Annotated in this window: 208 protein-coding genes, 1 pseudogene and 2 riboswitches (1 of these 211 cut by a window edge); of the genes and pseudogenes, 120 read left to right on the forward strand and 89 right to left on the reverse strand. The window is 55.4% G+C overall.

All coding sequences use genetic code 11. The annotated features are described in order from the left end of the window. Positions 1–368 precede the first annotated feature (368 nt). On the forward strand, positions 369–824 hold the full coding sequence (locus MJ923_RS09580) for a hypothetical protein (RefSeq protein WP_126168220.1): 456 nt from the start codon (positions 369–371) through the stop codon (positions 822–824). Positions 825–977: 153 nt separating this feature from the next. Here MJ923_RS09580 and MJ923_RS09585 read toward each other — a convergent pair whose 3' ends face one another. Then, entirely contained in the window at positions 978–1,148 is a 171-nt protein-coding gene (locus tag MJ923_RS09585) for a hypothetical protein (protein WP_164551219.1), read from the reverse strand. 145 nt (positions 1,149–1,293) lie between these two features. Here MJ923_RS09585 and MJ923_RS09590 point away from each other — a divergent pair, with 145 nt between their 5' ends. From MJ923_RS09590 to MJ923_RS09655, 14 genes are all read left to right on the forward strand, one after another. After that, the gene (locus MJ923_RS09590) at positions 1,294–2,784 is read left to right on the forward strand and encodes an NAD(P)H-hydrate dehydratase (protein WP_240590896.1); all 1,491 of its coding nucleotides are present in this window, start codon (positions 1,294–1,296) and stop codon (positions 2,782–2,784) included. 65 nt (positions 2,785–2,849) lie between these two features. Then, a complete protein-coding gene (gene tsaE, locus MJ923_RS09595; protein WP_240590897.1) occupies positions 2,850–3,311 on the forward strand; it encodes a tRNA (adenosine(37)-N6)-threonylcarbamoyltransferase complex ATPase subunit type 1 TsaE in 462 nt (153 codons plus the stop codon). After that, positions 3,308–4,618, forward strand: a complete 1,311-nt coding sequence (locus MJ923_RS09600; protein ID WP_240590898.1) for an N-acetylmuramoyl-L-alanine amidase — start codon at positions 3,308–3,310, stop codon at positions 4,616–4,618. The genes tsaE and MJ923_RS09600 overlap by 4 nt, the downstream gene beginning before the upstream one ends. A gap of 12 nt (positions 4,619–4,630) precedes the next feature. Continuing rightward, on the forward strand, positions 4,631–6,592 hold the full coding sequence (mutL, locus tag MJ923_RS09605) for a DNA mismatch repair endonuclease MutL (protein WP_240590899.1): 1,962 nt from the start codon (positions 4,631–4,633) through the stop codon (positions 6,590–6,592). Further along, positions 6,576–7,514: a tRNA (adenosine(37)-N6)-dimethylallyltransferase MiaA gene (miaA, locus tag MJ923_RS09610; protein ID WP_126168215.1), complete on the forward strand. Its 939-nt coding sequence runs from the start codon at positions 6,576–6,578 to the stop codon at positions 7,512–7,514. The genes mutL and miaA overlap by 17 nt, the downstream gene beginning before the upstream one ends. Positions 7,515–7,597: 83 nt before the next feature. Next, the gene (gene hfq / locus MJ923_RS09615) at positions 7,598–7,873 is read left to right on the forward strand and encodes an RNA chaperone Hfq (protein WP_126168214.1); all 276 of its coding nucleotides are present in this window, start codon (positions 7,598–7,600) and stop codon (positions 7,871–7,873) included. 32 nt (positions 7,874–7,905) lie between these two features. Further along, complete coding sequence (gene hflX / locus MJ923_RS09620) at positions 7,906–9,213, forward strand: ribosome rescue GTPase HflX (RefSeq protein WP_126168213.1); 1,308 nt, start codon at positions 7,906–7,908, stop codon at positions 9,211–9,213. 31 nt (positions 9,214–9,244) lie between these two features. Then, positions 9,245–10,378: an FtsH protease activity modulator HflK gene (hflK, locus tag MJ923_RS09625; protein ID WP_240590900.1), complete on the forward strand. Its 1,134-nt coding sequence runs from the start codon at positions 9,245–9,247 to the stop codon at positions 10,376–10,378. A gap of 3 nt (positions 10,379–10,381) precedes the next feature. Next, positions 10,382–11,308: a protease modulator HflC gene (gene hflC, locus MJ923_RS09630; protein ID WP_240590901.1), complete on the forward strand. Its 927-nt coding sequence runs from the start codon at positions 10,382–10,384 to the stop codon at positions 11,306–11,308. Positions 11,309–11,634: 326 nt separating this feature from the next. Then, entirely contained in the window at positions 11,635–12,225 is a 591-nt protein-coding gene (petA, locus tag MJ923_RS09635; RefSeq protein ID WP_126168210.1) for a ubiquinol-cytochrome c reductase iron-sulfur subunit, read from the forward strand. After that, positions 12,225–13,439, forward strand: a complete 1,215-nt coding sequence (locus MJ923_RS09640; RefSeq protein ID WP_126168209.1) for a cytochrome b — start codon at positions 12,225–12,227, stop codon at positions 13,437–13,439. Before petA ends, MJ923_RS09640 begins: the two co-directional genes overlap by 1 nt. Continuing rightward, a complete protein-coding gene (locus MJ923_RS09645) occupies positions 13,439–14,176 on the forward strand; it encodes a cytochrome c1 (RefSeq protein ID WP_126168208.1) in 738 nt (245 codons plus the stop codon). Before MJ923_RS09640 ends, MJ923_RS09645 begins: the two co-directional genes overlap by 1 nt. Before the next feature lie 94 nt (positions 14,177–14,270). Further along, positions 14,271–14,900, forward strand: a complete 630-nt coding sequence (sspA, locus tag MJ923_RS09650) for a stringent starvation protein SspA (protein ID WP_126168207.1) — start codon at positions 14,271–14,273, stop codon at positions 14,898–14,900. Then, complete coding sequence (locus MJ923_RS09655; protein WP_126168206.1) at positions 14,900–15,373, forward strand: ClpXP protease specificity-enhancing factor; 474 nt, start codon at positions 14,900–14,902, stop codon at positions 15,371–15,373. The genes sspA and MJ923_RS09655 overlap by 1 nt, the downstream gene beginning before the upstream one ends. A 101-nt stretch (positions 15,374–15,474) precedes the next feature. On the opposite strand, the gene MJ923_RS09660 is transcribed toward MJ923_RS09655, so the two are convergent. Continuing rightward, positions 15,475–16,578, reverse strand: coding sequence for a GGDEF domain-containing protein (locus MJ923_RS09660; RefSeq protein WP_240590902.1), 1,104 nt, complete (start codon positions 16,576–16,578; stop codon positions 15,475–15,477). 139 nt (positions 16,579–16,717) lie between these two features. On the opposite strand from MJ923_RS09660, the gene MJ923_RS09665 reads away from it, so the two are divergent. The 8 genes from MJ923_RS09665 (at position 16,718) to MJ923_RS09700 (ending at position 27,288) form a co-directional block, all read left to right on the forward strand. Further along, positions 16,718–17,293, forward strand: coding sequence for an anthranilate synthase component II (locus tag MJ923_RS09665; protein WP_240591264.1), 576 nt, complete (start codon positions 16,718–16,720; stop codon positions 17,291–17,293). A gap of 152 nt (positions 17,294–17,445) precedes the next feature. Beyond that, positions 17,446–19,920: a S9 family peptidase gene (locus MJ923_RS09670; RefSeq protein WP_240590903.1), complete on the forward strand. Its 2,475-nt coding sequence runs from the start codon at positions 17,446–17,448 to the stop codon at positions 19,918–19,920. 164 nt (positions 19,921–20,084) lie between these two features. Further along, the gene (locus MJ923_RS09675) at positions 20,085–21,227 is read left to right on the forward strand and encodes an HDOD domain-containing protein (RefSeq protein ID WP_240590904.1); all 1,143 of its coding nucleotides are present in this window, start codon (positions 20,085–20,087) and stop codon (positions 21,225–21,227) included. Positions 21,228–21,238: 11 nt separating this feature from the next. Next, complete coding sequence (locus tag MJ923_RS09680) at positions 21,239–22,183, forward strand: alpha/beta hydrolase (RefSeq protein WP_240590905.1); 945 nt, start codon at positions 21,239–21,241, stop codon at positions 22,181–22,183. Positions 22,184–22,493: 310 nt separating this feature from the next. Further along, positions 22,494–23,711 (forward strand): aspartate aminotransferase family protein, encoded by a 1,218-nt coding sequence (locus MJ923_RS09685; RefSeq protein WP_126168201.1) that lies wholly within the window; start codon positions 22,494–22,496, stop codon positions 23,709–23,711. A gap of 161 nt (positions 23,712–23,872) precedes the next feature. Continuing rightward, the gene (gene astA, locus MJ923_RS09690) at positions 23,873–24,892 is read left to right on the forward strand and encodes an arginine N-succinyltransferase (protein WP_240590906.1); all 1,020 of its coding nucleotides are present in this window, start codon (positions 23,873–23,875) and stop codon (positions 24,890–24,892) included. A gap of 9 nt (positions 24,893–24,901) precedes the next feature. Continuing rightward, complete coding sequence (astD, locus tag MJ923_RS09695; protein ID WP_240590907.1) at positions 24,902–26,362, forward strand: succinylglutamate-semialdehyde dehydrogenase; 1,461 nt, start codon at positions 24,902–24,904, stop codon at positions 26,360–26,362. Positions 26,363–26,490: 128 nt separating this feature from the next. Further along, on the forward strand, positions 26,491–27,288 hold the full coding sequence (locus tag MJ923_RS09700; RefSeq protein WP_240590908.1) for a DUF1338 domain-containing protein: 798 nt from the start codon (positions 26,491–26,493) through the stop codon (positions 27,286–27,288). A gap of 96 nt (positions 27,289–27,384) precedes the next feature. Here the strand turns inward: MJ923_RS09700 and MJ923_RS09705 are convergent, their stop codons facing one another. The 4 genes from MJ923_RS09705 to crp form a co-directional block, all read right to left on the reverse strand. Then, complete coding sequence (locus MJ923_RS09705; RefSeq protein ID WP_240590909.1) at positions 27,385–28,719, reverse strand: ATP-binding protein; 1,335 nt, start codon at positions 28,717–28,719, stop codon at positions 27,385–27,387. Continuing rightward, positions 28,716–29,390 carry a response regulator transcription factor gene (locus MJ923_RS09710; protein WP_126168196.1) on the reverse strand — a complete coding sequence of 225 codons (675 nt, stop codon included), beginning with the start codon at positions 29,388–29,390 and terminating at the stop codon, positions 28,716–28,718. Before MJ923_RS09710 ends, MJ923_RS09705 begins: the two co-directional genes overlap by 4 nt. Next, positions 29,371–29,715, reverse strand: a complete 345-nt coding sequence (locus MJ923_RS09715; RefSeq protein WP_240590910.1) for a PepSY domain-containing protein — start codon at positions 29,713–29,715, stop codon at positions 29,371–29,373. Before MJ923_RS09715 ends, MJ923_RS09710 begins: the two co-directional genes overlap by 20 nt. Positions 29,716–29,798: 83 nt before the next feature. Then, positions 29,799–30,434, reverse strand: a complete 636-nt coding sequence (gene crp / locus MJ923_RS09720; protein WP_011761111.1) for a cAMP-activated global transcriptional regulator CRP — start codon at positions 30,432–30,434, stop codon at positions 29,799–29,801. A gap of 391 nt (positions 30,435–30,825) precedes the next feature. Here crp and MJ923_RS09725 point away from each other — a divergent pair, with 391 nt between their 5' ends. Next, positions 30,826–31,602 (forward strand): tetratricopeptide repeat protein, encoded by a 777-nt coding sequence (locus MJ923_RS09725; RefSeq protein WP_420854429.1) that lies wholly within the window; start codon positions 30,826–30,828, stop codon positions 31,600–31,602. A 308-nt stretch (positions 31,603–31,910) separates the two neighbouring features. On the opposite strand, the gene MJ923_RS09730 is transcribed toward MJ923_RS09725, so the two are convergent. From MJ923_RS09730 to MJ923_RS09740, 3 genes are all read right to left on the reverse strand, one after another. After that, on the reverse strand, positions 31,911–32,813 hold the full coding sequence (locus tag MJ923_RS09730; protein ID WP_240590911.1) for a phosphoribulokinase: 903 nt from the start codon (positions 32,811–32,813) through the stop codon (positions 31,911–31,913). Between the two features lie 92 nt (positions 32,814–32,905). Next, on the reverse strand, positions 32,906–33,157 hold the full coding sequence (locus MJ923_RS09735) for a YheU family protein (protein WP_240590912.1): 252 nt from the start codon (positions 33,155–33,157) through the stop codon (positions 32,906–32,908). Next, positions 33,141–34,124: a hydrolase gene (locus tag MJ923_RS09740; RefSeq protein WP_240590913.1), complete on the reverse strand. Its 984-nt coding sequence runs from the start codon at positions 34,122–34,124 to the stop codon at positions 33,141–33,143. The genes MJ923_RS09735 and MJ923_RS09740 overlap by 17 nt, the downstream gene beginning before the upstream one ends. 149 nt (positions 34,125–34,273) lie before the next feature. Between MJ923_RS09740 and MJ923_RS09745 the strand changes: the two genes are divergently transcribed. Then, positions 34,274–34,792 carry a TAT leader-containing periplasmic protein gene (locus MJ923_RS09745; RefSeq protein WP_240590914.1) on the forward strand — a complete coding sequence of 173 codons (519 nt, stop codon included), beginning with the start codon at positions 34,274–34,276 and terminating at the stop codon, positions 34,790–34,792. 10 nt (positions 34,793–34,802) lie between these two features. Next, complete coding sequence (locus tag MJ923_RS09750; RefSeq protein ID WP_240590915.1) at positions 34,803–36,479, forward strand: GMC family oxidoreductase; 1,677 nt, start codon at positions 34,803–34,805, stop codon at positions 36,477–36,479. A 141-nt stretch (positions 36,480–36,620) separates the two neighbouring features. On the opposite strand, the gene MJ923_RS09755 is transcribed toward MJ923_RS09750, so the two are convergent. Both MJ923_RS09755 and MJ923_RS09760 read right to left on the reverse strand, forming a co-directional pair. Then, on the reverse strand, positions 36,621–37,061 hold the full coding sequence (locus MJ923_RS09755) for a TIGR02444 family protein (RefSeq protein ID WP_240590916.1): 441 nt from the start codon (positions 37,059–37,061) through the stop codon (positions 36,621–36,623). A gap of 26 nt (positions 37,062–37,087) precedes the next feature. Further along, a complete protein-coding gene (locus MJ923_RS09760; RefSeq protein WP_240590917.1) occupies positions 37,088–38,995 on the reverse strand; it encodes an ABC transporter ATP-binding protein in 1,908 nt (635 codons plus the stop codon). 134 nt (positions 38,996–39,129) lie between these two features. Here MJ923_RS09760 and MJ923_RS09765 point away from each other — a divergent pair, with 134 nt between their 5' ends. The 3 genes from MJ923_RS09765 (at position 39,130) to MJ923_RS09775 (ending at position 41,960) form a co-directional block, all read left to right on the forward strand. Continuing rightward, positions 39,130–39,327 (forward strand): YheV family putative zinc ribbon protein, encoded by a 198-nt coding sequence (locus tag MJ923_RS09765; RefSeq protein WP_240590918.1) that lies wholly within the window; start codon positions 39,130–39,132, stop codon positions 39,325–39,327. Between the two features lie 99 nt (positions 39,328–39,426). Then, positions 39,427–40,281 carry a pirin family protein gene (locus MJ923_RS09770; protein WP_240590919.1) on the forward strand — a complete coding sequence of 285 codons (855 nt, stop codon included), beginning with the start codon at positions 39,427–39,429 and terminating at the stop codon, positions 40,279–40,281. Positions 40,282–40,424: 143 nt separating this feature from the next. Continuing rightward, positions 40,425–41,960: a glutamate synthase-related protein gene (locus MJ923_RS09775; protein WP_240590920.1), complete on the forward strand. Its 1,536-nt coding sequence runs from the start codon at positions 40,425–40,427 to the stop codon at positions 41,958–41,960. A 57-nt stretch (positions 41,961–42,017) separates the two neighbouring features. On the opposite strand, the gene MJ923_RS09780 is transcribed toward MJ923_RS09775, so the two are convergent. Then, on the reverse strand, positions 42,018–42,965 hold the full coding sequence (locus tag MJ923_RS09780) for an L-threonylcarbamoyladenylate synthase (protein ID WP_240590921.1): 948 nt from the start codon (positions 42,963–42,965) through the stop codon (positions 42,018–42,020). Between the two features lie 231 nt (positions 42,966–43,196). On the opposite strand from MJ923_RS09780, the gene mltA reads away from it, so the two are divergent. Next, the gene (mltA, locus tag MJ923_RS09785) at positions 43,197–44,309 is read left to right on the forward strand and encodes a murein transglycosylase A (RefSeq protein WP_240590922.1); all 1,113 of its coding nucleotides are present in this window, start codon (positions 43,197–43,199) and stop codon (positions 44,307–44,309) included. 1 nt (position 44,310) lies between these two features. Here the strand turns inward: mltA and MJ923_RS09790 are convergent, their stop codons facing one another. After that, positions 44,311–44,697: a TonB-dependent receptor gene (locus tag MJ923_RS09790; RefSeq protein ID WP_240590923.1), complete on the reverse strand. Its 387-nt coding sequence runs from the start codon at positions 44,695–44,697 to the stop codon at positions 44,311–44,313. 189 nt (positions 44,698–44,886) lie between these two features. Here MJ923_RS09790 and MJ923_RS09795 point away from each other — a divergent pair, with 189 nt between their 5' ends. Then, positions 44,887–45,228 (forward strand): hypothetical protein, encoded by a 342-nt coding sequence (locus tag MJ923_RS09795; RefSeq protein ID WP_240590924.1) that lies wholly within the window; start codon positions 44,887–44,889, stop codon positions 45,226–45,228. Positions 45,229–45,241: 13 nt separating this feature from the next. Here the strand turns inward: MJ923_RS09795 and MJ923_RS09800 are convergent, their stop codons facing one another. Then, complete coding sequence (locus MJ923_RS09800) at positions 45,242–45,865, reverse strand: LysE/ArgO family amino acid transporter (RefSeq protein ID WP_240590925.1); 624 nt, start codon at positions 45,863–45,865, stop codon at positions 45,242–45,244. A gap of 142 nt (positions 45,866–46,007) precedes the next feature. Between MJ923_RS09800 and MJ923_RS09805 the strand changes: the two genes are divergently transcribed. Next, positions 46,008–46,907 carry a LysR family transcriptional regulator ArgP gene (locus MJ923_RS09805; RefSeq protein WP_240590926.1) on the forward strand — a complete coding sequence of 300 codons (900 nt, stop codon included), beginning with the start codon at positions 46,008–46,010 and terminating at the stop codon, positions 46,905–46,907. A 20-nt stretch (positions 46,908–46,927) separates the two neighbouring features. After that, a complete protein-coding gene (locus MJ923_RS09810; RefSeq protein WP_240590927.1) occupies positions 46,928–47,347 on the forward strand; it encodes a GNAT family N-acetyltransferase in 420 nt (139 codons plus the stop codon). A 67-nt stretch (positions 47,348–47,414) separates the two neighbouring features. On the opposite strand, the gene MJ923_RS09815 is transcribed toward MJ923_RS09810, so the two are convergent. The 10 genes from MJ923_RS09815 to MJ923_RS09865 form a co-directional block, all read right to left on the reverse strand. Then, the gene (locus tag MJ923_RS09815; RefSeq protein WP_126168175.1) at positions 47,415–47,846 is read right to left on the reverse strand and encodes a nitrate reductase cytochrome c-type subunit; all 432 of its coding nucleotides are present in this window, start codon (positions 47,844–47,846) and stop codon (positions 47,415–47,417) included. Further along, positions 47,843–48,754, reverse strand: coding sequence for a quinol dehydrogenase ferredoxin subunit NapH (gene napH / locus MJ923_RS09820; protein ID WP_240590928.1), 912 nt, complete (start codon positions 48,752–48,754; stop codon positions 47,843–47,845). Before napH ends, MJ923_RS09815 begins: the two co-directional genes overlap by 4 nt. Then, the gene (gene napG / locus MJ923_RS09825) at positions 48,751–49,473 is read right to left on the reverse strand and encodes a ferredoxin-type protein NapG (protein ID WP_240590929.1); all 723 of its coding nucleotides are present in this window, start codon (positions 49,471–49,473) and stop codon (positions 48,751–48,753) included. The genes napH and napG overlap by 4 nt, the downstream gene beginning before the upstream one ends. Positions 49,474–49,516: 43 nt before the next feature. Further along, positions 49,517–52,000, reverse strand: coding sequence for a nitrate reductase catalytic subunit NapA (gene napA, locus MJ923_RS09830; RefSeq protein ID WP_240590930.1), 2,484 nt, complete (start codon positions 51,998–52,000; stop codon positions 49,517–49,519). After that, the gene (locus tag MJ923_RS09835; protein WP_240590931.1) at positions 51,997–52,266 is read right to left on the reverse strand and encodes a chaperone NapD; all 270 of its coding nucleotides are present in this window, start codon (positions 52,264–52,266) and stop codon (positions 51,997–51,999) included. The genes napA and MJ923_RS09835 overlap by 4 nt, the downstream gene beginning before the upstream one ends. Positions 52,267–52,630: 364 nt before the next feature. Continuing rightward, entirely contained in the window at positions 52,631–54,262 is a 1,632-nt protein-coding gene (locus tag MJ923_RS09840) for a DUF7305 domain-containing protein (protein WP_240590932.1), read from the reverse strand. A gap of 18 nt (positions 54,263–54,280) precedes the next feature. After that, positions 54,281–54,805 (reverse strand): PilW family protein, encoded by a 525-nt coding sequence (locus MJ923_RS09845; RefSeq protein ID WP_240590933.1) that lies wholly within the window; start codon positions 54,803–54,805, stop codon positions 54,281–54,283. Further along, entirely contained in the window at positions 54,802–55,182 is a 381-nt protein-coding gene (locus tag MJ923_RS09850; RefSeq protein WP_240590934.1) for a type IV pilus modification PilV family protein, read from the reverse strand. Before MJ923_RS09850 ends, MJ923_RS09845 begins: the two co-directional genes overlap by 4 nt. Next, on the reverse strand, positions 55,179–55,613 hold the full coding sequence (locus MJ923_RS09855) for a GspH/FimT family pseudopilin (protein WP_276313053.1): 435 nt from the start codon (positions 55,611–55,613) through the stop codon (positions 55,179–55,181). Before MJ923_RS09855 ends, MJ923_RS09850 begins: the two co-directional genes overlap by 4 nt. A 4-nt stretch (positions 55,614–55,617) precedes the next feature. Then, positions 55,618–56,028 (reverse strand): type IV pilin protein, encoded by a 411-nt coding sequence (locus MJ923_RS09865; protein ID WP_240590935.1) that lies wholly within the window; start codon positions 56,026–56,028, stop codon positions 55,618–55,620. 603 nt (positions 56,029–56,631) lie between these two features. On the opposite strand from MJ923_RS09865, the gene MJ923_RS09870 reads away from it, so the two are divergent. The 7 genes from MJ923_RS09870 to MJ923_RS09900 all read left to right on the forward strand — a co-directional run bounded on the left by MJ923_RS09870 (position 56,632) and on the right by MJ923_RS09900 (position 63,084). After that, a complete protein-coding gene (locus MJ923_RS09870; protein ID WP_240590936.1) occupies positions 56,632–57,999 on the forward strand; it encodes a Na(+)-translocating NADH-quinone reductase subunit A in 1,368 nt (455 codons plus the stop codon). Next, positions 57,999–59,213, forward strand: coding sequence for an NADH:ubiquinone reductase (Na(+)-transporting) subunit B (locus MJ923_RS09875; protein WP_240590937.1), 1,215 nt, complete (start codon positions 57,999–58,001; stop codon positions 59,211–59,213). The genes MJ923_RS09870 and MJ923_RS09875 overlap by 1 nt, the downstream gene beginning before the upstream one ends. Next, on the forward strand, positions 59,203–59,967 hold the full coding sequence (locus tag MJ923_RS09880; RefSeq protein WP_240590938.1) for a Na(+)-translocating NADH-quinone reductase subunit C: 765 nt from the start codon (positions 59,203–59,205) through the stop codon (positions 59,965–59,967). The genes MJ923_RS09875 and MJ923_RS09880 overlap by 11 nt, the downstream gene beginning before the upstream one ends. A gap of 1 nt (position 59,968) precedes the next feature. Then, the gene (locus tag MJ923_RS09885) at positions 59,969–60,595 is read left to right on the forward strand and encodes an NADH:ubiquinone reductase (Na(+)-transporting) subunit D (RefSeq protein ID WP_011761085.1); all 627 of its coding nucleotides are present in this window, start codon (positions 59,969–59,971) and stop codon (positions 60,593–60,595) included. A gap of 10 nt (positions 60,596–60,605) precedes the next feature. Continuing rightward, positions 60,606–61,214 (forward strand): NADH:ubiquinone reductase (Na(+)-transporting) subunit E, encoded by a 609-nt coding sequence (gene nqrE, locus MJ923_RS09890; protein WP_011761084.1) that lies wholly within the window; start codon positions 60,606–60,608, stop codon positions 61,212–61,214. 13 nt (positions 61,215–61,227) lie between these two features. Then, positions 61,228–62,445 (forward strand): NADH:ubiquinone reductase (Na(+)-transporting) subunit F, encoded by a 1,218-nt coding sequence (gene nqrF, locus MJ923_RS09895; protein ID WP_240590939.1) that lies wholly within the window; start codon positions 61,228–61,230, stop codon positions 62,443–62,445. Between the two features lie 156 nt (positions 62,446–62,601). Continuing rightward, positions 62,602–63,084, forward strand: coding sequence for a GNAT family N-acetyltransferase (locus tag MJ923_RS09900; RefSeq protein ID WP_240590940.1), 483 nt, complete (start codon positions 62,602–62,604; stop codon positions 63,082–63,084). A gap of 54 nt (positions 63,085–63,138) precedes the next feature. On the opposite strand, the gene thpR is transcribed toward MJ923_RS09900, so the two are convergent. Further along, complete coding sequence (thpR, locus tag MJ923_RS09905; protein WP_240590941.1) at positions 63,139–63,672, reverse strand: RNA 2',3'-cyclic phosphodiesterase; 534 nt, start codon at positions 63,670–63,672, stop codon at positions 63,139–63,141. A gap of 88 nt (positions 63,673–63,760) precedes the next feature. Between thpR and MJ923_RS09910 the strand changes: the two genes are divergently transcribed. From MJ923_RS09910 to mrcB, 3 genes are all read left to right on the forward strand, one after another. Continuing rightward, positions 63,761–65,953 (forward strand): putative bifunctional diguanylate cyclase/phosphodiesterase, encoded by a 2,193-nt coding sequence (locus MJ923_RS09910; RefSeq protein ID WP_240590942.1) that lies wholly within the window; start codon positions 63,761–63,763, stop codon positions 65,951–65,953. Between the two features lie 80 nt (positions 65,954–66,033). Beyond that, entirely contained in the window at positions 66,034–68,544 is a 2,511-nt protein-coding gene (gene hrpB / locus MJ923_RS09915; RefSeq protein WP_240590943.1) for an ATP-dependent helicase HrpB, read from the forward strand. Positions 68,545–68,556: 12 nt separating this feature from the next. Beyond that, a complete protein-coding gene (gene mrcB, locus MJ923_RS09920) occupies positions 68,557–70,905 on the forward strand; it encodes a penicillin-binding protein 1B (RefSeq protein WP_240590944.1) in 2,349 nt (782 codons plus the stop codon). Between the two features lie 71 nt (positions 70,906–70,976). On the opposite strand, the gene MJ923_RS09925 is transcribed toward mrcB, so the two are convergent. The 4 genes from MJ923_RS09925 to MJ923_RS09940 form a co-directional block, all read right to left on the reverse strand. Further along, positions 70,977–71,360 (reverse strand): hypothetical protein, encoded by a 384-nt coding sequence (locus tag MJ923_RS09925; RefSeq protein ID WP_240590945.1) that lies wholly within the window; start codon positions 71,358–71,360, stop codon positions 70,977–70,979. Beyond that, positions 71,357–71,545 (reverse strand): hypothetical protein, encoded by a 189-nt coding sequence (locus tag MJ923_RS09930; protein ID WP_240590946.1) that lies wholly within the window; start codon positions 71,543–71,545, stop codon positions 71,357–71,359. The genes MJ923_RS09925 and MJ923_RS09930 overlap by 4 nt, the downstream gene beginning before the upstream one ends. 58 nt (positions 71,546–71,603) lie before the next feature. Then, on the reverse strand, positions 71,604–72,098 hold the full coding sequence (locus MJ923_RS09935) for a P-loop nucleotide/nucleoside kinase family protein (RefSeq protein ID WP_240590947.1): 495 nt from the start codon (positions 72,096–72,098) through the stop codon (positions 71,604–71,606). 73 nt (positions 72,099–72,171) lie between these two features. Next, complete coding sequence (locus MJ923_RS09940; RefSeq protein WP_240591267.1) at positions 72,172–73,809, reverse strand: sensor domain-containing diguanylate cyclase; 1,638 nt, start codon at positions 73,807–73,809, stop codon at positions 72,172–72,174. Between the two features lie 225 nt (positions 73,810–74,034). On the opposite strand from MJ923_RS09940, the gene MJ923_RS09945 reads away from it, so the two are divergent. Beyond that, positions 74,035–74,709, forward strand: coding sequence for a nitroreductase family protein (locus tag MJ923_RS09945; RefSeq protein ID WP_240590948.1), 675 nt, complete (start codon positions 74,035–74,037; stop codon positions 74,707–74,709). Positions 74,710–74,836: 127 nt separating this feature from the next. On the opposite strand, the gene MJ923_RS09950 is transcribed toward MJ923_RS09945, so the two are convergent. Together MJ923_RS09950 and MJ923_RS09955 are read right to left on the reverse strand one after the other, a co-directional pair. Then, positions 74,837–75,511 (reverse strand): Fe2+-dependent dioxygenase, encoded by a 675-nt coding sequence (locus tag MJ923_RS09950; protein WP_240590949.1) that lies wholly within the window; start codon positions 75,509–75,511, stop codon positions 74,837–74,839. Positions 75,512–75,585: 74 nt separating this feature from the next. Continuing rightward, a complete protein-coding gene (locus MJ923_RS09955; protein WP_240590950.1) occupies positions 75,586–77,805 on the reverse strand; it encodes a TonB-dependent receptor in 2,220 nt (739 codons plus the stop codon). Positions 77,806–77,942: 137 nt separating this feature from the next. Here MJ923_RS09955 and MJ923_RS09960 point away from each other — a divergent pair, with 137 nt between their 5' ends. The 13 genes from MJ923_RS09960 (at position 77,943) to MJ923_RS10020 (ending at position 89,704) form a co-directional block, all read left to right on the forward strand. Beyond that, on the forward strand, positions 77,943–78,779 hold the full coding sequence (locus MJ923_RS09960) for a DUF3450 family protein (protein ID WP_240590951.1): 837 nt from the start codon (positions 77,943–77,945) through the stop codon (positions 78,777–78,779). Beyond that, positions 78,772–80,091, forward strand: a complete 1,320-nt coding sequence (locus MJ923_RS09965) for a MotA/TolQ/ExbB proton channel family protein (protein ID WP_240590952.1) — start codon at positions 78,772–78,774, stop codon at positions 80,089–80,091. Before MJ923_RS09960 ends, MJ923_RS09965 begins: the two co-directional genes overlap by 8 nt. Further along, positions 80,088–80,471, forward strand: coding sequence for a MotA/TolQ/ExbB proton channel family protein (locus MJ923_RS09970; protein WP_126168149.1), 384 nt, complete (start codon positions 80,088–80,090; stop codon positions 80,469–80,471). The genes MJ923_RS09965 and MJ923_RS09970 overlap by 4 nt, the downstream gene beginning before the upstream one ends. Next, positions 80,443–80,847 (forward strand): ExbD/TolR family protein, encoded by a 405-nt coding sequence (locus MJ923_RS09975; protein WP_240590953.1) that lies wholly within the window; start codon positions 80,443–80,445, stop codon positions 80,845–80,847. Before MJ923_RS09970 ends, MJ923_RS09975 begins: the two co-directional genes overlap by 29 nt. 9 nt (positions 80,848–80,856) lie before the next feature. Continuing rightward, positions 80,857–81,489, forward strand: coding sequence for an energy transducer TonB (locus tag MJ923_RS09980; RefSeq protein ID WP_240590954.1), 633 nt, complete (start codon positions 80,857–80,859; stop codon positions 81,487–81,489). After that, entirely contained in the window at positions 81,486–82,838 is a 1,353-nt protein-coding gene (locus tag MJ923_RS09985; protein ID WP_240590955.1) for a tetratricopeptide repeat protein, read from the forward strand. The genes MJ923_RS09980 and MJ923_RS09985 overlap by 4 nt, the downstream gene beginning before the upstream one ends. 2 nt (positions 82,839–82,840) lie before the next feature. Next, entirely contained in the window at positions 82,841–84,001 is a 1,161-nt protein-coding gene (locus MJ923_RS09990) for an alpha-hydroxy acid oxidase (protein ID WP_240590956.1), read from the forward strand. Positions 84,002–84,078: 77 nt separating this feature from the next. Next, a complete protein-coding gene (locus tag MJ923_RS09995; RefSeq protein WP_240590957.1) occupies positions 84,079–85,263 on the forward strand; it encodes an endonuclease/exonuclease/phosphatase family protein in 1,185 nt (394 codons plus the stop codon). A gap of 161 nt (positions 85,264–85,424) precedes the next feature. After that, positions 85,425–86,615: a class I SAM-dependent methyltransferase gene (locus MJ923_RS10000; protein ID WP_240590958.1), complete on the forward strand. Its 1,191-nt coding sequence runs from the start codon at positions 85,425–85,427 to the stop codon at positions 86,613–86,615. A 328-nt stretch (positions 86,616–86,943) separates the two neighbouring features. Continuing rightward, entirely contained in the window at positions 86,944–87,126 is a 183-nt protein-coding gene (locus tag MJ923_RS10005; RefSeq protein ID WP_240590959.1) for a hypothetical protein, read from the forward strand. Positions 87,127–87,564: 438 nt separating this feature from the next. Continuing rightward, positions 87,565–87,777 carry a transcription antiterminator/RNA stability regulator CspE gene (gene cspE / locus MJ923_RS10010; protein WP_240590960.1) on the forward strand — a complete coding sequence of 71 codons (213 nt, stop codon included), beginning with the start codon at positions 87,565–87,567 and terminating at the stop codon, positions 87,775–87,777. Between the two features lie 387 nt (positions 87,778–88,164). Continuing rightward, the gene (locus tag MJ923_RS10015) at positions 88,165–88,374 is read left to right on the forward strand and encodes a hypothetical protein (RefSeq protein WP_011761069.1); all 210 of its coding nucleotides are present in this window, start codon (positions 88,165–88,167) and stop codon (positions 88,372–88,374) included. A gap of 562 nt (positions 88,375–88,936) precedes the next feature. Next, positions 88,937–89,704: a hypothetical protein gene (locus MJ923_RS10020; protein ID WP_240590961.1), complete on the forward strand. Its 768-nt coding sequence runs from the start codon at positions 88,937–88,939 to the stop codon at positions 89,702–89,704. A 157-nt stretch (positions 89,705–89,861) separates the two neighbouring features. Here MJ923_RS10020 and MJ923_RS20885 read toward each other — a convergent pair whose 3' ends face one another. Together MJ923_RS20885 and MJ923_RS10030 are read right to left on the reverse strand one after the other, a co-directional pair. Further along, on the reverse strand, positions 89,862–90,236 hold the full coding sequence (locus MJ923_RS20885) for a transposase (RefSeq protein WP_420854451.1): 375 nt from the start codon (positions 90,234–90,236) through the stop codon (positions 89,862–89,864). A gap of 224 nt (positions 90,237–90,460) precedes the next feature. Beyond that, on the reverse strand, positions 90,461–90,778 hold the full coding sequence (locus MJ923_RS10030) for a DUF3144 domain-containing protein (protein WP_240590962.1): 318 nt from the start codon (positions 90,776–90,778) through the stop codon (positions 90,461–90,463). 320 nt (positions 90,779–91,098) lie between these two features. On the opposite strand from MJ923_RS10030, the gene MJ923_RS10035 reads away from it, so the two are divergent. After that, positions 91,099–92,016 carry an alpha/beta hydrolase gene (locus MJ923_RS10035; RefSeq protein ID WP_240590963.1) on the forward strand — a complete coding sequence of 306 codons (918 nt, stop codon included), beginning with the start codon at positions 91,099–91,101 and terminating at the stop codon, positions 92,014–92,016. A 13-nt stretch (positions 92,017–92,029) separates the two neighbouring features. On the opposite strand, the gene MJ923_RS10040 is transcribed toward MJ923_RS10035, so the two are convergent. The 5 genes from MJ923_RS10040 to MJ923_RS20785 all read right to left on the reverse strand — a co-directional run bounded on the left by MJ923_RS10040 (position 92,030) and on the right by MJ923_RS20785 (position 98,772). Next, positions 92,030–93,412 carry a leucine-rich repeat-containing protein kinase family protein gene (locus MJ923_RS10040; protein ID WP_240590964.1) on the reverse strand — a complete coding sequence of 461 codons (1,383 nt, stop codon included), beginning with the start codon at positions 93,410–93,412 and terminating at the stop codon, positions 92,030–92,032. A gap of 120 nt (positions 93,413–93,532) precedes the next feature. After that, complete coding sequence (locus MJ923_RS10045) at positions 93,533–94,738, reverse strand: lipocalin-like domain-containing protein (protein ID WP_240590965.1); 1,206 nt, start codon at positions 94,736–94,738, stop codon at positions 93,533–93,535. A 1-nt stretch (position 94,739) separates the two neighbouring features. After that, positions 94,740–97,355: an ABC transporter permease gene (locus MJ923_RS10050; RefSeq protein ID WP_240590966.1), complete on the reverse strand. Its 2,616-nt coding sequence runs from the start codon at positions 97,353–97,355 to the stop codon at positions 94,740–94,742. 2 nt (positions 97,356–97,357) lie between these two features. Beyond that, entirely contained in the window at positions 97,358–98,116 is a 759-nt protein-coding gene (locus MJ923_RS10055; RefSeq protein WP_240590967.1) for an ABC transporter ATP-binding protein, read from the reverse strand. Between the two features lie 143 nt (positions 98,117–98,259). Beyond that, positions 98,260–98,772, reverse strand: a complete 513-nt coding sequence (locus MJ923_RS20785; RefSeq protein WP_276313054.1) for a type II secretion system protein — start codon at positions 98,770–98,772, stop codon at positions 98,260–98,262. 423 nt (positions 98,773–99,195) lie between these two features. Here MJ923_RS20785 and MJ923_RS10065 point away from each other — a divergent pair, with 423 nt between their 5' ends. Beyond that, complete coding sequence (locus tag MJ923_RS10065; RefSeq protein ID WP_420854453.1) at positions 99,196–100,296, forward strand: Na/Pi symporter; 1,101 nt, start codon at positions 99,196–99,198, stop codon at positions 100,294–100,296. A gap of 71 nt (positions 100,297–100,367) precedes the next feature. On the opposite strand, the gene MJ923_RS10070 is transcribed toward MJ923_RS10065, so the two are convergent. Further along, the gene (locus MJ923_RS10070) at positions 100,368–100,913 is read right to left on the reverse strand and encodes a DUF3332 domain-containing protein (protein ID WP_240590969.1); all 546 of its coding nucleotides are present in this window, start codon (positions 100,911–100,913) and stop codon (positions 100,368–100,370) included. 453 nt (positions 100,914–101,366) lie between these two features. After that, a riboswitch (glycine riboswitch) is annotated at positions 101,367–101,497 on the forward strand. A 115-nt stretch (positions 101,498–101,612) separates the two neighbouring features. On the opposite strand from MJ923_RS10070, the gene MJ923_RS10075 reads away from it, so the two are divergent. From MJ923_RS10075 to MJ923_RS10085, 3 genes are all read left to right on the forward strand, one after another. Continuing rightward, positions 101,613–103,007 carry an alanine/glycine:cation symporter family protein gene (locus MJ923_RS10075; protein ID WP_240590970.1) on the forward strand — a complete coding sequence of 465 codons (1,395 nt, stop codon included), beginning with the start codon at positions 101,613–101,615 and terminating at the stop codon, positions 103,005–103,007. A 242-nt stretch (positions 103,008–103,249) separates the two neighbouring features. Then, complete coding sequence (locus MJ923_RS10080) at positions 103,250–108,562, forward strand: PAS domain S-box protein (RefSeq protein ID WP_240590971.1); 5,313 nt, start codon at positions 103,250–103,252, stop codon at positions 108,560–108,562. A 34-nt stretch (positions 108,563–108,596) separates the two neighbouring features. Continuing rightward, on the forward strand, positions 108,597–109,613 hold the full coding sequence (locus MJ923_RS10085; protein ID WP_240591268.1) for an HD domain-containing phosphohydrolase: 1,017 nt from the start codon (positions 108,597–108,599) through the stop codon (positions 109,611–109,613). A gap of 161 nt (positions 109,614–109,774) precedes the next feature. Here the strand turns inward: MJ923_RS10085 and ygfZ are convergent, their stop codons facing one another. After that, positions 109,775–110,737 (reverse strand): tRNA-modifying protein YgfZ, encoded by a 963-nt coding sequence (gene ygfZ, locus MJ923_RS10090; RefSeq protein WP_240590972.1) that lies wholly within the window; start codon positions 110,735–110,737, stop codon positions 109,775–109,777. Between the two features lie 126 nt (positions 110,738–110,863). Continuing rightward, on the reverse strand, positions 110,864–112,093 hold the full coding sequence (gene serA, locus MJ923_RS10095) for a phosphoglycerate dehydrogenase (RefSeq protein ID WP_126168128.1): 1,230 nt from the start codon (positions 112,091–112,093) through the stop codon (positions 110,864–110,866). Positions 112,094–112,581: 488 nt separating this feature from the next. On the opposite strand from serA, the gene MJ923_RS10100 reads away from it, so the two are divergent. Then, positions 112,582–113,247 carry a helix-turn-helix transcriptional regulator gene (locus tag MJ923_RS10100; protein WP_126168127.1) on the forward strand — a complete coding sequence of 222 codons (666 nt, stop codon included), beginning with the start codon at positions 112,582–112,584 and terminating at the stop codon, positions 113,245–113,247. Between the two features lie 441 nt (positions 113,248–113,688). On the opposite strand, the gene MJ923_RS10105 is transcribed toward MJ923_RS10100, so the two are convergent. Both MJ923_RS10105 and MJ923_RS10110 read right to left on the reverse strand, forming a co-directional pair. Further along, complete coding sequence (locus MJ923_RS10105; RefSeq protein WP_240590973.1) at positions 113,689–115,185, reverse strand: curlin; 1,497 nt, start codon at positions 115,183–115,185, stop codon at positions 113,689–113,691. A gap of 13 nt (positions 115,186–115,198) precedes the next feature. Next, on the reverse strand, positions 115,199–115,633 hold the full coding sequence (locus MJ923_RS10110; RefSeq protein ID WP_338092227.1) for a curlin repeat-containing protein: 435 nt from the start codon (positions 115,631–115,633) through the stop codon (positions 115,199–115,201). An 806-nt stretch (positions 115,634–116,439) separates the two neighbouring features. On the opposite strand from MJ923_RS10110, the gene exeM reads away from it, so the two are divergent. From exeM to katB, 4 genes are all read left to right on the forward strand, one after another. After that, on the forward strand, positions 116,440–119,025 hold the full coding sequence (gene exeM / locus MJ923_RS10115; protein ID WP_240590974.1) for an extracellular exonuclease ExeM: 2,586 nt from the start codon (positions 116,440–116,442) through the stop codon (positions 119,023–119,025). 177 nt (positions 119,026–119,202) lie between these two features. Further along, a complete protein-coding gene (locus MJ923_RS10120) occupies positions 119,203–119,640 on the forward strand; it encodes a PaaI family thioesterase (protein ID WP_126168123.1) in 438 nt (145 codons plus the stop codon). A 53-nt stretch (positions 119,641–119,693) separates the two neighbouring features. Continuing rightward, entirely contained in the window at positions 119,694–119,930 is a 237-nt protein-coding gene (locus tag MJ923_RS10125; RefSeq protein WP_126168122.1) for a YgjV family protein, read from the forward strand. Positions 119,931–120,180: 250 nt separating this feature from the next. After that, positions 120,181–121,662 carry a catalase KatB gene (katB, locus tag MJ923_RS10130; RefSeq protein ID WP_240590975.1) on the forward strand — a complete coding sequence of 494 codons (1,482 nt, stop codon included), beginning with the start codon at positions 120,181–120,183 and terminating at the stop codon, positions 121,660–121,662. A gap of 67 nt (positions 121,663–121,729) precedes the next feature. On the opposite strand, the gene MJ923_RS10135 is transcribed toward katB, so the two are convergent. Next, a complete protein-coding gene (locus MJ923_RS10135; RefSeq protein ID WP_214505910.1) occupies positions 121,730–122,290 on the reverse strand; it encodes a TMEM165/GDT1 family protein in 561 nt (186 codons plus the stop codon). Between the two features lie 90 nt (positions 122,291–122,380). Next, positions 122,381–122,488, reverse strand: a riboswitch (yybP-ykoY riboswitch). Positions 122,489–122,825: 337 nt separating this feature from the next. On the opposite strand from MJ923_RS10135, the gene MJ923_RS10140 reads away from it, so the two are divergent. From MJ923_RS10140 to MJ923_RS10155, 4 genes are all read left to right on the forward strand, one after another. Continuing rightward, on the forward strand, positions 122,826–124,013 hold the full coding sequence (locus MJ923_RS10140) for an aromatic amino acid transport family protein (RefSeq protein ID WP_126168119.1): 1,188 nt from the start codon (positions 122,826–122,828) through the stop codon (positions 124,011–124,013). A 144-nt stretch (positions 124,014–124,157) separates the two neighbouring features. Continuing rightward, positions 124,158–126,314 (forward strand): S46 family peptidase, encoded by a 2,157-nt coding sequence (locus MJ923_RS10145; protein WP_240590976.1) that lies wholly within the window; start codon positions 124,158–124,160, stop codon positions 126,312–126,314. 197 nt (positions 126,315–126,511) lie between these two features. Next, positions 126,512–127,027 (forward strand): hypothetical protein, encoded by a 516-nt coding sequence (locus tag MJ923_RS10150; RefSeq protein ID WP_240590977.1) that lies wholly within the window; start codon positions 126,512–126,514, stop codon positions 127,025–127,027. A 107-nt stretch (positions 127,028–127,134) separates the two neighbouring features. Next, positions 127,135–129,222 (forward strand): tetratricopeptide repeat protein, encoded by a 2,088-nt coding sequence (locus MJ923_RS10155; protein WP_240590978.1) that lies wholly within the window; start codon positions 127,135–127,137, stop codon positions 129,220–129,222. 79 nt (positions 129,223–129,301) lie between these two features. Here the strand turns inward: MJ923_RS10155 and MJ923_RS10160 are convergent, their stop codons facing one another. The 9 genes from MJ923_RS10160 to MJ923_RS10200 all read right to left on the reverse strand — a co-directional run bounded on the left by MJ923_RS10160 (position 129,302) and on the right by MJ923_RS10200 (position 136,649). Further along, positions 129,302–129,766 (reverse strand): hypothetical protein, encoded by a 465-nt coding sequence (locus MJ923_RS10160; protein WP_240590979.1) that lies wholly within the window; start codon positions 129,764–129,766, stop codon positions 129,302–129,304. Positions 129,767–129,920: 154 nt separating this feature from the next. After that, complete coding sequence (locus MJ923_RS10165; RefSeq protein WP_276313055.1) at positions 129,921–130,712, reverse strand: pseudouridine synthase; 792 nt, start codon at positions 130,710–130,712, stop codon at positions 129,921–129,923. 10 nt (positions 130,713–130,722) lie between these two features. Then, complete coding sequence (locus MJ923_RS10170) at positions 130,723–131,400, reverse strand: hypothetical protein (RefSeq protein ID WP_240590980.1); 678 nt, start codon at positions 131,398–131,400, stop codon at positions 130,723–130,725. A gap of 93 nt (positions 131,401–131,493) precedes the next feature. Then, the gene (locus MJ923_RS10175; RefSeq protein WP_240590981.1) at positions 131,494–132,186 is read right to left on the reverse strand and encodes a hypothetical protein; all 693 of its coding nucleotides are present in this window, start codon (positions 132,184–132,186) and stop codon (positions 131,494–131,496) included. Positions 132,187–132,223: 37 nt separating this feature from the next. After that, entirely contained in the window at positions 132,224–133,555 is a 1,332-nt protein-coding gene (locus MJ923_RS10180; RefSeq protein WP_240590982.1) for a Na+/H+ antiporter NhaC family protein, read from the reverse strand. A gap of 462 nt (positions 133,556–134,017) precedes the next feature. Then, positions 134,018–134,770: a DsbA family protein gene (locus MJ923_RS10185; protein ID WP_240590983.1), complete on the reverse strand. Its 753-nt coding sequence runs from the start codon at positions 134,768–134,770 to the stop codon at positions 134,018–134,020. A 183-nt stretch (positions 134,771–134,953) separates the two neighbouring features. Next, positions 134,954–135,604, reverse strand: a complete 651-nt coding sequence (locus MJ923_RS10190) for a DNA-J related domain-containing protein (RefSeq protein WP_126168110.1) — start codon at positions 135,602–135,604, stop codon at positions 134,954–134,956. Between the two features lie 144 nt (positions 135,605–135,748). After that, positions 135,749–136,402: an oxygen-insensitive NAD(P)H nitroreductase gene (nfsB, locus tag MJ923_RS10195; RefSeq protein ID WP_240590984.1), complete on the reverse strand. Its 654-nt coding sequence runs from the start codon at positions 136,400–136,402 to the stop codon at positions 135,749–135,751. Then, on the reverse strand, positions 136,377–136,649 hold the full coding sequence (locus MJ923_RS10200; protein WP_240590985.1) for a hypothetical protein: 273 nt from the start codon (positions 136,647–136,649) through the stop codon (positions 136,377–136,379). Before MJ923_RS10200 ends, nfsB begins: the two co-directional genes overlap by 26 nt. 38 nt (positions 136,650–136,687) lie before the next feature. Here MJ923_RS10200 and MJ923_RS10205 point away from each other — a divergent pair, with 38 nt between their 5' ends. From MJ923_RS10205 to MJ923_RS10215, 3 genes are read left to right on the forward strand one after another with little or no spacing between them, the layout of a single operon-like run. Beyond that, positions 136,688–137,050 carry an MbcA/ParS/Xre antitoxin family protein gene (locus MJ923_RS10205; protein WP_126168108.1) on the forward strand — a complete coding sequence of 121 codons (363 nt, stop codon included), beginning with the start codon at positions 136,688–136,690 and terminating at the stop codon, positions 137,048–137,050. Beyond that, the gene (locus tag MJ923_RS10210) at positions 137,051–137,788 is read left to right on the forward strand and encodes an RES family NAD+ phosphorylase (protein ID WP_240590986.1); all 738 of its coding nucleotides are present in this window, start codon (positions 137,051–137,053) and stop codon (positions 137,786–137,788) included. It begins immediately after the preceding gene. Between the two features lie 15 nt (positions 137,789–137,803). After that, positions 137,804–138,613 (forward strand): hypothetical protein, encoded by an 810-nt coding sequence (locus tag MJ923_RS10215; RefSeq protein ID WP_240590987.1) that lies wholly within the window; start codon positions 137,804–137,806, stop codon positions 138,611–138,613. A gap of 200 nt (positions 138,614–138,813) precedes the next feature. Here the strand turns inward: MJ923_RS10215 and MJ923_RS10220 are convergent, their stop codons facing one another. Beyond that, entirely contained in the window at positions 138,814–139,704 is an 891-nt protein-coding gene (locus MJ923_RS10220) for a LysR family transcriptional regulator (RefSeq protein ID WP_240590988.1), read from the reverse strand. A gap of 102 nt (positions 139,705–139,806) precedes the next feature. On the opposite strand from MJ923_RS10220, the gene MJ923_RS10225 reads away from it, so the two are divergent. Next, complete coding sequence (locus MJ923_RS10225; protein WP_240590989.1) at positions 139,807–140,277, forward strand: CidA/LrgA family protein; 471 nt, start codon at positions 139,807–139,809, stop codon at positions 140,275–140,277. A 20-nt stretch (positions 140,278–140,297) separates the two neighbouring features. Then, positions 140,298–140,987 (forward strand): LrgB family protein, encoded by a 690-nt coding sequence (locus MJ923_RS10230; RefSeq protein WP_240591271.1) that lies wholly within the window; start codon positions 140,298–140,300, stop codon positions 140,985–140,987. A gap of 132 nt (positions 140,988–141,119) precedes the next feature. On the opposite strand, the gene MJ923_RS10235 is transcribed toward MJ923_RS10230, so the two are convergent. Beyond that, a complete protein-coding gene (locus MJ923_RS10235) occupies positions 141,120–141,539 on the reverse strand; it encodes a CBS domain-containing protein (RefSeq protein WP_240590990.1) in 420 nt (139 codons plus the stop codon). Positions 141,540–141,749: 210 nt separating this feature from the next. Between MJ923_RS10235 and MJ923_RS10240 the strand changes: the two genes are divergently transcribed. From MJ923_RS10240 to MJ923_RS10250, 3 genes are all read left to right on the forward strand, one after another. Beyond that, positions 141,750–143,519, forward strand: coding sequence for an alkaline phosphatase D family protein (locus tag MJ923_RS10240; protein ID WP_240590991.1), 1,770 nt, complete (start codon positions 141,750–141,752; stop codon positions 143,517–143,519). Between the two features lie 246 nt (positions 143,520–143,765). Further along, entirely contained in the window at positions 143,766–144,332 is a 567-nt protein-coding gene (locus MJ923_RS10245) for a phosphoribosyltransferase (RefSeq protein ID WP_126168101.1), read from the forward strand. A gap of 591 nt (positions 144,333–144,923) precedes the next feature. After that, positions 144,924–145,412, forward strand: coding sequence for a DUF4844 domain-containing protein (locus tag MJ923_RS10250; protein WP_240590992.1), 489 nt, complete (start codon positions 144,924–144,926; stop codon positions 145,410–145,412). 87 nt (positions 145,413–145,499) lie between these two features. Here the strand turns inward: MJ923_RS10250 and MJ923_RS20890 are convergent. Further along, positions 145,500–145,610, reverse strand: a pseudogene (locus MJ923_RS20890) (IS110-like element ISMae40 family transposase); the annotation flags it as partial. A 145-nt stretch (positions 145,611–145,755) separates the two neighbouring features. Between MJ923_RS20890 and MJ923_RS10255 the strand changes: the two are divergent. From MJ923_RS10255 to MJ923_RS10265, 3 genes are all read left to right on the forward strand, one after another. Beyond that, a complete protein-coding gene (locus MJ923_RS10255) occupies positions 145,756–146,043 on the forward strand; it encodes a hypothetical protein (protein WP_240590993.1) in 288 nt (95 codons plus the stop codon). A gap of 91 nt (positions 146,044–146,134) precedes the next feature. Beyond that, positions 146,135–146,527 (forward strand): hypothetical protein, encoded by a 393-nt coding sequence (locus MJ923_RS10260; protein ID WP_240590994.1) that lies wholly within the window; start codon positions 146,135–146,137, stop codon positions 146,525–146,527. Between the two features lie 140 nt (positions 146,528–146,667). Further along, entirely contained in the window at positions 146,668–146,898 is a 231-nt protein-coding gene (locus tag MJ923_RS10265; protein ID WP_240590995.1) for a hypothetical protein, read from the forward strand. 184 nt (positions 146,899–147,082) lie between these two features. Here MJ923_RS10265 and MJ923_RS10270 read toward each other — a convergent pair whose 3' ends face one another. From MJ923_RS10270 to MJ923_RS10280, 3 genes are all read right to left on the reverse strand, one after another. Then, entirely contained in the window at positions 147,083–148,333 is a 1,251-nt protein-coding gene (locus MJ923_RS10270) for a glycerophosphodiester phosphodiesterase family protein (protein WP_240590996.1), read from the reverse strand. A 199-nt stretch (positions 148,334–148,532) separates the two neighbouring features. Then, positions 148,533–151,154: an aminopeptidase N gene (pepN, locus tag MJ923_RS10275; RefSeq protein ID WP_240590997.1), complete on the reverse strand. Its 2,622-nt coding sequence runs from the start codon at positions 151,152–151,154 to the stop codon at positions 148,533–148,535. A 45-nt stretch (positions 151,155–151,199) separates the two neighbouring features. Beyond that, entirely contained in the window at positions 151,200–152,084 is an 885-nt protein-coding gene (locus tag MJ923_RS10280) for a DMT family transporter (RefSeq protein ID WP_240590998.1), read from the reverse strand. A 228-nt stretch (positions 152,085–152,312) separates the two neighbouring features. Here MJ923_RS10280 and MJ923_RS10285 point away from each other — a divergent pair, with 228 nt between their 5' ends. Continuing rightward, on the forward strand, positions 152,313–152,828 hold the full coding sequence (locus MJ923_RS10285) for a cystatin domain-containing protein (protein WP_240590999.1): 516 nt from the start codon (positions 152,313–152,315) through the stop codon (positions 152,826–152,828). 88 nt (positions 152,829–152,916) lie between these two features. Here MJ923_RS10285 and MJ923_RS10290 read toward each other — a convergent pair whose 3' ends face one another. From MJ923_RS10290 to MJ923_RS10305, 4 genes are all read right to left on the reverse strand, one after another. Beyond that, complete coding sequence (locus MJ923_RS10290) at positions 152,917–153,687, reverse strand: substrate-binding periplasmic protein (protein ID WP_240591000.1); 771 nt, start codon at positions 153,685–153,687, stop codon at positions 152,917–152,919. Positions 153,688–153,796: 109 nt separating this feature from the next. Beyond that, positions 153,797–154,345, reverse strand: a complete 549-nt coding sequence (locus MJ923_RS10295) for a DUF924 family protein (RefSeq protein ID WP_240591001.1) — start codon at positions 154,343–154,345, stop codon at positions 153,797–153,799. A 10-nt stretch (positions 154,346–154,355) separates the two neighbouring features. Continuing rightward, on the reverse strand, positions 154,356–155,885 hold the full coding sequence (locus tag MJ923_RS10300) for a PH domain-containing protein (RefSeq protein WP_240591002.1): 1,530 nt from the start codon (positions 155,883–155,885) through the stop codon (positions 154,356–154,358). Further along, entirely contained in the window at positions 155,882–156,412 is a 531-nt protein-coding gene (locus tag MJ923_RS10305; protein WP_240591003.1) for a PH domain-containing protein, read from the reverse strand. Before MJ923_RS10305 ends, MJ923_RS10300 begins: the two co-directional genes overlap by 4 nt. Before the next feature lie 169 nt (positions 156,413–156,581). On the opposite strand from MJ923_RS10305, the gene MJ923_RS10310 reads away from it, so the two are divergent. Both MJ923_RS10310 and MJ923_RS10315 read left to right on the forward strand, forming a co-directional pair. Continuing rightward, complete coding sequence (locus tag MJ923_RS10310; protein WP_126168089.1) at positions 156,582–156,899, forward strand: winged helix-turn-helix domain-containing protein; 318 nt, start codon at positions 156,582–156,584, stop codon at positions 156,897–156,899. Further along, on the forward strand, positions 156,896–158,353 hold the full coding sequence (locus MJ923_RS10315) for an NAD(P)/FAD-dependent oxidoreductase (RefSeq protein WP_240591004.1): 1,458 nt from the start codon (positions 156,896–156,898) through the stop codon (positions 158,351–158,353). Before MJ923_RS10310 ends, MJ923_RS10315 begins: the two co-directional genes overlap by 4 nt. A gap of 165 nt (positions 158,354–158,518) precedes the next feature. Here the strand turns inward: MJ923_RS10315 and MJ923_RS10320 are convergent, their stop codons facing one another. Continuing rightward, positions 158,519–159,631 (reverse strand): phospholipase C/P1 nuclease family protein, encoded by a 1,113-nt coding sequence (locus MJ923_RS10320; protein ID WP_240591005.1) that lies wholly within the window; start codon positions 159,629–159,631, stop codon positions 158,519–158,521. Positions 159,632–159,925: 294 nt separating this feature from the next. Here MJ923_RS10320 and MJ923_RS10325 point away from each other — a divergent pair, with 294 nt between their 5' ends. The 4 genes from MJ923_RS10325 to MJ923_RS10340 all read left to right on the forward strand — a co-directional run bounded on the left by MJ923_RS10325 (position 159,926) and on the right by MJ923_RS10340 (position 167,323). Continuing rightward, positions 159,926–162,712, forward strand: a complete 2,787-nt coding sequence (locus MJ923_RS10325) for a TonB-dependent receptor (protein WP_240591006.1) — start codon at positions 159,926–159,928, stop codon at positions 162,710–162,712. 237 nt (positions 162,713–162,949) lie between these two features. Beyond that, positions 162,950–163,837 (forward strand): transcriptional regulator MelR, encoded by an 888-nt coding sequence (gene melR, locus MJ923_RS10330; RefSeq protein WP_240591007.1) that lies wholly within the window; start codon positions 162,950–162,952, stop codon positions 163,835–163,837. A 140-nt stretch (positions 163,838–163,977) separates the two neighbouring features. Then, positions 163,978–166,062 carry a glucosidase family protein gene (locus tag MJ923_RS10335; protein WP_240591008.1) on the forward strand — a complete coding sequence of 695 codons (2,085 nt, stop codon included), beginning with the start codon at positions 163,978–163,980 and terminating at the stop codon, positions 166,060–166,062. Between the two features lie 61 nt (positions 166,063–166,123). Next, positions 166,124–167,323 carry a trans-sulfuration enzyme family protein gene (locus tag MJ923_RS10340; protein WP_240591009.1) on the forward strand — a complete coding sequence of 400 codons (1,200 nt, stop codon included), beginning with the start codon at positions 166,124–166,126 and terminating at the stop codon, positions 167,321–167,323. 122 nt (positions 167,324–167,445) lie between these two features. Here MJ923_RS10340 and MJ923_RS10345 read toward each other — a convergent pair whose 3' ends face one another. The 4 genes from MJ923_RS10345 to MJ923_RS10360 all read right to left on the reverse strand — a co-directional run bounded on the left by MJ923_RS10345 (position 167,446) and on the right by MJ923_RS10360 (position 172,286). Then, positions 167,446–169,419 (reverse strand): glycoside hydrolase family 97 protein, encoded by a 1,974-nt coding sequence (locus MJ923_RS10345; protein ID WP_240591010.1) that lies wholly within the window; start codon positions 169,417–169,419, stop codon positions 167,446–167,448. 177 nt (positions 169,420–169,596) lie between these two features. Then, on the reverse strand, positions 169,597–170,355 hold the full coding sequence (locus tag MJ923_RS10350) for a heme ABC transporter ATP-binding protein (RefSeq protein ID WP_240591011.1): 759 nt from the start codon (positions 170,353–170,355) through the stop codon (positions 169,597–169,599). Positions 170,356–170,365: 10 nt separating this feature from the next. After that, a complete protein-coding gene (locus MJ923_RS10355; RefSeq protein WP_240591012.1) occupies positions 170,366–171,400 on the reverse strand; it encodes a FecCD family ABC transporter permease in 1,035 nt (344 codons plus the stop codon). A gap of 1 nt (position 171,401) precedes the next feature. Beyond that, on the reverse strand, positions 171,402–172,286 hold the full coding sequence (locus tag MJ923_RS10360; RefSeq protein WP_240591013.1) for a heme/hemin ABC transporter substrate-binding protein: 885 nt from the start codon (positions 172,284–172,286) through the stop codon (positions 171,402–171,404). A 184-nt stretch (positions 172,287–172,470) separates the two neighbouring features. Between MJ923_RS10360 and MJ923_RS10365 the strand changes: the two genes are divergently transcribed. The 4 genes from MJ923_RS10365 (at position 172,471) to MJ923_RS10380 (ending at position 177,541) form a co-directional block, all read left to right on the forward strand. Beyond that, positions 172,471–174,534, forward strand: a complete 2,064-nt coding sequence (locus MJ923_RS10365) for a TonB-dependent hemoglobin/transferrin/lactoferrin family receptor (protein ID WP_240591014.1) — start codon at positions 172,471–172,473, stop codon at positions 174,532–174,534. A 7-nt stretch (positions 174,535–174,541) separates the two neighbouring features. Further along, positions 174,542–175,060 carry a heme utilization cystosolic carrier protein HutX gene (hutX, locus tag MJ923_RS10370; protein WP_240591015.1) on the forward strand — a complete coding sequence of 173 codons (519 nt, stop codon included), beginning with the start codon at positions 174,542–174,544 and terminating at the stop codon, positions 175,058–175,060. A gap of 2 nt (positions 175,061–175,062) precedes the next feature. Next, positions 175,063–175,626, forward strand: coding sequence for a heme utilization protein HutZ (hutZ, locus tag MJ923_RS10375; protein ID WP_276313056.1), 564 nt, complete (start codon positions 175,063–175,065; stop codon positions 175,624–175,626). 127 nt (positions 175,627–175,753) lie between these two features. Beyond that, complete coding sequence (locus MJ923_RS10380) at positions 175,754–177,541, forward strand: ABC transporter transmembrane domain-containing protein (RefSeq protein ID WP_240591016.1); 1,788 nt, start codon at positions 175,754–175,756, stop codon at positions 177,539–177,541. Positions 177,542–177,623: 82 nt separating this feature from the next. Here the strand turns inward: MJ923_RS10380 and MJ923_RS10385 are convergent, their stop codons facing one another. After that, positions 177,624–179,741, reverse strand: coding sequence for a M12 family metallo-peptidase (locus tag MJ923_RS10385; protein WP_240591017.1), 2,118 nt, complete (start codon positions 179,739–179,741; stop codon positions 177,624–177,626). Between the two features lie 207 nt (positions 179,742–179,948). Next, positions 179,949–180,338 (reverse strand): glutaredoxin domain-containing protein, encoded by a 390-nt coding sequence (locus MJ923_RS10390; RefSeq protein ID WP_240591018.1) that lies wholly within the window; start codon positions 180,336–180,338, stop codon positions 179,949–179,951. Positions 180,339–181,027: 689 nt separating this feature from the next. On the opposite strand from MJ923_RS10390, the gene MJ923_RS10395 reads away from it, so the two are divergent. Next, positions 181,028–181,216, forward strand: a complete 189-nt coding sequence (locus MJ923_RS10395; protein WP_240591019.1) for a hypothetical protein — start codon at positions 181,028–181,030, stop codon at positions 181,214–181,216. Between the two features lie 195 nt (positions 181,217–181,411). After that, on the forward strand, positions 181,412–182,698 hold the full coding sequence (locus MJ923_RS10400) for an acetyl-CoA hydrolase/transferase family protein (RefSeq protein ID WP_240591020.1): 1,287 nt from the start codon (positions 181,412–181,414) through the stop codon (positions 182,696–182,698). Between the two features lie 100 nt (positions 182,699–182,798). Here MJ923_RS10400 and MJ923_RS10405 read toward each other — a convergent pair whose 3' ends face one another. Beyond that, the gene (locus tag MJ923_RS10405; RefSeq protein ID WP_240591021.1) at positions 182,799–184,409 is read right to left on the reverse strand and encodes an AMP-binding protein; all 1,611 of its coding nucleotides are present in this window, start codon (positions 184,407–184,409) and stop codon (positions 182,799–182,801) included. Between the two features lie 368 nt (positions 184,410–184,777). On the opposite strand from MJ923_RS10405, the gene MJ923_RS10410 reads away from it, so the two are divergent. Together MJ923_RS10410 and MJ923_RS10415 are read left to right on the forward strand one after the other, a co-directional pair. Next, positions 184,778–187,369 (forward strand): TonB-dependent receptor plug domain-containing protein, encoded by a 2,592-nt coding sequence (locus tag MJ923_RS10410; protein WP_420854456.1) that lies wholly within the window; start codon positions 184,778–184,780, stop codon positions 187,367–187,369. 618 nt (positions 187,370–187,987) lie between these two features. Beyond that, positions 187,988–189,697, forward strand: coding sequence for a hypothetical protein (locus MJ923_RS10415; protein WP_240591023.1), 1,710 nt, complete (start codon positions 187,988–187,990; stop codon positions 189,695–189,697). Positions 189,698–189,801: 104 nt separating this feature from the next. On the opposite strand, the gene MJ923_RS10420 is transcribed toward MJ923_RS10415, so the two are convergent. Both MJ923_RS10420 and MJ923_RS10425 read right to left on the reverse strand, forming a co-directional pair. Further along, the gene (locus tag MJ923_RS10420; RefSeq protein ID WP_240591024.1) at positions 189,802–191,424 is read right to left on the reverse strand and encodes a S41 family peptidase; all 1,623 of its coding nucleotides are present in this window, start codon (positions 191,422–191,424) and stop codon (positions 189,802–189,804) included. An 11-nt stretch (positions 191,425–191,435) separates the two neighbouring features. Beyond that, on the reverse strand, positions 191,436–192,320 hold the full coding sequence (locus MJ923_RS10425; protein WP_240591025.1) for a phospholipase A: 885 nt from the start codon (positions 192,318–192,320) through the stop codon (positions 191,436–191,438). Positions 192,321–192,708: 388 nt separating this feature from the next. Between MJ923_RS10425 and cobA the strand changes: the two genes are divergently transcribed. From cobA to cysC, 5 genes are all read left to right on the forward strand, one after another. Continuing rightward, positions 192,709–193,518, forward strand: coding sequence for a uroporphyrinogen-III C-methyltransferase (cobA, locus tag MJ923_RS10430; protein ID WP_240591026.1), 810 nt, complete (start codon positions 192,709–192,711; stop codon positions 193,516–193,518). A gap of 7 nt (positions 193,519–193,525) precedes the next feature. Then, positions 193,526–194,470 carry a sulfate adenylyltransferase subunit CysD gene (gene cysD / locus MJ923_RS10435; protein WP_276313057.1) on the forward strand — a complete coding sequence of 315 codons (945 nt, stop codon included), beginning with the start codon at positions 193,526–193,528 and terminating at the stop codon, positions 194,468–194,470. Next, positions 194,470–195,879, forward strand: coding sequence for a sulfate adenylyltransferase subunit CysN (cysN, locus tag MJ923_RS10440; protein WP_240591027.1), 1,410 nt, complete (start codon positions 194,470–194,472; stop codon positions 195,877–195,879). The genes cysD and cysN overlap by 1 nt, the downstream gene beginning before the upstream one ends. Before the next feature lie 77 nt (positions 195,880–195,956). Further along, on the forward strand, positions 195,957–197,708 hold the full coding sequence (locus MJ923_RS10445; protein WP_240591028.1) for an SLC13 family permease: 1,752 nt from the start codon (positions 195,957–195,959) through the stop codon (positions 197,706–197,708). 16 nt (positions 197,709–197,724) lie between these two features. After that, positions 197,725–198,321, forward strand: coding sequence for an adenylyl-sulfate kinase (gene cysC / locus MJ923_RS10450; RefSeq protein ID WP_240591029.1), 597 nt, complete (start codon positions 197,725–197,727; stop codon positions 198,319–198,321). Positions 198,322–198,964: 643 nt separating this feature from the next. Here cysC and MJ923_RS10455 read toward each other — a convergent pair. The 5 genes from MJ923_RS10455 to MJ923_RS10475 form a co-directional block, all read right to left on the reverse strand. Continuing rightward, positions 198,965–199,519 (reverse strand): RHS repeat-associated core domain-containing protein, encoded by a 555-nt coding sequence (locus MJ923_RS10455; protein WP_240591030.1) that lies wholly within the window; start codon positions 199,517–199,519, stop codon positions 198,965–198,967. A 413-nt stretch (positions 199,520–199,932) separates the two neighbouring features. Continuing rightward, the gene (locus tag MJ923_RS10460) at positions 199,933–200,940 is read right to left on the reverse strand and encodes a catalase family peroxidase (protein WP_276313075.1); all 1,008 of its coding nucleotides are present in this window, start codon (positions 200,938–200,940) and stop codon (positions 199,933–199,935) included. A gap of 223 nt (positions 200,941–201,163) precedes the next feature. Next, positions 201,164–201,388, reverse strand: a complete 225-nt coding sequence (locus tag MJ923_RS10465; protein WP_240591032.1) for a DUF2986 domain-containing protein — start codon at positions 201,386–201,388, stop codon at positions 201,164–201,166. 144 nt (positions 201,389–201,532) lie between these two features. Beyond that, complete coding sequence (locus tag MJ923_RS10470; protein ID WP_240591033.1) at positions 201,533–202,375, reverse strand: TIGR03899 family protein; 843 nt, start codon at positions 202,373–202,375, stop codon at positions 201,533–201,535. Positions 202,376–202,417: 42 nt separating this feature from the next. Then, entirely contained in the window at positions 202,418–203,617 is a 1,200-nt protein-coding gene (locus tag MJ923_RS10475) for an MFS transporter (protein ID WP_240591034.1), read from the reverse strand. Between the two features lie 244 nt (positions 203,618–203,861). On the opposite strand from MJ923_RS10475, the gene hemG reads away from it, so the two are divergent. The 3 genes from hemG to MJ923_RS10490 all read left to right on the forward strand — a co-directional run bounded on the left by hemG (position 203,862) and on the right by MJ923_RS10490 (position 206,881). Continuing rightward, positions 203,862–204,398 (forward strand): menaquinone-dependent protoporphyrinogen IX dehydrogenase, encoded by a 537-nt coding sequence (gene hemG, locus MJ923_RS10480; RefSeq protein ID WP_240591035.1) that lies wholly within the window; start codon positions 203,862–203,864, stop codon positions 204,396–204,398. After that, on the forward strand, positions 204,389–204,913 hold the full coding sequence (locus MJ923_RS10485; RefSeq protein ID WP_240591036.1) for a cytochrome b/b6 domain-containing protein: 525 nt from the start codon (positions 204,389–204,391) through the stop codon (positions 204,911–204,913). Before hemG ends, MJ923_RS10485 begins: the two co-directional genes overlap by 10 nt. 303 nt (positions 204,914–205,216) lie before the next feature. Beyond that, complete coding sequence (locus MJ923_RS10490; RefSeq protein ID WP_240591273.1) at positions 205,217–206,881, forward strand: methyl-accepting chemotaxis protein; 1,665 nt, start codon at positions 205,217–205,219, stop codon at positions 206,879–206,881. Between the two features lie 56 nt (positions 206,882–206,937). Here MJ923_RS10490 and MJ923_RS10495 read toward each other — a convergent pair whose 3' ends face one another. From MJ923_RS10495 to MJ923_RS10510, 4 genes are read right to left on the reverse strand one after another with little or no spacing between them, the layout of a single operon-like run. Then, positions 206,938–207,513 carry a c-type cytochrome gene (locus tag MJ923_RS10495; RefSeq protein WP_240591037.1) on the reverse strand — a complete coding sequence of 192 codons (576 nt, stop codon included), beginning with the start codon at positions 207,511–207,513 and terminating at the stop codon, positions 206,938–206,940. Positions 207,514–207,523: 10 nt separating this feature from the next. After that, positions 207,524–207,811, reverse strand: coding sequence for a hypothetical protein (locus MJ923_RS10500; RefSeq protein WP_240591038.1), 288 nt, complete (start codon positions 207,809–207,811; stop codon positions 207,524–207,526). Between the two features lie 25 nt (positions 207,812–207,836). Further along, positions 207,837–208,661, reverse strand: a complete 825-nt coding sequence (locus MJ923_RS10505) for a copper resistance protein B (RefSeq protein ID WP_240591039.1) — start codon at positions 208,659–208,661, stop codon at positions 207,837–207,839. After that, on the reverse strand, positions 208,658–210,703 hold the full coding sequence (locus MJ923_RS10510) for a copper resistance system multicopper oxidase (RefSeq protein ID WP_240591040.1): 2,046 nt from the start codon (positions 210,701–210,703) through the stop codon (positions 208,658–208,660). Before MJ923_RS10510 ends, MJ923_RS10505 begins: the two co-directional genes overlap by 4 nt. 177 nt (positions 210,704–210,880) lie before the next feature. On the opposite strand from MJ923_RS10510, the gene MJ923_RS10515 reads away from it, so the two are divergent. Both MJ923_RS10515 and MJ923_RS10520 read left to right on the forward strand, forming a co-directional pair. Then, positions 210,881–211,573 carry a heavy metal response regulator transcription factor gene (locus MJ923_RS10515; protein ID WP_240591041.1) on the forward strand — a complete coding sequence of 231 codons (693 nt, stop codon included), beginning with the start codon at positions 210,881–210,883 and terminating at the stop codon, positions 211,571–211,573. Beyond that, a complete protein-coding gene (locus MJ923_RS10520; RefSeq protein ID WP_240591042.1) occupies positions 211,551–212,972 on the forward strand; it encodes a heavy metal sensor histidine kinase in 1,422 nt (473 codons plus the stop codon). The genes MJ923_RS10515 and MJ923_RS10520 overlap by 23 nt, the downstream gene beginning before the upstream one ends. 13 nt (positions 212,973–212,985) lie before the next feature. Here MJ923_RS10520 and MJ923_RS10525 read toward each other — a convergent pair whose 3' ends face one another. After that, positions 212,986–213,969, reverse strand: coding sequence for an ion channel (locus MJ923_RS10525; protein WP_240591043.1), 984 nt, complete (start codon positions 213,967–213,969; stop codon positions 212,986–212,988). Between the two features lie 293 nt (positions 213,970–214,262). On the opposite strand from MJ923_RS10525, the gene prfB reads away from it, so the two are divergent. The 5 genes from prfB (at position 214,263) to MJ923_RS10550 (ending at position 218,272) form a co-directional block, all read left to right on the forward strand. Further along, positions 214,263–215,361 (forward strand): peptide chain release factor 2 gene (gene prfB, locus MJ923_RS10530; RefSeq protein WP_240591044.1). Its coding sequence is split into 2 segments (ribosomal slippage): positions 214,263–214,337 and positions 214,339–215,361, totalling 1,098 coding nucleotides; the frame shifts between segments, so codons are not numbered across the junction. 18 nt (positions 215,362–215,379) lie between these two features. Further along, on the forward strand, positions 215,380–216,885 hold the full coding sequence (lysS, locus tag MJ923_RS10535; RefSeq protein ID WP_240591045.1) for a lysine--tRNA ligase: 1,506 nt from the start codon (positions 215,380–215,382) through the stop codon (positions 216,883–216,885). Between the two features lie 42 nt (positions 216,886–216,927). Continuing rightward, on the forward strand, positions 216,928–217,083 hold the full coding sequence (locus tag MJ923_RS10540; RefSeq protein WP_240591046.1) for a hypothetical protein: 156 nt from the start codon (positions 216,928–216,930) through the stop codon (positions 217,081–217,083). A gap of 132 nt (positions 217,084–217,215) precedes the next feature. Then, positions 217,216–218,058, forward strand: coding sequence for an SPFH domain-containing protein (locus MJ923_RS10545; RefSeq protein WP_338092233.1), 843 nt, complete (start codon positions 217,216–217,218; stop codon positions 218,056–218,058). 7 nt (positions 218,059–218,065) lie between these two features. Further along, positions 218,066–218,272 (forward strand): type II toxin-antitoxin system antitoxin, encoded by a 207-nt coding sequence (locus tag MJ923_RS10550; protein WP_126168055.1) that lies wholly within the window; start codon positions 218,066–218,068, stop codon positions 218,270–218,272. Positions 218,273–218,354: 82 nt separating this feature from the next. On the opposite strand, the gene MJ923_RS10555 is transcribed toward MJ923_RS10550, so the two are convergent. Both MJ923_RS10555 and pyrC read right to left on the reverse strand, forming a co-directional pair. After that, a complete protein-coding gene (locus MJ923_RS10555) occupies positions 218,355–218,753 on the reverse strand; it encodes a hypothetical protein (RefSeq protein WP_240591048.1) in 399 nt (132 codons plus the stop codon). 197 nt (positions 218,754–218,950) lie between these two features. Then, a complete protein-coding gene (pyrC, locus tag MJ923_RS10560) occupies positions 218,951–219,976 on the reverse strand; it encodes a dihydroorotase (protein WP_240591049.1) in 1,026 nt (341 codons plus the stop codon). 154 nt (positions 219,977–220,130) lie between these two features. Here pyrC and MJ923_RS10565 point away from each other — a divergent pair, with 154 nt between their 5' ends. Further along, positions 220,131–220,949, forward strand: coding sequence for a cobalamin-binding protein (locus tag MJ923_RS10565; RefSeq protein WP_240591050.1), 819 nt, complete (start codon positions 220,131–220,133; stop codon positions 220,947–220,949). Between the two features lie 97 nt (positions 220,950–221,046). Here the strand turns inward: MJ923_RS10565 and MJ923_RS10570 are convergent, their stop codons facing one another. The 3 genes from MJ923_RS10570 to MJ923_RS10580 form a co-directional block, all read right to left on the reverse strand. Further along, positions 221,047–221,859: a DODA-type extradiol aromatic ring-opening family dioxygenase gene (locus MJ923_RS10570; protein WP_240591051.1), complete on the reverse strand. Its 813-nt coding sequence runs from the start codon at positions 221,857–221,859 to the stop codon at positions 221,047–221,049. 73 nt (positions 221,860–221,932) lie between these two features. Then, a complete protein-coding gene (locus MJ923_RS10575) occupies positions 221,933–222,790 on the reverse strand; it encodes a nuclear transport factor 2 family protein (protein ID WP_240591052.1) in 858 nt (285 codons plus the stop codon). A 96-nt stretch (positions 222,791–222,886) separates the two neighbouring features. Beyond that, positions 222,887–223,816: an AraC family transcriptional regulator gene (locus MJ923_RS10580; protein WP_240591053.1), complete on the reverse strand. Its 930-nt coding sequence runs from the start codon at positions 223,814–223,816 to the stop codon at positions 222,887–222,889. Between the two features lie 353 nt (positions 223,817–224,169). On the opposite strand from MJ923_RS10580, the gene MJ923_RS10585 reads away from it, so the two are divergent. Then, the gene (locus MJ923_RS10585) at positions 224,170–225,309 is read left to right on the forward strand and encodes a linear amide C-N hydrolase (protein WP_240591054.1); all 1,140 of its coding nucleotides are present in this window, start codon (positions 224,170–224,172) and stop codon (positions 225,307–225,309) included. 101 nt (positions 225,310–225,410) lie between these two features. On the opposite strand, the gene MJ923_RS10590 is transcribed toward MJ923_RS10585, so the two are convergent. Beyond that, a complete protein-coding gene (locus MJ923_RS10590; RefSeq protein WP_240591055.1) occupies positions 225,411–226,058 on the reverse strand; it encodes an esterase/lipase family protein in 648 nt (215 codons plus the stop codon). A 94-nt stretch (positions 226,059–226,152) separates the two neighbouring features. Between MJ923_RS10590 and MJ923_RS10595 the strand changes: the two genes are divergently transcribed. From MJ923_RS10595 to MJ923_RS10615, 6 genes are all read left to right on the forward strand, one after another. Then, positions 226,153–226,536 (forward strand): MAPEG family protein, encoded by a 384-nt coding sequence (locus MJ923_RS10595; RefSeq protein ID WP_240591056.1) that lies wholly within the window; start codon positions 226,153–226,155, stop codon positions 226,534–226,536. 313 nt (positions 226,537–226,849) lie between these two features. Beyond that, positions 226,850–228,103 carry an efflux RND transporter periplasmic adaptor subunit gene (locus tag MJ923_RS10600; RefSeq protein ID WP_240591057.1) on the forward strand — a complete coding sequence of 418 codons (1,254 nt, stop codon included), beginning with the start codon at positions 226,850–226,852 and terminating at the stop codon, positions 228,101–228,103. Continuing rightward, positions 228,103–228,237, forward strand: a complete 135-nt coding sequence (locus MJ923_RS20790) for a hypothetical protein (RefSeq protein ID WP_276313058.1) — start codon at positions 228,103–228,105, stop codon at positions 228,235–228,237. The genes MJ923_RS10600 and MJ923_RS20790 overlap by 1 nt, the downstream gene beginning before the upstream one ends. Before the next feature lie 24 nt (positions 228,238–228,261). Next, entirely contained in the window at positions 228,262–228,954 is a 693-nt protein-coding gene (locus MJ923_RS10605) for an ABC transporter ATP-binding protein (RefSeq protein ID WP_126168044.1), read from the forward strand. Between the two features lie 9 nt (positions 228,955–228,963). Then, positions 228,964–230,256 carry an ABC transporter permease gene (locus tag MJ923_RS10610; RefSeq protein ID WP_240591058.1) on the forward strand — a complete coding sequence of 431 codons (1,293 nt, stop codon included), beginning with the start codon at positions 228,964–228,966 and terminating at the stop codon, positions 230,254–230,256. A gap of 9 nt (positions 230,257–230,265) precedes the next feature. Further along, on the forward strand, positions 230,266–230,686 hold the beginning of the coding sequence (locus MJ923_RS10615) for an FtsX-like permease family protein (RefSeq protein ID WP_240591059.1). Its footprint extends 794 nt past the window's final position; only the first 421 of its 1,215 coding nucleotides appear in the window; it begins with the start codon at positions 230,266–230,268; the stop codon falls past the right edge of the window.

Raw genomic sequence — 230,686 nt, forward strand, 5'->3', positions numbered from 1 at the left:
ACATTAGCTCAGTTGGTAGAGCGATACCTTGCCAAGGTATAGGTCATCGGTTCGAACCCGATATGTCGCTCCAATCTCTCCCTCCCTCCCTTTTGTTCAAATCAACACCCATAGTTATTGATTTTCACTGACGCTTTATTCGTCGTGCTTTCGTTGGCTTATCCTTGTCCATTGATGTGAAGCTCACCACAGAGTCTACGAAGAGGGTGATCCTCTGCAAAAAACCGTCAAAAGCCCACCCCGACTGAATTTCGCAATTGCTGAATTATGATGCATTTCAAATAATCCAGTTGGAATAGCTTCCATAATGCCTCCAGACAAAGTTGATTTTTGACCGCTCGCCGGTCACATAAGAAGGAGGCAGTCCTATGCGTATCCAACAATTGCGTGAACTTCTGGAGTACTTGGCAACATGCCGCCTGGAGATGGCGCAGCTGTACGGCAGGCTGCATGCTCAGGCTGATTCTTCCAGGGTTAAGCTGATGCTGGAATACTTTCAACAGCAGCAAAAACATGTGGCACAGACGCTGGAAGACTATGTGGATGATGCACCGTCCAGACTATTGGACACATGGTACAAAGATCTGATTTTTGAAGATTTTATCAAGCGCTGTCAGAGCACAATGTTACCGGCCAATATGCAGGAAGATGATGTGCTCAGCCTGCACCTGGACCTGGAAAACCGTTTGATTGGTTTGCTGGAAAAAACTGTGGAAACGTCACAAACCGAAGAGATCCGCAGTGCTCTCGCCGACCTGGTGCGGGTAGAGAAAATCCAGCAGCAACGCCTGGTTCACAGCACCATCCGCATGGATGACATCTGATCTCCTTGCAAGGCTAAACAAAAACCGGCACTCGTTGCCGGTTTTTTTGTGCCTCTTCAAAAGCCACCGATTAGTTTAGTTAATTGCGAATTACATGACCTGCATCAAGGTTCGGTAAGGGTTGCGGCTGCTATTTTTGGCATAAGTGCGCCTTCAGGATTTGTCGTTATCTTTATCCTGCAGGGGAAGCGTGATGGCTTTGTACAGGCCTACGGCGACCAGCAAAACGCACAGCAGCAGCAGAGCCTGGATCAGAATATTTGAAGACAGGGGCAGGCTGATCAAGAGTACCGACAGTACCAAGATCAACAAGGTGAGCAGCATCGTCCTTGTGCCAGTCATACTTGTGCTCCGAAAAATAGCTTAAGGCGCCCGTTGGGGCTCAACTTTAAGTGTATAAAGCTATCCACGCTGTCGCCAGTTGAATTCAAGAATTTGATATTTAATCGTTATCGAACGGAGTCATGGCATGAGCGCCTTACCCATTTCTTTGCCGCAATCGCTGTACAGCGCCGCCCAGGTTAAAGCGGCCGAGCAGGAAGCCGTTAAGCGCGGGCTTTGTTCGCTCTACGAACTGGTGGAGCAAGCTGGCAGCGCCGCCATGGCCACCCTCGAATCTTTGGAAAGTGCGCACTGCCAAACTGTGGTGTTGGTGGGCAAGGGCAACAACGGCGCCGATGCGCTGGTGCTCTCCAGGCTTTTGCTTGCCAAGGGCAACCGACCGCGGGTACTGCTGTTTGGCGAAGGTAAAACGGCTGAACACGCCGAGGCGTTGCAGGCATTTGTCGCCGCCGGAGGCACCACTGAAGCCTTCAGCGAAGCCGCGCTCGAAGGCGCCGAAGTGATTGTCGATGGCTTGCTTGGCACCGGTGTGGCCGGGGAACTCAGTGAGCCATTGAATCAATGCATTGAGGCGATTAACGCCCAAAACGCCTGGGTACTCAGTTTGGATGTACCCTCAGGTGTTAATGCCGATACCGGCAATGTGAATCCGATGGCGATTGAAGCGGATGTCACCCTCTGCTTCGGCGGCCTCAAGCAGGGGCTATTTACCTCCCGCGCCCGCCATTTTGCCGGCAAGGTGTTGTATGCCTCTGTTGGGCTTGGGGAAATCCTTGCTGAAACCGAGCCTGCGTGCCAGCGGGTGGATGCAAGCTTTCTGACCGATTTGCTGGGGCGCCGCGCCCGGGACAGCCACAAAGGCAAATCCGGAAAGGTAACCATCATGGGAGGCAACTACGGCATGGCCGGGGCTGTGCGCCTTGCCGGTGAAGCTTGCCTGCGCTCCGGCGCTGGGCTGGTGACGGTTATCAGTCGCCCCGAACATCAACTCACGGTTAACGCCAATCGGCCCGAGCTGATGTTCTGGGGCTGTGAGCTGGTGGATATGGAAGTGTATCTGCGTCTTGGCTGGGCCGATGTGCTGGTGCTGGGCCCTGGGCTTGGCAAGGATGATTGGGGTTATAACCTCTATAAAGCCGTAGGCCTGTCAGACAAGCCCTGTGTACTGGATGCCGATGCGCTGAATCTGCTTGCCAAGGAGCCTTGCCGCCAGATAAATCGGGTGCTGACGCCCCATCCGGGCGAGGCCTCGCGATTATTGGGGCTGTCCACGGCGGAAGTGGAAGCCGACCGTTTCAATGCCATCCGCCGCTTACAGGAAACCTTTGGTGGCGTGGTGCTGCTGAAGGGGGCTGGCACCCTTATCTTCGATGGCACCAACCTGGTGGTGGCCCCTGTGGGGAATCCTGGCCTCGCCAGTGGTGGGTGTGGCGATGTTTTATCTGGTATAATTGCCGCCCTGATGGCACAGGGGCTAGACACCATGACGGCAACCGTAGCCGGGGTGGTTATCCATGGTGAAGCGGCCGACTTGGCTGCCGAGGCCGGTGAGCGGGGAATGCTGGCCAGCGACCTGATGCCTTTTATTCGCCAATTGGTCAATAGTGATTTAATCTAGGCAACATTGATAAGCCTGTGCCGGCAAGCGGTGCCGGCGCCGTTGCTTTTTATCGAAGAGCCGAGATGACAGACGTTAAGATATTTCTCGAAAATGACGCCCAAACCGTAGAAATCGGTCAAAAGCTAGCCCAGCGTATTCGTCCCCCGTTAACTCTTTATCTCACTGGTGAATTGGGCGCCGGCAAAACCACATTAAGCCGCGGTCTTATCCAGTCTTTGGGACACAAAGGGGCGGTAAAAAGTCCAACTTACACTCTCGTGGAACCTTATGAGCTTCCTGGCGTCGAAGTATATCATTTCGACCTCTATCGCCTTGCCGATCCGGAAGAGCTGGAGTTTATGGGGATCAGAGATTACTTTTCCGACACCAGCCTGTGTATAGTAGAGTGGCCTGACCGGGGTCAGGGGCTATTGCCCGAAGCCGATCTGCATTTGCACCTGGCCTATTCCGGTGCCGGGCGTGAGCTTAATATCCATGCCGGTTCCGAGGCTGGCAGGGCAGTCATTGAACAACTTGCTGAATGAATAGAACAATAAACAGACTCCTTTTTATTTTTTTCCTGTTGTTTTCGGTTGAAGGGCTGGCGGCCAATAAACTCGAAGGCGTCAGGATTTGGGCGGCGCCGGAATCGACCCGGGTAGTGTTTGATCTCACTGCCAAGCCTTCTTACACCCAATCGACACTGGTTGCCCCCGACCGTCTGGTGGTGGATCTGGATGACACCCAGACCAAGCTGGCGTTCGATAAAATCGCCAACAACTCCAAGCTGGTTAAACGGGTTCGCCTCAGTAAACCACCCAAAAAGGGTGTGCTGCGGCTAGTGATTGACTTGAATCGCCCTGTGAACGCCAATCTGTTTTCTCTGCCGCCAACCGACCCCTACGGTAATCGCCTTGTAGTTGATTTGGAAGAGAAAACCAATGATGCCCGTACCATAGTGGCGCCTACTGAATCGGCACGGGATATCATAGTGGCCATCGATGCCGGTCACGGTGGTGACGACCCCGGCTCCATCGGCCCATCGGGTTTGTACGAGAAAAAAGTCGCGCTGGAAATTGCCAAGCGGGTACAAAAGAAAATCGATGCTACCCCGGGCATGAAAGCCGTGATGACCCGCACCGGTGACTACTTCGTCAATCTGAATAAACGCTCGGATCTGGCCCGTAAGCACAGAGCCGATCTGCTGGTATCTATTCACGCCGATGCCTTTACCTCACCAAACCCCAAAGGGGCGTCGGTGTGGGTGCTGTCGATGCGCAGGGCCAACAGTGAAATCGGTCGCTGGCTTGAACAGAAAGAAAAACACTCTGAGCTGCTCGGCGGCGCCGGGGAAATCATCCAGAACGCCGATAACGAGCAGTACCTGGCAATGACGCTGTTGGATATGTCGATGGACCGCTCCATGGCCATCAGCCACAGTATCGCCAGCGATATCCTCAAGGACCTGGGCAAGGTTACTGAACTGCACAAGAGCCGCCCTGAGTCGGCGAGTCTGGCGGTGCTCAAGTCGCCTGACATCCCATCGATTCTGGTAGAAACCGGCTTTATCTCCAATCCAAAAGAAGAGTCGCTGCTGAAGAATTCCGCCCATCAGGACAAGTTGGCCCGTGCCATTCATGCCGGTGTGCTGCGCTATTTTGAGGCCAATGCCCCCAGTGATTCATTGCTGGCAAAACGCAGCGGCAGCAGCAAGCACAAGGTAAACCGCGGCGAGTCGCTGTCGGTGATTGCGGCCCAGTATGGGGTGTCTGTGACTGCACTGCGTCAGGCCAATAACCTTAAGTCCGATACCCTGCGTATTGGCCAGCAGTTGGTTATTCCCAAAGGTTAAACAAGGATTTTTATGGCAATTCAGGTATTGCCACCCCAGTTGGCAAACCAGATTGCAGCCGGCGAGGTGGTGGAGCGACCAGCCTCTGTCATCAAAGAGCTGGTGGAAAACAGTCTGGACGCCGGTGCTACCCGGGTCGATATCGATATTGACAAAGGCGGCAGCAAGCTTATCCGCATTCGCGATAATGGTGGTGGAATCCCCAAGGATGAGCTGGCATTGGCGCTGGCCCGTCATGCCACCTCCAAGGTGCAAACTCTGGAAGACCTGGAAGCCATTCTGAGTTTTGGTTTTCGCGGCGAAGCGCTGGCGAGTATCAGCTCAGTCTCCCGTCTTACCTTAACCTCTCGCACCGCCGAGCAGGCCGAAGCCTGGCAGGCGTATGCCGAGGGCTCGGAAGTCGCCCTTAAGGTCATGCCTGCCGCCCATCCGGTGGGCACCACCATTGAAGTGGCCGACCTCTTCTTTAACACCCCGGCCCGCAGGCGTTTTTTAAAGAGCGACAAAACCGAATTCACCCATATTGATGAGTGGCTTAAGCGGATAGCTCTGGTACGCTCTGACGTGCATTTTTCCCTGACTCACAACGGCAAACCCGTGCGCCAGTTCCGCGCGGCTTCCACCGAAGCTCAGTATCTGCAGCGGCTGGGGCAGGTTGCCGGACGTGCCTTTGCTGATACAGCAATCAAGGTAGATTGTCGTCATGATGGGATGCATCTTGGCGGATATCTGCAGTCTCCCGCGCTGAACGACACAGTCGATTGTCACTATTTCTATGTGAACGGACGCCTGGTGCGTGACCGTCTGGTGAATCATGCGGTGCGTCAGGCGTTTGCCGAATGCGGTGCGCTGGAGCAGGGCGGGTTTGTGTTGCGGCTCGATGTGGATCCCCATCAGGTGGATGTGAATGTGCACCCGGCAAAGCACGAGGTCCGCTTCCATCAGGCCCGCTATGTTCATGATTTTATTTTGCAGGTACTGCAATCGGCTTTGAGTCAGATGCGCGACTTGCCGCTGACAGCGAATGTTTTAAAGGATGACTTTGGCAGCGCGCAGCATAGGGATAACGAACCGGAGCCAGCAAGGGCCGTGGCTGAGTCCCACCCAGGCTATCGCACTGAGAGCGCCGAAGACGTCGAAGCCTTTGCGCTGGGTGGCGGCATGCAGCACTCAGGTGTTGGCAGCCACAACCTGCGCGGCACCGCTCCGGCTTCGGCTGGATTTGGGCAGGCAGCGTCCGAGCGCGGAGGCTTTGGCACCAGTTCAGGCCAGGGCAGCCGTTATGTGCGGGATAACTTTGCTCAGCCGGGCTTTGGTGACAAAAGTAGCCGGGACAGGCAACTTGCGGCGCAGCATTACGGCGAGCTGTTATCTACGCCTACTGGCGCAGCTGCGAGCGCATCGGTTACGGCCAGCGGCATGGCAGCCAATGCTGCTGGACAGCAGCTGAGCGTGCCATCGATGCCGCCACTGCTCGATGGTCAGTATTGGGTCCTGTGTGAAGGCGCCAGTCTCAAACTGCTTTCTCTTACCAGAGTGGCAAAAGAGCTACTGCAGCAAGAGCTTATTTGCAGGTTGCCAACAGGGCTGATTGGTCAGCCGCTGCTGATGCCGGTGTCGGTGCAGGCCGATGCAGACTGGGCCGATATATTGCAAAGTCGCGATGCCTTACTCAGGAAAATGGGGCTTGAACTGGCAATTCGCTATCAGCAGTTGATAATCAAAAAAGTGCCCCCATATCTGAGGGACAGTCAGCTGGCGCGGCTTATTCCTGAGCTGCTTGCCTGGATACAGCACGAAGCTCCGGCCGACGAAGCGCTGGCACATTGGCTGGCTGCGCAGGTCAGCGGTTTTGAGGCGGCGCCCAGGCTGTGGCAGCGCTTGCAGGCACTGGATACTGACGCACAGCAACGCATTTTAGAGAGTGCCGGGGAACTGCCCTGGCAGACATGGCTTGATGAACACAAACACTGATCGAACAGACCTGCCCAAGGTGCTGTTTTTGATGGGGCCAACCGCTTCGGGTAAGACCGCTTTGGCACTGGAGCTGGCCGAGCACCACAACTGCGAAATCATCTCAGTTGATTCGGCGCTGATTTATCGCGGTATGGACATAGGTACCGCCAAACCCACGGCCGCTGAACTGGCCCGTGGACCTCACCGGCTGATTGATATTCTCGATCCGCTGGAGAGCTACTCGGCTGCGGATTTCCGTGCCGATGCCGTAAGGGAAATCGAAGACATTCTTTCCCGAGGCAAGACCCCGCTGTTGGTGGGGGGAACCATGATGTATTTCAAGACCTTGCTAGATGGTCTCTCGCCACTGCCCAGTGCCGATGATGCCGTCAGAGCCGGGATCGCTGCGGATGTGGAAGCCAAAGGCTGGCAGGCGCTTCATGATGAGTTGAAGCAGATTGACCCTGTGGCCGCCGAGCGTATTCATCCCAACGATCCCCAGCGCCTGTCGCGGGCGATTGAGGTCTATCGGATCACCGGTAAGACATTGACTGAGCTCACTCAAACCAAAGCTGAGTCCTTGCCGTACCGGATGGTGCAATTTGCTATTGCACCCAAGGAGCGCAAAACCCTGCACCAGCTTATCGGGCAGCGGTTTGAAGCCATGCTTGAGCAGGGCTTTATCGACGAAGTGGCTGGGCTTAAGGACAGGGGCGACCTGCACCTTGAGTTACCCTCGATGCGCTGCGTGGGCTACCGACAGGTATGGCAGTACCTGGAGGGGCAGTATGACCATGATACTATGGTCGAAAAAGCTGTTGCCGCCACTAGGCAATTGGCCAAGCGTCAATTAACATGGTTGCGGGGATGGCCTGATTTGCAATGGCTGATTAGCGGCGACGAAGGGAATTTGGAGAAACTTGTACAGCAATCCCGGTAGAGAATCTGCATTTGCTGTATACTACTCAATTCAAACAGAAAACGTTTGCGTTGGATTTTTATAATTTAAAAAGGAAATAACAAATGGCTAAGGGGCAATCTTTACAAGACCCATTTTTGAACGCACTGCGCCGTGAGCGTGTTCCTGTTTCAATCTATTTGGTTAACGGCATCAAGCTTCAGGGTCAGGTTGAGTCTTTCGACCAGTTCGTGATCCTGCTGAAGAACACAGTGAGCCAGATGGTTTACAAGCACGCCATCTCTACCGTAGTGCCTTCCCGTCCATTCAACGTGGGTAACCACCAGGGTGGCGGCAGCAACTACAATGCCCAGCAGGACGACAGTGCCAGCGAACAGTAATCGCTGCTGTCTGAATTTGAGAGGTTTGCTTCTTGTTTGATCGTTATGAGGCGGGAGAAACTGCGGTTCTTGTCCATATCGATTTTACCGACGAAGGCAGTCGGGAAGATCTCGCCGAATTGCAGTTATTGGTGGAATCGGCGGGCGCCCGCGCCGTTGGTGTAATCACAGGAAGCCGCCGAGCGCCGGATCGCAAGTTTTTTGTGGGCTCCGGTAAGGCAGAGGAGCTGGCCGCCATGGTGGCCGCGACCGATGCCAATGTGGTGATATTCAACCATGCCCTGAGTCCGGCTCAGGAGCGAAACCTGGAACAGGTGTGCCATTGTCGTGTACTCGACCGGACGACCCTGATCCTGGATATTTTCGCCCAGCGTGCCCGGACACACGAAGGTAAGTTGCAAGTGGAGCTAGCGCAATTGCGCCACATGTCGACTCGCCTGGTGCGGGGCTGGACTCACCTGGAACGTCAGAAGGGCGGTATCGGCCTTCGCGGTCCCGGTGAGACCCAGTTGGAAACCGACCGTCGCCTGCTGCGCGGCCGGATCAAGACGATTAACCGTCGTCTGGAGAAGGTAGACAAACAGCGTGAGCAGAGTCGTCGGGCGCGTCAACGCAGCGACATGCCGGCGGTATCCCTGGTGGGATATACCAACGCAGGAAAGTCGACCCTGTTCAATACGCTGACCAGCTCAGAGGTGTACGCCGCCGATCAGCTGTTCGCGACTCTGGATCCTACCCTTCGCAAGTTGGACTTGCCCGATGGCGCCGCCATTCTTGCCGATACCGTGGGATTTATCCGTCACCTTCCACACGATCTGGTTGCCGCATTTAAGGCGACACTGCAGGAAACCCGTGAAGCCGACCTCTTGCTTCACGTGATTGATTGCGCAGATGAAAAGATGCGTGACAACATTGAGCAGGTGCAGGCGGTTCTGAAGGAAATCGATGCCGATGAGATCCCTCAACTCATCGTGTGCAACAAAATCGACCTGGTCGAAGGCTTGCAACCGGCCATTGATCGGGATGACACCGGAAAGCCATTCCGGGTCTGGTTAACTGCGCAGCAGGATCAGGGATTGGATTTACTGCGGCAGGCAATTCAGGAGTTGGTGGGCAATGTGATTGCCGAGCTGACCCTGAAAATTCCGGCCACGGCCGGGCATTATCTTGGCCAGTTTTACCGACTGGATGCGATACAGCAGAAAGAGTATGACGATCTGGGGAACTGTATCTTGTCTGTTCGTATGTCTGATGCCGATTGGCGCAGGCTTGCTAAACAGAGTCAAGGTGAGTTGGAAACCTTTATTGTCGATACAGCGACTGATAGGGTAGTTTGTTAACTATTAATATCATCCACTTATGGAGTATTAAATGGCTTGGAACGAGCCCGGTAACAAGGGTCAGGACCCTTGGGGAAACAAGGGTGGCAACGATAAGGGGCCACCGGATCTGGACGAAGTCTTTCGTAATATTTCCAAACGCTTTGGTGGCAAGGGTAATGGCGTCGGTTTCGGCGGCCTGGGTATTGTCCTTGCGCTGGGCGCTGCTGTGTGGTTCCTGTCTGGGTTTTATACCATCAAGACAGCAGAGCGTGGCGTTCACTTGCGCTTTGGTGAATACATAGGTGAAGTTGGCCCCGGCCTGCGCTGGAAAGCCACCTTTATCGATGAAGTCTTCCCGGTGGACGTGGAGGCCTTCCGCACCATTCCTGCCGCTGGCAGCATTCTGACTTCCGATGAAAACGTGGTACAGGTTGAGCTGGCAGTGCAGTACAAGGTGACTGACGCTTACCAGTATCTGTTCAGTGCCGTGGATGCCAATTCTTCGTTGCGTGAAGCGACCGACAGCGCCCTGCGCTACGTGGTGGGTCACTCACGCATGGACGACATCCTCACCACTGGCCGTGACAAAATCCGTACCGATACCTGGGCTGAGCTTGAGCGTATTATCGAGCCTTACAAGCTGGGCTTGACCATAGTTGACGTGAACTTCCTGCCGGCCCGTCCGCCGGAAGAAGTGAAAGACGCCTTCGATGACGCCATTGCAGCACAGGAAGACGAACAGCGTTATATCCGTGAAGCCGAAGCCTATCAGCGTGAAGTTGAACCTCGCGCCCGTGGTCAGGAACAGCGTATTGCCGAAGACGCCCGTGCCTACAAGGCGCAGGTGGTTCAGCAGGCTCAGGGTGCCGTGGCGCGCTTTGACAAGATGCTGCCTGAGTACAAGGCTGCCCCGGAAGTAACCCGTCAGCGCCTGTATATCGAGGCAATGGAAGAGGTACTTTCCGGCAACAACAAGGTGCTTATCGATGCCAAAAACAACGGCAATCTGATGTACCTGCCGTTGGATAAGCTGATGAGTCCGGCTGTTGGCGCAAGCAACAACGATGATTCAGGAGTGTCTTCCCAAAACCATGTGGACTCAAGCGCTTCCAGCCGCTCTACTGGCCTGCCGGTAAGTGGCCGTCCGTCCCGTGAAGATCGTGTTCGCCAGGGGAGGGAATAAGAAATGAGTCGTTTATTACTGGTTATCCTGGTCGTGGTTGTTGCGGTGCTGAGTTCATCACTGATGGTGGTGAATGAAGGCGAGCGGGCCATCGTGTCGCGCTTTAACGCCATCGTGAAAGAAAACGTGGACGGTGTGGAGCGCACCAAGGTGTTTGGCCCAGGCCTGCACTTTAAAATGCCTTTCATCGACACTGTGCGTAATCTCGACGCTCGGGTGCAAACCCTGGACGGCGCAGCTGACCGCTTCGTAACTTCAGAAAAGAAAGACCTGATGGTGGATTCTTACGTGAAGTGGCGCATCCATGACTTTGAAAAGTACTACCTGTCTACCAACGGTGGTATCAAGTCCAATGCCGAAGCCCTGCTGCAGCGTAAAATTAACAGTGACCTGCGTACCGAGTTCGGTCAGCGTACCATCAAGGAAATTGTTTCCGGTGTCCGTGAGGGTGAAACCCTGGACAAAGAAAACAGTGGCCGTGATGAATTGCAGCGCAAGGCGCTGGAAAATGTCCGCAAGAGTGCTGAAGACTTGGGTATCGAAGTCGTGGACGTACGGGTGAAGCAGATCAACCTGCCAACCAACGTCAGCTCATCGATTTTCCAGCGTATGCGTGCCGAGCGTCAGGCTGTGGCCAAAGAACACCGCGCCAAGGGTCGCGAGGAAGCCGAAAAAATTCGTGCGACCGCCGATGCCAACGTAGTGGTTCGTCTCTCCAATGCCCAGCGTAATGCCCAGGTGCTGCGCGGTGAAGGGGATGCGGTTGCCGCCAAGATCTACGCCGATGCCTACAAGAAGGATCCTGAGTTCTATGCCTTTATGCGTAGCCTGGATGCTTACCGTGCCAGCTTTGCCGGCAGTGGCAACGTGATGGTGCTGGAGCCTGACAGCGAATTCTTCCGTTATATGAAGGAAGCCAAGCCAAAATAATCGGCTTGTCGCAGATTAAAGCCCAACCAATTCGGTTGGGCTTTTTTTATGGAAAAATACTTTTAAATCGCTAATTTAGATTTGTCGTGATTTCAATCTACATAGGTTTTGCCGGGCAGGAATGGCAAATTGCACCATCGGCGTCGATTGCCCTGTTGAAAAAAACACTATCTCCCCAACTTAGTTGTGTGTTTTGACTATGATCTGCCTCCACTTTTTGGCTATAATGAGCCCCGCCTCAAACTTTGATTTTACCCAGAGCTTCACGGCTTCACGGTAAGATTTTGAAAAACAAAAAATTCCAACCCCCGCTGGGAGATATGTGGATGAGCAATGCGCCAGTCGATACCGGACGTCGCAGATTCCTGACAGCCGCAACCGCTGTAGTTGGCGGTGCTGGTGCCGTCGCTGTAGCGGTTCCTTTTATCAAGTCATGGAATCCGAGCGCCAAGGCGAAAGCTGCAGGTGCGCCGGTAGAAGTTAATATCAGTAAGCTGGAACCAGGCCAGTTGATCCGTGTAGAGTGGCGCGGTAAGCCCGTTTGGGTTGTACGCCGCACCGAGGAAGTGCTTAAGCAGCTTCCTGAGCTCGATGGTCAATTGCGCGACCCTGCGTCTGATGAACTACAGCAACCCGTGTATGCCCAAAACGGCGTACGTTCTATTAAGCCTGAGTACTTTATCGCTGTTGGTATCTGTACTCACCTGGGCTGTTCTCCTACCTATCTGCCAGATTCATTTGGCGAGCAGGTTGAAGGCGTGAGCTCTGGCTTCTTCTGTCCTTGCCACGGCTCCAAGTTTGACATGGCCGGCCGCGTATTCCAGGGCGTTCCTGCGCCACTGAACCTGGTGATCCCTCCTCACAAGTATCTTGATGATGTGAATGTGATCATTGGTGTCGACGGGGAGACTGCATAATGGTTAAGAACATTATCGATTGGATCGACGCACGTATCCCAATGACGGCCACCTATAACCGTCACGTGGGTCAGTATGCGACTCCCAAGAACTTCAACTTCTGGTACTTCTTCGGTTCTCTGGCCCTGTTGGTGCTGGTAAACCAGATCCTCACCGGTATCTGGCTGACCATGAACTACGTACCTACCGCAGAAGGCGCCTTTGCTTCCATCGAATACATCATGCGTGATGTGGAGTATGGTTGGTTGCTGCGTTATATGCACTCCACCGGGGCCTCGGCCTTCTTCGTGGTGATTTATCTGCACATGTTCCGTGGTCTGATCTACGGTTCATATCAGAAGCCACGTGAGCTGCTGTGGCTGTTTGGTATGCTGATCTTCCTCGTGTTGATGGCCGAAGCCTTCATGGGCTACCTGCTGCCATGGGGTCAGATGTCATACTGGGGTGCTCAGGTAATTATCTCTCTGTTCGGTGCCATCCCTGTTATCGGTGATGACCTGACGCTGTGGATCCGTGGTGACTACGTGGTATCGGGCGCAACCCTGAACCGCTTCTTCGCCCTGCACGTGATTGCACTGCCGCTGGTACTGGTTGTTCTGGTGTTCCTGCACCTGATCGCCCTGCACGAAGTGGGTTCAAACAACCCAGACGGTATCGAAATCAAGAAGAACAAAGACGAAAACGGCTGGCCGGTTGACGGTATCCCATTCCACCCTTACTACACTGTGAAAGACATTGTAGGTGTGGCGGGCTTCCTGATCCTGTTCTGCTACGTGCTGTTCTTTATGCCTGAGGGCGGTGGTTACTTCCTCGAGAAGCCAAACTTCGAGGCTGCTAACCCAATGAAGACCCCAGAGCACATTGCACCTGTTTGGTACTTCACTCCTTTCTACGCGATTCTGCGTGCGGTTCCACACAAGCTGGGCGGCGTGATCATGATGGGTCTGTCCATCGCCGTGCTGTTCCTGCTGCCATGGCTGGACCGTTGTAAGGTGAAGTCTGTTCGCTACAGAAGCTTCATTCACAAGCTGAACATTGCCCAGTTCTCAGTGTCCTTCATTGTTCTGGGTTACCTCGGTGCCGTTCCTGCAAGCCCTGCGCTGACTATTGCCGCTCAGGTGTTCACCATCACCTACTTCGGCTTCTTCGTCGCTCTGTGGGTGTACAGCAAGAACGAGAAAACCAAGCCAGTTCCAGCGAGGTTGACTAAATAATGAAAAAGTTACTCATTGCTTTGGTTGCTCTGGTGCCGACTCTTGGCTTCGCCGCTGGCGGCCACAACGTGCACCTGGAAAAGGCCAATATCGATCTGAACGATAAAGAGTCTCTGGTTCGTGGTCTGGATCTGTTCCAACACTACTGCTCCGGCTGTCACAGCACTCAGTACCAGCGTTACGAGCGTGTAGCGACTGATCTGGGTGTGTCTATCGACGAGATGCGCAGCAAGTACGTCCTCACCGGCGCGAAAGTTGGTGAGCTGATGGAAAACGCCATCCCTGAGAAAGATGCGGCCAAGTGGTTTGGTGCTGCACCACCGGATCTGACCCTGGTTGCCCGTGTACGCGGTGAAGACTGGGTTTACTCTTATCTCAAGGGTTTCTACAAAGACCCAAGCCGTCCTTTCGGCGTGAACAACACTGTATTCCCATCCGTGGGTATGCCGCATGTTCTCGAAGGACTGCAGGGCATCGCAACTCCAGTTATTGAAACCGAAGTTGTTGATGGCAAAGAAGTTACTAAGGTGAAAGGTGTGAATCCAGCTGTAGGTGGCTCGATGAATGCTGAAGAGTATGATCAAGCTGCCCGTGACATCACTGGCTTCCTGGTATACTCAGCCGAACCCGTCAAACTCGAGCGCGAAGCGCTGGGTGTTTGGGTGCTTGGCTTCCTGTTTATCTTCTTTATCGTGGCCTTCCTCCTGAAGAAAGAATACTGGAAGGATGTACACTGATAGCCAATAGCGGGTAAAATACTCTATCCGCGTATTGAAACGGGGGGCATTAGCCCCTCGTTTATTTTATTTGTTTCGATTCTGGAGGGTATCAATGGCTCTTGCTGCCAACAAACGCTCTATCATGACTCTGTTTTCCGGCGCCGACGATCTCTACAGCCATCAGGTACGTATTGTACTGGCTGAAAAAGGCGTGACCGTTGATGTTTTACAGGTCGATCCCAATGACATGCCAGAGGATCTGCTGGAACTGAACCCTTACAATTCAGTGCCCACTCTGGTTGACCGTGAACTGGTGCTGTATGAATCACGCATCATCATGGAATATCTGGACGAGCGCTTCCCGCATCCGCCACTGATGCCTGTATACCCAGTTTCCCGTGGCCAGAGCCGTCTGATGATGCACCGCATCGACACCGACTGGTACACCCTGGTTGATCGCATCAAGAAAGGTGACCGTGCCGATGCCGCCCGTAAAGAGCTGCGTGAAGGTCTGATTGCCATTTCTGCCCTGTTTGGCGAAATGCCTTACTTCATGAACGAAGAATTTGGTTTGGCTGACTGCTACCTCGGCCCCTTGCTGTGGCGTCTGCCTGCCCTCGGCATCCACCTGGATACCGGCGTTGCCAAAGACATCAAAGCCTACATGACCCGCATTTTCGAGCGTGAGTCATTCAAGGCCTCTTTGACTGAAGCCGAGCGCGAAATGCGCATGGGTATGTAATGAAGCCGCTGACTCCCAGTCGTCCTTACCTGCTGCGAGCCTATTACGATTGGCTCATGGACAACCAGCTCACCCCCCATGTGGTGGTGGATGCAATGGTGCCCGGTACTGAAGTACCTCAGCAGTATGTGCGGGATGGTCAGATTGTGCTGAACATAGCCACAGGCGCAGTGGGCAACCTTGAACTTGGCAACGATGCCGTGATGTTCAATGCCCGCTTCGGCGGTGTCCCCCATCAGGTGGTGCTGCCCATGGCTTCTATTGTGGCTATCTATGCTCGCGAGAATGGCGCCGGTACCGTATTCGATGCCGAAGATGCTTACCTGCTCGATGACTCTGAAGAAGAGCTGTTCAGTGTGGTGGAATCCGAGCCTTCAGTTGAGGCTCCCAAGGCGGCAGATGAAACTGCAAAGCCTGCCAAGGGAAAGGACGAGGCTGCCAAGCGTCGCGCTCACCTTACTGTGGTTAAGTAAGCCGCGAGCCGAAATCTAAGCAAGTTATAGCCTGTTCACAGCAAAACCAGCCTCCGGGCTGGTTTTTTGTTTGGGCCGGGTAATGCGGTGATTAACACCGGCTAAAAGCCGCCAAGGCTTTCCGTGACCTCAATTCTATTGCGGCCATTGCTTTTGGCTTCATAAAGCGCTGCGTCCGCCAGGGTCAGTACATTCACCAATTTGGCCGGCGGCGTGACCAGGCACACCCCTATGCTGATGGTCAGTTTCAGCCTTTCAGCGCCTATCTCGATACCGGTGGCGGCAATATCACGGCACAGGCGCTCGGCCCGGTTAATGTTATCGCTGGGGGAGGGGCTGAACTGCACTATGGCAAATTCCTCGCCGCCGATACGACCGATAAAGTCGTTGGCACGGATGTGCATTCTCAGCTCGTTTGCCAAAAAGCGCAGAGCCTTGTCACCGGCCAGGTGACCTGCACTGTCGTTAATACGCTTAAAGTGGTCTACATCCACTATCATCAAACAAAAGGGGCTGTGTTCCTGGATAACCTGTTCCAGACGATGCATAAAGGCCCGTCGGTTTGGCAGGCCTGTGAGGGTGTCGGTATCGGCAAGGTGTTGCAGATTGCGCTCGTTTTCCGACGAGTAGAACTCGCTGATAAGGATAAGTAGCAACACAGTGGCGACACAGGAGCCAATCATCAGCACCTGTAAATGGCCCAGTATTGCCTCGGGTACTTCGGCAATCGCCGGATGCGCCTGCCAGCCAAAGCTCTGGAAGTAGGCAAACAGCATCATATTGATCAGAAACAGTACGGCGGTGGTGAGCCACTGGCGCGAGTCGAGAAACGACGCCGGCAGGATAGCGAACAGCAGGAAGTAATAGTGTAAACCTATGGTGACACCCTGAGCCAGCACCAGCGCGGTAAAGGCATCCAGCATCACCAACACGAACAGCCACAGGGTGGCTTCGAACCTGAGGCCACGCAGATTCAGCAACAGCACGCTGGGCAGCAGCATCAAAAATGGTGTTTGTACCAAGCCTGAGTAAATAAGGCCCTGATTTCCATGGATTAAAAAGGCGGTATCGAAGATCAGTATGGTCAGCATGGCGATGTAGACGCCAATGTTGGTCTGGATCAGTTTGCGTTCGTCTGTTTTGCTCTGGCAATACTGAATGCCAAGGGTGGCGGCACGCACTAGCCAGGCTGCCCAATTTCCCATAGGTATGCTGCTGTTCTGTTGTCGTTGTTGTTTGTTAATAATAGACATAATTTACCGCATTGGATGATCCAAACGTGGCACTGTGCTAGCATTCGCCGCCAATCAAACCAAGCGCAAAATCGGACGGGTAATCGCAACCATGTTGCTGATGATCGACAACTACGACTCCTTTACCTTCAACCTGGTGCAGTACTTTCAGCAGCTGGGTCAGGAGGTCGTGGTGCGCCGTCACGATGACATTAATCTGGCCCAAATCGAGGCCTTGGCTCCCGACCATCTGGTGATTTCACCAGGTCCCTGCACCCCGGACGATGCCGGTATTTCCCTGGCGGCCATCGAGCACTTTGCCGGTAAATTGCCAATTCTCGGGGTGTGTCTTGGTCATCAGGCGATGGCGCAGGTGTTTGGCGCTAAAGTGATCCGCGCCGGGCGGGTGATGCACGGTAAAACCAGCGACATCGACCACAATCAGCTGCGGCTGTTCCGTGGGCTTGATAACCCGCTCAGGGTGACCCGCTATCACTCGTTGCTGGTTGAGTCTGTGCCCAGCGAGTTTGTTCTCGATGCCTGGTTCGATGATCCTGTGCACGGCCGTGAGATCATGGCCATCAGCCACCAAACCCTGCCGCTGTACGGCGTTCAGTTTCATCCCGAGTCCATTCTGACCGCCCAGGGCCATGAACTGCTGGACAACTTCCTTAAACAGCCCCGCTGATCCTTCCTTCGTTTGACGTTCTGTTACAAGTTTTAGCGGCCTTGATGGCGGCGGTTTTCGTCGTTCCGTTGGCAAATATGGTATAACAGGCACCACTACGAGACGAGGCACCTCCCATAAAGCCCCGCCCATATAACAACAAAGGAAGCATGATGAACCCAATTACCAGACACTTTGCCGTAAGTGCCCTGGCGCTTGCCATTTTGGTGGGCTGCAGTGCCACCGAGCAGCCATCGGCCGCCCCCGCAGAAGTCAATCAAACCCAGTCAGTCCAGCCAGTGCTTGCCATGCCGGTGACCGCCGGAGAAAAGCTGACCATGAAACAAATCATGGCCAATCCTGATTGGATGGGAGTTTTTGCCCGCAACGCTTACTGGAGCGATGATGGCAGCAGCGTCTATTTCGAACGCATGCCAAGCGCCGCTGCGGTGAAAAACTATTATGTGCAGCCGCTGAATGGCGCGGCCAGAGAGCTTGGTTTGGCTGAGCTGCATCAGGCCTCTCAGCGCAGTGGTGTTGTGGATGCCGAAGGCAAGCGCAAGGTTTACGTGTATCAGGGCAATCTGTTTGTAAAACAGCTGCAAACAGGTGACATCACCCAGCTGACCCGCACCAATACGCCGGTGGATGGCGCGCGTTTCCTAAACAACGGCGACATCGCCTTCTGGCAGGGCAACGCGGTATTCCGCCTTCACAGCAATGGTCTGGTAGAGCAGATTGCCGATGTGCGCATGAGCAAGGCGCCCAAGGGCGTGACCGAACCCGACACCTATCTTGCCAAAGAGCAGGCCCGTCTAATCCAGTACGTTGCCGCCCAGCACGATAAAGCCAAGGCCCGTGAAAGCTACAAGGCTGATCTTGGCAAAGCCGACACCACAATGAGCGCTGAGCCCTGGTATCTGGGTGACGCTGAGCTGGTGACCGAGCTGTCGCTGTCGGCCGATGGCCGCTATCTGCTGCTGGCACTGCAGGACAAGAGCTATCAGGGCCGCAGTGAGCACGACATCATGCCCAATTACCTGGGTAAAGACGGATATGTGGATGCCGTGCCTGCCCGTGCCAGGGTGGCCGAAGATAACCCCCCAGGCCAGCGCCTGGTGCTGATTGATCTTGAAGAGCGTCAAAAACACGATATCAGCATCGAAGGCCTGACCGGCTTTGATGAGGATGTGCTGGCGTCGGTGAAAGCCGAAAACGCCAAGGCCCGCGGTGAAGAATATAGCAGCGAAAAGGCCGCCCGTAAGCTGCAACTGATGCAGGACTGGGGCTGGAGCCAGAGCGCCATTCAGTGGAGCGATGATGGCAAGCTGCTCGTGATGCTGGAAGCCGTGGACAACAAAGACCGCTGGATTGCCTCGGTTAACCTCGACTCAGGCAAGCTCAGCACCGAGCACCGCCTCCATGACGATGCCTGGGTAAACTACGACTACAACCAGTTTGGCTGGCTCAACGATGGCCGCTTCTACTTCCTGTCGGAAGAGTCCGGCTATTCGCAGCTGTATATCAAGGCTCCCGGCCAGGCGCATAAGGCGCTGACCAAGGGCCGCTTTGTGGTCAGTGACGTGACCCTGAGCAAAGACGGTAACTTCATTTACTACAAGGCTAACAAAGACCACCCCGGGATCTACAATGTATACCGTGTGTCTGTGGCCGATGGCAGCGATGAGCAGCTCACCTGGTGGGAAGGTACCCTGGATTACAGCTTAAGCCCCGATGAGAGCAAGCTGCTGCTGACGGCCTCCAGTCGTATTCAGCCGGATGAGCTGTACGTGCAGGAGATTGGCGGCAAGCTTACCCGCCTGACTCACTACACTTCAGATGCTTTCAAAAACTACGCCTGGCAGGCGCCAAACGTGGTGGCCGTGCCCTCAAACCATGGCGCCGGTGTGGTTTATGCGCGGGTGTATCTGCCCGAGGGTTATGATGCGTCCAAGGCCGATAAGTATCCTGCGGTCATCTTCAACCACGGTGCCGGCTACCTGCAAAACGCCCACTTTGGTTTCTCCGGTTACTTCCGCGAATTCATGTTCCACAACCTGTTGGCCCAGCAAGGCTACGTGGTGATGGATATGGATTACCGTGGCTCCAAGGGCTATGGCCGTGACTGGCGCACCGCCATTTACCGTCAGATGGGCCACCCTGAAGTGGAAGATCTAAAAGACGGCGTGGCCTGGATGGTGAACAACGCCAATGTCGATGGCGAGCGTGTGGGCACCTACGGCGGCTCCTACGGTGGCTTCCTCACCTTTATGGCGCTGTTCCGCGAACCTGAGCTGTTCCAGGCAGGTGCTGCACTGCGACCTGTGACCGACTGGGCCCACTACAATGCGCCTTACACCTCCAACATCCTCAATACCCCGGATGTGGACGCCATCGCCTTTGAGCGCAGCTCGCCGATTTACCATGCCGAAGGCTTGAACAAGCCGCTGCTTATTATGAGTGGGGTGCTGGACGACAACGTGTTCTTCCAGGACAGCGTGCGTTTGGTGCAGCGGTTGATCGAGCTTGAAAAGCCCATGTTCGAAACCGCCATCTATCCGGTTGAGCCCCATGGCTTCCGTGAGCCTTCAAGCTGGCTCGACGAATACCGCCGGATTTATAAGCTGTTTGAATCCGAACTCAAGTAACCGGGTAGCCGGTCGTTAACAACAGGGCCAGATGGCCCTGTTTTACTGTCAAAAACTGATAGTTTGTCAGTCAGTTGGACAAATATCAGTCCCGCATTCAGGGCGAATTGTGCTAAAAATGAAGGATACGGTATCCGTGATTAACTCCGTGGGAGCAAGATAAGTTGGTGATCAGCGCAGTGGGCGGTGTGAAGCCCGGCAGTGTGTTGGAAATTGAGCGTCGTTTATACCGACAACTCATTGTTGGTAAACAGAAAGCCTCCAGACTGCTGGATGATTTGGATCAGGATCTCGAGTCCATTGCCTTCAAGCTGGACATCGAGCGTGCCGCCGTATTTGAACGTATCGAGCGCCAGCAAAAAGCCCGCGAAGTCTTTGATGCAGTTTCTGCGCAGCTGACCGATACCATCATGGATGAAATAGCGCTGACTCTGTCGGACATGGACCGGCTCATCCAACGCTCCAACCTGACCGAAACCCAATTGGCCCTGTTTGAACAGCTGTGTAAATCCAGCCCGGACATGGGGCGGGTCCGCCTGCTGATGAACGGTATTGGCTGGCTGTCGCGGGATCTGACCAACGTGGTCAACAGCACGGCGTTTCGTCAGCGGCATCCCCAGCGTGCCGATGTGCGGGTAACCGACATCAAGCTGGTGCTTAACTTTATTGGCGTTGAGAATCTGCGTCAGTTGGCGCCTTACTACAGCATGCGGAACTGGCTGCCGGCGGGGCACTCCTGTTTGCTGTGGACCAACCGCAAGCTGTGGCAATACTCGCTGGTGTGCGCCACCGCGGCCAAGGCGCTGGCCAAATTGCACGAGCGCAACGAAACCCTCGCCTTTATCAGCGCCATGCTTGAACAGTTTGGTATCACCATGGTGCTGGGCACTGCCGCCGCCGTGTATGAGAAGAACTGGGGTAACTGGCTGCGTGAAGCCAGTGCCAGCCGCGATAAAGAGCTCTACGACGCCGTGATGGCCACCGAGTTTCCCGCCGAGCGGGTGCTGGAGCAGGTGCTTGAGCATTCGGCCACCCTGGCCTGGGCTGTCCCGGCGCGGCTTAAGTTCGACAACCATGAGATGGTGCAAAACTTAAAGGCGCTCGATGAGACCCTGACCATCGCCGAGTTGCCGGTAGACGCACAAATCCTGGCCAAGGCCGCCTGTTTTGCCCAGGTGATGACGCTGGAAGAAACCAAGCAGCTGGAGCCCCAGGAGGCGCGGTTGATGTACCGCTACTACGGCTTGTCCGAACAGGAAATCATTCGCCTCAAGGCGCAAAACTACCGCAAGATAGACCTCTTTTAAGGAAGCGCCCAATGGCGAGTTGGCAGGCCAAGGTTCTCAACAGCATTCTGTCCTACATTGCCAGACCCAGCATGAACGCCCGTGGCGTTCGCATGTCGCTGCCGGACATCCGACTGCGGCTGTTGTCGCTGGATTGCCGCTATCTGCCCTGGCCTGAGCCGCTGACTACCAAAGAGCTGCCGCTGACCCACAGCAAGCTTCTGCACTATCGGATGCAGACAGGCGCTGGCGAGTCGAGCCCATTGCCGGGCGTTGCCGAACCCGGGCAGTCTGAACTGGCTATCTTTTATGTGCGCGGCGGCGGCTTTTGTTTGAAAACGCCCCATGCCCATGCACGTTACATCGCCTCCCTTTGCACTGAGCTCAATGCAGATGCGTTTGTGCCGGACTATCGTCTCGCGCCCGAGCATCCGTTTCCGGCCCCGTTTGAGGATGTGCTGGAAGGATTTCGCGCCTTTCTCGATGCCTGGTCAGGCCCCTTTGTAATGATGGGCGACAGCGCCGGTGGCAATCTGGCCATGGCATTACTGCTCAAGGCGCGGGACTCAGGTCTTAGGCTGCCACAAAGCTGCGTGCTGCTGAGTCCGGCGCTGGATTTGGCCATTACAGGCGACAGTGAGCGACTTTTGGCGGCGGATGATCCTTTCTTTACCCCGGAGTCGCTGCTCAGGCTAAGGGGCGCCTATCTGCAGGGCACCAACCCCATGTTACCCGAGGTCAGTCCGCTGCATGGCGAGCTGCACGGACTGCCGCCTGTGTTGCTGCTGGCTGGCACCCGAGAGCTGCTGCTGGAAGATGCCGAACGCATGTCGATGCGGCTGGCAGCGGCCGGCAATGCAGTGGAAAGCCGCTTTATCGCCAACATGCCCCATGTGTTTCCGCTGTTTGAGCTGCTGCCGGAAGCGGTGGAGGGCAGGGGGATCATTGTCGACTTTATTCGTCGTCATCAAGGCTAGCTGAAATGTCTAGTTATGCATATTTGCTGCATAGTCTCAAAAAATGCACGTAGATAAGTTTTTTTCTGACTAAATATGCCAGTATTTCCGCTGCTATTTGCTTTTCTACTGTCTGTCGGCAAATCTTTATGCAGCGACACACGGGCGTTTGTGGGGGCTGATTGTGAAAAACTGGTATTTTGATCACATTTTGGCTAATAATGACATCCAGCCGACACAAGCAGATGCTGCAACCCCAGTGACTAAAAAAGATAAGCAGCGGCAAACCGGTAACCCTCAGGGTTGCTTAACACACAAAGGATGAACAGGAATGACTGACAACATGAATCTGACACGTGCCCAGTTTGATGAAGTAATGGTGCCTAACTATGCGCCTGCCGCGGTAATTCCCGTGCGTGGCGAAGGAAGCCGTGTCTGGGATCAGCAAGGTAACGAGTACATCGACTTTGCCGGCGGTATTGCCGTGAACTGTCTGGGTCACTGTCATCCTGCGCTGGTTTCAGCCCTGAAAGAGCAAGGCGAGAAACTGTGGCACCTGTCCAACACCATGACCAACGAGCCCGCACTGGCGCTGGCCACCAAGCTGGTTGAGTCTACCTTTGCCGAACGTGTGTATTTTGCCAACTCAGGCGCCGAGGCCAACGAAGCGGCCCTGAAACTGGCCCGTCGCTATGCCATCGAAAACTTCGGTGAGCACAAGGTTGAAGTGATTGCCTTCGACAAGGCCTTCCACGGCCGTACCTTCTTTACTGTTTCTGTTGGTGGTCAGGCTGCCTACTCCGATGGTTTTGGTCCTAAGCCTGCGGCCATCACCCACCTGCCTTTCAACGACATCGCCGCGCTGGAAGCTGCTGTGTCTGACAACACCTGTGCCATCATGCTTGAGCCGCTGCAGGGCGAAGGTGGCATCATCAACGGCGACCCTGAATTCCTGCGTGCCGTTCGCCGTCTGGCTGACAAGCACAATGCCCTGGTTATCTTCGATGAAGTGCAGACTGGCATCGGCCGTACCGGTGAGCTTTATGCTTACATGGGCACCGAAATCGTGCCTGATATCCTGACATCAGCCAAGGCACTTGGCGGTGGTTTCCCCATCGCGGCCATGCTGACCACGGCCAAGATTGCCGCTCACCTGAAAGTGGGCACCCACGGTTCTACCTACGGCGGTAACCCACTGGCCTGTGCCATCGGTAACGCTGTGATGGATGTGGTGAACAACGCTGAAGTGCTGGATGGTGTTAAGCATCGCGAGCAACTCTTCCGTGACGGTCTGGCCCGGATCAACGAAAAATATCACGTCTTTTCTGAAGTGCGTGGCAAGGGCCTGCTGCTGGGCGCCGTGCTCAACGAGCAGTATGCCGGTCGTAGCCGCGACTTCCTCAATGCCGCCGTGGCCGAAGGCCTGCTGAGCCTGATGGCTGGTGCCAACGTGGTGCGCTTCACTCCTTCACTGGTGATCCCGGAAGCCGATATTGCCGAAGGTCTGGCCCGTTTTGAACGTGCCGTTGCCAAGGTAACAGCTGCCTGATAAAGCCAGGGGCGGCCAAGGTCGCCCCAACAAGATCAGCGAAGTCCTGCCAATCGCCGTGAGGCGTGTTGTCCGTCAGAACCCCTGGCGCAGACGTTTGCACCCCCGAGATGCTAAATTGCATAAAAAACCGGCGGGCGGGACCGAGAGGAGAAACAACGATGTTAATCATACGTCCAATCCGATCCAGTGACTTCGATGCCCTGTACAGCATTGCCGTTGAGTCAGGCCATGGCTTTACCTCGCTGCCGGTGAACGAAGATCTGCTGAAACGTAAAATAGCCCGCTCAGAAGCATCCTTTCAAAAAGTCGTGGATAAGCCATTTGACGAAGGCTATCTGATGGTGCTGGAAGACACTGAAAACGGTTTGGTGGTGGGCACCTGTGCTCTGGAAGCCGCCGTAGGTATGGAAGATGCGTTTTACCATTACCGCCTGGGTACCGAGGTGTACCATTCTGAGCAAATTCAGGTGCGTAACGAAGTCGAGACCCTGACTCTGTGTCACGACTACACAGGCGCCGCCGAACTTTGCACCCTGTTTTTGAAAGCCGATTATCGCCAGGGCAACAATGGCCGCATGCTTTCCCGCAGTCGCTTCCTGTTTTTGGCTCAGCATGCGTCACGCTTCGGTGAAACCGTGATTGCCGAAATGCGCGGGGTCAGCGATGAAAACGGTAACTCGCCTTTCTATTCCTGGTTGCAAAAGCACTTTTTGGGTATCGACTTTGTTGAGGCTGACTATCTGTCAGGCCTTGGCCAAAAAGCCTTTATGGCGGAAATGATGCCAAGAAACCCGGTGTACGTTTGTCTGCTGCCGGAAGATGCGCAAAAGGTGATTGGTGAAGTTCACACCAACACCCGTCCCGCCATCAGCCTGCTGCGTGCCGAAGGCTTCCGTTGCCGCGGCTATGTGGACATTTTCGACGGTGGCCCAACCGTAGAGTGCAACCTGCAGGACATCCGCGGCGTGCGTGAAAGTCGCCTGCTGACGGTTCGCATCGGTGAGATGCCGACATCGGATGACAGCTATCTTATCTCCAACACCAAGCTGGCCGATTACCGCGCCAGCTGCACCGAGCTGCACATCAGCGCAGACAGTGACGACGTTATTTTAAGCCCCGAGCTTGCCGCAGGCCTTCTGGTCAGCGACGGCGAGCAGGTGCGGGTACTGGCAATATAGGATTTCGATATGACCCAATTTATCAATGGCCAGTGGCTCGCTGGCGAAGGCAAACAGATGCAGTCAAACAACCCCGCCAATGGCGAGGTGATTTGGCAGGGTAAAGCGGCGCTGCCGGCTCAGGTTGATGCGGCCGTGATGGCTGCCCGTAACGCCCAGTTCGACTGGTTTATGCTGGGCTTTGATGGTCGTCAGGCCATTGTTGAAGCCTACCGTGCCGAGCTTGAAGCCAATAAGGCTGAACTGGCCGAAGTGATAGCCCAGGAAACCGGTAAGCCACGCTGGGAAACCGCGACCGAAGTTGCTGCCATGATTGGCAAAGTGGGTCTGTCGATTACCGCTTATCACAAGCGTACCGGCACTGAAGTGAACGATGGCGCCGCAGGCCGCGCGGTGCTGCGTCACAAGCCCCATGGTGTGGTGGCGGTATTCGGCCCTTACAACTTCCCCGGCCATCTGCCGAATGGCCACATAGTGCCTGCGCTGCTGGCGGGTAACGCCGTGGTGTTCAAGCCCTCTGAGCTGACCCCAAAAGTGGCCGAAGAGATGCTGAAACTCTGGGACAAGGCCGGTCTGCCCAAGGGCGTGATTAACCTGGTACAGGGCGAAGTGGAGACAGGTAAGGCACTGGCCTCCCATCCGCAGCTGGACGGTCTGTTCTTTACCGGCAGCTCACGCACAGGTCACCTGCTGCATCAGCAGTATGCCGGTCATCCGGGTAAAATTCTGGCGCTGGAAATGGGCGGCAACAACCCGCTTATCATCAGGGGCGTGAGCGACACCCGCGCCGCGATCCACGACATTATTCAATCGGCCTTTATCTCCTCTGGCCAGCGCTGCACCTGCGCCCGCCGTCTGTATGTGGAAAAAGGCGCCGAAGGCGACAAGCTGCTTGCCGGTCTGGTTGATGCGGTCAAAGCCATCAAGGTTGGCCCATGGAATGCCGAGCCACAACCATTTATGGGCTCGATGATTTCAGAAACCGCTGCCAAGGGTATGCTGGAAGCGCAGCGTAACCTGCTGAATCTTGGCGGTAAGTCATTGGTTGAGCTGACTCACCTCGAAGCGGGCACCGGTTTGGTTTCCCCCGGCATTGTTGATGTAACCGAAGTGATTGAACTGCCGGATGAAGAATACTTTGGCCCGCTGCTGCAGGTGGTGCGCTACAGCGATTTTGACGAAGCCATTCGTCTGGCCAACGACACCCGCTACGGCCTGTCTGCCGGTATTCTGGCCGATGATAAAGCCGACTACGAGTACTTCCTCGACCGCATTCGCGCCGGTATTGTTAATTGGAACAAGCAAATCACAGGTGCGTCCGGCTCAGCCCCCTTCGGCGGTGTAGGTGCCTCGGGCAACCACAGAGCCAGCGCCTTCTACGCTGCTGACTACTGTGCCTATCCGGTGGCGTCCATGGAGTCCGACAGCGTGACCATGCCAGCCAGCCTGAGTCCGGGTCTGTCGATCTAACCTCTGACGGCGCGCTCCATTTGGGCGCGCCGTTTTGTATTGCCCGTATCTGTAGTAACCACTGACGTACTGACAACACTCGGGAAATGACAGGTAAAAACTTCCCAGCTGCTGTTAAGGAGTGATTGATGCACACTGATGTAAACGCCTTGTTCGCCGCTCTCTGGCAGGACTATATCGAGATGACTCCTTCCGCCGCCAAGGTCCACAGCCTGCTTGGCAAGGGCGAAGCCATCATCAACGACCATATTGCGCTGCGCACCTTCAATCTGGATAAGGTGAATCTGGACGTGCTGGCGGCCCACTTTGAGGCCCTGGGTTACAAGGCCTGTGCCGACTACAACTTTGATAAGAAGAAGCTGCGCGCCAAGCATTTCGAGCATCCTGACAGCACTCAGCCCAAGGTGTTTATCTCTGAGCTGCTGGTGGAAGAATTCAGCCCTGAACTGCAAGCCATTGTGAAAGAGATGGTGGCACAGGTGGATGTGGCTGCGACCCTGGCTGATAACTTCCTCTACTCAGGTCGCCACTGGAAAGTGGATTTTGCCACCTACCAAAAACTGCTGGCCGAGAGTGAATACGCCGCCTGGGTTGCTGCCTTTGGCTATCGCGCCAACCACTTTACTGTGTCTATCAACCATTTGCCCGGCTACAGCAGCATCCTTGAGGTGAATGATGCCCTCAAACAGGGTGACTTTGTATTGAATGCGGCGGGTGGCGAAGTGAAAGGCTCACCTGCTGAGCTGCTCGAGCAGTCCTCCACCATGGCTGACCGTATTGCGGTTGCCTTCGATGACCAAACCGTTGAACTGCCAAGCTGCTTCTACGAGTTTGCGCTGCGTTACCCCAAGGCCGATGGTGAGCTTTACACAGGTTTTGTGGCCGCATCGGCGGACAAGATTTTTGAGAGCACTAACGTTAACTGAATCTCTGTGATCTCGCTGCTGCCTGCGGGCAGATGAAAGGTGCAGAAAACAAAAATCCCGGCCATGGCCGGGATTTTTATGTAGCAGATCAGCTGATTAGCTGAGTCTGAAGCCAATACTGACCTTAAGGCCGCCCAGGCGTTTGCTATGGGTGAAATCCAGCTCAAGCTCGTATTGCTCGCAGATCTCTTTGACAATCGATAACCCCAATCCATGGCCCATCACGGCTTCATCGAGGCGTTTGCCGCGCTCGGTAAGCTGAGACAAGGCTTCGGCCGCTACGCCGGGGCCATCGTCTTCTATCTCCAGCCATAAGGTGCTTTCCTGCGGGAAAATCCGCAGGGAAACATCGACGGCAGCCCATTTGCAGGCGTTATCCAACAGGTTACCGAGCAGTTCCATGCCGTCTTCACGGTGAATGGGCAAACGATGGATACCTCGGGCTATATCCACCGCAAATCGAATCTCTTTGCTGCGATGCACCTTTTCCAGGGTGCCGGTAAGGCTGTCGATATCCCTTGGAATTTGCATCTGCGCCGCTGGCAGCATGTCGCCTGTGATGCGCGCTGCGGCAAGCTTGCGCTCAATCATCTTGCGGATCATATCCAACTGCTGCTGCATGGCTTCGGCCATTTCCGGGTCACTCAGCCCCAGGGTTTCCACCTGCTGCTGCATCACCGCCAACGGCGTTTTGAGACCGTGGCTTAAGTTGCCAAGGTTATTGCGGCTGCGGGCAATCTGTTTGCTGGTGTAGTCCAAAAGCTCGTTGTAGGTGGACGCCAGCGGATGCAGCTCGGCGGGAATGGTGTCCAGTGCCAGACGGTCGGTTTCGCCGTCCCTGAGCCGCGACAGGGCTTCTTTGATTTTGCGAAGTGGCTGGAACGATTGGCGCAGCACCAAAAAAATGCCGGTGATCATGGCCAGCAACATACCGAGGTTGACCATCAGCTTGGTGCCATAGATTTCGCTGAATACCCTGCGGCCAATGCTGAGATCCTGCGCCACAGTGAGGGTTGCCTGAATCTCGCCGCTCTGGGATTTAAGCCCCACACTCAAGAGCTGCATATCGTGGTTTTTCGGGCCCTTGGCCTGCCATACCCGGGTTTCGCCGGGGGCGAGATCGGTGATCTCCAGCTGTTGATCCCACAGGGAGCGCGAACGGATGACTTCTTCTGGCAGGTTCAACTGGTAATAGCGGCCGGAATAGGCAGGTTTGTAGAAGCCCGACAGCATGGATTGATCGACGCCGATATCGCCATCCTGGATATGGGTGGCGAGGATGACGTGTTCGAGGTCTTCTTCGAGGCGGTTGATAATGGAGTCGTGAAAGGCCTGTCTGAGCATGGATTCAAACAAAAACAGGCCGACTATGGTGCCCACGATCACAAGCCCGGTCAGCCATAGACTGAGCTTGGCGCGAATTGAGATCATACTTCCAGGCCGTGGAAGATATATCCCTGACCGCGACGGGTTTCAATGGCGGTCTTGCCGAGCTTTTTACGCAGGTGGGTCACGTACACTTCCACCACGTTGCTCTCTTTCTCATCGTCAAACTGATACAGCTTGTCGGTAAGCTGGGCTTTGGACAGCAGCTTTTTGGGTGACAACAGGAAGATTTTCAGCAGGCGAAATTCCATGGCGGTAAGTTCATGAATTTGCTCGCCAACCTGCACGGTTTGCTGGGATTCATCCAGGGTCACACCGCCATAGCTAAGTTGCTTGCCAGGGCTTGCGGGGCGGCCATGGGCACGGTTAATCAGTGCATGGATGCGGGCCAGCAATTCCTGGGCGTGGAAGGGTTTGCCCAGATAGTCATCGGCGCCGGCATTAAAGCCTTCAACCTTTTCGTGCCACTGGCTGCGTGCGGTGAGCATAATCACGGGAGTGGTGATCCCGTCGGTACGCCACTTCTCGAGTAAATTCAGACCATTGCCGTCGGGCAGGCCGATGTCGAGGATCACGCAGTCGTATTGGGTTTCTTTGATAAGGTAGTCAGCGTCAACCGCCTTGTCGGTCACATCGGTAACAAAACCGGCCTGTTTGAGCTGTTTTTGCAGCTCTTTGACCAGCATGGCATTGTCTTCAACGAGTAGCAGTTTCATGGGTTTGGCATTCGTCCGGCAGTACTGAATCGGGACTGAGCTTCCCGCTCGACGCGTCAACGCTCAGATGGGTTATCTGACCACGTTGAAAGCCAAACTGCAAATCATAACGCCAGGAGTCACCATCCTGATACAGGTGGGCGTCGAGCAGTTTTCCCTGGCAAAAGGCCGCGACCCCTTCGAGGGTGGCATCAAGGGAGAGGATCTGTCCTTCACTGACCAGGCGTTTGGCCTCGTAGTGTTCCAGCTCAATGGCCGAAGCTGCCACTTTTCCCTGAAGAAGCAAGGATGTAATGATGATGCCCAAAGGCAGTCTTCGCGACATACATGCTCCTTAAAGAAAAAGTGGCCCCGGATAGATCGAGAGCCACTTTACTTTAGCAGACTTAAGTCAAGCTGAACGCGTTATCAACGGGTGCCGTACACCACGATGGTTTTGCCGTGAGCTTGGATAAGATTTTGTTCTTCAAGCATTTTAAGGATACGACCTACGGTCTCCCGTGAACAACCCACGATCTGACCGATTTCCTGACGGGTGATCTTGATTTGCATGCCATCCGGGTGGGTCATGGCATCTGGCTGACGGGCCAGGTGCAGTAGGGTCTGAGCAATGCGACCTGCTACGTCGAGGAAGGCCAGATCGCCTACCTTCTGGCTGGTGCTTTGCAGACGGACTGACATCTGTGCGGCCAGTTTCATCAGGATTTCTGGATTTACCTGGATCAGTTGCTTGAATTTCTTGTAAGAAATTTCAGCGATTTCACAGGCCTGCTTGGCGCGAACCCAGGCAGTACGTTCGGCTTGTTCTTCAAACAGACCCAGCTCACCAATAAAGTCGCCCTGATTAAGATAAGACAGGATCATCTCCTTGCCTTCTTCATCCTTAATCAGTACTGCAACAGAGCCCTTAACGATGTAGTAGAGGGTATCTGAGTCTTCACCGGCGTGGATCAAGGTACTCTTGGCCGGATACTTGTGAATGTGACAGTGGGATAAAAACCATTCCAGAGTTGGATCGGGTTTAGGTTTGCCAATCAGTGCCATGCCCGTGTTCCTCGCATGAAAAAACTTAAGTAAGGTCGTTCTAAATAAGCATTCTACGCCAATGTGTCTGGTCAAACCATGATACAGATCGAAATTCAGAACAACCGAATGTACGCAATTACGCATCAAAATTAATGATTTATTTTGGTGTTTTGGTGATGCATGTCAACCAATACCGTATGACGGCTACAGTCAAAGCGTCAGTCTGTTGCCTAAATCACACCACTGAATGACGCTGTGCCGATCCAGCGCATCCTTTAATAGAACGCTATGGTGAATATTCGGGTTATTCTTAAATGTGTGCCCCGTAAACGCCATGGTACCTTTTGATACTCGACATGGGCGGCGTTTTCTGGCTAACTCATGAAACTTACGTAAAAGGAGCCAAGGTGTGAAGTACTGGCAAGGTATTACGGCAGCCGTCGTTCTGATGTTGAATGTAGGCACCGCTTCGGCATTTTCGCTGCCCCGTCCGGCGGGTGATGAAGCGGCGGGCAAGTTGCTGCACATTGAGATGCGCGCTGCCAACGAAGATGCCGATGCGCAGTTTTTACTTGGTTTGATGTACGTTTCCGGCCGCTACGTCGCCCAGGATGCAGAACTTGGGATGCAGTGGATTGGCCGCGCCGCCAATCAGGGCCATGGCAAGGCTCAGCAAACCCTCGCCGATCTTCGTTTTGAAGGTCAGCTCGTCAACCGTAATCTCGCCGAAGCCGAACGCTGGTATTTGCAAATGAGCCTGCGCGGTGAGCGCTGGGCCAACTTCCGCCTTGGTTTTATTTATGCCGCCGGTGGCGATGGGGTCGAGCGTAACTGCGGCCGTGCCGTGGAGCAGTTCCAGTTGGCGGGCGATCAGGTTGCCCTTGGCAATGCCGCCTGGATTCTTGCCACCTGTCCCGAAGCCAAATACCGCGATGGCTCCAGGGCCGTGACCCTGGCGCTTAAGCTGCTGTCTGAAAACGCCAACGACCCGACCAATTTGGATAACCTGGCCGCCGCCTATGCCGAGCTGGGTGACTTCAACAATGCCGTTGCTGCCCAGCAGCGCGCTATTGCCGCCCTTGAGCACAGCAAACAAACAGACCTTAAGGCCGAAGAGTTTCATCAGCGCCTGAAGCACTATCAGCAGGGCAAGCCTTATCGCGAAGTGATACCGCTGCAGCCTTGAGCCAGGATCTGGCCTTGTGCCAAATGCAAAAGATGCAAATGCCGCAAATGCCGAAAGCCCGACTCGTTCGGGTTTTTTGTTGCTTGTGTGGAGTTTGGCTGGGTAACGCAGAAGGATAAAGCTTGGCAGGGTGAGGTCGCTGACATACTCAAGGAAGCGAACAGATCAAGATGGGGGAATCCACTCCCGAGAGTATGTCAACTATCGTTATTTCGCCTGAAATCCCGACGTGACAAAGAATACGGCCTCACACTTAAGAGAAGCTGAAAACACGGTTAAATTCGGTTTTTTGCGTTTTATTTTGCGTTTTATTTTGCGCCGTCGTCGCCCGCTTCACTATCCAGAATCGCCTGACGCTTTTGCTGCAGCTCCTGGATCAGCGGGGTAAGGATTAGCTCCATCGCCAGTGACATCTTGCCGCCGGGCACCACCATGGTGTTCATCCGCGACATAAAGCTGCCCTGCAACATCGACAGGTAGTAAGGGAAGTCCACCTTGTTGAAGCCGCGGAAACGGATGACCACAAAGCTCTCATCCAGGCTGGGAATGGCCTTGGCCGAGAAGGGGTTGGAGGTATCTACCGTGGGCACCCGCTGGAAGTTGATATGGGTGCGTGAAAACTGCGGTGTCATATGGTTGATGTAATCGTCCATGGAACGCACTATGGAGTTCATCACCTTTTCGCGGCTGTGGCCCCGGTCTGAGGTATCGCGGATGATCTTCTGGATCCACTCCAGGTTGACGATGGGCACCATGCCAATCAATAAATCCACATGCTGCGCCACGTTGTGCTCGGCGGTTACCACGCCGCCGTGCAGGCCTTCGTAAAACAGCATATCGGTATCGCCGGGCAGTTGGCGCCATTGGGTGAAGGTGCCGGGCATCTGATTGTAGGGCACGGCTTCATCGAAGGTGTGCAGGTAGCTGCGGGTTTCACCTGTGCCGGTGGCGCTGTAATCGGAAAAGCATTGCTCCAGGCGGCCAAAGTCGTTGGCTTCGGGGCCAAAGTAGCTGATGTCACGGTTTTCGGCCTTGGCCTTGCGGATCATCACTTCCATTTCGGCGCGGGTATAGCGGTGGAAGCTGTCTCCCTCCACATAGGCGGCGTTGATCCCAAGCTGCCTGAAGATGTGGTTGAAGGCGGTCGTTGTCGTCGTGGTCCCGGCGCCGGATGAACCGGTGACAGCTATGATGGGATGCTTGGCAGACATGGCGCTTCCTGAAATGTTAATAAAAGATGAACAGCGGGCGAAACCCGTTAGTTATACGGGTTCCGGCCCCCCCGGGTCAATAGCACCGGGGTTCAACCCAGGTCTTGATGGGGCGCCAGCTCGCTGCGGTGGCGGATGCCAACGCTGTCGTTATCTTCTGAATATTCCACTACCAAGTCGCCTTTTTTCAGCAGGGTTTTACAGTGGGCAATGGCCCGCTTGAGCCCGTCGTTGTCCAGGCTGGCAAAGCTGCCATCTTCCACCTGGGTCAGCAGGTATTCGCGGATCAGGTTGTTGAGGGTATCCACTGGCAACTGGCCCAGTGCCTCATAGGAGATCAGCATCCAGGCCTCCGGTTAAAAATTGCAAAATGCGCCGCTCCAGATAGAAGCGGGGGCGCCATGGACTGCCGCCATCGATAAAGCCCACATGACCTCCGTTGCTGTGCAGTTCATATTCCACGGCCGGCGACAGCTCAGCGTCTTTGGGGATCACCGCATCAGTCATAAAAGGATCGTCCGCCGCGTGCATCACCAGGGTTGGGGTTGTGATGTTTTTCAGGAACGGCAGACCGCTGGCGCGGCTGTAGTAGTCGTGAACATCGGCAAAGCCGTGCAGTGGCGCCGTGACCCTATCGTCAAATTCAAAGAAGGTTTGCAGCGATGCCACGTCCTGAGAGAGCACCGGCATCGCGGGCCCAAGCCGTGCATCGTTGACTTTAAAGGCAAGTTTGGCCTGCAGCTGGCGGATAAGGTAACTCTGGTACACCCGGGAGAAGCCCTTTTCCAGCCGCTTGGCACAGGCGGACAATTGCAGCGGCGCCGAGACAACTACCGCCCGCGTTATTTCACTTTGCTCGCCCAGTTCCCCCAGATATTTACCCAGCACATTGCCACCCAGGCTGTAACCCACCGCCAGAATTGGGCTGTCCGGCAAGCGGCTGCGGATAATCGCCAGGGTGTGGGCCAAATCCTGAGTATCACCGCTGTGATAGGAGCGGGGCAGGCGATTGGGCTCGCCCGAGCAGCTGCGATGATGATGCACCACGGCGGAAAGCCCTGCGTCTTTGCAGCCGTGCAATAGCCGGCTGGCGTAGTGGGAGCGGGCACTGCCCTCAAGGCCGTGGATGGCCAGCAGCAGCGGTTTGCCGTTCTCTGCCTTGCCCAGCCAGTCCAAATCGAGAAAGTCGCCGTCGGGCAGTTCCAGCCGCTCACGGCTAAGGGGCGGTGTTGGCTGCTTGGTCAATACCGGCAGAATGGTTTGCACATGGGGGCTTTTCGCCCACCAGGCGGGTCTGAAGTGGCTGGTCATACCTTGGAATTAGTTGCCCGGAAATAAAACGTGTGTTTAAGTTGGGCAATTATAACCATGAGCGGCTCCGGTAAAAAAGCGCTGTGTTGACGGCGGCCGCCGGTCGGTCCAGCCAGGGTGCATTTGGCCTTGCCGGGAGGGGGAACTCCATGAACAGACGCAAATTTTTGCTTGGTGCCTTGGGCGGTAGTGCAGCGCTGGCGCTGGGTGTCAGCCTGTATCAGCCCGAGTTTGCTCAGGATGAGCGCTATGATGAAGAGCACCGACTGTTGTTTTCTGTGTTGCTGCCAGTGCTGCTCGATGGTGCCTTACCCGAGATGGCTGTGCCACGGGAAGCGGCGATGAATCGCACCCTGGACGCCATTGCCAAAACCGTGGCTGTGTTGCCTGCCGATCAGCGTAAAGAGCTGCTGCAACTGCTCGACTCCCTAGAAAATCGCTTTGGCCTGCTGCTGCTCACCGGCAGCATGACGCCATTGCTGCTGCGCTCACCCGCGGAGCTGACGGCCTTTATTGAAGACTGGCGCCAGAGCAGCCTTGCGCTTTTCAATACGGCTTATCTGGGGCTTAGGGAGCTGGTACTTGCCAGCTTCTATAGCTGCCCCGAACATTGGGCCGCGCTCAACTACGCCAAACCCGAGTTACCCGGGATCACCGTCAAGGCTTAAGGAGACAGTTATGGCTATTGTGGATCCCATTCGCGAAGGCTTGGCGGCCGGTTGGAAACATTTGGATGGTGCCAGTTACGAGGCGCCTGCCAAGCTGCAAACCCTCGAGGCGGACGTGATTATTGTCGGCACAGGTGCCGGTGGTGGTACAGCAGCGGAAATTCTCACTCAGGCTGGCTTGTCGGTGATCATGGTTGAGAAGGGGCCACTGCGTTCCTCTTCTGACTTTGATATGGAAGAGCGCACCGCCTACCCCAATCTGTATCAGCAGGCGGCGGCGATGAAAACCGCCGACAAGGGTATTGGTATTTTCCAGGGCCGGGCTGTGGGCGGCTCCACCACGGTCAACTGGACGACGTCCATTCGCACTCCGCCCCCAGCACTGGATTTCTGGGCCGCCGAATATGGCGTGAAGGGTATGTCTGAAGCCGAAATGGCACCCTGGTTTGAGCAAATGGAGCAGCGGCTCAATATCAGTAAGTGGGCCTTCGACCCCAATCGCAACAATGCCATGCTGCGTAAGGGCTGTGAACAGCTCGGCTGGGATTACACGGTGATCAAGCGGAACGTGCTTGGCTGCTGGAACACCGGCTATTGCGGCATGGGCTGTCCGGTTAATGCCAAGCAGTCGATGCTGGTCACCACGATTCCATCGGCACTGAACGGCGGCGCAACCCTGCTGAGCCGGTTCGAGGCGGTGAAGATTGAACATCAGGGCGATAAGGTGTTTGGTATTCGGGTCCGGGCCCGCGACAGCGCGCTCAAACCCCGCAGCGATGAGCTGATGCTTAAGGGCAAGCACTATATTCTTGCCGGCGGTGCTATCCACACCCCGGTGCTGATGATGCGCTCCAAGCTGGCCGACCCTATGCAGCTGCTGGGTAAACGCACCCTGCTGCATCCCACTGTGCTGTCCGGTGCCCTGTTCGATGAGGCAATTAACGGCCACAGCGGTGCGCCCCAATCGATTTATTCCGACCAGTTTGTCTGGCAAAACGGCGCTGCCGGTGAGCTTGGTTACAAGTTGGAAGTGCCGCCAATCCACCCGGTGCTGATTGCCTCCAAAACCCTGGGTTTTGGCAAAAGCCATGCTGAGCTGATGGCCAACTTCAATCAGTTGCAGGTGGTGATAGCGCTCATCCGCGATGGTTATCATCCTGACAGCCCCGGTGGCAATGTGATGCTCACCGAGGATGGTTTCAAGCTCGATTACCCGCTGAGTGCTGGTTTCTGGCAGGCCGCGAGGCGCGCCTTTGCCAGCATGGCCGAGCTGCAATTTGCCGCCGGTGCCCGCAAGGTGCTGCCCATCAGCGAGGGCGTGGGTTACTTAAACTCGTGGCAGGAGGCCAAAACGGCGATTGCCAATATGCCGTTGGCACCGCTGAAAACCGTGGTGGCCTCGGCCCATGTGATGGGCGGTTGCCCCATGGGTGAAGACAAAGCCAAGACCATGGTCAACAGTATGGGCCGCAGCCATTATCTGCAAAACCTGTCGGTCATGGACGGCTCGATTTTCCCAACCAGTCTGGGCGCCAATCCGCAGCTGTCGATTTATGGCATCACGGCCCGCAACGCCACTGCGCTGGCAAAGGAACTGAGGCCCGAGCAGGCCGCGCCGGAGCCTGTGCCCGAAGCCATACCCGGGACCATGCCTGTGACTGCGCCAGAAACGGCCACCATTAGTTAGTGCAGCAGGTCGCTAAGGTGAGTTCTCAGGCGAGTTTTCTGGCGAATACTCTGATGCGTAACCCTATCTTCAAATAGCGACTCGGGTGAGGTTACAGCTATAAAAAAAGGCGCCCAGGGCGCCTTTTTTATTATGCCTGACTCAGTGCCTGAGTTCGGCGGCTACATCGATTTCAAGGCCGAATTCTGACAGCAACAGTCCCAGATTGTCGGCATTGCCTTCGCTGGCTTCGATATGATTGAGTCGATGCAGCAAGAGTTTTTGTACCTTGCGCTCCATCATCAATTCCACATCCAGCATCTGGCGGTATTCATCGTCATTCAGGCTCGGCTTTGCCAGTTGGCGTAAGCGGCGATAAGGGCCAATCAGGCGCTCGTCCCAGGCGCCAACTTCGGCAATCAGCTGCTGCCATTGGCCGAGGGATAAACGGATGTCGCGTTTGTCCAGCTCACTGGCCAGCAATAGCAGGTTGACGTTGATCTGGCAGTCGTCCTGCAGCCGTAAACACAGTGCCTCGTGGGTACTGTAGTGGGCCTCACAGGCATGCCAGAGCTCCTGGGTGAAGATTTCCTCTGTGGTCAATTCGTGACTCCTTTCACCATCGAAAATCAGCCCATGGCCTCCAGTTCGATGGCATCAATTTGTTCCTGCAACTCCAGCCAGGCCATTTCGCTTTGTTCCTGTTGCTGACCAAGGGTAGTTCGTTCGGCCAGGATTTGGGTAAGTTCGGCCTTGTTGGCGGCCTCGTAAAGGCTGGTGTCGGCTAGGCGTTGTTCCAGTTCCGACAGGCGTTGAGCCAGTTTTTGCTGTTGTTGTTCCAGCTTGTCCTGCTGCTTTTTCAGCGGAGAGAGCTTTTGTCTGAGTTCGGCTTCCAGCCGTTTTTGCTGCTTCTTATCGACGGCAGGACGGTCATTGTCGTTGCTGGTGGCACGGGATGCCGCCGCTTTGGCTGCATCCAGCAGCCACTGATGGTAATCGTCCAAATCACCGTCAAAGGTGCTGACTTCACCGCCGTCGACCAGATAATAATCGTTGCAGGTCAACCTTAACAGATGCCTGTCGTGGGACACAATCACCATAGCGCCTTCAAAGGTTTGCAGCGCCAGCGTCAGGGCGTGGCGCATTTCCAGATCCAGGTGGTTGGTCGGCTCGTCAAGCAGCAGCAGATTGGGGCGTTGCCATACCAAGAGCGCCAGCACCAGACGGGCTTTTTCGCCGCCGGAGAAGGGGGCAACCGGCGACAGCGCCATGTCGCCATTAAAGCCAAAGCCGCCGAGGAAGTCCCGCAGCTCCTGCTCGCGATGAGTAGGCGCCAGACGTTGCAGGTGCATCAGCGGCGAGTCATCCAGGTGCAGGTATTCCAGCTGATGCTGGGCAAAGTAGCCGATATTGAGGCCGGGGTTGGGCTCATAACGACCGGTCATCGGCTTAAGTTCACTGGCGAGTAGCTTAATCAGGGTTGATTTACCGGCGCCGTTGCGGCCGAGCAAACCGATGCGCGCGCCCGGCACCAGGTTCAGATGCACCTTACCCAGAATTGGGGTGTCGCCATACCCCACAGACACGTTTTCCATGGCCACCAATGGGTTGGGCAGACTGGCTGGCTCACGAAATGCCATATGGAACTGGCTGTCGGTCTTGGCGGGCAACAGCTCGGCCATCTTCTCCAGCGCCTTTAACCGGCTTTGTGCCTGCTTGGCCTTACTGGCCTTGTAGCGGAAACGGTCGACGAAGGATTGCATATGGGCGCGTTCGCGCTGCTGACGCTCGAAAGCGACTTGCTGCTGCGCCATACGCTCGGCGCGGGTGCGCTCGAAGGTGGAGTAGTTACCCTTGTAATAGTTGAGCTTTTGCTGCTCAACATGGACGATTTCATCCACAATGGCATCGATAAAGTCGCGGTCGTGGCTGATCAGCACCAGGGTGCCCGGGTAGGCTTTAATCCAGTCTTCCAGCCAGAACATGGTGTCCAGATCCAGGTGGTTGGTGGGTTCGTCAAGCAGCAGCAGATCCGAGCGGCACAGCAGCGCCTGGGCCAGGTTCAAACGCATCCGCCAGCCACCCGAGAAGCTCTTCACCGGTGAAGATTGCTTGTCTTCGCTAAAGCCCAACCCCGCCAGCAGTGCGCCGGCACGGGCGCGGATACTGTAGCCGCCAATGGCATCGAGCTTGCCGTGCAGCAGTGCAATGGCATGGCCATCGTTGTCGGCCTCGGCCTGACGCAGCTCGGCTTCCAGCTCGCGAAATTCGGTATCGCCATCCAGCACGTACTCAAGCGCCGAGACATCCAGCGCCGGGGTTTCCTGTGCCACCGACGCAATGCGCCACTCGCGCGGCACCTGCAGCTCACCTTTATCCAGTGTCAGCTTGTCCATAATCAGGGCTAAAAGTGATGACTTGCCGGTGCCGTTGGCGCCGACCAGACCAACTTTGTGGCCGGGGTAAATGGTGAGATTGGCCTCATCCAGCAAGACTTTGCTGCCGCGGATAAGCTGGGCCTGGGACAGGGTGATCATGGATATTCAACACGCAGTGGGAAAGGGCAGAATGATACCCAAGTTCGGGCCTGGCATCCAGCGTGACGCCCGCATTAGGGTTGGCCGTGGAAGCTGTGGCACAATAGCGGCGTTTTTTCAGGTGGGTGTTTCCAATGAGTCAGATTAAAAGACGTTTTGTGGCTGGCGCCAAGTGCCCCAAGTGTGGCGCCACCGACAGCATAGTGCTGTTTAAAGACAATGGTGTTGAAACCGTTGAGTGTGTCGAGTGTGATTACCGCGATCAGCAGGCCGAAGAAAAGGTTGCCCAAAAGGCATCCGGTGCCGTGATTGGGGTGTTTAAGCCTGACTGATGATTGTTCGATTTATTCGAGGTATTAGCGTGTAATATTGCGATATTCTTTCGTCTTGAGTCGGATTAAGCTGTTCTTCATTGAACTGGAGGAAGCGTCATGAAACTCAAGACCCGTTTATTTTCCCGCCCCGCCATGGATGGAGATGGCGTCAATATCCGCCGGGTGGCCGACTTCAATCGGCTGCTGCTGGACCCGTTTTTGATGGTGGATGAAATCCGCTCAGACGATAAAAGTGACTTTATCGGCGGCTTTCCGCCGCACCCCCACCGTGGTATCGAAACCTTTACTTATATTCGCAAAGGTGGCTTCGAGCATCGCGACCATATGGGTAACGTGCGTGCCATTCGGGGTGGTGATGTACAGTGGATGAGCACAGGCTCCGGGGTCATTCACTCGGAAATGCCGCTGGCCGATGCCAACGATGGCCTGCATGGTTTCCAGATTTGGCTCAATATGCCTGCCGCTGACAAGATGCGTCCGGCGCGTTATGTCGACAGCACCGAAAAGCCGCAAATCCGCTATCCAAATGAGCGCGGCGCGTCCTTTTATCCACTGGCTGGCAACTGGCAGTTTGAGGGCCGGGATCTTGATGGTCTAATCGATGGCCTGGCGGCTAATGGCGCCGTGGCTGACCTTAGCCTGGATGCCGACGGCAGCGCCGGTTTTGCCCTCGGCCATCGCGGTTTTGTCGGTGCTTATATTTATCAGGGCGCCTTGATGGGCGAGAGCGGTCAGCGTCATGAAACCGGCGAGTATCTGGTGCTTGCGCCCGGCGATATCGAATTTATCGCCACCGAAGCAGGCGCCGGAGTGCTGCTGTTTGCCGGTGAACCCATAGGCGAGAAAATCGTTCACATGGGCCCCTTTGTGATGAATACTGAAGAAGAAATTCGTCAGACCATTGATGACTACCAGGCGGGCCGCTTTGGCTCCCTCGAGTTGCCAAAATAAGCAAGGTACAAATAAGTGCCCGTGCAGTAACCACGGGACTTAACAGCAGCTTGCGAATCCTTTGGGCCCTGCGGGGCCCAGTTTACAGCGAAAGCCTCAGTGCTTGATGTTCGCGCCGACACCGAATTGACGGAGAAGCCGACATGAGTAATCCCATCATCGCCGACACCAAACCTGCCCGGGTACAGCTGACCGAAGGCAAGGACTATTTCTTTTGCGCCTGTGGCCGATCATCGAGCCAACCCTTCTGCGATGGCTCCCATCAGGGCAGCGAGTTCTCACCCAAACGCTTTGTGGCCGAGACCAGCGGCGAAGCCTATTTATGCCAGTGCAAACACACCCGTAATCCGCCATTTTGTGATGGCAGCCATAAGGCCTTCGACGATGCCATGAAGGGCAAGGAAGGCCCCGGGGTCAGTGGCGAGCTACCGGCCGCCAAAGCCACCGCCGAGGAACCCACGGTGGAACTTATTCATCAGTTGGCGCGGGAAGGCCTTGCCGGTATTGGTCATCATGGCCCCATGGTTGCCATGGGGGTACCAAGAACACAGTTGCCCCAGTGGGATGATCTGCAAATCATGGTGGCGCAGATGGCGAAAAAACCGCTGATGGAAGACGTGCCGGTAGCGACCGAGTTGGTTATTGGGCCCGAGGCCAGAAAGCCTCTGGTGCTGAAGATGCCACTGTTTGTATCGGATATGAGCTTTGGTGCCCTGTCTGAAGAGGCCAAGGTTGCCCTGGCGAAGGGCGCCGAGCTTGCAGGAACCGGTATTTGTTCCGGCGAAGGTGGCATGTTGCCGGAAGAGCAGGCCGCAAACAGCCGTTATTTTTATGAGCTTGCCAGTGCCAAGTTTGGCTTTAAAGAGTCACTGCTGGGGCAGGTGCAGGCGTTTCATTTCAAGGGCGGTCAAGGCGCCAAAACCGGCACAGGGGGCCATCTGCCTGCCAGTAAGAATGTGGGCAAAATAAGCCAGGTCAGGGGCATTCCCGAAGGGCAAAGTGCCGTATCACCGCCAACCTTTACTGACTTGAGCAGCGTCGGCGACTTTCGTCACTTTGCCGACCGAGTGCGGGAACTCAGCGGTGGCATTCCTGTGGGTTTTAAGCTGTCGGCCAATCACATTGAGCGCGATATCCAGTTTGCCCTGGATGCCGGTGCCGATTACATCATTCTCGATGGCCGTGGCGGCGGTACCGGGGCCGCGCCTGCGATTTTCCGCGACCATATCAGCGTACCGACCATTCCGGCGCTGGCCCGCGCCCGCCGTTACCTGGATGCCGCCGGTGCCAGTGGCCGGGTGACCCTGATTATCACCGGTGGCCTGCGGCTGCCGATGGATTTTGTCAAAGCCATGGCCCTTGGTGCCGATGGGGTGGCCATTGCCAACAGTGCCATGCAATCCATCGGCTGCGTGGCGGCCAGGATTTGTAACACCAACAACTGTCCGGCGGGCATAGCCACCCAGCGGGGCGACTTGCGCGCCAGGCTCAATGTGGATAAATCGGCCCGTCAGCTGGCGAACTTCCTCGAGTCTTCAGTGAGCCTGATGCAGGTAATGGCCAGAGCCTGTGGCCACAAGGCGCTGAGTGAATTCAATTTGGACGACCTGGCCACCTGGCAGTGGGAGATGGCAAGGCTCTGCGGCGTGCGCTTTGCCGGTGTCGGGGTGGCAGACTAGCAACAACTGTTTGCAAATTGAAAAGGGGCCGAAAGGCCCCTTTTTATTGGATCAGGCTTAAAGCGGCTTGGCCGCCCGCTCAAGACGGTTATGTACCGCCTGCCACTCAGGCCCTTTCGGTGGCTCGGCAATATAAATGGCACTTAAGGCGTCATGGTCGAGTCGATAGAGGGCATCGTAGAGTCCCTGGGCATACAGGTCGGGATTAGCGCCAAGTTCAATGACTTTGCCTGAGACGGGGGGGGGATTGGTGCAAAAAATCCAGCCGATACCGCTGGCCTGATACAGATGGCTGACATCAGTGTCTGCATCGTAGCGGAAGCAGGGCAAACCGGGAGAATAATGCTTGTGGTGCTGCCCGGGGGCCACCACGCCGCCACTTTGCTGTACCACAGCCTTGCCGAGTACGGCTTCCAGGCTCGCCACAGACACCATTCCGGGGCGCAGCAGTCTGGGTTCGTCACCGGGCAGTAGTGCCACTATGGTGGATTCCAGCCCAACTTCACAGTGACCACCTTCGAGAATAAGCAGCTCATCCCCGGCAAACTGGCGCGCCACATGGTCGCTGCTGGTGGGGCTGATGGACATGTACTTATTGGCTGAAGGGGCCACCAGAGCGCGGCCAAAGCCTTCGAGCAAGGCCAACGCCTGTGGGTGAGCCGGTACTCGTAACGCCACAGTGTCCTGCCCAGCGGTGACGGCGCGGGAAACATTCGCTTTTGCCGGTAATACCAGGGTCAGCGGCCCCGGCCAGAAGGCGGCCATCAGCGCCTCGGCGTCCGGGCCCGCTTCTGCGGCCCAGTCGTGTACCCAGCTGGTTTCGGCAAGATGGACTATCAATGGATTGGTTGCCGGGCGGCCTTTTAAGGCAAATACCCGGGCCACAGCTTCTTCGTTGCTGGCATCTGCCGCCAGGCCATACACAGTCTCTGTGGGCATAGCCACCAGCTCACCCCGATTAAGGGTGGCGACGGCGAGGGAAATTTGGTCTGTGATTTGCGCCATAGGCACCTCTGTAAAACTGGCCGCGTATGGTAAAAATTTGACCAGTCCCAGTCAAGCCAAAACCGGCCTCAATGCGGCAGCTGGCGTGAATAATTCCGCCGCTGGCATTGGTCACTTGAAGCGCGACTCCCCAACAGATCTCAGTCGCCGGAAGGAGCTTGCCTAAATGGCTTTGCCTTTGGGTGGGATTTTTGGCATGGTGCAGCCATATTTGCCGGTTTGGAGTCCAAGGTGAAAAACGCCCCGCTTAAGTTCCTCAGTTGTTTCATGCTCGCAGCCCTTATCAGTGCCTGTGCGAGCCAACCCGATCGGGAGCTTGGCAAACGCTATCTGGATGGCGAACTGGCTGCGCCGCTGAACTGGGTTGGCACAGTGCAATCGGATGCAAACCGCAATTACACCACCTTTGCCGGCCAAAGCCGTCTGGTGCTCGAGCGCTCACCAAGGCTTGCGACCAAGTACGCCCCCGTGTATCAGCAGCTGCAACAGTGGCTTGAAAGTGGCGGCGATCCTTTGTCTCTGGGTAACTTTGGCATTGAAGCGGCGCAGCTTGGTGGCGCGGACCGTCAGGGCCATGTGCTTTTTACCGGTTATTTCTCCCCGGTGCTGGAAGTACGCCACGAGCCGGACGAGCGCTTTCAATATCCGCTTTACGGCGTGCCTGCGTGCGTAAAACAAAAAACGCCCTGCCCAAACCGTGAAGCTATTTTGCAGGGGGCTCTGGCCGGTCAGGGGCTGGAACTTGCTTACAGCGACAGCCTTATCGATACCTTTTTAATGGAGGTTCAGGGCTCAGGCTTTGTGCATTATGGCGACGATAACAGCCTGGAATACCTAGGTTTTGGTGGTAAAAACGGCCATGCGTATCGCAGCATCGGCAAGGTGCTGATTGAAGCGGGCGAAGTGCCTCGGGAGCAGATGTCGCTCAAGGCCATCAAGGATTGGGCCGACACCAACCCCAGAGAGAAGGTCATCCCTGTGCTGGCGCAAAACCCCTCCTATGTGTTTTTCCAGTCCCGCCCCAATCTGGATGTGCTGGGCAGCGCCGGTATTCCACTGCTGCCAATGGCGGCAGTAGCCGCCGATAAGCGTTTGTTGCCCATGGGCACGCCCCTGTTGGCCGAGGTGCCTATTTTAGATGGTGAAGGAAATTGGACCGGCAAGCATGAACTGAGATTGCTGCTGGCCCTGGATACCGGCGGCGCCGTGGATGGCGGTCATCTCGACCTTTACCACGGCATGGGCAGCGATGCCGGGCTCGCCGCGGGCCATTACAAGCACTTTGGCCGGGTATGGCGCCTTGGCCTTGGTGCGGGTTCCAGCCTAAGTATTGGCAGCCGCTGAGTTAATCCGGTCTGGGCGTGGCTGGCGCCCTGATAAACAGCACCAGCATCAGCACCATGCCAAGCAATAACATTAGCGAAGAGATGGCCAGCATCGGGTCGATGGTTTCCACTGCGATATGCTGGCCATAGAGTAAAAACAGCCCCAGTGACATCATCAGCACTCCCACTTGATGCAACCAGAACTGCGCCTGTACCAGGGCGCCAGATGCTCCCGGCAGCCACAACTTGTGGCACAGGCCATAGATAAAGGACACCACGAAGCCTGCCAGCATGATATGGGCGTGACTGACCCTGTGACCATGGTCGCCTGACTTGGCCATGTAGATGCCAAGGCACATGCCGATAATGGCGTAAGCCAGCGCCGTTATGATGAATTTTCTGTCCATTGTCTGTGTCTGTGGAGGGGTTTCTGCAAGTATAGTTGTGCTGGAGGCTGGCTGCCTTGTGGGGGCAAACTGCTGCAACCGGCTCTGGCGAAGACTTAAGCTGTGAAGAATGAAGCCGCCAGAGACGATGAAAGTCCAAACAGCGGATGAAGTCAGTGCTGGTTTGCAAAGCAAGCTAAGGAGAGGTTTGTGAATAAAATCAAAGCGTCGCTGCTTGCGACTGACTTAGCGCCCTGGCGGAAAAAGGGAATATTTGTCGCCACTGTGCTGTTGAGTCTGTTTCCTTTCGTTATCAGCTATCAGGCCGCGCTGCCCGAGTGGCAACAGGGTCTGTGGCAACTGCGCCACTTTTTGGCTATCGCCGCCATACAGGCGCTGGCGCAGGTGTCTATCGGTTGGTATTTACTGAAAAAGCCGCTGCCGAATTATGTGGTCGGCGGCTTTCTTGTTATGCTGCTGTCGTTTCAGCTGACCTATGGCATCACAGTGGTGTTGCTGTCGGTGATGGAGCAGGCGCCGGTTCAGCCCTGACGCCGCCCCGCATTTACAGTAGCGCCATCAGATAAGGCCACAGCAGCGCGGTGGCAATGGCGTACATGGTCACAAAGATAAAGCGGTCCAGATAACGCCAGGCGGCAGGCCTGGCAAACATAGGTGCCATCAGTCTGGCGCCAAAACTCAAGGTAAAGAACCACACAAACGAGGCCAGTACCGCGCCCGCACCAAACCACTGGCGGTCGGGGCCGGAAAACTGGGTGCTGATGGAGCCCAGCAACACCACGGTATCCAGATACAGGTGTGGATTCAAAAAGCTGATGGCGAGGGTGGTCATCAGCGCTGCCTTGAGGCTGCCCGCGCCTGTGGCTTTGGACAAATCCATTTCCTTATCGCTGAAGGAGGCCTTCAGGGCATTGGTGCCGTACCAAATCAAGAAGGCCGCACCGCCCAGGCTGGCAGCGTGTTTCAGCATCGGAAACGCCAGCACCAGTGACCCCAGTCCGGCCACCCCGGCAGCAATCATCAGCGCATCTATGATGGAGCAGGTCAAAGCAATGGGCAGGCTGTGGGCGCGCATTATCCCCTGTTTGAGTACAAAGGCGTTTTGGGCGCCAACGGCGATGATAAGGCTGGCGCCTATGGCCAGCCCCTGAACGAATGCGGTTTCCACTGGGTTTTCCTCGGCTGTGTAGCAATTGAGCGCAGCTTATCCAAGAAAAAATAATTAAGATAACTAATGTTTTTTATGGGATATTAGTAATTATTATGATGTTTTGGGTCTGTTAACAGGCGCTGGCGATTGAGGGGAAAGCATGCTGGATTACACCAATTTAAAGGCGCTGGCGGCAGTGGTAGAAGCAGGTGGTTTTGAGCGTGCCGCCAAGGTGCTGTGTATCACCCAGTCGGCGGTATCACAGCGCATTCGTCAGCTTGAAGAGCGCATAGGTCAGTCGCTGCTCATTCGTTCTGTGCCAGTAACGCCAACTCCTGCGGGTAAACGGCTTTTACGCCATTACCGCCAGGTGGCACTGCTTGAGAGTGAGCTTGGCAGTGAGCTTAACGCCGAAGATCCGGGCAAGCCGACCCAAATTGCCATCGCAGTGAATGCCGATAGCCTCGCCACCTGGTTCTTACCGGCGTTAAGCCCGCTGTTCGCCCGCTACGGCTGGTTGATGAAGCTGATAGTGGATGACGAGTCTTACACCCATAACCTGTTAAAAAATGGCGATGCGGTGGGCTGCGTGACCACCACTGCCGAGCCCATGGCGGGCTGCTCCAGTGAATTTTTGGGGGTGATGCATTATCGCTGCGTGGCCACGCGGGAATTTGTTGAGCGCTTCTTTGCCGACGGCCTGACCTCCGAGGCCCTGAGTCAGGCTCCGGCGGTAATTTTCTCCACCAAGGACAGGCTGCACGAGCGCTTTCTGTCGAGCTATTTCTCCATGCCTGCCAATGGTTTTTATCAGCATACTGTGCCCTCGTCGGAAGGCTTTCTGGATGCCATAGTGCAGCACTTGGGCTACGGGCTGGTGGGGCATCTGCAGGCCGACAAACTCATTGCTGCAGGTACTTTAGTTGACCTTTGCCCCGGGCTTGGCATGGATGTGGCTCTATACTGGCAGCATTGGAATATCAAGGCCAAGCACACCACCATCATCTACCGGGCGTTGGCGGCCGCCGCACGCCAAAGCCTTGGTCAGCAGCAGATTTGATTTTAAACTCAGGTAGCTACATGTTAAGACAAGCCACTGATAAAGATATTGCTGCCATGCACCGCATTCGCCTGGCGGTAAAGGAAAACCGTCTCACCAGCAGCGCCATTACCGAAGCCGATTATTTGCCGCAAATTGCGCAAAGTGGCCGGGGCTGGGTGGTGGAGGAAAATGGTCAGATTCAGGCGTTTGCCATTGCCAATCGGGAGGAGGCCAGTGTGTGGGCGTTATTTGTGGCTCCCCACGCTGAAGGTTGTGGCTATGGCCGGAGTCTGCTGCGGACCATGATGGATTACTTTCGTGAGCACCATCTGTGTGAGGTAAAACTGACCACTGAGCCCGGCACCCGTGCCGAAGCCTTTTATATTAAGGCGGGTTGGCAACCGGATGAATTGCTGGAAAATGGTGACAGGCTGCTTTGGTGGCGCTGTGATAAGTGACCTAAACCAATAACACTGCAAACAGAAAGCCCCGCGATTGCGGGGCTTTTTGTTAACGGCAACCGACTTATTTGGTGCTGAAGGTATTTTCCACCAGTTCGGTCTTGTTGTCGGCCTGGGCTACGTGGCACTGGGTACAGAAGTAGTTCTGACCATTCAGGGTGCCCTTGGCATCCACTGTGTGGGACTTGGCTACCGGGGTAGCCTTCATCCGCGGTGCTTTTTCCCAGCTGTGACAGTTCATACAGCCATTTTTATTTAAGCTGATGGCGTAGTCATCCTTGTGGGGAATAAGCGGTGGCTGCTCTATGTAGTTACGCTCGATGGCAGTGCCACGCTTGGGGTAGGTGGGCAGCGCATCGGCCGGGCGCACATCGGTAAGCTCAGCATTTCCCGCCAGCGACTGGATGTTCACCGGCTCATTATTTACGGGGGCATTCTGGCCGCTGCAACCGGCGATGGCGACAAACAGCGCAGCTAAGGTGAGTACTTTTTTCATTGTTCGTTCTCCGCCTTCTTGGCAATTCGGGGGCTTTTCTGTAAAGGATTATCCTGGAATGTAAATCGGTTCTTGTACTGGAATACGCCTTTGGCACACACATCGATACAGCGGCCGCACTGGGTGCAATCACTGTCTGCGATGATTGGGCTTTGGCCCTTGAGGGCGGGTTTGAGCACCTGACGCTCGGGGCAGACCACGAAGCAATCCATGCAGTTGTTGCAGTCTTTGGCATTCACCGCAGTCATCTTCACCGGACTCAGTTTACCCAGTAAGGCAAACAGGGCGCCGCTGGGGCACAGGTGCGAGCACCACATCCGCTCGACCAGCAAGAGATCCGCAAGGAAGATGGCGACAAGCAGCCCAAGCCCTGCACCTGCGCCAAACAGCACTGCGCGGTAAAGTACGGGCACTGGGTTGAGCCACTCCCAGGCGGCGATGCCCGTCACCACAGGCAACAGCAGCACCAGCGCCAACATAAAGTAGCGCAGCTGGCGCGGCAGCTCCGGAGTTCTTGGCAGGGCAAAGCGTCTGCGAAGGTAAGCCGCCAGATCCGTCACCATGTTCACCGGACACACCCAACTGCAGAACACCCGCCCCCCCATCAACGCATAAAACAGGCCGATAATGGCCGCGCCAATCATCAGGCTGGCCTCGGGCACATGGCCAGAGGTAAGCAGCTGCAGTGTGACCAGTGGATCGGCCATGGGGATGGTATCGAGCAGCAAGCTGGATGAGAGGTTGCCCTTGAGCAGCCACAGCCCAAACAGAGGGCCGATGGCAAACAGTGCCAGCACCGTCAGCTGAGAGGCCCGGCGCAGCAGCAAAAAGCGATGCGCCTTCCACCAACCGAGCTCACGGATGGCATCCTCGGCAAAGCGTGCCTGGTTTACCTTGGCTGTGCTCATAGTTCAAACCCCTTATTCAACATCTCCAGGGTTGTGTTTTCGGTGTCGATATAGGTGTCGTGATCGGCGGTTTTACCCATGGCGATATGGGGTGGCAGTACCTTGATGGCCGCTTCGTCCAGCACGCAGGCATGTTCACACTTGCCGCAGCCGGTACAGGCGTCCGGATGCACAACAGGGATAAACATGGCGTGATGGCCGCTGCGCTCGTTGCGGGAGCGCTCAAGGGTGATGGCGGTGTCTATCAGCGGGCAAACCCGGTAACAGACATCGCATCTGAGCCCCTTGAAGTTCAGGCAGTTTTTCTCATCAATCAGTACCGCTATGCCCATTTTGGCCTGGTCGATGTCGGTGAGCGCCTGCTCAAGGGCGCCGCTGGGGCAGGCCTTGATGCAGGGGATATCATCACACATCTCACAGGGCACCTTACGGGCCTCAAACCAGGGCGTACCTGTGGGCGCCTGTTCAAACCAGCGGGCGAGCTTCAAGGTATCGTAGGGGCAGGCTTCAACACACAAGCCACAGCGCACACAGGCCGACAGGAAATCCTGCTCAGTCAGCGCCCCCGGCGGCCTTATGGCCTGGGGACCCAGTGGCTGTGATTTGGCGACTGTGGCAATGCCGCCCCCGGCCAGAGCAACAGCGCAGGACAGCCGGGCGGTCGTCGCCAAAAACTGGCGCCGGTTTATGCCTTTGGTCTTGTTCTGTTGTCTGGTCATGATAGTGCTCTCCCGTTCACGGCCTTGGCGTATTCCGGCCTTATCAGGCCTTCATCACCTTCACCGGACACTTCTTGAAGTCTGTCTCTTTTGACAGAGGATCGGTCGCGTCCAGCAGCAGCTTGTTCACCAACTGACGGGCGTCGAAGAAGGGCATAAACACCACGCCACGGGGTGGCTTGTTGCGGCCCTTGGTTTCGACACGGGTCTTCACTTCGCCCCTTGGCGAGGCCACAATCACCTCGTCGCCACGGTTCAGGCCACGGGCTTTGGCATCTTCCGGGTGCATAAAAATCTGCGCGTCAGGGTAGGCGCGGTACAGCTCAGGCACCCGGGCTGTCATGGAGGCTGTGTGCCAGTGTTCCAGTACCCGGCCTGTGCTCATCCACAGATCGTATTCCTCGTTCGGCTCTTCGGCGGCAGGCTCGTAGGGCAGGGCGAAAATCACCGCTTTGCCGTCAGGCTTACCATAGAAATTGTAGCCCTCACCGGCCTTCACATAGGGGTCAGCCCCCTCAACGAAGCGGCGCAGGGTTTCCTTGCCATCCACCACGGGCCAGCGCAGGCCGCGGGTTGGGTGGTAGTCGTCGAAGGCGGCCAGATCGTGGGCCTTGCCACGACCGAAGGTGGCGTATTCTTCGAAGATGCCCTTTTGCACATAGAAGCCGAAGTGCTCGGACTCATCGTTCAGCTCGCCTTTGCAGTCGGAGCTTGGGAACTTGTCGATAACGCCGTTGGCAAACAGTACCTGATACAGGCTCTTACCGGCGTATTCTGGCTTCTTGGCCAGCAGCTCGGCGGGCCAGACTTCATCCACGGTAAAGCGCTTGGCAAATTCCAGCAGCTGCCACAGATCAGACTTGGCGCCTTCCGGTGCCTTCACCTGCTGGTGCCACATATGGGTACGGCGCTCAGCGTTACCGTAGGCACCTTCTTTTTCCACCCACATGGCGGTAGGCAAAATCAGGTCGGCGGCCATGGCAGTCACCGTTGGATAAGGGTCTGATACCACGATGAAGTTTTCCGGGTTACGGAAGCCCGGGTAGATTTCATCGTTGATGTTGGGGCCAGCCTGCATATTGTTGGTACACATGGTCCAGTAGCAGTTCAGCTTGCCGTCTTTGAGCATCCGGCTTTGCAGCACGGCGTGGAAGCCGGGCTTGGGCGGAATGGTGCCTTCAGGCAACTGCCAGATTTTCTCGGTGACGGCACGGTGCTTGTCGTTGGCCACCACCATGTCGGCGGGCAGACGGTGGGCAAAGGTACCCACTTCACGGGCGGTACCACAGGCCGATGGCTGGCCGGTGAGTGAGAAGGGGCTGTTGCCCGGGGTGGCGATTTTGCCGGTCAGCAGGTGGATGTTGTAGATCATGTTGTTGGTCCACACACCGCGGGTATGCTGGTTCACACCCATGGTCCACAGGCTCATCACCTTCACGCTTGGGTCGGCATAGGCCTTGGCCAGTTCGACCAGACGCTCGGCGGGTACACCACTCATTTCGCTGGCGTATTCCAGGGTATAGGTGCTGACAAACCTGGCGTATTCGTCGAAGGAGATTGGCGTGGACTTGCCGTTGCCGGGGTTCTTGGCCTTCATCTCGAGCGGGTGGTCAGGGCGCAGACCATAACCTATGTCGGTTACGCCGAGGGCAAACTTGGTGTGCTTGCTGACAAAGTCTTTGTTTACGGCCTTGTTCTGGATGATGTAGTTGGCGATAAAGTTCAGGATCACCATGTCCGTTTGCGGACGGAACACCATGGGGTTATCGGCCAAATCGAAGGAGCGGTTCTCGAAGGTCGAGAGCACATGCACCTTGCCGGTTGGGTTGCTCAGGCGACGGTCAGACAGACGCGCCCATAGTATGGGGTGCATCTCGGCCATGTTGGCGCCCCAGAGCACAAAGTGGTCGGCGGCTTCGAGGTCGTCATAACAGCCCATGGGCTCGTCGATACCGAAGGTACGCATAAAGGCGCCCACGGCCGAGGCCATGCAGTGACGGGCATTGGGGTCGATGTTGTTGGTGAGGAAACCGGCCTTGTGCAGCTTGGCGGCGGCATAGCCTTCCCAAATGGTCCACTGGCCCGAGCCGAACATGCCCACTGAGGTTGGGCCCTTGGCCTTGAGGCTGGCTTTCCACTTGTCGGCCATGGTGTCCAGCGCTACGTCCCAGCTCACCGGGGTGAATTCGCCGTTCTTGTCGTACTTGCCGTCTTTCATCCGCAAAAGCGGCGTGTCCAGACGGTCTTTGCCGTACATGATTTTCGACAGGAAGTAGCCCTTGATGCAGTTCAGGCCCTTGTTGACCGGGCTTTCGGGGTCGCCCTTGGTGGCAACCACTTTGCCGTCCCGGGTGCCAACCAGCACCGAACAGCCCACGCCGCAGAAACGGCAGGGCGCCTTGTCCCATTTGATGTTGTCTTTCTGCTCAGCGGCTTCAACCACTTTCACTGGCAGGGTGACACCCACGGCCGTTGCCGCGGCCACGGCGGCATTGGCTTTTAGAAACTCGCGACGGCTTATGCTCATGGTGTTTCCTCACTCACTTGTTGTTCTTGCTCTGACTGGTGATAGATCAGACTGCTGGATAGCACCCCGTTAAGGGCGTTGATGGCCTCGACATTGTCGAGAATGGCTCGCTGGGTGGACCCTTCCAGGGTCACCACCAACTTGCCTTCGGGACTGGTGGCATGAACCTCGGCGCCGGGCAGGATTTCAATGGTCCTGGCGATGGTATTGGCCTGGCTGGGGGCGGCATGCACCACCAGACTGGTGACGTGATATTCCTGTGTCATGACATTAGCTCACTTGAACCTGGCTCATGGAAACTGACCCCGCAGGGTCAATAGGATAGCTTCGAGTCTAGACCTTGCTATTTTTGTGGGTATACCCACTAGGAGGTATCGGAGGGGTTTGTAGACCCAGATCATGTTTTTGAGCGTGATCTGCTTCTCAGTTTGAAATTTAACCAGACACGCAGGCAAACCGAGCTATTGCAGGGGCTCGCCAATGGGCTTAAACGAGTCTTAAAAATGAAGGGCTTAAATGAAAGTGATTCTTGTTTGGTTATTGCTTTGTAGGTAGTTTGCGGTGGTTTGATAACAAAAAAGGCCCCGAAGGGCCCTTATTGAAACCATGGCAATCAGGCCTGCCATTGGCTTATAGCCACAGCCAATCCCGCAGCGCCAGCAAAGGTGGTTTGCCGTGGTCTTCACCCAGGTCGGCCAGGCCCAGGGCTTCATCATAGTGGATGCCGCTGCCACCGGAGGCTGAGATGGTTTTGCCGCGCACGGCACCATAGAGTGCGCCGCTGCCGGAGAGTTTTACATCGGTCAGTGGGGCGTACATGGCGGCGTAAATCGGCGTTGCGCCACTGATAGTGATGCCATCGGCGCCATCGTAGGCAGAATAGAGCGACATGGCGATTTTGCCGTTGTCACGAATACCCTCTTTTTGCGCCGTGACCTTGGCACCCGCGCCCAGGCTGACTTTGCCGCCCACTATGATGGTCAGGCTTGAGTCCTCGGCAATATTCAGCTTGTTGTCGCCGGCCATACTGAAGTCGCCGTCGACAATCAGTGTTACGTCGCCGCCGCTGATATTGATAATGCCGTTTGAGCTCATATTCAGGCTGTCGAAGCGATACACAGGCGCCTTGTCGCCGAGCACATCGGCTTTTCTCGGGGTCATGGGCGGAATAGGGCCGCCGCCTTTGCCTTTGCCTTTGCCATTGCCTGTGTTTTCGTGGCTTGAACCCAGTGGCGTTAAGTCGAGTACATCGTTGGCCGCAACGGCAAGAGGGCCATCATTGAAGGTGCCTGCCAATTTCGCCATCACCTCCGGCATGTTAATGGGGTCGCAGCTGCTGGTGGCCACCTCGGGCACATTCGGGTTGACCCTGTGGTCCGCACCTTCAAAGACTTTGTCTTCATCGTCGCGGAAGGTGCCCTGACCACCATAGAGCAGTTCACCACTGCTTATCTCGGTACTCCAGTCCATCAAGGCATTGCCATTGGTATGCACCGAGCCCGAGACTATGCCGCCATTGAGGCTGAAGTCGCCGCCATTGCGAATATTGCCATCGACCCTGAGGCCAGAGCCCGAGGAAATGATGACATCGCCGCTGGCATGCACATTGCCACTGACCGGCGAGGAGCCTTTAAGACTGACATCGCCGGTGGCGCGCACATTGCCTTCGATGGGGGAGTGACCATCGAGGATGACATCGGCGTTGGCCGAGATGGTGCCCACGTTGGCGTTGCGCCCCTTATTGTTGTCGCCGTAGGCGCCTTTGCCCGAGTCATAGCTGTCGATGGTGCCACTGCCTTTGAGGCTGATCCCGTCGCAGGCCACCACGGCATCCTCGTAGATTTCATTGCCGGGAATGGCCTGCAGTGCAAAGGCCACGTTCAGCCCGGCGGCGCCCTCGAGGTGATGGCCACGGCTGGCCAGCATCAACAGCCCCGGCGCCGGAATACGATGATTGCGGGTTTCAAAGTGACTGCCACGCACCTTACCGTTGGCACGGCCGGGGAGCGCGTCTTTGAGGTTTTCCAGCGTGCTCTTGGGGTGGGTTTTCAACTTGGCTTTAAGGCGGTTGTAGCTCTCGTACATGCCTTGCTCAGCGGTGTAGCGGGCGTTGAGCTGCTTTTGAAAGTTACCGGCGAGACGCTCCTGAACCAGGTTGTCTTTCAGGTTGGTGACCACTAATAAAGTCGCCATGATGCTGAACACCAGCACTACCAGCAATACAGCGCCTCGCTGGCGGGAGGCTTGGGCGTGAATGCGCATGTTAACTCCTTCCCTGGGTTAAGGTGCACTGACCGCGGCTTGCCAGATTGGCTTACGCATCGCGATGTCGATTTGGGTGGTTTGCAGATGTTCGGGCGCGCCTGTGGGGCTTAAGGCGACAGACATCAGGGCACCGCTGCGGCTGAAGCGCAAATCGATGATTTGGCTCATCAACAGCTGCTCGCCGCTGCCGTCATCGCAGTAGAGGTTGGGCGCTTCGAAGCGGTAGGTTTCGCTGAAATCCGCCGTCATCTGGTTATCGAGGCAACTTTGGGTTTCCTGCCCTGGGCCCACTTTTATCTCAAGGCCAAGCTGGGTCTGGGTGATGGCGGTAATGGCATCGGCGTGGCGAATGCTGCGGCCCAGATGCAATGTCACCAGACGCAAACTTTCGCTCGCGCTCTCAAGCCGCTTGCTCTCGGCGACCGTGGCCTTGAGTGGGGTGTAAAGGTTGATGACTGCCAGGCTTATCAGCAGTCCCAGCACCATGGCCACCATGAGTTCGGTCAGGGTCATGCCCCGCATGGAATGAAGGCGCATCATTGGCAGAACTCCGGAAAAGTCAGATTGAGGCTGACACTGTTGCCGTCTTCGATGCGGCTGTCCTGCCAGTTGACCTCAACCGCCATTTGGTTGGCAAAGGCATCGGGCAAAACCAGATTGAAACGGCTACCGGGCTGGAGCGAAGCGCGGTAGGCGGCATTGGTAAATGCGGCCGGATTTTGCTGAAATTCACAGGCCTTAAGCCACAGCCGTTCGGAAACGTTCTGGGCATGAATACTCGCCTGGGTGTAATAAAAGCCGTTATTGGCATGCTTCAGCGATTGCAGCTGCGCCTTGCCAAGCCCCAGCAGCGCGACCACTGAAATCACCAGCGACACCATAACTTCGGTCAGGGTAAAGCCTTGTTGAGTTTTCATGGGCAGTTCCCTCCGCCCAGCAGGCTTTGACCACTGCGTAAAATGCACAGACGCAGATCCCGGTCACTGTTGGCCAGCAGAATATTGGCGGCGGTGGTGGTGCCAAGCGGTGAGATAACCATATCGGCAAGGCCCTCGATGGTGACGCCTGTGTCGGGGGCGGCAATCAGCCTGAGTTCGGTTAAATCTGCCGCCAACACCTTAATGCTTAAGTCGTTTTGTACTGACATAGCCACGGTTTCACCGCGCTTGATGGCTTCGGAGCGGGCAAACTTGAATCCGGATTGCAGCCGGTTGGCACTGGCGGTAAGACGCTCGCTTTGCACCAGCTTGTTATAAGAGGGCAGGGCGATGGCGGCCAGAATGCCAATCATGGCGATAACCACCATGAGTTCCACCAGGCTTAAGCCTGCTACTTTGTTATTTTTCATTTAGTTACTCCCAACAGCCGGTTTTGGAAGCGCCTTCGGTGCCTTTTTGATCCAGTGTCAGGGCACCACAGCCGTCATTTTGGTGGCTGCTTGGGGCGGCTTTCAGCACAAAACTCTGTCCGTCTACCTGGGTGTAGGAGTAGGTGTAAAACTTGTCGCTGGGCAGGGACGCCAGGGTGTCCGGGTAAACGCCTTCGCGGGAGAAGTTGCGCTCCAGTGTATGGGACAGGCTGACCAGCTGCTGCTGGGCATCGAAACGGCGGCCCTTTTTCAAATGTTCCTGATACGAAGGCAGGGCAATGGCGGCAATAATGCCGACGATGGCTACTACTATCATCAGTTCTATGAGGGTAAAGCCTTGTTGTGCTGCGGGGATGTCAGGGTGCTTCCTTGCATACTCAGGGGTAATTGACATGTAGATTGTATCCCGTTGTTTGTTTGTGATTTTCTTATTTAGACAACGCTGTCATTTTTTTTGGCAAACATATTGGCTTCCTCTAATAAAGGCAAGTATTCCGTATACTATTTCGCCTTTATATATATCCGCCGGTTATATACAACCTGAGTATGATGCCGAAAAGTCTGGGTCAAAATGTGCCGGATTGTAGGCAGTGGTCATGGAATCGGCTCTGGGTGTCTAGCAGGTCACGCAGGCTTTATGTCGGAATTGAGAGCTCGATCACCCGGGGTTAGGGCGCTGCGGGGCGGGGGAGACTGAGGTTGATTTTCACCAAATGGGGGCTTTTGCCTTAGTAAAATTCAGTGATACAGATCGCGTGAATTGCTATATCTATATGTAAAATATAGATATTTACATTAATTAAATTTAACTGAATTTGTGTAATTTTATGACATTAAGGCATAGGTCACAGCCATAATTGGCTAAAAACAGCGCTGTTTTGTGGTCTTTTGTAGTTAACTTTCACTTTTGGGCCAATTGTGATGTGGTTGACGGAAATTTTTTGCCTGAATGCGTACGATCGCTCGTAGTGTATTTTCCGAGAGAGCGACCGCAATCATGGCAGATTATTCCGAAGCGATAATCACAGTGAAAAAGGGCCTGGATGTGCCCATTGCCGGTGCGCCAAGGCAAGAGATTGACCTCGCCGCCAAACCTTCCCAGTTGGCCTTGCTTGGCAAGGAGTATGTAGGGCTTAAGCCTTCCATGCTGGTGGAAGAGGGCGAGCGGGTCATCAAGGGTCAGGCGCTGTTTGAAGACAAGAGCAACCCGGGTGTGCGTTTTACCGCGCCCTGCGCCGGGGTTGTTTCTGCAATCCATCGGGGCGAGAAGCGTATGTTGCTGTCGGTGGTCATCGATTGTGATGGCTCCGACGAGGCAATCGACTTTGGTGCCGAGGCAAACCTTGCCGCCCTGTCCCGTGAGCAGGTGCAGGACAAGCTGCTGCAAAGTGGCCTGTGGACTGCACTTCGCACCCGTCCATTTTCCCGCGCGCCCAAGCCGGGCTCAGTGCCAGCTGGCTTGTTTGTTACCGCCGTGGACACCAATCCGCTGGCGGCCGATCCGCGGGTAATTATCAATACCGACGTCGATGCCTTTGCCGCCGGTATGCAGGTACTTACTCAGCTCACCGACGGGCCGGTGTTCTTGTGTCAGGACGGTCGCCACGATACCCTGCCGGGCGCCGAGCTGCCACGGGTGCAGACCCACAGATTCCAGGGCGTGCACCCTGCCGGGTTGGTGGGCACTCACATTCATATGCTGATGCCAGTCAGTATGGAGCGTCAGGTATGGCATATCGGCTATCAGGACGTGATGGCGGTTGGCCGTCTCTTTACCACCGGACAGCTGGATAACCGCCGCATTGTGGCGCTCGCCGGCCCCAACGTGCTTAAGCCAAGGCTGATTGCCACTGTGCTGGGTGCCAAGGTCAGCGATATCGTCAAAGGCGAGCTGAAAGACGAAGTCCATTCCCGGGTGGTCTCCGGCTCTGTGCTTTCCGGCCACACCGCCGAAGGCGCGTTCGACTTCCTAGGCCGCTTCCACCCGCAAATTTCGGTTGTCACTGAAGATGACAGTGAGCACTTCCTGCCCTGGGTACGCCTGGGCCGGGACAAGTTCTCCATTACCCGAACCGTGCTGTCGCGCTTTTTGCCCAAGAAACTCTACGACATGACCACCCACACCGGCGGTGCCAAGCGCGCCATGATGGCCTTTGGCCAGCTGGATAGGGTGATGCCGCTGGATATTCTGCCCACCTTGCTGGTGCGGGATCTAGTGGTGCGTGACACCGACGAGGCGCAGCTTTTGGGCGCACTGGAGTTGGATGAAGAAGATCTGGCCCTGTGCACCTTCGTCTGCCCCAGTAAGTACGATTTTGGCCAGGAGCTTCGCGCCTGCCTGACGATTATCGAGAGGGAAGGCTAATGAGCAAGCCCATGAAGAAACCCAGTGCCCAGGACGCTTACTACGCTCCCGGACACACGATTAAAGACTATTTCCGTTCGCTGTTTATCGGCCATGGCGCCAGCACCCAGGATACGGTGCACGTGCGTGATGCCATTGAAGTGAAGCGCACCATGACCCTGGTGGGTCTGTGTCTACTGCCTGCTATTTTGTTTGGCATCTACAACACTGGCTTGCAGGCGCAAATTGCGATTCTGGCGGGCAGCGCGCCGCTGGATACCTGGCATCAGAGCTTTTACAACGCCATTTTCGGCGGTTTGACTGAAAGCACTGGCATCTTTGGTCTGATGGCGTACGGCTTTATTTATTACCTGCCGATTTATCTGGCGGCGCTTACCACCACCATCTTCTGGGAAATGGTGTTTGCCCGGGCCAGGCGTCAGGAAATGCAGGAAGGCTTCTTTGTTACCGCGCTGCTGTTCAGCCTGTGTTTGCCCGCCAATATCAGCCTGTGGCTGGTGGTGATGGGCATCAGCTTTGGTGTGGTTGTTGCCAAAGAGCTGTTCGGTGGCATGGGTTACAACTTCCTGAATCCGGCGCTGGCGGGTCTGGCCTTTATCTATTTTGCCTACCCAAGCGAAGTGACTACCTCGGCGCAGCTGGTAGCGGTAGACGGTTACAGCTCGGCCACTACCCTGGCGCAGGTTGCTGCCAACAAGATGAAGTTTGCCGAATACCCCTGGTACCACGCCTTTAACGACGCCGCCTGGTGGGATGCCTTCTTAGGCTTCGAAGTGGGCGCCATTGGTGAAACCTCGGCACTGGCGATTTTTGCCGGTGGTCTCTTGCTTATCCTTACCCGTCTCGCCGACTGGCGCATTGTGGTGGGCGTGCTTATTGGCGCCATCGCCACATCCTTGCTGTTCAATGTGTTTGGCGACGGTAAAAGTGCCATGGCGGCCATGCCCTGGACCTGGCATCTGGTCACCGGCGGCTTTGCGCTGGGGATGATGTTTATGGCAACCGACCCTGTGACCACCGCCTACACCCGTCCCGGCAAGCTGATGTTCGGCATCCTGGTGGGCGCCATGACCATTCTTATCCGCGTGGCCAACGTTAAGCAGCCCGAGGGCATCATGCTGGCGATTCTGTTCGCCAACCTGTGGGCGCCTGTGTTGGATTCGCTGGTGGCAAGATTCAATATCAAACGGAGGCTGAAGCGCAATGGCCTTTAACAAAGACAGTGTTCTCGGCACCATGACCTTCACGGTCGTCCTGTGCCTGGTTTGCTCCTTTATGATCACCGGCACCGCCGATGTGCTCAAGGAGCGCAAATTGGTGAAAAAGCGCAACGAGCTGATGCAAAACGTGCTGGTGGCGGCTGACATCAAGGATGTCAGTGATGTCAAAGCCACCTTCGAAGCGCGGGTGCGCCCGGTGATGGTGAACCTTGCCAGCGGCGAGATGCATGAGCGTGACAACATCCTTGACTATGACGAGCGTATGGCGGCTATCAACCCGGATACCTCCAGCAAGATTGCCAAAGACACCGCCCGTATCAAGACCCGCGCCAATGAAATCCGCATCTTCAAAGTGCTGGACGACAAGGGCGAGCTGCAGGCGCTGGTGCTGCCGGTGTATGGCAAGGGTTTGTGGTCGATTATCTACGGCTTTGTGGGTATTGAGGCCGACCTCAATACCATCACAGGCGCTGTGTTCTACGAGCACGGTGAAACCCCGGGTATCGGCGACTTTATTAACCACGACGACTGGCTCGCCAAATGGCAGGGCAAGCAAATCTTCAACGCCAAGGGCGATGTGGCCTTCAAGATTGTGAAGGGCGAAGCCAAGGCCGGAGACAAGAGTGCCGTCGATGGTGTAAGTGGTGCCACCCGCACAGGTGCGGGCGTGGCCAAGGCGGTGCAGTTCTGGTTTGGTCCTGAAGGCTTTGATGCCTTTATCGACAAGCTGAAAGCGGCGGGGGTGTGAGATGAGCGCTGTATTATCCAATCGTGAACTCCTGATGCGCCCGGTGTTTGCCAATAATCCGGTGGCTATGCAGGTGCTGGGGGTCTGTTCGGCCCTGGCGGTGAGTAACTCCATGCAAACCGCGCTGGTGATGACACTGGCGGTGACCTTTGTGTTGGTGTGCTCCAACTTCTTTATCTCGCTTATTCGCGCCTTTATCCCCAACAGCGTGCGCATCATCGCCCAGATGACCATTATCGCCTCGCTGGTGATTGTGGTGGATATGGTGCTTCAGGACGTGGCGCCGGACTTATCCAAGCAGCTGTCGGTGTTTGTGAGTCTGATTATCACCAACTGTATCGTGATGGGCCGCGCCGAAGCCTTTGCCATGAAAGAGCCGCCACACCTGTCGGTGATGGATGCCATCGGCAATGCCGCCGGTTACGGTTTTATCCTGCTGAGCGTCGCCTTTGTGCGTGAGCTTTTGGGTTCTGGCACCCTGTTTGGTCACAGCATTTTGAAGACCATAGAGCAGGGCGGCTGGTATCTGCCCAACGAGATGTTCAAGCTGCCCCCCAGCGCCTTCTTCCTGATTGGCGTCATCATCTGGGTGGTTAACATAGCTCAGCGCAAGCGCGCCAAGGCCTGAGGATAACGTCATGGAACACTACATTAATCTGTTTATCCAGGCGTCATTTATCGACAACATGGCGCTGTCTTTCTTCCTCGGCATGTGTACCTTCCTCGCGGTGTCGAAGAAGGTATCTACGTCGCTTGGTCTCGGTATTGCCGTGATTGTGGTGATGGTACTGGCGGTGCCGCTCAATCAGCTGATTTACGTGGCCGTGCTTAAGCCGGGCGCCCTGGCGTGGGCCGGCTTCCCTGAGCTGGATTTGTCCTACCTGCAGCTCATCACCTTTATCGGGGTGATTGCGGCGCTGGTGCAAATTCTTGAGATGGTGCTCGACCGCTTTATGCCGGTGCTGTACCAGACGCTGGGGATCTTCCTGCCACTGTTGACGGTAAACTGCGCCATCTTCGCCGGGGTGATTTTTATGGCCAACCGCGACTACACCCTGACCGAGTCAGCGGTGTTTGCCGCCGGTGCCGGTACCGGCTGGGCGGTGGCCATTGTGCTGCTGGCCGGTATTCGTGAGCGGCTCAAGTTCAATGCCATCCCCGAAGGGTTGCAGGGCATTGGTATCACCTTTATCACCACAGGGCTGATGGCGCTGGGCTTTATGTCCTTTGCCGGTATCAGCCTGTAACGGAGGAACATCCATGGAAATGACGATTGGAATGGGCATGTTCACCGTGGTGGTGTGCATCCTGGTGGCGGTCATCCTGATTGCCCGCAGCAAGTTGGTGGCAAGCGGCGACGTGCAGCTGCGTATCAACGACGATAGCGATAAAAGCGTGGCCGTGCCCGCCGGTGGCAAGCTTTTGGGCGCCCTGGCCGGTAAAAACATCTTCGTGCCTTCTGCCTGTGGCGGCGGCGGTACCTGCGGTCAGTGCCGGGTGAAGGTCAAATCCGGTGGCGGTGATATCCTGCCTACCGAGCTTGACCATATCACCAAGAAAGAGGCTAAAGAGGGTTGCCGTCTGGCGTGCCAGGTGGCGGTGAAGTCCGATATGGATCTTGAGCTCGATGAAGAAATCTTCGGGGTGAAGAAGTGGGAGTGTGAGGTGATTTCCAACCGCTCAACTGCTACTTACATCAAGGAGCTGCTGCTGAAGGTGCCAGAAGGCGAAGAAGTGGACTTCAAGGCCGGTGGTTATATTCAGATTGAAGCCCCCGCCCACCAAGTGCATTACAAAGACTTTGATATTCCGGAAATCTTCCGCGATGACTGGGAAAAGTACGGCCTGTTTAATCTGGTGTCCAAGGTAGATAGCGAAGTGATGCGCGCCTACTCCATGGCCAACTATCCGGAAGAAAAGGGCCGCATCATGCTTAACGTGCGTATTGCCACGCCGCCAAGCCCTGAGTTGCCACCGGGACAGATGTCATCCTTCATCTTTAACTTGAAGCCCGGCGACAAGGTGACTATTTCCGGCCCCTTCGGTGAGTTCTTCGTCAAAGAGACAGACGCCGAAATGGTGTTTATCGGCGGCGGTGCCGGTATGGCGCCGATGCGAAGCCATATCTTCGACCAGCTCAAGCGGGTGAAAACATCGCGCAAGATGAGCTTCTGGTACGGCGCCCGCTCCCTGCGTGAAGTGTTCTATCAGGAGGACTTCGATGGTCTTGCCGCCCAAAACCCTAACTTCGAATGGCATATTGCGCTCTCTGAGCCACTGCCGGAAGATAACTGGACTGGCTACACCGGCTTTATCCATAACGTGCTGTATGAGAACTACTTAAAGCAGCACAAGGCGCCGGAAGACTGTGAGTTTTACATGTGCGGCCCGCCAATCATGAACAGCTCTGTTATTGCCATGTTGGAGAGCCTGGGCGTTGAGCGCGATAACATACTGCTCGATGACTTTGGCGGCTGACGCTGGATGTTGCTCTGATTGCTGAGTAGATGGGCAACTGATCTGAACCGCTGATATCCCTGACAATCCCCACCTCCCGGAGGGGATTTTTTTACCGTTTTTTCAAATGATTGGCCGTGATATGTTAGTGGGAATTTGGCAGAGTCAGGGATAACAATGGAGCTTTGTAAGGCTGCGGCAGAAGATGCACAGGCGATTTGGGATTTGCGCAACAAGGCCATTCTTGCAGGCTGCAAAGGCTATTACGACGAGCTGAGTCTCGCGCGCTGGACCGAAGGCGAACTGACCGAGAGTTTTACCGCCGTGGTGGCCCAGGGCTTTTATATTATGAAAGACGGCGCGCGCGTGGTGGGCAGTGTGATGTTGGACTTGACCCATCCCGAGCTCAAGAGTGCTGAAGGTCAGGTTGAAGCCTTGTTTGTTGCCCCTGACGTAATGGGTCGCGGAGTTGGTAAGCGCTTGATGGCCTTTGTTGAAGAGCTGGCGCTGGCGCAGGGCATCAGCAGACTCAGACTGGAATCCACCCTCAATGCCGCGCCCTTTTACCGCGCCTGCGGGTTTGGCGAAGAGAAACGCTCCCTCTATCAAAGCCCACGGGGTTTTACCCTGGACTGTTGCCTGATGTACAAAAACCTTTAGTAAAAAACGCCTGTAAAAACTCTGAGCAGGCTGTTTGACAGCCGCTTGACAAGGCTAATCGGCAAGCGGCCAGCTTTGTAAAATCCGGTATTGCACCCCAATGGCCGTGCTTTGAGAGTGATACAGGTGCAGGGCATCCGGCATGAGCGTAAGCGGCGTAGGCGTCCACTCAGGCTTTTGAAATACCCTGGCTTTGCGTTTTAAGGTGATGTGCGGGTTAAAGGCATGCTCGCTCTGATGCAGGCCAAGTTTGGCAGCAATCGCCTGACTTGCCTCAAACATACCGATAAGGGCGCTGTCTTCAGCTTTGCCCCACAAACAAACCACCCCAGCACCACGCCAGTGCACCAGGGTATCGAGCCGTTGGCGAAATCGGGGTTTGGCAAGCCCGGTTATTTCATCCCGCAGCGCTGCTTCCTGTGTGCCATCGGCTTGTCCCAAAAACGCCAGCGTCATATGCAGATTGGCTGGCGTGACATCCACTCCTGTGCCAGCCCCCTCCCCAAGTCCATGTTGCAGCCGTTGCAGTGAAGCAGTTTGTGCGCTGTTCAGGGAGAATCCCAGAAATAATCGTTTGTTGTCAGGCATAAAATCCGACCTTTACTCTCAGGTAAGCAAACCTTGCCTATACTCTAGAGTGAATGCAAGTTACTGCGATTTCCAAGGAAAGCAGGTTATGTCGTTGCCTGAGTCGAACTCATTGCATACCGCTCTGGCCGGGATATTCGCCCATGTACCTTTGGCGACCCTCGAGCAGAATGTTGACCGCGCCCTGCAAACCATCACGGCGCGGCTGGATTGCGATGGTGTTTTTGTGCTCTCCCATACGGCCAATCAACCGGGCGTTACACCGCGTAATATCTACTTAAGGCCCGCGGTCGCCCGTGGCGGCCAGGTACGTTACTGGCCGCTGGCGCGCATGCCCTGGTTTCGGCGCCAGATGCGCCAGCCACGGCTTATCAATCTTGCCGATATAGGTGCCTTGCCCGCTGAGGCCAGCCAAGAGAAACACTTCCTGCGGGAATGGAAGGTGAAAAGCCTGCTGGTGCTGCCGCCGGTGAGTTTCGGTGAAACCCACATCGCTCTGGGCGCTGTGCAGTGCGAGCGTGCCCGCGAATGGTCGGCCGGCTTTATCGACAGCCTGACCAATGCCGCCATGCTGATAGGGGCGGTGACCGAACTGACCCGCATCGCCCAGGCGCTGATGATAAGCGAGCGCAAGTATCAGGAGTTGTTCAATCAGCTGCCGCTGGCCTGTGGCCTGGTGGACAGACGCAATAAAGTCAAACTGCTTAATAACATTGCCCGTCAGAATCTGCCCTTGTCCGATGGCCAGGACTTGATGGCGCTGGTGCGGCCGGAAGAAGGCTCCATGCTGCTCGATACCCTGCAGGTGGTGCGCGATGGTGTGCTTAAACAAGCCTGGTGCGAAATTGCCGTGAAGGGCGCCATGATGTCGCAGCAGTGGCTTAAGCTCAGCTTCAGCCCCATGGCCGATGAGCCAGGGAACCTGCTGATGTTGGTGGATGATGTGAGTGAGCGCCACCGTCTGGCCGATGAGCTGTCGTTCCATGCCAATTTCGATGCCCTCACTGGGCTGCCCAACCGTTCCCACTTTGAAGCCCTGCTGGCCAAGCTTTTGAGCGAGGAGCATGAAAACCCGATTTGCGTGGCCTTTTTGGATCTGGACCAATTTCAGGTGGTGAATAATGTCAGCGGCCATCAGGCTGGCGACAAGCTGTTGTGCCAGGTGGCGCTGCGGCTCAAACAGTTGGTGCGTAAAGGCGATACTGTGGCTCGTCTTGGTGGTGATGAGTTTGCCATTTTGATGCACTACTGCAACGAAGATACCGCCAAGATTATTGCCCAGCGCATTTGTACCCAATTGTTTGAACACGAGTTTTGCTGGGAGCACCGGCGCCACAGCGTGTCTGTTTCCATGGGGGTGGCGCCGCTGGATACCGATGTCAGCGATATCTACTCCATTATGAGCCGCGCCGATGCGGCCTGTCGTGTGGCCAAGGATCAGGGGCGTAACGGCTGGCATATCTACTGTGCCACCGACCCGAAAATGAGCCGCTTCTACACCGAAATGACCGCCTCGGTCGACATTATCGAAGCCCTGCAGCAAAACGAGTTTCAGCTGTATTATCAGTTGATTGAGCCGCTGACCCGCGCCGAGGATGGCCTGCATATGGAAATCCTGCTCAGGCTCGAGCGCCCCAATGGCGAGATGCTATCCCCCGGGATCTTTTTGCCCGCCGCCGAGCGATACAATCTGGCTTCCCGGGTCGATCGCTGGGTGCTGGATAATTTACTGCGCTGGGGCAGCCAGCATGTGGATGTGTGGCATGAGCTGGATATGGTGTCGGTGAACCTGTCTGCTACCTCCCTTGGCGACCCCGAATTTATGGCCTGGCTCGAGATGCGGCTGATGACCGAGCCGGATCTGGTGGACAAGCTCTGTGTGGAAATCACCGAAACCGCTGCGGTCAGCCAACTGGATCAGGCGCAGGCGTTGATCGAGTTGCTGCGCCCTCTTGGCTGCAAGCTGGCGCTGGATGACTTTGGTTCGGGTTTCTCAAGCTTTGCCTACCTTAAACTGCTGGATGTGGACTTTGTGAAAATCGACGGCCAGTTCGTGGTTAACCTTTGCGAAAACAAGTCTGATCAAGCCATTGTCAACGCCATCTGTCAGCTGGGCCGAGATATGGAGTTTGAAGTGATTGCCGAATTTGTTGAGTCGGTCGACATCGGCAAACGCCTGCGGGCATTGGGGGTGGATTACGGTCAGGGCTATGCTATCGGCAAGCCCCAGGCTCTGGAGGGGCTGCTCAGCGGAAAGCGCGTGCCCTGGCTTAAGGACTGACATCCCCGGCCGCAGACTTGTTCGCACCTTCCCTAAGTCAGTACAATGGTGGCCATTGTTTGTTGCCCGCCGGATTAGCCTTGAATTCCTTGCCCGTCTGCGAACTGTTCGACGACCTTAAATCAGCTCTGCAAGCCCACAATCAGCTTATTCTTGAGGCGCCCACCGGTGCCGGTAAGTCTACGGCGCTGCCATTGGCGCTGCTCGATTGGTCCGAAATATCGGGGCGGATCACTATGCTGGAGCCCCGTAGGGTGGCGGCGCGCAGCGTGGCGCGCTTCATCGCCAAACAGCGCGGCTGTGCCCTTGGCACTGAGATTGGTTACCGGGTTCGTGGCGACAGCAAGGTGTCCAAAGACACCCGCCTCGAAGTGGTTACCGAAGGCATTTTAACCCGCATGATCCAGGACGATCCCGAACTCGAGGGGGTTGGCCTGATTATTTTCGATGAAATCCACGAACGCCATCTGAGCACAGATCTGGGGCTGGCGCTGGCACTGGAAGTGCAGGCCGGTCTCAGGGACGACCTGACCATTCTCGCCATGTCGGCCACCCTGAGTGGCATGCCGCTGCAAGCGCTGATGCCCGAAGCGGCACTGCTTAAAAGCCAGGGCCGCAGCTACCCGGTTACCCTGGAGTACGCCAATGTGCCTGCTGGCAGCGATTGGCAGGCGCACATGGGTAAAACCCTGCTTGAACTTGCCACCGGTAAACGGCCGTTGCCTGATGGCATTGCTCCGGGCACTGTGCTGGCGTTTTTGCCGGGCAAGGCCGAGATTGAGCGGCTTAAGGTGTTTTTGTCAGAGCGTCTCAATGAGTCGGAATTTGCCATCTGTCCCCTCTATGGCGAGCTTGATGCCAACGCTCAGGATGCGGCGCTCAGCGCCGATGCTGCCGGGCGCCGCAAGCTGGTGCTGGCCACCAACGTGGCCGAATCGAGTCTGACCATAGATGGGGTGACTCAGGTGGTGGACTGCGGCTTTGTGCGCCAGGCGAGTTTCAATCCCCGCAGCGGCGTGACCCGCCTTGGGCTTAAACGTATCAGTCAGGCGTCGGCTATCCAGCGTGCTGGCCGCGCCGGACGTCTGGCGCCGGGGCTGTGTATCCGGCTCTGGAGCCAGGATGAGTTTGAGCGCCAGATGAAGGCCGATGAGCCGGAAATTCTGCGCAGCGAGCTGGTCAGTCTGGCGCTGGAAGCGGCGGCCTGGGGCGCGCGCGATTTTGCTGCGCTCAAGCTGTTGTCGATTCCGCCCAGGGTGAATGAAACCATCGCCTGGAATCTGCTTAAAGATCTGGAGCTGGTGGATGATGACCATAAGCTCAGCGCCCTTGGCCGTGAGGCCCATCGCCTTGGCTGTCATCCGCGCCTCGCACATATGTTGCTGAAGGCCAAAGCCCTGGGGGCGGCCGAAGCTGACCCCGGGCTTGCGCCTTTGGCGTGTTTGCTGGCGGCAATTTTGGAAGGTCGAGGATTGCCGCGCCGCGGCTGTGACATCAGCCACTACCTTGGGTGGGCAACGTCGGGTCAGACTGGTCAGCAGGCCAAACAATGGGCTGCAAAACTCGGTATCAAGGCTGACTTTGCGGCGCTGGCAAAATCGGCTCACCCCCACGATTGTGGCCTGCTGTTGGCGCTGGCGTATCCTGACCGTATCGCCATGGCCCGCGGCAAGGATGGTTTTGTGCTGGCCAACGGCACGGGCATCACAGTGGATGAGGCCGATGCCATGTCCCTCGAACCCATGCTGGTGGCCGCTGACTTTGGCGAGCTTGAAGGCCGCAGCGCTGGCCGTTTGTGGCTTGGCGCGCCGCTGGATGAGCGTCTGTTCGATGGACCCCTGGCTTTTTTGGTTGCTGAACGTGAGGTCAGTGGCTTCGATGAAGGCCGAGGCCGCTTCGTGGCGGAACGGCAGCGGGTCGTAGGGCATCTGGTGCTGGGACGCGAGAGTATGACCAAGGTGCCTGCATCGCTTAAAGCCAGTGCCTGGATAGCCCGAATTCGTCAAAAAGGCCTTGGTTGTCTTGGCTTTGATGATGATGCTATGCAGCTCAGGCGGCGGGTGTGTTTGGCCGCGACTCTGCTTGGCGGTGACTGGCCTGCCATGGATGATGAAGCACTGCTTGAGTGCCTTGAAGACTGGCTGGGGCCGTTTTTGGGCGATATCAACACCCTGGATCAGTTCAATAAACTCGATGCCGGACGCATTTTGCGTGACAGCCTCGACTGGCAGCTGCGCACAAGCCTCGACGCGGCGCTGCCGACCCATTACCCTATGGCAACTGGCACCCGTGCGCCCATTCGATATGAAGACGATGGCCGCTCCATGCTCAGGGTGCGATTGCAGGAAGCCTATGGCATGGCCAGCACGCCGCTTTTGGCCGATGGACGGCTGAAACTCACCATGGAGTTCTTATCGCCTGCCCAGCGCCCCCTCGCCCTGACGGCGGATTTGGCCAGTTTCTGGCAGGGGCCTTATCAGGACGTGAAAAAGGAAATGCGCGGCCGTTATCCCAAGCATTTGTGGCCGGACGATCCGGCGAACACCTTACCGACCAAATTTACCAAGAAAAAGACCTTGGGCCAGTCCTGAGGCAGAGAATTTATGACTTCAGAAAAACGGACTTCAGCAAAACGGACCACCGAAAAGAGCGGCGCTCCCCGACGTAAGGCCCCGGCCAAAGGCAAGCCAAAAGCAGCCAAGCCCGGTGTGCTTTGGCGTATCTGGTCGTTTTTGTGGAAACTCACCCTGGTGGTGTTGGTGCTGTGCGCCGCGTACGGCATCTATCTGGATCAGCAAATAGCCCGTAAATTCGAGGGCCAGAAGTGGCATCTGCCTGCGCAGATCTTCAGCCGTTCCATGGCGCTCTATCCCGGCGCCGCCGTGAGCCATCACCAGATGATGGCCGAACTTAAGCTGCTGGGGTATCGCAAGGTGGCAAACCCTCGTCAGGTGGGGGAGTTTTCGGCGTCCAAGACCCGCATTGACCTGTGGCGGCGCCCCTTCCTGCACCCCCTTGGCAGCCAGGAAGCGGCGCGAGTGATGATTAGTTTCGATACCCAGGGGGTGGAGAACGTTGCCCGTCACACCGACAAGCGCGAGCTGGCGGTGTTTCACCTTGAACCTGTGCTGCTGGACAGAATCATTGCCAGCGACGGTGAAGACAGGCTGTTTGTGGCCCGTAAAGAAGTGCCTGACACCATGGTGGATGCACTGATTCTGGTGGAAGATCGCAGCTTCTACGAGCACCACGGGGTCAACCCGTTCGCGATTTTGCGGGCAGCCTTTGTCAATATCAGCGCAGGCCGCACAGTGCAGGGTGGCTCGACCCTGACCCAGCAGCTGGCGAAGAACTTCTTCCTTTCCAGTGAGCGCTCGCTTATCCGCAAAATCCGCGAAGCCCTGATGGCCATCATCATTGATTTTCGCTACAGCAAGGATGAGATCCTCGAGGCCTACCTCAACGAAGTCTACATGGGGCAGGACAAGTCCCGTGGCGTACACGGTATGGGGCTGGCATCGCAGTTTTACTTCGGTCGTCCACTGAACGAACTGACCCTGGCGCAGCAGGCGTTTTTGATTGCGGTGATTAAAGGGCCGTCTTACTACAACCCCTGGCGCTATGCCGACCGGGCGCAGGAGCGCCGGGATCTGGTGCTGCGGCTGTTGATGGAAGCGGGCAAAATCAGCGTGAACGAGTTCCAGATTGCCGCCGAATCGCCGCTGGGTTTAAGGCCGGAAGGTCGTCCTGTGCATCAAAAGATGCCGGCTTTCTACGCTCAGGTGAAGAAAGAGCTGGCACTGCGCTGGGGTGACAGTCTGCTCAATGAGTCGGGCATCAAGGTGTACACCACCCTCGACCCCATAGCGCAGGAAGCGGCCGAAAAAGCGGTGAAAGACGTGATGGCCCGCATCGGCAAAGACACCAAGGAGCTACAGGCGGCCATGGTGGTAACCGATAAGTTTGGCGGCGGTATTGCTGCCATGGTGGGCGATCGCAATCCAAGCTTTGAAGGTTACAACCGGGTCAGCGAAATGCGCCGCCCGATTGGCTCACTGGTGAAGCCATTTGTTTACCTCACTGCCCTTGAGGACGACAACTACAACCTGATGACGCCGCTGAAGGACGAGCCGCTGACCGTGACCAACAAACACGGCCAGGCCTGGTCGCCGCAAAACTACAGCAAGACCTTCAGTGGTCAGGTGCCGCTGATGCAGGCGCTGTATAAGTCCCTCAACGTGCCGACGGTAAATCTGGGGCTGGCGGTTGGCGTGGATTCGGTCATCAACACCCTCGATGATGCCGGCTGGCGCGGCGAGGCGATTAATCCGTATCCGTCGATGCTGCTTGGCGCCGTGGATGGCTCGCCGCTGATGGTGGCGCAGATTTATCAGACCCTGGCCGACAATGGTCGCTTCCGTCAGTTGTCCACCGTGACCGACGTGCTGGACATGAATAATGAGGCCATTCTGGCGAGTCGCCTGCCATCCGAGCAGTCGCTGGAGCCTGCTGCCGCTTACCTTGCCCAGTACGTTATGACCCGGGTGGTAGCGGAAGGGACTGGTGTTCGCCTTGGCCGCGCCTTCCCCAACGTGACCCTGGCCGGTAAGACAGGTACCAGTAACGACAGCCGTGACTCCTGGTTTGCCGGGTTTGACGAGCGGAACGTGGCCGCCGTTTGGGTGGGCCGTGATGACAACGGCAAGACCAAGCTGGTGGGCGCCAGCGGTGCCATGGCCATCTATCAGGCATTTTTGGAGCAGCGCCCACCTGTGGGGCTGCGGATGACGCCGCCTGGCGATGTGGTGCAGGGCTACTTTGATACCAACGGCAATGCGCTGGAAAAAGGCTGCCCCGGCGCCGTGGCGCTGCCAGCCAAGGTGGGTAGTTGGAACCCGGCCCGCAACTGCGGCAAGCCTTTGTCCTGGTGGCAGAAAATCGTTGGCGGTTAATGCCATTGCAAGGTGAAGCCTGCGACTGATTCATCGGGTCGAGTCGGCCTTTTTTGCAGTTTAACAGCAGCCTAGTTAGCTTCGGGCAGGGCGTCGAGGCTGGCTTTGTCGGGCAGCGCTGACCAGGACATCAGCCGGGATTCGCTGCTCGTCATATTGGTTTGCAGCCAGGTCATCATGGCATCGTTTGCGCCGTCGCCATAGGTGCGGTGGGAATAGACAATAATCACGCCGCGTCCCTCACGAAACACGAAACGGGCAAAGGCGACCTCGATAAACTCAGGGCTGCCCATGACCGCAATGGCAAGATGCTCAGCGCTTTGACTGTCGCTGCGGGGCACGGACGCGGTGCGAATCACCTGCCCATGCTTTTGATAAACATTCAGCACCCCGTTGGCGAGGCTTGCCAGGGCTTCCTCATCGGTGACTTCATCACGCACATTCAGGGTTATCATCTCCTGCCAGGCCGCGAGATCCTCTGCCCTTCGGGGGTAAATTCATGTTGACCGGCGTTTGACCAGCGATGGATAAAGTCCTGACCGTGAAAGTCGATGACCAGAGGTTCGGCAGCCTGGCCTGCGGCAGATAACACGGCAAGCAGCGTGCAATGGACGAAAAAGCGGGCGGTTTTGGTGAACATAGCGGCCTTCCCTGATTGAGCCTGATCCCTGAGTCATTTTGCCTGAAACTTAATCAGCTTACTCCCTGAGCCCGATATGTAAAACCTTAAGCTGCTCGTTTTCACCGGGCGGTTCAAAGAACTGACTGACATGATAAAACACGGCCTCGGTGTCAAAGCTGGCGCGGTGGGGCTGTTCCTGCCTGCGCTTGGCGATATTGGCCAGACAGCTTTGGTCGCTGTGGTCGAGGTAAATCAGCTGATGCTCGGCGCCGATTTCATTGCACAGAGCGACAAACCAGCCGCGTTGCCTGACCGTATTACCGGGGAAGTCCATCACCACAGGCGTGCCGCTTTGCAGCAGTTGCTGCACGTGGGATTTGATAAAGGGTTTTATCTGGCTTGAAAACCGCAGGTAGTCGTCAAAGGTGTGGATTTGGTCTGGGTAGTGCGCTGCAAGCCAATCGTCTTCGCTGATACACACAGCCCGGTGACGGGCCGCCACCTCCCTGGCCATGGTTGATTTACCCGCTCCCATTTTGCCGCAGAAAAAGAACAGCTTGCCCAAATCCATTGTGGTTTCCTTATGCCGAAATACGTTTGGAAGGTGTGCTTACGCCCGAACTCGTTGGCAACGGATGGCTTTGTCAGGCGAATTTAATGCGATTGCCGCCGGCCGCTTTAGCGCTGTACATGGCCTCATCGGCGCGGCGCAGTATGTCTTCGTATTCGCTGAAACCCTGATCCAGACACACGCCAATGCTGGCACTGATCTTGAGCTTATCAGAAATGCCCGGGAACTTAAGTCCGGCAATATTGGCCCTGAGACGCTCGGCGATGGCGTTGATTTCCGCCTCGCTGGCGCTTGGCAGGTAGACCACAAATTCCTCGCCGCCCCAGCGGCCACAATGATCCCGGCTGCGGATGGAATAGCGCACTGTGCGTGCGATTTCCATCAGTACCTTATCGCCTGCTTCGTGACCCAGGGTGTCGTTGATGGATTTGAACTTATCAATGTCTATCATGATCAGCGCCTGGCAGCGATTTTGACTCCTCTCATCCCAGTGGTTTTGCAGGCGCTTGCTAAAGGCGCGGCGATTATCTATGCCGGTGAGGGGGTCGGTTGCTGCCAGTTGCTGTGCCAGCACCCGCGCCTTTTCTGCGCGGCGGAACTTGGCAGCCAGTGCCAATGCCAGCAGCACTGCATCGATAAACATACCGATTTCAGCGGCGCGGTAGGTCCATTGATTGAAAGGAATATCGCCTTCCACTGCCAGTGCCGTGGTGCCCATGCCTATCATGGTAGACAGCGACGCCAGCAGGAACAGCTTGGCGGTGGGCATGCCGGAGCGCCAGGCCATTAGGCCCAGCACTGGCATCAGCAGGGTAAAAACATAGACCAGATCGAACGCCAGGATCAGTGCCAGTTCCCGATCGTCAATGGCATAAGATACCGCTTGCAGCACTACCATCAGCAGCGCCAGTCCCAGCACTATCTTGCTTAATGAGGGCCTGAGCTTGTCTATCCCCAAAAAGCGCAGTGCAAACATCAGCCCGCAAACACAGAAGAGGGTCATCAGCAGTGGATTGGACCATTGGCGCCAATGGGCAAGTTGTGGCCAAATCCATGCGCTGCCGTGGCCGGTGTAGCTCAGGTTGAGCATTAAGAAGGTGAATAAAAACAGCGAGTAATATAAATAGCTGCGGCTACCTATGCCCAAATATAACAGGAAGTTATACCCCAGCAGGGCAAAGATGCCGCCGTATAGAAAGCCGTAGCTATAGGCCTCGATACGTTCGCGCTTTTGGGTGTTGCTGGGAGAAGAGAGATAAACCGGGAGCAGTCTGGGATCCGGGCCGCCAACCCTGACAAGCAGCAGGTGGGTGCCGGGCGTCAGGGTGAGTGGTACGCTGAAAAAGCGATCGCCCTTACCGGACTCCAGGGTATCGCCGCCGCGCCAGTAGAAGCGGTTGCCGTCGGGGCGGATCTGGGTCAGGCGAATATCGTCCTGCCAGCCATTGGCGAGCTGGAACCCCCTTACTGTGTCGGCAGCGCTGTCATTGTTGACCTCAAGCGCCAGCCACAAAGGTCTGGCACCTATGCCGAGGCTGGGTATGCCTTTGCCATGGGGGCTGAACTTTCCGTCGGCAAACGCCTGCTGCGCCATCGTGGGCGTGAGAGGGCTCTGATGTTCGCTTAGCTGCATCCATTCCCGGGTCAGGGGGCCGTTGGGCAGATCGGCCAACTTGATAGGCTGGGCACTGGTGAGCAGAGAACAGAGCATCAGGATCAAAAATAAGAACCCTTGGCGCGCTATCATCTTCCATTTCAGGGCTGGTCGCTATTATGTTAAGCATAGTAATGATTTAAAAAGCATTTGTATATTTTTACCTTGGTTTGTACGGTAAAGGTTTTACTGAAGCCGCTGCTGCTTCCTGCTAAGGTGCCAAAACAGCACCCAAAGCAGGACAGGTGTGCCATATAACAACAATCACAGGACAGGACTCCAATGACAGAAGTACATCACCCGCTGAGCGATTTTATTGAATATCCCCAGGACGAGATGCGCCGCCGCGCCGAGGACAACCTCGCCAGCCTGCGTCGCCGTCATTCCATTCGGATGTTTTCAGACCGTCCCGTGCCCCAGGACATAATCGAAAGTTGCATTATGGCGGCCGCTTCCGCTCCCAGTGGTGCCAATCATCAGCCCTGGCATTTTGTGGCTATCTCAAGCCCTGAGGTCAAGGCGGCTATTCGCCGCGAGGCCGAGGCGTTGGAGCAGAGTTTCTACGCCGGTCGTGCCGGTCAGGAATGGCTGGAGGCCTTAAAACCGCTGGGCACAGATGCCAACAAGGCCTATTTGGAAACCGCGCCCTGGCTGATTGCGGTATTCAGCCAAAAGCGCGGCGGCGTGGAAGAGAGTGATAACAAAACTAACTACTACGTACATGAGTCTGTGGGCATTGCGACCGGCTTCTTAATTCAGGCGCTGCACACTGCGGGCCTTGGCACCCTGACCCATACCCCCAAGCCAATGAGCTTTTTGAGCAAAATCTGTGGCCGCGATAATGATGTTGACCGCCCCTATATGCTGATTGTGGCGGGCTATCCGGCTGACGGTGCCACCATTCCCGACCACGCGCTGAAAAAGAAATCTCTGGATCAGGTGGCGTCTTTTATCTGAGCTGCGCCTGATCTGAGCCGTGCCTGATGTAAATACTGATGAAAAAGCCCGGCGATACCGGGCTTTTTTACACTCTTTAGCGACTCAGAACTGAATGATCTGGTATTCACCACTCATGTCTTGCTCCTTAGGTTTCGCTCCATTGCCGCAGCAGGTTGTGATACACCCCTGTGAGCCGCACCAGCTCAGGCTCGTCGCCATCTTTGTGGGTCAGTGCCTGAATCGCCAAATCCAAATCGTACAAAAGCCTGCGCTGCTCATCGCTGCGGATAAGGCTTTGCAGCCAGAAGAAGGCCGCCAGTCTGGCGCCTTTGGTCACAGGTGTCACCCTGTGCAGGCTGGTGGAGGGGTAGACCACCATATCGCCGGCGGCAAACTTAACCTTTTGCTCGCCATAGGTGTCCTGAATAACCAGCTCGCCGCCTTCGTAGCTGTCCGGCTCGCTTAAAAACAGCGTCATGGACACATCGGTACGGATTTTTACCCCGCCTACCCGCCGAATGGCATTGTCCACATGGTCGCCGAAACTGCCGCCGCCCTGGTAGCAGTTAAACATGGGCGGGAAAATCTTATTCGGCAGGGTGGCGGCCATAAACTGCTGATTGTCGCCAAGGCGAGCCAGAATAAAATTCCCCAGCTGCTGTGCCAGCTCGCCATCCATGGGCAGTTGCAGATTGTGTTTGCACTGCACCGCCTGATGGCCCGCTGTGAGTTTGCCATCTTCCCAGTTGGCGGCTTCGAGCATGGCGCGACATTCCTGTACCTGCGCGGGGGAGAGAACGGCGGGGATTTTAACCAGCATCATGACTCCTGAATTTGGCTGAGCGTAAGGCGCAAAGGGGCACCTGAGTGCCCCCGTAAGAGTGAAAGGCCGAGTTAGAAGCTGTAGCGAACGCCCAGCTTGATATTGCGGCCGGCGCCTGGGCGGAAGTGGCCGCGGGCGCTGTAGTCGCTCACATACTCTTCGTCGGTGAGATTATCGGCGTTCAGCTGTACCCGCAGTTGCTCGCTGATGTCGTAGCTTGCCATCAGGCTGACCAGGTACAAATCGCCGCTCTCATAGAAGGCGCGGTTTTGACGCCAGAACACGTTGCCTGAGCTGTACTGCACGCCGCCGCCCAGGGTGAGGGCATCCAGTCCGTATGTCAGCCACACACTGGCGCTGTGCTCAGGGGCCGCGGTCAGGCCATTGCCCTGGGTGTCCGGGTTAAAGTCCTTGGTGACCTCAGTTTCCTGCCAGGTGTAACCGGCAATCAGGTTGAGATCGTCGCTGATGGCTCCGGTCAGACCCAGCTCCAGGCCTTTGGCTTGCTGCTCCCCGGCGAGGAATACATCGGCGTTGTCGTCGGTGTCGGTTACTGTCTTCTGGGTCAGGAAGGCAGCGGCGGTCAGCTGCAGCTGGCTTTGCAGCAGATCCCACTTGGCGCCCAGTTCATAGTTGGTGGACTCCTGTGGGTCGAGGGCATTGTATTGGCTCAGCTGATCTTCGGTGCGGCCGCTGAAGGCCATATTGCCACCGGCGGGATCCTGGGCGTTGGCCACGGCCACATAGTAGTTGCTGTAGCCATTGGGCTGATAAGACAGGCCCAGATTCCAACTGAAGAAATCGCCGTCGCTGCGCACATCTTCCACAAACTTTCCGCCGCGCAGGTAAGTTGAGCCCTTGGCGCTGTAGTCTTCCCAGCGAATGCCCGCATCCACTTGCCAGTGCTCGCCCAGGCTCAGGGTATCCAGGGCATAGATGGCCGCGCCCGTGCCTGTGACTTCGGCGGGCTTGCCCACACGCACCAGCTCACCGCTGAAGGACTGATTAGGGGCTGGCTTATCCAGGCTCACGTAGGGCGTGGCCAGTACCCGGTTGTCCTGCAACTGGTACTTTTCCTGGGTCTCGCGATACAGCTCAACCCCGGTTACCAGCTGGTGTCCAATGCTGCCGGTGCTGAAATTGCTCTGCAGATCCCACTGGGTCACCGCCAGACGGTTTTCCTGATCGATATTCTGCACATAGGTCAGATCTACCAGATCTTCATAGCTGCGAAGTCGGGTTACTGGGTCACGGGTACTCTTGAAGATAGGACGGGCGAGGGTGGACTGCTTGCTGTTATTGCCAAAACGGGTTTGACCAATAAGACGCACGCTGTCGCTGAACTCATGGTCGAACACCACAGTTGCCATCAACATATCCAGCTTTTCGAAGTCACGGCTGGCCACGCCGTAGTAGTTGCTCCAGTACTGGCTGTCGATGGGGCCTGCGGGGCGACCAATCTGCGTGGCGGCATCTTCATTTACCCAGGGCAGACCCAGCATTGGTCGGTTGTCCTGCTCCATATAAAACAGATCCAGCCCCAGGCGGGTGCGCTCGGCCAGGTTGAAGCTGACCGATGGTGCCACCCCCAGCGAGCGGTAGTTTTCGATGTTATTGCCCAAGGTATCGCCGCCCTCGGTAAACAGCAGGTTGATACGACCGGCGCCGACATCTGCGAACTGAGTGTTGGCATCCAGAGTCAGGCGCAGGCGCTCGGCCTCGTCATAACTGGCGTCCAGCACGGTAAATTCGGCTTCCTGAGCGCGCTTGCTCACCAGGTTGATGGTGCCACCGGCTGAGCCTTTGCCGCTGATGGTGCTGCCCGCACCCTTGGTCACTTCCAGTTGTTCGTAGTTAAACATGTCACGGGAATAACCGGCGATATCGCGGATGCCATCGACATAAATATCGTTGTTGGCGCTGAAGCCACGGATGGTGATCTTGTCGTTGGTGGTGATATTACCGCCACCGCCTTCACCTGCGCCGAAGGTCGACACGCCACTGACGTTGCGAAGGGCATCATTCAGGCTGGTTACGCCTTGATCTTTAAGTACATCACCAGTGATCACATTGATGGTGCGCGGGGTTTCCAAAAGCGGCGTGCTGTACTTGGGTGATGAAGCTTTTTCGGCCTTGTAGCTTTGCTGCTGGGCTTCTTTTACCTCGGTGAGCTTAAGTTCGCGGGGGGCATCGGCGGCCACAGCGCCAAAGCTGGCCGCAGCCATACCAATAGCGACGGCTCGGGCAAGGCGGCTTCGGGAAAAGGGGGCGTGAATGTGCTTGGGATCCATTGTGCATATCTCCGTGAGTCCCGGTTAGGGGATCTTGTTCTATTAGTTGAAGCTTAAACGAGGTTGCGGATCGTAATGAAAATAATTATCATCTGCAACATGTAATTGATGCAGATCACAGCTAATCAGGTAACTAATTGAACATTAAGAAATTGGCGGCTTTACCACTGGCCTTGGGGCTGTGGCTAAGCCCAAGCGTTCAGGCCAATTCTGTGGTGACACAGGTCGATAACGAGATGACCCAGTGGTTGGACTTAGAGCGTCAGCGCTCGGCATTGGCACTGGATTGGCAGCAAAGCAAACCCTTGCTTGAGCAGCGACTTGGGCTGATGAAAGCCGAGAAACAGCAGCTCGAAGCCCTGCTGGCAAATCAGCAGGCAGCCAGCAGCGAAGCCGAGGCCGAGCGGCTCAAGCTCACCCGGGAGCAATCGGGCTTCGAGGCTGCTCAGCAGCAGCTTGAGCAGTGGCTTGAGATTGAGCTGGTGCGCGCCCGAGCCCTTCTACCGCAGTTGCCGCCGCCACTGGCGCGCCAGTGGCAGGGCTTGCTGGAGCAAGCCGCCCAGAGCAAGCAGGCCAATATTCGCCTCGAAAAGCTGCTCGATGCCTACGGCAAACTCAAGGAATTCAATCGGCGTATTGCCACTTTTGAAGATGAAGTGATTGGCCCGGATGGCGCGCCGCTGCTGGTGCGCCAGTTGTATATTGGGGCAGGTCAGGGCTGGTATCTGACTCTGGATGGCGCCCGGGTTATGCAGGGGCGGGCGCATGAAGGCGAGTGGCGCTGGAGTGAGGCGGCGGATGTTACGGCTAAACAGCTTGAGCGTATCTTTGCCATGGCGGCCTTCGAGCGTGAAGCAGAGCTTGAGCGCCTGCCACTTCAGCCGCTGCCAGAGTTGCCAGCGTCTGCTGCGACTTCTTCTGCTGCGGCAGCTGTTTCGGCAGCAGCCCCAAGCGGGGGGCTGGGCAATGAATAAGGTCTGCTTCAAGTTTATGCCTGTTAATTCAAGACTATTAAAGCCAGGGCTCCTGTCGGCGTTGGCACTATTGGCGCTGAGCGCTTTTTCTGCGCCACAGGCTCAGGCCGTCGATATCAGGGCCAGTAAGGCCAAACTTGAGCAGCTAGAGCGTGAGCAGCTTAGAGAGCGTCAGGCGTTGCAGTCGAGCCTCAATGGGCTCGAGCGGGAACTGATAAGCCTTCGCCGCGAGGCCAGTGATGTGCGCCGCGCCGCCGATGAAAGCAGTTTAAGTTTGGATGCGCTGAAAAAGCGCACCCGCGAGTGGCGCTCCCAGGCAGACTACCAGCGCGCCGCCATCGGCCGCTTTATGGCTGGCTCATCTGCCGGAGCTCCCAGCCCAGACAGCATCAGCCAAGATAAGCTCAGCCCGGCAAATCTTAAGGCGCTGTCGAAAGAGCTTGCCGCCATCTTGCCCGAAAGTGCCGCCTGGCAAACCAAAGCCCTCGCCATGGATGACGGTCGTATCAAGACCCTGCCGGTACTCACATTGGGCCCGCTGAGTTGGTACCTCGATGGCGAGTCGGCGGGTTTTGTCAGCCAATCAGATAGCGGCCTTCGGGCCGGGATTAGCCTCGCCGCCGATGGCCTTGCCACGCTGAAACGGGGCGAGCCCGGCAGCATCGAGTTTGACCCAACCCTGGAGCGGGCCATGGCGCGGGCCAAAGAGCGGGAATCTGTGCCCGAACACGTGGAAAAGGGCGGCCTCTGGGCCGTGCCCATTCTGGCCTTCGGCGCCTTTGCCCTGGTGATTTCGCTGTTTAAGGGCGCGCAGCTGATGCGCCTGCCCCAGGTGCAGCCGCTGCTGGCTGAGCGTATGAGCAGCGATGACCGCCTGCAGCCGGTGGATGGTATTGAAGGCATGCAGGCCGAGCTGATGGACGTGACACTCAAAAGCCCCCATGGCCGAAGCCGCGACGACAAGCTATTTGCCCTGTTGCTGGCCCAAAAACAGAAGCTCGAATACTTTGTCGGCGCTGTGGCCATCACGGCCGCGGTGTCGCCGCTGCTGGGGCTTTTGGGTACCGTCAGCGGCATGATTGAAACCTTCAAGCTGATGACCCTGTTTGGCGCAGGCGATCCCCAGGCGGTGTCCGGCGGCATCTCAGAGGCGCTGGTGACCACTGAGCTTGGTCTGATAGTGGCGATTCCGGCGCTGCTGGCCCATGCGCTGCTGTCCCGCCGGGTGAAAACCTACTACGGCCAGCTGGAAAGCTGCGCCATTCACTTAAGCCAACTCGATCCCAAGCCCCGGGAGGGCGCCGCATCATGAATACCGAAAACCTGATTGTCTGGTGTTTGCTGGCCCTTGGCCTGTGGACCTATCAACGTTTGCTTGTACAGATAATGCGCCTTAAAAGCGGTGAAAGCGGCTGCGATGGCAACTGGTGTGAAACGCTGGAGCGGCTGGTGGCAGCTCTGCCGCTGCTGGGGCTCTTGGGCACCATAGTGGGGCTTTTGGATACCTTTGCCGCCATGGCAAGGGGCGAGGGGCTCGCCGGTGGCATGGCCTCGGGTATCGCCGATGCCCTGTGGACCACTCAGCTGGGGCTGGTGCTGGCGGTACCGGGTTGGCTGATGCTGGCCTACCTCAAACGCTTGTGTCTGAACCGGGAGCTTTACCATGCGCGCCAATCTTCAGCAGCGGCTTGAGCAGCAACATCAGCAGCATATCGACCTGTCGCCCCTGCTGGATGTGGTATTTATCCTGCTGATTTTCTTCATTGTTACCACGGTATTTGTGAAGGAAACCGGGGTCGAGGTCGACAAGCCCCAGGCGCTGTCGGCAGCCAAGCTGGAACGTAACCTTATCCTGCTGGCCATTACCTCAGGCGGCGAAGTGGTGTACGACGGCAACAATATCGGCACCGGCGGCGTGCGTGGCACTGTGGCCCAGTTGATGGCGAGTCAGCCAAGGGCCGTGGTTATTCAGGCAGATAAGCAGGTGCCCACCGAGCTATTGGTAAAAGTGCTCGATGAAGCCAAGCTGGCCGGTGCCCAGCAGGTCAGCATTGCCACCCAGCCCTGAGGAGCGCTTATGAAAAAAGCAAAACAGCACCTGCTTGGCACCCTCGGCGCCATGGCGCTGATGGGGCTGGGGCTGTCGGTGCTTGTTTTAGGCCAAAGGCTGCTGCCGGAGATGAATCACACCCTGATGGTGCGGGAAGTCACTACCGTGGCCTTGCCGCCCCCGCCGCCCCCTCAAAGCGTGCCGCCGACGCCGGTGGCCACGCCGCTGGCGGTGTCGGTGCAGGGGCAGGGCGCGGCGCTGGAGCTCAGTTTGGAGCTGCCCGAACCTCAGCCCATGTCGCTCACCGCCCCCGAGGTGCACATTGCCCTCAGCCAGGACTGGCAGGCGGATCTGTCGGTTGACTGGGAGGCCTTTGGGCTTGAAGAACTCGATGGCCTGCCGCAGCTGCTGACCCAGGTCAAAACTGCCTTCCCGGCAGCGCTGGCGCGCAAAGGGGTGAATAAGGCCGTGGTGCGGCTGGATGTGTTTATCGACGAGTCGGGTAAGCCCACCCTGGTGGCTGTGGCCGACAACCCCCACCCGGAATTGCAGGATGCCATCAACAAACTGGTTAAGGGCTCACGTTTCAGTGCGCCAACACGGGGCGGCGCCGCGGTAAAGGCGCGATTTATCTGGCCGGTGGAATTTAAAAAGTCATGAAAATCAAAAAAATACTTTCTTTTGCGCTGTATGTGTCTCTTGCGACTACTGCTCTGTGGTCATGGGCGCAGGCAGCACAAGCGCCGCTTGAGCGCGTTACTGTCAGCATCAGCCCTCCGGCTGTGGTGTTCAATCTGCAATCCGCGCTCGCCACAGAGCCAAGACTCGCCCCCAGCGAGCAAGGGCTGGCTGAGCGGTTAAAGCCGCTGCTGGCGGCGGCGCGCTGGAATGACGCCGCTGCGCTGCTCTCAGGCGATCGTGCAGGCCGCAGCGCCGCTCTGCTTTTGGTTGAAGGTCAGGTACTGTTGGCCCAAGGTCGCTATGGCGATGCACTTAAGGTGCTTGAGCTGGCGCTTAACGCCCAAAGCGATATGCCAAAGGCCCATCGCAGCGCGGCGCTGGCGGCATTGAAGGCCGGGCAAGCGGATGCCGCCCGTAAACATCTGGTGAAGGCCATTTCCCTGGGGGCGCAGGATGCTCAGCTCTTTGGTCAGCTTGCTTATTTGAATCTGTCTGCCGGGGCGCCCTTTGGTGCCATCAGCGGTTATCAGCAGGCGCTGCTGCTGGAGCCCGATGGACGCCAGTGGCAGGAAGGCTTGCTGCATGCGCTGATGAGCGCCCGCCAGAATGAGGCGGCGCTGGCGCTGGCAGAAGAGCTGCTCATCAAGCGCCCGAAAGATACTGAGCTTTGGCTGTTAAGGGCGCAGCTGGCACTGCAAACCGGCGATGAGCCCCAGGCGCTGGCGAGCCTGGAGCAGGCCATCGCCTTAGGTGAGAAACGTGCCGATAACCTGATGCTCGCCGCCAGGGTACATCTGCGTCAGGGCAGCAGTGAGCGCGGCGGTGAGCTGATTGGCCGGGCCCTCGGTGCCGGGGCGCGTTTTAATGATGCATCTTCAGCCATCGACTGGTTAATCGCCCGCGGGGAATACAGGGCCGCCGAGCTGGCGTTAAAGAAGGCGCCAGCCTCTTTGTCCGGCGCTGAGCAGGCAAAGCTGTTTGCCGCCCGTGGCGCCATTGCCAAAGCCAAGGGGAACGATACTGCTGCCAAAGAGCTTTTGGAAAAGGCGCTCAAGTCTGCACCGGACAACGGCGAGCTGCTGCTCGGGCTGGCCGAGCTTTACGCTGCCAAGGGCGAGGCCGCCCGTGCCGAGCTGTATTTTGTGCGCGCCGCCGCCCTTAATGGTGTTCGCGAGCGCGCCCTGATTGGTCATGCTCAGCTTGCCATTGCCGGCGCCGATTGGCGCAAGGCGGCAGAGTTGCTTGGAGAGGCGCTGAAACAGAACCCGGCGCGGCGGGATCTGGTGGACAATCTGGCCCAGCTCGAGCGGCTGATGGCGAGGGGCTGACGATGGTTCAAGCAAGCACTGTCGATAACTTGAAAGCCAGCACAGCAAAGATAGCCACCCACACGCCGGAGCCCATTTTCAGCCTCGCCGACTATGAAAAGGCCTCCCGTCATATGATGGATGAGGGCATTTGGCACTATATCCATGGCGGCGCCGGGGATGGCATCACCCTGGCGCGCAATCAAAGCGCCTTCGATGACATCAGGTTAATGCCCAGGGTGTTGGCAGCCGGGCTGCCTGATATGCGCTGCTCACTGCTGGGCGGCAGACTGGCGGCGCCCATATTGCTGGCGCCAGTGGCGCTGCAGCGGCTGGTGCACAGGGACGGCGAGCTGGCTTCTGTGGCCGCAGCCATGGCCCAGGACTGCGGCTTTGTGCTGTCGACCCTGACCAGCAGCCCCATGGCCACGGTGGCACAAAGCGCAGTCTCTGCAAGAAAGGGCGCAGCCTCTGCTATCAGCAAAGGCGCGAGCCCGCCGCTGTGGTTTCAGTTGTATATACAGCCAGACTGGCAGGACACCTTAAGCCTTATTCGCCGCGCTGAGGAGGCAGGTTTTGCTGCCCTGGTCATTACTGTGGATGCGCCTATCACCGGGCTCAGGCTCGCCGAACTCAGGGCCGGATTCTCTGTGCCTGAGCATATTCAGCCGGTGGACCTTGCCGGTATGAAGCCAGCGCCTACTTCGCTCGAGGCCCTGCTGGCAGCAGCACCAAACTGGCACTGCATTGAGGCTGTGTGCGCCGCTACCCGCTTGCCGGTGCTGCTCAAGGGTGTGCTGAGCCCTGAAGATGCGTTAAAGGCCAAGGCACTCGGTATTGCCGGGGTGGTCGTGTCCAACCATGGCGGCCGGGTGCTCGATGGCGTGCCCGGGACTATCGAGTGCCTCGCTGCGGTGCGCGCTGCTGTGGGGCCCGAGATGACAGTGCTGCTCGATGGCGGCATCCGCCGTGGCAGCGATATCGCCAAGGCGCTGTGCCTCGGCGCCGATGCGGTGCTGATTGGCAGGCCGCTGATGCAGGCACTCGCCTGTGAAGGGGCCCTCGGGGTGGCGCGAATGCTGAAGATCCTCAAAGACGAGCTTGCCATGGTGATGGCGCTATTGGGGGCCAAACGCCTTAACGATCTGAACCCTCATTGCTTATGGAAGCAAAGCTGCTGCTAAAGAAAGCGGCGGATATTGCCCCCGAAGGCCGCTGACGCTAGGCTTAGCCTTATCAACAACCTGGCCTGGATAACCGCTTGTCCAAAGCGATAAAAGTCAACTCAGCCCCCAAGCACTCAGAGCCTAAGCACGCCAGCAAGTCTGTCAAGCTGGCCGGGGACAATCATCAAGCCTCGGCAACTAAGCTCACCAGGGTGGATATTGCCACCCTGAACCTGTTCAATTTTCTCGCGCCCCCCGCTGCCGCCTACGAGTTCGATCGCATTTACAGCAATGAGCAGTGGCAGAAGAAATGCAACTGGCTGCGCCACTGCGTGACCAGCCTGGAGGCCGATATCATCGGCTTTCAGGAGGTGTTCAGTGTCGATGAGCTTAAGGTCGTGATGCAGGAGCTTGGCTACCCCTACTTTGCCGTGGTGGATACGCCAAGCTGTGAAGATTATGTCTGCCGCGCTCCTGTGGTCGCCATCGCCAGCCGCTTACCGCTGGCTGAAGTGGTGGCGGTTGAGCCGGATCCCAAAGCGGTTGCCGCCATGGGCCTTGGCGATGATTTTCGCTTTGGCCGCAGGGTGCTCAGAGCCACCGTCAGCCTCAATGACTGGGGCATGCTGGATATTTATGTGCTGCATTTTAAATCCCCAAGGCCACTGTTTGAGCCCGAGGCACTTGGTGAAATGAGCGCCGCGCCGAGGCTCTTGGCTCACCGGGCGCTCGGCAGCTTTGCCAGCCGTGCCCGCCGTGGCTTCGAGGCCATGCTCTTGTATCAGGCGCTGTTGCAAAGGCGGGATGACACAGCCAACCCCATGCTTGTTATGGGCGATTTTAACGGCGGTTTGGATGCGGCCGAATTTGGCGGCTTTTGGCTGGAGGCCGATGCGATTCACGGTAACGATCGCAAAGGGGCAGGGCTCGGCGCCCTGACCGACGACGCCTTTAACCGCGCCATTGCTCACTTTGCCCTGAAGGATGCTTCGGTGCTGTTTCTGGAAAGCCAGCTGTTTGACCGCCAGGGCGGCAGGCACGAGTCTGAGCCGCTGGAAGATCTCAGCTGGGCGCGGCGCCCGACTCACTATCTGGGCTCCCGTGGCAGCCTGCTTGACCATATCCTGCTGAGTCAGGACTTCGATGGCGCGCTGGCCCCCGCCCGAGGCCGGGTGTGCCACTTTTCCGTGTTTGATGAACACCTTCGAACCCCTGTGTATGAGCGCGATAGCGAAAGCTCAGACCATGCCGCACTTGTTGTTGGGCTTGAGTTGCTATAAAAACCGCTTTTGCAGGAATGCCTGCCAAGTGGCCTTAACAGGGTGGCGCAGGCAGGGTAAAATAGCCGCCATTCACGGCAGCGGCAGCCGCTTGACAGCAGTTGTGACACCCGCCGCTTCCCATCTGTAACACGCCGCCTTGGCGTTATCGAGACTTCTTCATGAGCATTCGCATCAAACTCAAGCCGGGACGGGAAAAGTCCCTCGACCGTCGTCACCCCTGGGTGTTTTCCAGCGGCGTTCACAACATCAAGGGCAAGCCCCAGCGCGGCGAAACCGTGGATGTTGTGGCCCACGATGGCCGCTGGCTTGGCCGCGGTGCCTGGTCAGATGCCTCGCAAATTCAGGTGCGGGTCTGGACCTTCGATAAAGAAGAAGCCATCGATCGCGACTTTTTTGCCCGCCGTATTGCCCGCGCCCAGGCTGGCCGTGATGCGCTTATCCGCGAAAAGGGCCTTACCGGCTACCGCTTGGTTGGTGCCGAGTCCGACGGTTTGCCCGGTATCACCATCGACCGCTACGCCAATGTGCTTGTGTGTCAGTTGCTGTCGGCCGGTGCCGATTTCTGGCGCGAGACCCTGGTGTCTGTGCTGGCCGAGCAGTTCCCCGAGTGCGCCATTTACGAGCGTTCCGATGTGGATTCACGCAAGAAAGAAGGCTTGGCGCTGGTAACAGGTTTGCTCCATGGCGAGCTGCCAGCCATGCCGCTGATTATTGAAGAAAATGGCATCAAGATTGCCGTCGATGTGGAAAAGGGTCATAAGACCGGCTTCTACCTCGATCAGCGTGACAACCGTGCCATGGCAGCCCGCTTCGTGGCAGGTAAGTCGGTGCTCAACTGCTTCTGCTACACAGGCACCTTTGGTCTTTACGCCGCCAAGGCCGGTGCCGCCAGCATCGAAAACGTGGACGTATCCACGTTGGCGCTGGACACAGCCCGTCACAACATGGCCATCAATGGCCTTAACGATGACCATGTGACCTACAGCGAGGCCGATGTATTCAAGTTGTTGCGCCAATACCGCGACGAAGGCAAAACCTTCGATGTGATAGTGCTCGACCCGCCCAAGTTTGCCGACAACAAGGCCCAGCTCAATGGCGCCTGCCGTGGCTACAAGGACATCAATATGATTGCCATGCAGCTCTTGAAGCCCGGTGGCACCCTGCTGACCTTCTCCTGCTCCGGCCTGATGCCCGCCGACCTGTTCCAGAAAATCGTCGCCGATGCCGCCTTGGACGCTGGCCGCGATGCCCAGTTTATTGAGCGCCTGAGCCAGGCCTCGGATCACCCGATTGGCGCGGCCTTCCCGGAAGGCTTTTATCTCAAGGGGCTGGTTGCCCGGGTGTGGTAATGGCGGGGTAATGGCGGGGTGATAGGTAAGAGGCTGGTCAGCCATCAGCACTTGAAAGCTGCCACTGCCAGTTAAGATGCTTATCGCCTGACAAAGCCCGCACTCCAGAGCGGGCTTTTTTGTGGCTACATATGGATGATGAACGGTAAAACCATGGATGACACATCAAAAAATATGGTGTAGTTATAGACCCTTAGTGGATTTTAAACCGATGGCTTACCAGTGGAAACGGCATTAGAAAAAACGGCATTGCCACCGGTGTCTTTATCTATTTTGGACTTAATTTTTAGGAGAAAACTAAATGGATTTAGGGAGTCCTTTAACGGGAATGATTACTGCACTACTGACACTCTCAATCCCACTGATGATGGTCATTCTGGCCATTGTTCTGGTGGCGTCCAGCAAGCGTATCGCCAAGGCGCAGGAACAGATGGCACAAACCCAGGCCGAAATCGCCAAACAGCTGGCCAGCCTGGCCATAGAGCTGAGAAACAGCGGCAAAGGCAACTAGGTTAAAGCCCTTAATGCCTAAGAGTTTTAGCCAGTAAGGCCTGTTCGTGATGGACAGGCCTTTTGTTTTGCCAGTGCTATGGCGAACTTGGCAGGCACAATGCACACCTAAAAGCGGAAGAGCAGGTACAAATATTCGCCTATGCTGATTATGATGACTTTTGCCTGCAGTCATCTGATTTAATAGGTTTTGCCGCTTTTTTTGAGGTGAAATTTCCCAGAGTTAATTCGCAGAATGAGAAAATAAAATGAGAAATAACTATCTATTCTGCTGACAAGGTGTATAGTGACCGCAGCTCATCGAGCACAGTTACTATTGATATATTTAGTTCAAGATTTTCTCAGTTTCAAACGAATCAGTTTGTCATATTTATCCTGCGATTCCTTTTTCTTCATTTCCAATTTAGTAGCTTCAATTTTTTATTTATGCGAGATATTTATGTCTATTAAAGCTACTGGTTCAGTAAAATGGTTTAACGATACAAAGGGTTTTGGCTTTATCACCCCAGATAACGGCGGCGCCGATGTGTTTGTTCACTTCAGAGCCATTGCCGCTGATGGCTTCAAGACCCTGGCCGAAGGCCAACAGGTTCAGTTTAACGTAGAGCAGGGCAACAAAGGCCCACAAGCTGCAAACGTTACCCTGCTGTAACTGCTTGTTTTTAAGGTGTCTGCTGCGTAGCAGGCACTGCACCACCCGGATACCTGCATAGCTGCACTCACAAGGGAGCCGTTCAGGTATCATCATTCTGTTTTATCAAAACCGATAGTCTCTAACAGATAGTCTCGGACAGATAGTCTCTAACAGATAGTCTCTAACAGATAGTCTCTGACAGAAAGTATCAACAGAGCGCGCAATTCATCACAGCTCACACCTCAATAATCCATCAGGATTAACGAGTCTACTGGTACCGGCACATATAGGTAACTCTCACTATGTCATCCTGAGAGCGCTTGAGATCCAATCAGAAAGAAAATCGAAGATATTCTGATAGCCAGAGAACAACAAAAAAAGCTGGAGCTTTAACCGGAGAACGCTATGCGAAAGCCATCAAACCGCAAGGTTGGTAAAAAAGTACGTCAGGATAATTTCGATTCCAAGTTTGAGCATATGGTTGGTGAGTATCAAAGCGCCAAAGCAGTTCTGGATACCCTGGCAGAAGACAGCGCTGAATATGCCGCGCAGAAAAAACAATGTGATCAGCTGTTCGCCAGCGCCGAACGGTTTTTCAATAGCCGCCAACGGTAAGCCGCCAAGCGTTGCGGCTATCACAACTTTTTGATGGTGTGCACTCTTCATGCTGACCAATGACTGAGACACTCCGGCTGCGTATAGCAACTGAACGTTAGGTAGAGCCAAGCCCTGCTTGGCGAAGGTCGTGGGTCTCCAACCCACACCCGGGGAAAGGGGGCAGTATCGACTTCCCCCCTTGTCCAATCCCCCAGCGACCCGCGACGAAGCGGACAGCCCCTTGGGCGTTTTTGAGCCCATTGGCTTCACGAGAGACTCGCATCCTGCTCGACCCTCGCGCTTCGACGTCCTGTCTCAGCTACGCCATGTGCTCAAACGCCCTGCGGCCGCTTCGAGCGGGATTTGGTGTATTCCTCGGCAAAAGTGTTTTGGCTGTCCTGTCTTTCGCTGAAGATTGGTATAGATTGTATCAAGGTGGTTATTTGCATACAGATGGTGAGCCGATTGTGCTAAATGGCGTCGATGATTTGTCGAAAATAGATGGTCTCACGGGAGCTATCTATTTTTCCAACCCTAGACACATCGACCTTTGGACTGGAAATGGGTTGGTTGGAAATCGGTGGATGCAGCATACCTATCTAGAAACGGGCACAGCAACATTCTTTCCAATAAAGTAGGTGGGGTTATGGGACATTTTTCTGTTTTTACATTAATGTTACTTGGTGGAACCTATTTTGAAGAAATAAAGTCCAATGGTGACAAATACTACTCTTACAGAAATGATTCAGGCTGTAATAGTCATGTCGTCGTAAGTAATAGGAATGATGCTAGTTACATTAATTTGCTATCTGAATGTAATCTTAGCTTTGAAGAAGAGATTGAACGGTGGGCGTCAATTTCGAATTATTTCGGTTTGAAGACTTACTTTCGGAGTTCGCTAATTGACTTGGGTTACATTGATATAGTTGATGGGCTGAGACCAATGTGCATAGATAATAGTCGTCTGGTTGGATTTTCGCAGTGTCATTCTGGTAAGGTCACTTATTTCACTAAGTGGATGATGCCGCTAAAAAAGAGGGTTCTGGATGAATGGCTGCCTAATAAGGATAAATACGGAGAATACCAAAAGCCTTTTCAGGGTGAGTCTCTAGACTTTTTACTTCAAGAACATGATTATGAAGCGTTGAGCAAATGGTTGGCAGGTATGTCTATTGAGGGTTGTGAACATATTAGATTACTCTATTCTAATCCTGTGGGAAAATTGGTTTCCAATGATGATTATCCACCCTTAACTAAAGAAGAGGTAATTGGTCTAAGCGGTAAAAGTATTGTTTGGGGTGGTGTATATTCAATTATGTGCGAGGCAACATATAGGGCAGTCCCATAATCAGGACCTTAAGCATTTAGATGCCGAAGTATTCCATCCAAGCTATTGTCTTTCTTAGACTTTGATTGTGGGCTGCGTTGGCACGTGTGGGCAATGAATTTTATTGCCCAAGTCACATCAGCTTGTAATTGTGCCGTCGATTGAAGTGCCAGTGATTTCATGATTGGCTCAAAGCTGGGGTTTTGGCCATTTTAAATAACGATAGCCGTAGCATCGCTTGCGTCGTGGCGGCTCGGCACAGGTACCGCTTTACCAGCAGGCTCAGTAAGCTCGACCAAATCAGGCCTTCCACCAGATGAGGCTGGCATGTCGCAAACCGTCTGAGATTGTTGTGACTTTTCCATTCTTTAAACAAGAGCTCTATTTGCCAACGCAGTCGGTACAGTTTACTGATGTCTTCGCCCGTAAACTGCTGGCGAGGGAAAAAGAGATAGGACAGGCATAGCTTTTCCTCAGTAATGGCAGAGTACGCCTGCTCCCCGTCGGTGCCGCCGAAGAATGTTGGTGGAAATTGCGTGGCTTCGACATGGATGTCGAAGCAGGCTCAGTCGAATCATGGACGAGCGTCTGGGCCGATAGCTATTTTCATCATAAATTCGAGGGGCTGTCGGCACCGTCCGGGGCGTCCTTTGGGTTGCAAGGGGCTTTGGACGAGCAAAGCCCCTTGCCCCGGTGAAGCCTGGAAGGCTTCGATGTTCGGTCGCTTGCAAAGTGACACTGAGTTAACAGCCAGAGCAGGCTGGGGCATCAGCCTCCCTACTTCTGGGTGGAACGATAGTGGTCAAAGTTCTCAATATAATCATCAAGATTGGCATCGAGCATTTCTTTGTAGCGCTCCATGTAGTAATCCTGCATTTCCTGCTTCTTGGCCTGCATCTGCTCTTTGGTTTCAAAACTGGTGGAGCCAAACCAGGCGTTATAGCGGGCGACGGCCCACATAAAGGAGGCGCTGATTTCGCCGGTTTTAACTGCCGGGTCCTGGTTTTGCTGGTTGGCAAGCTTAATCATGGCGGTAGCGCGATCGTAAAAGGCATTTTGACTATCGGTTGCGGTTGCAGACTCTTTTTCTGACATGGGCAATTCCTGTTGTTGGGGGCGGTCGCCAAAGGTGGCACTCGCGCCATAATGCGTTGCCCTTACCCTAAGGCATTTGTCCTTTAAGGGACAGCCTACTGAATCACAGAATTGGTTGATATCAGACGAAATTGCTGCGCCGCCTCCCATTACTCGAACTGCTTGTTTGCGGCAGGCGCTCTCGTATTGGGAGTGGCAGCCGTTGTGACATGAAATCAGCTCAAACAATCCCTTTTGAATCACAAATAAATACTGTATGTATATACATGTATTTGGGTTGGTATATCATGTTGCCCCATCAATGGCTGAGGGGGGTAGAGATGAGTATTGGTTTAGAGGCTGGCATCAAAGAGTTGGTTGCGGAATTTCAGGCAAATGGCTGCCCATGTGCTTCCATGCAAACAATTGCTGAGCGAAGAGCTGGCTACCTGTCCAGCACAGTGTTGGCGGGGGAAAGCCCGGTTATGGCCAGCGAGTTTGTCGACGAGATTAATGGCGTTGTGGTGAAGGTGTATAAACCCTCTGCCGAGCCTGGTTTGGCCGTGACAGTGTACTTCCATGGCGGCTGCTTTATCAGCGGAGGCTTTGCTACCCACGATGTTCAATTACGGCAAATTGCTCAGCAATCCAATACTATAGTGATATGTATTCAATACCGTTTGGCCCCGGAATTTGAGTACCCGGCCGCCCATGATGATGTGTTTCAGGCGGTACTTGGCATTAAAGCCCATGCCCATAAGTACGGTGGCAATTCCCAGAAAATGGTGTTTGTGGGTGACAGCGCCGGGGCGCAACTGGCGCTTGCCACTGCCCTTAGGCTAAAGCAACAGGCGTGGATGCCCTCAATGCTGGTGCTTATCTACCCTATGCTCGATCCCTTCGGCAGCTCGGCCAGTTATAGGGAAAATGGCACCGACTATATCATCACCGCCAACATGCTGTTGTCTGGATTCCGGTTGTATGCAGGCAGTGAGCAGCAGTTGGCGTCGGCTGCGGAGCTTAACTTGCTGGGCGCCGATTTCTCCGGGCTGCCTGCCACTTCTATTATTACGGCCGAATTTGACCCGTTACGGGATGAAGGTGAGCAGCTCTACCGGAGCCTGATTTCCCACGGCGTGGATGCCAGCTGTGAGCATTATCCCGGCGTTATTCATGGCTTCTTTCAGTTGTCGGCTATCAGCGAGTCTGCCAGACGCTGTATCACAAGCATTTCGGCACAAATTCGCAGGCTAAGCTGAAGTGTGCCCGGATTTAGCTTAAATGCAGCCGCTCGCTGATGTGGCTAAAATCAGGCCGCTGGCTGACTGATGGCATGAGGCACTGCTCGCGCAGGGTAATCAGTACATCGTTGCTTTTTGGCTCTTGGCTATCGCTATTGGCCGCAGGGCTGTCGCTTTTGGCTGTGGGGCTATTGCTGTCAGCCTCGGGGCTGTCGCTGTCTGCCTCGGGCGTTATGCGGCTTAGCATCTCATCCAGCCAGTAGCCAAAGGCGCGCACTTCAAGCTTTTTAAAGCCATCGGCCTGATGGGTGGGTAAGGATTCGAGCGCGGTGGCCGCGCCAAAGTCACCGAGGTACAGCTTTGATGCCTCATTCACCAGCATATTGTGGGAATAGAGGTCGCCGTGGCAGATATGCTCGCCGTGCAGGTGCGCCATGGCTGAGCTTACCTGGCGGGCGAGGCTGATGATTTGCGCGCGGCTTAATGTCAGCTCTGGCTTATAGGTATCGCGGGTAATAGTGGCAAAAGACGGCGGCATCCCCAGCGACTGGAATGTGGTGGGGATAAGCTGCATCACCATGGCGGGCAGCTCAAGGCCACTGATATTGGCCACAATCGGAATAAGGTTTGGGTGCAGCCCGGCGTTGAGGGCGTTATTGAGCTCATCCTTGGGGCAGCCATCGCTGGTAAGCCAGCCTTTGAACTTTTTAAGCGCCACAGGTTCGGTGCTGTCTTTATGATGGGCAAGGTAAATGGTGCCCGAGGCCCCTGTGCCAAGCTCGGCATCCAGCTGGTAGTTGGCTATGTCTTCTGTGGGTATGCTGCTGTGATTGCTCACCGGCGTGGCCGGGTTGGCGCCAAGCGCGAGCCAGGCAAGTTTCGGCAGTTCAAACAGCCAGTCGGGGAAGGCTTCAAACCCATTCAATGACAGTCGCGCCAGCCCAAGCTCACGGCAATTCGCCATGGAGTCCGGCAGCACCTTAAGCTGATTGCCGGATAGCGCCAGCTTCTTAAGCTTGCGGTAGCGGCCAAAATCTTCGGGCAACTTGCTGAGTTTGTTGTCGGTTAAAATCAGCCACTCAAGCCCCTCTGGCAGAGCGTTTTCGGCAAATTCCGTCAGCTTATTACCCTTGAAGCTCACCATGGTGAGGCTTTGGCAGCTTGCCAGTACTTCGGGGATATATTCGAACTGGTTATTGGTTAAAAACAGCCTTTTTAGGGCAATAAAACGGCCAAAGTCAGCGGGTAGGTTTGAGAGCTTATTGTCCGATAAGTCCAGATGCTCCAGCGTGTCGGCATGCTGATACAGCTCGGCCGGAAACTCGTTAAGCCCCTCGGCGAGCTTGATGCGGGTGACAGGTGCTGATGGCAATGGGCTGTTTGGTAAAGAGCTGGCTGGTGCGCTGGTTGGCATAAGAGCTACCACAAAAATCGACTCAAAAAGTTGCCGGGCATTGTAGTCAGTTAGGCCGGTGCCAACAAGCAAGAGGACGAGGTGGCAATTCTATCGCCACGTCAGGTGGCCGGTTCGTCGCTAATAGCCGGTCAGCTCCATATAACCTTCACCGAGGTGGCTGTCACTCTTGCTATCACTATCCGTGTCGCTCTTGCTGTCACCGCGACTGATGCGCACCGGGCCTTCCCAATATTGCATGCTGAGCGCCATGCGGGCATCGGGATTGAGGGCCTCTACTTTGAGGTTAAGCTCGTTGCTTGTCTCGGTGCTGTCTGCGCTTTTGCCTTTCAAATTCAGCTGCCAGGTAACCGGATAGCCCTGATGGTAGTCAGTCGGCGTCATCGCAATCACTTCAAGCTGCTCACTGCGGCCATCGGGCCACATGCGGTTGGCATGGGTGAAGGCATGACTGGTGTTATCGGCATTTTGCTCACGCAGCTGAAACAGCATCAGCGCCGAGCCATCGTCGAGCCGCAGGGCGAACCAGTCCCAGCCCTGCTGGGCCAGCCCCAAAAAGGCACTGCTCCATTCGCGGTCGAGCCAGCCCTGGCCGCTGACCTTTTGCCAGCTGCCATCCAGCAGCACTTCGCCCTCAATCTCGATAAAGGGCGCCGAGTAGTAATAGGAGGCGAGCCCCGCATCGGCACTCTTGGCGCTGTAGCCGTTCTCACCCTGTAATTGCAGCGGCGATGTGCTTGAGAGTCTCAGCCGATAACCGAGGGGCTTATCTCCATTTGACCCAGTGACCGTGAGAGTTGCGGGAAACAGGGTGTCAGTTTCAGACTGCCAGTGCCAGTCGGCGAGCTTAACCGCGAACGGGTTGCCACCGGCGCTTGCGAGTTCTTGGTGGCCACGGGACCAGCGTTCAGTGGCAATATGGCTTTGCTCGCGGGTCACTGCCGCATGGGCAAACCACAGCTGTGGGCTTTGCCAGTCGCCATCCGCTGTCGATTCAGCGGCGGCTTGCGGCTTGAGCGCCACTCTGAACTGGGTCCATTGTAGCCCCAAGGGCTCGCCGCTGGCGGTTGTGAGGTTGGCGGTGAGATACCACCACTCCTGACGAAAATTATTGTGGGGGCCATGGTCGGCGGGGAAGCTCAGTGCTTTGCCCGGGCTTACGCTATCGAAGCCGCTGATATCACCGCCCATCAGCTCGCCCATTGTGGGGGCTGCTGTGTCTGAGGCCTGATGCGGTTGATTGTCGCCGGTTTTGCCACAGCCAGAGGCAAGCAATAGCGCCAACACAAGCAGGGGCAAGACGCTGATTTTACTGGCTAAGCTCATATCAATTCGCCTCCTGCTGCAAGCTGCGGATTAACGGCCGGCGGCTCTGGCGCCACAAGGGCCAGGCCAGTGCCAGTGTGGCCGACAGCAGCGCCGCGCCTATGGCACTGAGCACTGGCAGCCATTGCCAGTCCATGGTGAGACTCCAGCCGAAGGACAGCAAAATCACCTTGTTGATAAGCAGCCAGGCGAGTACCCAGGCCACGGGGATCGCAAGCAGCGCGGTGGCGAGCACCATCAGCAGCATTTGCGCCGCGCTCATTAACAGCAGCTCTCGGCGGCTAACCCCGAGGGCATGCAGCCTTGCCAGTGGATTTTCGCGGCTGGCCGAGAGCATCGACAGCGCCGAGAACAGGCCGATGGAGGCCACCAAAAGTGTGAGGGTACCCAGGCTGGCGGTGATTTCGAAGGTGCGGCCAAACATGGTGATGGCGATTTTTTTGATGTTCTGCTGACTGAAAATCAGCGAGCGTGACAGTTCAAGCTCGCTGGCAAGGTCATTGGCAAGCTGCTCGGCGTCGCAATCGTCACAGCTTAAGGCCAGGCTGATGGGGATGGGGGAAAGCGCCAATTGATGCCACAGGCTTTCTTCAATCAGCGCCTCATGCTGCTGGTTACCGTGATCGAAAAAGATCCCGGCAACCGCGAGGCTGATGTGCTTTCCGCCCACCTTAACCTTTAGGTTGTCGCCGAGCTTAAAACCGAGGCGCAGCGCCATCGGCTCGTTGATCAGTATTTGTTTGCCCCCTTGCTGCATGGCTTGCCACAGGGCGGCGTCGAAGGTCTTTAAGGTGCTGGTTTCCCGCACCGATATGCTGTCCCGCGCCAACAGCCGAAAACGGCGGTCATCGCTGCCATCTGCGCGTGTGAGTAGCGCCGGGCTTGAATATTGGCGGTAGCTCGCGCTTACCCGGCTGTCGCCTTCAAGTTTTGCCATCACCTCCTGCATGCGGCTATCCCCCGGCCGGATATAAATATCGGCGTGCAGCCGCTGATTGAGCCAGGCCTTCAGGGTGCCTTCAAAACTGCCCACCAGGGTGGTCATGGCGATATTGGCCGACAGCGCCAGCAGCATGGCCATCATGGCCAGTGACATCGGCGGTGCAAGCACCTTAAGCTCGGCCACCAAATACAGAGAAAGTCCGGGCCTGAACAGCCCAAACCGGGGGAGCATTTCGGGTAACCGGGCCAGCAAACTCGGTAACAGCAGCGGCGCCGCCAGGGTCACCAGTGCGATAAGCCCCAGGCTGTAGATAGGCAACAGCCGTGGCAATTGCTGCTCACGCAGATACTGGCTCACGCTGGATTCAAGCAGGGTAACCATCAGAGCCAGCAGCAACAGGGTTGCAGCAACAGCCAGTTGCAGGCGCTGCATACGGGTATCGAAGCCCTGATTTGCGGCCTGATGGCGACCGCTGGCAAGCGGCGTGGCCACCAACCTTGCCATCAGCGGGATACAGGCAAACAGGCTGGCCGCGGCCGTCAGCCCAAAGGCCTCGATAAACCAGCCGGGCTGCCAGTGGCCGGGCAGCAGGCGCGCGCCATAGATTTGCTCCAGTGTCATGGCCACCAGAGGCATCAGCCCCTGCCCGAGCCAGAGCCCGAGCACAAAGCCGGTAACAGCGCCAAGGCTGACCATCAGCATCAGCTCCAGTACCAGCGCATGGAGCAATTGTCTTTGTCCCACGCCAAGCTGGCGCAACTGCAGCAGCAGTCGGGTGCGCTTCATCAGGCTGTAGCGTACGCCGTTGTAAGCGATAAACAGCCCCACCACAAAGGCCAGCAGCCCCATGGCTTTGAGGCTTAGATGAAAACTGCCGGTAAGCTCGGTGAGCGCCGCGCCATTGTCCTGGACGATGATTTCCAGGCTTGATTCAGCGATGCCAGCCTGTTGCAGATGCAGCTTTAGGGCATCGAGGCCCATGCTATCCAGCACTTCGATGCTGCTTAAGCTATGGGGGGCGTTCAGTGCGGCTTTGGCAAAGGACAGATCGGCGACTATGGCGCTGCCAAGCCCTAAGCCGTCGTCGAGGCCAATCAGGGTGACGGCCTTGCCGCCAAGGCTTATTGGGCCGCGGGCGTTAATTTTTTCAAGCTGGCTTTGGCTTACAAGTAATAGAGGCTCGCCGCTGAGCAGGTTGCCCAGGTCGAGGTTGGCCGACAGTGGGCTGGCTGGCCTGGCATCTGGCACTGATGACGCTGTATTGGTGTGGGAGGCTGCAATTGAGGTGGCGGCAATTGACGTGGCAGCAATGATGTCTATGCCGTCGAGGTAAAAGCGGCGGCCACCATCTTCGGTCATTACACCGTTTAATCTGGGCATCAACTTAAGCCCCTGACGGCTTAAGCGGAAATACACTTCATCGCTTAAAAAAGCCTTGCCGCCGCTTGGCAACAGGGTAAAGGCGCTATGGCCCGAGAGTGGCGCCGTGGCCTCGCGGTAGCTTGCCCTGGCATTTTCATTAATGCTTTTCACCGCCGTGAGCAGCACCACCGACAGGATAATGCCGAGCAAAATCGCCCCTGCCTGCAGCGGCGCGCGGCGGTAATGACCCACAAAGACCTTAAGGCTCAGCCACAGGCCATGGTTGGTGGTTAGTCGATGTTGCCCATCCATATTCAGCTGAGACTCTGGCTTGATTTAACTGTCTGACCCAGCGCGGCAGGCGTAGCAAGCGGGCTTGCTGTGTTGCTCTTGGCAGTCTCGGTGCGGCTCTCGGCAATCTGGCCGGCGCAGAGGTGCCAGCGCCTTTGCATAAAGGCCGCGCAGCGCTCGCTGTGGGTCACCATCAGGATGGCGGTGTTACTCTGGCGTGCGAGGCTGGTGAGCAGTGCCATCACTTCATCGCCCGAGTGTTCATCGAGGTTGCCTGTGGGCTCATCGGCAAGCAGCAGTGGCGGGCGCTGAGCGAGCGCACGGGCAATGGCCACCCTTTGCTGCTGACCGCCTGAGAGGCTGTCCACCGGGCGGGCTAACAGCTCGGTCAGCCCCAAGCGCTGTGTGAGGTTGTTGCACCAGTCATCCCAGGGTTTGCGATTGAGGGCGAGGGGGAAGTGGATATTGGCCCGAACATTCAAAGGTTCAAGCAGGTTGAATTGCTGAAACACCATCCCTAGCTCGCGGCGGCGAAAGCTGTCCCAGTCGTTGGCGCTGAATGCGTTGGCAGCCTTGCCAAGGAGCTTTATCTGGCCTTCGTCGGGACTGTCGAAACCGGCAATCAGGTTCAGCAGGGTGCTCTTGCCGCTGCCGCTTGGGCCTGTGAGGGCCACGGTTTCGCCGGGGTGGATTTCCAGCGTGAGATTATCCAGCACCCGATGGCGCTCGGCGCCATCCTGAAAACTTTTGCTTATCGCCTGCATGGCTACTATCGGCGTCATTACTTCTCCCTGTTCGGCCGCTTCCGCTTGGCTTTCGCCAGCCAGTGCTTGCCGAAGGATAACCCGTGACAGTATGAAAAACTACGCTAAAACAAGCGGAAAAGATCAGTGATTGCTGCGGATATTGGGGCTTTAATGCGGCATCAGCAGTCGTCATCGACCAGGTTATAGCTGACCTGACCACCGGCGGCCGCCGGATAATAGACTTCGACAAAGCACTGATTGGCCAAGGAGGCCGGGGTGTCGGCAAAGTAAATCAGGAAGTAAGGCAGACCGGCGGCCGAGCCGCCGTAGTGTTTTCTCAGGGTGATGTCGCCATCGAGTCCGGCGTATTCCCGCGCCGCGATAACAAATTTGATAAGGCCAAAGTAGCCGGCCAGGTCGTTCACGCCATCGCCGTCGGTATCTATGTTGACCACCGCCGAATCTACGGCTTGCTGCCCCTGCAGCAGCGCCTTGGTAAACACCAGTTTTCGGGCCGTGTCGAACGAGGCTTGGGCACCTTGCAGTGCCGCCACTCTGGCATCTTTTTGCAGGTTTAGAAACTTGGGCGCCGCAGTGACGGCCAGGATACCAAGGATGATGATCACCACCACCAGTTCAATCAGGGTGAAGCCTGCGCGCTTGTGTCTGGGTTGCATGATTGCCTTGGCCAAGGTGGCGCCTCTTTTTGCTATCGCTCCTTTAGTGATACGACAAAAGTGTGAAACTTGCACAGCTTTTAATCCGTACGAAGTAAAGCTATTTGTGCCTTTCAGTGGGCCGTTTGATGGGAATTCAGGGGACTTTTACGGCCAGCCGCCGTGGATTTTGCTGCTGGAGATGCGCTTCGTTGCCCCGAACATGAAATTTTAATGATGATTTATAACTTGGTGTTTATAGTGCGCGGTTTTGCCCTTTGGGGTGTGATTTTCGGCGTATTTGGCTGTCTTTTTACTGACATATTTCTGTCATAAAGCTTTGCTTAAATGCGCCGCAACTTCCCATAAGGAAGGTGCGACGATTTGTTCGCACCTTCCCTAATCCAAGAGAAAGCCATGAGCCAAACCGCTGAGCGTGTTTCAACCCAAACCAAGGTGATGAAATGGATTGCCATCACTGCCCTGATTTACCTTGTATTGGTGGCTGTAGGTGCAGTCGGCGATGGCTTCAAGCTGGTGTCTGGCGGCAGTGAAGGGGCAAAAGCCATCTTCGCTTTTGCCGATAACCCGCTGGTGGCGCTACTGTTGGGGGTGTTTGCCACCGCTCTGGTGCAAAGCTCCTCCACTGTGACCTCTGTGATTGTGGGGCTGGTGGCCGGTGGTTTGCCGTTGTCGGTGGCCATTCCCATGGTGATGGGTGCCAACATAGGCACCACCATCACCAATACCCTGGTGTCGGTGGGCCATATTCGCTCGAAAGAAGAATTCCAGCGTGCTTTCGCCGCCTCCACAGTGCACGACTTCTTTAACCTGATGGCGGTGCTGATTTTCCTGCCATTGGAAGTCGCCTTCGGGGTGCTGGAAAAGGCCGCCCGTTATCTGGCGGATCTCTTTACCATGGACGCCAATCTCTCGATGAAGGATTACAACTTCATGAAGAGCCTGACCGCGCCCGCGCTGGATGTGATTAAGCAAATCACCTCGGTTCTGGATGGCAAATGGGCCGGTATCGCCATGATAGTGCTGGGTATTGGGCTGATTTTGTTCGCGGTGACCTTCCTTGGCAAACTGCTCAAGCAGGTGATGGTGGGCAAGGCCAAAGCCATGCTTCACGGTGCCATCGGCAAGGGCCCGGTGGCGGGCATTTTGTCGGGCACCGCGGTAACAGTGATGGTGCAGTCATCGTCCACCACCACCAGTCTGATGGTGCCTTTGGCCGGCAGCGGCGTGTTCAGCACCAGGCAGATTTATCCCTTTACCCTGGGCGCCAATATTGGCACCACCATTACGGCGCTGCTGGCGGCTACCGCCATTTCAGGCAGTGCGGCAGAGGCGGCGCTGACGGTTGCCCTGGTGCATGTGCTGTTTAACGTGTTTGCGGTGCTGCTGATTTACGGCCTGCCGCTGCTGCGTGATATTCCGGTGCACTGCGCCGAGGCGCTGGCCCGTGCCAGTGCCCGCAACAAGGGCGCGGCCATGGCCTATGTGGTGGGCAGCTTCTTTGTGCTGCCGGGGGCCCTGCTGCTGGCTATTCGCTGATGGCGCAAGCCACGATGACAAGACAATAAAAAAGGGCGCTCAGCGCCCTTTTTTATTGGTCAGAGAGAGAGTTAACGGTTGGCGGCGTAGGCGCTCAGCTCGTCAATGCTCACGCTGGTGACAAAGCTGTTGTCGACAAAAAAGTCGACCTTGTCGCCACTGCGCTTACCGGTCATGGTCTGCTCGCTGCCGTCGCTGAAGCGCACCAACATGGCCAGAGTGTTGTCGTCGATGGCGGTAAACTGCGCATCTTGAATTTTCAGGTTATTGGCACCCAGCGCGCCCTTAAGCGGTGCATCGGTCAGCTCTTTATCCAGCTTGTCGTTGACCTTGAGAATGGTCTTGGCGGGCATATCCACCAAGGCCGGAGACTTGCCTGTGATGGGGTTTTTGCCAGTCCAGAATTCGATACTGTTGAAAATAAACAGGTCTGCAGTGGCGGTCAGGCCGTAAACCGGTGCCAGCAGCAGGTACAGACCGGCACGGCCATAGCGGTTATCCACCGCCGACAGGTTACCCTGGGTCAGCATGCTGGAGAGGCCCATTTGGCCCATACAGGCAGTGAGTTGGGTGCTGGCGACCAATGCCAGTGTCAGGGTGACTTTATTCAGTTTCATTTGGCTCAATCCGAGAGAAATCAATCGTTGTGTTTGGGGCGCAGATTCTAGTGGCGGGCCAATTTTCCACCGCGTGGCAGTTCACAGTTCGGGGTAAGGATTTTGTTGTGGCGGTAACCGATTTGGGCTGATTGTGAGCGGCTGGATTAAAAGGTTTGAATTGCGGGTGTTGGTGGTTGCGGCGGCCAAATTTAATAACAAAGGTTGCATGCAGCCGGGAGTGCTTGATTGGGATCACGCTTCATGGATTAGGCTGATGCCCAGCTGTGCCCGGTGGCTTGCCAGCACCTGGCGCATCTGGCAAGCTTGCTTCCCCCGCAGTCAGTCTGCGGGTTCCGTTCGGATGAAGGTAGCAGGAGAGTTGGGGCGTGCCCCACACCGACGAGGCCAACTTCGATGTATGTCGAAGGACTCTTTCAGGTGCCAGGAATTGACCTGGTGTGGACTGCTACTGGACGAGCCTCTGGAGAGATCCGGGCTGTTTCGTCGCACCTTAATTTGTGCAAATCGAGACAAGCGCCGGGCGCCGAAGGCGAAAGCCCCTGTGGGGTGAAACGCTCAGGCAAAAGGACAGAGGAGAGGATGCTTGCCATACCTTGGCCTCTGCCCGGCGTTTTTGCGCCTGCTCCGGGGCCATATCTGGGATCATTTCTTTTCCTCCTCCTGTATTAATTTGGTTGTTTAATATAAGAGGAATCTATGCAATTCAATGACTTGATGTCGAGCCTTAACAGTATTGTCTGGGGGCCTTTAACCCTGATGCTGCTGGTGGGCACGGGTATCTATTTCACCGTTAAGCTCAAACTCATTCAGGTATTTCGCCTGCCGCTGGCGCTCAGACTGTTGATGCGGCCATCACAGGGCAAGGGCGAGCTGTCATCCTTCGCCGCCTTGTGCACGGCGCTGTCGGCCACCATAGGCACCGGCAATATCGTTGGGGTCGCGACCGCCATCAAGCTGGGGGGCCCCGGCGCCCTGTTCTGGATGTGGATCGCGGCCTTTTTTGGCATGGCCACCAAGTATGCCGAGTGCATGCTGGCGGTGAAATTTCGCACCCAGGACAGCCGTGGCCAGATGGCGGGCGGCCCCATGTACTACATGGAAAAGGGTCTGGGGCTTGGCTGGCTTGGCTGCCTGTTTGCGGTTTTTGGAGTGGGGGTGGCCTTTTTCGGTATTGGCACCTTTGCCCAGGTCAACGCCATCACAGATGCGGTGAATATTGCCTGGGATGTGCCTGTGGTTGTGAGCGGCGCCGTGCTTACCGCTTTGGTGGCGGCGGTAACCCTGGGGGGCGTAAAACGCATCGCGGCGGTGGCGACCTCATTGGTGCCCGCCATGGCCCTTGGCTATGTGGCGGCCTGCCTGCTGATTCTGGTTGGGCGTATCGACCAGGTGCCGGCGGCGCTGCTGTTGGTGCTCGAAAGTGCCTTCAATCCGGTGGCGGCCGGGGGCGGTTTCCTCGGGGCCACTGTGGCGCTTGCCATTCAGACCGGCATTGCTCGCGGGGTGTTCTCCAACGAGTCGGGCCTTGGCAGCGCGCCTATCGCAGCGGCCGCGGCCAAAACCCGCGAGCCTGTGGAGCAGGGGCTGGTGAATATGACCGGCACCTTTTTCGATACCCTGATTATCTGCACCATGACAGGCCTTGTGCTGATCCTCACCGGCGTGTGGCAGGGGGAGGCCAGCGGCGCTGCCATGACCAGCGCGGCCTTCGCCAGTGGCGCAGGCGCTCTGGTGGGCCAGTATTTGCTGACGATAGCGCTGAGCTGCTTTGCCTTTACCACCATTATTGGCTGGCACTATTACGGCGAGCGCTGCTGGTGTTATCTCGCTGAAAAATGGGGCGCAGGCGATGGTTTGGCGAGCCTGTGGCTGTACCGATTCTGCTTTATCGTGCTGGTGGGCTCAGGGGTATTTTTAAAGCTGGAGCTGATTTGGCTTATCGCCGATACAGTTAACGGCCTGATGATACTGCCAAACCTGATTGCACTGATTGGCCTGAGGCTGTTGGTGGTGGGCGATACCCGGGCGTATTTTCGCCGCAAGGCCGATGCGGCCGGGCAGTCACAGTTGGATTCACTGGCTGAACACTGAGTCGAATATCAGAAAAAAGGTTTGGCAATCCAAACAAGACTGACAACTTTCTTTGGATTGTGATCCTGGCGGCTTGTTAATCCGTATTACTGATGGTTAAATTGTTTGCTTTGATTTTTTTACCAAAGTTCAACCAGTTGAGTATCAGTAAGCGCTAAAGTCGCTGTTGTCCTTCCCACGGTAGGGAAGAGTGTGCCTGACCGCTTCACCGGCCAACGCCGGTGACAAGAGTGGAGGTCACAATGCAGGACGCCAAACTCAGGACGTTCCGCAGCCGTATCTTGCTGCAAATTGCGCTGCCTCTGATTGTGCTTATGACAGGGGTATCGCTGGTCACTGCCTGGCTCGATTATCAGGCAACCAAACAGACCTTTTTTGTCGATTTGGCTGAAAAGGCGGACTTCGCCGCCAAGCGATTAGAGTTTGAACTCACCCTTGCCCAGCGCGACACCCAGGCGCTGGCTTTCTCGCTCACCAACCTTGCCAACCCCGAAGAACTCGCATCTGCGCCTGCGCTCTATCGCCAGTTGGCCGAGCGACTGCGGCTGAATAGCAGTTTTTATGGCTCGGCCATTGCTTTTCGGCCTGAATTTTTGCCCGGCCAGCGGCTGTTTGCCCCCTATGTCTATCGTCAGGATCTGGAGCTGGTTAATAAGGACATCGGCCTTGCATCCTACGATTACACCAATGGCGATTGGGACTGGTGGAGTGAGGCCATCGCATCGCCAAACGGTTACTGGACTTCCCCTTATTTCGATGATGGCGCCGGTGATGCGCTGATGATCACCTTCTCGCAGCCCTTCGGGAGTGGGGAGGATGGCAAGCCGTTGGGAGTTGTGACCACGGATCTGGCGCTCTCCAGCATGCCGATCCGCTTAGGTGTAGACCCCAAGCAACTGCTGGTGGTCGATAATCGCGGCAAGCTGATTTATCACCCCGACAATAACCTTTCCCGCAGTGCATCCCTGGCCGATTGGCTCGCCAAAGGCGTGGAAGGGGAGGCTGCGCTTAAGCATATTCTGGCGGCCGACAAGCAGGATGTGGCCCTTAAGGATTTGAACCGTAAAGGCTATCTTGCAAGTATTGCCGCCATTCCCATGCTGGGTTGGCGGGTGTTGGTTATTACCCCCGAACAGCAACTGATTCAGGCTTTGAGCCGCGACTTTGGCACCTTGAGTTTGAGTCTGGCACTGCTGGCCCTGTTGCTGCTGGTGACCAGTTATTTCAGTGCCAAACGGCTGACTGCACCACTGGAGCAGTTGGAAACCGGTATCGTCGGTTTCAGCAAAGGCCTTATCAAGCGGCTCGAAAAGCCCGAAGGCGCGGTGCGGGAAATTGCCACCTTAAGCGATAAATTCAATGAGATGGCGGTTGCGCTGGAAGAGCGCGAACAGGCGCTGCTGGATTCCCGGGGTAACCGTTTTGCCCGCCTTATTGAAGGCATGAGCGAGAAGTCCTTCTACTGCTCCATGGGGCCTGATGGCGCCATTGAACAGGTCAGCCAAGGGGTTGAGAAGGTGCTTGGATTGTCGCCGCAGCTGCTGAAGCGCAAGTATCAGCGGCTGTTTTCCAGCAATCCCGTGAATGAGCAGAATTGGCAGTACATGGAGCAGGCCCTCGGCGGTGAAAATGTACCGCCGCATCAGGTGGAAATGGAAGCTGCCGATGGCCGCCTGCGGCGACTCGATGTGTTTATGCAGCCGCTTGTGGATGAAGAAGGTCAGCTTATTTCGGTGGAGATGCTGTTTAACGATGTGACCGAGCAGTTTTCTGCCGCGGCCTGGTCCAGCGCCGTGCTTGAGGCCGCCCCCGAGGCCATGTTGATTGTGGATGAAGCCGGGAATCTGGTGTTCAGCAACAGTCGCTGTCAGGCGCTGTTTGGCTACCGTGCCGATGAAATGCTTGGGCTGAATGTCGAAAACCTGATGCCCGAGGCCAAACGAGCTGCCCACGCCGAAGACAGGCGCCAGTTTGTGAGGCAGGGCAAAGACAGGCCCATGGCCGATGGCCAGACCTTGAGTGCACTGCGGCGCGATGGCAGCGAGTTCCCGGTGCAGATTGGCCTGAGTTTGTTGCCTGCAGATCATCGCGGTCAGCGGCAGGTGGCCGCTTCGGTGCGGGATCTGACCTTACAGCAGCAAGTGGAGCAGCAAATCCGCGAAAGCGAAAGCCGTTTCCGCGGGCTGGTGTCCAATATCCCCGGCGCCGTGTACCGCACCCGCATCGCCGATGAGTGGGTGATGGAATATGTCAGTGACAACATCACCGAGATCACCGGTTATCCGGCCTGGCACTTTATCGAGAACAAAAAGCGCAGCTTCGGTTCGCTGATTGTCGATGAAGACCTGGCGCACTGCGATGAGGTGATCGGCGGCGCCCTGGCCGAGCAGCACAATTTTGAGGTGGAGTACCGTATCCGTCATCGCGACGGCTCTGTTCGCTGGATCCATGAAAAAGGCAAGGCAAGCTACGATGACGATGGCAATCCTGTTTGGTTCGATGGCGCCATCAACGATGTCACCGGGCAAAAGCTGGCGCAGGAGCGGATTGAGCAGTCCCGTGAGCGGCTGGAAACCATTACCGAGTCGGTGCCAAGTACCGTGTACCAGCTGACCTGGCGCAGCGAAAAAGACCGCAGCTTTACCTTTCTGTCCAGCGCCGCTATCGCCACGCTCGGGTTCCATCGTAATGAAGTTATGGATAATTTTGAGCTGGTGGCCACGCGTATTGTCGAAGACGACCGACCTGAGTTTATCCGACTTCTGGCAGGTAAGGGCGGCATGCAGTGGACCAAGGCGTTCCGCTACCAATTCCCCTCCGGCGAGGTGCGCTGGCTCGAGGCCGGAGCCCGTGGCAGCAAGCAGGCCGATGGCTTGGTGTGGAACGGCTATCTGATGGATATCAGTGCCCGCAAGCGGATGGAGACTGAGCTTGCCAAGAGTGAGGCACACTTCAGGGCGCTGTTTGATAACGCCGGCATTGGTATCGTCAACCTGGACGATCGCGGCATGATTAAGGACTGCAATGCCCAGTTCAGCAACGATCTGGGTATGAGCGCTGAGCAGCTCAAGCGCCGGGCGCTGGCCGATTTGATGATGCCCGAGGACCGGGAGCTTGCCACCAATCTGTATCAGGCGTTGGCCGAAAGTGATGTGGGCAGTATCAGCGGCGAGTGGCGGATGCAAAGCGACAGCGGTGAGCTGATGTGGATGGCGGTGATTGCCTCCGAGCTTGATGAAGAGGATGACGAGCGCTCTGTGGTAATGAGCATTGCCAATATCACCCGTCTTAAGCTGCTCTCAGATGAACTGCTGGCCGCCAAGGAAGATGCCGATGCCGCCAATCAGGCCAAGAGCGACTTCCTGGCCAATATGTCCCACGAAATCCGCACCCCCATGAATGCCATTATCGGTATGTCGCAGCTGTGTTTGCAGACCCAGCTTGACCGCAAGCAGCGCAACTATGTGGAGAAAATCGAACGGGCGTCCCAGTCACTGCTGGGGATCATCAATGACATTCTCGACTTCTCCAAAATTGAAGCCGGTAAGCTGGATATTGAGATCCTGCCGTTCCAGCTCGACACCATTCTGGAAGATCTTGGCGACATGTTCTCGGTCAAAGCCGAAGATAAGCAGTTGGAGCTGCTGTTTTCTGTTGCCCCCAATGTGCCCCGCCATCTTGAAGGGGACGCACTGCGCCTCGGTCAGGTGCTGATAAATCTGATGAACAACGCCATCAAGTTCACCGAACGGGGCGAGGTGATGCTGTCTATCAGCGAACTGGCCCGCGATGGCGATGAAGTACAGCTCAAATTTGCGGTGCGCGACAGCGGCATAGGTCTGACTGCTGAGCAGCAGGCCAAACTCTTTAAGTCCTTCAGCCAGGCAGATACCTCAACCACCCGCAAATATGGTGGCACCGGCCTTGGGCTGGCGATTTGCAAGCAATTGGTTGAGCTGATGGGCGGCGAAATTGGTGTCGAAAGTCAGTTTGGCAACGGCAGTACCTTCTTCTTCACCATCACCGCGAAGGTGGCGCAAAACGCCAGGCTCAATGTGGAGCAGGAACTGGAAGGCATGCCGGTGCTGGTGGTGGACGATAACGGCACCGCCCGCGACATTCTGCGCACCACGCTGCAAAGCATGGGCTTTGCGGTAGAGACCGCCCGCAGCGGCATGGAAGCGTTGGAGAAATGCCAGCAACGGGAGTTCAAAGTCGCGCTGGTCGACTGGAAAATGCCGGAGATGGATGGTTTGGAAACCGCCGCCGGTATGCGCCAGCTGGCCAAACCGCCGTTGGTGCTGATGGTGTCGGCCCACGCCAATGCCGGGTTTATCGATGAAGTGGAAGCACAGGGCATAAGCGGCTATATCACCAAGCCCATCAGCGCTTCGCGGCTGCTCGACGGCATCATGCTGGCGCTGGGTCGTCAGGGCGCCAAGCCTGTGCGTCGTCGTGCCGATGAGCCGCTCAGCGCCACCCAGCTTGCCGGGCTTAAGGGCAAACGGGTGCTGCTGGTGGAAGACAACGAGATGAATCAGGAAGTGGCCACCGAGTTTCTCGAGCAAGTGGGCGTTGAGTTGTCGATTGCCGATAACGGCCAGATAGCATTGGAAAAACTCGGTCAGCAACGCTTCGATATCGTGCTGATGGATTGCCAGATGCCAGTGATGGATGGCTATCAGGCCACCCGTGAACTGCGAAAAATGCCCGGACTTGCCGATTTGCCGGTGGTCGCCATGACAGCCAATGCCATGGCCGGTGATAAGGAAATGTGTCTGATGGCGGGCATGAACGACCATATAGCCAAACCTATCGAGGTGGGGCTCTTGTATCAGGCGCTGTTGCGATTCCTGTGCCCCGATGCCGACCCCGGCGATGTGGCACAAGCCGCATTGGCGCCAAACACGGAGCCGCAGCTGGTGAGCTGGCCCGAGCATGAGGATTTGGATATCGACCGCGGGCTGCAGCTGGTGCAGCACTCAGAGCGCCTGTATCGGCGCATTCTGGAGCGCTTTATTTCCAGCCAGGCCAAGGCGCCTGCGCGGATCCGCAAGGCGCTGGCAGCGGGAGAGCAGGAAGAGGCCGTGCGTCTGGCCCATACCCTCAAAGGGGTTGCCGGTAACCTCAGCGCCGAGCCTTTGGTGTCGGCGGCCAAGTCGCTGGAAAGCCTGCTGATGAATAAAGAGCCCTGCGAAGCAGCATTGGCTGAGCTTGAGGCCGTCCTTGCCCCGATAGTGGTTGCGATTGAGCGCTGGGCCGAGGCATCGGTAACTGGCAATGCCGACGCCGCCGGTGAGGCCGGGCCAATGCTTGGCGATGAGGAGCTGATAGAGACTCTGCATCAGGTGCTTGGCATGCTGGACGATTCAGACTCAGGCGCGGTTGCGGCGCTGGACGCCCTCGGCGGGCAGGTCAGCCAAACCCTGTGGAGCCGTTTGCGGCCGGTGCGGGAAATGGTGGCGGGTTACCAGTTCGACGATGGCGCCGATCTGGTGCGTGAGCTGCTTCAGGAACTGGAACAGGAACACAGCAGTACCGAACTCAGTGTCTGAGGCGGGGCAATTAAGGGAGATAACCGAGGTGACAATCGATAAAGCCACAGTGTTGGTAGTGGATGATACCCCTGAGAATATCGACATTCTGGTGGGGATCCTGGGGCAGGACTACAAGGTGAAAGTGGCGATTGATGGCCCCAAGGCGCTGGCCGTGGCACAGAGTTCGCCGCCGGATTTGATTTTGCTCGATGTGATGATGCCCGGCATGAGTGGCTACGAGGTTTGTCGCCGCTTGAAGCAGGAACCCATGACGTCCCATATTCCGGTGATTTTCGTGACCGCCATGGCCGAGGTAGCCGATGAAACCCAGGGTTTTGAGCTGGGGGCGGTGGACTATATCACCAAGCCGGTGAGTGCGCCGATTGTGAAGGCGCGAGTGAAAAATCATCTGGCGCTGTACGATCAGAAACGCTTGCTGGAAGAGCAGGTCCGTGAGCGCACCAAAGAACTTGAGCGCACCCGTTTCGAGATTATCCGTCGCCTGGGCCGCGCCGCCGAATACAAGGACAATGAAACCGGGCTGCACGTGGTACGTATGAGCCATTATGCCAGGTTGCTGTCGCGGCAGGCGGGGCTGCCCGATCCCTTCTGTGAAATGCTCTACAACGCTGCTCCCATGCACGATATCGGCAAAATCGGCACCCCGGATGCAGTGCTGAAAAAGCCCGCCAAGCTGGATGCGGATGAATGGAAAATCATGCAGCAGCACGCCGAAATCGGCGCCGAGATCATCGGTGAGCACCCGGATCCCTTGCTGCAGATGTCTCGCCGTATTGCGATGACACACCATGAAAAATGGGATGGTTCCGGTTATCCGCGTGGCCTTAAGGGCGAGGAGATCCCCATTGAGGGGCGTATCGTTGCCATCGCCGATGTGTTTGATGCGCTGACATCGATTCGCCCTTACAAAAAGGCCTGGACCATTGAGGACACCATGGCGCTGCTGGAGTCCGAAGCGGGTAAGCACTTTGACCCGGCGCTGGTCGAGCACTTCAAGACAATACTGCCCGAGGTGATTGCCATTCGCGACCAGCATATTGAAACCTGAGCCTCGCCACTCAGATGCACTGGCTCAGTTGCACTGGCTCAGATATAAAAAAAGCGCCTATGGCGCTTTTTTTATTGGGCGGTGCCTTACTTGTGGGAAATAATCTTCAAGTGACTATTTGTCCTCAAGACTATTCGCTTCAAGGCTATTCGTCCTCAAGACTATTCTTCTTCAAGAGAATAGGGCAGTGGCAGCAAGCGGAAACCGGCCTCGTGATCATCCGCCAGACGCAGCACGGCATCGGCCGGCGTATCGTTGGCGAGCACAGCCGTCATCAGTACCTTGCCGCCACGGCTGACCACTTCGATGATATTACCGGCTTTGCGATAGCCACCTTCAACGGCAATTTCCAGGGTGCTTTCGAGGCGCACCGGCGTCTGGCTTTCACCAAAGAGGATGTAAAGGGCACGCTTGTTGCCGCCGCGATACTTGGTGCGGGCCACGGTTTCCTGACCCATGTAGCAGCCCTTGGAGAAGCTGATGCCGCCCACCGCCTGCAGGTTACACATTTGCGGAATGTATTCGCTGGCGTGATTGGCGGCGATATTGGGGTAACCGGCACGAATTTCCAGCGCCTGCCATACACCAGCGCCGTAGAGTGGCTGACCGCTGGCATCGATAAGAGCGCTTGCCTGGGTTTTGTCGAGCAGCAGTATAAAGCGCTCGCCATCACGGATGACAGTGCCTTTTTCGGTGTAGCTGACCGCATCGCTCAGGTCACCAAAGTAGCTGCCAACAAAGGCAGTGGCTTCGCTGCCGGAAACGCCAATCAAGCTGATTTCCTGGCTTAAATCAGTCAGTTCAGCTTTGCTGAATACCGCATACTTTTTCAGTTGCGGCAGTGATACCTCGATGGCGCTGCGGGGGGCAAGCAGCATCAGGGCGTCATCCAGTTTAAAGGCGCGAAAGCTTGCCAGCATACGACCCTTGGGATCGCAGTGGGCACCCCAGCACCAGTGGCCCTTTTCCAGCGACGTTACATCGGCGGTGACCTGACCATGAATAAAACTGATGCCCTGCTCGCCGGTGACTGACACCAGCCCCAGATGATTAAGCAGACTCAGGGTAAGCGCCGGGCTTTCGCTGTCCAGTGCCCAGGTGGCCTGTGAGACGGTAAATGTCATTGCCTGTTCCTTGAAATGAACCGAGTTGTTCTGGATTGTAGCGGATAGCGCTGGCCGGGTGAATGGCTCAGGCGCGCAAAAAACAAAAGGTGCCACAGGGCACCTTTTGTGTGGCTGACAGAAAAATCAGTACAGCAGACGGGTACGGATTGTGCCTTCGATGGCGCGCATTTGCTCCAGCGCCTCTTCGGCCTGGTGGGTATCCACTTCCATTACCACGTAACCGATATCGGCCGTGGTTTGCAGGTACTGGGCCGAGATGTTGATGCCTTTCTCGGAAAACGCCTGGTTAATCTTGATAAGAATACCGGGGCGGTTTTGGTGGATGTGCAGCAGGCGCGAGGTGCCCTTGTGCAGCGGCAGCGATACTTCAGGGAAGTTCACCGCCGACACTGTGGAGCCGTTATCGGAGTATTTGGCCAGTTTGCCGGCCACTTCGATACCTATGTTTTCCTGGGCTTCTTCGGTAGAGCCACCCACGTGTGGGGTAAGGATCACGTTATCCAGACCACGCAGCGGACTTTGGAAGATATCGTCATTCGACTTGGGTTCGACCGGGAACACGTCGATGGCGGCGCCAGCGATGTGCTCTTCTTTCAGTGCAGCGCTGAGGGCGTCAATATCCACCACGGTACCGCGGGAGGCATTGATAAGGAAGCTGCCCTTCTTCATGGTGGCCAGCTCAGTGCGGCCAATCATGTCTTTGGTTTGTGGGGTTTCTGGCACGTGCAGGCTCACCACATCGCTGGTGGCCAGCAGGGTTTCCAGTGAATGGATCTGCTGAGCGTTACCGAGGGGCAGCTTGTCTTCGATATCGAAGAAGTTTACCCGCATGCCGAGGGTTTCGGCCAGAATGCCAAGCTGGGTGCCGATATGGCCATAGCCAATCACGCCCAGGGTCTTGCCGCGCACTTCCACGCTGCCATTGGCGCTCTTGAGCCAGCCGCCGCGGTGACACAGGGCGTTACGCTGGGGAATGCCGCGCATCAGCATGATGATTTCGCCCAGCACCAGTTCGGCAACCGAACGGGTATTGGAAAAAGGGGCGTTGAATACAGGGACACCGGCCAATTCGGCGGACTTGAGGTCAACCTGGTTGGTTCCGATACAGAAGCAGCCAACACCAACCAGCTTCTCGGCTTTCTTCAGCACCTCAGCGGTGAGCTGGGTGCGGGAGCGAATACCGACGAAGTGGGCATCTTTGATGGATGCGGCCAGCGCATCATCGGCAAGAGAGGCCTTGTGATATTCAATATTGGTGTAGCCCGCCCGTTCAAGTACATCTACCGCAGATTGGTGGACGCCTTCGAGCAGCAGGAACTTGATCTTATCCTTATCCAGCGAATGTTTCGCCATGGTGTAGATACCCTCTTTCAAATGCCAAATAGTTGTAATTGTCTGCTGACTGTCAATGCTCGCCCAAAGTAGCATTTTTTTTACACAGTGTGGAGGGCTGGATGGCTAAAGTGTTTATTCAAAAACCAGAACAATATCACATAAGGCAAAGCGGAAGGTTATTAAGAAGGGCTAGCCCGGTCGTACTACCCCGCTGGGGATACATTATGCAGGCGACATCTGGGTGCAAAATTGCTCAGTTTACATTTGTTAATAAAAATAAGTCTTAAGCTCACATTGGTCGCAAAAGCCCGTCAGGAGTGCAACTTACCCCCTCCAACACCTTTACCGCATATCATTCAAACAGGTTGTTATTTTGATTCATACGTACGACTTATGGTTTTATACTTGCGAGCCCTCAAAATGGTTTTTCCGGTTCAAGAGTCTGGTTGTTTTTTAGCCATACAGGGAAGTCTGATTACCGAGGTCACGTAAAGGGAGATAGCACTTTGAATACGGTGAATGAATTAGTTTTTGTGCATCAATTGGTTGCACCATGTCATCTGGCCATTCTGGCCGAATCCATCGGGCTTAAGACCCGTATCGTAAAACACCCCGGCGAGTTGGATGTCGAAAAGGGCAGCCAGGCTTTCTATTTGATTGCCCAAAAAGGGGCGGCGCTCGATAACAAGGGCATTCCGCTGCTGGCCAGTCGCTTGGTGCCCCATGTACCTGTGGCTTTGTATCAGGTGGAGCGTGACTCGCTGGATCAGGAAGCGGCGCTGCTGCTGGGGATCCGTGGGGTACTCTTTGCCGATCAGCGCATGGATCTCATGCTGACCGGCCTGCGTAAGATGGTGGCTGACGAGCTGTGGTTCGACCGTCCCCTCATCAGCAAGATGTTCCGCCGTTTGGTGAATAAGCTGGATAACAATGCCGAAGTGTCTGCCGACGCCATGGCCATGTTGCAGTCACTCACCAGCCGTGAACGCACCATTATTCAGCTGGTGGGCAGTGGCGCACGCAATAAGGAAATTGCCGACCGCCTGTGCATCAGCGAACACACAGTAAAAGCGCATATTTCCTCGATTTTCAGAAAGACCCAATCCCGCAACCGGGTTGAGCTGCTGCGCTGGGCCCAGACCCACCAGAGCCACTTTGCCCTGGTCAGTTGATTTATCCTGCTGCTGATTGCGTTCAGCAGACAAGTTCAGAAAAGGAGCCTCGGGGCTCCTTTTTTGTGTTTTGGGCTAGCGTCTGTTTATGTGAAAGCCTGAAACCCTCATCTTATGGCTGCGGCTTATTGGCGTCGCGGGCCGTTTCAGCGATTGGATTGGCATCCCGTTTCGACAGTGTTCTCTTTTCAACAGTGCTCTCTCTTCAACAGTGCTCTCTCTTCAACAGTGCTCTCTCTTCAAGAGCTATCTGGCTTCAACTGTTATCTGGCTTTAGCCGCGATGCGGCTTCGCTCATTTGTTTACTTAAAGCGTGGCTTAGCGCTTGCAGATACCAATAAATGAGCAATGCCGCCAAACAAAAAAGGAGCCATATGGCTCCTTTTTCAGTTCCCGTCGCGGGTGCGGGGAATTGGCCCTCCGGGGAGGGCGCGGCTGTTATCAGTGCTGGATAACGGTAGCAACGTTTTCGTTGCCAACCTGAGTTACGTTGATCACGTTGTTGGCACCAGTCTGAGAACCCATTACCAGGTTGTCGTTACCAGTTTGGGCGATCATCAGGCTGTTGCCGTCACCAGTGATGGCGAAAGCACCGTTGCCATCAGCGGCACCAACCCAGTTACCGTTGCCGGTTTGAGCGATGTCGGCTGTGTTCTCATCACCGAAAATCAGCAGATCCAGTACGTTCAGGTCGCCAGTCTGGGCAGCTACCACGTCAGTGTTGCTGTTGCCTTCAACGGTAACTATGGCTTCGTTGCTCATGCCTTCCTGAGTCACGTCAACTTCGTTGTCGTCACCGGCAGTGACCACGTAAGCAAAGTTGGTGTCGCCTTCCTGCATAACTTCGATGCTGTTGTCTTCACCAAAGGCACCGGCTTGCAGTTCGTTGCTGTTACCTTCTGAGCTCAGATCCAGGGTGTTGTCGTTGCCCATGGCTACGAATTCGGCGTAGTTGCTGTCGCCTTCCTGCTCCAGATCCACATCGTTGTCGTCACCGGCAACAATGAACTGAGCTGTGTTGAGGTTGCCATCCTGTTCGATGTCGATTTGGTTGTCGTTACCTTCGATAACGGCAACCAGAGAATCACCAATGGCGTTTTCGGTGCCGGTTTGAGTGATTTCAACGTCGTTGTTGTCACCTGTGGTGAATTCCAGCACGGCAGAGTTGCGGTCGCCTTCCTGCACCATGGACAGATCATTGTCGCTGCCTTGCAGGGCATAAACGAAGGCTACGTTGTTGTTGCCTTGCTGATCCATTTCCACTTCGTTGTTGTCACCGGCTACGCCACGCACACCACCAACGTTGTTGTCACCCAGCTGAGACACGGTCACGTCGTTGTTGTTACCCACGTTGGCACTGAAGTCCAGAGCAATAAGGCCGCCCTGGTTGCCGTTACCAACCTGAGTGATTTCACCGTCGTTGTCGTTGCCCTGTACGCGGAATACGGCGTAGTTGCTGTCGCCTTCCTGATCAACCCAGGCGCTGTTGTTGTCGCCGGTCAGTTCCACGTTGCTTTCGTTGAGGGCACCTGCTTGCATCACATCAACACCGTTACCGTTACCCACGGTGTCGGCAGTGCTCTGGTTGAAGAAGCCTGATTGGGTCACGTTGTCCACGTTGTTGTCACCGGTCTGGCTGGTGCTGGCAATGTGCCAATCTTCAGACTGGTCAACAGTGACTGAGTTTTCGTTGCCGGTAGAAGTCACATAGGCTTCGTTCCACACGCCGTCCTGGGTGATGGTGCCTTTGTTGTCATTACCAATCTGGGCAAACTCACCCGCGTTCAATACGCCGGTTTGCTCAACTGTCACTTCGTTACGCTCACCGGACTGGTTTACGCCGATCTCACTCACATCGCTTGCCATGGCCTGAGCAGACAGACCGATACCGGCAGAGATGGCCAGAGCCAGGAGTGATTTCTTTGCTTGTGATTTCATTTGACGCTCCCTGTTAATATTGAGTCACGGCTATGGATGCCCCATCGCCGATTTGTTGTATTGAAAAATTCGCACTGCCCAACTGCGTGAGTTGTACCAGGTTGTTATCGCCAATCTGGGTTACCTCAGCGCTGTTGTGATTACCCGCTTGCAGCAGGTCCACCTCGTTGTTGAACCCCAGCTGGGTCACAGTCGCTTCATTCCCCACGCCTATTTGTGTCAGCATCAGTTGGTTGTGCTCACCCGACTGGGCGGCAATAACTTGATTCTGTACACCTATCTGAAACAGCTCGATAAGGTTGTCTCTGCCGTTGGATTCCAACAGGGTTTGCAGAGTCACAGGGAGCGATTGCGATTCGCCGGCCTCGATGTCCGGGCCATTGGCCGATACACCGAGACTGCAAAGCAGAAGGGAGGTGCTGATGAACAACGTCTTCGTGTAAGACACTCGACACTCCTTTGCGATGCGTGAAACTCCAGTGCACATTGCACCTAATTCAGGCACCAACTTACGGAGTTGAGACTCAGGTCACAATTGGAAGAAAGCCTATTTAATTGATGAGATAAAATCGCGAGTATGACGGGTATGAGTCTTTGTAAAAAGCTAACAATAACAGCCGGATGGTGCCGGTTTTGTCGAAGGGTTACTGGGTGGGCTAGCTGTTTAGCATTAGTAGCTTAGTATGAACTGAGGCCCTCGGGCTTTCCAAGGAGTGGCCAAGTGGGCACAGTATGTGGGCGACTTTTACTCTTCGAGACCATGATACCGGGCACCCACGGTGTCATCTCCTGCGAAGGTGTCGCCGCTTGGTGTTTAACTGAGCCGACGCATGCAGTAAGTTTCAGGCGGCCTTTATGGCCGCTTTTTTTATCCGCGGTCACTTTTGATAACGCCTTGCTGTAAAAGCAATTTTATCGTCTACCGTGCGGAAAATTGTCGCGCAAAATATCGGCATTTGAATCAGGTTTCGCCAGCGTGGCTTTATCCATTTTGGCAGGAATTATTCACCAAATTAGCGTATGCAACACCCTAAAATTTTTCATTTAGTATTTGTATCTTAAGATTTTTTCAATCTTCTTCGGCCGCCGGTTATTGTGCATATTCGCTATTTATTCAGTCTTGAGTGTGACACAGCCCAATAGACCCTTCCCCGAACTGTGATCCAAGCTCTTCTTTTAGAGTTTTAACTCTGTAACAATCCCGCCCGCGTTAACGAAAGATAACGCCATTATTAAAATAACGGGGTTGAAAATATGGATAATGTTAAAAAGCTGACTGCCATTGCTGTGGCAGTTGCGGCGGCTATGCCATTGGCAGCGTCAGCCGATGTGATGATCACCGAGTATGTTGAAGGCAGTGCCAACAACAAGGCGATTGAACTCTATAACAGCGGCGATGCGGCCGTTGATCTGACCGGTTACACCCTGGTGCGCTATAAAGATGGCGCCACCACTCCCACCAACATGGTGGCTCTGGATGGTCAAACCCTGGGTGCCAAGGGCATCAAGGTGATCACCCACCCAAGCGCAGCCATTACCCTGCCGGCCGGTACCGACGCCATGACGGGCGATCTGTACTTTAATGGCACTGACGCCGTGGCCCTGATGAAAGACGGCGCCATCGTGGATGTAGTAGGTGCTATCCCCACCCCCAAAGATTGGGGCCTGAACGTCACTATCGCCCGCAAGAGCAGCGCGCTGAAATCCGCGACTGTATTCAACGAAGCCGATTGGGACACCTCTGACATAGATACCTTCTCTGGCCTTGGCAGCCTGGACAGCGCACTGGCACCTGAAGTGCCTGCGTTCAGCTGCGCCGGTGCAACCCTGGTGCCTATTTATGACATTCAGGGCAGCGGCGACAAGAGCCCGCTGGTACCCGATGGCAAGTTTGAATCCGAAGCAGAAGTGACCCTGCGCGGCGTGGTGTCAGCCCGGGGTGAGAGCCTGGCCAAAGGCTTCTATCTGCAGGATGTTAAAGGCGACAACTCGCCGCTGACCTCCGACGGTATCTTTGTGTTCCTCGGCGAAGCCGCCCCTGAAGCCATTCAGCCCGGCGTCGAAGTCTGCGTTCAGGGTAAGGTAAAAGAGTATTACGGCCTGACCCAAATCGATATTAAGGCCGACAAGAAGTTTGAAGTGGGGGCCAAGGGCGAGGTGCCCGGCGCTGTGCCCTTTGCGGTGACCGAAGGCGAGACCCTGGAGCAGGCGCTGGAGCGCTTCGAAGGCATGAAGATAGTGCTGGATGCCGGCAGCGAGATGAAAGTCAGCCGTACCTTCAGCTACGACTATGCCGGTCGTCGCAACAACCTGATGCTGTCCCACAAGGCGCCGCTGATGAAGCCCACTCAGGTGCATCCGGCCCTCAGCGAAGAAGCCATTGCCCTTGAGAAGCAAAACCGTGGCAACGAGCTGTTTGTTGAGTCTGACTTCAAGGCCGCCGATGGCGTAGTGCCCTTCCTGCCTGACTTTAACGCAGAAACCGGTTATATCCGCGTGGGCGATGAGCTCAAGGGCCTCGAAGGCATGGTGAGCTACAGCTACAACGAATACCGCCTGGTAACCACCAACACCATTACTCCGGCCGACATCGTCCGTGGTATGGATCGCACCGAGGCCCCGGTTGTGGCCGAGAAAGGCGATATCCGTGTAGCCAGCTTTAACGTGCTGAACTTCTTCAACGATGTGGTGGGCGGCGATGCCAACCCAACCGGCTCCAACCGCGGCGCCCTCACTGAAGAAGAAATGCTTCTGCAGCGCACCAAAATTGTGAATGCCATCACCGCCATGAATGCCGACATTGTTGGCCTGATGGAAATTGCCAACAACGGCTTTGGTGAGAAGAGTGCGATTCAGGATCTGCTGAATGCCCTGAACGCCGAGCAAACGGCCGACAACGCCTACAGCTTTGTGGAAATTGCCGACGCCGACAAGACCGACGGCAAATACTTCGGTAACGATGCCATTACGGTGGGTATGTTGTACCGCGCGGCCAAGGTGACCCCGGAAAGTGCTGCCTTCGTAATTGAAACCCCTGAGCAGCATGCGCCGGAAGGCGTGGCCAGCCGCGACAACAAGGGTACAGTTGAAACCAGCCCGGCGCAGGACAAGTACCAGCGTCACAGTCTGGGTCAAACCTTCAAGGTGAAAGAAGACAAGCTGACCGTGGTGGTTAACCACCTCAAGTCCAAGGGCTCTGGCTGTCTTGAAGATTGGGTAAACTTTGATGAAAAACGCGATCCGGCCGATCTGCAGGGCAAGTGTAATGCCTTCCGCGTATCTGCGGCCAAGGTGATTGGCGAAGCGGTAAAAGACATCGAAGGCGATCTGCTGGTGATTGGCGACTTGAACGCTTACGGCATGGAAGATCCGGTGCGGGTGCTGACCGATTACGATGCCGCCAAGTCCGAACGTGCGGTGAAAACCGCCAGCTACACTACGCTGGCAGGCAAAACCTTCGAGCAGGAAGGCTCAGTGATTGAGAAGGGCTACGGCCTGATTAACCTGAATACTCAGGTACATGGCGCCGATACCTACTCTTACAGCTACAACGGTGAGCTGGGTAACCTCGACCATGCCCTGGGCAACGACAGCCTGGCCAAGCGGGTGGTGGATATCGAGGACTGGCACATCAACGCGGTGGAATCCAACCTGTTTGAATACGGCAAGAAGTTCACCGGTAGCCTGGAGAAATCCGAAAACGCCTTCTCAGCGTCCGATCACGACCCTGTGATTGTGGCCCTGAGCTATCCCGATAAGAAGGATGATGGTGGCGCGATTGGTGGTCTGATGCTGGCACTGTTGACCCTGGTGGGTCTGGGCCGCCGTCGGGTGCGCTAAGAGCTGAAACCCGGGGGCCCTCAGGCTAGCCGGGTACATAAAAAGGGGATGCTTGCATCCCCTTTTTCTTTCCAGTTTCAAGCGCTTTTCATACCACGGGAGGACGTGGCCGCCGGTTTACCTGTGGCACAGTGGCAAGTACACTGGCGCAATAATCCATATGTTGGGGAACAACGAATGAGTATTTGGTTCAGGCCCGTCACCCTGGAAGATTGCGCCAAAATGGACGAAGGCATGCATGGCCGTGGCACCCTGATGAAGACCCTAGGGATCCAAATCAGCGAAATCGGCGACGATTATATGAAGGCGACCATGCCAGCTACTCCGGCGGTGCACAATCCGCTCGGCATAGTTCATGGCGGTGCCAATGTGGTACTGGCCGAGACAGTGGCCAGTTATGCCGCCAATTTCGTGGTGGATTTTGAAAAGTTTTACTGCGTGGGGCAGGAGATTAACGCCAACCACCTGCGCGCCGCCCGTAACGGTGTGCTTACCGCCACTGCCAGGCCGGTGCATCTGGGTAAACGCAGCTCTGTGTGGGAGGTGCTGGTGCATAACGGCGCCGGTGAACTCACCTGTATTTCACGTATGACGGCGGCGGTTGTTGAGCGCTGAACTAGACTGTCAGTATCACAAATCGTCGTCACCGCAGCCTTGAGGGATTAACGATGGACACAGCAACAATCTGGGAATGGGTGGGCTATCTGGCCTCTGTGGTGGTGGCCATTTCCCTGATGATGGCCAACATTAAAAAACTGCGCTGGTGGAACCTGATTGGCGCCGCGCTGTTTGTGGCCTATGGCCTCGCCATCGACGCCTTGCCTGTGGCGCTGGTGAATTTCTTTATCGTATTGATTGATGCTTACTATTTGGTGAAGCTTTATCGCGAGCCAGACAGTAACTAAGCTCTCCCCAGCAAACACGCGGCCCAGGCCGCGTTTTTGTTTTGCCGATTAAAAATTATTCATTTCATCGAAATGATAGATTGCAATCATCTGATTTAATCGTTTTATCTAAGTTTTCGATTGGCGTAGTCTTTCCTCATCGACAAGGTCGCAGCACACAGGAGGCAAGATGGCCACCCTTTATGACCTGATAGAAGCCTGGTACGCCGGGCAGTCAACGAAATCAACGGATAAATAAGAGGAAATGCAGATGAGTCACTATATCACCAGCCAGAACGGCGCTCCTATCGCCGATGACCAGAATTCCCTGACTGCCGGCAGCCGCGGCCCTGTATTGCTGCAAGACTGGCAACTGATTGAAAAGCTTGCGCACTTTAACCGCGAGCGCATCCCTGAGCGGGTTGTGCACGCCAAGGGCACAGGCGCCTACGGCACCTTCACCCTGACCCGCGACCTGTCTGAGTACACCATTGCCGACCACTTCATCGGCGAAGGCAAAGTGAGCGAAACCTTCGTGCGTTTCTCCACCGTGGGCGGTGAAATGGGTTCTGCCGATGCCGAGCGCGACCCGCGTGGTTTTGCAGTGCGCTTCTACACCAGGCAGGGTAACCACGATGTGGTGGGTAATAACACCCCAACATTCTTCCTGCGTGATGGCATCAAGTTCCCGGACTTTATCCACACCCAGAAGCGTAACCCTCAGACTAACCTCAAAGATCCTCAGGCCATGTGGGACTTCTGGTCGCTGAATCCTGAGGCGTTGCATCAGGTGACCATACTGATGTCTGACCGTGGTATTCCGGCCAACTATCGTCAGATGCACGGCTATGGCTCCCACACCTTCAGCCTGTGGAATGCCAAGGGCGAGCGTTTCTGGGTCAAGTTCCACTTCAAGTCCCAGCAGGGTGTGGTGAACCTGACCAATGAACAGGCCGATAAGCTCAAGGGTATAGATCCGGATTCCTCTCAGCGGGATCTGATGGTGGCTATCATGGATGGCAACTTCCCGCGCTGGACCGTGAATGTGCAGATCATGCCGGAAGCTGATGCCAACACCTATCATATCGACCCGTTCGATTTGACCAAGGTATGGCCACACAAGGACTACCCACTGATTGAAATTGGGGTACTGGAGCTTAACCGCATGCCACAGAACTACTTTGCCGAAGTAGAGCAGGCGGCGCTGGCCCCCAGCAACCTGGTGCCGGGTGTGGGCGCCTCGCCGGACAAGATGCTGCAGGCCCGTTTGTTTGCCTATGCCGACGCCCAGCGCTATCGCATCGGTGCCAACTACAACCAGCTGCCGGTAAACTGCCCACATGCCACTGTGGCCAATCATCACCAGCGTGGTGGCGCCATGGCCGGTACCCAGTGCCCGTTCCATCAGGGCAATGGTCACCAGAGCACAGGTCAGCAGACCCAGACCGGTGGTGATGCCAGCGCCAACTATGGCCCAAGCACGGCAACCGGTGCCCTGGCGGATGCCAGCCACTTTGTTGAGCCGCCGCTGCGTCTCGAAGGTGAAGCCGCCCGCTACAGCCGTTACGGCAAGGACGACTACACCCAGGCCGGTAACCTGTACCGCCTGTTCAGTGAAGGGGAGAAGAATCGCCTCGCCGAGACCATCGCCTCGACCCTGCGCCAGGTAACAACAGAAGTGCAGCAGCGGATGTTGGCGCACTTCGACCAGGCGGATGCCGACTACGGCCAGCGTATTCGCGCCGCGCTCTAAGCCGCACAATCAGGCTTGAGAACAAAAAGGGAAGCCATGGCTTCCCTTTTTCGTATTCAGTCCCGACTCAGTGCCACATCAACGTGGCTACGCCCATCACGGCAAAGAGCACAGCCGTGCCGCGGTGGATCCAGGTCATCGGCAGCTTGTCGGCGCTGAAATGGCCGGCAATCACTACAGGCACGTTGGCGAGCAGCATGCCCACTGTGGTGCCCATCACCACCATCCACAAGTCATCGTAACGTGCCGACAGCACGACTGTGGCTACCTGAGTCTTGTCACCGATTTCGGCAATAAAAAACAGCACCAGGGTCGCCAGGAAGGGGCCGAAGCGATAGAGCGCACTTTCTTCGGCTTCCACTTTATCGGGCACCAGCACCCACAGGGCGATGGCAAAGAAACTGCCCGCCACCAGATAGCGTGCCAGCTCAGGACTGATTAGCCCCGATGCCCATTGGCCAAGCCAGGCGGCTGCAAAATGGTTTGCGAGGGTCGCAATAAAAATGCCAAGGATAATGGCGGTCTTGTTTTTGAAGCGGGCAGCCAGCAGCAGGGCAAGCAGTTGGGTTTTATCACCGATTTCGGCGATGGCCACGGTTAACGTGGAGGCGGTAAAGGCTTCTAACATGATGCGTTCCAGGGGTGGCAAACCAACAAGCACGACCAGCCCGCCACCCCGAAATAGTATAGTTGTGGCTCGTCGTACTCAGGTCTTGCCGGATAAATCACTGATTTATCGTAAACACCATGGCATGAGGCCAAGTATGTTGATGTTTACTCCCAAGCCGTTAGTTGCCTGGGCTGGCTACTCCCCCGAAAGCGAGGTGGCCATTATACATTCGATGCGGCGGCTGACAAGTCGCGGCTGCTATCTGCCGCTGCACTGTTACATTCTTTATCCCATGTGATGGCGCTGTAACGCCCTTGTAGAGCTCGCTCCCAGCCTCAGGTGCCGCGCTTGCCGTGCCTTGGCGCCTCTGTTAATGTCGGCTGCAGTCGTTTTTTATTGAGAAAGCCCGACAAAGCTGATGGGGATAGGTGTCTTCACTGCGAAGGCCTTCGGCAGTACTGAAAACAGGCTCAGACCTTAAGGAAGTTGCGGACAAGTCCTCGCGCTTCCCAATAACAACAATTGCTATTCAAGACTTGAACAGGACAGTTCCGTGAATTTGAAAATACTAGGCTCTATCGCCATTGTGGCGGGTACCGCCATTGGTGCCGGCATGCTGGCGTTGCCTCTGGCCACCGCCGCCCTCGGGGTGATCCCGGCACTTGTGCTGCTGATTGGCGTGTGGGCCATCTCCGCATATACCTCTCTGCTGATGCTCGAAATTAACCTGCGCAGTGGCGTGGGCGACAACGTACATGCCATCACAGGCAAGACCCTGGGCAAGAAGGGCCAGATTATTCAGGGTGCGTCGTTTTTGAGCCTGCTGTTTGCCCTGACCGCCGCTTACCTCACCGGCGGTTCATCGTTGTTGGTGCTGCGATTTGAAACCATGTTTGATATCGCCCTGGATAACCAGCTGGCGGTGTTGGTGTTTACCCTGGCACTGGGCAGCATTGCCGCCCTGGGTGTGGGCTGGGTAGATAAGCTCTCAAGGCTGCTGTTTACCCTGATGGTGGCACTTTTGGTGCTGGTGGTCGGATTCCTGCTGCCGGAAGTAGACAGCGCGACTATTGCCGCCGATGCGGTTCAAAAAGCCTCGGGTAACGCCTGGATGGCGGCCATCCCTGTGGTCTTTACCTCCTTTGGTTTCCATGTGTGTATCGCAACTCTGGTGCGTTACCTTGATGGCGATGCGGTGAACCTGCGCAAGGTTCTGCTGATTGGCTCCACTATCCCGCTGGTGTGTTACATCCTGTGGCTGCTGGTGACCTTGGGCACCGTGGGCGGCGATACCATTGAAGGCTTTGGCGGCGCCCTGCCAAAACTGATTGGCGCTTTGCAGGACATTGCAGCCCAGCCGCTGGTGGGCAAGTGTGTGTCTGTGTTTGCCGACCTTGCGCTTATCACCTCCTTCCTTGGCGTAACCATGAGCCTGTTCGACTTTTTGGCCGAGCTGACCCGTGCCAAAACCGGCATGGCTGGTCGCCTGCAAACCTGGCTGATTACCTTTGTGCCGCCGGTGCTGTGCGCCCTGTATGTGCCCGAAGGCTTTGTGGCGGTTCTGGGCTTTGCCGCCATTCCGCTGGTGTTTATGATTATCTTCCTGCCGATTGCCATGGCAATGAAACAGCGCAGTGAAGGCGCCGAAGGCTATCAGGTGCGCGGTGGCAATCTGGCGCTGGGGCTGGTGGGTGTGGCAGGCCTTGCCATTATCGCTGCCCAGCTTTACGTTGCCCTGTAAACCGGAGCCGTAACAGCGGATTTGTAAACGGATTTTTCCAAGCTGTAACAGGCTTGGGCCATATGATAAAGTCGGGTCTTCGTGCCCGGCTTTTTTTATGGGCGCAGCAATGCGATCGATAACAACTCACAACGGAATAAAACAATGAAAAAATGGTTACTGACCGCTGCCATCGCGGCCGCCTTTGGCGCCCAGGCAGATGAAGGTATGTGGCAACCTCATCAGTTGCCTGCGCTGGCAAAAACGCTGAAAGCCAAGGGCCTGGAAATCAACCCCGAGTCCATCTCCAAACTGACCGAATTTCCCATGAATGCCGTAATTAGCCTGGGTGGCTGTACTGCGTCATTTGTGTCGCCAAAGGGCCTGGTAGTGACTAACCACCACTGTGCCTATGGCTCAATCCAGTACAACTCCACCGCCGAGAAAAACCTGCTGGCGGATGGCTTTTTGGCCAAGAGCTTCGATGAAGAACTGCCTGCAGCCCCCGGCTCACGTGTGTACGTGACCGAGTCAGTAACCGACGTGACCGCCGACATCAAGGCCGGCCTTGAGTCTCTCAAGGGCGATGCCTTCTACAAGGGCGTAGAAGCCAAAGAAAAGGCCATGGTGGCCGAGTGTGAAAAAGAAGACGGCTATCGCTGCAGCGTTTACAGCTTCCATGGCGGCCTCGAGTATTACCTCATCAAGCAGATGGAAATCCGCGACGTGCGTCTGGTGCACAACCCAGCGGCCAGCGTGGGCAAATACGGCGGTGATATCGATAACTGGATGTGGCCACGTCACACCGGCGATTACTCTTTCTACCGCGCCTATGTGGGCAAAGACGGCAAGCCAGCTGACTTTTCCAAAGACAACGTACCTTACGAGCCAAAGAGCTTCCTGAAAGTCTCTGCCAAGGGCGTGAAGGATGGCGATTTTGTGATGGTAACCGGCTACCCTGGCCGCACCAACCGCTACCGCACCGCCTCTGAAGTCGAAAACCAGTTTACCTGGAACTACCCCGCCAGCCGCGAGCTGCGTGAGCGCATTATTGACCTCATCAAAGAAACCGCGCCCGAAGGCAGCGATGCCCGTATCAAGTACGAAAGCACGCTCGCAAGCCTCGCCAACTATGCCAAGAACTTCGCCTCTATGATTGAGTTCTACGGCAAGTCCACCATGCTGGAAGACCGCAAAGCCCGCGAAGCTGAGCTGGCAGCCTGGATCAAGGCCGATGCCAAGCGTCAGGCCAAGTATGGTCAGACTTTGGCAGACCTCGAGCGTCTGGTGAGCGAAAGCAACAAAGATCAGGAACTGGATCTGATCCTGGGTTACATGGGTTACTCCACCCCAATGAGCACTGCCAAGCGTCTGTATCGTCTGGCCCATGAAAAGCAACTGCCTGACATGGAGCGTGAGCCTGGCTTCCAGGATCGCGACATGACCCGCTTCAAGGCCGGTCTTGAGCGTATCGATCGCCGCTACGACGCCGAAGTGGACAAGGCTGTTCTGTTTGAAATGCTGACCCGTTATGCTGCGCTGCCAGCCGACAAGCGCCGCGCCGACATCGATGCCTACTTTGGTATTGGCAAGAAGTTTGACGAGAAGAAGCTCAAGAAGCAGCTCGACAAGATGTACGCCAAGACCGAAATCGGCAATAAAGACGTGCGCATGGCGTGGATGGACAAGTCTGTGGCCGACTTTAAAGCCAGCAAAGACCCATTCATCCAACTGGCCGTTGCCACCTTCGACGCCTCTATGGCCCGTGAAAAGGCCGACAAAGAGCTGGCCGGTGAGCTGATGAAGGTGCGTCCTGCCTACATGGAAGCCATCATCGCCTACAACAACGAGCAGGGTAAGCCGGTTTATGCCGACGCCAACTCCAGCCTGCGTGTGACCTACGGTAACGTGAAAGGCTATTCACCAAAGGATGGTCTGTACGCTGTGCCTTTCACCCGTTTGGAAGGTATCACCCAGAAAGACACAGGTGTTGATCCGTTTGATGCCCCCAAGGCGCAGCTGGAGCTGATCAAGGCCAAGCAGTACGGTGATTTCTACGTTAAAGACATCGACTCTGTACCTGTGAACTTCCTGTCTACCGTGGATACCACTGGTGGTAACTCTGGTTCGCCAACCCTGAACGGCCGCGCCGAACTGGTGGGTCTGCTGTTTGATGGAGTGTACGAGAGCATCATCGGCGACTGGAACTACGACGACAACATCAACCGCTCCATCCACGTCGACAGCCGTTACATGCTGTGGGTGATGAAGTACCTCGACAAGGCAGACAACCTGCTGGCCGAGATGGATATTGTTGAATAACAGTCTGCTTACTGACTGAATCAAAACGGGGCCGATTGGCCCCGTTTTTTTACCTTAACGTCATTTTGTAGTGTTTAAGAATTTCCGGGTAAATTTCGGGCAATTTCCCGATTTTGCCCGTGAATTTGGTCGTATTCGTTGCTGGCGTTTCCCATAGTGGTTTGGCAATCAATCAAACTTGCTTTGGAGAAACAACAATGAAAAACGGACATATCAAGATAGGCGCGCTGTTGGTCGCAATGTCATTAAGCAGTCTGGCTCAGGCGGTGCCCTGGTGTTATCGCGGCACCATAGTGCAGATAGCGGATGTCAGTTGGAGTGAATCACAAATTCTGGCCAACTACAGTGGCACAGTGCCCGCTGGGGTGGCGGATCCCGAATACTATATTGCCGCCACAGCAACCTATAACTACTCGCAAAACTTTGTCGGCGGTGGTGGTGGATTCGGCGGTTATAGCGTGCCGGGCTCGGGGCAGGTAAGGGTGACCCACTATGCGCCTTACACTTTCACCAACATGGTGGGGCCGGGTTATTACTTCACCAGTCAGGGCATCAAATTCCGAATGGACAAGTGCTATACCATCCCACCGATGACCGAACATGTTGAACTTGAAATCGCTGAGCCAGGTGGTGATGTGCCGGTAAAACCCTTGCCGGGCCTCGATGCCATATCCGAGTATTGGAACCGTAAAACTGACGCTGAACGTAAATAGTCAGAACTGTCGCTGAGGCTGTTAATGTCAATGTGATAGCACTTATCCCGGGTGGCGGGCGATGATACAGTAAAACCTAATGTATCTTAGCCCGGACACCCTTTTTCATGTTTCGCCGACTGCTTATCTCCCTGATATTTTTATATATGACCCCTTCGATGGCGGCAGAGCCTTTGTGTTTTACCGAGTCGGCAGATGTACCCGAGCGGATCCTGGATTGTGAGACCTTGATCGCCAAGACTCAGGGAATGGGCGTCACCGAGTTTGAAGCTGGCACCCATCTGATAGCGCTCTATATCAAACAGAGCGATTTGGACGCGGCCAGCCGCTGGGATGCCCAGTTGGCAATATCCCTGAAACAGCGCGAGTTCCCTCCGGAGCAGACATTCAACTACCTGCGCCGCAGTGGCATTCTCGCTTATCGTCAGGGCAAGTACCCGGCTGCTCTGGGGCAATTCACCCGCGCCTACGAGTCGGCACAGAGCCCGCAGCAGTTGGCCATATCGCTGAGCGATCTGGGAACGGCACATATGGCAATGGGCCAGTTTGCAGATGCTATCTCGGCGTTTGAGCAAAGTCTGGCGGGCAAAAAGCGCCTGCTTCAGGATGAGGCTCAGCAAACAGGCCAAAATGTGAGTATTGCCGTAACGCTCAATAACCTTGGCAACGTCTACCTGAAGATGGCCGACTGGCCCCGGGCCGAAATCTATTTTTTGCAGGCGGCTGAGCTATACCAACAGGCGGGCCAGCTTGATCGCCTGGCCCATAATCAGGAGAACATTGCCAGGGTGCTGGCCCATCAAAATAGGCATCATCAGGCCGCCGAGGTGCTGCAACGCAGCTTGAGCTACTTCGAGTCCGTGGCGGACAAAACCGCCATGCTCAGAGTGCTGTTGCTGCTGGCCGATGGGCAATTTTCCCTGGGGCAAACCCCGCAGGCGGCGCAGATTATCGAGAAGGCCAATCAACTGGAAACTGAATTAGGGCAAACGGCCCAAAGCATACTGCTGAATCTGGCCATGGGCAGGCTGCTCAGTTTGCAGGGACAGTTTCAGCAGTCTGACGCCATGCTCTCCAGCGGGCTTAACCGGGCACTGGAGTCTGCCGATCCCCTGGTGACATCGCGCTTTTATGATGCTCTGGTAGACAATGCTGAGCGCTATCAACGCTGGCAATTGGCAAATCAGTATCTGAAAGCCAAGTTCGCCTATGACAGTGAACAGCATCAGAAGCAATATGACCAAACTCTGGCGGAGATCCGCACCAAATTCGAGTATGAGCAGCAACAACAGGCGCTGGACATGCTGCAAAAGGACAACCAAATTTCGGCGTTGCAGATAAGCAGGCGCAATTTCCAGCTAGGTTTGTTGCTTGGCGGGCTGGTATTGCTGGTGCTGGTGGCCGCAGTAGTTATCAGGCGTTTGCATAGGGCAAGGCTGGCGGAGCGTCAGGTGATGCAGACTCAGGTCGATGTTCACCGTGCTCGGGTGGCAGAGCTGGGAGTCTCGCTGGAGTCGCTGCGTAGTGCCTTCGGCAAACTGAATCAGGCCATGCTGGTGGCCGACAATAAAGACAGGCTCATTTTTGCCAACCAAGCGAGCCTGAACTTGCTTGGGTATCAGGGCAGTGAAACCGACAATATGCAGCTCGATGCGCTAATTCCGAGACGGAACGATAACTTTTGGGCAAGTCTCAGTGATGGCGCCGAGTTTGAAAATCTGCTGATCCGCGATGTGCAGGTAAATACGGCCTCGGGTCAGATGTTGTGTCAGTTGGAGGTTTCCAGCATCGCCAGCGGCGAGCCCATTACCGTTATCCATCTGATGCGAGCAGGAGAGCAACCCGCTTGCCACCAAGCGGCGCTACTCAGTGAAACGGAATTTCATCAGTTGTTGGTGGACTTGATGATCTTTTCCGTCGATGCCTGGGAGCAATCGAGCAGACAAAGCCGAATAGAGCTGGCCGAACAGAGCGGGATCTGGCGGGTGTCCATCGACGAAGGGAGACTCAGAACCCGCTCTTTGGATCGTTATTTGTCTATCCGCACCATGCCACGTAATCCCAGATGGCGGGAGGTGCTGCGAACGGGTCACTATGTACTGGCGGAGTGTGCTCTGGGGGACGAGCGTGCAGCAGAGCTCAGTGCCAAATTGGAGAAGGTAAATCAACATCTGTATGCCCGGGCACTGCTGTAACGCAGTCAGGCAATCGTTGCCAGCTTTCGTTGCTAAAATCGCTCCGACCCGATAACAGCAAGGCCGGAGCCGAGGGGAACTATTTGGCCAGTTCCAGCTGACGGCTGTCCACAATCTCTGGCATTTCACACAGGCCACAGGCAAAGACCACCCCCTGCTCGAGCCGGTAGAGTTTATGGTGATTGGGGTCCTTGTTACTGAAACTGGCGGGCTCGTAGAAAATCGGCCTTACTGTACCGTCATCGCCATTGCCAGTGCGGTAAACAAATTGATGGCACAGGTTGGAAGCGGCGCCGCGGGCTTTGGCGTACATGTCGTCGAACTGGCCACAGCTCTTGGTGACCACATCCCCCGAGCCGGGGCATTCACCCGTTTCCTCAACATGGTCGGCGTAGCGACTTATCTGGTTGCCATGCAGGGTAAATTTCCCGAGTAATACCACCCGTCCCCCTTCGCACCAAGTGGATTCAATTGGTTCTTCATGGGCGTAAAGGTTTGCACTAAGCGCGAGCATTGCACCGGCCACCATCCAATGTGTTTTCATGTCCTTTCTCCAGGGTAACTTGTTCCAGAGCCAAGCTATGCCACGGCAGGTATTTTGTGAACATGAATTAGGGGTAAAAATGGGGAGAAATTTAATTAAACAATAATTTTCAATCACATGGATTGAGGTTTGAAGCGTGGTTAACCCGTATGTTCTAAGGCTGCCTGATGGCCAATGACTGCTTGAGCGCACTGAGTTCAGCCTGGGTCAGGGGCCGTATTTCCCCTTCGGCGAGACTGCCAAGGGTCAGGGTTTGAATCGACTGACGCAATAAATCCACCACAAGATAACCCCGTGCCCGCCACAGGTGGCGTATTTGCCGCTTCTTGCCCTCAGTCAGCCACATTCGCAGCTGTGTTTTGTCATCGGCTTGATGGGGTGGATGCTCAATCCGGCAGGGGCGGGTGAGGCCATCACCGTAATCCAGACCGGCGGCAATGGCGGCTAAGTCTGCTGCCAGCGGTGGTTTATCGAGCGTCACCAGATAGCCCTTTTCATGATGATAATCAGGATGCATCAGCTGCTGGGTCAGCTCGCCATCGTTGGTGAGCAGCAAGAGGCCGCGGGAGTCTTTGTCCAACCGGCCAGCGGGGTAGAGGTGAAGCTGTGGCGCAAATCGGCTTTGCAAATAATGCAGCAGGCTGCTGGGATCGTTGGGCAGCAGGCGGCAGTCCATGCCAATGGGTTTGTTGAAAAGATAGTATTGGCGCGGCGCGCTGTGGCTAATGGGGGCTCCATCCACACACACCTGAGCGTCAGGTAATACCCTGGTGGTGTGGCTTGCCGTTTCACCATCAAGGCTCACCTGGCCTGCTTCAATCAGCCGTGATGCTGCCCGGCGGGAACACACGCCTGCGTCAGCGAGAAACTTGCATAAACGTATGCCTTTGCTCGCATTTTCGGTCGGCGCCTGCGCTTTGGGTGTGGCCATTGGCGTGAGAGTCATTTGAGCCTGCTCAGAATTCGGGGCGGGTACGCACCTTGCGGCGAATATTCCCCGCGAGTACCAGACACCACAGCATACCAAGTACCAGCTGCAGCCACAAAAGCACATCGAGCAGGCAAGGCTGTGCAGGTGTGGGCGGGCAGATCATCAGCGCAAATTTGGGCCAGTCCACCAAGCCTAAAATCGGTATGGCACAGCCGAGGCCCAACAGGCTCAGCAGCATCAGAAGCGGGCTGGCGTAATGGATATTGCCTTTGAATCGTGCCGCCAGCACCAGTGCGTGGGTCACCGCCATGCCGAGGGTAAAACAAACCGCAAGGGCGCTGTGCAGGGCGCCATAATGCTCAGGGAAAATACCCATCAGTGAGACGGTCACCCCAAGCCAGCCGCCGCTCAGGGGTAAATACAGGTCGGGAAATTGCGGCTTGGCAAAGCCCAGCGCTAACATGGCCAGCATCAGCCACAGCCCGGCCCAAATCAGTGCGGCGTTATAGACCCAGGCCAGCGGCGAAATCAGGTAATTGCCAAGCCCCGAGGGGCGAAAATCCCAGCCCATGGTGCCCGATTGCAGGTGATACAGCATGCTGGCAAGAATACCCAGCGCACCGACAATCACGGATAAGAGGATCAACAAAAACACCAGGCACGGCAGGTCGCGCTGGCCAGGAAGTGGAGACAGGGTAGGCACTTACAGGCTCCTCTGATTGAGGTTGGCGCTACTTTGCCTTATTGGTATCTGTCAGACAAGGGAGGCATGGCAAACTTGTTACCGCCTCCACAATCACAATGCCGGGCGACGCTCTTCAATGGCCTGATGGATGAGCGAGCGCGCCATCAAGGCCAGCCCAATCCCTGCCAGCATAGTGGCTGAGGTGTGGATCCACATGGTGAATGCCACCGGGCAGAACTCTTCCAGCGGGCCGCAGGGCAGGTAATCCAGGGTCTCAGGATTAATCTGTGCCAGCAGACCGATACTGGAGGCCAGCCCCACAATGGCAGTTACGAACAAGGGAATGCTGCACAGTTCCTTGTTATTGCGGCGGGTAAGGATAAGCAGCACAAACATCGCCAGACTGGAGGTGACAAAAAACAGCGCCGCCATCCGGTGCGACACAGGGTCGTTGAAGGGGTAAATGCCCAGCAGCATGATCCCAAGCCCGGTGCAGCCGCCAATGATGGAGATATAGCGGCTGAAGCGGTTGTACTTCATGCTGAACAGGCCCAGCATGGCAATCACAAAGCTGGCCCCGGCAAACAACAGGCAGATGTTATACACATAAGCCAGCGGCGAGCTTAAGTAGTCGCCGAGCTTATCGATGCGTAAGTTTATGATATCCCAGCCGAGTGTGCCGATCACCGACCAGATAGACAGCATTGCCCCGAAGGCACAAATCATGACCCCACCTATGGACATGTGGAATACCAAACGGTGGGGATCGAACTGACCGAAATCGTTTTTGTCTTTATTGGCCATCTTGCTTCCGATGGAAGGCATGGCCTTCCGTTAACAATCAGTGGCGTTTTCTGAATACCACAATCAGCACTGCCACCAACGCGAGGATCATACAGTACCACGCATAGGATACTGCCTCCAAAGGGGTAATGGCAAAGGTTGCGCCAATCAAAAGCGCCTGGGCGCCGTACGGTATAAGTCCTTGAACAATACAGGAAAAGATATCCAGTACGCTGGCGCTGCGTTTGGCGCTGACGCCGTGCTTCTGTGCCAGGTCGCGGGCAATGTCGCCGCTGACCACGATGGATACTGTGTTGTTGGCCACACAGGCGTTGGTCAGCGACACTATGCCAGCCATGCCAAGCTCGGCGGCGCGGCAGGATGCTTCGCCCTTGGCCTTGGAGAAGCGGGCAATCAGGCGCTCAATCAGGTTGCTGACAAAGGTCAGGCCACCTTGCTGCTGCATCAGTGCCGCGAGGCCGCCCACCAACATCGACAGAATAAAGATTTCCTGCATGTTGGTGAAACCGGCATAAATGTCCTTGCTGAAGCTCACTAGAGTGTAATCGGTAGTGCTGAGGCCCACACCGCCTGCCAGCAAAATGCCCAGCATCAGCACTACGAACACGTTCACACCGGCCACGGCCAAAAACAGAATACACAGGTACGGCAGTACCTTAACCAGGTCCACAGACTGGGGCGCCACATTGGCCTCACCGTGGCCTGCCAGTGTGAAGGCTACCAGGGTGATAAGCGATGCCGGGATGGCGAAAATCAGGTTCTCGCGGAACTTGTCTTTCATGTCGCAGCCCTGGGTGCGGGTTGCGGCAATGGTGGTATCGGAAATGATAGACAGGTTATCGCCAAACAGGGCGCCGGAGATGATGGCACCGGCCATCAGTGGCAGAGAAATATCGGCCTGCTCAGATACCCCAAGGGCAATAGGCGCGACCGCAGCGATAGTCCCCATGGAGGTACCCATGGCGGTGGCGATAAAGGCGGCAATCACGAAAAAGCCCGGCAGCAGCAAATCAGAGGGGATGAGCGACAGTCCCAACGCCACAGTGGCATCCACGCCGCCAGTGGCCTTGGCGACCGAAGCGAAGGCGCCTGCCAGCAAATAAATCAAACACATGGCGATGATGTTGCTGTGGCCAATGCCACCGATAAAGGTATCTATGGCCTGATTGAGCTTTTGCTTCGAGAGCAGCAGCGCCAGTACGATGGCGGGCAGAATGGCCACCACGCTGGGCAACTGATAGAAGGCGAAGTCCACCCCTTGCTGGGTGAAGTAAACACCGGCGCCAATAAACAGGGCAAGGAACACAAACAGTGGCAGCAGTGCCACAAACGAAGCCGGACGCTGGCTGGAGGCGTTGGACTGGTTCAAGGTTTTCTCTCTTCATCGGGGGCGAAAGGGCGACATTCTTCCTGCATCATCGCGATTTCGCTGAAAATTTGTGTCGTTACGGCTTCATCTCCCGACAACTTAGGCGAAAGAATATGGGATAGCCAGCCATCTGTCAATTTAGACGTCTAGATGGTTTTACTTCCATTTCAAAATTGTAATGCCAAGGTTAACCAGGTCGGTGCAACAGCAAGGATGGCGAGATGGTGTTGGTCAATACCGCAGCGGCGCAGTGGCTTTGATAACTGCTGCCAGCGCCGGCCTGATGTTGGCCCAATGTCCTGTGTGGCGACGCAAAAACAACAAGCCCCGCATTGCGGGGCTTGAATATGCTATCGCTGAGCTGACCGAACTTAGCTGAGCTTCGCAGAGGAGAGCCAGAGCTGAGCTTAGCCAGTTCTGCCGCGTGAGCCTGGCAGTGTCAGCCTGGCAATGCGCGGCGCATTAAACCAAACGGCGACGACCCATGGCTATCAGGGCCAGCAGACCGATGGCGGCCCAGCCCAGGCTACCGCCCTTGTCTTCTTCAACAGTTTTGTCTTTCTCGGTCGCAAGATAGTTAATCAGTTCTGACAGTTCTTCCAGTGTGCGGATTTCCTGCAGGTTAATCTTGTACTTATCGTTGACCACAAAGCTTGGCACGCTTTGGATCATCAGCTCTTGCTGCTCCTTGCGCCACAGCTCCAGCTTGGCGTCGGTATCCTTGCTGTAGGCCAGTTTGTCGTATTCGGCTGCATCAATGCCATGCTTGGCAAATACGGCTTTGATATCGGCGCTGGTTTGAATTTCAGGCTCGTGCTTGTGGCCGGGGGCGCTGTGGTCGTGATGACCCTGACCACCATCGGCGCCCTGAATGGCGGCAAACATGGCGTGAACCAGCTCCGGCTTGTTACCTTTTTGCTGGATAACGGCCAGCGAGCGCATCACTTCGGTGCCAATGTCGCTGTTCATAAAGTCAACGTGCTTGGTGTCGAAGCTGATGCCCTGTTTCAACCCCTGCTTGATGGCGGGCAGGTACATCACTTCCATGTTGAAGCAGTTGTGGCAGTAAAACGAGAAGAATTCGGTCAGTTTTGGGGTTTTGCTGGGGGCGTTGTCGGTGACCTGCACATAGTGCTTGCCTTCAACAAAGTCGGCGGCCAGACCGCAAAAGGGCAGGGCGGTAAGGGTGGCGGCCAGGGTAAGACGTTTCAGCATAATCACTCCGGGTTTCAGGCTTTCGGTTTCGGCGAAATACACGCAGACACAAGACTCAGGCTGCATGTTCGATGGAAACAGTGTGAAAGGAAAGGCTTAATTATCTCTGAATCGGCGCGAAAACACCCGCCGCAGACTGTGATCCGCCCGGGAGTTTGAGGAATTTACCAAGTCTTGATGAGTTCAGTCGCTGTCGCGGCCACGGAGAGTTTGCCAGGCTTCGCATACTTCGCGAAAGCGCGCAGCGTCGCCGCCCTGGCGATCCGGATGCCATTTCAGCGCCAACTTCCGCCATTGACGGCGAATTTCACGGTCACTTGCGCTTACATCCAACTCCAGCACCCTCAGCGCCTGGGTAAGATGCATCACCCGGCCATTGATGCCAATGTAGCTCTTATAGCTGGTCCAGAAGGATTCCAGCATGTCGCGCACCACATTGCTGCTGGTATCGTAGTTGGCCCAGTCCAGATAATAGCTCTTGAGGCCTGCCTCCTGATGCTGGATAAGGTCGATATCGCCGGGCAGGATTCTGAGGATGCGGATATCCATGGCCTGGGTTTGCACCCATTGGCCGGGCAGCAGCATGTCCTGCAATTCAAACAGGGCATTCATCAGCAAAAAATTACGTTTGAACAGGTCTTTCTCGGGAATGGGATCCAGGTCGTGCATCAGCCCCTGGGATTGCAGTTCGGTGGCCAGGTGATGAACCTTCCAGCCCTGAACCGATTTTTGCAGCAAACTCAGGAGGGGCCAGATGAGGGGGTTGTCGCCTTTGATGGCTGATACGTCGGTTGCTTTATTATCGAGTTGAGGAACCAGAGGTGGCAGCAGCATGGGTGCGATTCATCCTGAAATATGACTCGAACCACTATGCCACAGGGGCGGGTGATGACAAATGCGATTTAATTATGAACAGTCGTAATGCCCCGACATGACGGGAATATGCCGGGGCATTGGGGATGATAATGGTCAGACGCGTTACAGCAGAGTGAAAATTTCATCCTGGGGCAGACGTGACTTGGGCAAGGATGCATTGAAATCATCTGCCGAGCGATAGCCCAGGGCCACCACCGCAGAGGCGCACAGCCCTTGCTCACGCAGTCCCAGCTCACGGTTCAGCGCTGTGGCATCAAAGCCTTCAATCGGGCAGGCATCAATTTCCAGTGCCGCGGCGCCAAGCAGCAGGGTGCCGAGTGCCAGGTACACCTGCTTTTCCATCCAATGCTGAGCATCCTTGAGTTCAAAGCGGTGCATATTCACAAAGAAGGAGCGGCCATTATGCTGATTTTGCATGGATTGCTCATCGGCGAAGCGGCCGTCGGCCTGCTCCTGCTTAAGCACCTTTTGCAGATGCTCTTCATCCATCTGCACCTTGGTGCAAAGCACGACCACGTGGGAGGCGTTGAGAATTTTGGCGGTGTTAAAGCCGTATTGCTCGGTTGCCTTGGCGACGGTGGCCTTGCCTTCTTCGCTGGAAGCCAACACAAAATGCCATGGCTGCGAGTTGGTGGAGGACGGTGAAAACTGCAGCAAAGTTTTCAGTGACTCAAGATGCTCCTTGCTGATTTTACGAGTAGGATCAAACGCTTTACAGGTATGGCGCTGTTTAACCAACAGACTCAGTTCTTGCATTTTCGGCTCCGGGAAAGGGCAGTGGATGCAGGCATTCTACCGCGGCAATGGCATGAAACAACGGCTTGGCATCAACATTTGATTCAAAAACTTTTTGAAAATGTGTGTCAGTATCTACGTTGTTTTCGGGCAGATTGTTTGGGCATTTTTGATGCATTTGCATGTTTATTACGGCTTGATTTGCAATTGCGTGCTTAGCTTGGCTAAAATATCGACATTGGCCGTTTAAGGCCGCAATCAGCGCCATCAGCCGTCAGGAGCCATCAGCCGTCAGGAGCCCCGTCCATGTCCGCGATAGCCAAACCCACAGCATCCACAGTGCTGTTCAAAGCCTTTATTAATGCCTGCCATGCGCTCGAGCTGAGCAATAGCGAGGCCAGCCATATTATTGGGGTGAACCCCAGCACCCTGAGCCGCAATGCCTCTCAGGGGTTTAAGCCTGAGTCCAAACAGGGCGAGCTGCAATTACAACTGGTGCGGCTTTATCGCTCGCTGTATGCCATCGCCGGTGGCCAGCAGGACTTTATGCGCCACTGGATAAACAGCCCCAACCATGCCCTGGGGGGCACGCCGCGGGAACTGGTGAAATCCGTGGTGGGCCTGGTGAGTGTGAATCAGTATCTGGATGCCATGCGTGGCAAGGTGTAAATGAAGCCGAGCATTCCTTCGTCGTGCCTCAATCGCCCCTATTCGGGCAGTTGCTATCGCTTGGTGGAGTCTCAGGAAGAGGCGGCCACCTTGAGCCTGGTGGATAATTTTGATGAGCAGATGCTGCTCGAAAGCCTGCTCGATGACGCCAAGCCGCCGTACCGCGACGGCACCGAACATCTGCATTATCTGCTCAAGTCCCCGTTTCGTTATCCGCCGCTGCGTCACGGCTCCCGTTTCGGTACCCGGCTGATGCCCAGCTTCTTTTATGCCAGCGAAACCGTTGCGACTTGCCTTGCCGAGGTGGCCTATTACCGCTTTGTGTTTTTGCAGGATATGGCCGAGTCATTTGAAGGCGTGCTGCGCTCGGAGCACATGGTGTTTCGGGTTGAGCTTGCCACTGAACGCTGCGCCGATCTTACCCTTATCGATGACCCGGATACCCAGGCCAGCCTTACCCATCAAAGCGACTATCAATACACCCAGCAGCTTGGCGGGATGCTGGTGGATGAGCGCTGTCAGTTGATCCGCAGCTACTCGGCCAGAGACTTTGGTGGGATAAACCTTGCGGTAGTCGATCCTTTGGTATTTTGTTCTGGCCCTTTGGATCAGAGTTTGTGGATCTGTCAGCTCGAACCTGACAGACTTGCGTTTACCGAACGGGGGCGGGGACACCTGCCCCGCTATTTTGAGTTACAACAGTTTATGCAGGATGGGCGCTTGCCCCGACCTGCCTGACTGAGTGGGGGAAGGATGAAACAGTTATTACCCGCGATCTTGGCATTGGTGGGTGTCTCTCAGGTGTCTGCCTCAGAGCTGGATTGGAAACTGGCCTTTGGTGTGCATGACTTTCAGGTAGAAAGCTCAGATACCCTTGGTGCCCATGCGGCTGTGAGTCTGGATTATGTGACCGACGGCGGTATCTTGCTGCATGCCAATCTGGATACTTATGTCGATCGCGACAAAGACAAATTGGATCCGGACCATATCCCCATCTGGTTTCAGTCTGCCTACTATGCCCGTGGCAACTGGCTAACCCTGTCTGAAGGCCTGAAGCTGGACTGGCAGCTCGACCTTCGCGGCAAGCGTAATACCGTCAGCTCAGTGGAAAAGCAAATCAAGTTCTATCCGTCGCTGCTGCTCGACTACGCCCGTCCGGCCTTTGGTGCCACAGCAACCGTGGGGGTGGGTTACTACTTCCTCGAGATTGACGATGACGTGCCCAAGGAGCGCGGCTATGTGCGCGGCGAGTTTGGCAACGATGCCACCGCCTGGATGGGAGATGTGGGCGCCTACGTGATGCTGGCGCCGGGTTGGAAACTCAGTGGCGGCGTGGAGCACTGGGCCGATGGCAGCGAGACCCTCGAAACCAAATACCGCGCGGCGCTGGAAGTGAACACCCCCGGCCTTTATAAAGACTCGGTGCTGACCCTCTCAATGGAGCAGAGCCGCTATAACCTCGACCACTATGACAAGTGGCCGAAAGACCACGAAGACTACCTGCCAATTCTGCCCTGGGATACTGACACCCTTTACCGCCTGTATCTCACAGTGCCCTGGTAAGCAGAAGACATAGTCAGCCCCACAAGGGAATATCAGGTTTCTGCGAGACTTCCAATAAAAACACCGGCGCTGTGGCCGGTGTTTTTATTGGGTTAGGGAAGGTGCGAATAAGTCCCGTGCTTGCTCTGCGTGTGCTTAAAGTGGATAGATGCAAGGCACAGTTCTTGCGAATGGCCCTAGTCCTTCGCACCTTCCTTAGATTACAGGCCGCCCAAACGCTCCTTCACCAGGGCTATCATGGCCTCGGCGGCAAACGACAGCGGCTGGCCACGACGCCAGAACAGCGACAACTCCCAGTGCAGATCCGTCTCTTTCAGCGGCACGCTTACAACCCCTGCCACCGCATGCCGCTCGGCGATATAGCTTGGCAGCACCATGGCGCCCGTGCCTGCAGCTACCAGGGCGATACCGAAGTCCGGGTGGCTCACCCGGGTCACATCCGTGGGAGTAAAGCCTGACTGTTCACAGGCATCCACAACCAATTGATGCAGCGCGTATTCGGGTTCAAACAGGATATGGGCAGTGTCTGCCAATTCATGCAGCGCCAGTTCTCGTCTGTGGGCCAGAAAGTGTTGCCGTGGCAGCACCACCACCATGGGGTCGCGGCGGATCCGCAGCCCCTCAAACTCACTGCCAAGGGCGGTAATGCCGGTGGCAAGTTCAATCTCCCCCTTGCGCAGCGCAGTGGTTTGCTCAATACCACCGCGTACCAGCAGCTGCATATCAATCTTGGGATACAGGCTGCGAAAGCGGGCAATGACAGGGGCAAACAGCTCGGCACTGCCCAGCGGCGCCAGGCCAAACTTGAGCCTGCCACTTTTAAGACTGCGCATGGCATCCAGTTCACCGAGCATGTCATCCCGGGCCGCCAGCAGCGCCAAACCATGGCGATACACCACTTCTCCGGCAGGAGAGAGCCGCAGCGATACGCCGCGTTTACCACGCTCAATTAGTTGTAAATCGAGGGAGTCTTCAAGTTGGCGTACCGCCTTTGACAGCGCGGGCTGGGTCAGGTGCACCTTCTCCGATGCCTTGGCAAAGCCGCCGGCATCCACCACTTCGATAAAGTACTTAATGGCCCTGAGATCCAATTTGATATCCTTTTGGAATGCAATCTATGCTTAATATTCATTTTTTTTATTCAAATAACAACCCTAGACTAAGCACATTGTTGACCACCCGAGCGAGCCAAGATGACCCTTCAGGAAGGTAAAGCCAAGCTGAAACGCAGCGCCAGGCAGGCAGGTTTAACCCTGGCGCAGGCGGCGGCTATCTGTTTGCTGGCCTGGCTTGCCCATGGGTTAGTGCTGTTTTTCGATTTGCCATTGCCCGGCGGTGTGGTGGGGCTTGGGGTGCTGTTGCTGCTGTTATCACTCAAGTGGGTGCCTGAGCAATCATTGCAGGCCGGTGCGGCCTGGCTACTGGGGGATTTGCTGCTGTTTTTCATTCCGCCGGTGATTTCGGTTATCCAATACGAAGCCGTGCTGGAGCAATACGGCGCCCGCATGCTGGGCTTTTTGGTGGCAGGCAGCGTCACTGTTTTACTGGGCACTGCCTGGGTGGTGGACCGCGCCTTTAAGTTTGAGCGCAAAATGCGTCTGGCACGGGATAGGCGTGTTGCCCATCAGGCATTGGTTGCTGCGCAGGCCGCAGTGTTGAAATGAGCCCTGAAATGAGTCCTGAAATGAGCCATAGCCAACTGGCACTGTTGAGCCTTGTTATCACTCTGGTGGGTTATTACGGCGCCAAGCGACTTTATGGCCGCTTGGGCTACTGGTGGGCCGCGCCCATTTTACTGGCTCCTATGCTGATTATTGCCGCTGTGCTGCTGCTGGATATTCCGCTGCCAAGCTACTTTGAATACACCCATTTTCTGGTGTTGCTGCTGGGGCCTGCCACCATTGCATTTGCACTGCCCATTTACCGCGAGCGCGCCCTTATCGGCCGTTATCCCATCACCCTGACCCTGGGGGTGATGGCTGGGCTGTTGCTGGGGCTGTTGTCATCCTGGGGGCTGGTGAAGTTGTTTGAGCTGCCGCCCGAACTTGGCCACAGCGTGCTGGTGCGCTCGGTTTCCACCCCCTTTGCCATGGAGGCCACCACCGCGTTTGGCGGCGTGCCTGAGCTTACTGCCATGGTGGTGCTGATGACCGGGGTAATAGGTATGTTGCTGTGCGGGCCGCTGTTTCGCCTGGGCAGGGTGCGCTCGGCGCTGGCGCGGGGCGCAGCTCTCGGTGCTTCGGCCCACGGTGCCGGTGCCGCCAAGGCCCGTGAGTACGGTGAGGAAGAGGCCGTGGTTGCCAGCCTGACCATGATTTTTACCGGTATTGCCATGGTGCTCACCGCACCACTGTTTGCCATCTTGCTGGTGTAGTGCGGTGGTGGCGAATGAGTCGCTGCACTTCAGACACTCAGCTGTGATTGCGTGTCAGTCACAGCGCTTGAATTAACCCCTTCGTTGACCTTTGTTGCTTGTTGTTTGCCGGCCCCCGTGGCCGGTTTTTTTTTATGGTTGCAGCAGCTGCTTACACAGCTTCACAAAGTCTGATGAGGTTACTATGCCAATCACCTTGCGATCGCTGCCAAGCACCGGCAGGCAGCCCAGTTTGTTTTCAATAAAGAAGTCCACCACCACGCTAAGCGGCTCATCGTCGCTGATGGTATCGCTGCCTGCGTCCATCAATTCGGCTACAGAAGTCATGCGTTCTTTTCGGTCCAGCCCGCCCTGACCGTATTTGTTGAGCACATTCACCAGAGTCGACACCATCTTCTTGTGGGTGAGCACCCCCTTGTACTGGCCATCGGTTTCGCCAATTACCGGCAGGTGGCGCACCCCGCGGTTTTGCATCAACAGGTGGGCGTCCTTGAGGGTGGCGGCATCGCTGATACATACCGGTGCCGCTGTCATGATGTCTTTGACTAGCATAATCTTCTCCCTGATGACGATAGTGGGGTTAACCCCCGGCTGGCGTGGCATTTACAGAAGTATAGCATCCTGTATAACTGGTTGTTTTTCAAGATTGTTGCAGCAAAGGGCTTACCAAGTGTGTCATGCTTGTGTAATAGTAATGTTGCAAACTAAGACTCATTAGACCTCATACCACTTTAACTGCATACAACCAAAGGAATAATAATAATGAAACGGTCTTATTCACGTCGTGACTTTCTGGCCATGTCAGCCAAAGGAGTGGGCGCAGCCGTGTTGTCTTATGGTCTCATGGGCTGCTCCAGCAGCGATGATGACACTCCCGCTATTGCGGTCAACTTTGTTCACGGTATTGCCAGTGGCGATCCTGCCCATGATGCGGTGATCATCTGGACCCGTGTGACCCCCGACATCGATGCTGATGTCACTGTCTCCTGGCAGGTGGCCAAAGACGCCGACTTTAAAGAACTGGTCACCGACGGCAGCACAGTCACCAATAAAGACAGAGACTACACAGTTAAGGTGGATGCCATGGGCCTGGCCGCCGGCAGCACCTACTATTACCGCTTTATGAGCGGCGATAAAACCTCGGCCACCGGCAAAACCCAAACCTTGCCGGAAGGCGCCGTGTCACAGGTGAAGCTGGCAGTAATGAGCTGCGCCAACTTCCCGGCCGGTTACTTCAACGTATACGAGCTGGCCGCCGCCCAGGGCGATTTGGATGCCGTAATCCACCTTGGCGACTATATCTACGAATACCCCCGTGGCGGCTATGCCAGTGAAAATGCCGCCGCCCTTGGCCGCGAGGTGCTGCCAGAGCATGAGCTGCTGAGCCTGACTGACTACCGCACCCGTTATGCCCAGTACAAGGGCGATGCCAGCCTGCAAAAACTGCACGCCGCCGTGCCCTTTATTACCGTGTGGGACGACCACGAAGTCTGCAACGACGCCTGGCGTGATGGCGCTGAAAACCACAACGAAGGCGAGGGCGACTTTGGTGCCCGTAAAGAGGCCGCCCTGCAGGCCTATTTTGAGTGGCTGCCCATCCGCCCATGGCGCGAAGGTAACCACGAAGAGATCTACCGCAGCTTCGCCTTTGGCGATCTGGTGGACCTGCACATGCTGGACACCCGTCTGCTTGGCCGTGATGAACAGCTGCAATTCGAAACCTACCTCGACCCGGCCACCGGCGCCTTTGATGGCACCAGCTTTATGGCCGATGTCACCAGCACCAGCCGCACCATGCTGGGTGCGCTGCAACTGCTGTGGCTGCAAAGCAAGCTACTCACCAACTCTGCCCGCTGGCAGGTGCTGGGTCAGCAGGTGTTGATGGGCAAGATGTTGCTGCCGGCGGCCATCGCCACCCAGCAGCTGTCGATTCCCCAGTTCGCTGAGCTGGCTGCGCTGGCGCAGCTGGCGGCCCGCGCTCAGGCTGGCGATCCTACCCTGACTGAGGAAGAGCTGATGTACCTGGCGGCCAATCAGCAGAAGCTGACCCCGGAGGTGATAGCCCTGCTGCAACTGCCGTCTATTCCATACAACCTGGATGCCTGGGATGGCTATGCCTACGAGCGCGAGGTGATCCTCGGCACCGCCAAGTCGAAAAATGCCAACTTGGTGGTGATTGCCGGTGATACCCACAACGCCTGGGCCAACGAACTGCGCGATGTGAATGGCGACGTGGTTGGGGTGGAGTTTGCAACCAGCTCAGTGTCTTCTCCGGGGCTTGAGTACTACCTGCAACTGCCGCCAGAGCAAATTCCGGCTACCGAAGCGGCTGTGGTCGGTCTGGTGGACGACCTTAAGTACGCCAACCTCAAAGACAGAGGCTTTATGGTGCTCACCTTTACCGAAGCCGAAGTGCGCAGCGACTGGCACTTTGTGTCGACCATTCTCGATAAAGACTTCAGCGAAGCCACCGAGCGCCGCTACAGCGCCCGCACGGTGGTGGGCAGCCACGTGATTGAGCCGCTTGCCTGAGCTGCGGCTTAAACCTAAAAAATCCACCTGCGGGTGGATTTTTTCGTTGCGGCTGGAGGAAATTCTCCGCCTTGTTATGCTTGCAGCAGTCAAGGGGCAAAAATTTGTGTAAAATGCGCGCCCAAATCATGCAGTAAGGCGGGTTTGGGCCCTGTCTGCGCACCAGCTCCTGCCGTTTTGCCATGCCCTTTGCAGCAGGCGGCAAAGGATTAAAAAACACAATAATGATGATGGGGACAAAAGACTATGTCAGATAAACACTACATTACCGCCCAGCAGTTGCTGGAAGACTCGTTCCGACTCGCGGCTCAGGTATACGAGAGCGGCTTTCGTCCGCAATTTATCGTGGGTATCTGGCGCGGCGGTGCCCCTATCGGTATCGCAGTGCAGGAATACTTTGATTTTAAAAAGGTAGACACTGACCATATCGCGGTACGTACCTCCTCTTACTACGGCATTGGTACCGACAAGCAGAGCAAAGAAATCAAGGTGCACGGCCTGCATTACATTATCGAAAACTGTAATGCCGACGACGGTCTGCTGATTGTGGATGACGTGTTCGACTCGGGTCGCAGTATTCACGCCCTTAAAGAAAAACTGTCACAGCTGATGCGCCTCAACATGCCCCGCGATATCCGTATTGCCTGCCCATACTACAAGCCGAAAAACACCGCAGTACCATTAAAGCCGGACTATTATATCCATGCCTCTGAAGACTGGCTGGTATTCCCCCATGAAGTCTCGGGTTTGACTCCGGATGAGATTGCCAGCGGCAAGAGCGATCTGAAAAATATCGCGGAGCTGTTTATCTAAACGAGGCTTGGTAAGCCAGACTTAGCGCTGTTTGAAAAACGCCGTGCCCTGCAACAGGCACGGCGTTTTTGTATTTATCCTTTCTACATTCTTGCGCTTTGCTGCGCCTGTTACCAAAAGCAAATCGTCCTGTGTGGCTCACCGCATTTGCCCAAACTTAACGGGCTGGTCAAGTTGGCTGAGCTGTGCCAAGATGCTGATTTGAAGGATCAAAGCATTTATCAGGGACGCAGTTTCTCACTCCATCCCATGCGGTAGCCATGCCCACGCTTAATAGCAATCTTAAAAGTCATGCCTAAATGGGACGCTTGTATCGCCCCGGTCGGATTGCTGGGTGAATATGTCTGCCAACCTGGCACGCTTTGCTTCTTTGTTTAACGGCATAGCCCTTTTAAAACAGCTCCTTGCATCAGTCAGCAAGTGAAATAACAGGCGAGAAACCGTGCTGGCACGCTTTGTTGTGGCAAGTTATCTGGACGAAACGGACTAAGAGATTAATTCTATTGAATATTAGTAGGCACGCTTTTCACTGGTCTGAGATGATAAACGAGCCAGCACGTTATACAACTGTTATGCATGGAGTATGGAAAGTTGCTGAAGTTATTAATTAAACTTGTAGTTGGCTTTTTCTTAGCACTGTTAATTTTAGTTGGGCTTGGTATATCGGGTGCATATTTCTATATCTGGCCAACTTTTTTAAATGATCAAAAGTTGAATGTATCAGACACAGTAATAGTAGAGCTTGCTAATATTTTGGAAGAGAAAAAATTCTATCCGGCTCCTTATGAATTCTATTTTGGCGCACCAAGTGAAAATATTAGAATTGATGCTGAGGCTAAAGTTAATTTAGCGCTTAAAGAAATCATTCAAGCTGTGAAAACCAATCCTAAAAAATCGGCAGTTCTTTTTAGTATTAAGAGTTCGCTTAAAAATTTTCAAGAGTTTGACTCTGAAGAGAATGAAAGAGCGCTGTACTATTTTGAGCGGGTGCTTGAAATCTTAAATATTCATAGCTCAAATGAACTATTTAATGTTTGGCGTTATGGTTTTCCGTATGGGTGGTTTCTAAAAAATGCATAACAAGTGACTGTGGCATTCCGTCAATGTTTATTACGCCAATTCAGGTGATTTTTCGCCCCAGCGAGTTCCGTTTTTCATCATGACTCTTTATGAAAGGAACAGGGTGACCAAGAGCTTCCGCATGCAAGCGATTATCGCCACCTTGGGCAGCTTCCCCTGAGCCTTTAAGTGTTCGTAGTAGCGTTTGAAAACGGGGTTGCACAAAATGAAAAGACAGGACAGCCAAATCTTTCTCTTGATAAATTCATTCCTTCTTCACTTAAACAGGCACAAGCCTGCGGTTTGTATGGGGGTAAGTAGATGTTTAGGATGTCCTGTGTCTTTTTTATAAGGAGAGTAAAGTATGGATTGGCTGATTTGGGTATCTTTAGGAGCTCTTTTTATTGGATTATGGCATGAGATAAATAGATTTCCTGCTACAAATGATTCAATCATAAAGTTACAAGAGAGACTCGATGAACTTGAGTCAGAAAATCATGATTTACAGGTAAAAGTTGAAAACCTTGATAGCGAGGTTTTGTCACTATCGAATGAAATAGACAAAATCAAAGATCCAGCTTATCACCAAGCATTAGAAGGTGGAGACGGCCATGCACTTTATGAAATGGAAAAAGCTCGTGGCAATATTTGAGGTCCAGAATTTAACAAGCAAAGGCTGCATTGCCATGCGGGCTAGATGCGCTAACGCGCGCCGCTGCTTTGGGCGTTAGGTGCCAAGGAACATGGAAATATTTGTCGTTTTTCTTGTTTCAATTTTGTTCAGGAAATCTATGGGGAAACCTATAGTTGCTCCAGAACTAGATAAAGTCTTGTACTCAGATAAATGGGTTTCAGCCCATGCATTTAATATTTTTCAAATTCTAGGTGGAGCTCGAAACTGTTTATGGATCAAGGTTACCCATGAATCTGTAAATATTGCTCCTCACTTTCCATTCTCATGCTTTTTCTTACCTGAAGTTTGGGGGTGTGAGTGGTGTTTTCCTAAAAAAGACCTTGTGAACGTGGAGGAAAATGTTTTGGGAGTTGTTGTCACGTATCGTCACAAAGGTAAGCTGAAGCAGTTCAGGGTATTCCCAACAAGTAAAAAGGGGTTTGTTCAAGCTGCTTGTTCCTAACAATCGAATCAAGTCGCTCACAAGTTCGCTGGGACGCCAAAACTCTGTGGCGCTTTGCTATCGCTCCGCGATTCTAGCAAAATCACCTTATCATTTCGTCGCCCCTTATTCGGGCGTTATATAACAAGAGGCAGATCCAAGTGAGTAAAGCCCTGATCATCGTTGGCTGTTTAGTTCTTTTATTTGGAGTTGCAGGCTTCGCGATAGACTTCTTGCCAATTGATACGTTTCAGTCATCATCTAATGATGCTTACCTAAAAATCGCACCTGCTGATGAAAGTTCATTTGATTGGACTCGATTTCGTTTGCCGGCATTGGTTGTTGGGGCAATATTTGTTGTCATAGGTAAGTTTGTCAGTGGTAAAAACTAGAGGAGATAATTCAGGACAGCCAAATCTTTCTGAAATCGGACTTTGAATCCGAAGGCTACCTCTAATCCATCCAAGAGTCCTGTTTAACGCAGTAAAAAAGCCGTGTCTGTGACACGGCTTTTTGCTTTTTATGTTTTGCTTTGTTGGTTCTACCCCTCTGCCGAGGGCGGATATCTGACGCCGGTTACAAGCCCTTGCAGTTGGCGTAGTAGGTGACGGTGGCAGGCCAGTCGGAGAATACTCCAATCACACCTATGTCTTTGGCGAGCACGTCGAGCAGCTCGTACACCACGCCTTCGTTGTTGGTGATATCTGTGATGCTTTGATAGTACCAGCCGCCGCCATCGGTGAGGTGGCCGGAGCGCTCCAGCGTCCAGGTGATAATCTTAAGCCCGGCGGCCCTGGCCTGCGTGGCGTAGGGGGATGGCACTATCTTGCCATCGCTGCTTACTGTTACCAGCATCCACAGTGGCGGGGCGATAATTTCCACGCCATCGGCTTTAAGCTGGGCCATAGTGGGTTGCCAAGTGTCGGGGTTCATAGGGTCGAAACCGGCCTGGGTTTCATCTCTGTCGTCAAGATACACCGCCTGATTGCCAAACTCAGGGGCGGTGGCAATCCAGTGTTTTACGTCATCCAGGTTGAAGGATTGCGGGTAAACGCTTGCGCCGCTCACTCCTGCCGCCTGATATTCAGCCACCAGTTTATCGGCATAATCCTGCTGGCTCATGCCATCGAATGGCATGGTCACCGCGGGGGCCTTCAGTTCCGGGGTCATCTTCACTCCGGCGGCCTTGAACATTTCAATCGACTGGGAGTGGGTCATCAGGGTGCCGGTGGCAGAATACAGATCCGTGCGCCAGCCCGGGGTGCCTGCCATATAGGCCTCCACTGTGGTGGCCTTGGGGTTGGCGCCGTCCATCTTGCCCTTAAGGCTCATAAACTCTTCCAGGGTGATGTCGCTGGTGCAGCACTTGGCCGAGGCCGGGGTGTCGGTTGCGGCATCAAAGGGGCTGAAGGGTACGCTGCATTTGGCGGCCAGTTCCGGTACTGCCAGGATATTGGTGGTGGTGTGCAGATCGCACTGAGAGTGACGGCAAACCAGCGCCTTGTCGGCGGTGAAGGTGACGTCACATTCCACCACGCCAGCGCCCGAGTCGATGGCGGCCTGATAAGACTCGCGGGTGTGCTCGGGGAACTGCATGGCCGCGCCTCGGTGGCCGATTGACAGGTCGCTGCGGTAGAAATTCATGCCGTGGCAGGCTTCAAGCTCACTCTTGAGTGGGCCATCTGTCATCTGCGACACCAAATAGGCTGGACGCACCCCCACCTTGGCAGGCACCTTGGGTGCCTCGGGCGGGTTGTCATTGTTGTCGTTACAGGCACCAAGCAGGCCAAGTGGCAGCAGCCAAAGCAGGGATTTTAGTTTTAACATCTCGGGTCGTGTCCTTGGGTGGGTATGAACTCAGGAGCCCAGATGCTACCGGCCTAAGGTGACGTCGCTGCGACGCTGAGGTGACAGGAGTATGACAGCGAACGATGCTAACTGTTTGCTGCAAAAAAGATTTTATCGGGTTGCATATTGAAAAAGCCCCTGCGAAGGGGCTTTTTTGTGTTGACTGATGCAGGATCGCTCAGGGTAGGCGGGTAACCACATTCACGCAGCGCTGCTGCAATTGGCGTGCTTCCAAAAGGGCGCGTTCCATACCGCTTGAGAGCTTGGGTTTGGCTGCCAGATAGTCGCTGATGGCCGCTACGCCTTCGGCGCTGCAACTTGATGGGATAAGCGTGGCGGCAGAGCGGGCAAACACCGGGCCTCTGGCATCCAGCTCGGTGAGCATGGCAAAACGCTCATCGCTGCTCGCCTGCGCCAGCAGTTGCTGCTCCGGCGGATACAGGGAATACATGGCAATGCGAAGTTTGGGAAACGGCTCGCTGCCGGCGGCAATCTTGCCAAGCCACTGGCGCTTGATGCTGGCGTCAGGGCGCTGCACCTTGGCGCGGATAGCGGCCTTCTGGCCTGAGTCGCTGCTGTCACGGGCCAGTTCATCGCGAATGCGACGCTCGGCGCCTATGGCATCGAGGCGATTCAAACGGGCTATGATATCCCAGCGTCTGTCCTGATCGATTTCCAGCCCCTGAATGCGGCTGGCGCCATCGAGCAGTTCGTCCAGATGGCCAATGGCTTCACCGCCATAAGCGAGCGACACATAGGCATCGAACCAGTTGCCCTGAAGCTCGCTGTTGCCGCGGCTTTCCATGGCGCGGCGCAGGCTCATTTGCGACAGTGCCAGCAGGGCCTTTTGGGTGAATTTACCTGATGCCGCCGGGGCGCTGTGCAGGTAATCGGCGCTGCGTTTGAGCTTGTCGATGATCTGGTTGCTGATCTGCAGATCCTGCTCTTTGGGGGCATTCACCAGCGCGGTGGCGATAAAGTCCTGCAATGGCAGCTTGCCGTCTTCCACGCTGTCCCACAGGCTTTGCCACAGCATGGCGCGCAGCAGCGGGTCTTCGGCACGGGCCAGGTGGCTGCGGGCTGTTTCAAAAGAACGGGCATCCAGATTCACCTTCACGTATCCCCAGTCCTGATAGTTGGGATACACAAGCTTGGGGCAGTGCTTGCCAATCAGCGAAGGCACCTCGGTTTTGGCACCCTTGAAGGTGACTTCCACTACCCGGTCGCGATGCAGGCCGTGGCGGTCGGCATCGAACAGGGCCAGTTGCACTTTTTGCTCCCGCAACACCGGATACTCGGCCGGGGCACTTTGCAGCAGGCTAAAGCGGCTGATTACGTCGCCCTCACAATCGAACTCGGCCTGAACATGGTTTACACCGGGCTGATACAACCAGTCCTGGGTCCATTGGCTTAAGTCTTTGCCCGAGGCTCTTGCGAGGCTTTGGATAAAGTCGTCCAGGGTCGCGTTGCGGTAGCTGAATTCATTCAAGTAGCTGGCAACGCCGCGGCGAAAGGTTTCCTGGCCCAGCAAAATGCTCAGCTGACGCAGGCTGGCGGCACCTTTTTGATAGGTGATGGCATCGATATTATCGAAGGCATTACCCGAGGTGGGCACGGGCACTTCGATGGGGTGGGTGGTCACCAGGCTGTCCTGGGTGTAGGCGCGCTGCTTGCCTCCGGCGTAAAAGCTTTGCCAGGCATGGGCGAATTCAGGGATTTTCTCCAGCGCCATGGTGCCCATCAGGGATGCGAAACTCTCATTCAGCCACAGGCCATTCCACCACTTCATGGTCACCAGATCGCCAAACCATTGGTGGGCCATTTCGTGCATGATAACGCCAGCAAGCGATTGCTTTTGCTTAAGACTCATCTCGCCACTGCTGACAAAGCCCGACTCAGAGAAGGTGATGGCTGCGGCATTTTCCATGGCGCCGTACAAAAAGTCCGGCACCAGCAGCTGGTCATACTTTTTAAAGGGATAAGGGATACCGAAGTAGCCTTCAAAGTAATCAATGCCCAGCGCTGTGTAGCGGAACCAGTCTTCCGGGTTCACCTTGTCGGCAATGGACTGGCGGGCAAAGAGGCGCATTGGATATTTGGCGCGGCTGTCCTGCCATACTTGATAGGGGCCGGCGTGCAGCGAGAAGTTATAGGGGCTCAGCTTTGGTGTGGCCGGGAAGTCCCACACTTTAATATTGCCTTCGTCGGTCACGCTGGTTTCGCGCATGGTGGTGATCACCTGCCAGTCGGCGGGAGCCTTCACCTTTACCTTATAGCTTGCCTTGAGGTCTGGCTGGTCAAACACGGCAAACATCTGCTGGGCGGCAGCGGGCTCGAAGTGGGAGTAAAGATACACCTTGCCATCGACCGGGTCTTCGAAGCGGTGCAGGCCCTCACCATTGGTGCTGTGGGGGCGCACAAAGCTTACTTCAATGCGGTTTTGGCCACTGGAGAGCAGCTTGGGGTTGAGCACAAGGTAGCTGCCGTTGTAATTGGGGTACACCTTGGCGCCGTTAATCACAAGACCTGTGACTCTGGCCTGATTCAAATCCAGCGTCAGCGGCGAGAGGGTATCGGCCAAATCGAAGGTCACAGTGCTGGTGGCGCTGAATTCACGCTCGCCGGTGAGCGAAAAATCCAACTCGTAGCTGACATTGCTGACCCGTGCCGAGCGGGCGGCGGCTTGCTCAGCGCTGATGTAAGGTGTTCCATCGCGACCACCTGTGGAGCTGGTTGTGGCGGCGCAGGAGGCCAGAGTGAGCGCGGCTGCGGCCACCCAGATTTGGCTTGATAATTTCACGGATGCTTCCTTCAGTTGCCGGCAGGCGGCTTGTATTTTTGCCGCTTAACTTACCCCATGGGCGTTGGCTTGACCAGTGCGGCGAGGCGGTCTGGTAAGCTGTGCCTGGGCAATGCCGCTCAGCAGAATAAGGCCGCAGCCAGCCCATTTTAGTGCCGACATGGGCTCGTTAAACAGCCAAAATCCAGCCAGTACCACGACCAGCGGCTCAAGGTAAGCAAGGGTGCCGAACACCTTGGCGGGCAGGGCGGCTATCGCCTTTACCGCGAAAAGTATCGCCAAAAAACCGGGGAACAAGGCCGCCATCGACAGCCAAAACCAGTCGTTGCCGCTGGGAAAGGGCAGCTGCCAGATCAGCGGTACGCAGCAAAGGGCGCCCACCGACAGCTGCACCCAGGTTTTGGCAAAAGGGTCAGCGCTCGCAGGTACCTGCTTGTTTATCAAAATAAAGGCGCTGTAGGCCGCGAGGCACGCAAAGGCGTAGCCCAGTCCTTCGGCCTCGGCGCCCTGGGTGTCGAGGGAAAACTCCTGCAACATGGCAAAGCCAAAAAACGCCAGTAGCACCAGCCCCAGAGAGGCCTTCGTCAGCCGCTCGTTAAACAGGAAGTGGGCGCCGATGGCGGCCACCGCTGGCGCCAGATATACCAGCATAATAGCAAGCGACATGGGAATGGTTTCGATGGCTTTTAAAAAGCACAGGATAAAGCTCGCCAGCAGCACGCCGCCAAGCACAGTGCCCCAATGGGGAAGGGCCAATAAGCGTTTGCCCTGACCTTTAATCAGCACAAACAACATCAATATCAAGGCGCCGAGGGCCAGACGATAAAAGGTGAGGGTGGCGGCATCGAGGTCGCCCAGGCGGGCAATAATACCTATGGTGCCCATCAATATGGCCGAGCAGGCGGCCATCAGATAGAAGCTGGATTGCATAAACAGGGCGGCTGGTTATTGTTATGGGCAGCCAATGTAGCCGGTTGATCTGTTCTCAGCAAGCACCCTGTCCGGGCTTGCGCTTTATTGGCGTGGCTCGCAAAAGTTGCGCCCGTCAGTCAACCTAAAGGCGGTTTTTGCCCTGGCACGAATAGTTGCATCTCAATAGTTTGATATAAAAATGAAAATGGAAATTCATCATCGTCTTTGAACATAAGGATGTGGCATATGCATCGGATTTATATCGGTTTGCTTGGCATGGCGTTATTGGCGGGCTGCGGCGACAATGCCGGGCATACTCAAGCTGTCGCTGATTCGCCTGCGGCGCAGCAAGCGTCTGCCCAGGAAGCGACAACACAGCAAGCGTCAGTACAGAAAGAGTCAGTACAGAAAGAGTCGGCAGCGCAAGCAGCAACTCAGGGAGACATGGCAATGGTTCAGGATGGTATTAAAGATTGTATCCCCGGCGATGGCTTACCCGGCGGCTGGCATCGTCAGGAAGAAGTCAGTGACGACGCCAGGGCGGCGCTGGATACCGTGCTCAGGCAGATGAACACGGCGGCCAGGCTGAAGGATATTCGTGAAGTGCGCACCCAGGTGGTGGCCGGGCTGAACTACGCCATTGAGTTTGAACTCGATAACGGCGAAGTGTGGCACACCAAGGTGTATCGCGACCTTAAGGGCCACTACAGCATGAAGGATGTTGCCGTCCACGGACCGCTGCTGCCGCTGTGTCCCCGCTAGTCGCTTGCTGAGGCAAGGCTGGGCGCAAAACACAGAACCCCCAGTTGGGCTCGCGGCTTATCTTATGTAGCCAAAGGTGCTGCCGGACTTATTCATCGTCCGGCAGGGCCAACATATCGCGGTATTTGAGCCGCAGCGCATCGAGGGTGCCGTCTTCACTGATTTCTTTAAGACCGGCATTAAAGTCGTCGCGGATTTGCTCTGATCGAAACGCGAAGCGGTAATCCAGTGGTGGAAAGATGCAGTGCTCATCGACATCCACCAGTGCATCTTTGAAACCCGCATCCACTTCCTGCTTACGGTAATAACCAAAAATACTGCGTTCGAGGATAATGGCGTCGGTGCGCCCCTTGAACAGCAGGTGGATTTGGTGCCGCTGGGCGGCAATTTCACTGTAGCTTTCCTGCTTGGCTATGCTGTTGCCAAAGCTATCCCCAAGCAGCCTGGAGGCTTGCTGAAACGCCACCACGCTCTTGTCCTTTAAGTCTGACATCGAGGATATCGACAGGCCTCTGGATGCCAGAGTAAACACACAGTTGTGAAAGCGAATGACAGGTTCAGAGTAAAACACCCCATCGAGCATATGGGGCTGGGTGTTGATGATGCCATCGAGCTGGCCTTCTTTGAGCTCGCGAAAGGTGCGGGCGAGGGGGCGGTAATGCACCACCGTCATATGGCCCCGCCGTGCCAGCGCATGCTTTAAGATTTCGAGCTCAAGCCCGCTGTTGTTTTGCTGAATAACGTAGGGGGGAATGGCAAAGCTCACCCCTACATTGATGCTGTCTGCCCACACTGGTGTGGTTATCCCCCCCGCCAGCAGCGCCAGCAGCGGAAGGGGAAGGCGATGTTTGTTACCCATGTTTGCCTTATGTTCTCAGGAGAAGGCGGCTTGATAATATTTTTGGTGCCGCACTGAAAAGTAAGCTGATTTAAGTCTAGCTCACCCGGTGAATTTTCACCTTGTTACCCTAGAAGGAAGAACCTGGTTGCTGCAAAAAGGCCTCCTCTTCGTCGCTGGATACTCGGCCTAAAATCGCGTTTCTATGGGGGTAGCGACCGAAGCGGTCGATGATAGCCTTGTGGCGAATTTCAAATTCCAGATTGCCCCTGGCCGCATCGCTGTCAAACAGTGTCATGGCGACCTGATGGATGACGGCCGACTCGCTGTGCATATACGGCATGTACAAAAAGGGCGCCATCTGCGCTGGCAGAGCCTTGTCAGCACCGAGGGCAACCGCCTCCTGGGCCAGCGCCAACGCCATGGGATCGGCTTCAAAGGCGGCTGGAGTGTCGCGGTGGATATTGCGGGAAAACTGATCCAGCACTATCACTTCGGCGAGTCGTCCCAAAGGCTCGCTGCGCCACTGATACAGCTCGCCTTTTTTTGCCGCAATCAGCCAGTCGCCAAAGCGCTGCTTGATAAGCTGGTCGAAAGCATCGTCTTTTTGCCACCAGTGCTTGGGACTTATTTCGGTAAACCAAAAGTCGATAACGCTTTGCCAGTGGTATGCAGCCATTGAATGCTCCTTAAATCCAGTTGTGATTGTCAGGTCGAACCCGGTCGAGGGCGGCTTTTGCCATGGCTTTGGCATCGCCAAGGGGGATCCAGGGCAGGCGCAGTTCGCCGCTGGCCAGACCTATGTTTAAGGTGGCAAAGCCTGCCTTTCGCTGCCCCGGAGACTGCACTATGGCAAGGTGCTGCACCTTGCACAGGGCAATCCGCTTAATGCTTTGGCCAAGCAGGCCGCTGCGATGCCAAATCACGTCCTCGCCCATAAGGTAGCCCCAGTGGCGGAATCTGAGCCACATCCCAAGCGCCGTAAGTGTTGAGGCGGTCAGAGCTATTTCTATCGCCACCCAATTATTGGAAAAAGCGATGAACAGGGTCGCTATGAGTGCGGGCAGCAGCAAACGGCGACTGAGCCAGCCACTGCTTATCGGCAGAAACTCTGCGGCGGCAGGAGGCTTGCCACTGTTGCCGGGCAAGGCGGGCAGCGCATCGAGTAGTTCGCTCAGCTCCTCGCGGGTCAGCGCAGGTACCAGCAGCGGCAGCTTGACGTGCTGCTCAACTTCGTGGCCCTGCACCTGACGGAAAAACAAGGTCCAGCGCCCCAGCAGCCGGGCAATGGGCGGTTGGTTGAATTCCAGCAACTGCACCCGGCGCATCGCCAGCGCATCCTGCTGGTGGGCAATAATGCCGCCGCTGCGCTCAAGAGTCGGCTCTGTTTGCGGGCCAAGGTGCAGTTGATAGGGGTGATACTTCAAAAAGGCGAACAGAACCGACAGCAGCGAAAACAGCACATAGCCCAATACCGCCAGCGCCGCCATGGTGAGGCTTGCCATCAGCGGTCCTTGCTGCTTGATTTGCAAAGCCGCTTCCAGCCCCAGTGACTCGATGATTTTGTCCATTGGCAGCTGGCCCATAATCGAGCCAGCAAACACCATAAACCAAACAAAGTTATTGTGGTACAAACCGAAGATAATCAGTTCTTTGGGTGAACGTTTGACCAGCACCTGCCCTGCGTCAACCAGGGTGTCCGGGGGCAGGCTGTCGCCATCATCCAGGGCGTCAGCGCCGGTTTGATCTGCCTCTGCGAAGCGGCGCTGCTTACCCAGCAAATGGGATTTAAGCTGTTGGGCACCGGCGAGTTCCATAGCGGCAATGCTGACTTCATCATTCTTGGAGCCTGCGGTCTCCACCACCAGGGTACACAGCTTTAAGGGTTTGAAATAAAACGGCTGATCCAGCCTGACGTTCTGAATTTTATCGAAGGGGAGCTCATCTTTGCGGACAAACCACAGCCCGCGGCGCACCTCGAGTTTGTCTGCGCCCGGGCGAAAACGGTAGGTTACATACTGGATAAGCGCGTAGCTGATGATGCCAAGCAGCACCGCCAGTGCCACCCCAATCACCAGCGGCGAGTCGAAACCCTTTTTCCAGCCGGTAAAAACGATAGGGATCAGTGCATAGCCTTGAGTCAGCACACCTTTTGCCGTGCCCAGGGTAAAGCTGACCACAGACCAAGGCGACAGTCGCTGCCACGGATTATCACTCATGTGTCACGCACTCCGGCCTTGGCCAGAATATGGCCGCGAAGGCGTTCGGCGCTTGCCATGGTCAGACCGCGGATCTCTATCTCGGCCCGGCCGCTGCCGGCGCTGAAGCATTTGAGCGACGCCAAATCGTAGCGGCGCTCCACCGGCCCTTGGGACAGGGTCACATGCTGAATGCGGCTGTAGGGCAGTGCGGTACGGGTCTGCCACCAAAAGCCTTGCTGACTGATGACTTCCTGCGCCGAGACGCCGTAGCTCAGGCTGTGGGCCCAGCGGTGGCACAGCCACAGCACCAGTGCACACAGGCTGGCGCCAATGCCGTTCACTATCAAAAGTGGCATGGCACCTGCGTGGGTGAAGATTAAAAACAGGCTGATGGCGGCGAGTACCACCAAAAAGCCGACGGCCGTGCTGGCCAGCAGCATGCCCGGATAGCGGCTATCCACCGGCATCAGCTCGGGCACATCGAAGGGGCTCCAGTCTTGCTCCTGCAACAGGAATGGCTGCGAAATGGCATCTTGTTCCTGCATTTGTTTCATCCTTGCCACATTTTCTGGGATGTTTGGCAATATAACAGTGAAAACTCATATAAATCCAGCGGTTTGGCCAAACTCTCTGTTGAGGCAGCAGCGAAGCGAAGACGCTTGGTAAGTCAGGAAAATTCGCGTAATTTGAGGGAAATACGTTCAGGAGTGAGCCATGGCCAAAGACATCGACAGCGAGCCTCAAGTGAGCAAGCAGCATAAAGCCTTTCTGCGAAAATTGTACCTGGCGCACCTGATGGACGATGAGCGCCACAACCTGTTATCGCTGGGTAAGCTCACGGGTATGCCCAGGCGTACCCTGCAGGACGCCATTGCCAGTTTTGGCGATATAGGTATCGAGGTGGAGTTCGTTCAGGACGGCGAGCGTCACAACGCCGGTTACTATCGGGTGCGTACCTGGGGTCCCATCAGCAGCGCCTGGATGGATACCCATCTGGATGAAGTTAAAGCCCTGCTCGGAGTCGAGTCGTGATCCCGGCCGGCGGCCTGGGTGAGAGCCTGTGGGCCCATACCCTTGGCGAAACCATGGCGCCAAGGCCTGCCCTTGAGGGCGATATCCAAGCCGATGTCTGCATTCTCGGCGCCGGTTATTCCGGACTCTGGACCGCGTATTTTCTGAAACGCTTTAACCCGAGCCTCAATGTTGTGGTGCTGGAAGCGGCCATGGCCGGTGAGGGCGCTTCCGGTCGCAATGGCGGCTGGTTTATGGGCAGCTTTGGTGGTGATATCGACTATTTGGCAATGCTGGATGGCGAGCGTCGCGACCGCGCCAGGCAACTTATCACCGGCACTGTGGCGAGGGGCGCTAGTTTGCTGGCCAGCCTCGGCATCGACTGCGATTTTCACCATGGTGGCAATTTGCATGTGGCGGCGCGCTACCCGCAGCAGCTTAAGCGTTTAAAGGCCGAGTTTGAGCACTTTCGCAGCGCTGGTTTTGATGACACAGATATCCGCTGGCTTGACGCCGATGACGCCAAAAAGGCGCTGAATTTACCCGCCACTGAGGCGGCAATTTTTACCCCGCATTGCGCCAGGGTGCAGCCGTTAAAGCTGGTTCGGGGGCTTGCCCGAGTGGTCGAAACCCTGGGCGTGAAGCTCTATGAACAGAGCGCCGTGACTCAGGTTCAGCCGCAGCAGGTGCGGCAAAAGGCGCTGACCGCAAAAGGCAGTGTCACGGCCAATATTCTGGTTTCGGCGCTCGAAGGTTATCAGCGGCTGCTGGGACTTGATGGCAACACCAGCTTACCGATATTCAGTATGCTCTGTGCAACCGAGCCACTTGGCGAGGCGCAGTGGCAGAACATTGGCCTCGACGGCAGACAGACCTTTGCCGATGCCTCGCGGCTTATCACCTATGGTCAGCGCAGCCATGATGGCCGCCTGGTGTTTGGTGCCCGCGGTGGCTATGGCTTTGGCGGCGCGGTTAAAACCCGTTTTGGTTTTCGGCCAAGACGTTTGGGCGAACCGCCCATGGGCGATATGTTTGACCTTCGAAGTGAGCTGCTCAGCGCCTTCTTCCCGGCCCTCAAGGGTGTGGAGCTGACCCACGGCTGGGGCGGCTGCCTTGCGCTGTCGCGCCGATTCAGGCCCCACGCGATTTTTGATAACACCACAGGCCTTGCTTTTATTGGCGGCTATGGCGGCGAAGGCGTAGGCGCCAGCATGCTGTTTGGCGAAACCCTGGCGAGCCTGATTGTGAAACCCGACAGTGAACTTGCCAGCATGCCCTGGGCCTATCAGGGCAAGGTCACGGAAATCTTGAGGCGCTGGGAGTCTGAGCCTTTTCCCTGGCTTGGGTACAGTGCCAGCGGCGCCTTGTTTCGCGCCGAAGAAAAGCTGCTGGTTCGCCGCCCGCAAAGTAAACTCACATCGGGCGTATCCAAACTCGCCGATGCCCTCGAAGCCTTTATGAACCGGACCGATTAAGGAAGGTGCGAATAAGTCCCGTGCTTGCTCTGCGTGTGCTTAAAGTGGATAGATGCAAGGCACAGTTCGCAGCGAATGGCCCTAGTCCTTCGCAAGAACTGTAACGCAGCAGATACCGCTGTAAGCCACGCCCTACGGGGCTTTGATAGCAACACCATTTCTGCGTTATTCAACTTCAGCAGGCCTCGGCATGCCTTCAGTTGAATGCCTTGAACTGTCGCTGCTATCAAAGCCAGAGCTGTGCGACGACTTGTTCGCACCTTCCTTAAGCGCTGCCGATTGATTAAGCGCGCCGGACTGCTTAAGCCAGATCCCCAGCGCCACCACGGTGGCATCCACTGCCGCCTTGTGCCGTCCGGCAACAAAGCCCTGATAGTCTGGGGTGCATCTTTGGTCGTTAATGGTGAAATCCCCCATTTTATCAATGTGTTTTAGCTGCTGGTTATAGCCCGAAAAATACTTGTGGCCGATATCCTGTTGCCAAAAAATTCCCCAGCGCTGGTTGCAGCCTGCCATGGGCGCAGTCAGCGCCGTCAGAGTTTGTCTGGCTGTGGTGTCCCGCAGTTGGCTGAGGGCAGCGCTGACGCCAGGCTCTGACGCTATCCCATCGAGCTGCGGGCAACGCATACCGGTTTGCGTCGAAACCGGCCAGGTATCTATGGGGTCGCTGATACTGAACAGGCCGCGAAAGCCCCAGCCGAGGTAACTCACCAGCGGTGCGAATTCCGGTTTCCAGGCGATGATTTTAGGGCCGTGATACACAGGCGCGGTATGGGCCGGCACTGTCACATCCTGGATCAGATGGATTAACGCGCCGAGGTAATAGCCTTGTTGGCTGCTGTCTGCCTCTGTAAGCCCTGTGACGCCTGCCTGCCACAGCCTTGCCATCGACATATCCGTTTTACCCGACAGCCGCTGGGCGTCCGAGGTCTTATCCGGATGATAAAAATGCCAGTTATGGATCCGCACCTTCATCGGGTAAAGCGCCTTGGCCTGGTCGCTGTCCATCAGGGTATCGGGCAGTTTACCCGCGCCCTTGTCCATGGCCAGGTTGCCAGCCATCACCTGCTGTTTAAGCTCGGCGCTCAGCGGCATATTGCACTTTTCCAGCACGTTAAAGGCTGCCTGAGTCAGCTTGTGGTGGCCTTCGTTTGGCTCGTAGGCCAGCGCGGCAGGGCTTATCAACATCAATGGCATCAGCCCGGCCAGCAGACTTAGGCCACGATGGGCAACGCCTTTTGTTGAGTGGCGGGATAACGCAAAGGGAGAGTGGGTCACATCGACATCCGTTTCTTGTGTTTCCCCGACTCTAGCAAATGCCAGTGGGGTCGCCAAGGCGCGCATGCCCGCTTTCGGGAACAACTATGCCAAAACCGGGAAGGAGATAAGCACATGGATTTCAGTGCGTTGTGTTTGGTTAGCAATCGGGAAACAGAACTTTGGGTTCCGGATGTCGTGCGCTTTAGTCGGGCCGCTAAATAGGGGCAATGCCGCGAGGCAGCAACCAACCCCACATCGTTGCCGTGGTATCGCAGCGTCTTGGGGCAACACCCAACAAGAGGCAGGATAACCATGAAACAACACACTTTGGCGCTGGCCATTGGCTGGGCGCTGGCGGGGGCCATATTGCCCGCCTGGGGCGCAGAGCCGAACACTAACGACCAAACCACCGAAAGCACCGTTGAAGAGTCCAGCGACAAGCAGGCCGTGGATGAAGTGATTGAGGTGCGCGGCATCCGCAGCAGTTTAAAAGAAGGCCAGGAAATCAAGAAGCTGGCCGACAACGTGGTGGATGCCATCGTTGCGGAAGACATCGGCAAATTCCCCGATGAAAACATCGCCGAGGCGCTGCAGCGGATCCCGGGGGTCAGCGTCAGTCGCAGTAACGGCGAAGGCCAGACAGTCACGGTGCGCGGCTTAACCGGCAATTACAATATCACTACCCTCAATGGCCGTAAGCTGGCGTCGGATAACCCGTCCCGCGACTTCAACTACGATGTGATTGCCTCTGAACTTATCAGTCAGGTGCAGGTGCACAAGACTCCCCAGGCGCACCTCACCGAGGGCGGCATAGGCGCGGTAATCGACGTGAAAACCGCCCGGCCTCTGGATATGGGCGAATTTGTGCTGGCGGGCAGCCTGCGCGGCGCCTACAACGAGCGGGCCGAGAGCCTGGATCCCCGCGCCTCGCTGCTTATCTCCGACACCTTCCTTGATGATACGTTTGGCGCGCTGTTTTCGCTGACCCACTCCAAATACACCAACCGTCACGACGCCTATGGCGCCGCCTCATTCCACGCCCGTGAGGTGGATATTGGCGCAGACGGCAATGTGGAATATGCCAATGCCCGTTTCCCGGGGTATGTGCAGCTCACCTCCTATGAAGATGAGCGTGAGCGCACCGGCAGCACCTTTGCGCTGCAATACCGGCCGCTGGATAACCTCGACATCACCCTCGATGGTCTCTACAGCCAGTATGATATCGACTCCCGCGGTAAGCAGCTGTCGGTGGTGACTTACTCCGAGTGGTGGCTGCCTGCGCCCAACGGCACCTACACAGATGCGCTTATCGGCGACGATGGCTGGGCCGACCGCCTCGCCTGGGAAGGTCCGGCGCTGATGGACATAGTCGATACCCGAAGCCCAAGGCGCAACACCACCTGGCAGCTCGGGCTTAACTTTGCCTGGATGCTGGACGACCTGACCCTGACCCTGGATATGGCCGAGTCGCGCGCCAAAAACGAAAACAATGGTGATAACAAATACATAGTTGCGCGTTCCGGCATTCAAAGCGCCAGCGTCGATTGGACCTCGGGCGGCGATGTGCCGGATATTCTGCTGTCTGAGCCAGTAACTCCGGACGGCACCTTTGGCGCCTGGTATACCAACAGCGATGGCATCGGGGTGGAAGACAAGACCCGCCACTTTGCCTTCGATGGGGTGTGGGAAAACGAGGGGCTTTTCAGCAAGCTGATGTTTGGCGTGGGGTACGATACCCAGAAGAAAGATCGCCTGACTTTCCGCTCGGTCAACCCATCAATTTTTGCCGGTGAAAACCTCGACAAGGTCAATGCCCCGTCCTCGGCGCTGGTGAATTTTTACGGCCATGAGTGGTGGCAGCTGCCCTCAAGTGTGATGCTGCCGGGCGGTATCAACGACTTTATGAATGGCATAGATGCCAATATTCCCGATGACTGGGCCAGCGTGGATGTGGATGCCCTGTACGACTATCTCGCCACCCTCGACCCGGCTGCGGCGGCGCTGTTGCAGCCAGAGCTTAAGCTGGCGCAAACCTTCAGCATCGAAGAGAACATCTTTAACGCCTATGTCGAAACCAACCTGACCGACAGTGTGTTTGATATGCCGTATCTGGTGAACCTGGGCCTGAGGTACGTCCGCACTGATGTTACCTCCAGTGGTTACACCCAGAACATCCATAAACTGGAGTTCGATGCCAATGGCGACCCTGTGGATGACAGCTGGATGGCAACCCAGCCGGTGGCCGAGGATTACAACTACGATAACTGGCTGCCAAGCATCAACGCCAAGCTGGATGTGACCGACGAGCTGGTGCTGCGGGCGTCCTGGTCGCAGGTTATCTCGCGTCCATCGCTGTGGGAGCTGTCGCCCTATACCTATATCGGCATTACCCCGAACGAGCAGGGCGTGCGATACCTTGAGATGTCGGTGCCGGATCTTAAGCCTTACACAGCAGATCAGTTTGATACCGCGCTGGAATGGTATTACTCCGATGAAGGCACACTCGCACTCGCCACCTTCTACAAGGATGTGGCCAGCTTCATCAAGTGGGACAAAACCCAGGAAGAGATTGGCGGTCAGCCATTTGAAGTGTGGCGCCCCTACAATGACGACCGAAGCTCGCTTATCCGCGGCTTTGAAATTGCCTGGCTGCAAACCTTCGATGCCCTGCTGCCCTTTGAGGGCCTCGGGATCCAAGCCAACTACACCTACAACGACAGTGTTTCGGCCGAAACCGATGATGAAGGTAATCACAAGCCGTTCCCTGGCCTCTCGGACGACCAGTACAACCTGGTGGCCTTTTACGAGCACGAAGGCTTTGAGGCGCGTATTGCCTACAACTACCGTTCCGGCTTTTATCTGGGTGAAGCCTGGTCTTGGGTGGATAACGACTGGCTTGCCGAAGAGCGCTGGGCCAATGCCAGCAGCTGGCTGGATATGAGCATGAGTTACGACATCAACGACAACTTTACCGTGACTGCCGATGTCACCAACCTCGAAGATAAGGTCTACACCGAGTATTTGGCAGACCCATCCCATATCACCTATGCCGCCAGCTACGGCAGGCGTTTCTCCCTCGGCCTGCGGGCGCGTTTCTAAGCCCGAGCCTTGCTGGCGCACCTGTGTTCCCGGGAGCGCCGGCTTTTCCTGGCATGCTGATTTACCAGGACTATCTGAGACCCTGTCTCATTTTGCCTGGCCGTCACTGACGGCCTTTTTTATTTCCCGAAGCTTTATCTCCTGAAATCAGCACTTTTATTCCTGAAAACTCAGCTGTCGATTGAGTAGATTGTATGCAATGTTTAGTATGAGCAAAAAATCATAAGAGCCATCGCCATGCAAGACTGGATAACCCGCATCGCCTTTGACAACGCCAGCCCCCTCGTTACCCAGGCCAGCGAACACAAGTTCGGCTTTCAGGTACATCAGCCAGAAATCATGGCGCACAGCCATTGGCATGGTCATGTGGAAATTAATTATCTATTTGATTGCTCTGCTGATTATTTGATTAATGGCCACAAGATAAGCGTGCCAGAGGGCAAGATGATTATCTTCTGGGCATCGATTCCCCACCAGATGATTGCCAGCCAGGGCGATGGTTATATGGTCAATGTGTATATTCCGCTGCAGGCATTTCAGTCGTGGAAGTTCCCCTCAGAGTTTGTTGGCTTGCTGCTGCGGGGCGAGGTGCTGGTGTCGGACAAGCTGCACCTTAGCGACTATGAACTTACCCGTCAGTGGGAGCAGGACCTGACCCGGGGCGACCCTGCGCTCACCGCTCAGGTGGTGAGTGAAATCCGCTGCCGCATCCGGCGAATGTCGGTGGAGAAATACACCCATTTTGGCCTGGCAGAGCAGGAGGTGACCCGAGAGCTCAAAAGTCCGGTGTCGGGGCTGTTCCACATAGATACCATGCTCAGGTACATCGCTGAGCACTACGATGAAAAAATCACCGTCGACAACGTGGCCGCCGCCACCGGGCTGCACCCCAACTACGCCATGAAGCTGTTTAACAAGGTGATGAAAATTTCCATCAAGCAATACATCAACCGTTTGCGGCTGCAACATGCCCAGGCCTTGCTGGTGGATACCGAGCGTGGGGTGCTGAATATTGCCGTTGAGGCGGGGTTTGGCTCCATCAGCCGTTTTTACGACATCTTTCAGCGCGAACTCAAAATGACGCCACAGGAGTTTCGTGCCCGCACCCAAAAGATGCGCGCATAACCTTTTTCGGGAACTGGAAGCGGGGAAAACGCAAGTCGTCCCTGCGGGCAACTGGCATGCTGGCTCTCAGGCCCAGTCAGAAATCAAACGTCTGTAAGCTATTAAAAACCAATTAAAATAACCCTATGGAGATTGCAACCATGCGCCGCTCCCTCGCATTGGCATTGTGCTGCCTTATATCCCCGCTGCTTACCCCTGCCCAGGCTCAAACGCGGCCGCAGGCCAGGCCCGTCGCTTTACCAGAGTTACCCAGCCCCCAAGACCGCTGGCAGCTCAATGATTCGGGTATCGAGTGGCAGGTGACAGATGCCCATGAAGATCATCTTGAGATGGCTGGTGAGCAGATCGCGGCCATTATCCGCTATGGCGCGGCGGCGGATGGCTCGCTTATCTTGTCCCGCAAACTGGTGTGGCCCATGCTGCGCACCCTGCCCAACGACACCCATGCCAGCCTTATCCGCGACTTTGTTGCCCTGCCGGAGGTGCGTGTTGGCGATAAGCCGCAAATATTCAAGCTGCGTAAGGTCACTTTTGATGGCGCTCTGACTCTGGAGGCTGAGGCGCTGGAAGCTGAAGCGCTTGAAGCTAAGAAAGGCGGCGGACTGCGGCTGTCTGTCACCCTGGCACCGGATACCACAGAGGCGAGTTTTTACGAGCAGTACCAGCTTAAAAATAAGGGGGATAAAGCGATTTCACTGTCCCTCAGCCTGCCTTCGCAGCAGGAGCAAACACAGGCTGCCGAAGGCGTGTATGGCAGCTACATACTGACCCTTGAGGGTGCCTTTGACCCGGCGGCCAAGGCAACTGGCGAACGGTTGCTGACTCTTGCCCCTGGTGAGGCCGTGAGCTTTGCGCTGCGCTTCAGTGGCCGCGCCGAGCAGCAGCCGAAATTTCCCGGGCTCAATGTCGGTATGGCAACCGATGCCCTCAAGAGGCGCGCCGCTAAAGTGGCTGAGTTTAATCGCAATCTGGTGTTGGAAACGCCGGATCCCGTGATAAACCAGATGTTTGCCTTTGCCAAACTGAGGGCGACCGAAAGCATTTTCCGCACCCGTGGCGGCCTGATGCATGGCCCCGGCGGCAGCCGCTACTATGCTGCGATTTGGGCCAACGATCAGGCCGAATATGTAAACCCTTTCTTTCCGTTTTTGGGCGATGCCAACGGCAATCACTCCGCCATGAACAGTTTCCGGCACTTCGCCCGTTTTATGAATCCTGACTACCGGCCACTGCCCTCATCCATCATCGCCGAAGGCAAGGATATTTGGGCTGGCGTGGGTGACAGGGGCGACTGCGCCATGGTGGCCTATGGCGCCGGGCGTTACGCGCTGGCCCGTGGCAGCGTAGCTGAGGCAAAAGAACTTTTACCTCTGATTGACTGGTGCCTGGAGTACAACCGTCGCCAGAAGACACCCGAGGGGGTTATTGCATCCGACACCGATGAGCTCGAAGGCCGCTTCCCCGCAGGCAAGGTGAACCTCAGTACCAACATGCTTGGCTTCGCCGCGCTTAAATCCGCGGCTAATATCTACCGCTCGCTGGGGCAGGGAGACACCGCCGAAGAACTGGATACTGAGGCGGCCAGGCTGCGTCTTGCCATTGACAGCTACTTTGCCGCAACGGTGGAAGGCTTTGATACCTATCGCTATTACGAAGGCAACGACAAGCTGCGTGCCTGGATTGCCCTGCCGCTGGTGATGGGGTTTGATGAGCGCAGGCACGGCACTCTTGCCGCGCTCTTATCAGACAAGCTTTGGAGCGAGAACGGCATTTACACCGAGTCCGGCGATAAGACCTTTTGGGACAGGGCGACCCTGTATGCGTTTCGCGGCATTTTCGCTGCCGGTGAAACCGATACCGCCATGGCCTATTTCAAGTATTACAGCCAGCGAAGGTTGCTCGGTGAGCACGTGCCCTACGCGGTGGAAGCCTGGCCCGAGGGGGGGCAGCGACATCTGTCAGCAGAATCAGGGCTTTATGCGCGGGTTGTGACCGAGGGGCTGTTTGCCATCGAGCCCACCGGCTTTAAATCCATGACGCTGGCTCCCCGTCTGCCGCAAAGCTGGGATAAGATGTGTTTGCGCCATATTCGCGCCTTTGACGATGACTTTGATATCTGCACCGAGCGCAAGGGGGATGGGCAACAAATCCGGCTTATCAAAAACGGGGCAGAGCTGAAGAGTCAGTATTGGGATGGCAGAGCGCCGCTGCCAATGTCGCTCTAAGCCGGGCCTTGGGCCGGGTTTAGCAGACCTGTATAACCCCGGCCTTTTTCAGGAATACACAATGAAGGACTCTGCAACAGATCCGCTGGGGCTTACCACCGCCCTGTGCCATGACGATGCCATTGGCAGCGAAACCTTTGGCGCCGTGGTGCCGCCCATCTATCAAAACTCGCTGTTCACCTTTGCCAGTTGGCAGGCCATCGACAGCGCCTTCGATGACAAGATAAATAACGCCATCTATACCCGTGGCCACAACCCGACCGTGGTGCAGGCCGAGCAGAAACTGGCGCAGCTTGCAGGCGCCGAAAAGGCCAAGCTGTTTGGCTCGGGCATGGCCGCCATTGCCGCTGGCATACTGCATTTTGTTCGTCCTGGCTGCCATATCATTTGCGTGCGAAATGCCTATGGGCCCACGGTGCGGCTGCTGGATGATTACCTTAAAAGCCGCATTGGGCTTGAGGTGAGCTTTGTCGGCGGCGAAGCCGATGAGATTGCTGCCGCCATCAGGCCGAACACCAAACTGATTTATCTTGAAAGCCCCTCATCCGGGGTGTTCGGGCTACAGGACATTGCTGCTATCGCGGCTCTCGCAAAGGCGCGGGGCATAGCCAGCATGATAGACAACACCTGGGCTACGCCTGTGTATCAGAGGCCGCTTTCCATGGGGGTGGATTTGGAGGTGCACTCCTGCTCCAAATACCTTGGCGGCCACAGCGATATCGTCAGCGGTGTGCTTATGGGTAGCGCCGGGATAATCGATGCCATTACCGCAAACGAGTTTGAGCTTTTGGGAGCCAAGATGGCGCCCATGGAGGCCTGGTTTTTACTGCGAAGCCTGCGCACCCTGCCGCTGCGGCTTGAGCGCCATCAGGCCTCGGCATTGAAGGTGGCCAAGTATCTTGAGTCCCACCCCAAGGTGGCGTCGGTGAGTTACCCCGGGCTTGAGTCGCACCCGCAATATGCGCTCGCGAGGCAGCAGATGCTCGGCTTCACCGGCCTGATGGCGTTTCGGCTCGCATCCTCTGACCTTGATGCCATCAAGGGCTTTGTGAATGGCCTTAAGCTGTTTCGTATCGGCGTCAGCTGGGGGGGGCATGAGAGCCTGATCTTCGCCCCCGCCATCAGCTACTTGAAGGAAATGACCCCGGCCCAGTTTGAACCCATGGGGTTGTCATTGGGGGATATGCGCATTTCGGTGGGGCTGGAGGACTGTGAAGATCTGATAGCCGACCTCGAGCAAGCGCTTGCGAACCTGGCGTAAGCGCAAGCCTGGCGCAAGTATATACCTGACGTAAGTACGAAGCTGGAATTGAAAAGGGAGCCGTTGGCTCCCTTTTCTTTTGTTCCTTTTTTTTGGCTCTCTTTTCTATAGGCAACTGCCGATTACAGCGGCGTCAGTATGGCCGCAAACCCGCCGCCGCCCACCATGGGAATGGCAAGGGGGGCGCCGCTGTCTATCACAGACTCGCTGAAGCGATAGTCTTCGGCGTGGCGGCTTGAGTTCAGCCCATCCTGCATCAGACTCAGGCGGTATTTGCCCGCCGGCAGAAAATCGAGGCGCGCTTCTAGGGTGCGCGGCTGCTCATTGGTCATGGCGCCGATATACCAGCTATCGCCCCTGCGCCGCGCCAGCATCAGGTATTCACCGATGGATGCGTGCAGCACCCGGTACTCATCCCATACAGTGGGAATACTGCTGATAAAGGCCGGAATGTCTGGTTCGGCCAGATAGCTTGAGGGCGTATCGGCCAGCATTTGCAGCGGGCTTTCGTAAAGCACATACATGGCCAGCTGGTGGGCACGGGTACCAAGGCTCATGGGGCGTGAAAACACGCTGTTGAAGTTTTTAAGGTGGGCGTTACGCATGGCGCCCGGGGTGTAATCCATGGGGCCGGCAATCATGCGGATAAAGGGCAGATGTAGGTTATGGGTTGGGGTGATCACGTTGGACCATTTGTGGTTTTCAAGCCCCTTAACCCCTTCGCGGGTCATCACATTGGGGTAGGTGCGATGAATTCCGGCAGGCTTGTACGAGCCGTGGAAGTTCACCATCAACTGGTACCTGGCGGCCATGGCGGCGGCGCGCCAGTAAAAATTAACCATCGACTGGCTGTCGCTGTTCATAAAGTCGATTTTAAGGCCGGTGATGCCCCAGTCACGATAGCGCTTCATCGCCTTTTCCATCTGCTTGTCGAGCCCGCTCCAGGGCACCCAAAGCTGCACAGCTACACCCTTGGCTTTGCCGTGGCGGATAATTTCCTGCATGTCGATGCCGGGCAGTACGGTAAGTACGTCTTCGTGGGTTGACCAGCCATCGTCGATGAGTATGTTCTCAATGCCAAACTTGGCCGCAAAATCAATGTAGTACTTATAGGTTTGGGTGTTGATGCCAGCGTCAAAATCCACACCTTTGAGGTTATTTTCGTTGTACCAGTCCCAGGCGATTTTGCCGGGCTTAATCCAGTCTGGCTTGCCGATGCGGGAGGGCTCTGACAGCAGATAACTCAGCTGATTGTCCATCAGCGCAGCATCGCTGCGGGCCAGGCCTAGAATGCGCCAGGGGAAGCTTCGCGGGCCATCAATTGTGGCGATGCGGCTAAGCTCCTTGCCGTCGTTAGCCAAATCCTGAGGGTGCACGCCATACAGGCCTCCTTTGCCATCGCCCTTAATCCACAGGCCGGGGTAGTTTTGCAGATCGGTTTCTGTCAGCAGCACATTGATACCATTTGCCACCACCAGGGTTGGCAGGCTGCCAAGCTCATCGCCATCGATGGCCTTGACCGCCACCGGGGTAAAGTTGGGTTGGGTGGCGGTGCGAAAGTGCTTTTCGTAAGGGAAATAGGCAAAGCTGCCTGGGGCAAACTGAAACTCGCTCTGCTCGCTGGCAAGTTCGCGCTTGCCCTTAAGATGGGAGACAAAGCGGTAGGCAATGCCTTGATTGAAGGCTCTTAACTCCAGGTCGAACCCCTGAGTGAACTCCAGTGTCAGGCTATTGTATTGATTGGGGATACTGGCGCTTCGCACAGCCACTTCCGGCTGGATGATCTCATCTTTGCTGCCGCGATGCTGCCTTTTAAGCTCGGCGTTTGGCCCAAAGGCGCGTCCGTCGCTAAAGCTCATGCCGATGGGGGAGGGCAGTAGCACCTTGGTGCCATCGATACTGGCGCTGAGCGCGAGCTGCTGACCATAACTCAGGGTGGCCTGAATGCTGCCATCGGGGGAATTCAGTGACATCTCAGTGATGTCTGATTCGGCTTTGCCAGTAAGGCTGTTTGCCGAAAAGGCAGGTGCGCTCAGCACCAGTGCAGCCAGGCTGGTGAGCATCAGCGCCCTGGCGGATACAGATAAAGGTCCCATCTTGTGGCTTTCTCCTTGAAATGGGGGAATGGCCACAAAGCGTGGCCGGATGAAAGCCATTGAATCAGGAGCGCAAAAGCCTATCCCTTGGTTTTGATGCTATTGCTTCCCGGTTTCTAAGCAGACTGCCAATCAGGAAGCAACGCAGCGACTAAGCCGAGCCAAAGCAGCTGCGGGTCAGAACAGCAGTGTTCGGCCATCCTCCGCCACAAAGCGGCTCGGCTGATAGTGCCACACGGCATGGATATTTTGCGGCGTCAGGCATTTATCCGGGCTGCCACTCAAGCTGAGCTTGCCATTATTGAGAACATGAATGCCATCGCAGTATTCGGCGGCAAGATTCAGGCAGTGCAGCACCACTACCACGATAAAATTGCGTTCGCGGGCAAGGCGCCGGGCAAGCTTAAGTACCTTATGCTGGTGGGCGAGATCCAGCGCCGAGGTGGGTTCATCCAGCAGCAGAATGCCCCTGTCGGTTTGACTCAGTTGCAGCAGCACCCGCGCCAGTTGTACCCGCTGGCGTTCGCCGCCGGAGAGTTTGCCATATTGGCGCTCCTCAAAGCCGTCAAGGCCAACGGCCGCAAGACTTTGGCTTACGTAGCCTGCGATCTGTGCCTGTGACAGCGACAGTGGATAGGCCCCCATTTCAACCACTTCTGCCACCTGAAATGGAAAGTCCAGCTGCGCTTGTTGTGGCAGTACTCCGAGGCGGGTGGCGAGCTCAAGCCTTGGCCACATTGTCAGCGCAATATTATCCAGCGCAATGTCACCGCCGCTTGGGATAAGTTCCCGGCACAGCAGTCTAAGCAGCGTCGATTTGCCTGCACCATTGGGGCCAAGCAGGCCATACACCTTGCCCGGTTGCAGCGATAGATTGATATCACTCAGCACCCTTTGATGAGTGGGGCCGAAGCTTAGATTGGAAACCGTCAGCATCTGTTTTCTCCTAACCCAGTCTGTGGCGCTGTTTGAGCAGCAAAAAGATAAAGAAAGGCGCGCCCAGCAGCGCCGTGACCAGGCCCACCGGCATTTCGGCGGGGGCCAGCAGGGTGCGGGCAAGAATGTCAGCCAGTGCCAGCAGCAGGGCGCCTGCAAGGGCACTTTGCAGCAGCAGTTTTTGATGGCTGGCACCGCTTATCATCCGCACCAGATGAGGCACCACCAAACCGATAAAACCTATGATGCCGGTGGCTGCCACCGCTACCCCCACACCAAGGGCGCACAGCACGACCAAACGCCGTTTCAGCTTTTGGGTATCTATGCCAAGGTGCCGTGCTTCACTCTCGCCAAGCAGCAGTGCATCCAGCGCCTTGGCATCACGTCGGAGCAGCCCATAAAGCAGCACCACAGTGACCAGGGTGAGAATGGCATAGTGCCAGTTGGCCCCGGCGATGGCGCCCATCTGCCACAGGCTTAAATCCCGCAGCGCGGTATCGCTGGCGATGTAATTCAAAAGCCCAATGCCCGCCCCGGCGAGTGCGGCCACAGCTACTCCTGCCAGCAGCAAAAGCACCACCGAGGTGCCGCCCCTGTGGCTGGCGAGTTTGTAGATAAGCACTGTGGTTGCCAGACCAAACACAAAGGCAAAAACAGGCACACTGATGGCGGGGGCTGCGGGCAGGAGCACCAGACAGATGGCAGCGCCCAGCGCCGCGCCTGAGGACACGCCGATGATCCCCGGATCGGCCAGCGGATTACGAAACAGCCCCTGCATCACGGCGCCGCACATGGCGAGGATGGCGCCGGTTGCCATGGCAAGCAGGGTGCGCGGCAGCCGCACATTTTCTATAATCAGCCGCTCGTGGGGCGCCAGGCTGGCAAGCTCGAACGGCAGCAAGGTATCCAGCAGCCCGCCAAGGGCATGCAGCGGGGCAATCGCCAGAGGACCCGTGCTCAGTGACACCAAACTGCAAAGGCCAAGCAGCCCAAGCAGCAAGGGCACAGCCAGCCGCTTGCGGCTTGAGGTTGGGGCAAGCTGCATATCAATCTTTCCGCACAAAATGGGCTTGCAGCGCTTCAGCAGCATCGATGGCGCCAAGCCCAACACCGCCAATCAGGGCGGCGGCGCTCAGCACCTGGATTGCCCCTTTCTCACCTGCTGGCGTATGGGCGAGCAGTGGAATTTCTTCAAGCAGGCTGGCAGCGGAAATCTCTGCCTCGCCGCGGCTGGCCACCAGAATAAGCTCTGGCGCCATCACCAACAGGCCTTCGGCCGACACATCCCGGTAGCCTTCAAAGTCGGCGATATTGTTCACTCCGGCGAGCTTTATGATGCTGTCGGCTGCAGTGCCCTTGCCGCCTACCCGGGCCGGACGGCCTGATTGCAGCAGCACGAACAGTACCCGCCCATTCACCTGAGTGTTACGCAACGCCTTGAGGCGATCTTCAACCCCTTTACTGAGCGCATTGGCCTGCTCCGCTTTACCCAGCCTCTCGCCAAGGGCCTGGATATTGGCCACCAGAGCGTTGGCATCGGTGGCTGTGGGCAGCACCATCACCTCAAGCCCTGCGCTTTGCACTGTATCCAGGGTGCTTTTGGGGCCCATGGCTTCGGAGCCAATCAGCACAGAGGCGCCCAAAGAGAGCAAGCCTTCGCTGCCAAGCTGGCGGTGATAGCCGACTCTTGGCAAGGCGTTCAGGCTGGCGGGCACAGTGCTGGTAACATCCACGGCGGCAAGCTGCCCGGCGCCATCCAGCGCCAGAATAAGCTCAGTCACACCGGCCCCGGCGCTGATTATCCGCTGGGCGCTGGTTGGGGTTGCTGCTGTGTCAGGGCTGGCAGCATCAGCGGCGTGTGCCGGGATGGTCAGTGGCGCAAACAACAGGGCAAGCAGTGGCAAGCAATATGTGGCAGTAAAACGTCTCATAGGGGCTCCGGCGTGATTCGACAAAGGATTGATTCCGATCAATATAAACGACAATGCAAATGATAATAATTATTATTTGATCTAAAGTGAATACTCAGATATCGTGCTTGCGATAAAAAATAGCCAGCAGCCACCCGGATAGAAACCCGTGGCCAGCTGGCATCGATTACGCGGAGTAAACAGCATGCACAAATCCTCTCTGGCGCTGGCGGTTCTTGCCGCGCTGACAACCTCCACCGCCAATGCAGAGCAAGGCCAAGCCTCTGCCTCTGAACTAAAAGCCGTTGCCGAATTGCCGCTGCATGTGGTGCAGGCCACCCGCAGCGAGGTGCCGGTTGAGCTGACCGGGCGGCACATTTCAGTGATAGAAACCGAGGCTTTGCAACAGCAGCAGGCGGCGTCTGTGGCCCAGACGCTGGCCGGTGAAGCCAACATCGAAATCAGCAATGGTCCACGAGCCAGCAGCCAGGGCGTGGCGATTCGGGGTCTTTCCGGCAGCAGGGTGCTGCAAACCATAGATGGCGCGCGCCAGAATGTCTCGGCCGGTCACAGGGGCTGCTTCTTTATCGATCCTGAGCTGTTGTCATCGGTTGAAGTCGTGCGCGGCGCAGCTTCCAGCCTTTGGGGCAGCGGTGCCATCGGCGGCGTGGTGGCCATGAACACCAAGTCGGTGGCCGAGCTTTTGGATGAAGGCGACAACTTTGGCGGTTACCTTAAGCAAGGCTTTGAAACCAATGGCGATGCCATGCGCTCATCGGCTGGTCTGTACGGCCGTGGCGGCGCCGTGGACTGGCTGCTTGGTGGCAGTTACCGCGACAGTGATGATATCGAGATTGGCGGTGGCGAAGCGCTGGCTCACAGCGCATCGCGCAGTAAAAATGGCCTGGCACGGCTTGGCTGGAGTATTTCAGACAGCCAGCGCCTGGAGCTTATCGCCCGCATGAGCGACATCAATGAGCTGGTGCCGAGCAACCCGGCTGCCGCCGTGAGCCGCTCGGTGCCGCTGGTGCAGCGAAACACCGAAGACAGCAGCGTGAATCTTAAATACCGCCTGGCGCCGCAAAACAACGACTGGCTGAATTTGACCGCCCAGCTGTATCAAAACCAGAGCCAATATCAGGAGCACAGGGTCAGCCGCAATCAGTTTGATGATACCGACTACGACACTCTGGGCTTTAGCCTGCTTAACCAGAGCGAGTTTGGAAAGCTTAGCCTGCTGCTGGGCGCCGATGGTTACCGCGACCAAATCCAAACCCAGAGGGATGACAGCGGCCAAAGCGGCCAGCGCCCCGGCAATATCGACGGCGAGACCAAGGTATTCGGGCTGTTTTCATCCGCCAGTTATGCCTTCGCTGAGCGCTGGATTGTGGAAGCAGGGCTGAGATACGACAGCTTCGATAACAAGAGCATCAACCTCGACCACGCCACCTCGGACGATGCCTTAAGCCCAAGCCTTGGGCTGGTATGGCAGGCCCAAGACTGGCTTACCCTGAGCGCCCGTTACGATGAGGCGTTCCGCGCCCCCAGCGTGGAGGAAATGTACTCCAGCGGCAGCCACTATTGTATTCCGCCTATTCCGGGCTTTTTGCCCCAGGGGCTGTGTAACCAGTTCCAGATTAACGAAAATCTGCGCCCTGAGCAGGCCAAAAACAAAGAGCTGAAGGCCGATTTGAATTTCAGCAACCTTGCCGGCGACGATGAGCTGCACTTAAGCGCCACCGTGTTTCGCAACGATATCGACGACTTTATTGTGCAGCAGGTAACTGACCCCTTGATGGGCATTCCTGGGCTTGAGCAATACACCCGTTGGGACAATGTGGGTGAGGCCAGGCTCACAGGCTTTGAGTTTGAGGGCAGCTACCGCTTTGGCGATACCCTGTTTGGTTTCAGCTACGGCGAGACCCGCGGCAAAGACAAGCTCGATGGTAGCTACATAGAGGGTATGCCCGCCAACAAACTCAAGCTGGATTTGTCCCGCGCCATCATGGATGGCGATATGAAACTCGGCACCCGCTATCTGTACGTGGCAACCCAAAACGAGGTTCCGGCCGGGCATAGCGTGCCGGGTTACGAGGACTATGGCCTGTGGGATCTGTACCTGAGCTGGCAGGTGCAATCCGGCAGTCTCACAGGCACCCGGGTCGACTTTGCCATTGAAAACGTAGGCGATGAAATGTATCGCCGTGCCTGGCAAACCCTGTATGAGCCTGGCCGCAATATCAAGCTGAGCCTGGCTTACAGCTTCTGAGGTGGCGATGAAACCGAATCACAATCCCGCCATCGCGGCACTGTTCAGTGAAAACCCGACCATCGGCTTTGCTGATGCGGCGCGCCAGCTGAATATCAGCGAGCTTGAGGTGGTGAACGCCATGGCTGCAACCTTGGTGGCCTGGTATCCACCGGCCAAGGGCATAGAAGCGCTGCTGAGGGAGCTTGCCAGTTGGGGCCCCATGACCGCCATCATTCAGGTGGCTGGCAATGTATTTGAATTTAAGGGGCCTTTCCCCATAGGTAAGCCGGGCCACGGCTACTACAACCTTATCCAGAAAGGCGAAGGGCTGGAGGGGCATATCAAACCGGACAGCTTTGCCGCAGTGGCCCTTATCAGCCGCCCCCTGCGTGGCCGCGACAGTCATCACTTTTGCTTTTTCGCCGCCGACGGCAGCGTGATTTTCAAGCTGTATCTGGGGCGGGATAAAGCAGGGGAGCTGCTGGCCGGACAGGTGGATAAGTTTATGTCGCTGAGAAATTTATTGGCAGCCGAGGAGGAATAATTATGGACAACACCCAAAAAGATGAGCGTTTAAGAGAGCGGCTGCTGCCGGAAATTGATGCCTTCAAACACAGCCGTCAAACGCTGCAGTTGGCGACCCGGGACAGCGACGGCATCCCCAACGCCAGTTACTCGCCCTTTGCCCTGACCGAGGCGGGCTTTTATATTCTGGTGAGTGATATCGCCCGCCATGGCAAGAACCTTAAAGACAGCAGCCAGGTCTCGGTGATGCTGCTGGAAGATGAGTCGGAGGCAAAAACCGTATTTGCCCGCCGCCGTCTGACCTTCGATGTCACCGCCGAGGCTATTGCGCGTGACAGCGCCGAGTTTGAGGCGGGTGTGAATGCCTTGGCTCAGCGCTTCGGCGATATGCCAAGGGGGCTGGCTCAGCTTGCCGACTTTAACCTGTACCGCTTAACCCCCAAACAAGGGCTGTACGTGAAAGGCTTTGGTCAGGCCTTTGCCTTAAGCGGTAGCGAGCTTTTGGATATTCAGTGGCAAAAGGATGGCCACAGGGGTGATAGCAGCAAGCTGGAAAGCTCAGTTTCGACCACAGCACCGGCCTGACCCTGAAGCGGGAACCGTATGATGGATGCAACCTTGGCTGTCTTGAAAAAGCGGCCAAGGTTGTTTTTTATCCGCATCGCCCACATATTGATTTGCAATCCCTGCTCACTTCCCGCTGGAGTTTCTTTTGCCGGATGCATCCGCAACGCACACGCCCGTTATCAATGCGGCGAAAAGCAATGTCGTCGCCTGGATTGGCAGTTTTTTACGCCCCTACAAACTCAGGGTACTGACGGCCCTTATTTGCCTGCTGATTGGCTCGCTGGCCTGGCTTGCGCTGGGGCAGGGAGTAAAACTCATTGTAGATGAAGGCTTTGTGGCCGGTAATGTCGACAGGCTCAATCAACTGGTGTGGGTGCTCATCGGTATAGCGGCCATCAGCTCCAGCGCCGTGTTCTGCCGCTTTTATCTGATGAGCTGGCTTGGCGAGCGGGTGAGCAATGATATTCGCGCCCGGGTGTACGATAACCTGTTAACCCTGCCACCGGCCTTTTATGCCAAGCTGCGTACCGGCGAAGTGATCTCGCGCTTTACCGCTGATTCTACCTTACTGCAAACCGTGATTGGCTCGAGTTTTTCCATGGCGCTGCGCTCTTTTGTGTCTGTGCTTGGCGGCATTGCCATGATGGCCATTACCAGCCTTAAACTCACGGCGCTGGTGCTCGTGGCCGTGCCTGCGGTGTTGGTGCCTATTCTGATTTTTGGCCGTAAGGTGCGCTCGCTTTCCCGCGACAGTCAGGACAGGGTGGCCGATCTCGGCGCCTATATCGATGAGAGCCTGCACGAAATTCACACGGTGCAGTCTTACACCCACGAACAGGTTGACCGGGATAAGTTCGGCGGTTTACTTGGCAAGGTGCTTGGCAGCGCCGGGCGGCGGATCCAGTTTCGGGCGCTGCTGATCGCCGGAGTGATGTTTTTAACCATAGCCGCCATCGCGCTGATGATTTGGGTCGGCGCAAGGGATGTAATGAGCGGCGCCATCAGCGCCGGTGAGCTTTCGGCCTTCCTGTTTTATGCCCTGCTGGTGGCGGGGGCCACCGCCACCATCAGTGAAGTGATTGGCGATGTGCAGCGCGCCAGCGGCGCCGCCGAACGTTTAAAAGAACTCAGTGAAGCGCAGAGCGATATTCCTGCTGCCGCCAACCCCATGAAGTTTCCCGATAATCTTGCCGGTGATATCCGCATCGAGGGGCTGAGTTTCAGCTACCCCGGCACTGAGGTGATAGCGCTGGATAATATTTCGGTGCATATCCGACCCGGTGAGAAGGTGGCGCTGGTGGGGGAGAGTGGCGCCGGTAAAAGCACCCTGTTTCAACTGCTTGGGCGCTTTTATGCCCCGGATAGCGGCGCGATTTACCTCGATAACACCGACATTGCCATGACCGATTTACAATCTTTGCGCCGTGCCTTTGCGCTGGTGCCCCAGGAGTCGGTGATTTTTGCCGATTCTGTGCTGGAGAACGTGCGCTACGGCAAGGTGGATGCGAGCCTCGATGAGGTCAAGGCTGCCTGTGTGGCCGCCCGCGCCCACGAGTTTATCGAGGCCATGCCCGAGGGTTACCACAGCTATCTTGGCGAGCGCGGAGTAAAGCTCTCCGGCGGCCAGAAGCAGCGCATCGCCATCGCCCGGGCGATACTCGCAGGCCGCCCGGTTTTGCTGCTGGATGAAGCGACCAGTGCCCTCGATGCGGTCAGCGAGCGCTACGTGAAAGAAGCACTGGATAGCCTCATTTCCGGCCGCACCAGCCTTATCATCGCCCACCGCCTCGCCACCGTAATCAACGCCGACCGTATTCTGGTGATGGACAAAGGCAAAATTATCGCCGAAGGCAGCCACACCGAGCTTTTGGATACCAGCCCACAATACCGCGAATTTGCCAGCCTGCAGTTATTGAGTGAGGGGGGATTTTAAAAAATGATTTTTGATGTAGCTGATTTTTAATCGACAAAAAGGGAGCGGATAGCTCCCTTTTTGTCTTTTAAGCGTACGATGTTTAATTGTAATTAGCTGCTCTTCTCATTCTGGCCAGCATTAGCAGCGTCAAAGAGAGCCAGCTTAAGGTGCCACCTCCACCACTGCTTTCTGGCGCAGGGACAGGGGGAGGAACTGGCTTTTCTTTCACGCTGATCTTGGTTTCACTGCTGGATGATAGTTGACCATCTGAGACAGTTAATTCAACTACATATTCTCCGACAACATCGGGTGTAATGCTGGCATAGGTCCCCGTGCCCAAATCAGCACTCGCTTGACTGGAAGCGGGTTTGTTAATGAGTTTCCACAGGTAACTAATAGAGTCACCGTCAGGATCCGAGCTTTGACTGCCTTCTACGGCAACTGTTTGTCCTAAAGTTGTTTCCAACTGGCTGGGGGTAATTGCTGAAGGAGCAGAGTTTTCCATCCCCACTTTTACATAAACGGTATTTTTTACCTTGCCGCCTACACCGTTGTCTGCAATAAACGCCAATTTGGCATTACCGGTAAAATCGGTTTCGGGGGTAAAGCGATACAAGCCTGAATAATAGATATCCCAGCTTAAGCCTCCGATGCTGCCTTCGACTTCGGGGTAAACATTAATTAAATATCCCGCCTCAGTGTACTGACGCAAATCGAGCTCCACTGGCTGATTTATCGCTGTAGCAATCTGGAATACCTTTTCCTTGGGGGCTGGGCAGTCTGCGACAACATCAGCCTGTTCAGGTATTGAGCTTGCTAAGGTTGGGTCTGTCAGCGCCTTGAACTCGGTAATATTTGGGTAACCATCGCCGTCAAAGTCACGGCAGCGATAGGGAGAGGTTAGGCTTGAATCCCACATCGGATACTTATTGACAAACCAATCAGAGATCCCATCAAGATCTGAGTCGCTTTCCTTGGCTTCGGCAATAAAGAAACGCCTCAAGTTGAATGTATCTACCGCACTGGCGCCCTGTTCCAGTTCCAGAGTTAGTTCACCGCAGGAGGCGAGTGGACAATTTTCACCTTTGGCACCTGAGTATATTGGGCTGGTTGTGCTGGCGTAACTCATTATGGTGCCAACACCTGAAGTTTGGTCTACATAACCGAAGGAAAAGTTAAAGGCGCCGACTACAGCATTTTCCGTCACATAGTAACTATTAGCATAATCATGATCCGAGCCTAATAGATGGCCAATCTCATGAGCGATCACCTGATAGTCATCGACAGACCAAAAATGCCCCTGTCGTCTACCTACAGGCACTGCGCTGGCTCTACCTCTTGCATCTACCGTAAGAGGTGATGCAATGAGGCCTATAATATTTGGATGATATTGTTGATTTAACGCGGCTAAGCTCTCAAAGCCGTTTTCTCTGTTCTCCATGTCGACTGTCAATTTTGCCAACTTGTCATCGTAAGGTGGTGAACCCAAATCGAGAGAAAAATACTCTTTGCCGACTATATTTATATTGAGATTAACGCCAGAATCACTAAATGCTTTGTTGACGTAAGCTTCTAGCCCGGAGAAATACTCGTCCAATGAATCGGGGTAGAGATTAACAATATCTTGGGTATAGAGCAGTAATAAGCTGATATGTGATTTTGTCGGTAAGCTGTTGGGGTCATTCTTATCAGAACCTGCCATCAGCTCTTCCTGATCCAGAGCGCCATCCCCATCTGTGTCGTTAAGCTTTGGGTTAACTATCAAGGTTTCATAAAGCCCAGTACTTCCCACCGCGACCACTAAGTTATAGTGGGTTAACTCATCGGGAGTCAGGTTCAAGGTTAATGTGGCGCTGCCGGTCTGGTTGAGAGCATCTATATTGTCGCACACAAACCGGCTTCCCCTGGCCCGCTGTTTCAGCGTTATCTCACTTTCGTGTGCAAAGCGACACTCACTGAAGGGACTGTCTATATCCCAATTTTCAAACGCTGGATCTGCATCAGAAGGAGCGGCCTTTGTCAGACTCAGGTAAAAAGAACTGGCATTCGCGTTGACCGTATTTAGCTTACTGATGTCTATCTGAACGCCGCTGGGGACATCAGGATGAAGATAAGTCGTTTGGGTAATCTGAATACTATGGTCGTTGGCAAGAGCTGCGTGGCTGCTGAGAAACAGCAAACCAGAGGCAACCAAAGATATGCTTTGATAGAGGTTCATCTTTCATCCCTAAAAGTTGTTGTATTTTTGTGCTGGCAAAGTAGCACAAATGTACTACTGGTCAAGAGCTGTTGAGTAAATATTCAAGGCTTATTCAACAGTACTTATCGGGAGGAAGGGTGAGCTGTGCTCCTCAAACCTTACTCGACATTGGTTTAGCATCTGATATTGCTTCGCTGAGGGGCTATTTATATTGAGACGAAGAAGTTAGAGCAGATTATTTTCTTTCAATGCCGCTTCAATGGCAGTCTTATCCAAACCAAAGATGCGTTTGTCACCTATGATAAGCACAGGATACCCCTTTGCTTTTAATGACAAAAATCGCTCTTCTACTCGGGCGTCTTTCTCGGGATTAAACTCTTGATAAGGCACGCCCAGCCCTGTCAGGTATTCCCGGGTATTAGCACAGACCGGACACCAGTCGGTGCCGTACATGATCACCGGCTCTTGGGTAAAACCATAGTGAAAACTGTAGTCACCTTCAACGACTCGGGGCTCTTTAGTGAACCATTCGTACCCTTTTACTCCACCTATGCCCAACGCCAGTCCTATTGCGAGAAAGCCAAGATACTGAATGACATTCTTGAATATGTTCATGTTTACTCCGGGTTGTTTTTGTTATGTGATTTTTATTAAAAACTAATATATCGACTGAGAGCCAAATAAGTACTGGCCTTTGGTATTGGTTTTGCTTGTTTCGGTTGGTCACAAAGTATTAAAAAGGTCTAGTTATTGATATTGGTTGTACTGCTGTTGTGGTCTTCTTTGGTTCCTTTGTTTTAGGTTTTGGGTGTCTGGCAGTTAAAGACGCTTAAAATTGAAAACTGATAAAAGGATATTACTGTCATGAAGTTCATTAACGCCCTGAAGATAACCGCCTTAGGTGCAGGAATAGGTATTGCCGCCTCTGCGTGGGCCGTAACTTGCACCCAATGTAACTACCAGTTCGACCGTTGCTTGGAGGACGGGAATAGACCCTCAACCTGCAGAGTACAGTTTCAGAACTGCGCCGCACAGTCTGAAGCGGATACAGGAATGGATTGCTACCTGTTCTAATCATTCCCGGTTGAGATAAGGATATTTCCTATGAAAATTAAAGTGATGCTGCTTGGCATAAGCATTATTTGTGGAGCTAACTTTGCAGCTAATTCCGCTTTGGATACTTGCACTATGTGGTGTATCGACGAGCGAATTGCATGTATGGAAGCAGGGGTGGATAGTGCAACCTGCTATAACGAGTATCGGGCTTGCCGTGCAGATTGCAGTCGTAATTAAGGAGTCAGAAGATGAAAGTAAAAATGTTAATCCTTGGCATGAGCATGATTGTTGGGGCTAATTTTGCGCCCGTTTCAGCCGCACTCGATAGTTGTTCCCTTTCTTGCATGCAAAAGCATAATTATTGTGTTGAAAGCGGCGGAAATGAGGCTGTGTGTGAGCGCGAATATAAAGCCTGCCGCGCCGGTTGTGTCCAGTAATATTGCACTTTGAGTTTTAAAGCCCCTTTCAAAGGGGCTTTTCTATTGGTTGGCTTATGTAAAGTATGGCCTTGAACATCTTAAACTGGCCTATCTGCAAAGGGAGCAAAACATGATCTGGCTCGGGATGTATGCCGGAAATAGCTGCTATAACAGCAGTTATAACAGCCATGTCTGAATCATCAAGGAAGCCCGATGGTACCCAAGTACTGTGCCACTGCTCTTGAGGCGGTGTCGTTAATCGATAATGACGAGTTTATCTGGACCCACTCCATGGGGGCGACCCCGAGACTCTTGCTTGAAGCTTTGGCCGAGCATGCGCTGACCCGTTCTAATCTCACACTATTACAACTACATACAGAGCACGCCGAGTGTTTGAGTGGCCCCGAGCTTGAGGGGCATTTGCGCCATCGCTGCTATTTTGGTGGCAGGCCAACCCGGGCGCTGCTGGCCGAGGCCCGGGCCGACTATGTGCCGGTGTTTTTATCTGAAGTGCCCAAGTTGTTTCGCCGCCGCGAGCAGCGCATCGATACTGCCATAGTGCAGGTATCGCCGCCGGATAAGCACGGCATGTGCTCGCTGGGGATTTCGGTGGAAGCGACCCGCGCAGCCTGCGAGGTAGCGGGTAAAATCATTGCCCATATCAATCCCAGAATGCCCCGCACCCACGGTGACAGCTTTATTCCCTTAAGCCGTTTCGATGCGATTTTTGAAGCGCCGATGGAGCTGCCCGAGCATGCGCTTGCCACTACCGATGGTGTGAGTCAGGCGATTGGTCGCAATGTGGCGGCGCTGGTGCGCGACGGCGACTGTTTGCAAATGGGCATAGGCGGCATTCCCGATGCGGTACTCGGCTGCCTTGGAAATCATCAACACCTAGGGGTGCATACCGAGCTTTTTTCCGATGGCATTCTGAGCCTGGTGGAGCGCGGAGTAGTGGATAACAGTCACAAACGTTTTTGCCCCGGCAAGCTGGTAACCGGCTTTGCCCTAGGCAGTCGCCGATTGTATGACTTCGTCGATGACAACCCCCAGGTGGCCTTTCTCGATATTGAGCAGGTGAACGATACTGCGATTATTCGCCGCAACCCACAGGTGATGGCGATTAACTCGGCGCTGCAGGTGGATGTGACCGGTCAGGTGTGTGCCGATTCCATAGGTACCCGCATCTACTCCGGCGTGGGGGGGCAGATGGACTTTATCCGCGGCGCCGGGCTGTCGGAGGGTGGCCGTTCGGTCATTGCCATGCCAAGCACGGCCTGTGGTGGCAAGCTGTCGCGCATCAGTACTGTGCTGTCGCCGGGGGCTGGGGTCGTGACCACCCGAGCCCATGTGCACTACATAGTGACTGAATACGGGGTGGCCTATATGCGCGGCAAGTCGATAAGGGAGCGGGCGCGTTCTCTGATTGATATTGCCCATCCGGATTTTCGCGAAGCACTTTGCCGTGAAACCCATGAGATGTGGGGCCTGTCGGTTTAGCCTGTCCCATGATGATAGTCTCATGATGAAACTGGCTGTTCACTCAAGACAAAAACACCTCGCTTGGCGAGGTGTTTTTGTCTTGAGTGAACAGCGATGATTAGCTTCGCAGTGCCCGGCGCAGAATTTTACCTACGGTGCTTTTGGGCAGAGCATCAACAAACTCGATGATTTTCGGCTGCTTATAACCGGCAAGATTGGCCGCACAGTGTGCCTGTATGGCGGCTCTGGCCTCATCCTGGTTGCTATCGCCTTTGAGCACTATTACTGCCTTAACGGCTTCGCCGCTGCGCTCATCGGGCACACCAATCACGGCGCACTCCAGCACCATGGCATGGCTTGCCAGCACGTTTTCCACCTCGTTGGGATACACGTTAAAGCCAGAGACCAGCACCATATCTTTTTTTCTGTCGACGATGCGATAGCAGCCGTCCGGCTCGGCAATGGCGATATCACCGGTTTTGAAAAAACCATCCTGTGTGAACACCCGCTCGGTTTCTGCGGCTTGCTGCCAGTAACCGGCCATCACCTGCGGGCCGCGCACCGCAAGCTCACCGGCGTCACCCTGGGTTACCTCTTCATCATTCTCATTCAGGATCCGCACTTCGGTGGCCAGCACCGGCTTGCCAATGGTGCCCAGGCGCTCGTGGCGCGGCCGGTTGAGAGTGACCACAGGTGAGGTTTCCGACAGACCATAGCCTTCGCTGATGGTGCAGCCCGTGGTTTGTTGCCACAGGTTTGACGCCGCTTCGGTCAGCGCGGTACCGCCGGAGATGGTGAGTTTAAGCTTGCTGAAATCCAGCGCTTTGAATTCGCTTTGATGACACAGGGCCACAAACAGGGTGTTGAGCCCGGCAAAACCTGTGAAGGAATACTGCCCCAGCGTCTTAATCAGCGCCGGAATATCCCTTGGGTTGGGGATAAGCACAGAGCAACCACCGCGCTCAACATAGAGCACCAGATTCACCAAAAACGCATAGATATGGTAGATGGGCAGCGGCGCCACAAAAATATCTTCACCCGGGGTGATGACATCCTGCAGCCGGTCGCGGCATTGCAGCGCATTGGCAATCAGGTTGCCGTGGCTCAGCATGGCGCCCTTGGAAAGCCCTGTCGTACCGCCTGTGTATTGCAGTGCTGCCAGGGTGCTGTGGTTGGCAGGCATGGGACTAAAGGGCGTATTGGGCCCAAGATGCTCGCCGCCAAGGGCCAGCGCTTTTAAAAACTCGATGTTTTTAAGGCCGGTTTTAGGTTGTATCTGCGGCGAAATCAGATCAAGCGCATGGGTTGAAATCACCTGCTCGATTGGGGTTTCGGCCACCACCTTTGCCAGGGTTGGCAGCAGGTCCGACAGCACCACCAACACCTTGGCACCAGCATCTTTGAACTGATGGATAAGTTCCCGTTCGGTATACAGCGGGTTGGTATTCACCAGCACCATACCGGCCTTGAGTGCGCCATAAGCGGCAATCACAAACTGAGTCAGGTTAGGCAGCTGAATGGCGATTCGATCGCCAGGTGTCAGGTTGCAGTGGTGAGTCAGGAAGGCGGCAAACTGATCGGAAAGCACATTGATTTCAGCAAAGCTGTGGCGTTTGCCCAGGCAGGCAAAGGCTGGCTTGTCGGCGTAGCGCGCGCAAGCCTTGGCAAACAGGTCTGTCAGTGAGGCGTACTCCGTTATATCCAACCCTGGATGGTGATTCTGGCTCATGTGGTTCCTCACTGAAATTCTGTCTTTGGGTATGCCAGCTTAGGGGGCTTGGAGGTGGCTGGTCAATCCCTGTTCATTTCTTGCGCGGAAAATGCTTATTTAGTCTTAAATAACATTGACTTAATTTAAAATTAGTCATTTCTTAAACAGAATAACCTGCTGTAAAAAATAATGAGCAGTAAGTTCTTGATCTTGAAATGGTTGCGTAAATGTAAATTTTAAGATGCGAAAAGGTTATGGCAAACAAAACCAAAGTGTTATAGAAATGTGTGGGGGACAATTTGTCTTAACCCAGGCTGTCCCGGCCGAAAAGCGCTTATTTCGGTTCGGGGGAGAAAAAAGATAATAATTGATTGAGAGCAAAGATGATGACTTCACAAGACAAGAAAAAATTCGGCCTGAGCTCACTGAGCCTGGCAATCACGCTGGCTATGACGGGGGTTACCGCCGGCACCGCATGGGCAGAAGAAGCCCAGGAAGAAGCTCAGGCAACTGACAATATTGAGAAAATTGCGATTGTTGGTTCCCGTGCTGCGCCTCGCTCTGTGGGTGAGTCGCCGGTGCCTGTTGATATTATCGGTAACGAAGAGTTCACCAAAAACGGCACCACCGACATGAACGACCTGCTCGGCAAGGTGGTTCCTTCTTACAACGTTAACACTCAGCCTATCTCAGATGCTGCCACCCTGGTTCGCCCGGCCAACATGCGTGGTCTGGCGCCTGATCACACCCTGATCCTGGTAAATGGCAAGCGCCGTCACCGCGCGGCGGTTATTTCTTTCCTCGGCGGCGGTGTTTCCAACGGTGCTCAGGGTCCCGATATCTCTGTTATTCCGGCTATCGCACTCAAGCAGGTTGAAGTGCTGCGTGATGGCGCTGCGGCACAGTATGGTTCTGATGCCATCGCCGGTGTGATTAACTTCCAGCTTAAAGACAATGCTGAGGGCGGCACCATCGAAGCCCGCTATGGCGAATTCTACGAAGGTGACGGCTCAAGCCCGATGATCGCCGCCAACGTAGGTATGCCTCTGACTGAAAATGGCTTTTTTAACGTCAGCGCCGAGTATAAAACTGCCGATGCGACCAGCCGCAGCGTGCAGCGTGACGACGCCGCCGGTCTGATTGCCAGCGGCAACACTGTCGTGGCCAATCCTGCGCAAATCTGGGGCGCCCCGGAAACCAAGGATGACTTCAAGTTCTTCTTCAATGCCGGCTTGGATCTGAACGCAAATCAAACCGCCTATATGTTCGGTAACTGGGCCCGCCGCGATGTAGAAGGTGGCTTCTACTTCCGTAACCCCAACACCCGTGGTGGTGTATACGCGTTGGCTATCACTGATGAAAATGACGATCCAATCCAGGATGCACTTGGACGCGACCGCTATGATCGCCTGGTTGGTGATTTGACTGCTGATGGCAGCGGTAACTGCCCTGTTGCCGGTACTGCTTCTGGCTTGAACATTTACGATGATGCGGGTTTGCAGGCGGTGTTGAATAACCCCAACTGCTTCGTATTCAACGAGATGTTCCCCGGTGGCTTTACGCCCCGTTTCGGCGGCGTTGTTGAAGACACCTCGCTGAGCGCCGGTGTAAAGGGCACCATGGCCAACAACCTGAACTATGACTTCGGGGTAAGCTACGGTAAAAGTGACGCCGACTTCTACATCAAGAACACGGTTAACGCCTCTCTCGGCCCGGATTCTCCCAACGATTTCAAACCAGGCCGTTATGTGCAGCTTGAGCGCGGTGCCTCGCTGGACTTCAGCTATTTCGAAGTGGATGAGTGGAGCTTTGCAGCGGGTCTGGAATTCCGCCGTGAAACCTTCGAAATCTACAATGGTGATGCCGCCTCTTTTGAGATTGGCCCACTGTATACCCAAGGCTTTGGTATCGGTTCCAACGGCTTCCCTGGCTTCAAGCCTCAGGATTCCGGTTCCTGGAGCCGTAACAACTACGCCGCTTACTTTGATGCCGAGCACGACCTGACCGATAACTGGTTGGTAACCGGTGCCCTGCGTTATGAGTACTACGATGACTTCGGCTCTACCACCAACTGGAAGCTGAGTTCTATCCTGAACGTGACCGATGACTTCTCGCTGCGTGCCGCCGCCAGTACTGGTTTCCGTGCGCCAACCGTTGGTCAGAGCAACGTGCGTAACGTAACCACGGCTTTCTCCGGTGGTCAGCTGGAAGATCAGGCCACTTTGCCGCCAACCAACCCAATCTCAATTCAAAAGGGTGCAACGCCACTGGAGCCGGAAACCTCAGTTAACCTGTCGTTTGGTGCCGTGCTCACCGTGGGCGAGTTCTTCCTGACTGCGGATTACTTCCATATCAGCCTGGAAGACCGCATCACCCAGAGCTCAAACCAGGAACTGACCCAGGCCGACAAGGACGCGCTGATCGCTCAGGGCGTACTGGATGCCAACAGCTACAGTTCAGTGCTGTACTTCACCAACGACTTCGACACCACCACCCAGGGTGTTGACCTAGTGGCAAGCTACGCCCCTGAGTGGCTGGACGGTGCCAACTTTGCCCTGGCTTACAACTGGACTGAAACCTCTGTTGACAGCTTCAACCCAGAGAACATCAGTGAAGCCCGTGTGAAGGTACTGGAAGATGGTTTGCCACACCACAAGGGCACACTGACCTGGACCCAGGAAATCAACGCCAACCTGCGCTCTATGGTGCGTATGAACTACTACGGCGAGTTCTACGAAGATCACCTGGATTCAGAGGGCGATCTGCCTATCTATAACGGTTCTACCGTGACCTTTGATGCCGAAATCGGTTATGACTTCAACGAAAACTGGAGCATTGCCATTGGTGCACAGAACCTGTTCGATACCTACCCAGATGAAAACCCATGGGCCGGGATCGCCGGTGCAGCTTACCCTGTGACCTCTCCATACGGTTTCAACGGTGGCTACTACTATGGTCGCCTGAACTATAACTTCTGATAGTGAACCGACCTCAAAGGGCTGCTTCGGCAGCCCTTTTTTTATCTGTTCATTGCGCTACAGATGGCGCGATCATTTCCTCACTGAGTACGCCAGGGGCATATTTTTACCTTGCTCAAGTCGGCTGTGGGTAAGGTTTTCAATAACAAGATGTTCACCTAAGTTTTTGTATTTTAGAGGCTATATTTAATGCTGTTGAATTTGTTTACAACTTTTGTACATTTTTACCCACAGCTTTATTCACAAAATTCAGAATTGGGCTATAGTTGTAAGTTCCCGTAGATGGTTTTTCGGGGCCTGCCGACCCGGGAGTATTCCCACGGATATTTGGTGACTCTCTCTGGTTGCCGTCCGCCGGTCAGGGACAGAGCCCCAGACCAGGCCGTTGTGGCCGACGCTCGTTGATTGACTTGCTGGCGCTTGCCAATCACCTTTTTCCCCGGATAGCCCCTTACTTCCTCTTGGGCTATCCGGGGCCTTACCTTCATCGCCTTTTCTCTCCCGCTGTGATACTTTTGACCGGTCGCTCAGTCGCCTGTTTTAGGGTTTTCCTGGCCGGGTTTTGGCTATTCGCCTTGAGAGCGGAGCTTTCAAATCAATCAAGAACGGAGTCTTCTCATGAAAAAACTTGTGCTAGCCGTGGCAGTCCTCGCCGCCGGAGCGGGTGCCTATTGGTATAGCCAGCAGCAGGGAGAAGGGGCACTTGCCAATGCCGCCCTGGATTATATTCCTGCCGATACCCCACTGTTTTCTGCCCAGCTGAAACCTTTCCCGCTGAAAGATTACCTGTCCGCCACAGCATCCAACGCCGCTCTGATGGCGCAGCCTGCCGCGCTCGATGAGCTGATGGCCGATGAAAGCGAGCCCTTGCCACGCTTTGGTCTGTATCTTTACAAGGCATATCTGCAAGGGCTGAAGTCGCCCGAGACCCTGCTTAAGCGCTTCGGTCTGGCCGATGAAATGCGCGCCTATACCTATACTCTGGGCGCTTTACCGGTTATTCGTTGGGAAGTGGGTAATCCTCAGGCCTTTTGGACCCTGATTGATGAAGCCGAAGCTGACAGCGGTTTAACACACACAGTTGCTACCCTGGCCGGACAAAACTACCGTGCCTATCGTCTGACCGAAGAAGGCGATGAAGAGTCTGTGGATCTGGTGCTGGCCGAGCGTGACGGCATGATCACCGCAACCTTCGCGACCAGCATCCTTGAGCCGCAGCTGCTGGAGCAGGCGCTGGGGATCACCAAGGTCACCAACCCGATTTCGAACAGCACTATTCTGAGCGACATCGTTAAAACCCATGGCTTTATGGAAGACTCCATCAGCTACATCAACCACAAGGAGTTGGTGCGGGCGCTGGTGTCGGGCGACAACCAGCTGGGTAAACAGCTGGGTACCATTTTCGCCAAAGCCGGTGAAGATCCGTTGGCAGAGTATCGCACCCCAGCCTGTCAGGCCGAGCTGACCGGCATTGCCGCCAACTGGCCGCGCACAGTGGCAGGTTTGACCGCCATGAAGGTGGACGCCAAGCATGCCAGCATGGACATGAAGTTTGTGGTGGAAACCAACAACACCGTGGTGATGAAGGCTCTGGAAAAGATGCGTGGCTTCCAGCCTGCATATGTGCAAAAGCCCGGTGATGCCGTGCTGACCGCGGGCCTTGGTCTGGATGTGGGCGAACTGGCGCCGTCACTCAGCAAAATCTGGAATGACATGATTTCCCCACGCTTCCAGTGCGAACCACTGGCGCAGTTGCAGGCGGAATTGGAGCAGGCCAATCCGGCAATGATTGGCATGGCTACCGGTATGGCCGATGGCGTTAAGGGCATTGGTCTGTCGGTGCTGGATTTTGAGCTGGATATGGCTGGTGGTGAGCCAAACCTGAAGAAACTGGATTCACTGCTGAGCCTGTCTGCGGACGATCCGGCGTTCCTGCTGGAAATGGTGAAACCCTTTGCGCCCATGCTGGCGGGTATCGACCTGAAGTCAGGTGAAGATGTTGACCTGTCTGACTTTATCCCCCCCGAGTTTGGCGTATCGGCCAAGCTTGGTCTGCGTGGCCAGCACCTGGTGCTCTTTACCGGCGAAGGCAGTAAGAAGCTTGCAGATGGCCTCAAGGGTGAAGCCCTGACCGCCAACGGCCTGTACAGCATGTCTGCCGATTACGGCCGCATGATGGGCCCGGTAATGGCCATGCTGGAAGCCAGCGGTGAAGAAATCCCGCCTGAGTTGCAAGGGCTGGAAAATTACAAGATGAAGGTGCAAATGGCTGTGGATGTGGTGCCGGAAGGCCCTGTTTTCCAGTCAGGTTTTGTTACCAAGCCTTGAACTGACTGAAACGAAAAACGCCGCAATTGTGGCGTTTTTTTATCGCTGATATCCGGTAAACGTGAGCATTGCTCCCAAGCTTTTGGGGCGTGAGCGAGCCAATACTAAGGCAGCGGCTGAGTCTGTTTGGCGTTCTCAGACTTTGGCCCAGTGGCAGGCTCGGGCTCAACCGCTGGCTTGGACTCTAAAGCCTTGTCGGCGTCTGGGTCAGTGCCTGTTCCTGTTCCTGTTCCTGTTCCTGTTCCATTGGGTTCAGCTGCCTTGCTTTCTTCTGAATTGGCGTCGGTATTGGGTGAATCGGTCATTTCTGGCGTGTCGGGAGTGGCAACGGCGGGCAGCTTGGTCAGCTCACCAATCAGCGCCAGCAGCCCCTGGGCATCAAAGCTTTCCTGGCCTGCAACCCAGATATCCGGGCTGGTGCCAGCGCCGGATATCAACCTGCCATCACGGGCGTAGGCGAGGGAGCTTGAGAAAAAGAAATACTGTTTCAGATTCGGCAATCGAAAGCGATGCAGCTTGCCAAGGTCACCCAGGGTGTCCTCGCCGATGATAATGGCGCGCTGCCAGTCTTTGGCGCTGTGCACCACCCATTCACACTCCTGACGGCAGCCTGGGCCGGCAATCAATGCAAGGCGGCCATCAACCTTGGCACGTTTGGGCTGGCTGCGGGCAAACCACTGACCAAAGCGGGTATGGGCCTCATCTTCTGCCATCAAGGGGCCATCGCCTACCGCGCGGTAAGCCTCGGTGCCCAGGTAGTCGTTACGTTTGTCGGCCGAGGCGCGGTAGCGGGCAAAGCCGACCAGGGCGCTGTCGTTGTCGTCATAGGCGCCCAGCACAGTAAGCAGTGCCGGACTTTGGCCTCTGGCGCGGCGAAGGTCCAATACCAGCAGCGGCGAGTTCATGGCGTCTTCCAGCGCCAGCAGATGACCGCGGTTGTGCTCAAGCTCGTCCAGATCGCCAATGGTTACCAGGGTGCTGTGGTTATCCATGGGGCTGACGCTGAAGGCCGGTGGCCCATTGAGCTCGGGAGCCGGGGGTAACAGTGGCAGAGTTTGTCTGCGGCTTTGGCCTTCGGGGCTGGTGAGTGTCAGCACCACCTGTTCGCGCTCTTTCAGACCGAGTTCGGCCCGCAGCAGGGTGATGCGCCCAAGCCAGTGCCCCTGTTCACTCAGGCTGTAACGGGCGGCGCCGGGCAAAAATGCCTGGGCCGCTTCCTGCCAGCGGGCGATGGGAATGCCATCCATGTGGCTGACAAAGGGATACTCTTCATCCAGCGGACTCAGGTCGTCTTGCAGCGCCAGCCAGCGATTTTCCATGGCCCTCAATGACACCGGCAGACGTTGGCCAAACTCGGCTTCTTCGCTGGTGGCAATCCCAGGGTCCTGCAGCAGATTCAGGATTTTCAGCACTTCGGCGCCAAACACATCGGCGGGGATCTGATCCGGATAACGATTCATCAACGCCTTCATATAGGCGTCGATCCGCTCGAGCTTATCGTGTTGATCCAGCGATAAAAATGCCGAGTGGGTTTCGATTTCCCGCGACAGTACAAACAGATCCTGGCGCATTTCTCGGGCCGTCAGCAACTCGGCCCGTGGCGTTTCAGGCCACAGGAACAGACTCAGTCGCATGGCGCTGAGGGTAATGATAATGACCAGAATGGCCAGCACTGCCTCAAAGGTCGGCAGGCCGGCGTCCTGTGCTGATGTCGAAGACGCCGTCATCTGGGCCCGCGTTACAGGATGTCGTTGATTGAGAAACCAATACCTATACGTTGGGTATGGGCGTTGTAGTCGATAAGGCTTTCGCCATAGCCATTAAAGTATTGGGTATAAAGTCGCAAATTGCCGATGATGGGGTAACTCCAGGTGAACTCAAAGGCGCCGCGGTTGGGGCTGTTGAGATTGTTTCTCAGCAGCATGGTGAAGCGATGTTCATCCAGGCCATACACCGCCTGCAGCTCGAAATTACCCATGTAATCCAGGATATCCGGGTTGTCATCGCCACGTGGGTCGCCTTCGTACTCCTTGGCATCTTCCGGCAGTCGCCACCACAGCTTGGCACCTATGGCCAGTGGGCCACGGTCGAACACCATGGTGCCGTAAAGGCGGTTCCAGCTGCGGGACAAATCGCCGCCCTTGCCGTTGGACTGGTGCACAGCGCCAAAGCCCCAGAAGGAGTTGGTCATGCCAAACACTTCCCAGTCGTTGTTGAACAACATAAACAGCTCGGGTTCGTGATTGGTTTCCCGGAAGGGGGAGGAAATGTCCTTGTTATATACCTGCCAGTAGGACTGGTTAGTGTAGGCAAAAAACAGGTGGCCGTTATCACCAAACACGTTATACCAGAGGGGAAACTTAAAGCTTATCTGAAACTTGGCTTCCATCTCGTCCAGAGTGAACGGATGTTCTGCGGCCTCTTTTTCAAAGGGCGCCATATTGGGCGAGCTGTTGTAGGTCACCGGCAATATGTAGTTCACCTTGTGGGGGGTGATAACGAACGGATGTTCTGAAGTGGCAAGCTCGTCTTTGACCCGCTCATCGACCAGGCTATCTTCTCCGGCAATGGCAAAGGGTGAGCAGAACAGCAGGGGGATCAGTATTTTGCTGGCGTTTTTCATCATCTTTCCATGAATATTGGGGAAGTTGCGAAAAGACAGTCGCAGCTTCCTTGGCACCTTTTGCTGAGCAGATTACCTGCGTGACGGGGCTTTTACCAGAAAAGACGGGCCATCTGCGGGATCCCTGTCCCCTTTTGCTGCGCAACATAGAACATTTCGCCATAACTTAGTTGAGCACTGTGACGCTGTTAAGGTGCAAGCTAATACTTAAGGCTTTGTATTTACTTGGTTTGTGCAAAAGTTCATCGTTTTTGCCATTTCGGGACGCCCGGATGGCCGCGGCTTCGGGTCTTATATTCTTTCTGGTTATAAAAACTAATTATTTACTATTTTTTAAGGAATATAAGGGCGGCTATATTTGCTTCCAATTGAGATATTGGGGGTGTGTATGGATGTGGTAACGTTGCAGGACCAAGGGTCTATCGGCAAGGTGTGGTTGGTTGGAGCCGGTCCCGGTGACGTGGATCTGCTGACCCTCAAGGCCGCCCGTGTGCTGGCAAACGCCGATGCGGTATTGTACGACGCCCTGGTGAGCGACGACATCCTTGCGCTTATTCCCAAACACGCCGAAAAGATTGCCGTAGGCAAACGCGCCGGTGCCCACAGTGCCCGCCAGGAAGAAATCAACCAACTGTTGGTAACCAAGGCTTACACCCGTAAAAACGTGGTGCGCCTCAAGGGCGGTGACCCCTTTATCTTCGGCCGTGGCGGCGAAGAGTTGCAAACCCTGGTCGAAGCCGGGGTGCAGTTTGAAGTGGTGCCCGGTATCACGGCTGCCAGCGGTACTTCTGCCTATGCGGGCATCCCGCTCACCCACAGGGATTTTGCCCAGGGCGTGACCTTTATTACCGGCCATTGCCAGCTCGAAAGCCGCCCCATGGACTGGCAGGGCTACGCCAATCCGGCCAACACCCTGGTGGTGTACATGGGCATTCTCAACGCCGGACTTATCCAGCGTGAGCTGACCAAACATGGGCGCAGCGCTGACACCCCGGTTGCCATCGTTTCCCGTGCCACCACTGCTCATCAGCAGCGTGTGATTGGCACCCTGGGTGAGCTTGAAACCCTCGCCAAAGATGAGCGGGTGGTGATGCCGGCACTGATGATTGTGGGCGAAGTGGTGAGCCTGGCTGACAGCCTTAACTGGTTCGAGCCAGCCGCCGTGAGCCACCCTGTGGCCAAACAGATTACGAATTGATGCTGCCTTGGCAGCCAACCCATCAAACACTCGGAGAAACAAGATGTCAGGGCCTGTGTTAAGTCACCTTGAGCAACTGGAAGCGGAAAGCATCCAGATCTTCCGTGAAGTCGCGGCAGAATTCGATAACCCCGTGATGCTGTATTCCATCGGCAAGGACTCGTCTGTGCTGCTGCACCTGGCGCGTAAGGCCTTTTATCCGGGCAAAATTCCGTTCCCGCTGCTGCACGTGGATACCGACTGGAAATTCCGCGAGATGATCAAATTCCGCGACGAAGCGGCAGTGAAATACGGTTTCGATCTGATAGTGCACAAGAACCCGGAAGGCCTTGCCATGGGCATGAACCCCTTCACCTTTGGTTCATCCAAGCACACTGATGTGATGAAAACCGAGGGCCTGAAGCAGGCACTGAACAAGTACGGTTTTGACGCAGCCTTCGGCGGCGCCCGCCGCGATGAAGAGAAGTCCCGCGCCAAGGAGCGCGTGTATTCCTTCCGCGACAGCAAGCACCGCTGGGATCCGAAAAACCAGCGCCCCGAGCTGTGGCACACCTATAACGGCCAGGTGAACAAGGGCGAGAGTATCCGTGTGTTCCCACTGTCCAACTGGACCGAACTGGATATTTGGCAATACATCTATCAGGAAAACATCGACATAGTGCCGCTGTACTTTGCCGATCACCGTCCAGTGGTTGAGCGCGACGGCACCCTGATCATGGTCGATGATGACCGCATGCCACTGAAAGAAGGCGAAGTGCCCGAGCAAAAGCTGGTGCGCTTCCGCACTCTGGGTTGCTACCCGCTGACCGGCGCCATCGAATCCAGCGCCACCAGTCTTACCGGCATTATCGAAGAAATGCTGCTGTCCCGCTCCAGTGAGCGTCAGGGCAGGGTGATTGACCACGATTCATCGGGTTCCATGGAAAAGAAAAAGCGCGAGGGGTATTTCTGATGTCTATTGCACAGCAAGTTAAAGATCTGGGTATCGAGCAGTACCTGGAAAGACAACAGCATAAGTCGCTGCTCAAGTTTCTGACCTGTGGCTCTGTGGACGACGGTAAATCGACTCTGATTGGCCGACTGCTGCACGACAGCGCCCAGATCTACGAAGATCAGCTGGCTGCCCTGTCGAAAGACTCCAAGGTGCATGGCACTACAGGCGAGGCCATCGATTTGGCACTGCTGGTAGACGGCCTGCAGGCCGAGCGTGAGCAGGGCATCACCATCGATGTGGCCTACCGCTATTTCTCCACCGAGAAGCGCAAGTTCATCATCGCCGACACCCCGGGCCACGAGCAGTACACCCGCAACATGGCCACTGGTGCGTCCAACTGTGACCTCGCCATCATCCTGGTGGATGCCCGCTATGGCGTGCAAACCCAGACCCGTCGTCACAGCTTTATCTGCTCGCTCTTGGGCATCAAGCAGTTCGTGGTGGCGGTGAACAAGATGGATCTGCTGGGCTTCGATGAAGCGCGCTTTGAAGAAATCAAACGTGAGTACCTGTCCTTTGCCGAGCAGCTGCGGGTGCCCGACATCAAGTTTGTGCCCCTGTCCGCCCTTAAGGGCGACAACGTGGTCAGCCGCTCCGAGCAAAGCCCCTGGTACAGCGGTGAGACCCTGCTGTCGATTCTCGAAAGTGCCCCTGTAACCGGCGCCAATCGTGATTTCGAAGCCCGTCTGCCGGTGCAGTACGTAAGCCGCCCGAACCTGGATTTCCGTGGTTTTGCCGGTACCATCGCCAGCGGCAGCTTCAAGGTAGGCGATGCGGTTAAGGCGCTGCCGTCCGGCAAGGCGTCAACCGTGAAAAGCATAGTCACCTTCGATGGTGAACTGGATGAAGCTTTTGCCGGTCAGGCGGTAACCCTGACGCTGCAGGATGAAATCGATATCAGCCGTGGCGATGTGATTGTGCCCGCAAACAGCGACGTAACAGTCTCCAACCGTTTGCTGGCCAAAGTGGTGTGGATGCACGAGCAGCCACTGACTTTGGGTAAGCAGTACAACATCAAGCTGGGTACCCGCAAGGTGCCGGGCACGGTGCGCCACATAGTGCACAGCATCGACGTGAACACCTTGGCGGAAGACAAGGCCAGCGAGCTGCCACTGAACGGTATTGCGCTGGTGGAGCTGGAGCTGGACGAAGCCGTGGTGTTCGACCCTTATCAGGACAACCGCGACACAGGTGGTTTTATCTTTATCGACCGCATCAGCAATATCACAGTAGGTGCAGGTCTGGTGGAGAGTGCCCTTGAGGCCGAACTGAAAGCCACTGATTTCAGTGAGTTTGAGCTGGAACTGAATGCGCTTATCCGCAAGCACTTCCCGCACTGGCAGGCGCTCGATATCAGCAAGCGCTAATTGCCAAACATTGCTGGATCAAGCAGATACACAGCGGGCCTCAGGGCCCGTTTTTCCCCGCGAATAAGGATTAGGCTATGACGCTGGAGCAATATTGGGTAATAGGTATGGTGCTGACCTTGGTTGGCACGCTTACCTGTACCCGGGTGCCGGCGTCCTGGGTATTTGCCGCAGTCGCGCTCTTATCTTATGTTGCCAACTCATTGAGTTTGAATGAGTTGTCGGCTGCTTTTACCGACTCTTCACTGCTGACGCTGGTGCTGTTGCTGCTGGCCTCGGTGGCGCTGGAAAAGACCCGCCTCATTAGTTGGGTTGGGGTGCAGCTAAGTCGCGGCGGTTTCCGCTCTGTGCTGACCAAACTGTGGTTTTCCACCTCGGTGTTGTCGTCATTTACCGCCAATACTGCCGTGGTGGCGAGCCTGATTGGCGCCATCAAGCGTAACCAGCGCTATGCACCGTCCAAGCTGATGCTGCCCATGGCCTTTGCCGCCACCTTCGGCGGTACTCTTACCCTGATTGGCACCTCCACCAACTTGGTGATCAACAGCTTTTTGGACCGTGCCGGGCTGCCACTGCTGCAGTTTTTCACCACCACAGGGGTGGCCCTTGGGGTTGTGCTGGCTGGCATGCTGGTGCTGTGGCTGATTGCCGATAAGCTGCCGATTACCGAAAAAGCCGAAGACGAGCAGGACCTGCCGTATTTCCTTGAAGCGCGCATAGCCGCAGGCTCGATTCTGATAGGCAAAACCGTGAGTGATGCGGGCCTGCGTCATCTGCGAAAGCTGTATTTGGCTGAAATTCAACGTGTTATCGAGGGTGAAAAGACCACTATCATTCCAGTCACCCCTGAAGAAGTGCTTAAACAGGGCGATGTACTGCTGTTTGCCGGTGATATGGAATCGGTGGCGGTACTGCAGGAAATCGAGGGGCTGAGCCTATATGGTCACCACACCATGAATGGCCAGAGCCTTGCTGAAGCCATTATCAGCCACTCCTCCAGCCTCAACGGCGTGAGCCTGAAAGATGCCCAATTCCGTGAACGTTTCGACGCCGTAGTCGTGGCGGTGCGCCGTGGCCATGAGCGGCTGCGGGGTGGTCTGGGTACCATAGAACTGCAGGCCGGTGATGCGCTGCTGCTGGTACCCGGCAAGCAGTTTGGCGACCCATCCCAGCGGCTCGATAAAGAATTTTTGCTGGTCAATGGCGTGGATTCATCCACCCGCCTGTCCCCAGGCCGCAGTGCCTGGGTGCTGGCAAGCTTTGCGGCTGTGATTGGCCTGGCCATGTTTAATGTGCTGCCACTGCTCAAAGGCCTTACCCTGTTTGTGGCAGGCCTGCTGCTGACTCAGGTTGTCACCCTGTCTGAACTTAAGCGCCGCTTCCCCATCGACATAGTGCTGATTGTGGGCGGTGCCCTGTCGCTGTCTCAGGCCATGACCAACAGTGGTATCTCCGGCTTGCTGGCCGAAACCCTGACTCAGGGCTTTACCGGCGTGCACCTGTTTTTTGTGATGGCAGGGATTTATCTGCTGACCTTGCTGCTCACTGAGCTGATGTCCAACAATGCCGCCGCCGCGCTGGTGTGCCCCATTGCCATCAGTTTGTCTCAGGGGCTTGGCATCGACCCTATGCCCTTTATCATGGCGGTGCTTTTTGGTGCCAGCGCCAGCTTTATCAGCCCCTGGGGATACCAGACCAATCTATTGGTATTTACCGTGGGCAACTATCGACTGAAACAATACGTAGGGGTAGGGATCCCGATGGCCATTGCCTACACAGGTGCTGTGCTGGCGCTTATCCCCCTGCTGTTCCCGTTTAAGAGCCTGTAACGGCCGAGGAAAGACCATGAGCAATATCGTCTGGCATCAACACGTCATTACCCACAGCGAGCGCGCCGAACAAAAGGGCCATCGTGGTGCCATCCTTTGGTTCACCGGCCTCTCGGGTGCCGGTAAGAGCACCCTGGCTGGCGCCCTGGAAGCCGAGCTGTATCGCCGCGGCCTGCACTCTTATCTGCTCGATGGTGACAATGTGCGCCACGGCCTGTGTAAAGACCTGGGCTTCAGCCTCGAAGACCGACGGGAGAACATCCGCCGGGTGGGCGAGGTGGCCAAGCTGATGCTGGATGCTGGGCTCTTGGTACTGTCTGCTTTCGTCTCGCCCCAGCGGGCTGAGCGCGACCTGGTGCGCGCTCTGGTGAGCGAGGGCGAGTTTATTGAGGTGCATGTAGCCACGCCGCTTAATGTGTGTGAGTCCCGGGATCCCAAGGGCCTTTACCAGAAGGCCCGGGCCGGTGAGATTAAAGATTTTACCGGTATTTCATCGCCTTATGAGTCACCTGTGAGTGCGGAGTTGGTGATTGATACCAGTGAGGGAGATCTGAATTCGCAGGTGGCGAAGCTGGTGGATTATTTGATTAGTGGTGGATACATTCCGGCCTGATTGAGCATCAGGGGCCCTCTATTGTTGCTGAATGCTCCAGAGCCGAATGCCTGTATTAGCGGCTAAATACTGATTGATGGCTAACGCCGCAAAGTTTTAATTTCTGTTGCTTTTCAAGCAACCAAAGTCGTTGGGTAAATACTGTAGATTCCGGCCCAGCGCTGCCACTATTCCGAACCAGATTGGCCACTATTCCGAACCAGATTGGCCACTATTCCGAAAAAAGTTGGCCAGTCTTCCGCTGAAAACTGGCCACGCTTCACAGACCTACTCAAGACTTTTCAGAGCTTCAGAAAAGTTTGGATGTCCCATCTTTACCGGATGCTTACATCGAACTGTGATTTTTAACGTGACACAGAATTTTGAACACCCTCACTTAGCGATTTAAAAAGCTTCTCGAGTTCTTTATGCTTTTTGGTTAATGACTTAAATTCTTTAAGGTAGCCAGACATCTCGTTAATACATCCATGACGCTTTGAGTCCACAATCAAAAATAAAATATAGCTTTCAGAATGATAAAAGCATGAATTTTTATTGACTACCTTTAGATGCAGCCAACTTCTAAAACCCACTTTCTCAAATGATAACTTGAATACGATTATCGCAATGAGCATTTTAATAAGAAAATACAATTTTTTCATCGCTATACCTCGGGCACCTCAAAAAGATGTAATTCATCAAAATCCGGAAATATTTCCTCAAGCGACAGATTTGTCTCATTAATACCTTCAACGTCCGCGCTGTCATTGTCAGTACTCTCAGCATCACCATTAATAGTTGTTGAGGCATCTGAAAACACTCCCATGTCGCTTAATGTTTTAAGAGCATCTAATGCTCTGCCTATTAGACCAGGGACCGAATCATCACCAACTGGTGCAGAAGGTTTAATTGGTTGCTGCTCAATAACCTCTTTACTATTTTTAACTGTATCATTCATTTGCCTCTGTATCTGTCTTGTGGCTTCTTGCATTCTTTGGCTAGGAGTTCTATTGGCTTGAGTTCTGATACCAGTTCTTACTGCCTGCGCCACAGGAGATATACGAGTCACCAAAACAGAGGATTCTCCATCCGGATCCACATACTTATACGGATTATTATTAGCATACGCATAACGATTAAAGCTATGTACATCCCTGAACCCAATAGGATCATCCGCATAGAAGCGCCCTATCAGCGGATCATAGTATCGTGCCTGCATATAAAGTAATCAACATCATCCACCTGTTGATTACTTTTTGGGGTCAGGCGAATGCAGCCGCTACGTTCTTAAGCTCTTTGATAACCTGTATTTTGGGATGTACCAACACATCCTCATTGATTTTTAAAACCACCGCTTTCATGACATCCGTAGTATTTGGGATATCTGCTGAAGCCTTGATAATTTCCGAGTCATCCGAGACCTGCTTCCCTTTCAGGGAAATGCGTTTCTGCGCTCTCCCTCTTGCCAAATCGCTATCACAAAAGAGTGAGGACACCCACAACACATTTATTGGTGAGGATGAATGAAGAGTCAGGACACCCACAACACTTTTGTTGGTGAGGATGAATCAGGACAGGCAAAAGGCATGACATTGCGTTTTTGTGCCTGTCCTGATGTTAGTGGTTCGCAATCTAGCGGCGGCGGATGAAGGATTCGATGTAGGCAGGAGTGCGGGCGTTGAGTATGGGGTCGGCAGAAGGGGTTATGCCCTTTGGCAGCAGTAAGGGATTAAAAATGCCGTCGCCGCACTGGGTTACCTCGGGGGAAGCATCTCTTTGCCCATCAATCACCAGTTTGCCTGCCAATAAACGGGGGCGGGACTCTGGCCAGCTTGCCGTGGCTTTATCTGTGATGTCGCCGGGCTTAGCCAGTTGGATATACAGCGACCATTGTGCTGGCTGCGATTGAATGCGCGTTAGCAGCTCAGGTTGAAGGAAATTATCATCAAGCTTGGCAAGCTCGTTTGGCGTCAGTGCTGCTGTGCCTGCAAGAGGTTCAAATATCCATTTTCCAGCAACAGGTTCTTCTGCCTTGGCTGAATTCTGACGTGAGTTCTGATGAAAATAAAAGCTGTTTACGCCAAAGTAGCGGCTGTTGGCAAAACTTGGGCTGGGTGGCAGCTGGGCCAGGTAGTCGAGGAAGCGTTTGGCATCGGGTTTATTGTCCTTAAGCCACTGTTTGCCCTCAGGCCCTTGTTTGATTTTGGTTTGAAAGGTGTAAAAGTCGTCCAGATTATCGGCAAAAAAGACGGGCACATTAGTGGTCACAAAGTTCAGGCTTTCTTTAGCGCCATCGAGTTTCAGTGACATAAAACGGCCGGGGGTTTTGTCGGACAACTGTGCATTGGTGCCGCCTAAGGAAAAGCGTGCTGTGACCTTGATAGCCCCCTGATTAAAAAACGGAATGTCGAGCTGCTGCTGTAACTCAGGCGCCGGAATAAAGCTGCCCGAGGTACAAAAGCCCTTGGCGTGATTCCTGAGTTTTACCTGCTTACCCGCCTCGCGACTGGCGTCATCCAGTGTGCCGTTAACCGCATCGACCAAGTCGGCAATGGTTTTTTCGCTGGCCATAGTGGTGGCCGAAATAAGGCTGAGGCTGGTGACAAGGCAGGCCCTGGCGAGAGATGAATACTTGACCATATTCACGACAACTCCTTTCTGTGATTGAAAAATTGGTTGCAGTGGCAATAGATACGCTGACCGGTATAAATCTTTCAGTTGCTGATAAAAAGTGGCTGGCAAGTGGCGGGTAGTCAGGATAGGGAGATGGGTGAGAGCCTGAAAGCGCAGGGTAACGAGGGAGGCAAGCTCAGCTTGGCGATTAGCGATTGATCACCACCGGATTAAGCTGGTACTCATGTGCTCAGTTGGTAGGCTGAACCTCAGCCAATACTGCCTTTGCTTCAGATGAAGCTTCATCGATAGCCGCTTCAATGATAGCCACTTCAGTTCCCTCTGCTGCCAGCAGCTCCATTCGCTCCCTCTCTGCCTTGGACACATACTTAGGCTTGTTGCTGCCGTGGAGTTTGGCTTTCTTCTTCTTGTCTTTGGCAATCAGGGTCTGATTGATTTTCTTCTTTCTGTTCATGGGCGGCGGTTCATGGCGGTTGCAGCGGGCTGGCAAGTGCCGCTGGATAAAAAGACGGCGCACTATAGCAGCATTCGCGCAGGGGTTAAACGTTGGCGGTGCGCTAACAGGGGCTGCAATCTCGCTATGCCGCCCCTGCAGCGGTTAGCTGACTGAAAAGTCTTTGGCCAGCAAGCCTTTGAGGGCGCCTGCGAAGTTGTTGTCGCCGTGGGGGCGCACCAATTGCGCCAGCTCATCACCCACCGGGGAGAAGCGGTAGTAGGTGAGGATCAGGTGGGCATGTTTTGGCGTAATGCTCAGCTCGGTCTTGGACAATTGCAGCGTAAAGCTGCGCTTGGGCTCAAGCTCGCCGGTTTCAAATTCGCTGGCGTGCAATATGCCTGCGTCCATCAGGGTTACCAGCGATGAGAAGGGCAGTCCGAACTGCGATAGTGGAATAGGTGTTGCCGGAGACTTGCGGAAGTACTGGCCAAGGCCGCCAACCACCCGGTAGCCCGACAACACCTTCAGCCTGCCGTCGTGGCCAATTTGTACCGCCACTGCCAGGGCTTTTTCGAGGGTTTGCGCCTCGCGCCAGGTGAGTCTGCGTAAGGTTTCCAGGGTGCGCAGGCTGATGTTGCCAGGCTCGGTCAGCTCCCGAGCCAATATGCGACCCCAGAGCTCCTGCATCCGCCGATTGTGGATTTGTTCGGCCATCTGAAAGAACTGATACAGCCAATCAGGGTCTGGGTCTGAGCCGACAACATCGGATGGTGTGTATTTCAGTGCCAGGGTGTAGATGGCTTCCACGTTGGCCTGGCACACAGCCGCCTGTTTGCGGGCACGGTGGGCGGCGCGTTCAGCCACAGATACATTGGAGGGGCGATAGTCGTCTTCGCTGGCAAGGCCCAACATACGACCCAGCAGCAGCGCCTTGCGTCTGGCAGACACATCGCTTTCTGGCTTACTTGCGCTCGCGGTGACTGGGGCCTTGTCTGAGTCTGTCATGGTTACGCCTCTGATTTACATGCCTTAATTTTTTGCTTTGACCTAGTTTAGCTGCGCTGACGAGGATTTGTCGCCAAACAGCAGCACTTCTTTGCCCGGTGCCGGATGCCTTGGCACATTAAGCGACAGCAGCAATGAGCACACCGCCATGGCGGCGCCTATATAGAACACGGCGGCGTTGGATTGCAGCCACAGATAGCCCAGCAGCACTGGGATCACCACCGCCGCTATGTGATTGATAGTAAAGCTGACCGACATGCTGGCGGCAATGTCGGCCCGGTCGGCAATCTTCTGGAAATAGGTTTTCATGGCGATGGCCATGGCAAACAGCAGGTGGTCAATCACATACAGGGCCGCGGCAAAGTGGGCGTTTTCCACCAGGGCGTAACTGACAAACACTGCAATTAAGCCAAGGTATTCAATACACAGGGCATTTCGCTCGCCAATGCGGCCAATCAGGCGCCCTATGGCAGGGGCAAACAGCAGGTTAATCACATAGTTAATCAGGAACAGGGCGGTGATTTCACTGACGCTGTAGTGGAATTTTTCCACCATCATAAAGCCTGCAAACACCACAAAGATTTGCCTTCTGGCGCCGGAGAAGAAGGTCAGCAGGTAATAAAGCCAATAGCGGCGGCGCAGAATAACCCGTTTATGCTGGCTGTCGCCGGTATCGAATCTGGGGAAGTAGAGCCACAGCGCCAGCGTCATCAGGCAGCCCATGCCGCCCACAAAGGCGTACATCCATGCATAATCGAGTTTGAATACCGTCATCAGTAGCCAGATGCTGCCGTATCCCCCGAGTGCTGCAGCTGCCTTCCACGACAGCGCCTTACCCATAAAACCGGCGGTTTCTTCTTTATCCACCCATTGCAGGGTAAGTGATTGATTCAATGTTTCGTAGTAGTGAAACCCCACCGACATCAGCACAGTGGTGAAGTACAGCCCCATAACCGAGGGCAAAAAGCCGGTAACGGCCACCCCAAGGCTCATCACAAACAGTGATATCAGCGCAAAGGATTGCTCGCGAAGCATGATAAGCACGAAGATGGCGGTGAAGGCGAGAAAGCCCGGCACTTCCCGCAGGCTTTGCAGCATGCCGATTTCGGCGCCGGTAAAGTGTGCCCGCTCAATCACAAAGTTGTTCAGCAGCGCCTGCCATACGGCAAACACCATGGACATAATAAAGGTCATCCACAGCAGCAGCTGTTTTGCCTTGGGGCCTTCGGCGGTGGAAAGCATGGTGTTACCAATGAAAATAAGTGGTTATGCATGTTAAACCAGCCGGTGGCAATTCGTATACAAGTTTGCCGAAGACGACAGCGCAGCGCCCTGGCGTTGGCGATATATGGCGATAATTGTGAGGCTGGCGGAATTTATCACCATCAAGCTCAACAAGCCCCGGAGGGCGTGATCCAATTCAATAAAAATTCGCAGCGATTGACCTATCATGCCTCTGAGTCCAAAGCAATTTAACAGGTGCAACGTGAGCAAAACGCTGATCCTTTTTTCCACCGTTCACGGTCAGACCCGCAAGATCTGTGAGCGCATGGCCGAGGTGATCCGCAAACAGGGCGAAGAGGTGACCCTGTTGCCCCTCAGTGAAGCGCCGCCATTGTCCACCTATGACAAAGTGGTCTTGGGTGCCAGCATTCGCCATGGCAAACACAACAGTGCTGTGTACGGCTATATAGAGAAAAACCTTGAGGTACTCAAATCCAAGGCTGGCGCCTTTTTCTCTGTGAGTCTGGTCGCCCGCAAGCCAGCCAAAAACACCGCTGCCACCAATCCCTATATGCAGGATTTCCTCGGCAAGTCCCCCTGGCGGCCTGAGCTTTTGGAAGTGTTTGGCGGCAACCTTGATTACCGTGGCTACAGCGCCATGGATAGAAACATCATTCGATTTATCATGTGGTTAACCAAGGGGCCGACCGACCCCGAGACCAAGGTGGAATACACAGACTGGCGCAAGGTTGATAGCTTCGCCCGTGAAGTGGCCACCATGGAGAAACTATGCCCTTAACCGCCCCGCAAAAACTATGGCAATGGCTTGCCCCGCGCCTGCATCTGTTGGTGTTACTGCCCACTGTGCTGGTGCTTGGCTGCTCGCCTTTTTTGCTGATGGGTCGGCGTCTGCGTGAAAACGCCAGCGTGTGGGACCTGACCCATGTCTATCTTGGGCTGCTGCTGGTACCGTTATCGATTCTGCTGTTGTGTTACTGCCTAAGTGGCGGGCGGGCAAAGCAATTTTTTCCTCTGCTTGAGCCATCCGGGCTTATTAGTGATCTAAAAGGGCTGATAAAAGGCAAGCTGCCCAAGGGCGGTGGCAATGGGCTTTTCAGTTTGCTTGAGGGCATGTGTGCCTTGCTGCTGGTGGCCACGGCTGTTACCGGCCTGGGCTGGTTTCTAACCGAAGGCAGCAGCGAAGCCCTTGTCTGGCGTGGCTGGCACAAGGATCTGGGGCTGGCATTTTTTATCGCCCTGATAGCGCACCTATTGGCGGCGGTTTCCCATCTGCTGGACTTCTTCAGAAACTGACCACCGCGACCTTGGTTAGCAGCGGGTTTTTCTGCAAAGGCGGTTTTACGCCTTTCTTTCTTCCCACCCTTGTCTCCCATTTCTCCTGGTTGGCGCCGAAGCGCACTGGCTTTTCTCGTTAACTCTCGACAGTTACCAGCGGTTTTCCCTGGATCTCTGCGGCTGTGAAGCAGTTTTTACATGCATTCAGCCTGGGTGAGAGTATTGTCAGCTGTCAGTCTCATGGGTGACGACTATACTTTTTTCATGGCACAGAATACTGACTGAACCCAACTGCGCGGGGAGCAGAAAATGTTGATATCCATGTCTAACTTAAGTTTACGAAACAAGCTGTTACTGCTGGCTTTGTTGCCGCTGGTTATCATACTTACCGCCGTGATGGCCTATTCATGGCGCCTTGAAAGTGCGGCCCTGACGGATTCGGTTTCTTTGTTTCGCGACAAGCTGGTAAATGAGCGTAAACAGCAGCTTAAAGAGGCCACTGAAATCGCCCTGGCCACCATTGATTATCAGCTTAAGCTTGGGGATGCCGGTAATGTGAATGAGTCCCTGCGGGTGCAACGTTTTGGCACGGCGGGGTATTTCTTCATTTACGACTATGATGGCATCAGCATTTTCCACGCCACCAAGCCGTCCCAGGAAGGCACTGATCAGATAGGCATGACTGATCCCCAGGGTAACAAAATCGTGGTGGGGCTGATTGATGCTGCTCGTCGCGGAGGTGGCTATTTCAGCTATTCACACGCTAAACCCGGCGTCGAAGGCCTGGTGGAAAAAATCAGCTACTCGGCCCCTATACCCGGCAAAAATTGGCTGGTGGGTACCGGGGTCTATCTCGACGATGTGAATGCCGTGGTGAACGCTTATGCCAGCAGCGCCGAAGCGGCGATGCGAGAAAAGGCGCTGGGCATTTTTATTATGTCGCTGGTGTTAACCCTGGTGACCTTTACCGCCATTGTGGTGGCCTCCAATCGCATGGTGGTGCCCATTCGCACCATGGTGGACAGCCTCAACGACATTGCCAAAGGCGAGGGGGATTTAACCGCGCGCCTCAAAGTGAAAGGCTCGGATGAAATTGCCGAACTTGGCAACGCCTTTAACCTGTTTGTGGACAAGTTGCAGCGGATCATCCGCGATGTGGCTGATACCACAGGCCGGGTGAAACAGGCCGCGGTGGACATTGACCGCCAGACCTCCGCGATGGCATCGCAGCTTAGAAGCCACAATAACGAAACCGATCAGGTGGTTACCGCTATCACTGAGATGTCCTCCACCGCTGCGGAAGTGGCGCAAAATACCACCCAGGTGGCCGAGGCGACCCATGCCGCCACCGACGATGTGGCCAGAGCTCAGTCCTGCGTGGATACCTCGCTGACCGAGATTTCCACCCTGATGGCACAGGTGGATGATGCCGCAGCCAACATCAAATCACTCAGCGAGCAATCGCAGAAAATCAACTCTGTGCTATCGGTCATTGGCGGCATTGCCGAGCAGACCAATCTGCTGGCGCTGAACGCCGCCATTGAGGCCGCCCGTGCCGGTGAGCAGGGCAGGGGCTTTGCGGTGGTGGCCGATGAGGTGCGTAACCTCGCCAGCCGCACCCAGGCCAGCACCCTGGAAATCAATGAGATGCTGACCGACTTGCACAAGCTGGTCTCGGCCGCGGTGAAAACCATGGATGAAAGTCAGCAAAGCTGCCAGCGCTCAGTTGATGCCTCCCGGGCCATCTCCGACAGCCTTGGCTCGGTCACCAGTGCCGTAACCGCTATCAATGATATGAGCACCCAAATCGCCACCGCAGCCACCGAGCAAAGCTCTGTGACCGAAGAGATCAACCGCAACGTGTATGCGATTCAGGAAATTGTTAACGCGCTGCTCGACTCAAGCCAGGATGCCAGCGCCGTCAGTCAGCGGGTATCCAGCGAAGGCGTGCAGCTGGCAACCCTGGTCGGGCAGTTTAAGGTGTAAGTGATTCTGCCAAAGTACGGGGCACTTCTGTTTGAGTGCCCCGTTTTTCCAAATGGCTAATGGTGGCTTTCGCTTTCCTGAGCCGGATCCCAGGCGGTAAGAATTTGATATTGTTCTGGGGAAAGCAATGGCAACTGCTGTAAGAATGCCACCATATTCCAAATACGCTCATCTGAATGAGTCGGGCCCCATGCCGGCATGCCAGAAGCTTTAATGCCATGTTTTATAATCCAAAACTGCCGCCTCATTGCATAGTCAGCTTCTGTTTGCGCCGATGGCACGTAAGCTGGCGAAACCGAAGTCACCAAGCTAGGTGGCGCAGGGTACAGGCCGAGGCTCATGTCTGTTGTCTGGCTGCCGGGTTTGAGATGACACTGGGCGCACATCTGATTGTAATCCGCTCCGCCAGCAAGTAGCCGCCGGGGCGAGTTCAGATTGTCTGGGAGGCTGATATCGCGGGCCGCGCGCTGGACGGATTGTTCACGCAGGGTTTCCAGTAGCCAGTAGGTAACTTGATTATGGGGTACATCGGCACCTACCGGATACAACCCCGAGTAGATGATCAGCGCGCCGCCCGCCAGGGTGACGCTGACAGCGGCCAGTGTTTTGCTGAGTGCACTGAAGGTCGACATGGCTCAGATCTCAGTGTTGATGGTTGGTATGTGGCTTGGGTGCTTTGGTTTGCTCTTGCCCCTTTGCAGCTTGTTTATCAGCATCCTCAGCGGTTTTCATCTTGTTGGCACATTGTTGCATCATCGCCTGCATAATGGGATCGGACATATCCATTTTGCTGTGATCCATGTCTTTCATTGCCGCACAGTTGGGTTTTTCCTGGGGATTGGCATGTTCCTTCGGATCGTGCGCGGCAGCGAGAAAAGATGCACTTAGCGCCATCAGGCCTATGAGTTGCACAGACAGTGTTGTTTTCATTGCTTAGCTCCTTGTGGGATTGGGATTAGAACCAGAATCTGACGCCCGCCAGCAACTGGGTGTCTTCGAGGTATTGGTTGTGCTGTTGTCGCAAGTCAGCGGTGTTGCCGTAAAACTTTGACCATTCAACCCCAATGTAGGGGGCGAATTGTCGACTGAATTCGTATCTGAGTCTGAGTCCGGCACTGAGATTCGACAGACCCGACCCCAGATTGTTTTCCGGGTCATCTTTACCGTAGAGAGTGAGTTCGACACGGGGCTGCAGGATTAACTTCTGGGTCAGCAAGAGCTCATACTCCAGCTCCGCAGCAAACGCGGTGCGGCCTTGATCGCCGAGATAGGCAGTAAGATCCATTTCAAACCAATAGGGCGCGAGTCCCTGGATGCCCATGGCAAGCCACTGACGGTTCGCGCCTTCTTGATATTGCTCCAACAGAATGCCCACTTGAGCATCGAAATAGGTCGAGACTGCATGTCCCCACAGTATGTCGGTTGCGCTTTCTTCCAGTGAGCCATTGCTCACTTCACCTTCGGCTTTCAGTACCAGTCGGTCTTCACTGTTACCAACCCAAGCCTGCAGGTCGTAAAGGGCTGTTTTATTGTCAGGCTGATACTCAAAGCGATTACCAAGCACAGCCCAAAAAATTTGCTCATCCGCCAGCTTTAGTTGCCTGGGGCCGGGGAGAGCATAGGGACCCTCGCTCAGGGTGTAGCCATTGGAATAGGCATGGGGATTACGGGTGTTGGTTGGCATTGTCTCTGGCGCCATCGACATGGACTCTTCTGCGTGAGAAATCCCGGTCAGTGTTGTAGAAAGAACCAGAGCGATAACGGATGCTGTTGTTTTCATGACACTACTACCTCGCGGAACATGCCCGCATCCATATGAAACAGTAAATGACAATGCCAGGCCCAACGGCCCAAATCTTCAGGCGTAACCAGAAAGCTGATGCGCTGCGCAGGCTGAAGCGGCAGGGTATGACGACGGACGATGAGTTCCCCTTGGTCTGTTTCCAGATCGCTCCACATTCCGTGCAGATGCATAGGGTGGGTCATCATGGTGTCGTTTTGCAGAATAATGCGGATACGCTCGTTGTGAGGCAGTGCCACTGGGGTACTTTTGCCAAATTCAAGTCCATCAAAAGACCAGGTGTAGCGCTCCATATTGCCGGTTAGGTGCAGCTCCAATTCCCGGGCTGGAGGGCGACTGTCGTTGAGAACGCCCTCGGCAGAACGCAAATCTGCCAGGGTTAGCACTTTGTGCCCTGGGGGCCTCAGTCCCCGCTCACTGAGATCTCTCAGGCCAACACCCGGATCATCCAAATTGGTTCTTGGCGTATCCACCCGCATATCGACCGAAGGGCCGTATTCGGTGCTGGCGTGACTGACAGTAGCTGAGGGTTTGCTTAGCGGGTTGCCATTTGCCATATTGTGCTGGCTGTGGTCCATGGCCATACCTGTGTGGTTCATGCCGCTGTTATCCATGGCTTTTCTGTCCATGGCGTTGCTGCTCATGGCATTGGCTTTCATGGCCTGATGGTCGATGCCTGACTGTGAGATGTCATTGGGCACTTTTTCGCTATTGCCCATGGCGATACGGTGACCAGCGCCGTGGTGCATACCTGTGTGGTTGACACCCGTGTGAGACAGGCCTGTATGTGATGGTTTTTTGGGATTTGTCCTTTGCTGAGTCATGGTTTCCTGAGGCATGCCCCCGTTGGACATACCTTCGTGTGACATGTTTTCGTGGGACATTCCACCCATCATGTCTGCCATTGTCAGCCATGTGATGGGATCAACGGCGGGTACCGCGGCCGACACGCCAGCGGCGGAGGTTAGGGTGCCACGGGCATAGCCAGTGCGGTCCATACTCTGCGCGAATAAGGTGTAGGCTGCATCTGTGGGGGTGACCAGAACATCGTAGGTTTCGCCAGGGCCAAAGCGAAATTCATCTATCTCTACCGGGATTACCTCTTGCCCGTCGGCCTGAATGACACACATTTTCAAGCCAGGAATGCGCACGTCGAAAAAGCTGTTGCTGGCAGCATTGATAAAGCGCAGTCTCACTGTTTCACCGGGAGTGAATTGCCCGCTCCAATTGCCCGCTGGCGTGGTGCCATTCATCAGATACGTCAGCGTTGATGCGGACAAATCGGCAATATCTGTCGGGTTCATGCGCATCCGGTTCCACATGCTGCGTTTATCCAGTGCGCCTTGCAGGCCCATATTGGCGACGTCCTGGCTGAAGTCGCCCAGTGTTGGCTGGTTGAAGTTGTATACATCGCTCTGCACTTTCAGCTTGCTGAATACCCGCATTGGGTCATCGTCAGTCCAGTCAGACAGTTGCACTATGAAGTCTCTGTCGCTGATATGAGTGGAACCTGCAGCAGGCTCTATGATCAGGGCGCCGTACATGCCGGTCATTTCCTGAAAGCCCGAATGACTGTGATACCAGTAAGTGCCTGTCTGCCTCGGAGTAAAGCGATACTCGAAGGTTTCACCAGGGGCGATGCCGGTGAAGCTAATCCCGGGAACACCGTCCATCTGGTAGGGCAACAAAATGCCGTGCCAGTGAATAGAGGTGGGCGCAGCCAAGCGGTTGGTTACCCGGATAACAACCTCCTCGCCTTCCCGAAGCTTAAGCGTTGGGCCTGGGATGGAGCCGTTAATTGCGGTTGCCATGCGGGTGACACCAGTAAAATTGACCGCTAACTCTGCTATTTCCAACGAGATTTCATTGCCACTCAATACCTCGGTCATTCTGGATTTAAGCTGAGGTGCTTGAGCTGATACCCAGCTGGGGAAGGTCGCCATTACCCCGCCTGCGGCTAATCCCTGAACGAATCGCCGGCGGCTGATGGGCACGGAAAATACATGGGGCGCACGAGTCATAGGTTTTCCTCGATATGGAATGGATGAGTTGCCTGAGCAGATGAGCCAAGGCTAGTTGGCAGCGCCTTTCAGCGACATGACACCAAGATGACAATCTTGTAATGCGGCCACTTTTCTCTGTATTGCCGCCTGGATGGCTTTACACTTAACTCACTCAGCGAAAGAACGGGGTTCACGATGCGTTTGCTTGTAGTGGAAGATGAAATCAAGACTGGAGACTACTTACGCCAGGGCCTGAGTGAAGCAGGCTTTGTGGTCACTCTGGCCAGGCGTGGGCTCGATGGACATCATCTCGCGATGACGGAGTCTTTTGACTTGATGGTGCTTGATATCATGCTCCCGGATGTCGATGGCTGGCGGATCATCAAGTCATTGCGTGATGCGGGCGATACTACGCCTGTCTTGTTTTTGACCGCGCGCGATAGCGTTGATGACAGGGTAAAAGGGTTGGAGCTGGGGGCGGATGATTACCTGGTAAAGCCGTTCGCTTTCACTGAGCTGTTGGCCCGGGTGCGAACCTTGCTGCGCCGTGCGGTTTCCCCCACCTTGACCGAGCAGCTGAGCGTAGCCGATTTGGTATTGGATATTCCCCGTCGCCGAGCTTCACGCTCGGGTAAAAAGCTCAATCTCAGTCCAAAGGAATTTTGCCTGTTGGAACTGCTGGTTCGCCGTCAGGGCGAAGTTTTGCCCCGATCGCTGATTGCCTCCCAGGTGTGGGATATGAACTTTGACTCAGATACCAATGTGATTGATGTTGCCATCCGGCGGCTTCGGGCAAAAATCGATGATGATTTTTCACCAAAGCTAATTCATACCGTCAGGGGCATGGGCTACAAGTTGGAGGTTGATGAGTTTGACGAGTCAAATTAAATTTTTAAAACAGCCTCTTTCGCTGAATCTCAGGGTAATGAGCTTTGTTGCTCTGGCATTCGGACTGAGTTTGCTGGTCATCGGGTACATGGTGCAGCATGCTGTGATTCGCCATTTTGCCGAGCAGGATGCAGAAGAGTTGGTGGTGATTACCGAGGCTGTCGAATCGGCATTGCAGCAGGCACATAATCAGGGCGAAGCGTATTCAGTTGCACTTGAGCACGCAGTATCCGGGCATCATGGCGTTTATTTTCAGGTGTGGGATGAGTCCAATCGTTTAGTGTTTGGCGATAAAGCAATCGCAAGCCTGACAGCTGGGCAGGAGAGTAAACCCATGCCAGTGATTTTGCCGGATAACTTATTTCACTGGTCATTGGATAGAAAGTCCTATACCGGCAGCGTTAAGCATGTGTCGGTCGATGGACACTTATTCACCGTTGTGGCGGCGATTGATGCGGATTTTCATCTAAGTTTTCTGAAGAGTTTCAGATCAACGCTCTGGAGTATTATGTTGTTGACCGGCGCAGCAAGCTTGCTCGCTGCCTATTATGGAGTGTATCGCGGTCTGTCTCCGCTGCGGAAATTAAGTGAAGTTATTCATGATGTTGGAGCAGAACATCTGAACATGCGCTTATCTGTCGCCAACTATCCGACTGAACTGCAAGGCTTGGCAGTCTCCTTCAACCAAATGATAGGCAGTTTGGAGAGCAGCTTTACCCAGTTGTCACATTTTTCCGATGATATTGCCCACGAACTGCGGACTCCTCTGACGAACATCATTACCCAGACTCAGGTTGCATTGGCTAAATCCCGGACGCTTGATGAATATCGTGAACTTCATTACTCAAATCTTGAAGAGCTGGAACATTTGGCTCGTATGGTTAATGACATGCTTTGGCTGGCTAAAAGTGACCATGGTCTGCAACAGCTGACGGATGAGATTATTCTGCCTACCACGGAAATAGCTGCTTTATTTGAATTTTTTGAAGCGCTGGCGGAAGAGAGGAATATTCGGCTTATCCTTGAAGGGGATGCGCCCCAAGTTAAGGGCGACCGGGGAATGTTCAGAAGAGCGATCTCCAATTTGTTATCCAATGCCTTGCGTCATGCACCGCCAGATACTTATGTAAAAGTGCAGTTGGATACTGTGGGGACAAGGTTAGCGATTACAGTGGCCAATCCAGGCGAGGCAATTGAGTCACAGCATCTCCCGAGGCTTTTCGATCGCTTCTTTCGCGTTGACCCGGCCCGGCAGCGCAAGGGGGATGGAACAGGGCTGGGGCTGGCGATTGTCAAATCCATCGTGGAAGCCCACCAGGGTAAAGTCTCTGTGAGCTCAGATGTCAGTGAAACCCGATTCACGATAACGCTGCCAATTAGTGCTGATACCAATGATTGACGCTGAATACGACTTAACGGGTCATTTTCTTCACAAACACCACCACGAACAGGGCTATGGTAAAACTGCCGGTAAAGGCTTCAATTGCGGCGATTAATCGCGAGAAGCCAATGGGGGTGAAGTCGCCGTATCCCAGGGTGGTAAAGGTGACGACAGAGTAATATATGCAGTTAAAAAATAAGTAAAAATTCATCATAAAGGTGTTTTCTGTGCGGAAAACATGAATATTGCCGCTGTAGCTCAGTCCGGTGAAGAAATAGCAAACGGCACAAATCAGAATCAGTACCATGGAGAAACCGATAACCCGCATCGGCGATTCGCCATAACCGCAGAAGACATCAATCATTTTTGAAATCATCCGAGCCCGTGAGAACTTGGGCAATTGATGGCGACGCATGGTCAGCTCTTTTTGAATAAAATGCCCCGCCATGACAAACAGACCCTCGCGCTCGGCGGCTTTGCGCAGGTCGCGGTAAATCTCTTCGGCCTGTTCAAAGTAGTCCTGGGCAATTTCGGCTTCACCGACCTTTTCGGCTTCCAGCGCCATCCGCTCCTGTTTGATGAGTTTGCCGGTGTTGATGTTCTCGATTTTGGTGCCGTTCCACTTGATGCCCAGCAGATTGGTGTTCAGCAGATTGGCGCAGTGCACGTTGGCATCGCGCAGATCGGCTTTCATCAAACTGGCATTTTCAAGGTTTAGGTTGAACATGTGTGCGCCCTGCATATTGGCGCGATACAGTTCGGCATGGCTCATGTCGTAGCCGGTTTTGCTGTGGTGGCGAACCAGGTCGATGCCTTCGAGGTTGGCGCGTTTAAGGTGTATGCCTCTAAGCATGCCACCCTTGCGGGCGTATGCTTCCAGTTTGGCTTTGTCGTCCGGGCCATCTTTGGTGATTCGGGGGTCGTGCCAGTAGCACAGGCCGCTGGGGCCTGCGGGCTCACTGCATGAAAATCCCTCATCTTCGTGATAGCAGCAGCTGGGTACTTTGTCTTCCATGTCCCAAGTATAGACAGGCGCAGATGAGCCGCCACGGCAGCCAATAAAAAACTTAGCACCTGATCCACTGTGGTTTTTCGCCTTGAAGCTTGCTTCCGCTGGGCCCGACAGCTGCCATGTGAACCGGCTCGATACCGCAGAGAAACGGAATATTTACCCCACTTCAGCCAGAATAAAATATCGCCAAAAAGACCGGGCGAAACCACGGGCGGCAACTGGCAACCAAGGCGCCAGTTTGATAGAATATGCCGTTTATTTTTTCTGTTAATCCAATCGATTTAAGTTGAATCACCATGTTTGAAATCAATCCGGTTAAATTCAAAATTAAGGAGCTTGCTGACCGCACCTCGCTCCTTAGGGGGTATCTTTGACTACGACGCCAAGAAAGAGCGTCTGGAAGAAGTCACCCGTGAGCTGGAAAGCTCAGATGTCTGGAACGAACCTGAACGCGCACAGGCGCTGGGTAAAGAGCGTTCCAGCCTCGAAAATGTTGTAGGCACCATTGATTCTCTGGACTCAGGTCTGGAAGACGTTGAGGGCCTGCTGGAACTGGCTGTTGAGGAAGAAGACGAAGAAACCTTCGAAGATGCCAAGGCCGAGCTGGAAGAGCTTGAAAGCCGCCTTGCGGATCTGGAATTCCGTCGTATGTTCTCCGGCCCACACGACAGTTCTGATTGCTACCTGGATATTCAGTCAGGTTCCGGCGGTACTGAGGCGCAGGATTGGGCCGAAATCGTACTGCGTATGTACCTGCGCTGGGGCGAAGCCCATGATTTTAAACCTGAGCTGATTGAAGTGTCAGAAGGGGATGTGGCGGGCATCAAGAGTGCCACCATCAAGTTTACCGGTGAGTATGCCTACGGTTGGCTGCGTACCGAAACCGGCGTTCATCGTCTGGTACGTAAGTCGCCATTCGATTCCAGTGGCCGTCGCCATACTTCCTTCTGTTCTGTGTTTGTGTATCCGGAAATTGAAGACGATATCGAAATCGACATCAATCCGGCCGACCTGCGTATCGACGTATACCGCGCCTCGGGTGCCGGTGGTCAGCACGTAAACCGAACTGAATCTGCGGTACGTATCACGCACTTGCCCACCAATACTGTGGTGCAATGCCAAAACGACCGTTCTCAGCACAAGAACAAAGACACCGCGATGAAGCAGCTGAAAGCCAAGCTCTATGAGCTGGAGCTGCAGAAGCAGAATGCCGAAAAGCAAGCCGCCGAAGACGCCAAGTCTGACATCGGTTGGGGCAGCCAGATCCGTTCTTACGTACTGGACGACTCCCGCATCAAGGATCTGCGTACCGGTGTCGAGACCCGCAACACCCAATCGGTGCTGGACGGCGACCTGGACAAGTTTATTGAAGCCAGCCTTAAATCCGGGCTGTAATTACTGCGAGAAGAGACGATGACTGAACACATTCAAGATGAGAACAAGCTGATTGCCGAGCGTCGTGCCAAGTTGGAACACGTTCGCAAACAGTGCCCAGCCAATGGTCACCCGAACACCTTCCGCCGTAAACACAAGGCTGCTGAGCTTCAGGCCGAGTTTGGCGACAAGTCCAAAGAAGAACTGGAAGCCCTGGGTTTCCAGACTGCTATCGCCGGTCGCATCATGGCCAAGCGTGGTCCTTTCCTGGTGATCCAGGACGTTTCCGGTCGCATCCAGGCCTATGCCGAGAAGTCAGTTCAGGCCGATCTGAAAGATCGTTACGTGGGTCTGGACATTGGTGACATCATCGGCGTGGAAGGTACTCTGCATCTGTCCGGCAAGGGCGATCTCTATGTGAACATGGAGCGCTATGAGCTTTTGACCAAGGCGCTGCGTCCTCTGCCTGAGAAATTCCACGGTCTGACCGACCAGGAAACCCGCTACCGTCAGCGCTACGTAGATCTTATCGTTAACGAAGACTCACGCGAAGCCTTCAAGATGCGTTCGAAAGTGGTTTCTGCCATCCGTAACTTCATGATCAAGAAAGAGTTCATGGAAGTTGAAACCCCAATGATGCACGTGATCCCAGGTGGCGCTTCTGCCCGTCCGTTTATCACTCATCACAATGCGCTGGACATCGACATGTACCTGCGTATTGCTCCGGAACTGTACCTGAAACGTCTGGTTGTGGGCGGTTTCGAGCGCGTGTTCGAGATCAACCGTAACTTCCGTAACGAAGGTCTGTCGCCACGCCATAACCCAGAATTCACCATGATGGAATTCTATATGGCCTACGCCGACTACAAGGATCTTATCGATCTGACCGAAGAGATGCTGTCTTCCATTGCTCAGGATCTGCTGGGCGATACCAAGCTGCCTTACGGCGAGCACGTGATTGATTTCGGTGGCCCATACACCCGTATGAGCATGCTCGAAGCCATCAAGCACTACAACCCGGACAACGCCACCATCCAGGCCATGACCTACGAAGAAGTGAAGAACATCGACTTCATGCGTAAGCTTGCCAAGGACGTGGGCATCGAAACCGAAACCTTCTGGAGCTGCGGACAGCTCTTGGAAGAAATCTTTGGTGAAACCGCCGAGCCTAAGCTGATGCAGCCTACCTTCATCACCGGCTACCCAGCAGATATTTCGCCGCTGGCCCGTCGCAGCGATGGTAACGACTTCATCACCGACCGCTTCGAGTTCTTCATCGGCGGCCGTGAAGTGGCCAACGGCTTCAGCGAGCTTAACGATGCTGAAGATCAGGACAGCCGCTTCAAGGCGCAGGTAGATGCCAAGGACGCCGGTGACGACGAAGCCATGTTCTACGATGCTGACTTCATCACCGCACTGGAACACGGCCTGCCACCCACTGCCGGTCAGGGTATTGGTATCGACCGTCTGGTGATGCTGTTTACCAACACTCACACCATCCGTGACGTGATCCTGTTCCCAGCCATGCGCCCACAAGCGCAGTAATTCTCTGGGAATTGAAAAACCGGCCATCTGGCCGGTTTTTTTATGCCTGAATTCGCAGCCAACCGTTCAGTAAACGGCGACAACGCCTGTGCCAGGGGGCTGCTGCGTCCCAGTCTTGTGGGCGGTATTCCCTCTGATGAGCCGAAGCGGGTGATAGGCAGCTATGAGCGTTCAATATTGGCGTTGGCAAGGCATTGAAATAAAATGATAAATGTAAGTTCTCTGCAGATGCGGGAATTCTATTTTGACATTTTATGTCAAAAGCTGTTGATCTTTTGTTCGCTTCTGCTAATTTGATATCAAAGTGATATCAATTGGGGGTGGATTATGATTCAGGAAAAACGCGGATTTTCAATCAACGGTTATCTGGTGTTTACGGTATTGGTGGCATTGCACCTTTGCTTTTTGTTTGTGATTGTGAGTGGTTATGAGCCGCTTGGGATCCTCGGCAATGTGCTGACAGGCCTGTGCTGGCCGGGCTTCTTTATGGTTCAGCCCAATCAGGCCAAGGTGCTGACGCTGTTTGGCAGCTACGTGGGCTCGGTGCGAGCGACCGGTTTGCAGTGGACTATCCCGTTATTTGCCAAGCGCACTATCTCGCTGCGGATCCGTAACTTCGAGAGTGCCAAAATCAAGGTCAACGATAACCTGGGTAATCCGATTGAGATTGCCACCATTGTGGTTTGGTCTGTGACCGACAGCGCTGAAGCCGTATTCGAAGTGGACGATTACGAAAGCTATGTGTCCATCCAGAGCGAGGCGGCGCTGCGTAACATGGCCAGCAGCTATGCCTACGACCCACAGGATGAGAGCGAAGTGGCGCTGCGAAGCCATCCGCAGGAGATTGCCGACAAGCTTAAGCAGGAAATTCAGGATCGTTTGGGCCGCGCCGGTGTCACAGTGCATGAGGCACGCATCAGCCACCTTGCTTATGCCCAGGAAATTGCCAGCGCCATGCTGCAGCGTCAGCAGGCCACCGCGATTATCGCCGCCCGAGCCAAAATTGTTGAAGGCGCCGTAGGCATGGTGGAAATGGCGTTGGAGCGCCTCAAGGCCCAGAATGTGGTTGAGCTGGATGAAGAGCGCAAGGCGGTGATGGTCAGCAACCTGCTGGTGGTGCTGTGCGGCGACAAGAGTACCCAGCCTGTGGTCAATACCGGCAGCCTGTACTGAGGCGCCTATGAGTAAGAAAGCCTACCCCTTGCGGATAAGCAGCGATGTACTGGCAGCCATGCAGCGTTGGTCGGACGATGAGCTTCGCAGTCTCAATGCCCAGATTGAATATGTGCTGCGGGATGCGCTGGTGAAAAGCGGCCGGGTGAAGCTGGTACAAAAAGTGGTGACTGAAGTGGTTCAGGACAGCGAAGACGGCGCTGATAACAGCTAAACCACAGTGCCCGGACTGAAAAAGGAAGCCTATGGCTTCCTTTTTTATCGCCCGGCCACCTCTGTGCCTGGATGGGCGCTACTTAGAGCTGACGGCTCTTTTGCAGCAGCTCCTGACGAATGGTTTTCGAGAGGTTGTTCACCCACTTGTTGTAGTTGCGGTGAATGCTGCCGTCATCAAAGTTGAGGTTTTCACTGTCTTTGTAGTGAATGGAGTAGCTGTCTTCACTGAAGGGAATAAGCACATTGGCGCCATGGCTGCGCACCGAAATTTGCGCCTCAATAAGACCTGGCTCGACTACCCGGGCAATCCAGCCACGCTTGCGGCTGGCATCCAGAATACTGTGCTCTACCGAGTCCAGGCTCAGGCGGTTGCCGGTCACGGCAACGGGCACCAGCTGATCGTCCAGATCGTGTACCGGCTTGCTGGTGCAAGCGCCAAGCAGGCTTAAGGAAAGTATCGCAGTCAGGATCAGTCTCATGATGTACCTCGCTCATGTGGACAGCGTGCGGGGGAAGATGTGCTGCCGAATTCGATCGACGGCAGATTAGCAGACCGAGCTGAACCTTAGCTGACCCCGGCATACATTTGCTGCCGGATTGTGAGTTAATTCCTGTGTTGCCTCACATTTGCCAAAAATAAAGCCGCCCGGAGGCGGCTTTAGCGGATTATTCACCCTTATTCGACTTTCCAGCCGATGGTTTCACCGGCGCGGATTGGCACCACAGTGCCGCCGCCCAGCGGGTAAGATTCCGGTACCTGCCAGGGGCTTTTCACCAGGGTCACGCTGTCGGCATTGCGTGGCAGACCGTAGAAGTCAGGGCCATTGAAGCTGGCAAAGGCTTCCAGCTTGTCCAGTGCACCTTCGGCCTCAAAGGCTTCGGCATACAGCTCCAGCGCGGCATGGGCGGTGTAAGAACCGGCGCAGCCACAGGAGGCTTCTTTTTTATCCTTGGCGTGGGGCGCAGAGTCGGTACCGAGGAAGAACTTCTTGCTGCCACTGGTGGCGGCCGCCAGCAGCGCTTGCTGGTGGGTATTGCGCTTCAGAATGGGCAGGCAGTAAAAGTGCGGACGAATGCCACCTGCCAGCATGTGATTGCGGTTATACAGCAGGTGATGGGCGGTGATGGTGGCGGCCACGTTGTCACCGGCTGACATCACGAAATCCACTGCATCCTTGGTGGTGATGTGCTCAAGCACAATCTTGAGGCCGGGGAAGTCGGCGACCACTTTGGCGAGGATGTTTTCAATAAAGATGCGCTCACGGTCGAAAATATCGATAGCAGAATCAGTAACTTCACCGTGAACCAACAGCAGCAGGCCTTCTTCTTCCATGGTCTTGAGCACGTCACGGATGTTGTTGACATCGGTTACGCCGGAATCGGAGTTGGTGGTGGCACCGGCTGGGTAAAGCTTGGCTGCAACCACTTTGCCGGAGGCCTTGGCGGCGCGGATTTCGTCCGGGCTGGTTTTGTCGGTGAGATACAGCACCATCAGTGGCTCGAAGGCGGTGGTGCTGTGGGCCTTGATGCGCTCGTAGTAGGCAATGGCGGCCTCGGTGGTAGTCACCGGTGGCACCAGATTGGGCATCACAATGGCACGGCCCATGTAACGACCGGCGTCGCGCACTGTATCGGCAAGGGAGTCGCCATCGCGCAGGTGAATGTGCCAGTCATCGGGGCGGGTGAGGCTAATTTGGGTCATAGGGGTATCTTCTGCTGTGAGGGTGGGCAGATTTTAAATTTCGCGGGCTCAAAGGGCAAGGAAAGCCGACGTTATCCCCTGGTCGGGCTTTGCCCCAAGCCGGGTTTGGGATATAGTCGGGCCTCGACTACGGAGCGGTTCCAACAAGGAAAAGATGTTGAAAATCCTGTCTAAATTAGCACTTCTGTTTGCCTTTATTCCCCTGTATTCCCAGGCGGACGCCGAGCGGATCATCGCCTTGTCGCCCCATGCGGTGGAGATGCTGTATGCCATTGGCGCCGGCGATCGCATTGTGGCTACCACGGATCATGCCGACTACCCGGAGCAGGCCAAGCTTATCCCGCGCATTGGCGGTTACTACGGTATTCAGATGGAGCGGGTATTGGAGCTCAAGCCGGATTTGATTGTGACATGGGATGGCGGGAATCGCGCTGAAGATATTGAAATGCTGAAAAAATTCGGTTTTAAGCTGTTTGCCAGCAATCCCAAAACCCTGGATGCGGTGGCCCAGGAGCTGCTGACGCTGGGCGAACTTACCGGCACCCAGGCCAAGGCTCGCACTGTGGCGGCGGATTACCGTGCCGATCTGGCGGCGCTGCGGCTTGCCAATCGCAGCAAACCCAAGGTTCGGCTCTTTTACCAGCTGTGGTCTCAGCCGCTGATGACCGTCGGCAAGGGCAGCTGGATTGAGCAAATCATTGATGTTTGCAACGGCGAGAATCTGTTTTTGGATGCCAGCGGTGATTATCCCCAGGTGAGTGTGGAGTCGGTGCTGCTGAAAAAGCCCGAGGTGATTTTACGAAGCCAGGACGAAGGCAACGTAAATGGCATCGACTGGAGCCGCTGGCCCGAAATCCCGGCGGTAGCCAAAGGGCAGATTTATGAGCTTAATGCCGATCTGCTGCACCGCGCTGGCCCCAGAGCCATCGATGGCGTGGAAGCACTGTGCGCTGCGCTCGATAAGGCGCGCTGATAGTCGCTCCTCACGCTGGGTGATTAATCAAACAAAAAGGCGACCCGCAGGTCGCCTTTTTGTTTTCATGCAGTGGATTAGCTTCGCCAACCATCAGTCACCACCGCCAGCCGGAGCTCTTCTTGCCAAGGATATGCCCATCGAAGATTTGACGGGCGGGGGCATCGCCTGCGGCGCCGAAACACAGGTGCAGCGGTAACAGATGCTCTTCTCTGGGATGGCAATACAGCGCCCCCGGGGCTTGCTGCCAGTGGATAAGCGCCGATGCTTTGGCGGTCGCATCGGTATTTGTGTCCAGCAGGCAACCGGCAAGCCAGTCTTCGAAGGCAAGATTCAGCGGGTCTTGGCTGGCACCATTTCGAAACTCACGCAGGTTGTGGAATGAAAAACCTGAGCCAAGAATAAGCACATTGTCGTTTTTCAGCGCTGCGAGCGCCTTGCCGATGGCGATGTGCTGCGCAGGGCTTAGCCCTTTCACCAGTGACAGCTGCACGCAGGGAATATTGGCCTCTGGGTACATCAATGCCAGCGGCACAAACAGGCCATGGTCAAAGCCGCGCTCATTATCAATATGGGCGGCTATGCCAGCTTCTGCCAGTAGCCCCTTTATCCGCCGCGCCAGCACCGGCTGGCCGGGAGCCGGATAACGTATCTGATAGCTCTCAGGCGCAAAGCCGTAGTAGTCATAAATCAGTCCGGGCTGCTCGGCGCCGGTAATCGTCGGCTGGCTTTCTTCCCAATGGGCGCTTATTACCAGGATGGCGTCAGGCTTGGGAAAACTGGCGGGCAGGGCTTTGAGAAAGGCCACCAATTCCTGATGCCCCGGATCGCCAAGCAGTGGCAAGGGCCCACCACCATGGGGGATAAAAAGCACGGGCGCAGTCGTGGCGTTAAGGGTGCTGGTATTCATGGCGTTATCTGTTGCCTTGCTGTTGTCAGTCAAAGCAGCGAACCATTCTTGGCGGTTCGCTGCCAGGTTCGGATTACAGGTTGCCAAACTTGCCGTTGGCGTTTTTCCATTCTGAGCTTGGTGGGATCTGCTCAATCACGTCCCAGTGCTCGACAATTTTGTTCTCTTCAACCCGGAATAAATCGTAGTAAGAAGTTGGCTTACCGGCAAAGTCGCCTTCGCTGATGGTCAGCACGAAATTCCCTTCTCCCAGTACCTTGTGCACCTTGGTATAACTCATGGTGACGCCCTGAGCCTGCATGGCCTCAATGGCATTGGCAAGGCCCGAGAGTCCATCGGCAATCACGCTGTTGTGCTGATGGTAATTTTCACCCTCGATAAACTGGTCCAGTTGGTCGTAATGACCTTGCACCAGCACCTGCTCGACAAACTGAGCCACCAGGGCTTTGTTGGCTGCAGTCAGCTCCAGGGAGGTGGCGGCGGTTGGACCATCAAGTTGGGTGCGGCCACTGGGGTTGGGCGCCGTTTTCTGTGCCAGGTTGTCCCAGTGTTCGACAATTTTGCCGTTTTCAAAGCGGAACAGATCGAAGCCGACTTCGGGGCCGAAAAAGTCGTAGTCGGTGTGGGTAAAAACAAAGTCACCGTCCTCGAAGGCTCGCACCACATTTACCCTGGCGCTGCCTGGGGGCAATTGTGCCAGCAGGGCAGTAAAACCCGCCACGCCATCGGCTACCGCCAGGTTGTGTTGGGTGTAACTCTGGGCGTTGATATAGCCCACGGCATGCTGGTCGCCAGTTTCAATGGCGTTCAGCAGGGCAACGGCTTTTTCACGGTTGGATAGAGGCTTGGTGGATTCCCCCTGGGGTGCAGCAATAGCGCTACCGCCCAAAATCATGGCAGCAAACAAAGTGGTGATGGATGACATTTTCATGGTGTTGACCCGGTTATTTCGACAGGGGGATAGCATCGCCGCTTTGGCGGCAGCAATGCAGGTCAGAACCGGAGTGAAAATGGTAAAAATCGAACCTTATTCCGTATGCCTGAACTGATTCGGAGTCATGCCTGTATGCTTTTTAAAGTATTTGACGAAGTTGCTTGGCTCATCAAAACCAAGCAAGCCCGCCAACTGCTGAACCTGTAACGTATCGACTCTGAGCCTGAGTTTCGCTTCCAAAATACGATGTTCATCAATCAGTTGCTTGGCAGTTTTACCGGTTGCCGCTTTGCAGATAAGGTTAAGGGTTTTATAGCTGGTCCCCAGTTTGTCGGCATATTGGTGGGCGCCGGAGGTGGCACTTAGAGGAGTATTACCGGCGCTGGTATTTGTCAGCGCTTTTTGCAGCATATGTACAAAGCGCTCGAACAGTATGCCGTGATGATGCGCCAGCTTATGGTGCTTAAGTTCGGGCCTTGCTTCGCTCGCCTTGGTTAACAGCGCTGCAAACAGCACCTTCAAAAAGGTGGGATTGGGAGCGCGTCGGCCAAACTCTGACACCACTGCAACAATCAGCTGCTCCATGGCGTGGCAGGTGTCGCTCGACAGGCAAAAGCTGGGCTGATAGCTCATCACAAACTGGCTTGGCGCAAACAGTTGCACGTCGATGCGGTTAAGCACATCGTCCAGAAAGGCTTTGGTAAACAGCAGCAAAAATCCCTGTGGCCGATTTTGGGTATCGAATGCGTGTACCTGGCCCTGATTGATAAGCACCAATGAGCCCGAGCTGACCGGATAGCGCTGAAAATCAATGAAGTGCTCGCCAGAGCCCGAGGTAATCAGCAGCATATTGTAAAACTGGATCCGGTGCGGCTGGGCGGCAAAGTCAACCGGTGCTGCCAATGCCCGCTGGTAAAGGTGCTCAAGGGGCATGATTTCAAACCCAAGCTCCGGCAGCGAAGGCGCACTGAACCAAACCTCGGGAATGGTATCGGTTTGAGCGGAAGCTGAGTGGGTCATCATGGGGCTGTCCGATTAGTAGCAAGAGGCTTTCGGGTCATGGATTTAGGCCTGCATTGGCTTTGCATCAACTGATTGTTGCATCCCGTTGCCATTAAACCAAATTCTGCTTCGTGGCTGATACCGGCGTTACTGTGTCTTTGCCCGGCCCTCTTCGATTGCGTCGGCTGTTGGCGCTCAAGCACATCAATCCTTAGTCGGTGATGGCACGGCCTTTTTTGCAATCCAGGTCACTGTTCCTGTGGCTTCGTACTTTCAGACTATTGGGCTTCGCGATTTATTCACCGTAAAGTCAATTGGTTATCTTACGCCATACCGCTCGGCTGACGCTGGAGTGTTAATACGGAGAATGGATTATGAGTACAGCTTTGCATGCCAAATGGAAACCTCAACTTAAGGCCCTGTGCGCCGCTGTTGCAGTGGTTTTTGCCGCCTCAGCCCCCATTCAAAGCGCCACAGCCTGTACCGGTGTCACTCTGATAGCCGAGGATGGCGCCGTTATCTTTGCCCGCACCGAGGAGTGGGGTACCTTTGATTTGAACTCACGTATCGCCATTGTGCCACGGGGCTATCAAATCAATACTGAGCTGCCAGATGGCAAGAAAGGCATGTCGTGGAAAACCAAATACGGTCTGGTGGGCGTGGATGCGCTCAATAAAGACCTGTTTATCGATGGCATGAACGAAAAAGGTTTGACTGCCAACCTTTTCTATCATGAGGGCTTTGCGGAGTACGCCAAATACGATCCGGCCAAAGCCAGTGATTCAGTGCCGATTCTGGCACTGGCGCCCTATCTTTTGAGCAACTTCTCAAACACAGACGAAGTGCGTGCCGTACTTGAGAAAATCCACGTGGTAGGCGTCTATGTGGATGCCATTGGTGGCGTGCCGCCAGTGCACATTTTCCTCACCGATCCCCGCGGTAAGGCGATTGTGGTGGAGTTTACCAAGGGCGTTACCACAGTGCACGAGGCGCCGTTAGGTGTAGTGACCAACGGCCCCAATTACGACTGGCACATGAACAATCTGCTCAACTACGTCAATCTGGATGAGCCGCTGCCGCATCGCCACGCCAAGGACATCAAGTCGATCAAGTTTGGCGCTGGCGCCAGGCTGTATGGCTTGCCGGGCGACCTGACGTCACCCTCTCGCTTCTTGCGGGCTGCCGCCTATGCCAACACAGCCCGCAAAACAGCCGACGGTGATGAGACCCTGTATGAAGCGTTCCGGGTGCTGGATAACTTTAACCTGACCGTGGGCACCGCGGCGGCAGAGGGCGGTGGGGAAGTGAATCAGCAAGGCATGCGCAGCTCTACCATCTGGACCACCGCTTACGACACCAAAAATCTGGTTATGCACTATCACACCATGCATAACCGGCGGGTGCGTGAGCTGGATTTCAACAATCTCGATTTCGATGCCAGAGCGGTTGTGCGGCTGCCGCTGGATCGTGAGAAAACTCAGGATATTGAGAAGCTTATTCCACCGAAGAGCTGAGTTTCACCAGTTTGCCTTGCCCGGAGCTGAGCATGTTGGCCGTTCCGGGCTTTTTTATATCCGTGGGTTTTGATAGCAAAGCCTGGCGCTAAAGCCTTGCACTAAATCCTCAAGAGTATCGCCTTGCCGATGGCGCTACTGGCGGGCAGCAGGATATGGGGCAGCGGCACCTTCACCAGTTCACAGCGGTCGTCCTGCGTCAGCCAGGGGGCGGTAACTTCGCTGAATGCCACCACGCCATCGTTACTTTCGCCATAAAAGGGTGCTATGGCTTTGTTACTGATGCCCTTTACGCCAATAAAGGCGCAGCAGGGAACACCCAAGAGCGCACTGGGTGCACCTATGGCGGCCATTCTGTCACCGCTGCCAAGCAGCTGACCTGCATCACCACTGAAAAACCTGAACAGTGCACCATGCTTAAGGCTAACCGCCAGTCTTGCGGGGTTAACCGGTGAGCCCAGTAAAAAGAGTTTTTGTGGCAGGTTGGCTGGCGGCGCAGGGCCTGTCAGCAGGTAGCGGCTTATCACGCCGCCGAGGGAGTGGCCGATAAGTACATAGGGCGTATCAGGCCCCAATGCATTGATTTTTCGGGCAAGCCGCCCGGTAATGCTTTCGACCGACTCGGTGGCGGCAAGGTATGCGATAACATGACACTGAATACCGGCCCGCCGCAATGTCAGCAGCAGTGGCAAGCCCGACAGCGGCGTCCGACCCAGGCCATGGATAAAAATGGCGTGCAGTTTTTCCATCTCAGTCTCCCTTGTGCATCACCCCATTAGCTGGCTAAATACCCAAAAACACAAATGAATATTCGTCCATCTATTTACTATCGGGAAGCTGATTATGACCATTTTGCTCACCTGCCTCATGATTGCCATGTTGTTGCCTTATCTGGCCAAGGGGCCTGTGGCCGTCGCCATGGCCAAAATGGGTGGCTACGATAACCACCATCCCCGCAGCCAGCAGGCGAAGCTCGAAGGCTTTGGTGCCCGGGCGCTGGCGGCTCACCAGAATGCCTTTGAGTCTTTGCTGATTTTTGGCTTGGCAGTTCTGGCTGTGCTGGCCACTGATAAGGTCAATGGAACGGCCGAAACTGCCGCTGTGGTGCATGTAGTTGCCCGGGTTGGTTATCAGCTGGCCTATCTTTACGATACCGACAAGCTGCGCTCAAGCCTCTGGTTTGTGGGCATTATTGCCAGCTTTACCCTGTTGGCACAGGCGTTTTAAGTAAAGGCTTCACCACTGTAAGCCGCTGTCAATCAGCGGCTTTTTGCTATCTGTCCCGAGAGAAATCGTTCAGCCCATTGTGGGGAGTTACTGTCGCTCTGGGGCGTGTCGCCATTGTCCGGACACTGCTGCAAAGCGGACACATTTCTGTGAAACGGACACTTTTGGGTGTCCGCGGACAAAACACTGGCCCGAGATTCTGCTCTAATCTATTGAATAAATGTGAATTTTAAAGTTGGCATGTCACTTGAATTAACTGGTCTATCAAATCAGCAAATTACATGACCGGACACATCGGTCGGGGATGGAAGCGATGATCAGGGACACCAGTGGACAGGATAAGGTGCTGGCACCGAAACGACATAAACGCCTCGTATGGACGCTTGGCGGCATAGCGCTTGCCGCCGTGGCTGCGGTGTGGGCCATGGGCAACGTGGATGGCGCCGCCCATTCGGCCAAGCGCAGCGACCTGGTCACCGCCACTGTGACTCGCGGCACCCTGGTGCGGGACATCATCGCCAATGGCAAGATTGTCGCCGCCAATGCGCCTATTCTCTACACCCCCGAAGAAGGCATGGTGACCCTGGAAGCCCGTCCTGGCGATGCCGTGACAAAAGGTCAGCGTGTTGCCGTCATCGACAGTCCGCTGCTGACCAGCAACCTGGCTCAGGAGCAGGCCCGTCTCGACGCCCTCAGCGGTGATGTGGAGCGCGCCATGCTCGATGCCCGGCGTCAGCAGCTCAGTGCCCAGCAGGTGCTGGACACCGCCCGGGTCGAGCTGGAAGCCGCCGAGCGCGAAAGCCGCCGTGGCGACATTCTGATCCAGAAAGACCTTATCAGTCGCATCGACTTTGAAAAGACCAAAGACGATTTCAAAAAAGCCAAGCTCAACTATGCCCACGCCGAGCAGGAAGTGGCGTTGATGCGAGACACTTTGGCTTTCGAGCTTAAAAACAAACAGTTGGAACATAAGCGTCAGCAGCTGCTGGTGGAAGATCTGCGCCGTCAGGTGACTGCGCTGGATATCAAGGCGCCGGTGGACGGCATCATCGGCAACTGGCTTACCGAACAAAAGGCCCGCCTCGCCCGTGGTCAGGCAATCCTGACTGTGGTGGATCTCAGCGCCTTTGAAGCCGAGCTGGCGGTGTCTGAATCCTACGCCGACGAACTGGGGTTGGGGATGGAAGTGGAGCTGGATTTGGGCGGCGACAAGGCGGCCGGTGTGCTTTCCTCCATCTCGCCCGAAGTGCAGGGCGGCCAGGTGCTGACCCGGGTACGTTTTAAGGATGCACAGGGGCTTAAGCTGCGTCAGAATCAGCGCCTGTCAGCCCGTATCCTGCTGGAAAATTTGGAAAATGTGCTGATGGTGCGCCGTGGCAGCTTTGTGACCGACCCATCCGGTCAGGTGTACCGGGTCGAAGGGGACAGCGCCAGCCGCACCCCTATCAAGCTCGGCGCCCGCAGTGTCAGCCATGTGCAGATTATCGATGGGGCCAATGAAGGTGATGAGTGGGTGATTTCCGGCGCAGAAGGGCTGAAAAAAGCTGAGCGGGTAAGGCTTTACTGATGAATTACAGACTGATGAAACATGTCCCCGAGTTTGCACTGAGCGGCCTGGTGCTGGGTATATCGCTGCTTATTCAGGGACTGGCTTTTGGGATGATTGAATTTAACGAATTTGGACTCTGGCTGCTGCGTTAAGCCACAAAGAAAAGGAATAACACCATGTTAAGCATGAAAAATATCAACAAACTCTTTCGTACCGATCTGGTGGAAACCCACGCCCTGCGCGACTTTAACCTGCAGGTGAATGAAGGGGAATTTGTGGCGGTGACCGGCCCCTCAGGTTCGGGTAAAACCACCTTTCTGAACATTGCCGGGTTGCTGGAGAATGCTTCCGGTGGCGAATATTGGCTCGACGGTGAGAATGTGGCGAACCTGAGTGACAGCGGCGCAGCCAAGGTGAGAAATCATAAGATTGGCTTTATTTTTCAGGGCTTTAACCTTATCCCCGATTTGAACCTGGCGGAAAACGTCGAGCTGCCACTGCGCTATCGTGGCTTTAATGGCGCCGAGCGGAAACGCCGGGTTGAAGAGGCGTTATCCCAGGTGGGGCTGGCCGCGCGCCAAAGCCATCTGCCATCTCAGCTTTCCGGTGGTCAGCAGCAGCGGGTGGCTATTGCCCGGGCGCTGGCCGGTAAGCCGCGTTTTCTGCTGGCGGACGAACCCACGGGTAACCTGGATTCGCTGATGGCGCGTCAGGTGATGGAGCTGCTGGAAGACATTAACCGCAAGGGCACCACCATTATCATGGTGACCCACGATGGCGAGCTGGCCCGCCGCGCCGAGCGCAATATTCAGATTGTCGATGGTCAGGTGTGCGATTTCCTCAGCGGCCGCGCCGTGGTTAACGGTTAAGGGGGCGCTATGTTCAGTCATTATTTGGATCTCGCCTGGCGCTCTATCCGCAAGACACCGATGATGTCGCTGCTGATGGTGATGGCTATCTCTATTGGCATTGGCATTACCATCATGACCCTCAATGTGCATCAGCTGATGGCGAACAACCCCGCCGGGGATCGCAGCGATAAGCTCTATTCGGTAAACCTGTGGAGCCAGGGACCGGACACCTGGGATGAGTTCGTGGTCAATCTGACCTATCAGGACGCCATGAACCTGCGTAAGTCAGATGCGGCGCCGCGCAAAACGGCCATGATCCGCACCGGGCTGGCGTTGACCTCGTCGAATCCTGATATCGAGCCCAAGCTGGAAGATGTGCGGGTAACCGACCGCGACTTCTTTGCCATGTTCTCGGTGCCTTTCCTGTTTGGCGGCGCCTGGGATGCCAGTGTGGATACTGAACCGGCCAACGTGGTGGTGATAGCCAAGAAAGTCAACGACCGGCTGTTTAACGGCAGTAACAGTGTCGGTGAGGTGGTGTTCCTCAACGACAAACCCTTTCGAATTGTTGGGGTGATTGACGATTGGCAGGTATTGCCCAAGTTCTACGATCTGCATAACGGCCCCACCGACGAAACCGAAGTAGTGTTTATTCCCTTCTCGCTGCTGGCGCAGGAAAAATACGATCCCTGGGGCAATATCAGTGGCTGGAAATACGAAGAGGGCAGCCTGTTTACCCAAGAGAAAACCTGGGTGCAGTTCTGGGCCGAGCTCGATACCCCGGCCGAGCGCGAAAACTACCGCAACTTCCTTGATGGCTACGTTGACAGCCAGCAGCAACTGGGTCGCTTTACCGACAAGAGTCGTACCTCCTGGGTGAGGCTCAATGATGTGGCCCGGCACCTTATCGACAACAAGGTTGTTCCCGAAGACAACAAAATTCTGATTGGCCTTAGCCTGCTGTTTTTGCTGGTGTGTCTGGTGAATATCCTTGGCCTGATGCTGAGTAAGTTCCTTAAGCGGGCACCCGAGGTGGGTGTGCGCCGCGCCATTGGTGCCAGCAAGGGCCATATCTTTGCTCAGCATATGGTGGAAGTCGGCATGATAGGGGCCTTGGGCGGCGCCCTGGGGTTGCTGTGGGCCTGGGTGGCTCTGCAATACCTGAGCAAAAGGTTTCTGTTGGATGGCATGGATAATCTTGACCCCAGCATCTGGTTTATTGCCCCCGCTATTGCCATCAGTTCGGCCATGTTGGCGGGTATGTATCCGGCATGGGTGATTTGTCGAACCAAACCCAGCGTGTATCTCAAGAGCCAATAAGGAGCGGCCATGACTGCGATTAAACCTATTTTGAGCGCCATGCTGCGAAGCCGCAGCGCGCCGATCCTGCTGCTGCTGCAAATTATTCTGTCAGTAGCCATAGTGGCCAATGCGGCCTTTATCATTCATCAGCGTCTGGGCCTGATGGAGCGCTCCTCTGGTGTCGCCGAATCTGAGGTGCTCACCTTCAAGTTGTACAACTATGGCGAGGGCATGGATTTAATGGCCCGCAGCCAGCGCGATATGGAGATATTGCGTGGCCTGCCCGGAGTGAAAGCTGTGGCACCGGCCAACATGCTGCCGCTTGGCAGCAGCGGTTGGATGTCGGGCTTTAATGATGGCCCCGACCCTGAAACCGCCAAAAGTTTGCCTGGGATGGCGGTTTATATGGGCGATGAATACCTGGTGGATGCTTTTGGTCTCAAGCTGA

It is taken from the genome of Shewanella zhuhaiensis, assembly GCF_022484835.1.
Classification (GTDB): domain Bacteria; phylum Pseudomonadota; class Gammaproteobacteria; order Enterobacterales; family Shewanellaceae; genus Shewanella; species Shewanella khirikhana.

Excerpts from the sequence above, each read along its gene's own strand:
- MJ923_RS09965 (WP_240590952.1), top strand. The coding sequence starts at position 78,772 with ATGAATAAGGTCTGCTTCAAGTTTATGCCTGTTAATTCAAGACTATTA.
- cysN (WP_240591027.1), top strand. The coding sequence starts at position 194,470 with ATGTCTATTGCACAGCAAGTTAAAGATCTGGGTATCGAGCAGTACCTG.
- MJ923_RS10405 (WP_240591021.1), bottom strand. The coding sequence starts at position 184,409 with ATGAGCCAGAATCACCATCCAGGGTTGGATATAACGGAGTACGCCTCA.
- MJ923_RS10210 (WP_240590986.1), top strand. The coding sequence starts at position 137,051 with ATGAAGCCGAGCATTCCTTCGTCGTGCCTCAATCGCCCCTATTCGGGC.
- MJ923_RS09655 (WP_126168206.1), top strand. The coding sequence starts at position 14,900 with ATGAAGCCGCTGACTCCCAGTCGTCCTTACCTGCTGCGAGCCTATTAC.
- astA (WP_240590906.1), top strand. The coding sequence starts at position 23,873 with ATGTTAATCATACGTCCAATCCGATCCAGTGACTTCGATGCCCTGTAC.
- MJ923_RS09835 (WP_240590931.1), bottom strand. The coding sequence starts at position 52,266 with ATGACACAGGAATATCACGTCACCAGTCTGGTGGTGCATGCCGCCCCC.
- MJ923_RS10525 (WP_240591043.1), bottom strand. The coding sequence starts at position 213,969 with ATGGAAGACAAAGTACCCAGCTGCTGCTATCACGAAGATGAGGGATTT.
- MJ923_RS10005 (WP_240590959.1), top strand. The coding sequence starts at position 86,944 with ATGATTACTGCACTACTGACACTCTCAATCCCACTGATGATGGTCATT.
- MJ923_RS09585 (WP_164551219.1), bottom strand. The coding sequence starts at position 1,148 with ATGCTGCTCACCTTGTTGATCTTGGTACTGTCGGTACTCTTGATCAGC.
- MJ923_RS09970 (WP_126168149.1), top strand. The coding sequence starts at position 80,088 with ATGAATACCGAAAACCTGATTGTCTGGTGTTTGCTGGCCCTTGGCCTG.
- MJ923_RS10365 (WP_240591014.1), top strand. The coding sequence starts at position 172,471 with ATGCACAAATCCTCTCTGGCGCTGGCGGTTCTTGCCGCGCTGACAACC.
- MJ923_RS10105 (WP_240590973.1), bottom strand. The coding sequence starts at position 115,185 with ATGAAATCACAAGCAAAGAAATCACTCCTGGCTCTGGCCATCTCTGCC.
- MJ923_RS10120 (WP_126168123.1), top strand. The coding sequence starts at position 119,203 with ATGAGTATTTGGTTCAGGCCCGTCACCCTGGAAGATTGCGCCAAAATG.
- MJ923_RS10345 (WP_240591010.1), bottom strand. The coding sequence starts at position 169,419 with ATGGGACCTTTATCTGTATCCGCCAGGGCGCTGATGCTCACCAGCCTG.
- MJ923_RS09730 (WP_240590911.1), bottom strand. The coding sequence starts at position 32,813 with ATGTCTGCCAAGCATCCCATCATAGCTGTCACCGGTTCATCCGGCGCC.
- MJ923_RS10445 (WP_240591028.1), top strand. The coding sequence starts at position 195,957 with ATGACGCTGGAGCAATATTGGGTAATAGGTATGGTGCTGACCTTGGTT.
- MJ923_RS09735 (WP_240590912.1), bottom strand. The coding sequence starts at position 33,157 with ATGCTGATCTCCTATGAGGCACTGGGCCAGTTGCCAGTGGATACCCTC.
- MJ923_RS10030 (WP_240590962.1), bottom strand. The coding sequence starts at position 90,778 with ATGTCAGAAAAAGAGTCTGCAACCGCAACCGATAGTCAAAATGCCTTT.
- MJ923_RS09645 (WP_126168208.1), top strand. The coding sequence starts at position 13,439 with ATGAAAAAGTTACTCATTGCTTTGGTTGCTCTGGTGCCGACTCTTGGC.
- MJ923_RS09640 (WP_126168209.1), top strand. The coding sequence starts at position 12,225 with ATGGTTAAGAACATTATCGATTGGATCGACGCACGTATCCCAATGACG.
- sspA (WP_126168207.1), top strand. The coding sequence starts at position 14,271 with ATGGCTCTTGCTGCCAACAAACGCTCTATCATGACTCTGTTTTCCGGC.
- MJ923_RS10570 (WP_240591051.1), bottom strand. The coding sequence starts at position 221,859 with ATGAATACCAGCACCCTTAACGCCACGACTGCGCCCGTGCTTTTTATC.
- MJ923_RS10050 (WP_240590966.1), bottom strand. The coding sequence starts at position 97,355 with ATGGATGGGCAACATCGACTAACCACCAACCATGGCCTGTGGCTGAGC.
- MJ923_RS10150 (WP_240590977.1), top strand. The coding sequence starts at position 126,512 with ATGAAAAACGGACATATCAAGATAGGCGCGCTGTTGGTCGCAATGTCA.
- napA (WP_240590930.1), bottom strand. The coding sequence starts at position 52,000 with ATGAGCATAAGCCGTCGCGAGTTTCTAAAAGCCAATGCCGCCGTGGCC.
- MJ923_RS09815 (WP_126168175.1), bottom strand. The coding sequence starts at position 47,846 with ATGAAAAAAGTACTCACCTTAGCTGCGCTGTTTGTCGCCATCGCCGGT.
- MJ923_RS10045 (WP_240590965.1), bottom strand. The coding sequence starts at position 94,738 with ATGAGCTTAGCCAGTAAAATCAGCGTCTTGCCCCTGCTTGTGTTGGCG.
- hflC (WP_240590901.1), top strand. The coding sequence starts at position 10,382 with ATGAGTCGTTTATTACTGGTTATCCTGGTCGTGGTTGTTGCGGTGCTG.
- MJ923_RS10355 (WP_240591012.1), bottom strand. The coding sequence starts at position 171,400 with ATGCAGCTTGCCCCAACCTCAAGCCGCAAGCGGCTGGCTGTGCCCTTG.
- MJ923_RS09775 (WP_240590920.1), top strand. The coding sequence starts at position 40,425 with ATGAGTAATCCCATCATCGCCGACACCAAACCTGCCCGGGTACAGCTG.
- MJ923_RS09710 (WP_126168196.1), bottom strand. The coding sequence starts at position 29,390 with ATGAAACTGCTACTCGTTGAAGACAATGCCATGCTGGTCAAAGAGCTG.
- MJ923_RS10490 (WP_240591273.1), top strand. The coding sequence starts at position 205,217 with ATGTCTAACTTAAGTTTACGAAACAAGCTGTTACTGCTGGCTTTGTTG.
- MJ923_RS10550 (WP_126168055.1), top strand. The coding sequence starts at position 218,066 with ATGAGTAAGAAAGCCTACCCCTTGCGGATAAGCAGCGATGTACTGGCA.
- cysC (WP_240591029.1), top strand. The coding sequence starts at position 197,725 with ATGAGCAATATCGTCTGGCATCAACACGTCATTACCCACAGCGAGCGC.
- ygfZ (WP_240590972.1), bottom strand. The coding sequence starts at position 110,737 with ATGACATTTACCGTCTCACAGGCCACCTGGGCACTGGACAGCGAAAGC.
- MJ923_RS10305 (WP_240591003.1), bottom strand. The coding sequence starts at position 156,412 with ATGCAGGAACAAGATGCCATTTCGCAGCCATTCCTGTTGCAGGAGCAA.
- MJ923_RS10245 (WP_126168101.1), top strand. The coding sequence starts at position 143,766 with ATGTCAGATAAACACTACATTACCGCCCAGCAGTTGCTGGAAGACTCG.
- MJ923_RS10160 (WP_240590979.1), bottom strand. The coding sequence starts at position 129,766 with ATGAAAACACATTGGATGGTGGCCGGTGCAATGCTCGCGCTTAGTGCA.
- MJ923_RS10460 (WP_276313075.1), bottom strand. The coding sequence starts at position 200,940 with ATGGTCAAGTATTCATCTCTCGCCAGGGCCTGCCTTGTCACCAGCCTC.
- MJ923_RS10145 (WP_240590976.1), top strand. The coding sequence starts at position 124,158 with ATGAAAAAATGGTTACTGACCGCTGCCATCGCGGCCGCCTTTGGCGCC.
- MJ923_RS10225 (WP_240590989.1), top strand. The coding sequence starts at position 139,807 with ATGACCCTTCAGGAAGGTAAAGCCAAGCTGAAACGCAGCGCCAGGCAG.
- MJ923_RS09865 (WP_240590935.1), bottom strand. The coding sequence starts at position 56,028 with ATGTCAATTACCCCTGAGTATGCAAGGAAGCACCCTGACATCCCCGCA.
- MJ923_RS09900 (WP_240590940.1), top strand. The coding sequence starts at position 62,602 with ATGGAGCTTTGTAAGGCTGCGGCAGAAGATGCACAGGCGATTTGGGAT.
- melR (WP_240591007.1), top strand. The coding sequence starts at position 162,950 with ATGCAAGACTGGATAACCCGCATCGCCTTTGACAACGCCAGCCCCCTC.
- hflK (WP_240590900.1), top strand. The coding sequence starts at position 9,245 with ATGGCTTGGAACGAGCCCGGTAACAAGGGTCAGGACCCTTGGGGAAAC.
- MJ923_RS10485 (WP_240591036.1), top strand. The coding sequence starts at position 204,389 with ATGCCCTTAACCGCCCCGCAAAAACTATGGCAATGGCTTGCCCCGCGC.
- MJ923_RS10500 (WP_240591038.1), bottom strand. The coding sequence starts at position 207,811 with ATGAAAACAACACTGTCTGTGCAACTCATAGGCCTGATGGCGCTAAGT.
- MJ923_RS09880 (WP_240590938.1), top strand. The coding sequence starts at position 59,203 with ATGGCCTTTAACAAAGACAGTGTTCTCGGCACCATGACCTTCACGGTC.
- MJ923_RS09715 (WP_240590910.1), bottom strand. The coding sequence starts at position 29,715 with ATGTCGCGAAGACTGCCTTTGGGCATCATCATTACATCCTTGCTTCTT.
- serA (WP_126168128.1), bottom strand. The coding sequence starts at position 112,093 with ATGGCGAAACATTCGCTGGATAAGGATAAGATCAAGTTCCTGCTGCTC.
- MJ923_RS10350 (WP_240591011.1), bottom strand. The coding sequence starts at position 170,355 with ATGCTGACGGTTTCCAATCTAAGCTTCGGCCCCACTCATCAAAGGGTG.
- MJ923_RS09665 (WP_240591264.1), top strand. The coding sequence starts at position 16,718 with ATGTTGCTGATGATCGACAACTACGACTCCTTTACCTTCAACCTGGTG.
- MJ923_RS09740 (WP_240590913.1), bottom strand. The coding sequence starts at position 34,124 with ATGACCAGCCACTTCAGACCCGCCTGGTGGGCGAAAAGCCCCCATGTG.
- MJ923_RS10240 (WP_240590991.1), top strand. The coding sequence starts at position 141,750 with ATGAAACGGTCTTATTCACGTCGTGACTTTCTGGCCATGTCAGCCAAA.
- MJ923_RS10585 (WP_240591054.1), top strand. The coding sequence starts at position 224,170 with ATGAGTACAGCTTTGCATGCCAAATGGAAACCTCAACTTAAGGCCCTG.
- MJ923_RS10040 (WP_240590964.1), bottom strand. The coding sequence starts at position 93,412 with ATGCCAACCAGCGCACCAGCCAGCTCTTTACCAAACAGCCCATTGCCA.
- MJ923_RS09990 (WP_240590956.1), top strand. The coding sequence starts at position 82,841 with ATGGTTCAAGCAAGCACTGTCGATAACTTGAAAGCCAGCACAGCAAAG.
- petA (WP_126168210.1), top strand. The coding sequence starts at position 11,635 with ATGAGCAATGCGCCAGTCGATACCGGACGTCGCAGATTCCTGACAGCC.
- napH (WP_240590928.1), bottom strand. The coding sequence starts at position 48,754 with ATGAGCACAGCCAAGGTAAACCAGGCACGCTTTGCCGAGGATGCCATC.
- MJ923_RS10075 (WP_240590970.1), top strand. The coding sequence starts at position 101,613 with ATGCAATTCAATGACTTGATGTCGAGCCTTAACAGTATTGTCTGGGGG.
- MJ923_RS10515 (WP_240591041.1), top strand. The coding sequence starts at position 210,881 with ATGCGTTTGCTTGTAGTGGAAGATGAAATCAAGACTGGAGACTACTTA.
- MJ923_RS09660 (WP_240590902.1), bottom strand. The coding sequence starts at position 16,578 with ATGGGAAATTGGGCAGCCTGGCTAGTGCGTGCCGCCACCCTTGGCATT.
- MJ923_RS09770 (WP_240590919.1), top strand. The coding sequence starts at position 39,427 with ATGAAACTCAAGACCCGTTTATTTTCCCGCCCCGCCATGGATGGAGAT.
- MJ923_RS10235 (WP_240590990.1), bottom strand. The coding sequence starts at position 141,539 with ATGCTAGTCAAAGACATCATGACAGCGGCACCGGTATGTATCAGCGAT.
- MJ923_RS09870 (WP_240590936.1), top strand. The coding sequence starts at position 56,632 with ATGGCAGATTATTCCGAAGCGATAATCACAGTGAAAAAGGGCCTGGAT.
- MJ923_RS09780 (WP_240590921.1), bottom strand. The coding sequence starts at position 42,965 with ATGGCGCAAATCACAGACCAAATTTCCCTCGCCGTCGCCACCCTTAAT.
- MJ923_RS10280 (WP_240590998.1), bottom strand. The coding sequence starts at position 152,084 with ATGCAATCCAGCTTCTATCTGATGGCCGCCTGCTCGGCCATATTGATG.
- MJ923_RS09685 (WP_126168201.1), top strand. The coding sequence starts at position 22,494 with ATGACTGACAACATGAATCTGACACGTGCCCAGTTTGATGAAGTAATG.
- MJ923_RS10300 (WP_240591002.1), bottom strand. The coding sequence starts at position 155,885 with ATGAGTGATAATCCGTGGCAGCGACTGTCGCCTTGGTCTGTGGTCAGC.
- cspE (WP_240590960.1), top strand. The coding sequence starts at position 87,565 with ATGTCTATTAAAGCTACTGGTTCAGTAAAATGGTTTAACGATACAAAG.
- MJ923_RS10495 (WP_240591037.1), bottom strand. The coding sequence starts at position 207,513 with ATGTCGACCTTCAGTGCACTCAGCAAAACACTGGCCGCTGTCAGCGTC.
- MJ923_RS09930 (WP_240590946.1), bottom strand. The coding sequence starts at position 71,545 with ATGTTCACCAAAACCGCCCGCTTTTTCGTCCATTGCACGCTGCTTGCC.
- MJ923_RS10540 (WP_240591046.1), top strand. The coding sequence starts at position 216,928 with ATGCCTGAATTCGCAGCCAACCGTTCAGTAAACGGCGACAACGCCTGT.
- MJ923_RS10230 (WP_240591271.1), top strand. The coding sequence starts at position 140,298 with ATGAGCCATAGCCAACTGGCACTGTTGAGCCTTGTTATCACTCTGGTG.
- MJ923_RS09950 (WP_240590949.1), bottom strand. The coding sequence starts at position 75,511 with ATGCTGGTTAAAATCCCCGCCGTTCTCTCCCCCGCGCAGGTACAGGAA.
- MJ923_RS09955 (WP_240590950.1), bottom strand. The coding sequence starts at position 77,805 with ATGGATCCCAAGCACATTCACGCCCCCTTTTCCCGAAGCCGCCTTGCC.
- nfsB (WP_240590984.1), bottom strand. The coding sequence starts at position 136,402 with ATGCAAGAACTGAGTCTGTTGGTTAAACAGCGCCATACCTGTAAAGCG.
- MJ923_RS10125 (WP_126168122.1), top strand. The coding sequence starts at position 119,694 with ATGGACACAGCAACAATCTGGGAATGGGTGGGCTATCTGGCCTCTGTG.
- MJ923_RS09980 (WP_240590954.1), top strand. The coding sequence starts at position 80,857 with ATGAAAAAAGCAAAACAGCACCTGCTTGGCACCCTCGGCGCCATGGCG.
- MJ923_RS10205 (WP_126168108.1), top strand. The coding sequence starts at position 136,688 with ATGTCCGCGATAGCCAAACCCACAGCATCCACAGTGCTGTTCAAAGCC.
- MJ923_RS10290 (WP_240591000.1), bottom strand. The coding sequence starts at position 153,687 with ATGGGTAACAAACATCGCCTTCCCCTTCCGCTGCTGGCGCTGCTGGCG.
- MJ923_RS10595 (WP_240591056.1), top strand. The coding sequence starts at position 226,153 with ATGACCATTTTGCTCACCTGCCTCATGATTGCCATGTTGTTGCCTTAT.
- MJ923_RS10505 (WP_240591039.1), bottom strand. The coding sequence starts at position 208,661 with ATGAAAACAACAGCATCCGTTATCGCTCTGGTTCTTTCTACAACACTG.
- MJ923_RS10475 (WP_240591034.1), bottom strand. The coding sequence starts at position 203,617 with ATGCTTTCCACCGCCGAAGGCCCCAAGGCAAAACAGCTGCTGCTGTGG.
- MJ923_RS09855 (WP_276313053.1), bottom strand. The coding sequence starts at position 55,613 with ATGAAAAATAACAAAGTAGCAGGCTTAAGCCTGGTGGAACTCATGGTG.
- MJ923_RS09765 (WP_240590918.1), top strand. The coding sequence starts at position 39,130 with ATGAGTCAGATTAAAAGACGTTTTGTGGCTGGCGCCAAGTGCCCCAAG.
- MJ923_RS10580 (WP_240591053.1), bottom strand. The coding sequence starts at position 223,816 with ATGATGACCCACTCAGCTTCCGCTCAAACCGATACCATTCCCGAGGTT.
- thpR (WP_240590941.1), bottom strand. The coding sequence starts at position 63,672 with ATGCCTGACAACAAACGATTATTTCTGGGATTCTCCCTGAACAGCGCA.
- MJ923_RS09935 (WP_240590947.1), bottom strand. The coding sequence starts at position 72,098 with ATGGATTTGGGCAAGCTGTTCTTTTTCTGCGGCAAAATGGGAGCGGGT.
- MJ923_RS10310 (WP_126168089.1), top strand. The coding sequence starts at position 156,582 with ATGGCCAAAGACATCGACAGCGAGCCTCAAGTGAGCAAGCAGCATAAA.
- MJ923_RS09590 (WP_240590896.1), top strand. The coding sequence starts at position 1,294 with ATGAGCGCCTTACCCATTTCTTTGCCGCAATCGCTGTACAGCGCCGCC.
- katB (WP_240590975.1), top strand. The coding sequence starts at position 120,181 with ATGAGTCACTATATCACCAGCCAGAACGGCGCTCCTATCGCCGATGAC.
- MJ923_RS10080 (WP_240590971.1), top strand. The coding sequence starts at position 103,250 with ATGCAGGACGCCAAACTCAGGACGTTCCGCAGCCGTATCTTGCTGCAA.
- MJ923_RS10155 (WP_240590978.1), top strand. The coding sequence starts at position 127,135 with ATGTTTCGCCGACTGCTTATCTCCCTGATATTTTTATATATGACCCCT.
- MJ923_RS09810 (WP_240590927.1), top strand. The coding sequence starts at position 46,928 with ATGTTAAGACAAGCCACTGATAAAGATATTGCTGCCATGCACCGCATT.
- MJ923_RS20790 (WP_276313058.1), top strand. The coding sequence starts at position 228,103 with ATGAATTACAGACTGATGAAACATGTCCCCGAGTTTGCACTGAGCGGC.
- pyrC (WP_240591049.1), bottom strand. The coding sequence starts at position 219,976 with ATGACCCAAATTAGCCTCACCCGCCCCGATGACTGGCACATTCACCTG.
- MJ923_RS09745 (WP_240590914.1), top strand. The coding sequence starts at position 34,274 with ATGAACAGACGCAAATTTTTGCTTGGTGCCTTGGGCGGTAGTGCAGCG.
- hutX (WP_240591015.1), top strand. The coding sequence starts at position 174,542 with ATGAAACCGAATCACAATCCCGCCATCGCGGCACTGTTCAGTGAAAAC.
- lysS (WP_240591045.1), top strand. The coding sequence starts at position 215,380 with ATGACTGAACACATTCAAGATGAGAACAAGCTGATTGCCGAGCGTCGT.
- mutL (WP_240590899.1), top strand. The coding sequence starts at position 4,631 with ATGGCAATTCAGGTATTGCCACCCCAGTTGGCAAACCAGATTGCAGCC.
- cobA (WP_240591026.1), top strand. The coding sequence starts at position 192,709 with ATGGATGTGGTAACGTTGCAGGACCAAGGGTCTATCGGCAAGGTGTGG.
- MJ923_RS10035 (WP_240590963.1), top strand. The coding sequence starts at position 91,099 with ATGAGTATTGGTTTAGAGGCTGGCATCAAAGAGTTGGTTGCGGAATTT.
- MJ923_RS10395 (WP_240591019.1), top strand. The coding sequence starts at position 181,028 with ATGAAAGTAAAAATGTTAATCCTTGGCATGAGCATGATTGTTGGGGCT.
- MJ923_RS10415 (WP_240591023.1), top strand. The coding sequence starts at position 187,988 with ATGAAAAAACTTGTGCTAGCCGTGGCAGTCCTCGCCGCCGGAGCGGGT.
- MJ923_RS09700 (WP_240590908.1), top strand. The coding sequence starts at position 26,491 with ATGCACACTGATGTAAACGCCTTGTTCGCCGCTCTCTGGCAGGACTAT.
- MJ923_RS09910 (WP_240590942.1), top strand. The coding sequence starts at position 63,761 with ATGTCGTTGCCTGAGTCGAACTCATTGCATACCGCTCTGGCCGGGATA.
- MJ923_RS10610 (WP_240591058.1), top strand. The coding sequence starts at position 228,964 with ATGTTCAGTCATTATTTGGATCTCGCCTGGCGCTCTATCCGCAAGACA.
- MJ923_RS10175 (WP_240590981.1), bottom strand. The coding sequence starts at position 132,186 with ATGGCCAATAAAGACAAAAACGATTTCGGTCAGTTCGATCCCCACCGT.
- miaA (WP_126168215.1), top strand. The coding sequence starts at position 6,576 with ATGAACACAAACACTGATCGAACAGACCTGCCCAAGGTGCTGTTTTTG.
- MJ923_RS09600 (WP_240590898.1), top strand. The coding sequence starts at position 3,308 with ATGAATAGAACAATAAACAGACTCCTTTTTATTTTTTTCCTGTTGTTT.
- MJ923_RS09580 (WP_126168220.1), top strand. The coding sequence starts at position 369 with ATGCGTATCCAACAATTGCGTGAACTTCTGGAGTACTTGGCAACATGC.
- MJ923_RS10255 (WP_240590993.1), top strand. The coding sequence starts at position 145,756 with ATGGATTGGCTGATTTGGGTATCTTTAGGAGCTCTTTTTATTGGATTA.
- MJ923_RS10015 (WP_011761069.1), top strand. The coding sequence starts at position 88,165 with ATGCGAAAGCCATCAAACCGCAAGGTTGGTAAAAAAGTACGTCAGGAT.
- MJ923_RS09940 (WP_240591267.1), bottom strand. The coding sequence starts at position 73,809 with ATGCTCTGTTCTCTGCTCACCAGTGCCCAGCCTATCAAGTTGGCCGAT.
- hfq (WP_126168214.1), top strand. The coding sequence starts at position 7,598 with ATGGCTAAGGGGCAATCTTTACAAGACCCATTTTTGAACGCACTGCGC.
- MJ923_RS09985 (WP_240590955.1), top strand. The coding sequence starts at position 81,486 with ATGAAAATCAAAAAAATACTTTCTTTTGCGCTGTATGTGTCTCTTGCG.
- MJ923_RS10385 (WP_240591017.1), bottom strand. The coding sequence starts at position 179,741 with ATGAACCTCTATCAAAGCATATCTTTGGTTGCCTCTGGTTTGCTGTTT.
- MJ923_RS10185 (WP_240590983.1), bottom strand. The coding sequence starts at position 134,770 with ATGCTGAAACGTCTTACCCTGGCCGCCACCCTTACCGCCCTGCCCTTT.
- MJ923_RS09805 (WP_240590926.1), top strand. The coding sequence starts at position 46,008 with ATGCTGGATTACACCAATTTAAAGGCGCTGGCGGCAGTGGTAGAAGCA.
- nqrF (WP_240590939.1), top strand. The coding sequence starts at position 61,228 with ATGGAAATGACGATTGGAATGGGCATGTTCACCGTGGTGGTGTGCATC.
- MJ923_RS10400 (WP_240591020.1), top strand. The coding sequence starts at position 181,412 with ATGGTACCCAAGTACTGTGCCACTGCTCTTGAGGCGGTGTCGTTAATC.
- MJ923_RS10335 (WP_240591008.1), top strand. The coding sequence starts at position 163,978 with ATGCGCCGCTCCCTCGCATTGGCATTGTGCTGCCTTATATCCCCGCTG.
- MJ923_RS10340 (WP_240591009.1), top strand. The coding sequence starts at position 166,124 with ATGAAGGACTCTGCAACAGATCCGCTGGGGCTTACCACCGCCCTGTGC.
- MJ923_RS09670 (WP_240590903.1), top strand. The coding sequence starts at position 17,446 with ATGAACCCAATTACCAGACACTTTGCCGTAAGTGCCCTGGCGCTTGCC.
- MJ923_RS10000 (WP_240590958.1), top strand. The coding sequence starts at position 85,425 with ATGAGCATTCGCATCAAACTCAAGCCGGGACGGGAAAAGTCCCTCGAC.
- MJ923_RS10165 (WP_276313055.1), bottom strand. The coding sequence starts at position 130,712 with ATGACTCTCACGCCAATGGCCACACCCAAAGCGCAGGCGCCGACCGAA.
- MJ923_RS09925 (WP_240590945.1), bottom strand. The coding sequence starts at position 71,360 with ATGATAACCCTGAATGTGCGTGATGAAGTCACCGATGAGGAAGCCCTG.
- MJ923_RS10260 (WP_240590994.1), top strand. The coding sequence starts at position 146,135 with ATGGAAATATTTGTCGTTTTTCTTGTTTCAATTTTGTTCAGGAAATCT.
- MJ923_RS10470 (WP_240591033.1), bottom strand. The coding sequence starts at position 202,375 with ATGACAGACTCAGACAAGGCCCCAGTCACCGCGAGCGCAAGTAAGCCA.
- MJ923_RS10065 (WP_420854453.1), top strand. The coding sequence starts at position 99,196 with ATGAAATGGATTGCCATCACTGCCCTGATTTACCTTGTATTGGTGGCT.
- MJ923_RS10600 (WP_240591057.1), top strand. The coding sequence starts at position 226,850 with ATGATCAGGGACACCAGTGGACAGGATAAGGTGCTGGCACCGAAACGA.
- MJ923_RS10455 (WP_240591030.1), bottom strand. The coding sequence starts at position 199,519 with ATGCAGGCACGATACTATGATCCGCTGATAGGGCGCTTCTATGCGGAT.
- MJ923_RS10575 (WP_240591052.1), bottom strand. The coding sequence starts at position 222,790 with ATGAAAATGTCATCCATCACCACTTTGTTTGCTGCCATGATTTTGGGC.
- MJ923_RS09850 (WP_240590934.1), bottom strand. The coding sequence starts at position 55,182 with ATGAAAACTCAACAAGGCTTTACCCTGACCGAAGTTATGGTGTCGCTG.
- MJ923_RS10410 (WP_420854456.1), top strand. The coding sequence starts at position 184,778 with ATGACTTCACAAGACAAGAAAAAATTCGGCCTGAGCTCACTGAGCCTG.
- MJ923_RS10565 (WP_240591050.1), top strand. The coding sequence starts at position 220,131 with ATGTTGAAAATCCTGTCTAAATTAGCACTTCTGTTTGCCTTTATTCCC.
- MJ923_RS10295 (WP_240591001.1), bottom strand. The coding sequence starts at position 154,345 with ATGGCTGCATACCACTGGCAAAGCGTTATCGACTTTTGGTTTACCGAA.
- MJ923_RS09885 (WP_011761085.1), top strand. The coding sequence starts at position 59,969 with ATGAGCGCTGTATTATCCAATCGTGAACTCCTGATGCGCCCGGTGTTT.
- MJ923_RS10510 (WP_240591040.1), bottom strand. The coding sequence starts at position 210,703 with ATGACTCGTGCGCCCCATGTATTTTCCGTGCCCATCAGCCGCCGGCGA.
- MJ923_RS09790 (WP_240590923.1), bottom strand. The coding sequence starts at position 44,697 with ATGGACAGAAAATTCATCATAACGGCGCTGGCTTACGCCATTATCGGC.
- MJ923_RS09705 (WP_240590909.1), bottom strand. The coding sequence starts at position 28,719 with ATGATCTCAATTCGCGCCAAGCTCAGTCTATGGCTGACCGGGCTTGTG.
- MJ923_RS10135 (WP_214505910.1), bottom strand. The coding sequence starts at position 122,290 with ATGTTAGAAGCCTTTACCGCCTCCACGTTAACCGTGGCCATCGCCGAA.
- MJ923_RS10420 (WP_240591024.1), bottom strand. The coding sequence starts at position 191,424 with ATGACGGCGTCTTCGACATCAGCACAGGACGCCGGCCTGCCGACCTTT.
- hutZ (WP_276313056.1), top strand. The coding sequence starts at position 175,063 with ATGGACAACACCCAAAAAGATGAGCGTTTAAGAGAGCGGCTGCTGCCG.
- astD (WP_240590907.1), top strand. The coding sequence starts at position 24,902 with ATGACCCAATTTATCAATGGCCAGTGGCTCGCTGGCGAAGGCAAACAG.
- MJ923_RS09845 (WP_240590933.1), bottom strand. The coding sequence starts at position 54,805 with ATGATGCGCCTTCATTCCATGCGGGGCATGACCCTGACCGAACTCATG.
- MJ923_RS10270 (WP_240590996.1), bottom strand. The coding sequence starts at position 148,333 with ATGTTAAAACTAAAATCCCTGCTTTGGCTGCTGCCACTTGGCCTGCTT.
- MJ923_RS10200 (WP_240590985.1), bottom strand. The coding sequence starts at position 136,649 with ATGGCGCTGATTGCGGCCTTAAACGGCCAATGTCGATATTTTAGCCAA.
- MJ923_RS10520 (WP_240591042.1), top strand. The coding sequence starts at position 211,551 with ATGAGTTTGACGAGTCAAATTAAATTTTTAAAACAGCCTCTTTCGCTG.
- MJ923_RS10465 (WP_240591032.1), bottom strand. The coding sequence starts at position 201,388 with ATGAACAGAAAGAAGAAAATCAATCAGACCCTGATTGCCAAAGACAAG.
- MJ923_RS09760 (WP_240590917.1), bottom strand. The coding sequence starts at position 38,995 with ATGATCACCCTGTCCCAGGCCCAGCTTATCCGCGGCAGCAAAGTCTTG.
- napG (WP_240590929.1), bottom strand. The coding sequence starts at position 49,473 with ATGACCAGACAACAGAACAAGACCAAAGGCATAAACCGGCGCCAGTTT.
- MJ923_RS09945 (WP_240590948.1), top strand. The coding sequence starts at position 74,035 with ATGACAGAAGTACATCACCCGCTGAGCGATTTTATTGAATATCCCCAG.
- exeM (WP_240590974.1), top strand. The coding sequence starts at position 116,440 with ATGGATAATGTTAAAAAGCTGACTGCCATTGCTGTGGCAGTTGCGGCG.
- MJ923_RS10360 (WP_240591013.1), bottom strand. The coding sequence starts at position 172,286 with ATGAGACGTTTTACTGCCACATATTGCTTGCCACTGCTTGCCCTGTTG.
- MJ923_RS10055 (WP_240590967.1), bottom strand. The coding sequence starts at position 98,116 with ATGACGCCGATAGTAGCCATGCAGGCGATAAGCAAAAGTTTTCAGGAT.
- MJ923_RS10190 (WP_126168110.1), bottom strand. The coding sequence starts at position 135,604 with ATGCTGCTGCCACCTCTGGTTCCTCAACTCGATAATAAAGCAACCGAC.
- MJ923_RS10590 (WP_240591055.1), bottom strand. The coding sequence starts at position 226,058 with ATGGAAAAACTGCACGCCATTTTTATCCATGGCCTGGGTCGGACGCCG.
- MJ923_RS10425 (WP_240591025.1), bottom strand. The coding sequence starts at position 192,320 with ATGAAAAACGCCAGCAAAATACTGATCCCCCTGCTGTTCTGCTCACCC.
- MJ923_RS10555 (WP_240591048.1), bottom strand. The coding sequence starts at position 218,753 with ATGAGACTGATCCTGACTGCGATACTTTCCTTAAGCCTGCTTGGCGCT.
- MJ923_RS10605 (WP_126168044.1), top strand. The coding sequence starts at position 228,262 with ATGTTAAGCATGAAAAATATCAACAAACTCTTTCGTACCGATCTGGTG.
- MJ923_RS10390 (WP_240591018.1), bottom strand. The coding sequence starts at position 180,338 with ATGAACATATTCAAGAATGTCATTCAGTATCTTGGCTTTCTCGCAATA.
- MJ923_RS09840 (WP_240590932.1), bottom strand. The coding sequence starts at position 54,262 with ATGCGCATTCACGCCCAAGCCTCCCGCCAGCGAGGCGCTGTATTGCTG.
- MJ923_RS10070 (WP_240590969.1), bottom strand. The coding sequence starts at position 100,913 with ATGAAACTGAATAAAGTCACCCTGACACTGGCATTGGTCGCCAGCACC.
- MJ923_RS10215 (WP_240590987.1), top strand. The coding sequence starts at position 137,804 with ATGAAACAGTTATTACCCGCGATCTTGGCATTGGTGGGTGTCTCTCAG.
- MJ923_RS09975 (WP_240590953.1), top strand. The coding sequence starts at position 80,443 with ATGCGCGCCAATCTTCAGCAGCGGCTTGAGCAGCAACATCAGCAGCAT.
- MJ923_RS10325 (WP_240591006.1), top strand. The coding sequence starts at position 159,926 with ATGAAACAACACACTTTGGCGCTGGCCATTGGCTGGGCGCTGGCGGGG.
- MJ923_RS09750 (WP_240590915.1), top strand. The coding sequence starts at position 34,803 with ATGGCTATTGTGGATCCCATTCGCGAAGGCTTGGCGGCCGGTTGGAAA.
- mrcB (WP_240590944.1), top strand. The coding sequence starts at position 68,557 with ATGACTTCAGAAAAACGGACTTCAGCAAAACGGACCACCGAAAAGAGC.
- tsaE (WP_240590897.1), top strand. The coding sequence starts at position 2,850 with ATGACAGACGTTAAGATATTTCTCGAAAATGACGCCCAAACCGTAGAA.
- MJ923_RS09680 (WP_240590905.1), top strand. The coding sequence starts at position 21,239 with ATGGCGAGTTGGCAGGCCAAGGTTCTCAACAGCATTCTGTCCTACATT.
- MJ923_RS09875 (WP_240590937.1), top strand. The coding sequence starts at position 57,999 with ATGAGCAAGCCCATGAAGAAACCCAGTGCCCAGGACGCTTACTACGCT.
- crp (WP_011761111.1), bottom strand. The coding sequence starts at position 30,434 with ATGGCACTGATTGGCAAACCTAAACCCGATCCAACTCTGGAATGGTTT.
- nqrE (WP_011761084.1), top strand. The coding sequence starts at position 60,606 with ATGGAACACTACATTAATCTGTTTATCCAGGCGTCATTTATCGACAAC.
- MJ923_RS10285 (WP_240590999.1), top strand. The coding sequence starts at position 152,313 with ATGCATCGGATTTATATCGGTTTGCTTGGCATGGCGTTATTGGCGGGC.